At 72.4% G+C, this 204,864-nt stretch carries 172 protein-coding genes, 4 tRNA genes and 3 pseudogenes; 89 read left to right on the top strand and 90 right to left on the bottom strand.

The window, feature by feature from the left end; all coding sequences use genetic code 11:
* Positions 1 to 197: 197 nt before the first annotated feature.
* The 6 genes from ACFVS6_RS13750 to ACFVS6_RS13725 form a co-directional block, all read right to left on the bottom strand.
* Positions 198 to 545, bottom strand: a complete 348-nt coding sequence (locus ACFVS6_RS13750) for a hypothetical protein (RefSeq protein ID WP_389703508.1) — start codon at positions 543 to 545, stop codon at positions 198 to 200.
* Between the two features lie 77 nt (positions 546 to 622).
* Entirely contained in the window at positions 623 to 1,180 is a 558-nt protein-coding gene (locus tag ACFVS6_RS13745; protein ID WP_389703506.1) for an NADPH-dependent FMN reductase, read from the bottom strand.
* A 160-nt stretch (positions 1,181 to 1,340) separates the two neighbouring features.
* The gene (locus tag ACFVS6_RS13740) at positions 1,341 to 2,672 is read right to left on the bottom strand and encodes an AAA domain-containing protein (RefSeq protein ID WP_389703504.1); all 1,332 of its coding nucleotides are present in this window, start codon (positions 2,670 to 2,672) and stop codon (positions 1,341 to 1,343) included.
* A complete protein-coding gene (locus tag ACFVS6_RS13735) occupies positions 2,669 to 4,255 on the bottom strand; it encodes a hypothetical protein (protein WP_389703503.1) in 1,587 nt (528 codons plus the stop codon). The genes ACFVS6_RS13740 and ACFVS6_RS13735 overlap by 4 nt, the downstream gene beginning before the upstream one ends.
* The gene (locus ACFVS6_RS13730; RefSeq protein ID WP_389703501.1) at positions 4,243 to 5,424 is read right to left on the bottom strand and encodes a hypothetical protein; all 1,182 of its coding nucleotides are present in this window, start codon (positions 5,422 to 5,424) and stop codon (positions 4,243 to 4,245) included. Before ACFVS6_RS13730 ends, ACFVS6_RS13735 begins: the two co-directional genes overlap by 13 nt.
* Positions 5,351 to 6,265, bottom strand: a complete 915-nt coding sequence (locus ACFVS6_RS13725; protein ID WP_389703499.1) for a phosphatase PAP2 family protein — start codon at positions 6,263 to 6,265, stop codon at positions 5,351 to 5,353. Before ACFVS6_RS13725 ends, ACFVS6_RS13730 begins: the two co-directional genes overlap by 74 nt.
* 117 nt (positions 6,266 to 6,382) lie before the next feature.
* Here ACFVS6_RS13725 and ACFVS6_RS13720 point away from each other — a divergent pair, with 117 nt between their 5' ends.
* The gene (locus ACFVS6_RS13720) at positions 6,383 to 6,979 is read left to right on the top strand and encodes a histidine phosphatase family protein (protein WP_389703498.1); all 597 of its coding nucleotides are present in this window, start codon (positions 6,383 to 6,385) and stop codon (positions 6,977 to 6,979) included.
* Positions 6,980 to 6,996: 17 nt separating this feature from the next.
* On the opposite strand, the gene ACFVS6_RS13715 is transcribed toward ACFVS6_RS13720, so the two are convergent.
* On the bottom strand, positions 6,997 to 8,319 hold the full coding sequence (locus ACFVS6_RS13715; RefSeq protein ID WP_389703525.1) for a tetratricopeptide repeat protein: 1,323 nt from the start codon (positions 8,317 to 8,319) through the stop codon (positions 6,997 to 6,999).
* Between the two features lie 260 nt (positions 8,320 to 8,579).
* On the opposite strand from ACFVS6_RS13715, the gene ACFVS6_RS13710 reads away from it, so the two are divergent.
* Together ACFVS6_RS13710 and ACFVS6_RS13705 are read left to right on the top strand one after the other, a co-directional pair.
* Positions 8,580 to 9,008, top strand: coding sequence for a hypothetical protein (locus tag ACFVS6_RS13710; protein WP_389703497.1), 429 nt, complete (start codon positions 8,580 to 8,582; stop codon positions 9,006 to 9,008).
* 25 nt (positions 9,009 to 9,033) lie between these two features.
* Entirely contained in the window at positions 9,034 to 9,930 is an 897-nt protein-coding gene (locus tag ACFVS6_RS13705; protein WP_389703495.1) for a spermidine synthase, read from the top strand.
* 43 nt (positions 9,931 to 9,973) lie between these two features.
* Here the strand turns inward: ACFVS6_RS13705 and ACFVS6_RS13700 are convergent, their stop codons facing one another.
* Positions 9,974 to 10,519 carry a hypothetical protein gene (locus ACFVS6_RS13700; RefSeq protein ID WP_389703494.1) on the bottom strand — a complete coding sequence of 182 codons (546 nt, stop codon included), beginning with the start codon at positions 10,517 to 10,519 and terminating at the stop codon, positions 9,974 to 9,976.
* Positions 10,520 to 10,620: 101 nt separating this feature from the next.
* Between ACFVS6_RS13700 and ACFVS6_RS13695 the strand changes: the two genes are divergently transcribed.
* The 4 genes from ACFVS6_RS13695 (at position 10,621) to ACFVS6_RS13680 (ending at position 13,641) form a co-directional block, all read left to right on the top strand.
* Positions 10,621 to 11,307, top strand: a complete 687-nt coding sequence (locus tag ACFVS6_RS13695; RefSeq protein ID WP_389703492.1) for a response regulator transcription factor — start codon at positions 10,621 to 10,623, stop codon at positions 11,305 to 11,307.
* A complete protein-coding gene (locus tag ACFVS6_RS13690; protein ID WP_389703490.1) occupies positions 11,304 to 12,701 on the top strand; it encodes a sensor histidine kinase in 1,398 nt (465 codons plus the stop codon). Before ACFVS6_RS13695 ends, ACFVS6_RS13690 begins: the two co-directional genes overlap by 4 nt.
* Positions 12,702 to 12,816: 115 nt before the next feature.
* On the top strand, positions 12,817 to 12,981 hold the full coding sequence (locus tag ACFVS6_RS13685) for a DUF5993 family protein (RefSeq protein ID WP_389703488.1): 165 nt from the start codon (positions 12,817 to 12,819) through the stop codon (positions 12,979 to 12,981).
* Positions 12,982 to 12,993: 12 nt separating this feature from the next.
* A complete protein-coding gene (locus ACFVS6_RS13680) occupies positions 12,994 to 13,641 on the top strand; it encodes a disulfide bond formation protein B (RefSeq protein WP_389703523.1) in 648 nt (215 codons plus the stop codon).
* Between the two features lie 198 nt (positions 13,642 to 13,839).
* On the opposite strand, the gene ACFVS6_RS13675 is transcribed toward ACFVS6_RS13680, so the two are convergent.
* Entirely contained in the window at positions 13,840 to 14,337 is a 498-nt protein-coding gene (locus ACFVS6_RS13675; RefSeq protein ID WP_389703486.1) for a MarR family winged helix-turn-helix transcriptional regulator, read from the bottom strand.
* Between the two features lie 128 nt (positions 14,338 to 14,465).
* Between ACFVS6_RS13675 and ACFVS6_RS13670 the strand changes: the two genes are divergently transcribed.
* A complete protein-coding gene (locus tag ACFVS6_RS13670) occupies positions 14,466 to 15,290 on the top strand; it encodes an SDR family oxidoreductase (protein ID WP_389703484.1) in 825 nt (274 codons plus the stop codon).
* A 43-nt stretch (positions 15,291 to 15,333) separates the two neighbouring features.
* Here ACFVS6_RS13670 and ACFVS6_RS13665 read toward each other — a convergent pair whose 3' ends face one another.
* From ACFVS6_RS13665 to ACFVS6_RS13650, 4 genes are read right to left on the bottom strand one after another with little or no spacing between them, the layout of a single operon-like run.
* Complete coding sequence (locus tag ACFVS6_RS13665; RefSeq protein ID WP_389703482.1) at positions 15,334 to 16,671, bottom strand: GH1 family beta-glucosidase; 1,338 nt, start codon at positions 16,669 to 16,671, stop codon at positions 15,334 to 15,336.
* Entirely contained in the window at positions 16,668 to 17,492 is an 825-nt protein-coding gene (locus ACFVS6_RS13660; protein WP_389703480.1) for a carbohydrate ABC transporter permease, read from the bottom strand. Before ACFVS6_RS13660 ends, ACFVS6_RS13665 begins: the two co-directional genes overlap by 4 nt.
* Entirely contained in the window at positions 17,489 to 18,499 is a 1,011-nt protein-coding gene (locus tag ACFVS6_RS13655) for a carbohydrate ABC transporter permease (RefSeq protein WP_389703478.1), read from the bottom strand. The genes ACFVS6_RS13660 and ACFVS6_RS13655 overlap by 4 nt, the downstream gene beginning before the upstream one ends.
* 7 nt (positions 18,500 to 18,506) lie before the next feature.
* A complete protein-coding gene (locus ACFVS6_RS13650) occupies positions 18,507 to 19,832 on the bottom strand; it encodes an ABC transporter substrate-binding protein (RefSeq protein WP_389703476.1) in 1,326 nt (441 codons plus the stop codon).
* Positions 19,833 to 19,934: 102 nt separating this feature from the next.
* Here ACFVS6_RS13650 and ACFVS6_RS13645 point away from each other — a divergent pair, with 102 nt between their 5' ends.
* A complete protein-coding gene (locus ACFVS6_RS13645) occupies positions 19,935 to 20,981 on the top strand; it encodes a LacI family DNA-binding transcriptional regulator (protein ID WP_389703474.1) in 1,047 nt (348 codons plus the stop codon).
* A 72-nt stretch (positions 20,982 to 21,053) separates the two neighbouring features.
* Here ACFVS6_RS13645 and ACFVS6_RS13640 read toward each other — a convergent pair.
* The 4 genes from ACFVS6_RS13640 to ACFVS6_RS13625 form a co-directional block, all read right to left on the bottom strand.
* Positions 21,054 to 21,126: transfer RNA gene (locus tag ACFVS6_RS13640), tRNA-His, on the bottom strand.
* A 94-nt stretch (positions 21,127 to 21,220) separates the two neighbouring features.
* Positions 21,221 to 21,823, bottom strand: a complete 603-nt coding sequence (orn, locus tag ACFVS6_RS13635; protein ID WP_281206487.1) for an oligoribonuclease — start codon at positions 21,821 to 21,823, stop codon at positions 21,221 to 21,223.
* Positions 21,824 to 21,914: 91 nt separating this feature from the next.
* The gene (locus ACFVS6_RS13630) at positions 21,915 to 23,087 is read right to left on the bottom strand and encodes a helix-turn-helix domain-containing protein (RefSeq protein WP_281206488.1); all 1,173 of its coding nucleotides are present in this window, start codon (positions 23,085 to 23,087) and stop codon (positions 21,915 to 21,917) included.
* Positions 23,088 to 23,463: 376 nt separating this feature from the next.
* The gene (locus tag ACFVS6_RS13625) at positions 23,464 to 23,787 is read right to left on the bottom strand and encodes a hypothetical protein (protein WP_389703471.1); all 324 of its coding nucleotides are present in this window, start codon (positions 23,785 to 23,787) and stop codon (positions 23,464 to 23,466) included.
* A gap of 425 nt (positions 23,788 to 24,212) precedes the next feature.
* Between ACFVS6_RS13625 and ACFVS6_RS13620 the strand changes: the two genes are divergently transcribed.
* Complete coding sequence (locus tag ACFVS6_RS13620) at positions 24,213 to 24,743, top strand: universal stress protein (protein WP_281206489.1); 531 nt, start codon at positions 24,213 to 24,215, stop codon at positions 24,741 to 24,743.
* Between the two features lie 99 nt (positions 24,744 to 24,842).
* The gene (locus tag ACFVS6_RS13615) at positions 24,843 to 25,412 is read left to right on the top strand and encodes an acetate uptake transporter (RefSeq protein WP_389703468.1); all 570 of its coding nucleotides are present in this window, start codon (positions 24,843 to 24,845) and stop codon (positions 25,410 to 25,412) included.
* A 78-nt stretch (positions 25,413 to 25,490) separates the two neighbouring features.
* Here the strand turns inward: ACFVS6_RS13615 and glmS are convergent, their stop codons facing one another.
* The 3 genes from glmS to ACFVS6_RS13600 form a co-directional block, all read right to left on the bottom strand.
* Positions 25,491 to 27,308, bottom strand: a complete 1,818-nt coding sequence (gene glmS, locus ACFVS6_RS13610) for a glutamine--fructose-6-phosphate transaminase (isomerizing) (RefSeq protein ID WP_281206492.1) — start codon at positions 27,306 to 27,308, stop codon at positions 25,491 to 25,493.
* A 35-nt stretch (positions 27,309 to 27,343) separates the two neighbouring features.
* The gene (locus tag ACFVS6_RS13605) at positions 27,344 to 27,619 is read right to left on the bottom strand and encodes a hypothetical protein (protein ID WP_030008735.1); all 276 of its coding nucleotides are present in this window, start codon (positions 27,617 to 27,619) and stop codon (positions 27,344 to 27,346) included.
* A 107-nt stretch (positions 27,620 to 27,726) separates the two neighbouring features.
* On the bottom strand, positions 27,727 to 28,626 hold the full coding sequence (locus ACFVS6_RS13600) for a DUF4429 domain-containing protein (protein WP_389703465.1): 900 nt from the start codon (positions 28,624 to 28,626) through the stop codon (positions 27,727 to 27,729).
* A gap of 52 nt (positions 28,627 to 28,678) precedes the next feature.
* On the opposite strand from ACFVS6_RS13600, the gene ACFVS6_RS13595 reads away from it, so the two are divergent.
* A complete protein-coding gene (locus tag ACFVS6_RS13595) occupies positions 28,679 to 30,259 on the top strand; it encodes a beta-N-acetylhexosaminidase (RefSeq protein WP_389703463.1) in 1,581 nt (526 codons plus the stop codon).
* A 165-nt stretch (positions 30,260 to 30,424) separates the two neighbouring features.
* Here ACFVS6_RS13595 and ACFVS6_RS13590 read toward each other — a convergent pair whose 3' ends face one another.
* The 6 genes from ACFVS6_RS13590 to ACFVS6_RS13565 all read right to left on the bottom strand — a co-directional run bounded on the left by ACFVS6_RS13590 (position 30,425) and on the right by ACFVS6_RS13565 (position 38,378).
* Positions 30,425 to 31,348: a siderophore-interacting protein gene (locus ACFVS6_RS13590; RefSeq protein WP_389703461.1), complete on the bottom strand. Its 924-nt coding sequence runs from the start codon at positions 31,346 to 31,348 to the stop codon at positions 30,425 to 30,427.
* Between the two features lie 89 nt (positions 31,349 to 31,437).
* Positions 31,438 to 32,478, bottom strand: coding sequence for an ABC transporter substrate-binding protein (locus ACFVS6_RS13585; RefSeq protein WP_389703459.1), 1,041 nt, complete (start codon positions 32,476 to 32,478; stop codon positions 31,438 to 31,440).
* 160 nt (positions 32,479 to 32,638) lie between these two features.
* Complete coding sequence (locus tag ACFVS6_RS13580) at positions 32,639 to 33,799, bottom strand: acyl-CoA dehydrogenase family protein (RefSeq protein WP_389703457.1); 1,161 nt, start codon at positions 33,797 to 33,799, stop codon at positions 32,639 to 32,641.
* A 7-nt stretch (positions 33,800 to 33,806) separates the two neighbouring features.
* Positions 33,807 to 34,727, bottom strand: a complete 921-nt coding sequence (locus tag ACFVS6_RS13575; RefSeq protein WP_389703521.1) for a hydroxymethylglutaryl-CoA lyase — start codon at positions 34,725 to 34,727, stop codon at positions 33,807 to 33,809.
* Positions 34,728 to 34,738: 11 nt separating this feature from the next.
* On the bottom strand, positions 34,739 to 36,745 hold the full coding sequence (locus ACFVS6_RS13570; RefSeq protein WP_389703455.1) for a biotin carboxylase N-terminal domain-containing protein: 2,007 nt from the start codon (positions 36,743 to 36,745) through the stop codon (positions 34,739 to 34,741).
* 16 nt (positions 36,746 to 36,761) lie between these two features.
* Positions 36,762 to 38,378 (bottom strand): carboxyl transferase domain-containing protein, encoded by a 1,617-nt coding sequence (locus tag ACFVS6_RS13565; protein WP_389703454.1) that lies wholly within the window; start codon positions 38,376 to 38,378, stop codon positions 36,762 to 36,764.
* Positions 38,379 to 38,476: 98 nt separating this feature from the next.
* Here ACFVS6_RS13565 and ACFVS6_RS13560 point away from each other — a divergent pair, with 98 nt between their 5' ends.
* Both ACFVS6_RS13560 and ACFVS6_RS13555 read left to right on the top strand, forming a co-directional pair.
* Complete coding sequence (locus ACFVS6_RS13560; RefSeq protein ID WP_389703452.1) at positions 38,477 to 39,055, top strand: TetR/AcrR family transcriptional regulator; 579 nt, start codon at positions 38,477 to 38,479, stop codon at positions 39,053 to 39,055.
* 56 nt (positions 39,056 to 39,111) lie between these two features.
* Positions 39,112 to 39,918, top strand: coding sequence for a phosphatase (locus ACFVS6_RS13555; protein WP_389703451.1), 807 nt, complete (start codon positions 39,112 to 39,114; stop codon positions 39,916 to 39,918).
* Between the two features lie 75 nt (positions 39,919 to 39,993).
* Here the strand turns inward: ACFVS6_RS13555 and ACFVS6_RS13550 are convergent, their stop codons facing one another.
* Positions 39,994 to 40,647 carry an O-methyltransferase gene (locus tag ACFVS6_RS13550; RefSeq protein WP_389703449.1) on the bottom strand — a complete coding sequence of 218 codons (654 nt, stop codon included), beginning with the start codon at positions 40,645 to 40,647 and terminating at the stop codon, positions 39,994 to 39,996.
* 105 nt (positions 40,648 to 40,752) lie between these two features.
* On the opposite strand from ACFVS6_RS13550, the gene ACFVS6_RS13545 reads away from it, so the two are divergent.
* The gene (locus ACFVS6_RS13545; RefSeq protein WP_389703447.1) at positions 40,753 to 41,178 is read left to right on the top strand and encodes a MerR family transcriptional regulator; all 426 of its coding nucleotides are present in this window, start codon (positions 40,753 to 40,755) and stop codon (positions 41,176 to 41,178) included.
* Positions 41,179 to 41,245: 67 nt separating this feature from the next.
* Here ACFVS6_RS13545 and ACFVS6_RS13540 read toward each other — a convergent pair whose 3' ends face one another.
* The 6 genes from ACFVS6_RS13540 to ACFVS6_RS13515 form a co-directional block, all read right to left on the bottom strand.
* Entirely contained in the window at positions 41,246 to 42,166 is a 921-nt protein-coding gene (locus ACFVS6_RS13540) for a cation diffusion facilitator family transporter (RefSeq protein WP_389703445.1), read from the bottom strand.
* 67 nt (positions 42,167 to 42,233) lie between these two features.
* Positions 42,234 to 43,124 carry an acyl-CoA thioesterase gene (locus tag ACFVS6_RS13535; protein ID WP_389703443.1) on the bottom strand — a complete coding sequence of 297 codons (891 nt, stop codon included), beginning with the start codon at positions 43,122 to 43,124 and terminating at the stop codon, positions 42,234 to 42,236.
* A gap of 6 nt (positions 43,125 to 43,130) precedes the next feature.
* Positions 43,131 to 44,288, bottom strand: a complete 1,158-nt coding sequence (locus ACFVS6_RS13530) for an acyl-CoA dehydrogenase family protein (RefSeq protein ID WP_281206505.1) — start codon at positions 44,286 to 44,288, stop codon at positions 43,131 to 43,133.
* A 165-nt stretch (positions 44,289 to 44,453) separates the two neighbouring features.
* On the bottom strand, positions 44,454 to 45,965 hold the full coding sequence (locus tag ACFVS6_RS13525) for a cytochrome ubiquinol oxidase subunit I (protein ID WP_389703441.1): 1,512 nt from the start codon (positions 45,963 to 45,965) through the stop codon (positions 44,454 to 44,456).
* A 125-nt stretch (positions 45,966 to 46,090) separates the two neighbouring features.
* Entirely contained in the window at positions 46,091 to 47,140 is a 1,050-nt protein-coding gene (locus tag ACFVS6_RS13520) for an FUSC family protein (protein ID WP_389703440.1), read from the bottom strand.
* A gap of 74 nt (positions 47,141 to 47,214) precedes the next feature.
* Complete coding sequence (locus tag ACFVS6_RS13515; RefSeq protein WP_389703438.1) at positions 47,215 to 48,723, bottom strand: helix-turn-helix domain-containing protein; 1,509 nt, start codon at positions 48,721 to 48,723, stop codon at positions 47,215 to 47,217.
* Positions 48,724 to 48,838: 115 nt separating this feature from the next.
* On the opposite strand from ACFVS6_RS13515, the gene speB reads away from it, so the two are divergent.
* The 3 genes from speB (at position 48,839) to ACFVS6_RS13500 (ending at position 55,579) form a co-directional block, all read left to right on the top strand.
* Positions 48,839 to 49,804 (top strand): agmatinase, encoded by a 966-nt coding sequence (speB, locus tag ACFVS6_RS13510; protein WP_281210177.1) that lies wholly within the window; start codon positions 48,839 to 48,841, stop codon positions 49,802 to 49,804.
* 5 nt (positions 49,805 to 49,809) lie between these two features.
* Complete coding sequence (locus tag ACFVS6_RS13505; RefSeq protein ID WP_389703436.1) at positions 49,810 to 51,492, top strand: thiamine pyrophosphate-binding protein; 1,683 nt, start codon at positions 49,810 to 49,812, stop codon at positions 51,490 to 51,492.
* A gap of 163 nt (positions 51,493 to 51,655) precedes the next feature.
* Positions 51,656 to 55,579 (top strand): ABC transporter ATP-binding protein, encoded by a 3,924-nt coding sequence (locus tag ACFVS6_RS13500; RefSeq protein ID WP_389703435.1) that lies wholly within the window; start codon positions 51,656 to 51,658, stop codon positions 55,577 to 55,579.
* A gap of 43 nt (positions 55,580 to 55,622) precedes the next feature.
* Here ACFVS6_RS13500 and ACFVS6_RS13495 read toward each other — a convergent pair whose 3' ends face one another.
* Positions 55,623 to 56,177, bottom strand: a complete 555-nt coding sequence (locus ACFVS6_RS13495) for an EF-hand domain-containing protein (RefSeq protein ID WP_389703433.1) — start codon at positions 56,175 to 56,177, stop codon at positions 55,623 to 55,625.
* A gap of 296 nt (positions 56,178 to 56,473) precedes the next feature.
* Between ACFVS6_RS13495 and ACFVS6_RS13490 the strand changes: the two genes are divergently transcribed.
* A complete protein-coding gene (locus ACFVS6_RS13490) occupies positions 56,474 to 56,839 on the top strand; it encodes a hypothetical protein (RefSeq protein ID WP_389703432.1) in 366 nt (121 codons plus the stop codon).
* Between the two features lie 82 nt (positions 56,840 to 56,921).
* Positions 56,922 to 58,355: an aminopeptidase gene (locus tag ACFVS6_RS13485; protein ID WP_389703430.1), complete on the top strand. Its 1,434-nt coding sequence runs from the start codon at positions 56,922 to 56,924 to the stop codon at positions 58,353 to 58,355.
* Positions 58,356 to 58,360: 5 nt separating this feature from the next.
* Here ACFVS6_RS13485 and ACFVS6_RS13480 read toward each other — a convergent pair whose 3' ends face one another.
* Both ACFVS6_RS13480 and ACFVS6_RS13475 read right to left on the bottom strand, forming a co-directional pair.
* Positions 58,361 to 60,181, bottom strand: coding sequence for a glycoside hydrolase family 3 protein (locus tag ACFVS6_RS13480; RefSeq protein WP_389703428.1), 1,821 nt, complete (start codon positions 60,179 to 60,181; stop codon positions 58,361 to 58,363).
* 10 nt (positions 60,182 to 60,191) lie between these two features.
* Positions 60,192 to 61,154: a LysR substrate-binding domain-containing protein gene (locus ACFVS6_RS13475; RefSeq protein ID WP_389703426.1), complete on the bottom strand. Its 963-nt coding sequence runs from the start codon at positions 61,152 to 61,154 to the stop codon at positions 60,192 to 60,194.
* Between the two features lie 82 nt (positions 61,155 to 61,236).
* On the opposite strand from ACFVS6_RS13475, the gene ACFVS6_RS13470 reads away from it, so the two are divergent.
* Positions 61,237 to 62,178 carry an EamA family transporter gene (locus tag ACFVS6_RS13470; RefSeq protein ID WP_389703424.1) on the top strand — a complete coding sequence of 314 codons (942 nt, stop codon included), beginning with the start codon at positions 61,237 to 61,239 and terminating at the stop codon, positions 62,176 to 62,178.
* On the opposite strand, the pseudogene ACFVS6_RS13465 reads toward ACFVS6_RS13470, so the two are convergent.
* A pseudogene (locus tag ACFVS6_RS13465) lies at positions 62,123 to 62,620 on the bottom strand (GNAT family N-acetyltransferase); the annotation flags it as partial. The gene ACFVS6_RS13470 and the pseudogene ACFVS6_RS13465 sit on opposite strands and share 56 nt — an antisense overlap.
* Before the next feature lie 168 nt (positions 62,621 to 62,788).
* Complete coding sequence (locus ACFVS6_RS13460; protein ID WP_389703422.1) at positions 62,789 to 63,343, bottom strand: DUF937 domain-containing protein; 555 nt, start codon at positions 63,341 to 63,343, stop codon at positions 62,789 to 62,791.
* 334 nt (positions 63,344 to 63,677) lie between these two features.
* Between ACFVS6_RS13460 and ACFVS6_RS13455 the strand changes: the two genes are divergently transcribed.
* Both ACFVS6_RS13455 and ACFVS6_RS13450 read left to right on the top strand, forming a co-directional pair.
* Positions 63,678 to 65,921, top strand: coding sequence for an ATP-dependent RecD-like DNA helicase (locus ACFVS6_RS13455; protein ID WP_389703421.1), 2,244 nt, complete (start codon positions 63,678 to 63,680; stop codon positions 65,919 to 65,921).
* A gap of 182 nt (positions 65,922 to 66,103) precedes the next feature.
* The gene (locus ACFVS6_RS13450; protein ID WP_389703419.1) at positions 66,104 to 67,393 is read left to right on the top strand and encodes a citrate synthase; all 1,290 of its coding nucleotides are present in this window, start codon (positions 66,104 to 66,106) and stop codon (positions 67,391 to 67,393) included.
* A 393-nt stretch (positions 67,394 to 67,786) separates the two neighbouring features.
* Here ACFVS6_RS13450 and ACFVS6_RS13445 read toward each other — a convergent pair whose 3' ends face one another.
* Entirely contained in the window at positions 67,787 to 70,066 is a 2,280-nt protein-coding gene (locus ACFVS6_RS13445) for a heavy metal translocating P-type ATPase (protein ID WP_389703417.1), read from the bottom strand.
* Between the two features lie 94 nt (positions 70,067 to 70,160).
* Positions 70,161 to 70,460 (bottom strand): heavy-metal-associated domain-containing protein, encoded by a 300-nt coding sequence (locus ACFVS6_RS13440; protein WP_389703415.1) that lies wholly within the window; start codon positions 70,458 to 70,460, stop codon positions 70,161 to 70,163.
* Positions 70,461 to 70,597: 137 nt separating this feature from the next.
* On the opposite strand from ACFVS6_RS13440, the gene ACFVS6_RS13435 reads away from it, so the two are divergent.
* Positions 70,598 to 71,818, top strand: a complete 1,221-nt coding sequence (locus ACFVS6_RS13435) for a cation:proton antiporter (RefSeq protein WP_389703519.1) — start codon at positions 70,598 to 70,600, stop codon at positions 71,816 to 71,818.
* A gap of 51 nt (positions 71,819 to 71,869) precedes the next feature.
* Here ACFVS6_RS13435 and ACFVS6_RS13430 read toward each other — a convergent pair whose 3' ends face one another.
* From ACFVS6_RS13430 to ACFVS6_RS13420, 3 genes are all read right to left on the bottom strand, one after another.
* Entirely contained in the window at positions 71,870 to 72,070 is a 201-nt protein-coding gene (locus ACFVS6_RS13430; protein WP_389703413.1) for a helix-turn-helix transcriptional regulator, read from the bottom strand.
* A 293-nt stretch (positions 72,071 to 72,363) separates the two neighbouring features.
* Complete coding sequence (locus ACFVS6_RS13425; protein ID WP_389703412.1) at positions 72,364 to 73,377, bottom strand: Gfo/Idh/MocA family protein; 1,014 nt, start codon at positions 73,375 to 73,377, stop codon at positions 72,364 to 72,366.
* A gap of 30 nt (positions 73,378 to 73,407) precedes the next feature.
* Positions 73,408 to 74,322: a sugar phosphate isomerase/epimerase family protein gene (locus tag ACFVS6_RS13420; protein WP_389703410.1), complete on the bottom strand. Its 915-nt coding sequence runs from the start codon at positions 74,320 to 74,322 to the stop codon at positions 73,408 to 73,410.
* A gap of 114 nt (positions 74,323 to 74,436) precedes the next feature.
* On the opposite strand from ACFVS6_RS13420, the gene iolC reads away from it, so the two are divergent.
* The 5 genes from iolC (at position 74,437) to ACFVS6_RS13395 (ending at position 80,285) form a co-directional block, all read left to right on the top strand.
* Complete coding sequence (iolC, locus tag ACFVS6_RS13415) at positions 74,437 to 75,369, top strand: 5-dehydro-2-deoxygluconokinase (RefSeq protein ID WP_389703517.1); 933 nt, start codon at positions 74,437 to 74,439, stop codon at positions 75,367 to 75,369.
* A 7-nt stretch (positions 75,370 to 75,376) separates the two neighbouring features.
* Positions 75,377 to 76,267 (top strand): 5-deoxy-glucuronate isomerase, encoded by an 891-nt coding sequence (gene iolB, locus ACFVS6_RS13410; RefSeq protein ID WP_389703515.1) that lies wholly within the window; start codon positions 75,377 to 75,379, stop codon positions 76,265 to 76,267.
* Positions 76,264 to 78,138 (top strand): 3D-(3,5/4)-trihydroxycyclohexane-1,2-dione acylhydrolase (decyclizing), encoded by a 1,875-nt coding sequence (gene iolD / locus ACFVS6_RS13405; protein WP_389703408.1) that lies wholly within the window; start codon positions 76,264 to 76,266, stop codon positions 78,136 to 78,138. Before iolB ends, iolD begins: the two co-directional genes overlap by 4 nt.
* Positions 78,139 to 78,149: 11 nt before the next feature.
* Positions 78,150 to 79,649: a CoA-acylating methylmalonate-semialdehyde dehydrogenase gene (locus ACFVS6_RS13400; RefSeq protein WP_389703406.1), complete on the top strand. Its 1,500-nt coding sequence runs from the start codon at positions 78,150 to 78,152 to the stop codon at positions 79,647 to 79,649.
* Positions 79,650 to 79,757: 108 nt separating this feature from the next.
* Positions 79,758 to 80,285: a hypothetical protein gene (locus tag ACFVS6_RS13395; protein WP_389703404.1), complete on the top strand. Its 528-nt coding sequence runs from the start codon at positions 79,758 to 79,760 to the stop codon at positions 80,283 to 80,285.
* Positions 80,286 to 80,293: 8 nt separating this feature from the next.
* Here ACFVS6_RS13395 and ACFVS6_RS13390 read toward each other — a convergent pair whose 3' ends face one another.
* The 4 genes from ACFVS6_RS13390 to ACFVS6_RS13375 all read right to left on the bottom strand — a co-directional run bounded on the left by ACFVS6_RS13390 (position 80,294) and on the right by ACFVS6_RS13375 (position 85,187).
* Complete coding sequence (locus ACFVS6_RS13390; protein WP_389703402.1) at positions 80,294 to 81,331, bottom strand: WxL protein peptidoglycan domain-containing protein; 1,038 nt, start codon at positions 81,329 to 81,331, stop codon at positions 80,294 to 80,296.
* An 85-nt stretch (positions 81,332 to 81,416) separates the two neighbouring features.
* Positions 81,417 to 82,709 carry a hypothetical protein gene (locus tag ACFVS6_RS13385; RefSeq protein ID WP_389703401.1) on the bottom strand — a complete coding sequence of 431 codons (1,293 nt, stop codon included), beginning with the start codon at positions 82,707 to 82,709 and terminating at the stop codon, positions 81,417 to 81,419.
* Positions 82,710 to 82,942: 233 nt separating this feature from the next.
* A complete protein-coding gene (locus tag ACFVS6_RS13380) occupies positions 82,943 to 84,457 on the bottom strand; it encodes a S8 family serine peptidase (RefSeq protein ID WP_389703399.1) in 1,515 nt (504 codons plus the stop codon).
* A 310-nt stretch (positions 84,458 to 84,767) separates the two neighbouring features.
* Complete coding sequence (locus ACFVS6_RS13375) at positions 84,768 to 85,187, bottom strand: GNAT family N-acetyltransferase (RefSeq protein ID WP_389703398.1); 420 nt, start codon at positions 85,185 to 85,187, stop codon at positions 84,768 to 84,770.
* Positions 85,188 to 85,229: 42 nt separating this feature from the next.
* Between ACFVS6_RS13375 and ACFVS6_RS13370 the strand changes: the two genes are divergently transcribed.
* Positions 85,230 to 85,961: a nucleoside deaminase gene (locus ACFVS6_RS13370; RefSeq protein WP_389703396.1), complete on the top strand. Its 732-nt coding sequence runs from the start codon at positions 85,230 to 85,232 to the stop codon at positions 85,959 to 85,961.
* 265 nt (positions 85,962 to 86,226) lie between these two features.
* Here the strand turns inward: ACFVS6_RS13370 and ACFVS6_RS13365 are convergent, their stop codons facing one another.
* Complete coding sequence (locus ACFVS6_RS13365; protein WP_389703395.1) at positions 86,227 to 86,928, bottom strand: 4'-phosphopantetheinyl transferase family protein; 702 nt, start codon at positions 86,926 to 86,928, stop codon at positions 86,227 to 86,229.
* An 81-nt stretch (positions 86,929 to 87,009) separates the two neighbouring features.
* Here ACFVS6_RS13365 and ACFVS6_RS13360 point away from each other — a divergent pair, with 81 nt between their 5' ends.
* On the top strand, positions 87,010 to 87,795 hold the full coding sequence (locus tag ACFVS6_RS13360) for an alpha/beta fold hydrolase (RefSeq protein ID WP_389703394.1): 786 nt from the start codon (positions 87,010 to 87,012) through the stop codon (positions 87,793 to 87,795).
* A gap of 59 nt (positions 87,796 to 87,854) precedes the next feature.
* Here ACFVS6_RS13360 and ACFVS6_RS13355 read toward each other — a convergent pair whose 3' ends face one another.
* Positions 87,855 to 88,376, bottom strand: a complete 522-nt coding sequence (locus tag ACFVS6_RS13355; protein WP_389703392.1) for a hypothetical protein — start codon at positions 88,374 to 88,376, stop codon at positions 87,855 to 87,857.
* A gap of 196 nt (positions 88,377 to 88,572) precedes the next feature.
* On the opposite strand from ACFVS6_RS13355, the pseudogene ACFVS6_RS13350 reads away from it, so the two are divergent.
* Positions 88,573 to 88,686 (top strand): annotated as a pseudogene (locus tag ACFVS6_RS13350) (phospholipase A2); the annotation flags it as partial.
* 72 nt (positions 88,687 to 88,758) lie between these two features.
* On the opposite strand, the gene ACFVS6_RS13345 reads toward ACFVS6_RS13350, so the two are convergent.
* Together ACFVS6_RS13345 and ACFVS6_RS13340 are read right to left on the bottom strand one after the other, a co-directional pair.
* Complete coding sequence (locus tag ACFVS6_RS13345; RefSeq protein ID WP_389703514.1) at positions 88,759 to 89,415, bottom strand: response regulator; 657 nt, start codon at positions 89,413 to 89,415, stop codon at positions 88,759 to 88,761.
* Positions 89,416 to 89,597: 182 nt separating this feature from the next.
* Positions 89,598 to 90,905: a sensor histidine kinase gene (locus ACFVS6_RS13340; protein ID WP_389703391.1), complete on the bottom strand. Its 1,308-nt coding sequence runs from the start codon at positions 90,903 to 90,905 to the stop codon at positions 89,598 to 89,600.
* A gap of 523 nt (positions 90,906 to 91,428) precedes the next feature.
* On the opposite strand from ACFVS6_RS13340, the gene ACFVS6_RS13335 reads away from it, so the two are divergent.
* Positions 91,429 to 91,932: a YbaK/EbsC family protein gene (locus tag ACFVS6_RS13335; protein WP_389703390.1), complete on the top strand. Its 504-nt coding sequence runs from the start codon at positions 91,429 to 91,431 to the stop codon at positions 91,930 to 91,932.
* A gap of 306 nt (positions 91,933 to 92,238) precedes the next feature.
* Here ACFVS6_RS13335 and ACFVS6_RS13330 read toward each other — a convergent pair whose 3' ends face one another.
* Both ACFVS6_RS13330 and ACFVS6_RS13325 read right to left on the bottom strand, forming a co-directional pair.
* A complete protein-coding gene (locus tag ACFVS6_RS13330; RefSeq protein WP_389703388.1) occupies positions 92,239 to 92,931 on the bottom strand; it encodes a histone deacetylase in 693 nt (230 codons plus the stop codon).
* A gap of 158 nt (positions 92,932 to 93,089) precedes the next feature.
* Positions 93,090 to 93,162, bottom strand: a tRNA-Arg gene (locus ACFVS6_RS13325).
* A 332-nt stretch (positions 93,163 to 93,494) separates the two neighbouring features.
* Here ACFVS6_RS13325 and ACFVS6_RS13320 point away from each other — a divergent pair.
* The 5 genes from ACFVS6_RS13320 to ACFVS6_RS13300 all read left to right on the top strand — a co-directional run bounded on the left by ACFVS6_RS13320 (position 93,495) and on the right by ACFVS6_RS13300 (position 100,936).
* Entirely contained in the window at positions 93,495 to 95,108 is a 1,614-nt protein-coding gene (locus tag ACFVS6_RS13320) for a dynamin family protein (RefSeq protein ID WP_389703512.1), read from the top strand.
* Positions 95,109 to 95,112: 4 nt separating this feature from the next.
* Positions 95,113 to 97,038 carry a GTPase gene (locus ACFVS6_RS13315; protein ID WP_389703386.1) on the top strand — a complete coding sequence of 642 codons (1,926 nt, stop codon included), beginning with the start codon at positions 95,113 to 95,115 and terminating at the stop codon, positions 97,036 to 97,038.
* 123 nt (positions 97,039 to 97,161) lie between these two features.
* Positions 97,162 to 97,569, top strand: a complete 408-nt coding sequence (locus tag ACFVS6_RS13310; RefSeq protein ID WP_362876866.1) for a single-stranded DNA-binding protein — start codon at positions 97,162 to 97,164, stop codon at positions 97,567 to 97,569.
* Positions 97,570 to 97,892: 323 nt separating this feature from the next.
* Positions 97,893 to 99,137 carry a TQXA domain-containing protein gene (locus ACFVS6_RS13305; protein ID WP_389703384.1) on the top strand — a complete coding sequence of 415 codons (1,245 nt, stop codon included), beginning with the start codon at positions 97,893 to 97,895 and terminating at the stop codon, positions 99,135 to 99,137.
* Positions 99,138 to 99,298: 161 nt separating this feature from the next.
* Positions 99,299 to 100,936, top strand: a complete 1,638-nt coding sequence (locus tag ACFVS6_RS13300; protein ID WP_389703382.1) for a bifunctional phosphatase PAP2/diacylglycerol kinase family protein — start codon at positions 99,299 to 99,301, stop codon at positions 100,934 to 100,936.
* 666 nt (positions 100,937 to 101,602) lie between these two features.
* On the opposite strand, the gene ACFVS6_RS13295 is transcribed toward ACFVS6_RS13300, so the two are convergent.
* Positions 101,603 to 102,172 carry a hypothetical protein gene (locus ACFVS6_RS13295; RefSeq protein ID WP_389703381.1) on the bottom strand — a complete coding sequence of 190 codons (570 nt, stop codon included), beginning with the start codon at positions 102,170 to 102,172 and terminating at the stop codon, positions 101,603 to 101,605.
* 222 nt (positions 102,173 to 102,394) lie between these two features.
* On the opposite strand from ACFVS6_RS13295, the gene ettA reads away from it, so the two are divergent.
* The 3 genes from ettA to ACFVS6_RS13280 are packed head-to-tail and all read left to right on the top strand — an operon-like array spanning position 102,395 to position 105,252.
* Positions 102,395 to 104,059 (top strand): energy-dependent translational throttle protein EttA, encoded by a 1,665-nt coding sequence (gene ettA, locus ACFVS6_RS13290; RefSeq protein ID WP_389703379.1) that lies wholly within the window; start codon positions 102,395 to 102,397, stop codon positions 104,057 to 104,059.
* Between the two features lie 9 nt (positions 104,060 to 104,068).
* Positions 104,069 to 104,524, top strand: coding sequence for an acyl-CoA thioesterase (locus tag ACFVS6_RS13285; RefSeq protein WP_389703377.1), 456 nt, complete (start codon positions 104,069 to 104,071; stop codon positions 104,522 to 104,524).
* Complete coding sequence (locus ACFVS6_RS13280) at positions 104,521 to 105,252, top strand: hypothetical protein (protein ID WP_389703376.1); 732 nt, start codon at positions 104,521 to 104,523, stop codon at positions 105,250 to 105,252. The genes ACFVS6_RS13285 and ACFVS6_RS13280 overlap by 4 nt, the downstream gene beginning before the upstream one ends.
* A 21-nt stretch (positions 105,253 to 105,273) precedes the next feature.
* On the opposite strand, the gene ACFVS6_RS13275 is transcribed toward ACFVS6_RS13280, so the two are convergent.
* Positions 105,274 to 105,675 (bottom strand): globin, encoded by a 402-nt coding sequence (locus ACFVS6_RS13275; RefSeq protein WP_389703375.1) that lies wholly within the window; start codon positions 105,673 to 105,675, stop codon positions 105,274 to 105,276.
* Positions 105,676 to 105,861: 186 nt separating this feature from the next.
* Between ACFVS6_RS13275 and ACFVS6_RS13270 the strand changes: the two genes are divergently transcribed.
* A complete protein-coding gene (locus tag ACFVS6_RS13270; protein ID WP_389703373.1) occupies positions 105,862 to 106,902 on the top strand; it encodes a methyltransferase domain-containing protein in 1,041 nt (346 codons plus the stop codon).
* On the opposite strand, the gene ACFVS6_RS13265 is transcribed toward ACFVS6_RS13270, so the two are convergent.
* The 14 genes from ACFVS6_RS13265 to ACFVS6_RS13200 form a co-directional block, all read right to left on the bottom strand.
* The gene (locus ACFVS6_RS13265) at positions 106,899 to 107,966 is read right to left on the bottom strand and encodes an FHA domain-containing protein (protein ID WP_389703371.1); all 1,068 of its coding nucleotides are present in this window, start codon (positions 107,964 to 107,966) and stop codon (positions 106,899 to 106,901) included. The two genes, ACFVS6_RS13270 and ACFVS6_RS13265, sit on opposite strands and share 4 nt — an antisense overlap.
* A gap of 15 nt (positions 107,967 to 107,981) precedes the next feature.
* A complete protein-coding gene (locus tag ACFVS6_RS13260; RefSeq protein ID WP_389703370.1) occupies positions 107,982 to 109,307 on the bottom strand; it encodes a VWA domain-containing protein in 1,326 nt (441 codons plus the stop codon).
* A gap of 42 nt (positions 109,308 to 109,349) precedes the next feature.
* Positions 109,350 to 110,978 carry a protein phosphatase 2C domain-containing protein gene (locus ACFVS6_RS13255; RefSeq protein WP_389703368.1) on the bottom strand — a complete coding sequence of 543 codons (1,629 nt, stop codon included), beginning with the start codon at positions 110,976 to 110,978 and terminating at the stop codon, positions 109,350 to 109,352.
* A gap of 3 nt (positions 110,979 to 110,981) precedes the next feature.
* Complete coding sequence (locus ACFVS6_RS13250) at positions 110,982 to 113,777, bottom strand: tetratricopeptide repeat protein (RefSeq protein ID WP_389703367.1); 2,796 nt, start codon at positions 113,775 to 113,777, stop codon at positions 110,982 to 110,984.
* Positions 113,774 to 115,147, bottom strand: coding sequence for a hypothetical protein (locus tag ACFVS6_RS13245; protein ID WP_389703365.1), 1,374 nt, complete (start codon positions 115,145 to 115,147; stop codon positions 113,774 to 113,776). Before ACFVS6_RS13245 ends, ACFVS6_RS13250 begins: the two co-directional genes overlap by 4 nt.
* Before the next feature lie 56 nt (positions 115,148 to 115,203).
* The gene (locus tag ACFVS6_RS13240; RefSeq protein ID WP_389703364.1) at positions 115,204 to 116,241 is read right to left on the bottom strand and encodes a glutamate ABC transporter substrate-binding protein; all 1,038 of its coding nucleotides are present in this window, start codon (positions 116,239 to 116,241) and stop codon (positions 115,204 to 115,206) included.
* Between the two features lie 5 nt (positions 116,242 to 116,246).
* Entirely contained in the window at positions 116,247 to 117,644 is a 1,398-nt protein-coding gene (locus tag ACFVS6_RS13235) for a hypothetical protein (protein WP_389703363.1), read from the bottom strand.
* A 211-nt stretch (positions 117,645 to 117,855) separates the two neighbouring features.
* Positions 117,856 to 118,863 (bottom strand): N-acetylglucosamine kinase, encoded by a 1,008-nt coding sequence (locus ACFVS6_RS13230; protein ID WP_389703361.1) that lies wholly within the window; start codon positions 118,861 to 118,863, stop codon positions 117,856 to 117,858.
* A complete protein-coding gene (locus ACFVS6_RS13225; protein ID WP_389703359.1) occupies positions 118,854 to 120,143 on the bottom strand; it encodes a 6-phospho-beta-glucosidase in 1,290 nt (429 codons plus the stop codon). Before ACFVS6_RS13225 ends, ACFVS6_RS13230 begins: the two co-directional genes overlap by 10 nt.
* Positions 120,144 to 120,148: 5 nt before the next feature.
* A complete protein-coding gene (locus tag ACFVS6_RS13220; protein ID WP_389703357.1) occupies positions 120,149 to 121,012 on the bottom strand; it encodes a carbohydrate ABC transporter permease in 864 nt (287 codons plus the stop codon).
* Entirely contained in the window at positions 121,009 to 121,977 is a 969-nt protein-coding gene (locus tag ACFVS6_RS13215; protein ID WP_389703355.1) for a carbohydrate ABC transporter permease, read from the bottom strand. The genes ACFVS6_RS13220 and ACFVS6_RS13215 overlap by 4 nt, the downstream gene beginning before the upstream one ends.
* Positions 121,978 to 121,982: 5 nt before the next feature.
* Positions 121,983 to 123,317 carry an ABC transporter substrate-binding protein gene (locus ACFVS6_RS13210; protein WP_389703354.1) on the bottom strand — a complete coding sequence of 445 codons (1,335 nt, stop codon included), beginning with the start codon at positions 123,315 to 123,317 and terminating at the stop codon, positions 121,983 to 121,985.
* A gap of 96 nt (positions 123,318 to 123,413) precedes the next feature.
* On the bottom strand, positions 123,414 to 124,631 hold the full coding sequence (locus ACFVS6_RS13205) for an ROK family protein (RefSeq protein ID WP_389703352.1): 1,218 nt from the start codon (positions 124,629 to 124,631) through the stop codon (positions 123,414 to 123,416).
* Between the two features lie 152 nt (positions 124,632 to 124,783).
* A complete protein-coding gene (locus ACFVS6_RS13200) occupies positions 124,784 to 125,872 on the bottom strand; it encodes a mechanosensitive ion channel family protein (RefSeq protein WP_389703350.1) in 1,089 nt (362 codons plus the stop codon).
* Between the two features lie 261 nt (positions 125,873 to 126,133).
* On the opposite strand from ACFVS6_RS13200, the gene ACFVS6_RS13195 reads away from it, so the two are divergent.
* From ACFVS6_RS13195 to ACFVS6_RS13180, 4 genes are all read left to right on the top strand, one after another.
* On the top strand, positions 126,134 to 126,670 hold the full coding sequence (locus ACFVS6_RS13195) for an HNH endonuclease (RefSeq protein ID WP_389703349.1): 537 nt from the start codon (positions 126,134 to 126,136) through the stop codon (positions 126,668 to 126,670).
* 582 nt (positions 126,671 to 127,252) lie between these two features.
* Positions 127,253 to 127,591: a hypothetical protein gene (locus ACFVS6_RS13190; RefSeq protein ID WP_389703347.1), complete on the top strand. Its 339-nt coding sequence runs from the start codon at positions 127,253 to 127,255 to the stop codon at positions 127,589 to 127,591.
* 12 nt (positions 127,592 to 127,603) lie between these two features.
* A complete protein-coding gene (locus tag ACFVS6_RS13185) occupies positions 127,604 to 129,643 on the top strand; it encodes a 4-alpha-glucanotransferase (protein ID WP_389703345.1) in 2,040 nt (679 codons plus the stop codon).
* A gap of 20 nt (positions 129,644 to 129,663) precedes the next feature.
* Positions 129,664 to 129,897 carry a hypothetical protein gene (locus tag ACFVS6_RS13180; protein ID WP_281208351.1) on the top strand — a complete coding sequence of 78 codons (234 nt, stop codon included), beginning with the start codon at positions 129,664 to 129,666 and terminating at the stop codon, positions 129,895 to 129,897.
* Positions 129,898 to 129,995: 98 nt separating this feature from the next.
* On the opposite strand, the gene ACFVS6_RS13175 is transcribed toward ACFVS6_RS13180, so the two are convergent.
* On the bottom strand, positions 129,996 to 130,493 hold the full coding sequence (locus tag ACFVS6_RS13175) for a MarR family winged helix-turn-helix transcriptional regulator (RefSeq protein WP_385582845.1): 498 nt from the start codon (positions 130,491 to 130,493) through the stop codon (positions 129,996 to 129,998).
* Positions 130,494 to 130,600: 107 nt separating this feature from the next.
* Between ACFVS6_RS13175 and ACFVS6_RS13170 the strand changes: the two genes are divergently transcribed.
* The 4 genes from ACFVS6_RS13170 to ACFVS6_RS13155 all read left to right on the top strand — a co-directional run bounded on the left by ACFVS6_RS13170 (position 130,601) and on the right by ACFVS6_RS13155 (position 134,808).
* The gene (locus ACFVS6_RS13170; RefSeq protein ID WP_389703343.1) at positions 130,601 to 131,887 is read left to right on the top strand and encodes an MFS transporter; all 1,287 of its coding nucleotides are present in this window, start codon (positions 130,601 to 130,603) and stop codon (positions 131,885 to 131,887) included.
* Positions 131,888 to 131,941: 54 nt separating this feature from the next.
* A complete protein-coding gene (locus ACFVS6_RS13165) occupies positions 131,942 to 132,883 on the top strand; it encodes an EamA family transporter (protein ID WP_389703342.1) in 942 nt (313 codons plus the stop codon).
* A 160-nt stretch (positions 132,884 to 133,043) separates the two neighbouring features.
* Positions 133,044 to 133,895, top strand: a complete 852-nt coding sequence (locus tag ACFVS6_RS13160) for a DMT family transporter (RefSeq protein WP_389703510.1) — start codon at positions 133,044 to 133,046, stop codon at positions 133,893 to 133,895.
* A 10-nt stretch (positions 133,896 to 133,905) separates the two neighbouring features.
* On the top strand, positions 133,906 to 134,808 hold the full coding sequence (locus ACFVS6_RS13155; protein ID WP_389703340.1) for a LysR family transcriptional regulator: 903 nt from the start codon (positions 133,906 to 133,908) through the stop codon (positions 134,806 to 134,808).
* Positions 134,809 to 134,877: 69 nt separating this feature from the next.
* On the opposite strand, the gene pepN (ACFVS6_RS13150) is transcribed toward ACFVS6_RS13155, so the two are convergent.
* Positions 134,878 to 137,460 (bottom strand): aminopeptidase N, encoded by a 2,583-nt coding sequence (pepN, locus tag ACFVS6_RS13150; RefSeq protein WP_389703338.1) that lies wholly within the window; start codon positions 137,458 to 137,460, stop codon positions 134,878 to 134,880.
* Positions 137,461 to 137,599: 139 nt separating this feature from the next.
* Between pepN (ACFVS6_RS13150) and ACFVS6_RS13145 the strand changes: the two genes are divergently transcribed.
* Complete coding sequence (locus ACFVS6_RS13145) at positions 137,600 to 138,109, top strand: DUF1203 domain-containing protein (protein WP_389703336.1); 510 nt, start codon at positions 137,600 to 137,602, stop codon at positions 138,107 to 138,109.
* A 55-nt stretch (positions 138,110 to 138,164) separates the two neighbouring features.
* Here ACFVS6_RS13145 and ACFVS6_RS13140 read toward each other — a convergent pair whose 3' ends face one another.
* Complete coding sequence (locus tag ACFVS6_RS13140) at positions 138,165 to 139,196, bottom strand: aspartate-semialdehyde dehydrogenase (RefSeq protein ID WP_389703334.1); 1,032 nt, start codon at positions 139,194 to 139,196, stop codon at positions 138,165 to 138,167.
* Positions 139,197 to 139,425: 229 nt separating this feature from the next.
* Here ACFVS6_RS13140 and ACFVS6_RS13135 point away from each other — a divergent pair, with 229 nt between their 5' ends.
* Positions 139,426 to 140,949 carry a M28 family metallopeptidase gene (locus ACFVS6_RS13135; protein WP_389703332.1) on the top strand — a complete coding sequence of 508 codons (1,524 nt, stop codon included), beginning with the start codon at positions 139,426 to 139,428 and terminating at the stop codon, positions 140,947 to 140,949.
* A gap of 79 nt (positions 140,950 to 141,028) precedes the next feature.
* Here the strand turns inward: ACFVS6_RS13135 and ACFVS6_RS13130 are convergent, their stop codons facing one another.
* The gene (locus ACFVS6_RS13130) at positions 141,029 to 144,373 is read right to left on the bottom strand and encodes a S8 family serine peptidase (protein WP_389703331.1); all 3,345 of its coding nucleotides are present in this window, start codon (positions 144,371 to 144,373) and stop codon (positions 141,029 to 141,031) included.
* Positions 144,374 to 144,647: 274 nt separating this feature from the next.
* Positions 144,648 to 145,214 (bottom strand): CGNR zinc finger domain-containing protein, encoded by a 567-nt coding sequence (locus tag ACFVS6_RS13125; RefSeq protein ID WP_389703329.1) that lies wholly within the window; start codon positions 145,212 to 145,214, stop codon positions 144,648 to 144,650.
* 169 nt (positions 145,215 to 145,383) lie between these two features.
* Here ACFVS6_RS13125 and ACFVS6_RS13120 point away from each other — a divergent pair, with 169 nt between their 5' ends.
* Both ACFVS6_RS13120 and ACFVS6_RS13115 read left to right on the top strand, forming a co-directional pair.
* Entirely contained in the window at positions 145,384 to 145,854 is a 471-nt protein-coding gene (locus ACFVS6_RS13120; protein ID WP_389703328.1) for a VOC family protein, read from the top strand.
* 31 nt (positions 145,855 to 145,885) lie between these two features.
* Complete coding sequence (locus tag ACFVS6_RS13115; protein WP_389703327.1) at positions 145,886 to 146,794, top strand: pyridoxamine 5'-phosphate oxidase family protein; 909 nt, start codon at positions 145,886 to 145,888, stop codon at positions 146,792 to 146,794.
* On the opposite strand, the gene ACFVS6_RS13110 is transcribed toward ACFVS6_RS13115, so the two are convergent.
* A complete protein-coding gene (locus tag ACFVS6_RS13110) occupies positions 146,770 to 147,732 on the bottom strand; it encodes a hypothetical protein (protein WP_389703325.1) in 963 nt (320 codons plus the stop codon). The genes ACFVS6_RS13115 and ACFVS6_RS13110 overlap by 25 nt on opposite strands.
* A gap of 315 nt (positions 147,733 to 148,047) precedes the next feature.
* Positions 148,048 to 150,603 (bottom strand): aminopeptidase N, encoded by a 2,556-nt coding sequence (gene pepN / locus ACFVS6_RS13105; protein WP_389703323.1) that lies wholly within the window; start codon positions 150,601 to 150,603, stop codon positions 148,048 to 148,050.
* A gap of 127 nt (positions 150,604 to 150,730) precedes the next feature.
* On the opposite strand from pepN (ACFVS6_RS13105), the gene ACFVS6_RS13100 reads away from it, so the two are divergent.
* The gene (locus tag ACFVS6_RS13100) at positions 150,731 to 151,378 is read left to right on the top strand and encodes a DsbA family protein (protein WP_389703321.1); all 648 of its coding nucleotides are present in this window, start codon (positions 150,731 to 150,733) and stop codon (positions 151,376 to 151,378) included.
* Between the two features lie 122 nt (positions 151,379 to 151,500).
* On the opposite strand, the gene ACFVS6_RS13095 is transcribed toward ACFVS6_RS13100, so the two are convergent.
* The 3 genes from ACFVS6_RS13095 to ACFVS6_RS13085 all read right to left on the bottom strand — a co-directional run bounded on the left by ACFVS6_RS13095 (position 151,501) and on the right by ACFVS6_RS13085 (position 155,398).
* Positions 151,501 to 152,157 (bottom strand): superoxide dismutase, encoded by a 657-nt coding sequence (locus ACFVS6_RS13095; RefSeq protein WP_389703319.1) that lies wholly within the window; start codon positions 152,155 to 152,157, stop codon positions 151,501 to 151,503.
* 208 nt (positions 152,158 to 152,365) lie between these two features.
* Positions 152,366 to 153,775 (bottom strand): amino acid permease, encoded by a 1,410-nt coding sequence (locus ACFVS6_RS13090; protein ID WP_389703317.1) that lies wholly within the window; start codon positions 153,773 to 153,775, stop codon positions 152,366 to 152,368.
* A 222-nt stretch (positions 153,776 to 153,997) separates the two neighbouring features.
* Complete coding sequence (locus tag ACFVS6_RS13085) at positions 153,998 to 155,398, bottom strand: amino acid permease (protein WP_389703315.1); 1,401 nt, start codon at positions 155,396 to 155,398, stop codon at positions 153,998 to 154,000.
* A 285-nt stretch (positions 155,399 to 155,683) separates the two neighbouring features.
* Here ACFVS6_RS13085 and ACFVS6_RS13080 point away from each other — a divergent pair, with 285 nt between their 5' ends.
* Positions 155,684 to 156,268 (top strand): biotin transporter BioY, encoded by a 585-nt coding sequence (locus ACFVS6_RS13080; protein WP_389703314.1) that lies wholly within the window; start codon positions 155,684 to 155,686, stop codon positions 156,266 to 156,268.
* A gap of 81 nt (positions 156,269 to 156,349) precedes the next feature.
* On the opposite strand, the gene ACFVS6_RS13075 is transcribed toward ACFVS6_RS13080, so the two are convergent.
* Positions 156,350 to 157,780 (bottom strand): amino acid permease, encoded by a 1,431-nt coding sequence (locus ACFVS6_RS13075; protein ID WP_389703312.1) that lies wholly within the window; start codon positions 157,778 to 157,780, stop codon positions 156,350 to 156,352.
* A gap of 220 nt (positions 157,781 to 158,000) precedes the next feature.
* Between ACFVS6_RS13075 and ACFVS6_RS13070 the strand changes: the two genes are divergently transcribed.
* Positions 158,001 to 158,489: a ribose-5-phosphate isomerase gene (locus tag ACFVS6_RS13070; protein WP_281210771.1), complete on the top strand. Its 489-nt coding sequence runs from the start codon at positions 158,001 to 158,003 to the stop codon at positions 158,487 to 158,489.
* Between the two features lie 66 nt (positions 158,490 to 158,555).
* On the top strand, positions 158,556 to 159,362 hold the full coding sequence (locus tag ACFVS6_RS13065; protein ID WP_389703310.1) for an Fpg/Nei family DNA glycosylase: 807 nt from the start codon (positions 158,556 to 158,558) through the stop codon (positions 159,360 to 159,362).
* 59 nt (positions 159,363 to 159,421) lie between these two features.
* Here the strand turns inward: ACFVS6_RS13065 and ACFVS6_RS13060 are convergent, their stop codons facing one another.
* Positions 159,422 to 160,657, bottom strand: a complete 1,236-nt coding sequence (locus tag ACFVS6_RS13060) for a GNAT family N-acetyltransferase (protein ID WP_389703309.1) — start codon at positions 160,655 to 160,657, stop codon at positions 159,422 to 159,424.
* 116 nt (positions 160,658 to 160,773) lie between these two features.
* Here ACFVS6_RS13060 and ACFVS6_RS13055 point away from each other — a divergent pair, with 116 nt between their 5' ends.
* The 6 genes from ACFVS6_RS13055 to ACFVS6_RS13030 all read left to right on the top strand — a co-directional run bounded on the left by ACFVS6_RS13055 (position 160,774) and on the right by ACFVS6_RS13030 (position 167,902).
* Positions 160,774 to 161,916, top strand: a complete 1,143-nt coding sequence (locus ACFVS6_RS13055; RefSeq protein WP_389703308.1) for a PP2C family protein-serine/threonine phosphatase — start codon at positions 160,774 to 160,776, stop codon at positions 161,914 to 161,916.
* A gap of 311 nt (positions 161,917 to 162,227) precedes the next feature.
* Entirely contained in the window at positions 162,228 to 163,088 is an 861-nt protein-coding gene (locus tag ACFVS6_RS13050) for an ABC transporter ATP-binding protein (protein WP_389703306.1), read from the top strand.
* Entirely contained in the window at positions 163,088 to 165,541 is a 2,454-nt protein-coding gene (locus ACFVS6_RS13045; protein ID WP_389703305.1) for an FtsX-like permease family protein, read from the top strand. The genes ACFVS6_RS13050 and ACFVS6_RS13045 overlap by 1 nt, the downstream gene beginning before the upstream one ends.
* 171 nt (positions 165,542 to 165,712) lie before the next feature.
* The gene (locus tag ACFVS6_RS13040) at positions 165,713 to 167,101 is read left to right on the top strand and encodes a pyridoxal phosphate-dependent decarboxylase family protein (RefSeq protein WP_389703304.1); all 1,389 of its coding nucleotides are present in this window, start codon (positions 165,713 to 165,715) and stop codon (positions 167,099 to 167,101) included.
* On the top strand, positions 167,098 to 167,553 hold the full coding sequence (locus ACFVS6_RS13035; RefSeq protein ID WP_389703303.1) for an HD domain-containing protein: 456 nt from the start codon (positions 167,098 to 167,100) through the stop codon (positions 167,551 to 167,553). Before ACFVS6_RS13040 ends, ACFVS6_RS13035 begins: the two co-directional genes overlap by 4 nt.
* Before the next feature lie 154 nt (positions 167,554 to 167,707).
* A complete protein-coding gene (locus ACFVS6_RS13030) occupies positions 167,708 to 167,902 on the top strand; it encodes a hypothetical protein (protein ID WP_079426944.1) in 195 nt (64 codons plus the stop codon).
* A 12-nt stretch (positions 167,903 to 167,914) separates the two neighbouring features.
* Here ACFVS6_RS13030 and ACFVS6_RS13025 read toward each other — a convergent pair whose 3' ends face one another.
* On the bottom strand, positions 167,915 to 169,153 hold the full coding sequence (locus ACFVS6_RS13025; protein WP_389703301.1) for an FAD-dependent oxidoreductase: 1,239 nt from the start codon (positions 169,151 to 169,153) through the stop codon (positions 167,915 to 167,917).
* Positions 169,154 to 169,250: 97 nt separating this feature from the next.
* On the opposite strand from ACFVS6_RS13025, the gene ACFVS6_RS13020 reads away from it, so the two are divergent.
* Both ACFVS6_RS13020 and ACFVS6_RS13015 read left to right on the top strand, forming a co-directional pair.
* The gene (locus ACFVS6_RS13020; RefSeq protein ID WP_389703300.1) at positions 169,251 to 169,568 is read left to right on the top strand and encodes a helix-turn-helix transcriptional regulator; all 318 of its coding nucleotides are present in this window, start codon (positions 169,251 to 169,253) and stop codon (positions 169,566 to 169,568) included.
* The gene (locus ACFVS6_RS13015) at positions 169,502 to 170,269 is read left to right on the top strand and encodes a helix-turn-helix transcriptional regulator (RefSeq protein ID WP_389703299.1); all 768 of its coding nucleotides are present in this window, start codon (positions 169,502 to 169,504) and stop codon (positions 170,267 to 170,269) included. Before ACFVS6_RS13020 ends, ACFVS6_RS13015 begins: the two co-directional genes overlap by 67 nt.
* A 267-nt stretch (positions 170,270 to 170,536) precedes the next feature.
* Here the strand turns inward: ACFVS6_RS13015 and ACFVS6_RS13010 are convergent, their stop codons facing one another.
* From ACFVS6_RS13010 to ACFVS6_RS13000, 3 genes are all read right to left on the bottom strand, one after another.
* Positions 170,537 to 170,770, bottom strand: a complete 234-nt coding sequence (locus ACFVS6_RS13010) for a hypothetical protein (RefSeq protein ID WP_389703297.1) — start codon at positions 170,768 to 170,770, stop codon at positions 170,537 to 170,539.
* Positions 170,771 to 170,944: 174 nt separating this feature from the next.
* A complete protein-coding gene (locus ACFVS6_RS13005; RefSeq protein ID WP_389703295.1) occupies positions 170,945 to 171,214 on the bottom strand; it encodes a hypothetical protein in 270 nt (89 codons plus the stop codon).
* 54 nt (positions 171,215 to 171,268) lie between these two features.
* The gene (locus tag ACFVS6_RS13000) at positions 171,269 to 172,024 is read right to left on the bottom strand and encodes a GntR family transcriptional regulator (protein ID WP_389703294.1); all 756 of its coding nucleotides are present in this window, start codon (positions 172,022 to 172,024) and stop codon (positions 171,269 to 171,271) included.
* Between the two features lie 78 nt (positions 172,025 to 172,102).
* Between ACFVS6_RS13000 and ACFVS6_RS12995 the strand changes: the two genes are divergently transcribed.
* The 4 genes from ACFVS6_RS12995 (at position 172,103) to ACFVS6_RS12980 (ending at position 175,328) form a co-directional block, all read left to right on the top strand.
* On the top strand, positions 172,103 to 172,381 hold the full coding sequence (locus ACFVS6_RS12995; protein ID WP_389703292.1) for a hypothetical protein: 279 nt from the start codon (positions 172,103 to 172,105) through the stop codon (positions 172,379 to 172,381).
* A 251-nt stretch (positions 172,382 to 172,632) separates the two neighbouring features.
* Positions 172,633 to 172,857, top strand: a complete 225-nt coding sequence (locus tag ACFVS6_RS12990) for a hypothetical protein (RefSeq protein WP_389703290.1) — start codon at positions 172,633 to 172,635, stop codon at positions 172,855 to 172,857.
* Positions 172,854 to 173,579 (top strand): GntR family transcriptional regulator, encoded by a 726-nt coding sequence (locus ACFVS6_RS12985; protein WP_389703289.1) that lies wholly within the window; start codon positions 172,854 to 172,856, stop codon positions 173,577 to 173,579. The genes ACFVS6_RS12990 and ACFVS6_RS12985 overlap by 4 nt, the downstream gene beginning before the upstream one ends.
* A gap of 537 nt (positions 173,580 to 174,116) precedes the next feature.
* Entirely contained in the window at positions 174,117 to 175,328 is a 1,212-nt protein-coding gene (locus tag ACFVS6_RS12980; protein ID WP_389703287.1) for a hypothetical protein, read from the top strand.
* A 300-nt stretch (positions 175,329 to 175,628) separates the two neighbouring features.
* On the opposite strand, the gene ACFVS6_RS12975 is transcribed toward ACFVS6_RS12980, so the two are convergent.
* Positions 175,629 to 177,908 (bottom strand): NACHT domain-containing protein, encoded by a 2,280-nt coding sequence (locus ACFVS6_RS12975; protein WP_389703286.1) that lies wholly within the window; start codon positions 177,906 to 177,908, stop codon positions 175,629 to 175,631.
* A gap of 453 nt (positions 177,909 to 178,361) precedes the next feature.
* Between ACFVS6_RS12975 and ACFVS6_RS12970 the strand changes: the two genes are divergently transcribed.
* On the top strand, positions 178,362 to 179,204 hold the full coding sequence (locus tag ACFVS6_RS12970; protein ID WP_389703285.1) for a tyrosine-type recombinase/integrase: 843 nt from the start codon (positions 178,362 to 178,364) through the stop codon (positions 179,202 to 179,204).
* Between the two features lie 71 nt (positions 179,205 to 179,275).
* Here the strand turns inward: ACFVS6_RS12970 and ACFVS6_RS12965 are convergent.
* Positions 179,276 to 179,346: transfer RNA gene (locus tag ACFVS6_RS12965), tRNA-Gly, on the bottom strand.
* A 179-nt stretch (positions 179,347 to 179,525) separates the two neighbouring features.
* Here ACFVS6_RS12965 and ACFVS6_RS12960 point away from each other — a divergent pair.
* The 5 genes from ACFVS6_RS12960 to clpX all read left to right on the top strand — a co-directional run bounded on the left by ACFVS6_RS12960 (position 179,526) and on the right by clpX (position 184,264).
* Positions 179,526 to 179,602: transfer RNA gene (locus tag ACFVS6_RS12960), tRNA-Pro, on the top strand.
* Positions 179,603 to 179,777: 175 nt separating this feature from the next.
* On the top strand, positions 179,778 to 181,184 hold the full coding sequence (gene tig, locus ACFVS6_RS12955; protein ID WP_389703283.1) for a trigger factor: 1,407 nt from the start codon (positions 179,778 to 179,780) through the stop codon (positions 181,182 to 181,184).
* Positions 181,185 to 181,459: 275 nt separating this feature from the next.
* The gene (locus ACFVS6_RS12950; RefSeq protein ID WP_266577310.1) at positions 181,460 to 182,077 is read left to right on the top strand and encodes an ATP-dependent Clp protease proteolytic subunit; all 618 of its coding nucleotides are present in this window, start codon (positions 181,460 to 181,462) and stop codon (positions 182,075 to 182,077) included.
* A 74-nt stretch (positions 182,078 to 182,151) separates the two neighbouring features.
* Entirely contained in the window at positions 182,152 to 182,826 is a 675-nt protein-coding gene (locus ACFVS6_RS12945) for an ATP-dependent Clp protease proteolytic subunit (protein WP_281211022.1), read from the top strand.
* Between the two features lie 151 nt (positions 182,827 to 182,977).
* On the top strand, positions 182,978 to 184,264 hold the full coding sequence (gene clpX, locus ACFVS6_RS12940; protein WP_281211021.1) for an ATP-dependent Clp protease ATP-binding subunit ClpX: 1,287 nt from the start codon (positions 182,978 to 182,980) through the stop codon (positions 184,262 to 184,264).
* A gap of 73 nt (positions 184,265 to 184,337) precedes the next feature.
* Here clpX and ACFVS6_RS12935 read toward each other — a convergent pair whose 3' ends face one another.
* Positions 184,338 to 185,339 (bottom strand): hypothetical protein, encoded by a 1,002-nt coding sequence (locus ACFVS6_RS12935; RefSeq protein WP_389703280.1) that lies wholly within the window; start codon positions 185,337 to 185,339, stop codon positions 184,338 to 184,340.
* Between the two features lie 219 nt (positions 185,340 to 185,558).
* Between ACFVS6_RS12935 and ACFVS6_RS12930 the strand changes: the two genes are divergently transcribed.
* Entirely contained in the window at positions 185,559 to 188,180 is a 2,622-nt protein-coding gene (locus ACFVS6_RS12930; protein ID WP_389703279.1) for a valine--tRNA ligase, read from the top strand.
* Between the two features lie 79 nt (positions 188,181 to 188,259).
* Here ACFVS6_RS12930 and ACFVS6_RS12925 read toward each other — a convergent pair whose 3' ends face one another.
* Positions 188,260 to 188,856 (bottom strand): vitamin K epoxide reductase family protein, encoded by a 597-nt coding sequence (locus tag ACFVS6_RS12925; protein WP_389703277.1) that lies wholly within the window; start codon positions 188,854 to 188,856, stop codon positions 188,260 to 188,262.
* Positions 188,857 to 189,020: 164 nt separating this feature from the next.
* Between ACFVS6_RS12925 and ACFVS6_RS12920 the strand changes: the two genes are divergently transcribed.
* On the top strand, positions 189,021 to 190,172 hold the full coding sequence (locus ACFVS6_RS12920; RefSeq protein ID WP_389703275.1) for a sensor histidine kinase: 1,152 nt from the start codon (positions 189,021 to 189,023) through the stop codon (positions 190,170 to 190,172).
* Positions 190,173 to 190,219: 47 nt separating this feature from the next.
* Here ACFVS6_RS12920 and ACFVS6_RS12915 read toward each other — a convergent pair whose 3' ends face one another.
* The gene (locus ACFVS6_RS12915; RefSeq protein ID WP_389703274.1) at positions 190,220 to 191,269 is read right to left on the bottom strand and encodes a rod shape-determining protein; all 1,050 of its coding nucleotides are present in this window, start codon (positions 191,267 to 191,269) and stop codon (positions 190,220 to 190,222) included.
* 118 nt (positions 191,270 to 191,387) lie between these two features.
* On the opposite strand from ACFVS6_RS12915, the gene ACFVS6_RS12910 reads away from it, so the two are divergent.
* From ACFVS6_RS12910 to ACFVS6_RS12860, 11 genes and pseudogenes are all read left to right on the top strand, one after another.
* Positions 191,388 to 192,908, top strand: a complete 1,521-nt coding sequence (locus ACFVS6_RS12910) for a bifunctional folylpolyglutamate synthase/dihydrofolate synthase (RefSeq protein WP_389703272.1) — start codon at positions 191,388 to 191,390, stop codon at positions 192,906 to 192,908.
* Between the two features lie 7 nt (positions 192,909 to 192,915).
* Positions 192,916 to 193,272: a DUF4233 domain-containing protein gene (locus ACFVS6_RS12905; RefSeq protein WP_388894686.1), complete on the top strand. Its 357-nt coding sequence runs from the start codon at positions 192,916 to 192,918 to the stop codon at positions 193,270 to 193,272.
* Positions 193,273 to 193,337: 65 nt separating this feature from the next.
* Positions 193,338 to 193,748, top strand: a complete 411-nt coding sequence (gene ndk, locus ACFVS6_RS12900) for a nucleoside-diphosphate kinase (RefSeq protein ID WP_388894689.1) — start codon at positions 193,338 to 193,340, stop codon at positions 193,746 to 193,748.
* Positions 193,749 to 194,044: 296 nt separating this feature from the next.
* The gene (locus tag ACFVS6_RS12895; protein WP_008738981.1) at positions 194,045 to 195,064 is read left to right on the top strand and encodes a rod shape-determining protein; all 1,020 of its coding nucleotides are present in this window, start codon (positions 194,045 to 194,047) and stop codon (positions 195,062 to 195,064) included.
* Positions 195,065 to 195,231: 167 nt separating this feature from the next.
* Positions 195,232 to 196,173: a rod shape-determining protein MreC gene (gene mreC / locus ACFVS6_RS12890; RefSeq protein WP_281209716.1), complete on the top strand. Its 942-nt coding sequence runs from the start codon at positions 195,232 to 195,234 to the stop codon at positions 196,171 to 196,173.
* Between the two features lie 12 nt (positions 196,174 to 196,185).
* Positions 196,186 to 196,890, top strand: a complete 705-nt coding sequence (gene mreD / locus ACFVS6_RS12885; RefSeq protein WP_281209717.1) for a rod shape-determining protein MreD — start codon at positions 196,186 to 196,188, stop codon at positions 196,888 to 196,890.
* Between the two features lie 13 nt (positions 196,891 to 196,903).
* Positions 196,904 to 199,084, top strand: coding sequence for a penicillin-binding protein 2 (gene mrdA, locus ACFVS6_RS12880; protein ID WP_389703269.1), 2,181 nt, complete (start codon positions 196,904 to 196,906; stop codon positions 199,082 to 199,084).
* A 19-nt stretch (positions 199,085 to 199,103) separates the two neighbouring features.
* Entirely contained in the window at positions 199,104 to 200,303 is a 1,200-nt protein-coding gene (rodA, locus tag ACFVS6_RS12875) for a rod shape-determining protein RodA (protein ID WP_389703267.1), read from the top strand.
* A 170-nt stretch (positions 200,304 to 200,473) separates the two neighbouring features.
* The gene (locus ACFVS6_RS12870; RefSeq protein WP_389703266.1) at positions 200,474 to 202,135 is read left to right on the top strand and encodes a CHAD domain-containing protein; all 1,662 of its coding nucleotides are present in this window, start codon (positions 200,474 to 200,476) and stop codon (positions 202,133 to 202,135) included.
* Between the two features lie 72 nt (positions 202,136 to 202,207).
* Positions 202,208 to 204,133, top strand: coding sequence for a TIGR03960 family B12-binding radical SAM protein (locus tag ACFVS6_RS12865; RefSeq protein ID WP_389703264.1), 1,926 nt, complete (start codon positions 202,208 to 202,210; stop codon positions 204,131 to 204,133).
* Positions 204,134 to 204,281: 148 nt separating this feature from the next.
* A pseudogene (locus tag ACFVS6_RS12860) lies at positions 204,282 to 204,864 on the top strand (hypothetical protein); the annotation flags it as partial.

Genomic DNA, 204,864 nt, shown 5'->3' with positions numbered 1-204,864 from the left:
GGGGGGGGGGGGGGTTTTTGGGCCGCGTCTCTCTGGCTGGGGGGCTGGGGGGGGGGGGGGGGGCCCCCCCCCCCCCCCGACGGGCTGGGGACGGTCGTCAAAGTCCCGTCGTCGCCCGGAGGGCGGCCTCGCGGTGCCCGGTGCGGCGGGAGTGCGTGCCGGACACCGCGAGGCAGACGGGAATTCGACGACAGGCACTAGGGACGGTCGGGGGCGGTGCCGCGCTGGAGGTCCTCGCCGAACTCGATCATCTTGCGGGCGTAGTCCTCGGTCCACTCGGCGACCTCCGCGATCGCCTCCGGCGGGATCCGGTCGAAACGCCGGGGGTCGGCCAGCTGGGCCGCCGCCAGGGCCTGGAACTCCACGGCCCGGTCGTGCGCCGCCCGGAAGGCCAGCGTCAGCTCGGTGGCCCGGGCCAGCAGCTCACGCGGATCCTCGATGGATTCCAGGTCGAAGAAGTGCTCCGGGTCCGTGGCGGCGTCCGAGGGCTCGAAGAGCAACGGCGCGGGCCGCAGCCTCCGCTCGGTCCGCTCGGGCTCTGCCATGCGTGTCCTCCTGCTGCGCGTACGAAATCCTTCCGGGCCACCCTCCATTGTCCAACGTCGCGCAAGAGTGCCCCGCGTCACACGGCGGCGGGCTCCTTCGCCAGCGCCGCGACGTCGTCGAGCACCCCGTCCAGCTCGTCCGTCAGGCCGGCCGGAGCCTCGAAGCCCGCCTCCCCGACCAGGGCGTTGATGCCCGGGACGGCCACCGAACGGCCGGCCGGCAGCATGCCGAGCCGGGTCAGGACGGGCAGCAGCATCTCGGCGGCCGGCGCGCCGCCCGTCCCGCCCGCGCTGTAGCTGACCAGCCCGACCGGCTTGCCCTGCCACTCGCCGTAGAGGAAGTCCACGGCGTTCTTGAACGGCGCGGTGAACCCGCCGTTGTACATCGGAAGCACGAACAGGAACGCGTCGGCGGAGGAGACCAGGGCGCTCCAGTCGCGGGTGTGCTGGTGCGCGTAGACGCCGCTGGAGGCGTACTCGGGCTCGTCCAGGAAGGGCAGCGCGATCTCGGCCAGGTCCACCGGGGTGACCTCGAAACCGCCGTGGGCGCGGGCCCGGTCGGCGACCCAGGCGGCGAGCGGGCGGCCGCTGGAGGTGGGCCGGGTGGCGGCGGAGATGACGTGCAGGCGGGTCATGATGGGTGAACTCCCCGTGGGTGGTGCCGTGGTGCGGCCGAAGGCGGGCCGCACCGTGCTGATCGGCCGCCATTGTGGGCGCGGGCGCCCCACCTGGGGAAACGCGGGCCGTGGACTATGTCAAAGTCCGGCCCGCCGACGCCCCGGCGGGCCCGTCCCGTCAGGGCCGCCAGGAGACGCGGTGCTCCGCCAGGTGCGCCAGTACCGAGTGGTTCGCCTCCCAGCCGTCCGGGAACTTCACCGTCACCCCGAGCTGTACCGGCTCCGTCGACGGGTGGGCGTCCAGCAGGTCCGCTATGCCCGCCCGGGCCACCACCACGCAGGCGTGGCGGTGCCGGGAGGCCAGCACGCACAGCCGACCCGTCTCCAGGTGGAAGGCGGTGGCGTCGGGCCGGCCCGACAGCGGATGGAGCACCACCGTGAGGTCGTACTCGCGGCCCTGGAGCCGGTTCGCGGTGTCCACGATGACCCCGGACACGCCCAGCGCGGCCAGCGCGGCGCGGACCGCCGCCGCCTGGTCGCGGTGCGCGGTGCCGACGGCGATCCGGTCCGCCGTCAGCGGCGACGGGTCCGGGGACCGCTCGTCGACCGTGACCGCGCCCCGGTCCAGGGCCCGGCGGACCACCAGCGCCACCGCCCGGACCGCCTCAGGGTCGGTGCGCGGGGTGTGCCGCGCGGGCAGCTCCAGCAACCCCCAGCCCGACTCGGCGGCCTCGTCCAGGACCCGGTCGGGGCCCGAACCGTCGCCCGCGACACCGTACGAGAGCCGCCGGTCGCCGTGGTCGGTGCCGCTGCGGAACCGGTTGTACGGGTAGAAGGCGCGCGAGACCAGCGGCGCGGCCGTCGCCGGGAGCCGCCACGACACCGGCAGCCGGTGCTGCGGCAGCCCCGGATTGTGCGCCAGCAACGTGGAGACCGCCGACGCCGAGGGGTCGTACGACAGGCCCGCCCACTGCTCGGCGCCGACCACGCTGAACGGGTCCAGCTGACCGGGGTCCCCGACGAACAGCGCCCGGTCGAAGAGCCCCGCCACGGCCAGCAGCGCGTCCGAGCGCATCTGGTACGCCTCGTCCACGATGGCGTGCTCCCAGGGCTCGACGTCCTTCACGTACGCCCACTTCGCCGCCGTCGACAGGGTGACGGGCAGCTCCGCGAGGTCACCCGGCTTCGACGACAGGGTGACCGAGGGCAGCTCGCGCAGCGCCGGGTCGTAGGCGTCGCCGTCGCTGCTGTGCAGCCGGCCGACCCTCAGCTCCGGATCCTTGTCGTGCAGCCGCAGCACCAGGTCGTCGACCTGGGCGTTGGTCTGCGCGACCACCATCAGCCGGCGCCCGGCCGCGGCCAGTTCCCGCGCGGCGCGCACCACGAGCGTCGACTTGCCGGCCCCGGGCGGCGAATCCACCACCACGCCCCGCTCGGTGCCGTGCAGGGTGTCGCGCAGGATGTCGGCGGTCGCCCGGTCGGCGGCCGCACCGGGATCGAAGGCGGTCACAGGATGTCCTCGTCGGTCACGGCGTCGGGCAGGCCGGCGGGAGCGGACGCCGCGGATCCGGGCGGCCCTCCGTGCGTCCACGGGGTGTTCTCCGGGTCGGGCAGCTTCGGCCCGCCGCGCGCGTCGTGCTCGAACAGCGTCCAGCAGATCCGGTCGCCCTTCCCGGGGACCGAGCCCGGCTCCGGTTCCCGGGTGCGGCCCATCTTGTCCAGCAGCCGGAGCACGATGTGCCCGTCCTCCTCGCGGCGTACGAAGAGCGCCGACTGGGGTCGGCCGTCCAACGAGCGGTACACCTTCCCGCCGCCGTCCTCGGCGAGCTGCGGCCGGTCCTCCGTCGCCACCGTCACCAACGGCCGCGGACTGGGCCGCTTCGAGTCCGTCCACTCCATCACCACCTCGGTGACCTCACCGGCGAACGCCTCGCCCGCGAGCCGCCGGCCCGCCATGACCAGGGGGTCGTCGAGGGCCTCCTGGGCGTCGAGGCGCACCTGCTCGGTCTCCCGGGTGGCGAGCTTCTGCGCCGCGGTCACCGCGTCGTCACGGCGCGGCTGCGGCGGCTCGCCCGCCCGGACGCGGTCCCGGTGCCCGGTGTAGGACCAGCGGTCGCGGGTCCACCGCTCCTCGGTCCGCCCGCCCGACGGCAGGGCGCGCACCAGGTCGAGCGCCTGCCAGGTATGCCGCCAGGTGTTCTCCATCTGCGAGACGACCAGCGCGTGGACGGCGTCCTCGGCGATGCGCACCGGGCCGTCACCGGCGGTCCCTGCCGCGAGGGCCGAGCGGGCCGCGTCGAACCGGGCGATGGCGGGCGCCAGCAGCGTGTTGTCGAACGCCGGATCGGTCGCGGGGCCGGCGGGAGGGCAGGACAACTGGCCCTTCCCGTCACGGTCGAGTTCCGCCTCGTGCGCCGCGCGCGCACCCGAGGTGCCCTCCGGCGGGTCGATCCAGCCCAGCAGCGCGCCCAGGTGCTGGTCCTCCAGGTTGCTCTGCCCCGTGGCCCAGTGCCGGGACAGCAGATCGGTCGCCGACAGCAGCATCGAGGAGCCGGGCACCCGGGAACGCTCGGCGAGGTGCGAGAACCAGCGCCCCAGCATCGGCACCTGCGAGGGCGCCGGGTAGGGGTTCTCCGGGTCCTCCTCGGTGGTCCGGCGGAACCGCATCGACCGGCCCAGCAGCCGTACGTACTCGATGCCCGCGCGGCTGGGCACGATCAGCTGCGGCGCGTCCACGCACAGCTCGGCCTCGACCTTGACGCGCTTGCCGCTCTCCGGGTCGGTCTCGGTCCGCTCGGCCGGCTCCACGGTGTCCGCGTACGCGTCGATGTGCGCCAGCACGTGGACGGCCAGCTCCGCGAGGAACGCCCAGCGCAGGTCCCGGTCACGGGGCTGGGGTATCACGAACACCCGCGGCTCGTGCCGGTCGGTGCCCACCATCGCGCCGAGCGGGGCCCCGGCCTCGCCCGCGGTGGTCAGCGGTACGAAGACCATCGGACGCGCGCTCAGGTGGCGGTGCCGTACGGTCGCCAGCGGCTGGGCACGGCCCGCGCGGACCGCCTCCAGCCGGGCCAGGGTGCTCAGCAGGGGCATTCGGGGGTCTCCGGGGAGTGGTGCGGGGGACGGGCCGCGGCCTGTTCCAGCGCCTCGGCGCGCAGCCGGGCGGCGTGGTGCAGCGCGGCCGCCGTGGGATCTTCGGCGGGGCCCGCCCCGGAAGCCGCCGCCAAGGCCGCCTCCACGGTGGTCAGGGCGCCCAGTTCGCCCCGTACGGAACGGCCCAGCGCGGCCGGGTCGCCCGCGGCGCGGGACCGCTCGCGGCAGTGGAAGGCCAGCTCGCAGGCGGCCAGGCACTCGGGGGCGTAGGCGGCGGTGACGGCGGAGACGGCCCGGTCGAGTTCCTCGGCGGGGCGGGCCGGATCGAAGCAGAGCCCCTCGGGCAGGGCCGCGGCGAGGTCCTCGACCCGGGTCAGTCGCTCCAACTGGCGCCGGGTCACCGCGTGCTCGCGGCGCACGTCGACCAGGGCGGCGGTGGGCAGGTTGGAGAAGTCCTTCGGGCAGACGAGCACGATCCGGTGCCCCACCTCGGCCTCGGCCAGCTTCCCGGCGGTCCGCTCCAGCGCCAGGACGTACACGGCGGCCTGCCGTGCGGCGGCCCCCACCTTCGCGGCGTCGGCCGCCCCGTCGATCATCGGGAACGACTTGATCTCCACCACGGTCCAGCGGCCGTCGGGGTGCACCACGACGGCGTCCGGCTCCAGGTAGGCGGGCGTGCCCGCCACCTCCAGGGCCAGCATCGGATGGTCGAGCAGCGTCCATGCCCGGGCGGTGGTGGCCTCGCGCAGGGCCAGCGCCGTACGGGCGGCCCGGCCCTCGGGCCCGGCGGCGGTGAGGTCGGGGACGAGGGCGCCGGGGCCGGGCGGTTCGGTGCCGCCGCCGAGGCGGTCGTGGACCAGCCGCAGCAGTTCGGCGCCGCCGTCGCCCTTGACCTTGGCCTCGAAGGAGTTCCCGCGCACGATCGCGAACTGCGACTGGCCGAAGGAGGCGGGCGAACCGAGGGCCGCCGCGAGCGCCGTCTTGTCCACGCCCGCGCCGTCGAGCAGGGCCCTTCTGCCGCAACCGGGGTTGGCGGCAAGGGCCGCGAGCGCCCTGGCGTCGAGCGGGCGGGGCGGTACGGCGGGGCCGCGCAGGTCAGCGAGCCGCTGCCGCAGTGTCGTCGTCTGCGGTGTCGGCTGCGGGCGGCCGCTGGGCGGGAAGGAGCTCACGGGCGGAAGTGTCCCATCCGCCACCGACAATCGGGGACTTACCGTGGAAACCGGCAGCTCCTCCTCCGTGAACGGCCGTCGGGGCCGCCCCCGTGCCGTCCGGCGCGACGCCCTCCGCCGGGGTGCGGAACGCGAGCAGCCGGTGGGCGATCAGCGCGCCGGCGCCCATCACGGCCGCCCCGGCCACGGCGTCGAGGAAGTAGTGGTTGGCGGTCCCCATGACCACCACCGTCGTCAGGACGGGGTAGGCGATCCCCAGCGCCCGCACCAGCGGCGTGCGGGCGTGCCGCCACAGCAGGACCCCGCACCACAGCGCCCACCCGACGTGCAGGCTCGGCATCGCCGCGTACTGGTTGGTGAAGGACCCGAGCCCGCGCGGGGCGCTGGCCTCGCCGCCCCACCAGCCGTAGGCGCTGAACTGCGCCATCGTGTCGGTGAACCCGTAGGAGGCGTCGAGCAGCCGGGGCGGGCAGGTGGGCATCAGGGAGAAGCCGACGAGCCCGAGCAGGGTGGACACCACCAGCCAGGTCCGGGCGGCGCGGTAGTGCTGCGGACGGCGGCGGTGGAGCCAGAGGAGGACCGCGGGGGTGACGAGGTAGTGCAGGGACGCGTAGACGAAGTCGGCGGGTATGCCGAGGAGCCCGGACCCGGAGAAGAATCGATTCAGCGGCCTCTCGAAGTCCATCCACAGCGACTCCTCGACGCGCAGGATCGCGAGTCCGTGATCGACCGCGAGGTCCACGTCGCCCCGGGCCAGGAGCCTGCCGCCGGAATAGGCGCCGTACACGAGGGCCAGGAGCAGCAGTTCCGCCCACCACGTGGGTCGCCGTCGATTGGTCATACGGTGTACGACGCCTCAGGGGCGGGAGGAGTTGCCTGGTGTTCATGTGATGGATGATGGTCGGACGACGGATTCGCCCGTACCGGAGCGAACCCCCACGGACCAGGAGAAACTCACATGGCTCCCCGCATCCTGCTGGCCCGCCACGGCCAGACGGCTTGGTCGCGCCTCGGCAAGCACACCGGCCGCACGGACGTGCCGCTGCTGGAGGAGGGCAGGCAGGGTGCGAAGCTGCTGGGCGAACGCCTCGCCCGGAAACCCTGGTCGGACCTGCACGACCTCCAGGTGCGCACCAGCCCGCTGGTCCGGGCGAGCGAGAGCTGCGACCTGGCCGGCTTCGGGGTCCGGGCGGAGTCCTGGGACACCCTGATGGAGTGGGACTACGGCGACTACGAGGGCATGACCCCGGCCGAGATCCAGGCGGTCCGGCCGGGCTGGCTGATCTGGCGCGACGGGGTCCCCGGCGGCGAGTCCGTGGCCGACGTCGCGGCCCGCGCGGACGAGGTCGTGGCCTGGGCCCGTTCGGCGGAACGCGACGTCCTCGTCTTCGCCCACGGCCACATCCTGCGCACCCTCGCCGCCCGCTGGCTCGGCTTCGAGGCCTCCTTCGGCGCCCGCATCCGGCTGGACCCGACGTCCCTGTCCGTCCTCGGATGGGCGTACGGGGCCCCCGCGCTGGAACGCTGGAACGACACCGGCCACCTCGACGCCTGACGGCCGGCCGACGACCCTCAGATCGAGGCGTGCCGGGTCAGGAAGGCGCCCACGCGCGGGGAACGCTGGTGCGGGACCAGGGTCTTGGCCGTGCCCGCGACCATGGACCGGATCCGGGTCGACCGGACCTCGGTGAGCAGGTCCAGCACGCGGCCCCCCGCCCAGGCGGCCTCGTCGGGCGCCCCTGCCCGGGCCAGGTCGTCGGCGAGCTCGGCGGTGTAGAGGGCCACGTTCCGCGCGAAGTGCGGGTCCTGGAGGTCGGCGGCCCGCCGGGCGTGCCGGGCCGCGCGCGCGAACTCGCCGAGGGACGCCCAGCAGCGGGACTCCAGCGACTCCAGTTCGGCCTCGCCGAAGAAGGACATCCACTCCGGGTCCGCCGCCGAGGGGCCCCTGGAGAACTCGGTGTGCGCCCGGGTCAGGGCCTCCTCGCAGGCCCTGCGGTCGGCCAGCCCCGACCAGCCGCCCGCCTCCCGCAGCGCCAGGAGCGACAGCAGCCGGGGGGAGCCGACCGAGCGGGCCGCGAGCCGGCCCGCCTGGGCGGCCCGTACCGATTCGCGGGGGCGGCCGCAGTCCCGCGCCAGGAAGGCCATGTTGCTGAACGCGTGGGCCTCCAGCCCGCAGTCCCCCGACACCCGGGCGGTGGCCAACGCCTCCGCGTAGTGCGAGCGGGCGTCCTCGAAGCGGCCGGAGTCGTGCGCGAGCCAGCCCACCGAGACGGCGAGTTCCCCGGCGCCCGCGTGCAGCCGGTCCTCGGTGGACTGCCGGGTGGCCCCCGCGTCCAGGAGTGCGTAGGCGGTCCGCAGCGGTCCGGCAGCGCGCCGGTACAGGGCGTCAGCCCCGTGCCGGTCGTCCAGCAGCCGGATCTGACGTACGGCGTCCTCGACGGCGGCGGCCTCCGCCTCGCCGGCGCGGGTGGGCAGCCGGCGGGTGTCGCCGAGCAGGGTGAGGCTGAGCGTCGCGGCCGCCACGGTCGCGGAGCCGCCCGCCATGAACGCGCGACGCAGCACGTCGCTCTCCTTGGAACGGTGGATGAGGTGGACGGGGGCGGGCGGTTCGGGGACGGCGCGTTGCGCCGACCTCCCGCGTACCGCCTCGCGGGGGGAGAAGCCGAGGTCGGCCAGCGTGCGGCCGGGGAACATGTGCAGGAAGACGCGTTCGTAGGCGTAGTTGGGACAGCGGATCTCGCCCGACTCGACCCGGCCGATGTAACGGGCGTCGCAGGAAACCGTTTCGCCGATCTCCCGGGCGGCCCGGCGCACCATGGCCGCGAACTCGGCCGGGGAGTGCGCCGCGCGCAGTCGCCGGAAGGAGGAGTTGGGTGAGTGGGGGAACGCCGCCATGGACGTGGCCTCTCTGGACAAGCTCGGCAATCTCCGTGGATCCCGGTCGTGCTCGCCCCCTGAAGGGCCCCGGCGCGCATGAACGTACCGCCAGCGGAGGGCCGTTCACGCGATGTTTGCCTACAAAACGGATATCTCACCCGCGATCCGCCATGAACTGCCATCCTTTGCGGCGTCTTGCCGCCGCATCCGTTGACGCTCCCGCGCGTTGGACCCATGCGGATACGGATCGAGGAGGGGTTCCCTTGGTGGAGGCCGGCATGGACAGCACTGGAACGAACTTCGCGCCCGGGACCGGCGCGACCGCCATCGACACCCCCGACGCACCCGACGCCCCCGACCTGGTGACCGTCCCCACCCGGCAGGGCCTGGAGGCGGTCGACATCATCCGTCGCGGCGCCGGTCTCGCCGCCCCCGGCGTCGGCCCGGTCCTGCACGACGGCTCCGGCGGCACCCTCGGGTTCCTCGTCCCGCCCGGCACCGCCGACGCCTGGGACATGCCCGGCAGCGCCTGTACGCAGACCAACGGACGCGGCATGCGCTTCGGCGACGCCGCCTCGCCCACCGCCGGCGGCACCGGCTGGCTGCTCCCGCCGGAAGCCGTCGGGCCGGTCACCGACCCGGCGGTACTGCGCGCGGCGCTCGGCGAGGCCGCCCGGCTCATCGAAGCGGCCGACAACTGTCGCTGATGCGCTGACCAGCCATAATGGTGACGTGGCAGGCAAGAGCAAGGGCAACAGGGGCGGCAAGGGCGGCGGCGCCGGCGCTCCGCGCGGGAGCGCGGAGCCCGTCACCGCGCAGGTGGGCGGCGGCCTGGCGGAGCTGGCGCCCGACCGCGAGCGCGCCCGCGCCTGGACCCTGCTCATCGACGGAGCCCCCCAGTCCCACGTGGACCTGGACGACCCCGAGTACCTGGACTTCTCGTACCAGCGCAGGATCGGCCACCTGATCGACCTCGTCGCGCCCGCCCGCCGGCCGCTCAACGTGGTCCACCTCGGCGGCGGCGCCTTCACCCTGGCCCGCTACACCGCCGCCGTACGTCCGCGCTCGACCCAGCAGGTCGTCGAGATCGACGCCGCCCTCGTCGCCTTCGTGCGCGAACACCTGCCGCCGGACCCCCAGGCCCGGATCCGGGTCCGTTCCGTGGACGCCCGGGCGGGCCTGGCCAGGATCCCGGACGGCTGGGCCGACCTCGTCATCGCCGACGTCTTCAGCGGCGCCCGCACCCCGGCGCACCTGACCAGCACCGAGTTCCTGGACGACGTACGCCGGGCCCTGGCGCCCACCGGCTGGTACGTGGCGAACCTCGCGGACGGTCCGCCGCTGACCCACCTGCGGAGCCAGATCGCCACCGCCGCCTCCCGGTTCACCGAACTGGCGCTGGCCGCCGACCCGGTGGTGTGGCGGGGGAAGCGCTTCGGCAACGCCGTGCTCGTCGCCGCCGATCGGGAACTGCCCGTCGCGGAGTTCACCCGGCGGGTCGCGAGCGACCCGCACCCCGGCCGCGTGGAACACGGCCGGGCCCTCGCCGACTTCACCGGCGGGGCCGCCCCCGTCGAGGACGCCTCGGCCGTCGCCTCCCCGCAGCCGCCGCCGTCGGTGTTCCGGTAGGGCTCCCGGCGGGTGCGCGGCCGGGCGCGGTGGGCGGGTCCGCTCAGCGCTCGTCGAACTCCACGCGCGGGGCGCTGTCGTGCCAGGTGCAGAACACCGACGACTCCCGCCCGTCCCGGGTGAAGGTGACCCGGATCCACAGCTCCTGCTTCCACACCTGCATCCGCCACCCCGCCTCCGGCGTCGCCGACACCAACTCGGCCGAGTCGGTCCCCAGGTCGAGGACGACCCGGCCGCCCGTGACCGAGTACCCCTTGACCCGGCCCGTCGTGTCCGACCCCCGGGACGGCCCGGCGCCGACCGGCGGGGACTTCGGCCCGGCCGCCGGGGCGGAGTCCGCCGGCGGGTCGGACGGGGAGCCCGAGGGGGAGGCGGACGGGGAGGCGGACGGGGACGACGACGCGGGCGGTGACGACGACGGCGACGCCGAGGGCGAACCCGGTGCCACGGTGCCCTGCGTCGAGGAGGACAACGGCGGCGTCGTCAGGGGCACGGCGAGCGGAGGATCGTAGGCCGTCCCGGACATGACGGTACGCACGCCCCACCACGACAGGGTCACGGCCGCGGCGGTCGCCAGGATCCAAGCCATGGCATGTACGAGTCCTCGACGCATCGGGGACATACTGCACCACCCGCCCCAGAGGCGGCCCGGCGCCTCCCGGGCTCCCCCGAATGGACTACCGTGCGGCCATGGCTAGTGTGCTCGTGGTCGAGGACGACCAGTTCGTACGTTCCGCCCTGATCCGGCACCTGACCGAGGCCTCCCACACCGTGCGGAGCGTCGGCACCGCCCTGGAGGCGCTGCGCGAGGTCGCCCACCACCGCTTCGACGTGGTGATACTCGACCTCGGCCTGCCCGACCTCGACGGCGCCGAAGCGCTCAAGATGCTGCGCGGCATCACCGACGTCCCGGTCATCATCGCCACCGCGCGCGACGACGAGGCGGAGATCGTCCGGCTCCTCAACGACGGCGCCGACGACTACCTGACCAAGCCCTTCTCCGTCGAACACCTCTCCGCCCGGATGGCCGCCGTGCTGCGCCGCGCCCGCGCCACCGGGGCCGAACCCCCCTCGCGGGTACTGCGCGTCGGCGGACTCGCCATCGACCCGCTGCGCCGCCAGGCGGAACTCGACGGGGCCGTCCTCGACCTCACCCGGCGCGAGTTCGACCTGCTCGCCTTCCTCGCCGGCCGGCCCGGCGTGGTCGTCGCCCGCCGCGAACTGCTCGCCGAGGTGTGGCAACAGTCGTACGGCGACGACCAGACCATCGACGTGCACCTGTCCTGGCTGCGCCGCAAGCTCGGCGAGACCGCCGCCAGCCCCCGCTACCTCCACACGCTGCGCGGCGTCGGCGTCAAGCTGGAGCCGCCGGCGTGAGGTGGGCCCTGGTCAAGGTGTGCCTCGCGGTCACGGTGATGGTCGTCGTGGCCTTCGCCGTCCCGCTCGGCATGGTCGTCCAGGAGATGGCCAGCGACCGGGCCATCTCCAACGCGGAGCGGCAGGCCGCCACCATGGGCCCGACCCTGTCGATCACCACCGACCCGGTCCAACTGCGCAAGGCCGTCGAGTCGACCCAGATGGGCGCCGCCGGGCGGATGGCCGTCCACGTGCCCGCGATCGGCGGCTCCGGACCCGTCGACATCGGCGACGGCTGGGCCGGCGCCGGCGTCGTCGCCGAGGTCCGCAGCCTCGGCCGGGCGACGACCGCCCACGTCGCCGGCGGGGACTCCGTCGTCCTCCAGCCCACCGCGCTCGGCTCCGGGGACATCGCCGTCATCGAGATCCTGGTGCCCGAGAACGAGGTCAGCAACGGGGTCACCACCGCCTGGCTGGTCCTCGCCGGCGTCGGTCTCGCCCTGATCATCGGCTCCGTGGCGGTCGCCGACCGGCTCGGCGCCCGCCTGGTGCGCCCCGCCGAACGGCTCGCGGACGCGGCGCACCAGCTCGGCGAGGGCCGGCTCGGCGCCCGCGTGCCCGAGGAGGGCCCGAAGGAACTCCGTTCGGCGGCCGTCGCGTTCAACTCGATGGCCGACCAGGTCGTGGAACTCCTCGCCAACGAGAGGGAACTCGCCGCCGACCTCTCCCACCGGCTGCGCACGCCCCTGACCGTGCTGCGGCTCAACGCCGCCTCCCTCGGCGACGGCCCGGCCGCCGACCACACCCGGGCCGCCGTCGAGCAGTTGGAACGGGAGGTCGACACGATCATCCGTACCGCCCGTGAACAGCGGCCCGTCTCCCAGGGGTTCGCGGGCGCCGCCGGCGGAGCCGGAGCCGGCTGCGACGCCTCCGAGGTGATCCGCGACCGCATGGACTTCTGGTCGGCGCTCGCCGAGGACGAGGGCCGCGAGGTGCGGCTCGCCGGCGTGGACCGCGTCGTCCGCATCCCCGTCGCCCGGCCCGAGCTCGCCGCCGCACTGGACGCCATGCTCGGCAACGTCTTCCGGCACACCCCCGAGGCCACTCCCTTCGCCGTCGACGTGCACGACGCGGGCGACGCCGTCATCGTCCTCGTCTCCGACGCCGGACCCGGCATCGCCGACCCCGACGCCGCCCTGCGGCGCGGCAACGACGGCGGCCGCGACGGCTCGACCGGCCTCGGACTGGACATCGTGCGCCGGGTCGCGGAATCCACCGGCGGCGACGTCCGGCTGGGCCGCTCCGTCCTCGGCGGGACCGAGGTACGGGTCTGGATCGCCCTGGACGACCGCGCCCGCGGCGGCGACCGCGGCGCGGGCGGGCGCCGCACGCGCCGCAAGCGGCGGGGCGACTGACCGACGCGCACCGGTACGGGGCGCGGTCGTCCGGGGCCGGGGCGGCGGGGCAACCGACGTACCCCCGGGGCGCGCCTCGTGGGAGGCGAGTCCGCAGGTCGGTACGGTCCGCCCCATGGACACCCTCATCTTCGGCGGCCTCCTCGCCACCCTGATCGCCATGTACCGGGAGTCGTCCCGGAGCGTGGTGCTCGGCGCCTGGTGGGTCATGCTGGGCGCCGTGCTGCTGCTGATGGCGCACCACGTCGTCGGCGGTCCCGCCCTCCACCTGAGCCACTGACCCGTGGCCGCGATGAACACCCTCGTCCCGGAGACCGCCCTGGAGGGCGGCCTGCTCGGACGGGCCCAGTACTGGTTCGCGTGCTCCTTCGTCATCGGCTGGACGGCGTTCGTCGGCGCCGGCCTCTTCCACCAGCTCGGGCTCCGGGAAACGCCCTGCGGGCTCTGCGTCGTGCAGCGCATGTTCATGCTGCTGGCGGCGGTCGGGGCCGGGTACGTCATCCGCAGGGCGCTCAGCGAGGGCGCCGTGACCGGCCGGGACTACATGACGGGCTGGGGCATGGCCCTGGTCGCCGTCACCGGGGGCTCCGTCGCCGCCGGGCGGCAGACGCTGCTGCACGCGCTGCCCGGGGACGAGGGCCACGGCAGCGCGCTGTTCGGCCTGCACATGTACGTGTGGGCGTGGATCCTGTTCACGGTCTCTGCCGCGGCCATCGGCGTCGTCCTAGCCCTCGCCCACGCGACGGCCGACCGGGCCGTCCCGGCCGCCCGCCCCGGCCCGCACCGGGCCGCGGGGACGTTCGCACTGGGCTTCCTCGGGGTGGTCATCGCCGTCAGCGCGGCGGCCGTCTTCCTGGACGAGGGCTTCCACTGGTTCCTGCCGGAGGAACCGACCCGCCACCGGTCCTTCCTCGACATCGGCCTCCACCTCCCGGGCTGAGGCCCTTTCCCGCCCGAGGTCCTCGCCGCTTGGAGCTCTCCCCGTCCGAGGCCCTCGCCGCCCGGCGCTTTCGCGGCCCGGCGCCCTCCCCGCTTCCGGTTCGACGGGGAGGGCGAGGCAGTCCCGTCCGGTCCCGTCCGGTCCCGTCCGGTCCCGTCCGGTCCCGTCCCGGACGTCGAGGAAGCGGCCGCGGGGAGGTCAGGCGGGGTCGGCGGAGTTCAGCCGCTGTGCCTGCGACCGGCCGACCTCGGCGGCGCGGTGGAGGTAGTCGGCGATGAGCGCGAGTTCGGTGTCGGAGTAGCGGTCCAGCACGGCGCCGAAGGCCCGGCCGGGCGTGTCCCAGGCCTTGTTGATCCGTTCGCGTGCGGCGGGGGAGAGGACGACGAGGGAGCGGCGCCGGTCGTGCGGATCGGCCCGCCGCTCGACGATGCCCGCCTTGACCAGGCGGTCGACGAGGCGGGTGGCTGATCCCGAGGTCAGACCGGTGAGGCGGGCGACGTCGCCGGTGCTGACGGGACCCGGCTCCAGGTCGAGGAGGCCGACGCACTGGAGGTCGGTGGGGTGCAGGCCGACGTGGTCGGCCATGGCCTGGCTGAAGAGCGAGTAGTCGGCGTAGTGCCGCTGGCTCTCCGTGACGATGCGCGCGAGCAACTCGGCGCGGCTCCACTCACCCTTACGGGGGGAATCGGTTGACATCGACCTCTCCATGCCTGAAATTTAACTGTGTGACGCAGAGAATGTATCGCGCAGAATCTGTGCCACGTACTCAGCTTAGTTCACGCGCCTCACCCAGAGCAGAACACAGCACAGAGCAGGAGATCATCATGTCGATCCTCGTCACCGGCGGCCGCGGCGCCGTCGCCCGTTCCCTCGCCACCCTCCTCGCCGGCCGGGGCCTTCCTCACCGCCTCGCCTCACGTGAGCCGGACACTCCCGAGGTCGTGCGCTGCGACCTCGCGGACCCCACGACCTTCCCCGGGGCGCTGGCCGGGATCCGCGCCGTCTTCCTCTACGCCGAGGCCGCCGGGATCGAGGCGTTCGTCGAGGAAGCGGGCGCCGCCGGGGTGGAGCACGTGGTGCTCCTTTCCTCCTCCGCGGTGATCACGGAGGACGCCACCGTGAACCCCCTCGCCGCCGCCCACCTCGCCGTCGAGGAAGCACTGTCGGCCTCCGCGCTGCACACCACCCTGCTGCGCCCCGGAGCCTTCGCGGGCAACGCCCGCCCCTGGTTCTCGTCCCTCGCCTCCGGGCGGCCCGTCCGACTGCCCCACCCGGAGGCGCACTCCGCCCCGATCCACGAGGCCGACATCGCCGAGACCGCCCTCGCCCTCCTCGCCGACCCCGGCCTCGGCGGCGGTGCCCACACCCTGACCGGGCCGCAGTCCCTGACCTTCGTGACCCAGCTCGCGATACTCGGCTCCGTCCTCGGCCGGCCCCTGCCCTACGAGAGCGTCACCCCCGAGCAGTGGAAGGCCGATGTGGCGGAGTACCTGCCCGCTCCCTACGCCGATGCCCTCCTCGGCCACTGGGCGGCTGCCGAAGGCCTTCCGGCCGCCACCACCGACACCGTCGAATGGTTCACCGGCCACCCGGCGCGGTCCTTCGAAACCTGGGCCGAGGAGAACGCCGACGACTTCCACCTGCCGTAGGGCGGGGGGCAGGGCCGGGGGGAGCAGGGCCGGGCGCCGACGGTCAGAGGGTGCCCGTGCGGGCCAGGTGGGCGTACCAGCGGGCACTGGAGCGGGGCGTGCGGGTCTGGGTCTCGTAGTCGACGTGGACGATGCCGAAGCGCTTGCTGTAGCCGTAGGACCATTCGAAGTTGTCCATCAGCGACCACAGGAAGTACCCGCCGACGGGGGCGCCGTCGCCGATCGCCCGGTGGATCGCCGACAGGTGCTCGCGCAGATAGCCGATCCGCCGGGGGTCGTGCAGGTCCGGCGCGTACGCCGCGCCGTTCTCGGTGACCAGCAGGGGCAGGCCCGGCGCCTCGGCGCGGAACCGCATCAGCAGGTCGTACAGGCCCGTCGGGTCGATCGACCAGTCCATGTCGGTGCGTTCGCCCGGTGGTTGGTGGAAGGCGATGCCGTCCGCGCCGGGCCAGGGGGAGTGGCCGGTGGAACCGTGCCCGTCGGCGCGGGGGCCGTCGGGGGAGGCCGAGACCACCGCCGGGGTGTAGTAGTTCACGCCGAGGAAACCGAGCGGCTGGTGGATGAGGGCCTCGTCACCCGGCCGGACGAAGGACCAGTCGGTCAGCGCCGCCGTGTCCGAGAGGAGGTCATCGGGATAGGCGCCGTGCAGCAGGGGGCCGGTGAAGATCCGGTTCGCGAGGGCGTCGATGCGGCGTTGGGCGTCCAGGTCACCGGCCGAACCGGTCAGCGGCCGTACCGCGCTCGGGTTGAGCGCGATGCCCGTGCGGACACCCGAGGGCAGGGCCGAGGCCGCCAGCCCGTGGGCCAGGTTCAGGTGGTGGGCGGCGCGCAGGGCGTCGGCCGGGCTGGTGCGGCCGGGGGCGTGGACCCCGGAGGCGTAGCCGAGGAAGGCGCTGCACCAGGGCTCGTTGAGCGTGGTCCAGAGCCCGACCCGGTCGGCGAGGGCGTCGGCGACGGTCTGCGCGTACCCGGCGAAGTCGTAGGCCGTCCCCCGGGCCGGCCAGCCGCCCGCCTCCTCCAGGTGCTGAGGCAGGTCCCAGTGGTACAGGGTCACGCAGGGCTCGATGTCGTGGGCGAGGAGCTCGTCCACGAGCGCGTCGTAGAAGCCGATCCCACCGGACAGGACGCGCGGCCACGACACCGAGAACCGGTAGGCGCCCAGCCCGAGTTCCGCCATCAGCCGGACGTCCTCGCGCCACAGCCGGTGGTGGTCGACGGCCACGTCACCCGTGTGACCGCCGTGCACCTTGCCCGGCGTACGACAGAAGGTGTCCCAGATCGACGGCCCGCGCAGCCCGGCCGCGCCCTCGATCTGGAAGGCGGCCGTGGCCGCCCCCCAGAGAAACCCCTCCGGGAATCGCATGTCCCCCACGCCGTTCATCCCTTCACCGCTCCCTGCATGATGCCGCCCACGATCTGGCGGCCGAAGACGACGAACACCAGCAGCAGCGGGAGCGTGCCCAGCAGCGCACCCGCCATGATCACGGACTGGTCGGGGACGTAGCCCCGCCCCAGCCCCGTCAGGGCCACCTGCACCGTCGGGCTGCCGTTCTGGGTCAGCGCGACGATCGGCCAGAAGAAGTCGTTCCACGTCATGACGAAGGTCAGCATCCCGAGGACCGCCATCGCCGGCCGGGCCACCGGGAACACCACGTGCCACACCACCCGCAGCGAGTTCGCCCCGTCGGTGCGGGCCGCCTCCACCAGCTCCATGGGCAGCGCCTGCGCCAGGTACTGCCGCATGAAGAACACCCCGAAGGCGCACACCAGCGCCGGCAGGATCACCGCCTGGAGCCGGTCCGTCCAGGACAGTTCGGCGACCAGCATGTACAGCGGGACCACGCTCAACTGCGGCGGGATCAACATCGTCCCGACCACCAGCGACAGCAGGACCCGGTGCCCACGGAACCGCAGCCGGGCGAAGGCGAACCCGGCCAGGGTCGACAGCACGACGGTCACGGCCGCGACCGTGCCGGCGACGACGAGCGTGTTCAGCAGTGCGGAGCCCATGTTGGCGTCGGTCCAGGCGGTCCTCAGGTTCTTGCCCAGGTTCCCGCCGAACCAGAACGGCGGCGGGGTCTGCGCCAGCCGCGTACTGCTCCGCGAGGCCGCGATCGCCGTCCACACCAGCGGGAACAGCGACCCGACCGTGAACAGGGCGAGAGCGACGTACGTCAGCCTGCCCGCGCGCAGTGAACTCATCGCCCCGTCCCCCGTCCCCGCAGCAGCCGGGCGGCCCCCGCGACCAGCAGCAGCATCAGGAACATCGCCCAGGCGATCGCCGAGGCCCGCCCCAGGTGCAGGTTCACCCACCCCTGCTCGTACAGGTACAGCCCCAGCGTCTGGAACTGGTGGTCCGAGCCGCCCGTCGCGCCCGCCCCCGCGTTGAACAGCAGCGGTTCGCCGAACAGTTGCGTCGCCCCGATCGTGGAGACGACACAGGTGAAGAAGATCGTCGGCCGCAGCGAGGGCACCGTCACGTGGATGAACTGCTGCCACCGCGAGGCCCCGTCCAGGGCGGCCGACTCGTACAGCTCCCCGGGTACGGCCTGCATTGCGGCCAGGTAGATCAGCGCGTTGTAGCCCGTCCACCGCCACACCACGATCGCGGACACCGCCAGCTGCGAGGCCAACGGCCCGTTCTGCCAGTCCACCGACCCGAACCCGACCGCCGAAAGGGCCCAGTTGACCATCCCGTAGTCCCGGCCGAAGAGCAGCACGAACACCAGGGTGGCCGCCGCCACGGACGTCGCGTACGGAGTGAGGACCACGACCCGGAAGAAGGCCGAGCCGCGCATCCGGTAGTTGAGGAGGTGGGCCAGCCCCAGCGCGACGGCCAGCTGCGGCACCGTCGACAGCAGCCCGATGGTGACGGTGTTGCGCAGGGCGTTCCAGAAGAAGGCGTCGTCCCACAGCCGGGTGAAGTTCCGCAGCCCGACCCACGTCATGGAGTCCGGGTCGGTCAGCTCCACCTGGTGCAGCGCCGCCCAGCCCGTGTACAGCAGCGGGAACAGCCCGAAGGCGGCGAAGAAGAGGAAGAAGGGCGCCACGAAGGCGTACGGGCTCCAGCGCAGGTCCCACCGGTAGCGGCGCGAGCGCCACACCTGACCCCGGCCGGACCGCCCGCCCCCGGTCCCGCCCGCCCCGCCCCGCACGCGGCGGGCGGAGGAGGCCGGGGCCGGGGCCGGCGCAGCGGTCGTGTCCGTCACCGGTACCTCACCGGTCCAGGGCGTTGTCGATGGCCTTCACCGCCGCGTCCCAGCCCTCCTGCGCGCTGCGGCCCTTCTGATCGACCTGGAGCATCCCGATGTCCGCCAGGTTCTGGGCGATCACCAGGTCCTTCGGGCCGATCACCGTGACCGGCACCCCCTCGGCCGCCCGCGCGAAGATCTCCCCGATGGGCGCGCCCCCGAAGTAGGCGTGCTGTGCGCCCGCCACCGCCGGCAGCCCGTACGCGGCGCTCGCGCTCGGGAAACTGCCCCGCTTCTCGAACAGCTTGGCCTGCTGCGCGGGAGCCGTCAGCCAGGCGGCCAGCTTCGCCGCCTCCTCGGCGTGCTTGCCCGCCTTCGGCACCACCAGGAACGAGCCGCCCCAGTTGCTGGGCTTCGGGGCCGGGGCCACGTCCCACTTGTCCTTGCCCGCCGGCCCCGCCTTGTCCTGGATGTAACCGAGCATCCAGGCCGGGCAGGAGATCGTCGCGAAGGTGCCGTTGGCGAAGCCCTGGTCCCAGGTCGGGGTGAACTGCTGGAGCTTCGCGCTCAACCCCTCGGAGGCGAACGAGGCCGCGAGGTCGAAGGCCCCGCGCACCGCCGGGTTCGTCTTGTAGACGACCTCGCCCCGCTCGTCGTAGAACCGCTGGGCGCTGCTCGCGGTGACGGCCGCCATCACGCCCGACGCCGAGTCGACGAACGCCTTGCCCTCCCCGGCCTTCGCCTTGTAGGCGCGGCCCGTCTCCAGGTACTTGTTCCAGTCCCCGCCCCACAGCGCTCCGACCGCCGCCCGGTCGGTGGGCAGTCCGGCCGCCGCGAAGAGGTCCTTGCGGTAGCAGATGCCCTGCGGGCCTATGTCGGTGCCGAGACCGACGGTCGCCCCGCCCTTCGCGGCGGAAGCCGTGCCCTGCGCCCACTTCCACGGCAGGTACGCGGCCTTGTCCACCCCCGCCACCTTGCCGAGGTCGACCAGCTTGTCCGCCTGGGTCGCGGTGATCTCCGCGATGTTGTTGACCTCGACCGCCTGGATGTCGGCGAGACCGCTGCCGGTGCCCAGGTGGGTCAGGAGCTGCGGGTAGTAGTTCTCGTTCCGCTCGATGGAGGTCTGCTCGATCCGGATCCCCGGATTCTGCGCCATGTACTCGTCGTAGAGGCCCGCCTCCTTGAGCCCGAAGGCGCCGAAGACGCCGACCGTCAGGGTCGTCCGCCCCGAGCCGCCCGTCGGGGAACCCGCCTTCGGGTCCTCCTCCGGGTCCTGCGCGCAGCCGGCGAGCAGCAGGGCGGTCGCGGCGGCCACGCAGGCCGCCGTGACGAGGTTTCTTCGGGCTCGCATCTGGGTCCTCCCTGAAGGACGGAACGTGCCGGGTGTCGTGTGCCACAGTGTGGGAGCGCTCCCACAGTCGTCAAGGGGTAGATTCACAACCGGGAGGAAGCCATGAACGGGCACGGGCGCAGTGGGGGACGGCCGACCTTGGAGGAGGTCGCGGTCCGGGCCGGGGTCGGTCGGGGCACCGTCTCCCGGGTGATCAACGGATCATCCAAGGTCAGCGACCGTACGCGGGAGGCCGTCGAGGCCGCCGTCGTCGAGCTGGGGTACGTGCCGAACCGGGCGGCCCGCGCGCTCGCCGCCAACCGCACCGACGCCATCGCCCTGGTGATCCCCGAGCCGGAGGCCCGCTTCTTCTCGGAGCCCTACTTCTCCGACGTCGTGCGCGGCGTCGGCGCGACCCTCGCCGAGACCGACGTGCAGTTGGTGCTCACCCTCGCGGGCAGCGACCGCGAGCGCCGCCGACTGGCGCAGTACCTGTCGGGGCACCGGGTCGACGGGGTGCTGCTGGCCTCGGTGCATGCCGGGGACCCGCTGCCGGAGCTGCTGGCCGAGCTGGGCATCCCGGCGGTGATCAGCGGCCGCCGGTCGGCCGCCGAGACCCTCCCGAGCGTGGACTCCGACAACCTGGCGGGCGCCGCCGGGGCGGTGCGCCACCTCCTCGGGCGGGGCCGGCGCACGATCGCCACCATCACCGGTCCCCTCGACGTGTACGGGGCCCAGTGCCGCCTCGACGGCTACCGGCAGGCTCTCGCGGCCGCCGGGCACCCCGTCGACGAGCCGCTGATCGCCGTCGGGGACTTCACCGAGGACGGCGGGCGCCGGGCCATGCGCGAACTGCTGGAGCGGCGCCCCGCACTGGACGCCGTCTTCGCCGCCTCCGACGTGATGGCGGCCGGCGCCCTGCGCGAGCTCCGGGCGGCGGGCCGCCGGGTCCCGGAGGACGTGGCGCTGGTCGGCTTCGACGACTCGGTGGTGGCCCGCCACATGGACCCGCCGCTGACCAGCGTCCGCCAGCCGATCGAGGAGATGGGCCGGACCATGGCCAGGGTCCTGCTGGACCGCATAGCGGGCCTGCGGGACGGCGCGGACGGCGAGCCGGGGGAGCGGGCGCTGGTCCTGCCGACCGAACTCGTCGTCCGGGAGTCCTCGTGACGCCCCGGACCGGCCTTCCCCGGACACGCAGAAGGCCCCGGTCCGCTTCCGCGGACCGGGGCCTTCCTTCAGGGTGAGTGACGGGACTTGAACCCGCGGCCACCTGGACCACAACCAGGTGCTCTACCAACTGAGCTACACCCACCATGTCCGGTCGCAGAACGACCGGCCGAAGAAAAGGGTACAGGGTCCGGGAGGGTGCTCGCTCCCCCCTTTTCCCGCACCCGTCGCCCCGGGTCCTACTCGCCGGGCACGACGTGCTTGGCGGCGATGGTGCGGGCCGTGTCGGAGTCGGGTCCGGGCTGCGGCACGAAGACCGCCTCGCGGTAGTACCGCAGCTCGGCGATGGACTCCTTGATGTCCGCGAGCGCCCGGTGGTTGCCGTTCTTCGGCGGGCTGTTGAAGTAGGCCCGCGGGTACCAGCGGCGCGCCAGCTCCTTGACCGAGGACACGTCCACGATCCGGTAGTGCAGGTAGCTCTCCAGCGCGCCCATGTCGCGCAGCAGGAACCCGCGGTCGGTGCCGACGGAGTTGCCGCACAGGGGCGCCTTGCGGGGCTCCTTCACGTGCTCCCGCACGTACGCCAGGACCTGCGCCTCGGCGTCGGCGAGGGTGGTGCCGGCGGCCAGCTCGTCGAGCAGCCCGGAGGAGGTGTGCATCTCGCGCACCACGTCCGGCATGGTTTCCAGGGCCGCGTCCGGCGGGCGGATCACGATGTCCACGCCTTCGCCGAGCACGTTGAGCTCCGAGTCGGTGACCAGTGCGGCCACCTCGATAAGTGCGTCGTCCGTCAACGAGAGCCCGGTCATCTCGCAGTCGATCCACACCATGCGATCGTTCATGCGCCCCACCTTATGCCGAAGGTCCCCCACATCGGTGCTCGACCGGTGCGGGGGACCTTCGTCATGGGCCGGGGCACGGCTCCCGGGGACGCTACGCGTGCTCGCGCAGCACCCTGCCGGGCGCGTACAGCTCCGTCACGCTGGGACCGGAAGCGGCCAGTGCCGCCGCCGCCCGCTGGGGCTGGGCGGTGCGCTGGTGCGGAACCGGTACGTCGGAGAGCTGCGTCACCGGGGCCACGTCGACCTGCGGGCGGCGTGCCCGGTAGGCCGAGCGGTAGGCGGCCGGGGAGGACCCCAGCTGCCGCCGGAAGTGACCGCGCAGCGCGACGGGCGAACGGAACCCGCAGCGCCCGGCGACCTCGTCGACCGAGTAGTCGGAGGTCTCCAGCAGTCGCTGTGCCTGGAGCACCCGCTGGGTGATCAGCCACTGCAGCGGCGCGCTGCCGGTGAGCGAACGGAACCGCCGGTCGAAGGTGCGCCTGCTCATGTAGGCGCGGGCGGCCAGCGTCTCCACGTCGAACTGCTCGTGGAGGTGCTCCAGCGCCCAGGCGACGACCTCGGCGAGCGGATCCGCGCCGATCTCCTCGGGCAGCGACCGGTCGAGGTAGCGCTCCTGGCCACCCGTGCGCCGCGGCGGGACGACGAGCCTGCGGGCCAGGGCCCCGGCCGCCTCGCTGCCGTGGTCGGTGCGCACGATGTGCAGGCACAGGTCGATTCCGGCCGCGGTGCCCGCGGACGTGAGCACGTCACCGTCGTCGACGAACAGCTCGCGCGGATCGACGTGGACGGACGGATAGCGCTTGGCCAGCGTCGGCGCGTACATCCAGTGCGTCGTGGCGGGCCGGCCGTCCAGCAGTCCGGCGGCGGCGAGCACGAAGGCACCCGTGCACAGACCGACGATCCGGGCCCCCTCCTCGTGCGCCAGGCGCAGTGCGTCGAGCGCCTCGGGCGGTGGCGGTGAGGTGATGGAGCGCCAGGCGGGCACGACGACCGTGCCTGCCCGGGCGATCGCCTCCAACCCGTACGGCGCGGTCAGTTCGAGTCCGCCGGTGGTCCTCAGCGGACCGTCCTCCCCGGCGCACACGAGCAGTCGATAGCGTGGAACTCCCGCGTCCTGCCGGTCGATGCCGAACACGGAAAGTGGAATGGAACTCTCGAAGATCGGCCCGCCGCTGAACAGCAGCACCGCGACGATCTCCCTGCGGCGACGCCCCGCGAGTTTCCGACCCGCGTCCGCGACGACGGCGGTGGAATCCTGGCTCATGGCGCTAAGCCCCCCTTGGGTGTCGCGACTCCTTGGTCTGGTCGCACCTGCACGTTTCCCCTCGGCCTTGCACGTGGATCCCCCGCCGTAAATACATGATCGAATCTACTGCGTCCCGTGGTGTCGGCGTGACAAGTTCAGCACGCAGCGCTATGTCGACTTGGCAACTTGGCGAAAAGCATTCGATCAGGAAGCGTTCCACTCCGCTACCCGGGTGGGAAGCGTCCTGTCCGGCCATGGCCAGTACCCATGGGGTCGTGACGCCGTCGGGGCTCTGTAGTCGCTGGTGGTAGGGGGGTTGGGGGGACATTCCGGCAAGGGGGGCACTCGATCGGGAAGTTGGCTGAAAACAACCGGGTGTGTACGTGCGAACCGGTCAGTCGTGAGGGGACGCCGGTCCGGAACCGTGGCAACCGCGGTGCGAGCCGCCCCCGGTGCGCGAGTGCCGGCCGCGGTGTCCGGACGGAAGCGGATCCTCCGCGAGCACCCGCGCGGCGGCCCGCTCGGCCTTCTCGGAGTACCGCAGCAGCACCCGGCAGGCGGCGGTGACGGCGGCCAACCCCAGGGTCGCCACGGCGGCCCCGCCGTAGGAGGTGCCGTAGACGACGAGGACCACGGGGACGAGCAGACAGCTGAAGGCGGCCCAACGGACCACGTCACCCGCCGGGTCGTCATCATGGGACGCCCTGCCGGATGGCACGGACGGGTGAAGCAGTGGATGCGCCGAGGAGGGGGAAGGAGGGGCGGACGGGGCGGACTGCGTCGGCGGAGCGGGCTGGACGGGGTGAACCGGATGGCCGGGCACGGCGTACTCCCTGCGGGCTCTTCCTGAACGGTCGGACGCCTGTCCAACGCCCGCGACAGCGCTCGGTCACTGTGTGCGGGGGTGACGGAAGGGTCCTTCGTCACTGCCTGTAGGGGACAGCGGACATTGCCAAGGCGCCGGACCTCCGGCATGCTCCCTGGGACGCTCTCCAAGGGCGGCATGCCCTGTGCAGGACAGGAGTGTCGCCGTACCCTGGTGGGTAAGGGCTTGGGAAGATGCTTCCCGGACAGAGCCCCGTCACACTGCGTCGCCGAAATCGTCCCTGTCGCTTCCCCCGAGGATCCTTCGCCGAGACATCCATGGCCGGTCACGAATTCTCCGAACCCGCGGACCGCAAGCGCAAACCTCTCGCCGACTCCGTTTCGGCCGACCTGCGCGCGGTGGAACAGACACGCCACCCCTGCGACCCTGCCTTCCGGCACGGGGTGGTGGTGGGCTTCGACGGCTCCACTTCCAGTGAGCGAGCCCTCGCGTACGCCATCGGCATGGCCCGGCGCTCCGGGTCCGGTCTGATCATCGTGCACGTGGCCAATCGGCTGCCGACCACGGTGTGGGCCGGCTGTGAGCCGCCCGTCTTCGTGGACGTGCCCGACCACCGCACCGAGGTGCTGGGGCTGGAGCTGGCCTGCGCGGACTACCTGGCCGAGGTGCCGTGGATCCTGGTCGAGCGGGGCGGGGACATCTGCCACGAGTTGGAGGAGGTCGGCCGGGAGTACTCGGCCGACGCCATCGTGGTCGGCTCCACGCACGGGATCGTGGGCCGGATCTTCGGATCGGTCGCGGGGCGGCTGGCGAAGCGGGCGCAGCGACCCGTTGTTGTCATTCCGTAACCCGCTGTATGTCGCTCGTGCGGTTGTGAACCCCCATGTAAAGGGTAGATAAATGCTGCTGGGACGCAGCAAACAACTGCAGATCGAAGGGAGCCCGCCGTGGACAATGGTGTCTCTGCGGGAAGCACGGCCTCGACCTCGACCTTGGGGCACATCGCCCTGGGTCTCACCCTTCTCGCGTTCGGTATCGGCCACACCGGCATCATCGACGGTGTGTCCGCGGCCAACTCCGTGTCGCTCGCCACCTACGTCGGCGGTCTCGCCCTGTTCGTCCTCGGACTCCTGGAGTTCCGCGGCGGCAACGGCTTCAACGGCACGGCGTTCGCGGGCCTCGGCGCCTTCTGGTTCACCTGGGCGGCCGGAGCCGACGGAAAGGTTTCGGCGGATGCCGCCGGATCCTTCCTCGTCCTGTTCGCCCTGCTCGGCCTGACCCTCACCGTGGGCGCGGCGAGCGGGCTCTTCGGTCAGGGCGTGTACGGCCTCTTCACCCTCTCCCTGCTGCTGCTCGCGATAGGCGCCTTCGCCGACAGCAGCGTGCTCGCCAAGGCGGCGGGCTGGGTGGCGGCGGTCGCCGGACTGCTCGCCTGGTACGGGGCCACCGCGGTCCTGGCGCACTGGCCGGTGGCGTTCGGCAGGTCCTCCCGCCGCGGCGCGGTCGCCGCGGGCTGAGGCGCGGGGAGCGGACACGGAGCGGCCCCCGGGGGATCCCCGGGGGCCGCTCCCGTGCGTGCGGTCCTGTCGTCCGACCTACTCGACGGTGACGGACTTCGCCAGGTTGCGCGGCTTGTCGATGTCCCGGCCCAGGGCCAGGGCGGTGTGGTACGCCAGGAGCTGGAGCGGGATGCCCATCAGGATCGGGTCCAGCTCGTCCTCGTTCTTGGGGACGAGGATGGTGTGGTCGGCCTTCTCCTGCTCCCGGTGGGCGACGGCGAGGATGCGGCCGCTGCGGGCCTTGATCTCCTCCAGCGCGGCGCGGTTCTTCTCCAGCAGGTCGTCGTCCGGGACGATCGCGACCGTCGGCATCGCCGGCTCGATGAGGGCGAGCGGGCCGTGCTTGAGCTCGGAGGCGGGGTAGGCCTCGGCGTGGATGTAGGAGATCTCCTTCAACTTGAGGGAGGCCTCCAGCGCCACCGGGTAGCCGCGGACGCGACCGATGAACATCATCGACTTGGCCTCGGCGTACTCGGCCGCCAGCTTCTTGATGTCCTCCTCGCCGTCCAGGATCTCCTGGATCTGCGCGGGCAGCTTGCGCAGGCCCTCGATGATCCGCTTGCCGTCGGTGACGGAGAGGTCCCGGATCCGGCCGAGGTGGACGGCGAGCAGCGCGAACGCGACGACCGTGTTGGTGAAGCACTTCGTGGACACGACGCAGACCTCGGGGCCGGCGTGCACGTACACGCCGCCGTCGGCCTCGCGGGCGATGGCGGAACCGACCACGTTCACCACGCCGAGGACGCGGGCGCCCTTGCGCTTGAGCTCCTGGACCGCCGCGAGCACGTCGTACGTCTCACCGGACTGGGAGACGGCGATGTACAGGGTGTCGGGGTCCACGACCGGGTTGCGGTAGCGGAACTCGGACGCCGGCTCGGCGTCGGCGGGGATCCGGGCCATGCTCTCGATGAGGCCGGCGCCGATGAGGCCCGCGTGGTACGAGGTGCCGCAGCCCAGGATCTTGACCCGGCGGATGCCGCGCGCCTCGCGCGGGTCCAGGTTCAGGCCGCCCAGGTGCACGGTGTTGAAGCGGTCGTCGATCCGGCCGCGCAGCACGCGGTCGACCGCGTCGGGCTGCTCGGAGATCTCCTTGTGCATGTACGTGTCGTGGCCGCCCATGTCGTAGGAGGCGGCCTCCCACTCCACGGTCTCGGGCGTGGCGGTGGTCGTCGTACCGCTCGTGGTGTACGTCCGGAAGTCGTCGGCCTTCAGGGTGGCCATCTCGCCGTCGCCGAGGGTGACGACCTGGCGGGTGTGGGCGACCAGGGCGGCGACGTCGGAGGCGACGAACATCTCCTTCTCGCCGATGCCGAGGACGACCGGGGAGCCGTTGCGGGCGACGACGATGCGGTCGGCGAAGTCGGCGTGCATGACGGCGATGCCGTAGGTGCCGTCGACGACCTTGAGGGCCTCGCGGACCTTCTCCTCCAGCGTCTCGGCCTGCGAGCGGGCGATCAGGTGGACGAGGACCTCGGTGTCGGTCTCCGAGACGAAGACGACGCCCTCGGCCTCCAGCTTGGCGCGCAGCTCCGAGGCGTTGTCGACGATGCCGTTGTGGACGACCGCGACCTTGTTCTCGGCGTCGAGGTGCGGGTGCGAGTTGATGTCGCTCGGGGCGCCGTGGGTGGCCCAGCGGGTGTGCGCGATGCCCGTGGTGCCGGCGAAGCGCTTGGGGACGCGGGACTCCAGCTCACGGACGCGACCCTTGGCCTTGACGACCTTCAGGGCCGCCGACTTCGGGCTGTTGACGACGATGCCCGCCGAGTCGTAGCCGCGGTATTCCAGCCGCTGGAGTCCTTCCAGCAGCAGCGGTGCCACGTCGCGCTTGCCGATGTAACCCACGATTCCGCACATACGGTATTGCCCCTCCTGAAGTTCGGATGCCGTGCTCAGCCGTAGACGATGCGGCGCAGCTGCCGGAGGGAGAGCTCCGGGGGCGCCACGGCGCGGTGCGGCAGTTCTGCCGCGATCCGTTCGAAGATCTCGGCGTTGACCGCTCCGCCGGACTGCAGTTCGCGGTGGCGGCGCCGGACGAACTCCTCGGTCGTCTCGTCGAAGTAGGCGAGTACGTCGAGCACCACCCGGGCGGCCTCGCCGCGCTGTAGCGCGGTGCTGCGCACCAGGTGGTCGACGAGGTCGTCATGCGACGGGCGGCGGTCGAGCACTCGTAGATATTGACCGGCAAACGGGCGGAACGCAAAGATCCTGCCCGGAATCGGGCAGGATCTCGCTGGTCTGGACCAGAGGAATGGGTGATTCCGGCTCGGGTCGGTCAGAAGCGACTCAAAATCGCCGCTTTTGCCAGGGCGAACTCCTCGGCGGTCAGGATGCCCGTCGTGTGCAGTTCGCCCAGCTCGCGCAGGCGGCGCAACAGGGCGTCGTGGTCGTCGCCGGCAGGGGCCGGCGAGGGGAGGGCGGCCGGGGCGGGCGCCGCCGGGACGGCGGGGGCGGGGGCGGACGCGGCGGCGGCAGCAGCCGGGTGGGGCAGTCGGACCGCGACCGCGGCGGCGGCCAGCGCCATCAGCGGGTCCTTCTTGAGCCCGAAGATCTCCACCGTGTAGGGGTCGTACTTGGGCGGGCCGGCCGAGGGCACGCCCGCCAGGGCGAAGCGCAGCCAGCCGTTCTCCAGTCCCCGGGCGGGGACCCACTCGACCGACCTGAGGTCCGCCGTGCGGAAGGTGCGCGACCCGCCGGAGGTCTTGGCGTCCTCGGCGGTCCAGCTCCACTGCAGGGTGACGGCGTCCCCGTCGAAGGTCACCGTCCCGTCGCCCGCGCTCACCGAGATCGGCACCGCGGGGCCGGGCATCAGGTAGGCGTCCGACGGTCCGGATTCGACCTGGTCCAGCAGCAGGGCGTTGCGGACCTCGTCGACGAAGTACTCGGCGACGCCCGTGCGGTCCGGCTCGACCGTCAGCCGGTACGGGTCCGAGCCCTCCGGGAGCCGTCCCCCGGTGACCTGGAGGAGCGGGTCCGCGCCGTCACGCAGCCGCAGCCGCAACCGGCCCGCCTTGCGGCCCGGTTCGTGGCTGATCCCCGCTATCGCGCGCAGGGGCACGGTCACCTCGCCGAGGTGCTGGCGCAGCAGGGACACCCCCTTGTCGCGGCCCGGCACGATGCGCACCGCGTCCCCGTCGAAGGTCCACGTACCGTCCTTCTGGATGATTTCCGCCATCCGGCGATTCTCCCATCGTCACGGCCCGCCGTTTGGTCTATACCTGGGCTGCATGAGAGTCCTGCGACGCACGCTCGGCACCCTCCTCGTCCTCGGCGCGGCCGTCTCCTGCACCGCCGCCCACGGCGACGACGCCAAACCCGGCGGCCCGCGCGCCGCCGCCCTCGCCCCCTACGACCGGCTCCTGCCGGCCCCCGCCTCCGCCCGCGCCGAGGGCGCCGGGTACGCCTTCGGCGCCGGCACGGTCATCCGTACCGGGGCGGGCGCGTCCGAGGAGGTCCGTCAGGTCGGCGAGCTCCTCGCGGAGCAGTTGCGGGGGCCGAGCGGGCTGCCGCTGCCGGTGGTCGACGGGCAGGAGGGGGACGGGATCCGGCTGCTCCTGGACGAGGGCGCCCAGGACTTGGGGGCGGAGGGCTACCGGCTCCGGACGACCGCCTCGGGGGTGACGTTGACCGCCCGGACCCCGGCGGGGCTCTTCCGCGGCGGGCAGACGCTGCGACAGCTGGTGCCGGTGCGCGGGACGGGTGAGGTGCCGGGCGGCACGGTCACGGACGCGCCGAGGTTCGCCTACCGCGGGGCGATGGTCGACGTGGCGCGTCACTTCTTCCCGGTGGAACAGGTGAAGAGGTACGTCGACCAGCTCGCCCAATACAAGATCAACACGCTGCACGTGCACCTGACCGACGACCAGGGGTGGCGGATCGCGATCGACGCGTGGCCGCGGCTCGCGGAGCACGGCGGCGGCAGCGAGGTCGGTGGCGGCCCCGGCGGCCACTGGACCAAGGAGGAGTACCGGGACCTGGTGGAGTACGCGGCCCGCCGGTACGTGGACGTGGTCCCGGAGATCGACATGCCGGGCCACACGAACGCGGCGCAGGCGTCCTACGCCGAACTCAACTGCGACGGGAAGGCGCGGGAGCGCTACACCGGGGTCAAGGTCGGCTTCAGCTCCCTGTGCGTGGGCGACGAGCGGACCTACGAGTTCGTGGACCAGGTGCTGGGCGAGATCGCGGAGCTGACCCCGGGGAAGTACCTGCACATCGGGGGCGACGAGGCGCACGCGACGCCGGCCGCGGACTACGCGGCCTTCATGGACCGGGCCCAGGAGGTAGTCGCCCGGCACGGGAAGACCGTCGTGGCCTGGCACCAGCTCGCGCAGGCGCGTCCGACGGCGGGCGCGGTGATCCAGTACTGGGGACACGACCGCACGCCGGCCGCGGAGAAGGCGGCCGTGGTGGCGGCGGCGAAGGCCGGGAACCCGGTGATCCTGTCGCCGGCGGACCGGGCGTACCTGGACATGAAGTACGACACGACGACGAAGCCGGGGCTGGCGTGGGCCGGGTACGTGCCGGTGGAGCGGTCCTACTCGTGGGACCCGGGGACCTATCTGGCCGGGGCTCCGGAATCCGCCGTCCTCGGAGTGGAGGCGCCGCTGTGGACGGAGACGATCTCCGCGCGGGGCGACTGGGAGCTGATGGCCTTCCCCAGGGTGCTCGGGGTGGCGGAGCTGGGCTGGTCCCCGGCGGGGGCGCTGGGCTGGACCTCGTACCGCGAGCGGCTGGCGGCGCAGGGGCCCCGGCTGGACGCCCAGGAGATCAACTACCACCGGGCGCCGGACGTCCCCTGGTCCTGACGGGTCGGGACGCGAAGGGGGAAGAGCAGCGGGCGGGCGATCGAGGGACCGTATCGATCGCCCGCCCGGGCTTGCTCCACCGGCAGGGGCAGGTCCCGTGACGGTGTGTTGTGTTTAGGTTAGCCTAACCTAAATGGAAGGGCAAGGGTGTGGGCGCGGCTTCCGCTACAGCTCGGAAGCGGGTTCCTCGCTGGGGGCCCGGCCCGCGTACGCCTCCGCGAGGAGCTGCTCCTCGCTCGCGCCCAGCCGCCAGTAGCCGGTGAAGCGGATCGCCCGACGGTCCACGGAACGCTCCCGCACGAGGTGCCGGCGCACCTCGCGGACCGTGCCCGCCTCGCCCGCCACCCAGGCGTACGGGGCCTCGGCCGGGGGCAGGGGCGCGGCGCGCAGCGCGTCCAGCACCCGCTCGGTCCGCCCGCGGCCCGCGGCGTCCCCGCGGACGATCCAGGTGATGTCCGCGTCGGCGAGCGTCGTCAGGTCGAGGCGGTCGCCCGCGTGCGGAACCTCGAACCAGGCCCTGACCCGGGTGCCGGCGGCGAGCCGGTCCAGGATCGCGGCGGCGGCGGGCAGCGCCGTCTCGTCCGCGTACATCAGGATCGCGTCGGCCCCCGCCGGCGGCTGGAAGCGGACGGACTTGTTCTGTGCCACGGCCGGGCCGATCGCCATGATCCGGCGGCCGGTGACGGCACGTCCGGCCCAGTCGGACGCCGGGGTCCCCGCCCCGGGGGCCGCCGCGCCGGGGCCGTGCAGGACGAAGTCGATGTCCAGCTCGACCGCGCCCCCCGGCGCACGCCGCTGCCCGCGCACCGTGTACGAACGCATCACCGGGCGCTCCTCGTCCGGCATCCCGCGCCAGGCCGCGAACCAGGTGTCCTCGTCGGTCGAGGGCAGTTCGGTGTGCTCCCGGTGGGGCGGCGGCAGGAACAGCGACAGGCTCTGGTCGAAGCCGCCCGAACGGAACTCCGCGAGGGCGTCGCCGCCGAAGGTGACCCGCAGGAACGAGTGGCCGAGCCGCCGGGTGCGCAGGACTTCGAGGACGAAGAACCGGAAGTGCGCGGCGGCCGGGACGTCGGATGCTGCGGCGGTCATGCGGGTCCCCCCAGGGGTTCGGGTACGGGTTCGCCCCGGGAGCCGGCGGGTCGGGCCGGTCCCGGGGCGGTGGCCGGAGCCGGGTCGCGTCAGCCGACCTTCTTCGCGTTCTGGATGGCCTTGGCGAGGTCCTCCAGGATCTGGGCGCAGCGGTCGTACGAGTAGATCGGCTCGGTCACGCGCGGGGTGATCTGACCGGCCTTGACGGCGGGCAGCTCGGCCCAGGTCGGCTTCGCCTTCAGCTGCTCCGGCTGGAGGGTGCCGGTGCGGTTGTCGAGGAGGACAAGGTCGGCCTTGTACTTGCCGGCGTTCTCCCAGCTGAGGCTCTCGAAGAAGCCGCCCTCGACCTTGTCGGGGGTGACGAACTCGACGCCGAGCTGCTCGAAGTACTTGAGGTCGGCGGAGGTCTTCGGGGTGGAGACGTAGAACAGGTCGGCGGAGCCGGAGCCGACGAGCACCTTGATGCCCGGGTTGGCCTTGGTGGCCTCGCGGACCTTGGCCGAGGCGGCCTCGAAGCGGGCCTTGGCGTCGACGGTGGTCTTGGAGTTCATGTCGGCGCCGAGGGACTTGGCGAGGTCCGCGGTGCGCTCCAGGGCCTTGTCCAGGGTGGCGTTGCCGCCCACGGAGATCGCGGCGGCCGGGGCCAGCTTGAGGATCTTGTCCTTGGAGGCCTCGGGCACGTACCAGTACGAGCCGTCCCAGGTGTTGGTGACGAGCAGGTCGGGCTGGAGGGCGGCGTACTTCTCGACGTTGAACTCGTCGTAGACGTTGCCGAGGATCTCGACCTTGGATATGTCCAGCGAGCCGGCCTGGACGTCGGGCTTGCCGTCCGCGGTCTTCGTGGGGCCGAAGACGCCCTTGACCTTCACGCCGTAGTCGTTGAGCGCGGCGGCCGTGCCGGTGAACGCGACGATGTTCTTCGGGGTGGACTTGGCCGTGACGTCCTTGTCCAGGTCGTCCTTGAAGCTCCACGGGCCGGCGGGGGCGGAGGCGGCGGCCTTGTCCTTGCCCGTACCGTCCTTCGCCGCGTCGGTGCTCCCGCACGCGGAGAGGACCGCGACGAGGCCGAGGGCGCCGCCGGCGGCGATGAGGCCACGACGGGAGAGGGAGGAGGTCCGGGGCTTGGGCATGTCAAGGTCCGCTTTCGTGCGTGCGTGCGAGGCGACCACAGGGCCGTTCGCCAGGAAGGCTAGCCTAACCTTCCCCGAAAGCGCGAAGAGCGCACTGCCGTGCGGGCCCGGGCGGGCGGACCGACCGCCCGGACACCCCACTGCCGCGAAGGGGTCGTTCCTAGCCCCCGAAGCCCAACTCGCGGGCGATGAGCATGCGCTGCACCTCGCTGGTGCCCTCGCCGATCTCCAGGATCTTGGAGTCGCGCCACATGCGGGCCACCGGGTACTCGTTCATGAAGCCGTAGCCGCCGTGGATCTGCGTGGCGTCGCGGGCGTTGTCGACCGCCACCGTCGAGGAGTACAGCTTCGCGATGGCCGCCTCCTTCTTGAAGGGCTCGCCCGCCACCAGCCGCGAGGCCGCGTCCCGCCAGCCGATGCGCGCCATGTGGGCGCGCGTCTCCATGTCCGCCAGCTTGAACTGGATGGCCTGGTTGTCGCCGATGGCCTTGCCGAAGGCGTGCCGCTCCTTCGCGTACTTCACCGACTCGTCCACGCAGCCCTGCGCCAGACCGGTCGCGAGCGCCGAGATGGCGATGCGGCCCTCGTCGAGGATCCGCAGGAACTGCGCGTAGCCGCGGCCCTCCTGGCCGACCAGGTTGGCCAGCGGCACCCGCACGTCGCTGAAGGACAGTTCGCGGGTGTCCGAGGAGTTCCAGCCGACCTTGGAGTAAGGTGCCGCCACCGTGAAGCCCGGGGTGCCGGACGGGACGATGATCGAGGAGATCTCGGGTCGGCCGTCGGCCTTGCGGCCCGTCACGGCGGTGACGGTGACCAGACCGGTGATGTCCGTACCGGAGTTGGTGATGAAGCACTTCGAGCCGTTGATGACCCACTCGTCGCCGTCACGGACGGCGGTGGTGCGGGTGCCGCCCGCGTCGCTGCCGGCGCCCGGCTCGGTCAGGCCGAAGGCGCCGAGGACCTCGCCGGAGCACATCTTCGGCAGCCACTCGCGCTTCTGCTCCTCCGTACCGAACAGGTACAGGGGCATGGCGCCCAGGGAGACGCCGGCCTCCAGGGTGATCGCGACCGACGAGTCGACGCGGGCCAGCTCCTCCAGGGCGATGCCGAGGGCGAGGTAGTCGCCGCCCATGCCGCCGTACTCCTCGGGGAAGGGCAGGCCGAACAGGCCCATGCGGCCCATCTCGGCGACGATCTCGTACGGGAACTCGTGCCGCTCGTACAGGTCGCCGATCTTCGGGGCGACGACGTCGTGGGCGAACTGCTCCACCGTGCGGCGGAGTTCCTCGTGCTCGGGGGTGAGCCGGTGGTCGAGGGACATGGTGTGACTACTCCTTGTGGGAGAGGGCGCGGACGGTACGGGAGGGGCTGGGGCGTCCCAGCTGTTCGGCCATCCACACGCTCGTGGCGGTGAGGGCGGCCAGGTCGACGCCGGTCTCGATGCCGAGGCCGTCGAGCATCCACACCAGGTCCTCGGTGGCGAGGTTGCCGGTGGCGCTCTTGGCGTACGGGCAGCCGCCGAGGCCGCCCGCGGAGGCGTCGACCGTCGTCACGCCGTGCTGGAGCGCGGCGAGGGTGTTGGACAGGGCCTGGCCGTAGGTGTCGTGGAAGTGCACGCCGATCCGGTCGGTGGCCACGCCCCGCGCGTTCAGCTCGGAGAGCAGGACCTGGACGTGCCCGGGGGTGGCGACGCCGATGGTGTCGCCGAGGCTCAACTCGTCGCAGCCGAGGTCGAGGAGGGCCTTGGCGACCCCGGCGACCCGCTCGACCGGAACGGCGCCCTCCCACGGGTCGCCGAAGCACATCGACAGGTAGCCCCGGACGTGCGCCCCCTCCTGCTTGGCCCGGGCCACGACGGGCTCGAACATGGCCAGGGACTCGGCGACCGTGCGGTTCAGGTTCCGCGCGGCGAAGGTCTCCGTCGCCGAGCCGAACACCGCGATGCGGGTGGCCCCGAGGGCGAGCGCCCGGTCGAGGCCGCGCTCGTTGGGGACCAGGACGGGCAGCGCCGCCCCGACGTCGGCGAGCAACGGGAAGAGCTGCTCGGCGTCCGCGAGCTGCGGAACCCACTTCGGGTGGACGAAGCTGGTGGCCTCGATGGTGCTGAGGCCGGCGGCCGCCAGGCGGTGCACGAACTCCGCCTTCACCTCCGTGGGGACGGCGCTCTTCTCGTTCTGGAGCCCGTCGCGCGCGCCGACCTCGTGGATCCGCACCCGGGCGGGCAGCCCGGCGGGGGCCGGGACGGTCATCGGCAGCCCGTTCACTCGCCCGCCTCCTCGTCGGCGGTGACCACGGCCAGGACCTGGTCCATGGCCACGGTGGTGCCGGGCGAGACGTCGAGTTCGGTGACGGTGCCGGCGTGCGGGGCGGAGATGACGTGTTCCATCTTCATGGCCTCCACCACGAGCAGGCTCTGACCCGCGACGACCTTGTCCCCGACGGCGACCTTGACGACGGTCACGGTGCCGGGCATGGGAGCGGCGAGGGTGTCGGCCCCCGCGCTGGCCCGGCCCTGGGCGGCGACGGGGTCGTGCCGCTGGAGGTGCCAGGAGTCGCCCGAGCGGCCCAGCCAGGTGCCCTCGGGGGAGGGGGCGCAGCTGAACGTGTGGGTGACGCCGTCCAGTTCGACGGTCACCCGGTCCGAGGTGCGGGCCACGATCCGGCCGTGGGCCGGGGCCGCGGCGCCGTCGGAGGCGGGCGTCAGCAGTTCCGTGCCGGCGCCGGACGGGCGGGTGCGGACCTCCACCGGCTCCTGGCCCGGGAGCCGGAAGTGGTGGACGGTCCAGGCCGGGGTGCCGCCGAGGCGCCAACCGTCGGCCACGTCGAACGGGTCGACCCAGCCGGGCGTCCGCGCCAGCGGGGCGGCCGCGAGCAGCGCCGCCGCCGCGTACACCTCCGGGGGCACGCCGTCGGGCAGGAGCTCGGCGAGGTCCCGCTCGACCAGGCCGGTGTCCAGGTTGCCCGAGACCACGTCCGGGTGGGCCAGGAGCCTGCGCAGGAACCCGGTGTTCGTCTGGACGCCCAGGATCACCGTGTCCGCCAGCGCCCCGCGCAGTACCCGCAGGGCGGCGGCCCGGTCCGGGCCGTACGCGATCACCTTGGACAGCATCGGGTCGTACGTGGAGCCGGTGTCGACGCCCGCCGTCAGCCCCGAGTCGGTGCGCACCGCCCCGCCCGACGGCTCGGAGAGCGCGAGGACCGTACCGCCGGAGGGCAGGAACCCGCGGGCGGGGTCCTCGGCGCAGACGCGGGCCTCGATCGCGTGGCCGGTCAGCGTGACGTCGGCCTGTCCGAAGCCCAGCTCGGCGCCGGAGGCGACCCGCAGCTGCTGCTCGACCAGGTCCAGGCCGGTGATCAGCTCCGTCACCGGGTGCTCGACCTGGAGGCGGGTGTTCATCTCCATGAAGTAGTAGGACGACGGGTCCTCGCCGGGGACGATGAACTCCACCGTGCCCGCGCCGACGTACCCGCACGAGCGGGCGGCCTCCACGGCCGCCGCGCCCATCGCCGCCCGCGTCCCCTCGTCGAGGAGCACCGACGGGGCCTCCTCGATCACCTTCTGGTGGCGCCGCTGGAGGGAGCACTCGCGCTCGCCCAGGTGCACCACGTTCCCGTGGCCGTCGGCGAGCACCTGGATCTCGATGTGCCGGGGCCGGTCGATCCACCGCTCCACGAGCAGGGTGTCGTCACCGAACGAGGACTTCGCCTCGCGCCGGGCCGCCGCGATCTCCTCGGCCAGCACGGCCTCGTCGCGGACCAGCCGCATGCCCTTGCCGCCGCCGCCCGCCGAGGGCTTGAGCAGGACCGGCATGGCGATCTCGCGCGCCGCGGCGACGAGTTCGGCGTCGGTCAGGCCGCTGCCGGAGGAACCGGGCACCACCGGGACGCCGGCGGCCTTCACCGTCTCCTTGGCGCGGATCTTGTCGCCCATCAGGGAGATGGCGGAGGCGGGCGGACCGATGAAGGCGAGCCCCGCCTCCTCGCAGGCCCGGGCGAAGGCCGCGTTCTCGGCGAGGAAGCCGTAGCCGGGGTGGACGGCCTCGGCGCCGGTGCGGCGGGCCGCGTCGAGCAGCCGCTCCACGGACAGGTAGCTCTCGGCGGCCGCCGCCGAGCCGATCCGGACGGCCGTGTCGGCCTCCCGTACGTGCCGGGCGTCGGCGTCCGCGTCGCTGAAGACGGCCACGGAGCGGACGCCGAGTTCCCGCAGGGTGCGGATGACCCGGACCGCGATCTCGCCCCGGTTCGCGACCAGAACAGTGCTGAACATCAGTGAGGTCCTCACGTCACATACGGAAGATGCCGAAGCCCGACTCGCCCAGGGGGGCGTTCGCGCACGCGGTCAGGGCCAGTCCCAGCACCTGCCGGGTCTCCATCGGGTCGATGACCCCGTCGTCCCACAGCCGGGCCGTGGCGTAGTACGCGCTGCCCTGCTCCTCGTACTGCGCGCGGACCGGGGCCTTGAAGGCCTCCTCGTCCTCGGCGGGCCACTCCTGGCCGGCGCCCTCGATCTGGTCCCGCTTGACGGTGGCCAGGACGGAGGCGGCCTGCTCGCCGCCCATCACCGAGATCTTGGCGTTGGGCCACATCCACAGGAACCGGGGCGAGTAGGCCCGCCCGCACATCGAGTAGTTGCCCGCGCCGTACGAGCCGCCGACGACCACGGTCAGCTTCGGGACCCGGGTGCAGGCGACCGCCGTGACCATCTTGGCGCCGTGCTTGGCGATGCCGCCGGCCTCGTAGTCCCGGCCGACCATGAAGCCGGAGATGTTCTGGAGGAACAGGAGCGGGATGCCGCGCTGGTCGCACAGCTCGATGAAGTGCGCGCCCTTCTGGGCGGACTCGGAGAACAGGATGCCGTTGTTGGCGACGATCCCGACCGGGTGGCCGTGGATCCGCGCGAAGCCCGTGACCAGGGTCTGGCCGTATTCGGCCTTGAACTCCTGGAAGCGGGAGCCGTCGACGATCCGTCCGATGATCTCGCGGGCGTCGTACGGGGTGCGGGAGTCGACGGGGACCGCGCCGTACAGGCCGTGCGGGTCCACCTTGGGCTCCTCGGGAGCCTCGACCGACCAGGGCAGGGCCCCGCGCTCCGGCAGGGTCGCCACGATGTTCCGGACGATCCGCAGCGCGTGCGCGTCGTCCTCCGCGAGGTGGTCGGTGACGCCGGAGACCCTGGAGTGGACCTCGCCGCCGCCCAGTTCCTCGGCCGTGACGACCTCACCGGTCGCGGCCTTCACCAGCGGCGGGCCGCCGAGGAAGATCGTGCCCTGGCCGCGCACGATGACCGCCTCGTCGCTCATCGCCGGGACGTACGCGCCGCCCGCCGTGCAGGAGCCGAGGACGGCCGCGATCTGCGGGATCCCGGCCCCCGACATGCGGGCCTGGTTGTAGAAGATCCGGCCGAAGTGCTCCCGGTCGGGGAAGACCTCGTCCTGCATGGGCAGGAAGGCGCCGCCCGAGTCGACCAGGTAGAGGCAGGGGAGACGGTTCTCCAGGGCCACCTCCTGGGCGCGCAGGTGCTTCTTGACGGTCATCGGGTAGTAGGTGCCGCCCTTGACCGTGGCGTCGTTCGCGACGATGACGCACTCGCGGCCGCTGACCCGACCGATGCCGGCGATCACCCCGGCGGCCGGGGCCGCGCCCCCGTACATGCCCTCCGCGGCCAGCGGGGCCAGTTCCAGGAACGGGGATCCCGGGTCCAGGAGGGCGTCCACGCGGTCGCGGGGCAGGAGCTTGCCGCGCGCGGTGTGGCGGGCGCGGGCCCGCTCGCCGCCGCCGAGCCGGGCCGCGTCGAGCCGGGCGCGCAGGCCCTCGGTCAGCTCGCGGTGGGCGGCCTCATTGGTCCGCCAGGCCTCGGACGCCGGGTCCGCGGCGCTCGTCAGCACTGGTGCCTGCTGCATCGGTCGAGCTCCCTTGCTCGGTGCATGCTGTTAGTGAGCGTTAACACTCTCGCCATCAGGTTAACGAGCGCTAACGGCCCTGTCTAGAATGGATTCCCATGAGCACCAGAGCGGCCGCCCCGACCCGTCGCGAGCAGATCCTCAGTGAGGCCGCTCGTCTCTTCGCGGAGCGCGGCTTCCACGGCGTGGGCGTGGACGAGATAGGGGCCGCGGTCGGCATCAGCGGCCCCGGCCTGTACCGGCACTTCGCGGGCAAGGACGCCATGCTGGCCGAACTGCTCGTCGGCATCAGCGAGCGGCTGCTGACCGGCGGCCGGCGGCGCGTCGAGGAGGCCGCCGGGGACCCGGTGGAGCTCCTCGCGTCCCTCGTCGAGGGCCACATCGACTTCGCGCTCGACGACCGGGCGCTGATCACCCTCCACGACCGGGAGCTCGACCGCCTGCGGGACGCCGACCGCAAGCTCGTGCGCCAGCTCCAGCGCCAGTACGTGGAGCTGTGGGTCGCGGTCGTCCGGGAACTGCACCCCCGGGTGGGCGAAGCGGAGGTGCGCGTCTCCGTGCACGCGGTCTTCGGCCTGCTCAACTCCACCCCCCACCTCGCGGCCCTCGGCCGTGACGCCACGGAGTCCCTGCTGAGGCGGATGGCGAACGGGGCCTTCGAGGCGCTGTCGGACTGAGGTCGGGTGTCCGACGTCCGGGACGGAGCAGACGGCTCCGGTCGGACGGCGGCAGAATGGGCGGCATGCCGATAGAGACGCCCGTACCCACCCGTGCCGAACTCGTCGAACACCTGGTCCGTACGCGGATCGCGGGGGAGGTCGCGACCCCGCGCGAGAACAACCTGAGCCACTACCGCAAGCTCGCCAACGGGGACCGCCACTACTGGCTGGGCCTGGAGCTCGGGGACCGCTGGAGCGACGAGCAGGACGTGCTCGCGGTCATGGCGGAGCGCTGCGGGGTCGTGGACGACCCCTCGCACCGCTTCGGCCAGGACACCATCGACCCCGAGCTGACCGTGTCCGGCCTCGAACGGCTCGCCGCGCGCCTGCGCAAGGCGGCCCTCGACCGCCAGCGCGTCCTCTTCGCCACCGGCCACCCCGGCGGCCTCCTCGACGTCCACCGCGCCACCGCCGACGCCCTGCGGGCGGCGGGCTGCGAGATCGTCGTCATCCCGCGCGGCCTCACCGCCGACGAGGGCTCCGTGTGGCAGTTCGCGGGCGTCGCCGTGCAGGAACGCGGGGCCACCCTGTGGCACACCCACTCGCCGGCCCCGATGGCCGCGATCCTCGACGGGCTCGCCGCCGAGGACCGGCCGCTGCCGGACCTCGTCGTCGCCGACCACGGCTGGGCGGGCTGCGCGGCCCAGCGCGGCCTCGACGCCGTCGGGTACGCCGACTGCAACGACCCGGCGCTCTTCCTCGGCGAGGCCGAGGGCACCCTCCAGGTGGCGGTCCCGCTGGACGACCACGTACGCGACCCGCGGTTCTACGACCCCATGACGGCCTACCTGCTGGCCACGGCCGGCCTGCTCGACGACTGAGCCGGCCCCGGGCCGGGCGAGCGGGTCGGCGCCCGACGGGGGTCGGCGCCCGACGGGGCCGGCGCCTCACGGGGGTCAGCGCTTGACGCACAGCGCCGTTTCGCCGAGGGAGTGCGTGCGCCAGCGCGCCGGGTCGGCGAGGTGGTCGCGGACCTCGGCCGACGGACCGAGGACGAGGTTCCCGGCGATCAGCGTGCCGCCGGGGCGCAGCAGCCGGTGCAGGTCGGCGACGACCCGCGCGGTCGGGGTGAAGCCGTCGAAGAAGGCGAGGTCGTAGCCGCCCGCGTCGAGCCCGGGCAGGACGTCCTCGGCGGCGCCGCCCAGCACCGTCACCCGGTCGCCGAAGCCGCGGCGGGCGATCTGCTCCCGCGCGAGCCGGACGTGGGCGGCGTCGAACTCGACCGTCTCGACGTGTGCGAGCGGCGCCGCGTCCGCCATCGCCATCGCCGTGTACCCGAGCGCCGTGCCCACCTCGACGATCCGCAGGGCGCCCACCGCCGCCGCGATCGTGGCGGGCAGCGAGCCCTCCCCGTACGCGAACGCCCCGCACCGGTGCGCCCGGCGGTGCCGGCGCGTCGCCTCCTGCACGTCGGCGAACGCGTCCGGTACGTCGACCGGGTGCCGGACGGCCGCCAGCACGGCCACCGCGGCGGTCCGCATCCGGTTCCGACGGGTGGTCCTCGCAGCCGTCCCGACGCCCGCTCCGCTGTTCGTCCCGCTGCTCGTCATCGTGTGCTCCCAGGGGTCCGGGGCGGGCCCGCGCCGCGCCTCCCGACGGGTACCGTGGCACTTGAAGCGAACTTCAAGTCAAGGGCCGACGACGGGGGCGCACGCGTGGACCGCGAAACACCGCAGCGGGCGCGACCGGCGGACGCCGGGGGCCTCCTCGACATCGCCGAGGTGGCCGCCGCCACGGGCGTGGCCCCCTCGGCCCTGCGCTACTACGAGCGGCTCGGCCTGCTGGAGCCCGCGGGCCGGCACGGCCTGCGCCGCACCTACCGCCCCGGCGCGGTCGACCGGGTGGCGCTGATCCTGGCCGCCCGGGCCAGCGGGTTCTCGCTCGCCGAGGTGGCGGAACTGCTGGCGGGCGACCCCGAGGAGGTGCGCCCGTACCTGACCGGCCGGATCGAGGTCCTCGACCGGCGGATCGAGGAGATGCGACAGGCCCGCGCCCGCATCAGCCACGCCCTGACCTGCGAGCATCCGTCCCTGCTGGACTGTCCCACCTTCCGGGCAGGGCTGCGGGACCTGCTGCCGTGACCGCGGGACCCGCCGCTCCTGCCACCGCCCCGGCCGTCGTTGCCGCGGGACCGACCCCGGCGGTGCCTCAGGAGGGCGTCGGCGTCGGATCCAGGTAGACGCGGCGGATCGCCGGGAAGCGCTCGCGCAGCTGCTCCTCCGCCACCTCGCAGGCCGTCTCCACCTGCCGGGCCGACGCCAGGTCGTGGAAGTCGACCTTCGCCGCGATCAGCACCTCGTCCGGACCCTGGACCAGCGTCGTCAGCTCCAGCACCGCCTCGATGTGCAGCACCGAGAGCAGCTCCTCGCGGACCTCGTCCCGCATCGTCGCCGGCAGCGGCCGCCCGATCAGGTACTGCGCGTTCGAGCGACCCAACTCCCAGGCCACCCACACCAGCAGCAGCCCGATCAGCAGCGACGCCACCCCGTCGTACACGCCGGAACCGGTCAGCTGCGCCCCCAACAGCCCGCCCGCCGCCAGCGCGAGGCCGATCAGCGCGGCCGCGTTCTCCAGCAGCACCGCCTTCACGGCCGTGTCCGGGGTGTGCTTCACGTACAGGCCCAGCGGCGCCCGCATCCGCTCCGCCTCGCCGCGCACCTGGCGCCACGCCACCAGCAGCGACCAGCCCTCCAGGACTGCGGCGACCGCGAGGACGACGTACGAGAGCGTCGGGTTGCCGGGGTCCTCGCCGTGGACCAGGGTGTGGATCCCGTCGTACACCGCGAAGACCGCGCCACCGGCGAACGTGGCGATCGAGGCGAGCAGCGCCCAGATCCAGCGCTCGGGCCCGTAGCCGAGCGGGTGCGCCTCGTCGGCCGGTCTGGCGCTGCGCTTGAGGGCGGTCAGCAGCAGTACCTCGGTCACCGTGTCGGCGACCGAGTGCGCCGCCTCGGACAGCATGGCGCTGGACCCGCCGAGGACTCCGGCGACCGCCTTCGCGGCGGCGATCCCGAGGTTGGTGACGGTGGCAACGACCACCGTGGCGACGCTTTCGGGTTGTTCGGGCATGACGTGACGGTATGTCCGGCCCCGGGGTCGGACGGTCAACGACACCCGGCGCCGGGGCCGAGCGGCCTCAGGCGCGCGGCACGCGGACGACGCCCTCCTGGATGACGGTGACCGCGAGGCGGCCGTCCCGGGTCCAGATCCGGGCCTGGCCGAGGCCGCGACCGGCGGCCGAGGAGGGGGACTCCTGGTCGTAGAGGAGCCATTCGTCGGCGCGGAAGGGCCGGTGGAACCACATGGCGTGGTCCAGCGAGGCACCGACCACGTCGCCCACCGCCCAGCCGCCCCGGCCGTGCGCGAGCAGCACCGAGTCGAGCAGGGTCATGTCGGAGACGTACGTGGCCAGGCAGGTGTGCAGCAGCGGGTCGTCCGCGAGCTTGCCCCCGGTGCGGAACCACACCTGCGAGCGCGGCTCGACCGGCTTGCCGACGCTGCCCCACGGCGGGGTCGTCGCGTACCGCAGGTCCACCGCGGCGCGGGCCGCGACCAGCCGCTCGACGGTCCCCGGGTCCCGGAAGACGTCCCGGTACAGGGGGAGGGACTCGGCTGCCGTGGGCAGGGATTCCGGGTCCGGCGCCGCCGGCATCCCCGCCTGGTGGTCCAGCCCCTCCTCGTACGTCTGGAACGACGCGGAGAGGTGGAAGATCGGCTGCCCGTGCTGCACGGCGACGACGCGGCGCGTGGTGAAGGAACGCCCGTCGCGGATCCGGTCGACGGAGTACACGATGGGCGCGCCCGGGTCACCGGCCCGCAGGAAGTACGAGTGGAGCGAGTGCGCGGTCCGGTCCGCGGGCACGGTCCGGCCGGCCGCGACCAGTGCCTGCGCCGCGACCTGCCCGCCGAACACCCGCGGCACGAGGGACTGCCGGCTCGTGCCGCGGAAGATGTTCTCCTCGATCTGCTCCAGGTCGAGCAGGTCGAGGAGATCGGTGAGCGCCTCGTTCTCGTCGAGCTCGGTCAAGGGGACTTACAGACCCATCGACTTGGCGATGATCGACTTCATGACCTCGCTGGTGCCGCCGTAGATGCGGTTGACGCGGTTGTCCGCGTACAGGCGGGCGATCGGGTACTCGTTCATGTAGCCGTAGCCGCCGTGCAGCTGGAGGCACTTGTCGATGACGCGGTGGGCGACCTCGGTGCAGAACAGCTTCGCGGAGGCGGCCTCGGCGGCGGTCAGCTCGCCGGCGTCCAGGGCCTCCAGGGCGCGGTCGGCGACCGCCTCGGCGGCGTCCACCTCGGCCTGGCAGGAGGCCAGCTCGAACTTGGTGTTCTGGAAGTGCGCGACCGGCTTGCCGAAGACCGTACGGTCCGTCACGTACTGCTGGGCGAACCGGACGGCGGCCTTGGCCTGCGCGTACGCGCCGAAGGCGATGCCCCAGCGCTCGGACGGCAGGTTGGCGCCGAGGTAGTAGAAGCCCTTGTTCTCCTCGCCCATCAGGTCCTCGACCGGAACCTTCACGTCGACGAACGCCAGCTCGGCGGTGTCGGAGGTGCGCAGGCCGAGCTTGTCGAGCTTGCGGCCGATCGAGTAGCCCTCGGACTTGGTGTCCACGGCGAAGAGGGAGATGCCGAAGCGGCGGTCGTCCTCGCGGGGGGCGGAGGTGCGGGCGCAGACGATCACGCGGTCGGCGTGCACGCCGCCGGTGATGAAGGTCTTGGAGCCGTTGAGGACGTAGTGCGTGCCGTCCTCGGAGAGCTTGGCGGTGGTCTTCATGCCCGCGACGTCGGAACCGGTGCCCGGCTCGGTCATCGCCAGGGCCCACATCTCCTCACCGGAGACGAACTTCGGGAGGTAGCGCTTCTTCTGCTCGTCGTTGCCGAGCATCTTGATGTAGGGCAGGGCGAGCAGCACGTGCACGCCGGAGCCGCCGAAGTTCACGCCCGCGCGCGAGGTCTCCTCGTACAGCACGGCCTCGAACTTGTGGGTGTCCAGGCCCGCGCCGCCGAACTCCTCGGGCACGTTGATGCCGAAGACGCCCAGCTCGCCGAGCTTGTAGTAGAAGTCGCGGGGAGCCTGGCCCGCCTGGAACCACTCGTCGTAGACGGGGACGACCTCGGCCTCGATGAAGGCGCGGATGGTCTCGCGGAACGCCTCGTGGTCCTCGTTGAAAACGGTACGGCGCACTGGGCCGGCTCCCTTCGGTCGCGGCGGTCCGCCGCTCATGCCTAAGCGCTTGCTCAGATTAAGTTACCGGCGGGTTGTCCACCCTGTCCAGAGCCGGTGGCGGTCGGTCCCGGTGCCGTCCGTCACCTCGGGGGCGGCGCTGGTGCCGCCCCCGCGTCGCCTCCCTCAGTACGAGAAGGCCATCGGACGGTCGGGGTCCTCGTCGTCGTCCCCGCCGACCCGGCGGGGCGAGGTGAGCTCGGCGGGCGTGAGCTCGGGCGGGCCGGCCATCACGGCCTGTGCCAGCAGCTTGATCTCGATCACCGCGAGCACGGCGAACAGGAGGGTGAAGGCGGACATCGAGGTGATGACCTCGGCGTGGGAGACGTTCGGCGAGACCGCGTCGCGGGTGCGCAGCACCCCGTAGACGACCCAGGGCTGACGGCCGGTCTCGGTGAAGATCCAGCCCCAGGAATTGCCGATCAGGGGGAAGATCAGCGTCCAGACCGCCGCGCGCCAGTACCAGGTGGTCAGCAGGGAGCCCAGGGTCCTGCTCCGGGTCACGGCCAGGTGCGGCACCTCGTCCTCGCCGGTGCGCAGCCCCGGGTCGAGGAAGAACCTCTTGCGGGTCAGCCACAGGCCCACGACACCGATGCCGAGCGAGGCCATGCCGAAGCCCATCATGAAGCGGAAGCCCCAGAACGCGACCGGGATGTCGGGCTTGTAGTCCCCGGGCCCGTACTTGGCCTGCTCGGCCGTCTCCGTGTCGTTGATGCCCGCCACGTAGGCGGTGAAGTTGCCCTCCGCGAGGAAGGACAGCAGGCCGGGGATCGACCACTCCACCCGGTTGTGGCCCTCGGAGACGTCCCCGATGGCGAAGACGGAGAACGGCGCGGACGTCTGGCCGTCCCACAGGGCCTCGGCGGCGGCCATCTTCATCGGCTGCTGCTGGACCATCACCTTGCCGAGGGTGTCCCCGCTGAAGGCGACCAGCACGCCGGCCAGCAGCATGGTCACCATGCCCAGCCGCATCGAGGTGCGCATCACCGGCACGTGCCTGCCGCGCCGCAGGTGCAGGGCCGCGATGCCGAGCATGAAGGCGCCGCCGGTCAGGAAGGCGGCGGAGAGCGTGTGGTAGACGACGACGAGGGTCGTGTTCTGGGTGAGCACCAGCCAGAAGTCGGTGAGTTCGGCCCGGCCGCGTTCCTGGTTCATGCGGTAGCCGACGGGGTGCTGCATGAAGGAGTTGGCGGCGAGGATGAACCAGGCGGACAGGATGGTGCCGATCGACACCGCCCAGATGCAGGCCAGGTGGATCCTCTTGGGCAACCTGTCCCAGCCGAAGATCCACAGGCCGATGAAGGTGGACTCGAAGAAGAAGGCGATCAGGGCCTCGAAGGCCAGCGGCGCCCCGAAGACGTCGCCGACGAAGCGCGAGTAGTCGGACCAGTTCATGCCGAACTGGAACTCCTGGACGATGCCGGTGACGACGCCCATCGCGATGTTGATCAGGAAGAGCCTGCCCCAGAACTTCGTCGCGGCGAGGTACTTCTGGTTCCCCGTCCGCACCCATGCCGTCTGGAGCACGGCGACCAGTGTGGAGAGTGAGATCGTCAGCGGGACGAACAGGAAGTGGTAGACGGTGGTGATGCCGAACTGCCACCGGGCCAGTGTGTCGAAGGCCAGAGCCAGGTCCATTCGGGTCCTTCCTCACCACTGCGCGGACCCTCACTCTCGCGCCCGCCCGCACCCCCGGCCCGGCAACGACGGCCGGACGGCCCCGGGGTTACGCCGGACGGCCGACGCGCGAACGCCCGGGGGAGTCAGGTCGGGGGCGCGAGGTGGTCGGTCAGGGCCTCGTGGGTGAGGTCCAGGCCGGCTCGCAGCACGTCGTCGCGGCGGCCGGGACGGGCCGCCCGGTGCCCGGCGGCGAGGTCCCGGGCCGTGCGCAGGCTCGCCGCGCAGTCCTCCCCGCCCAGCGCCGCGTCCAGGGCCCGGGCGGTCGCCTCCACCACCGGGGCCAGGGCGAGCACCGCCGCGTCGGGCGGGGCCGGGGGAGCGTCGGCGGGGCTCCGCGGCGCCGACTCCCTGATCTCCAGCTCCCGCGCCAGCAGCAGCAGGGCCGGGGCCGTGCGCGCGGCCAGCCGCAGGCGGGGGCGCAGGGTGTCCGGAGCCGGGGGGCGCCGCGGCGGCAGCAGGACCGTACGGCCCGTCCTGCGCTCCAGGGTGACGAGCAGTTCGTGCGGCCGGTGCCACAGGGCGAACGGATCGGGCTGCGTCGGGACCGACCGTCCGGAGGCCGCCCCCGCGGCGATCCGCTCCAACCGGGCCCGCAGTCCGGCGCGGTACTCCTCCAGGCCGCCCGCCGCCTCGCGGTACGGGTTCGGGGGCCACAGCAGCGGACCGAGGAGCGTCACGACGGCGATGCCGACGGCGCTCTCCACCAGGCGGGCCATCGGGTAACCGGGCGTCGGCGTCGCGTAGATCATCACGGCGGTGATCAGTACCTGCTGGTTGGGGGCGCCCCGGTGGCGCAGGAGGTACATCCCGGCGCAGCCGCAGACCAGGACGACCAGGAACGAGGCCGGGGCCGAGGGCAGCCAGTGCAGGACGGTCACGCCCAACACCACCCCCGCGATCACGCCCAGCAGGCGCTGGAGGGCGAGCCGGGGCGCCGCGAACACGTCGTCGCGCAGGATCAGGACGGCCGGCAGGGCGGCGGCCACCGGCGCCGTGCTCGTACCGAACCACCACAGGCACAGGTACCAGGGGAGGGCGGCGCACACCACCAGCCGGGCCGCCGACGCCACCGGCCCGGCGGGCCCCGTCGGACCGACGGAACGCTTCCCCGCCGCTACGGACATCCCGGACATGCGGCACATCGTAGGCGGGCCGCCACCCCGAAGGACCGCGCCGCACCCCCGGCGGCGCGCCCGTCGCCGCGCGCTCAGTCGGCCGGCGGCGCCGGGGCGGGCCCCTCCCGGCGCAGGGCGAACCACAGCTCCATCCGGGTGTCCGGGTCGTCCAGGTCCCGGTCCAGCAGCTCCGCGCAGCGGGCCACGCGCTGACGCACCGTGTTGCGGTGCACGCCCAGGGCGGCGGCCGTACGGTCCCACCCGCCGTGGTGCGCCAGCCAGCCGCGCAGTGTGTCCCGCAGGGCGTCGGAGAGCGGCGCGAGCAGGGTCGCCGCGTGCGCGCGGGCCTCCGCCTCGTCGACCAGGCCCGCGAACCCGGGGTCCGCGTGCCGGGCGAACGGGGCCCGGGCCGCCTCGGCGCGCTCCAGGGCCCGCCGGGCCTGTGCGTCGGCGCTCCGCAACCCCCCGGGCGGCGCCGCCGCGCTCACCCCGAGCCGCCAGCCGGGCTGCGGGCCGGGCTCCCGGTCGGTGAGCAGGCGCACGCCGTCGGGGCGCGGGTCCAGCAGTACGGTGCCCAGCGCCGCGGCGAGGGCCTGCGGCCCGGTGCCGCCCCGGGCGTGGACGGCGTACCAGGGGCCGGGGGGCAGGGCCGCGGCCGGATCCCCGTCGAGGAGGAGCCGGGTCAGGGCCGCCGCCTCGTCGCCCGCCGGGCGGTCCGCCGTGAGCAGGGTCAGCAGGACGGCGGCGACGGAGGCGATCGTGTGGTCCCCCGGGGCCCGGGCCGGGGTGGCGAGGACCAGGGCCCGGCCGCCGCCCACCGCGTACGCCGCGAGGTGCGTTCCGCCCAGGGTGTCGGTGGCGGTCGCCGCGGACCCCGGGACCACCCGCGCCGCGAGCCCCTCCAGCGCCGCCCGCACGTCGTCCCCGACCGGCGACCCGGCGAAGGCGCCGGCGGTCCGCTGCCCGGTCGCCCCCGGGCCGCCCGCGGGCGCCGGGTCGGGGATCCGCCCGGTCGTTCCCGTGCCCGGGCCCGCCCCCGTCCCCGCGCCGCCCGCCGGGGGCAGGAGGGCCGTCCAGCCGCCCAGGCTCGCCGCCAGTCGCGACAGGACCGCCGGCACCGGATCCGGTCGGGCCGCCGCCGCGGCCAGTGACCGCTGCGCCTCCGTCACCCGGCGCAGCTCACCGGTGCGGGCCTGCTCCATCAGCCGCCAGACGGCCCGGCCGACCGCCGTGAACGGGGTCCCGGGCGGCACCTCCACCAGCGGCAACCCGTACCGCGCGCAGGCCTCCACCAGCTCCGGCGGCACCGTCCCGTGCACCGGCGTCACCCCGAACCCGACCGCCCCCACCCCGGCCCGGACGAGCCGGGCCGCGTACGTACCGGCGTCCACGAGCCCCGGGCCCCCGGATCCCCCCGCCAGTTCCGCCCCCGCCGTCAGGAGGAGTTCCCCGCCCAGCAGGTACGGCGACGGGTCCGCCATCTCGGAGGCGTGGACCCCGTGGACCTCCGCCTCCGCGGGGCCGGTCAGGAGCCGCAGGCCCAGCTCCGCGTCCGTGAGGAGGCGGGCGAGGGGCACCGGCGGGGTGGGGGGAGCCTCCATGGCCACTCCGTACATCGACAAGGCCAACAGTGGATGAAACGTACACTGCACGCGCCCGAACCGTCCCCGTACGCTCGAAGTACCGGACCGAAGCACCACCAGAAGGGCACCCCCCATGAGCACGCAGCCGCGCGGCCCCGTCGACTCCTCCCGCATCCCGCGCTACGCGGGCCCCGCGACCTTCGCCCGGCTGCCCCGCCTCGACGAGGTCGGCGGCAAGGCCGACGTGGCCGTCGTCGGTGTGCCCTTCGACTCCGGTGTCTCCTACCGCCCCGGCGCCCGCTTCGGCGGCAACGCCATCCGCGAGGCCTCCCGCCTGCTGCGCCCGTACAACCCGGCCCAGGACGCCTCCCCGTTCGCCCTCGCGCAGGTGGCGGACGCCGGCGACATCGCCTGCAACCCGTTCAACATCAACGAGGCCGTGGAGACGGTCGAGGCCGCCGCCGACGAGCTCATCGGCAACGGCTCCCGCCTGATGACCCTCGGCGGCGACCACACCATCGCCCTGCCGCTGCTGCGCTCCGTCGCGAAGAAGCACGGCCCGGTCGCGCTCCTCCACTTCGACGCGCACCTCGACACCTGGGACACCTACTTCGGCGCCGAGTACACCCACGGCACCCCGTTCCGCCGGGCCGTCGAGGAGGGCATCCTCGACACCGAGGCGCTTTCCCACGTCGGTACCCGCGGCCCGCTGTACGGCAAGCAGGACCTCGACGACGACGCCAAGATGGGCTTCGGCATCGTCACCTCCGCGGACGTCTACCGTCGCGGCGCCGACGAGGTCGCCGACCAGCTGCGCCAGCGCATCGGCGACCGCCCGCTGTACATCTCGATCGACATCGACGTGCTCGACCCGGCCCACGCGCCCGGCACCGGCACCCCCGAGGCGGGCGGCATGACCTCCCGCGAGCTGCTGGAGATCATCCGCGGCCTGTCGTCCTGCAACCTCGTTTCCGCCGACGTCGTCGAGGTCGCCCCGGCGTACGATCACGCCGAGATCACCTCCGTCGCGGCCTCGCACACCGCGTACGAGCTCACCACGATCATGAGCCGACAGATCGCGCAGGCGAAGGGCAAGTAAGCACAGTGACGCACGACCACGACCTGGTACTCCGACCCACCGAAGCCCAGACGGCGGCCGCCCTCGCGCCGCCGCCGGGCCGCACCGGCGGGGACCTGGTCGTGGAAACGCTGCACTCGCTCGGCGCCCACACCGTGTTCGGGCTGCCGGGCCAGCACGCACTGGCCCTCTTCGACGCCGTCGGCCGCTCCGGCATGCGCCTCGTCGGCCTGCGCACGGAGAACAACGCGGGCTTCGCCGCCGACGCCTACGGCCGGATCACCGGCGAGGCCGTCCCGCTGCTGCTCTCCACCGGCCCGGGCGCCCTGATGGCACTGCCCGCGCTGGCGGAGGCGGCGGCCGCCTCGGCGCCCGTCCTCGCGATCTCCTCCCAGGTCCCGACGCCCGGCCTCGGCGGCGGCCGGCGGGGCCACCTGCACGAGCTGCGCGATCAGGCCGCCTCCTTCCGGGAGGTCGTCAAGTCGGTGCACGCCGCCCGGACCCCCTCGCAGATCCCCTCCGTGATCGCCGAGGCCTGGGAGTCCGCCCTGACGGCTCCCTTCGGCCCCGTCTGGGTGGAGATCCCCGAGGACGTGCTGCGCGCCGAAACGGTGATCCCGCAGGTCACCGGGATGGACGCGACCCCGCACGAACTCGCCCCGCGCCCCGAGCTGACGGCGGTCGCCGCGCACTGGCTCGCGGAGGCCTCCCGGCCGGTGATCATCGCGGGCGGCGGAGTGGTCCGGGCCGACGCCGCCGGCAAGCTCAAGCAGCTCGCCGAGCGCCTGAACGCCCCCGTGGTCACCACCTTCGGCGGCAAGGGCGCCTTCCCCTGGACGCACCCGCTGTCCCTCCAGTCCTGGTTGGAGGACCGCCACACGACGGACTTCCTGGAGGACGCCGACGTCCTGCTGGTGGTGGGTTCCGGCCTCGGCGAACTCTCCTCGAACTACCACACGTTCTTCCCGACCGGCCGGGTCGTGCAGATCGAGGCCGACCTCGGCAAGCTGGAGTCCAACCACGCGGCCCTCGGCATCCACGCCGACGCCCGCCTCGCCCTCCAGGCCCTCCTGGAGACCGTCCCCGAGCGCGAGGACCCCGACGCCCCCGAGCGGGTCCGCCTGCTGCTCGCCGACATCGCGGCCCGCCTCGCCGGGCAGGACGTCACCCTGGAACAGGGCCTCCTGACCTCGATCCGCGCGGCCCTGCCGGCCCGCTCCCCGTCGTTCTGGGACATGACGATCCTGTCCTACTGGGCCTGGTCCGCCTTCGACGCGAAGCACCCGAACACCATGCACTCGGCCCAGGGCGCGGGCGGCCTCGGCTACGCCTTCCCGGCGGCCCTCGGCGCGGCCCTCGCGGAACCCGGCACCCCGGTCCTTGCCGTCTCGGGCGACGGCGGAGCCATGTACTCGATCGCGGAACTGGCCACCGCCCGCCAGCACGACCTCGACGTCACCTGGCTCATCGTGGACGACGGCGGCTACGGCATCCTGCGCGAGTACATGACCGACGCCTACGGCACGCCGACCGGCACCGAGCTCACGCGCCCCGACTTCGTCGCCCTCGCGGCCTCCTTCGGCGTCCCGGCCGCCACCACCACCCCCGACACCCTCCGCGAGGACCTCGCCAAGTCCCTCGCCACCCCGGGCCCCTCGGTCCTCGTCCTCCCGACCACGCTGAGGATGTTCGCCCCGACGCACGTGTGAGTCCGTCGCCGCGCCGGTCCGGCCGGCCCGTGCGCCGCCCCGTCACGGCACCGCTCGGTTCCGGCCCCGCGCCCGAGCCGACCCGGAGCACGTCCCACCCCCGCCCCGACCGGAGTACGCCCCGCTCGCGGCGTCCGGACACCGGTGCGATTGTTGCGGCGGGATGAAATCCGCCGGTCGGCGCGTTGGGGGAGGCGGCAGGACAGCAGCTACGGGGAGGCATCACGTGACGGCGGGACAGCAGGCGGCCGGCGGTAAACAGGGCTGGGGCAGGCGACTGACGGCCTACACCTGGCGGTACAGGACCAACGTCCTGCTCGCTCTCGGATCCTCACTGGCCGGCATGGCCGTCATGGCCCTCGTGCCGCTGGTCACCAAGGTCATCATCGACGACGTCGTCGGCGACAAGTCCCGCGAGATGGCCCCCTGGGCCGGGATGTTCATAGCCGCGGCCGTCCTCGTGTACGTACTCACCTACATACGCAGGTACTACGGCGGACGCCTCGCCCTGGACGTGCAGCACGACCTGCGCACCGACATGTACGAGACCATCTCCCGCCTCGACGGCCGCCGCCAGGACGAGCTGTCCACGGGCCAGGTGGTGGGCCGGGCCACCAGCGACCTCACGCTGATCCAGGGCCTTCTCTTCATGCTCCCGATGACCATCGGGAACTTTCTCCTCTTCGGGATATCCCTCGGGATCATGCTGTGGCTCTCGCCGCTGCTGACCCTCGTCGCGCTGCTCATGGCCCCTGCCCTCTGGTTCATCGCCAAGCGCAGCCGCAAGAAGCTCTTCCCCGCCACCTGGTACGCGCAGGCCCAGGCCGCCGCCGTCGCCTCCGTCGTCGACGGGGCCGTGACCGGCGTCCGCGTCGTCAAGGGATTCGGCCAGGAGGACCAGGAGACCGGCAAGCTGCGCGCCGCCGGTCGGCGCCTGTTCGGCGGCCGGATGCGGGCCATCCGCCTCAATTCGCGCTACACCCCCGCGCTCCAGGCCGTCCCCGCCCTCGCCCAGGTCGCCATGCTCGCCCTCGGCGGCTGGATGGCCACCGAGGGCCGCGTCACCCTCGGCACCTTCGTCGCGTTCTCGACGTACCTCGCCCAGCTCGTCGGCCCCGTCCGCATGCTCGCCATGGTGCTCACCGTCGCCCAGCAGGCCCGCGCCGGCGCCGAGCGCGTCTTCGAGCTCATCGACACCGAGCCCGTCATCCGCGAGGGCGAGCGCGAACTGCCCGCCGACGTGCCCGCCACCGTCGAGTTCGACGACGTCCGCTTCGGGTACGACCCCGACCGGCCCGTCCTCGACGGCTTCTCCCTCACCGTCGCGGAGGGCGAGACCGTCGCCGTCGTCGGCGCCTCCGGCAGCGGCAAGTCCACCGTCTCCCTCCTCCTCCCGCGGTTCTACGACCCCGACCGGGGCACCGTCCGGGTCGGCGGCCACGACGTGCGGGACCTGACGTACGACTCCCTGCGCTCCGCCATCGGGCTGGTCCCCGAGGACTCCTTCCTCTTCTCCGACACCATCCGCGCGAACATCGCCTACGGACGCCCCGACGCCTCCGACGAGGAGATCCGCGCAGCCGCCCGCGCCGCCCAGGCCGAAGGCTTCGTCGAGGCCCTGCCCGCCGGCTACGACACCACGGTCGGCGAACAGGGACTCACCCTCTCCGGCGGCCAGCGCCAGCGCATCGCCCTCGCCCGCGCCCTGCTCACCGACCCCCGGCTGCTGCTCCTCGACGACGCCACCTCCGCCGTCGACGCCCGCGTCGAGCACGAGATCCACGAGGCGCTGCGGTCCGTCATGGCAGGCCGCACCACCCTGCTCATCGCCCACCGCCGCTCCACCCTCGCCCTCGCCGACCGGATCGCCGTCCTGGACCGCGGTCGACTCGCCGACATCGGCACCCACGAGGAGCTGGAACGCCGCTCGGCCCTCTACCGCAGGCTGCTGACCGACCCCGACGCCCTCGGCGCCGGATCGCCCCGGACCCCCGAGGCGCCGCCCGCGGCCGAGTTCGAGCGGGGCGCCGACCGGGACCTGGAGCGGGACCTCGAACTGGAAGCGGAGATCGACTCCGAGCCGGTCAACGCCAAGCGGCGGGTCAGCGACGGAGTCACCCCCGAACTGTGGCGCCGCCAGGAGGAGGACGACCGGTCCACCACCGCCCCGGCCGCCGCGCCGGGCGCGCCCCGCGCCCCCGGCGCCGGGCACTCCCTGGCCGGAGCCGTCGCCGGGATGCCGGCGACCCCCGAACTGCTCGCCCAGGTGGCCGCGCTGCCGCCGGTCGACGACCGGCCCGCCGTGGACGAGGGCGCCGCCGCCTCCGCCGAGGAAAGCTACGGCCTGCGCCGTCTGCTCCGCGGCTTCTGGCCGCCGCTCGCCATCAGCCTCGGCCTCGTCGCCCTCGACGCCGGTTCCGGACTGCTGCTGCCCGTACTGATCCGGCACGGCATCGACCAGGGCGTCGAACAGGCCGCCCTCGGCGCGGTGTGGGTGGCCGCCGGGCTCGCCCTCGTCGTGGTCCTCGGACAGTGGGCGGCCCAGTTCGCCGAGACCCGGATGACCGGGCGCACCGGTGAGCGGGTGCTGTACTCACTGCGCGTCAAGATCTTCGCGCAGCTCCAGCGGCTGGGCCTCGACTACTACGAGCGCGAACTCACCGGCAAGATCATGACGCGGATGACCACCGACGTCGACGCCCTGTCGACGTTCCTGCAGACCGGCCTGGTCACCGCCGTCGTCTCGGTCCTGACCTTCTTCGGCATCCTCGTCGCCCTGCTCGTCCTCGACGTCGAGCTCGCCCTGCTCGTCTTCGCGACGCTGCCCCTCCTGGTCGTCGGCACCATCGTGTTCCGCCGGAAGTCCGTCGCCGCCTACGAGCTGGCCCGCGACCGGGTCGGCACGGTCAACGCCGACCTCCAGGAGTCCGTCGCCGGACTGCGCCTGGTCCAGGCGTTCCGCCGGGAGGGCACCGGTGCCACCCGGTTCGCCGAGCGCAGCAACGCGTACCGCGAGGCGCGGGTGCGCGGCCAGTGGTTGATCTCCGTGTACTTCCCCTTCGTGCAACTGCTGTCCTCGGGCGCCGCGGCCGCCGTGCTGATCGTCGGCGCGGGCCGGGTCGACGCGGCCACGCTGACCACGGGCGCGCTCGTGGCGTACCTGCTCTACATCGACCTGTTCTTCGCCCCCGTCCAGCAGCTGTCCCAGGTCTTCGACGGCTACCAGCAGGCCACCGTCTCCCTGCGGCGGATCCAGGACCTGCTGCGCGAGCCCACCAGCACCCCGCTGCCCGTCGCGCCCCGCGAGGTGCGGGAGCTGCGCGGCGAGATCGCCTTCGAGGACGTGCGCTTCCAGTACGGCACCGCCGAGGAGCGCGGCGAGAAGGGCGAGGCGCTGGCCGGGATCACCCTGCGGATACCCGCCGGGCAGACCGTCGCCTTCGTCGGCGAGACCGGCGCCGGAAAGTCGACCCTGGTCAAGATGGTGGCCCGGTTCTACGATCCGACCTCCGGCCGGGTCACCGCCGACGGCGCGGACCTGAAGGAGCTGGACCTGACGGAGTACCGCCACCGGCTCGGGGTCGTCCCCCAGGAGCCGTACCTCTTCCCGGGGACGGTCCGGGACGCGATCGCCTACGGGCGGCCCGAGGCCTCCGACGCCGAGGTCGAGGCGGCGGCCCGCGCGGTCGGCGCCCACGACATGATCGCCACGCTCGACGGCGGCTACCTGCACACCGTCACCGAACGCGGCCGCAACCTCTCGGCGGGCCAGCGCCAGCTGATCGCCCTGGCCCGGGCCGAACTCGTCGACCCGGACGTGCTGCTGCTCGACGAGGCCACCGCGGCCCTCGACCTGGCCACCGAGGCCCAGGTCAACCAGGCCACCGACCGGCTCGCGGGCAAGCGCACCACGCTGGTCGTCGCGCACCGGCTGACGACCGCCGCCCGCGCCGACCGGGTCGTGGTCATGGACCGGGGGCAGGTCGTCGAGGACGGCAGCCACGCCGAACTCCTGGCCCGCGGGGGCCGCTACGCGCGGCTGTGGCGGACCTTCGTCGGGGAGGACGAGCGGGCGGCGGCCGCCTGACCCCGCTCCGCCCCACCCGTACCGCCGCGGGACGTCCCGGGTATCAGAGCTCGCCGAAGAGCAGGTTGCCCGGGGCGTCCTCGTCGTCACCGGTGTAGTACTCGCGTACGGCGTCGAGGAGTTCGTCCACCGACAGGTAGCCGTCGTGGTTCTTGTCGATCCTCGCGAAGAGCGCCTCCGTGTCGGCGATCTCCAGCTTCGTGTCGAAGGCGAGCTGCGCCTTGTGGAACTCCTCGGGGCTGATGTGCCCGTCGCCGTTGGTGTCGACGACCGTGAGGATCGCCCGCGCCAGCGGCCGGAAGGACTTGTCGTAGGCGGGCCCGCCGTCCTTGTACAGCCGCGTCATCCCCTCCGCGTACTCCTGGGGGGTGAGCTTGCCGTCCCGGTCGATGTCGAGCTCGGCGAAGAGGTCCACCCAGAAGTCGGTCAGCCCGCGGAACACCTCGGCCGCCTTGGGGGAGTCGGACGGCTCCTCCATGGCGGCGATCAGGCGGGTCCCGAGCGCGATCACGTCCTCCGCGTCGATGACGCCGTTGCCGTTGTCGTCGAAGTGCGCGAAGGCTCGCTCCAGCTTGCGGTCCAGCAGGTCGTTCGTCATGTCGGATGCCTTTCGCGGCTACGGTGGGCGGTTGTCCGGTCGCCTAGCGTAATGTCCGCGTCGATCGTGAACTCCCCCTCCCCGGCTGGGAAGTTGTGGATGCACTCGTACGAGGTAGCGGCGGCGCCCCGGCCCCCGGCGGCGAACCGCCCGAGGTGGGGCGGCGCCGCCCGCACTCCGTTGTGTCGTGCAACCATCCGGCGGGCCCGGGCGTCGTACGTGCGTGCGTGTTACGTACGACGGATCGGGGGGCGAGTGTGTTGAAACGGTGGAGGGGGCGGGGTCGGCGGCGGTTCGTGTCGGCCGGGGTGTTCGGGGCGGCGCTCTGGCTCGGTGTCGGAGGGCTGTTCGCGGCGCCTCCCGCGCAGGCCGCGACCGGCGGCTGTCCGGGTCGGCTCGTCAAGACGCTGCCGTTCCCCGCGGGCGAGGTGCGCGTGTACAAGAGCCGGACCCAGGCCTGCGCCGTGACCGTTGCCGCGCGACCCGGCGAGCGCCGGCGGATGACGGTGGTCGTCCAGCCGAGGGGGAGCGTTCCCGTGCGCGACGCGGGGCAGTTCACCCGGTACGCGGGCCCCGTCGTGGTCGGCGCGGTGAACCGCTGCGTCCACGTGACGGGGAGCGTGGCGGCCGAATCCGTCGCATCCGGCTGGATCCTGTGCTGACGTAGGGCCCAACCACTACTGTTCACGGGCGTGTTGACCCGGCTAGGTTCACGGCGACCAATGTGAACCAAGGGGAGGGTGAATGCGCAAGACGCTCGGATGGCTGCTGTCGCTCGTGGTGCTCATCGGCACCATGGGTGCGGCCGGCGCCACGGCTCAGGCGGCCACAGCCGCGGGGCCGGCCGCCGCCACGGACATCAAGGACCGGATCCTCGGCATCCCGGGGATGAGCCTGATAGAGGAGAAGCCGTACCCCGGGTACCGCTTCTTCGTACTGAACTACGAGCAGCCGGTCGACCACCGGCAGCCGTGGAAGGGCACCTTCAAGCAGCGCATGACCCTGCTGCACAAGGACGTCTCCCGCCCCACGGTGTTCTTCACCTCGGGCTACAACGTCAACACCAACCCGCGCCGCAGTGAGCCGACGACGATCATCGACGGCAACCAGATCTCCATGGAGTATCGATTCTTCACGCCCTCCCGGCCCGACCCGGCCAACTGGGCGAAGCTGGACATCTGGCAGGCCGCCAGCGACCAGCACCGCATCTTCACCGCGCTGAAGAAGATCTACAACAAGAACTGGCTGTCCACCGGCGGCAGCAAGGGCGGCATGACCGCGACGTACTACGAGCGCTTCTACCCGCGTGACATGGACGGTGTCGTCGCGTACGTCGCGCCCAACGACGTCGTCAACAACGAGGACTCGGCCTACGACCGGTTCTTCGCCAAGGTCGGCACCAAGGAGTGCCGCGACCGGCTGAACGCCGTCCAGCGCGAGGCGCTCGTGCGCCGCGCACCGCTGGAGGCCAAGTACGCCACCGCCGCCGCCGAGAACGGCTGGACCTTCACCACCGTCGGCAACCTCGACAAGGCGTACGAGGCCGTCGTCCTCGACTACGTGTGGGCGTTCTGGCAGTACAGCCTGCTCGCCGACTGCTCCTCCATCCCCACGGCCGCCACCGCGAGCGACCAGGAGATCTGGGACACCATCGACTCGATCTCCGGCTTCTCGGCCTACGCCGACCAGGGACTGCAGACGTACACGCCGTACTACTACCAGGCGGGCACGCAGCTCGGCTCGCCCGACATCAAGCAGCCCCACCTCAAGGGACTGAGCCGCTACGGCTACCAGCCGCCGCGCGAGTTCGTGCCCCGTGACATCCCGATGACCTTCCAGTCGGGCGCCATGGCGGACATCGACGGCTGGGTGCGCGACAACGCCCACCAGATGCTCTTCGTCTACGGGCAGAACGACCCGTGGGGCGCCGAGCCGTTCCGCCTCGGGTACAAGGCGCGCGACAGCCACGTGATGATCGCGCCGGGCGCCAACCACGGGGCCAACGTGGCCCAGCTGCAGGAGGGCGAGAAGGCCCTCGCCACGGCGAAGATCCTCCAGTGGGCCGGGGTGGCACCCGCCGCCGCGCTCGCCGACTCCGCCAAGGCGGCGCCGCTGGCGGCCGCCGACGCGCAGCTCGACCAGCGGGACCTGGAGCGCGAGCCGCAGCTGCGGCCGTAAGCCGGTCAGGGGGCCACGGGCGGGTAGGACAGCCCGTGGCCCAGCGGGTAGCGGCCCGGCACCGGGACCGGAAGGCGGCCGATCGGCCGCCGGACCCCGGTGATCACCCGGGCCGCCGCCCGCAGTTCCACGTCCGTCCAGGAGTACGTCGCCACCTCCGCCGCGCACGCCGGCAGCCGCGCCGGGTCGTACGGGTTGCGGACGGCCACCAGCACCACCGGCACCCCGGTGGCGACCAGCTCCGCCACCAGCGTCCGCTGCGGGCTCTCCCCCTCGGGGACGTTGTACGTGCACACGAGCACCGCGGCGTGCCCGGCGGCGGCCGCCGCGGCCCGATCCGCCGGCACCGCCGCCGCCCGGCAGCCCAGCGCCTCCAACTCCCGCGCCAGCACCGTCGTGGGGGGTCCCGTGGTGCCGGTGGGGGACACCGGCTCCGCCCCGGTCACCAACAGTCGCGGACGGGCGGTCGCGTCCAGCGGCAGCAGCCCCCGGGGATTGGCCAGCAGGGTCGTCGTGGCGGCCGCGATCTCGTCGGCGGCGGCCAGGTTCGCGGCCGTGCCGACCTCCGGGTCCGCCGCCCCGACCGCACCCACCGACTCCTCGAACAGGCCCCTTCGCGCCTTGAGTTCCAGGATCCGCAGCACCGACTCCGTGATCCGCTCCCGCGACAGCTCGCCCGACTCCACCGCCGCCAGCACGCTGCGCTGCGCGAGTCCGAGGTCCGGCGCGTTCAGCAGCTGGTCGCAGCCCGCCTTGAGCGCCAGCACCGGGACCCGGTCGTCCCCGTACTTCTGACGGACACCGGCCATGTCGAGGGCGTCGGTCACCACCACCCCCCGGAAACCCAGGCGTTCGCGCAGGATGCCCGTGACGATGGGGCGCGAGAGGGTCGCCGGGTCCCCCGAGGGATCCAACGCGGGGAAGACGATGTGCGCCGTCATCACGCAGTCCACGCCCGCCTCCACCACCGCCCGGAACGGCGGCTCGTCCAACTCCTCCCACCGGGCGCGCGAGTGCCGCATCACCGGCAGCCCGACGTGGCTGTCGGTCTCGGTGTCGCCATGTCCCGGGAAGTGCTTCGCCGTCGCGGCCACCCCGGCGCTCTGGTAGCCGCGCACCTGGGCGGCGGCCAGCGCCGCCACCGCACGCGGGTCCGAGCCGAAGGACCGTACGCCGATCACCGGGTTGGCCGGGTTCACGTTCACGTCGGCCACCGGTGCGTAGTCCTGCCGGATTCCCAGCGCGGCCAGCTCGCCGCCCGCGATCCGCGCCGCCCGGCGGGCATCGGCCGTGGAGCCGCCCGCGCCCAACGCCATCGCCCCCGGGAACAGGGTCACCGGCCTGCCGATCCGGGCCACCGCCCCGTGCTCCTGGTCGACGGACAGCATCAGCGGGATCCCGGACCCGGAGCCGCGCGCCGCCCGCTGGAGGCCGTCGGACAGTTCGGCGATCTGCCGGGGGGAACGCGTGTTGTGGGCCCAGGCGAAGTAGACGACCCCGCCCAGGTGGTGGCGCGCGACCAGCTCGGCGGCGGTGCGCACCCCGAACTGCGCCAGGTTCTGCTCGGCGTCCGCCGGCTCGGGATCGGTGGCCGAGTGCCCGTACACCCGGGACACGAAGAGCTGCCCGACCTGCTCGGCCAAGCTCATCCCGGCCACCAGGGCCCGCAGCCGTGCCCGGTCGGGACGGCGGCCGAGCGGCTCCTCGGGGGAGCGGGAGTCATCGGGGACGGAGTGGGACCCCACGGCCGCGGAGGAGACCCCGGCGGCGGCGACGGTGGCCAGGGCGGCGGCGAGCAGGGTCCGGCGGGACGCGTGGTTCGGCACCCGCCGGACCCTACTGCCGGGCCGGCTCCGGGGCCCCGGGGACACTCGGGAGGTCCCCCGGAAGTGGGGCCGCCGCCACCGCCGGCCAGTGCTCCCGCAGGGTCCGCACCGCCTCGGTGATCGCGGGCCGACGGGCGGCCCCCGTCCGCCACAGGGCGTACAGCCTGCGCACGGGGCCCGGCTCCAGGGGTACCGCCACCGCACCCGGGGGCAGGACGCCGGTTCCCAGCCGGGGCACCACGGCGACCCCGAGCCCGGCCGCGACCAGGGCGACGATGGTGTGGTTCTCCTCCGCCACATGGGCGATCTCCGGCTCGAACCCGGCCGTCCGCAGGGTCCGCACCAGCCAGTCGTGGCACACCCGGCCGGGCGGCTGGCACACCCACCGCAGCCCGCCGAGGTCGGCGCGCCGCACCACCCGCCGCGCGGTGAAGGGGTGCCCGGCCGGGACCACCAGATCGCAGTGGTCGTAACCGATGACCACGTGCTCCACGCCCTCCGGGGCGGGCAGCGGGGAGATGTCCCAGTCGTGGGCCACCGCCAGGTCGGTGACGCCCCGGGCCACCAGGTCCACCGACAGGTGGGGGTCGACCTCCGTCATCCGGACGTCCAGCGCCGGATGCCGGCGCGCCAGGTCGGCCAGCACCCCGGGCAGCAGACCGCGCGCGGCCGAGGCGAAGGCCGCCACCGTCAGCAGCCCGCTCGGCCGGCCGCGACGCTCCTCCATCGTGGTCTCGGCCCGCTCCACGATCGTCAGCAGCTCCTGCGCCGTGTCGGCCAGGTGCCGGGCCTCCTCGGTGAGCGCGACCCCGCGCCCGCGCCGCTCCAGCAGCGTCGTGCGGGTCTCCCGCTCCAGTTTGGCGATCTGCTGCGAGACCGCGGACGGGGTGTAGCCCAGTGCGGCCGCCGCGCCCGCGACCGAACCGTGGACGGAGACGGCGTGCAGGGCGCGCAGCCGGGACAGGTCGAGCATGCCCCGATCGTAAGCGTTGCTTCATCCAACCCGGAAGGGATCCGCGCTGGTGCTTCATGGTCGGGGCGCCGATGCTCGGTACATGCGTCCCGTACACACCGCACTGGCCGTGGTCGTCGCCGCCGTCTGGGGCTTCAACTTCGTCGTCATCGAGATCGGCCTCGGCCACTTCCCGCCGCTGCTCCTGTCCGCGCTGCGCTTCCTGGTCGCGGCCCTGCCCGCCGTGTTCCTCGTCGGCCGGCCCAAGGTCGCCTGGAAGTGGATCCTCGGCGTCGGGGCCGCCCTCGGCGTCGCCAAGTTCGGCCTGCTGTTCACGGGCATGGCCGCGGGGATGCCGGCCGGGCTGTCCTCCCTCGTGCTCCAGGTGCAGGCCGTGTTCACCGCGGCCCTCGCCGGTCTCGTCCTGCGCGAACGGCCCGGCCCGGTGCGGCTGCTGGGCATGGCTGTGGCCCTGGCCGGGATCGCCGTGGCCGCCGTGGACCGGGGCCTGTCCGGAACCGGACTCGGCTTCGCCCTCGTCGTCGCGGCCGCCGCCTGCTGGGGCGTCTCCAACGTCCTGACGCGCAGGGCCGCCCCGGCCGACGCCATGAACTTCATGATCTGGGTCTGCACCGTCCCGGTCCTGCCCCTGATCGCCCTGTCCCTGCTGATCGAGGGCCCCGAACGGGACCTCGCCGCGCTGCGCGCCCTCGACTGGTCGGGCGTCGGCGTCATCGTCTACGTCGCCTGGGTGTCCACGGTGTTCGGCTTCGGCGCCTGGAGCTACCTGCTGCGCCGCTACCCGGCTTCCTCCGTGGCCCCGTTCTCGCTGCTGGTCCCGGTGTTCGGGATGTCCTCGGCGGCCCTCGTGCTCGGCGAGGGGATCTCCGGGACCCGTTGGCTGGCCGCCGTGCTCCTCGTCGGCGGCGTCGGCCTCACCTCGCTGGCCCCCGCGCGGCGCCCGAACCGTACAGGGGTCGGTTCGGGCGTCAGCGCGGGGAGCCCTCCTGCAACGGCAGCCGCCAGTCCTGCCCGGTCAGGGTGACCCCGTACGAGCGGTGCGGGCGCTCGGCGACCAGCGTGAAACCGGCCCGTTCGTAGAGCGAACGGGCCTCGCGCAGCACGTCGTTGGTCCACAGCACCAGCTCGCGGTAGCCGACGGACCGGGCGAAGGCGACGACGGTGTCCACGAGCAGGCCGCCGATGCCGAGGCCGCGTCCGGCGGGCTCCACCAGGAGCAGCCGCAGCCGGGCGGTGCCCGGCGAGCCCTCGTCGCGCACGCACATCACCGAGCCCACCGGACGGCCGTCGTGCTCGGCGATCCAGACCCGCTCCACGTAGGGGTCGTGGTCCTCGGCGAAGTCCGCGACGATCCGGGCCACCAGCCCCTCGAACTCCTGGTTCCAGCCGTACTCGGCCGCGTAGAGCGCGCCGTGCCGCTGCACGATCCAGCCCAGTTCCCCGGGCTCCGGATCCCTGAGCCGTACCTGTGCGCCGGAGGTCTCCATGGCGCCCGAGGATAGCGCGCGGGCCGTCGCCGGGGGGCGCCGCGGGACGGGCCCGGGACGCCGCGGTGCCCGGCCGCGCACGGCCGGGCACCTTTACTCCGTACGGGTCACGCCCCGCCCGCGTCGCGGCCGGCTCCCGCGTACGGGCTACTTCTTGCCGCCGCCCAGGATCTGCCCCAACAGGTCGCCGAGGCCGCCGCCCGCCTGGCCGGGGGCCGCTCCCGGAGCCGGGGCGCCGCCCGCCGGGGCGCCCCCGGCCGTCGGCGCGCCGGCGCCCTTGCCGGCGGACGCGCGCTTGGCGAGGACGGCCAGCAGCACCGGGATCAGCATCTCGATGACCCGACTGATGGTGGGGGCGGGGATGCCGGTCTTCTTCGACACGGCGTTGGCCACGGGCTTGCTCACCTTGGCGAGCACCCCGGCCATCATCCCGCCGCTCAGCAGGCCGCCCATGCCGCCGCCGAGCGTGGCCACGCCCTGGAGCGGCGGCTCCGCCACCTCCGCGAAGGCCTGGCGGACCTCCACGCCGTCGTCGTCATCGGCTCCGGCCTTCTGTCGGAGGTCGCCCGTCATGGCGCCGACGGTCTCGGCGACGGTCTCGCGGGCGCCGCCGACGTCCGTGCCGAGCAGCCCGGCGATCTCCTGAAGCCTGTCGTCGCCGAGTTCGCCCAGCACGTCGTCCTGGAAGGAAGATTCGCTCATGTCTGAAACGCTACTTGTGCGGTGATTCGGTGGCACCTCGGACCGCCTCCGGAGGTCCCTCAGGTAATGGAAAGGTAAAGTTCCGCTTTCCGGTGCAACCCTGCGCGCGGATCGCGGGTCGTATGGTGCGTCGGGACTTTCGGGAGGGGATCCGGGGGGATCGGGAAGTCCGACGAGGGAGGGGTAACCGTGAGGGGGTCCGGCCGCGAGGCCGGCCCCCCTTTCGTTTGTCCTCCCTCCCTCCCTCCCTTCGCCGCCCCGCCCAGGACCCCGTCCGCCGCCCTTCGTCCACACCCCTCGGCGCGGTGTCGGCGCCGGACGGTAGCGTCGTGCCATGACATCCAACGGGGCGGTGCAGCCGGCGGTGGTCGAGGGGGTGTTGGAGCGCATCACCTACGCCAACGAGGAGAGCGGGTACACGGTCGCCCGGGTCGACACCGGCCGGGGCTCCGGGGACCTGCTGACCGTCGTCGGCTCCCTCCTCGGTGCGCAGCCCGGCGAGTCCCTTCGGATGGAGGGCCGTTGGGGCTCGCACCCCCAGTACGGCAAGCAGTTCAGCGTCGACAACTACTCGACGATCCTCCCGGCGACCATCCAGGGCATCCGCCGCTACCTCGGTTCCGGCCTCATCAAGGGCATCGGCCCCAGGATCGCCGACCGGATCGTGGAGCACTTCGGCACCGACACCCTCGACGTCATCGAGGCGGAACCCAAGCGCCTGATCGAGGTGCCCGGTCTCGGCCCGAAGCGGACGAAGCTGATCGGCGCCGCATGGGAGGAGCAGAAGGCCATCAAGGAGGTCATGGTCTTCCTCCAGGGGGTCGGCGTCTCCACCTCCATCGCGGTGCGCATCTACAAGAAGTACGGCGACGCCTCCATCTCGGTCGTGAAGAACCAGCCCTACCGGCTCGCCGCCGACGTGTGGGGCATCGGCTTCCTCACCGCCGACCGGATCGCCCAGGCCGTGGGCATCCCGCACGACAGCCCCGAGCGGGTCAAGGCCGGGCTCCAGTACGCCCTGTCCCAGTCGACCGACCAGGGCCACTGCTTCCTGCCCGAGGAACGGCTCATCGCCGACGGCGTCAAACTCCTCCAGGTCGATACCGGGCTGGTCATCGACTGCCTCGCCGAGCTCGCCGCCGATCCGGAGGGAGTCGTGCGCGAGGCCGTACCCGACCCCCAGGGCGGCCCGCCGATCACCGCGGTCTTCCTCGTCCCCTTCCACCGCGCCGAACTCTCGCTGGTCGGCCAGGTCCGCCGGCTGTTGAACGCCGAGGAGGACCGGATGCCCGCCTTCCGGGACGTGGACTGGGAGAAGGCCCTCGGCTGGCTGGCCGGTCGCACGGGGGCCGCCCTGGCCCCCGAACAGCGGGACGCCGTTCGCCTCGCGCTGACCCGCCGGGTCGCCGTCCTCACCGGCGGACCCGGCTGCGGCAAGTCGTTCACCGTGCGCTCCATCGTCGAACTGGCCCGGGCCAAGAAGGCCAAGGTGGTGCTCGCCGCCCCCACCGGCCGGGCCGCGAAGCGTCTGTCCGAGCTCACCGGCGCCGAGGCGTCCACCGTGCACCGGCTGTTGGAGCTGAAGCCGGGCGGCGACGCGGCCTACGACCGGGACCGCCCCTTGGACGCCGATCTCGTCGTGGTGGACGAAGCCTCGATGCTGGACCTGCTGCTCGCCAACAAGCTGATCAAGGCGGTGGCCCCGGGCGCGCACCTGCTGCTGGTCGGCGACGTGGACCAGCTGCCGTCGGTCGGCGCCGGCGAGGTGTTGCGCGACCTGCTGGCCGAGGGCGGACCGGTCCCGGCCGTCCGGCTGACCAGGATCTTCCGCCAGGCCCAGCAGTCGGGGGTGGTCACCAACGCGCACCGCATCAACACGGGGCTGCCGCCCCTCACCGACAACATGCCCGACTTCTTCCTCTTCCCCGAGGAGGACACGGAGGCGGCCGGAATCCTCACCGTCGACGTGGCCGCACGTCGAATTCCGGCCAGATTCGGGCTCGACCCCCGGCGGGACATCCAGGTCCTCGCCCCCATGCACCGCGGCCCCGCCGGGGCGGGGAACCTCAACGGCCTGCTCCAGCAGGCGATCACGCCGGCCAGGCCGAACCTCCCCGAGAAGCGGTTCGGCGGCCGGGTCTTCCGGGTGGGGGACAAGGTGACCCAGATCCGGAACAACTACGAGAAGGGCGCCAACGGCGTCTTCAACGGCACGGTCGGCGTGGTCACCGCCCTCGACCTGGACGAACAGCGCCTGACGGTCCGTACGGAGGAGGACGAGGAGGTCGTATACGAGTTCGCCGAACTCGACGAGCTCGCCCACGCGTACGCGGTCACCATCCACCGCTCCCAGGGGAGTGAATATCCGGCCGTGGTGATCCCGGTCACCACCGGCGCATGGATGATGCTCCAGCGGAACCTGCTCTACACGGCCGTGACCAGGGCGAAGAAACTGGTCGTCCTGGTCGGGTCACGCAAGGCCCTCGGCCAGGCGGTGCGTACCGTTTCGGCAGGCAGGAGGTACACGGCGGTGGCTTCAAGACTGTCCGGCCGGATACCGGTGGGAAACATCACCTAAATGATCGATCATCTGGGGTTCCCCGGCCGGTGCGGAGGGGGCAGGATGTTCAGGTTGGCGGCACTCAGTGCCGTCAAAAGGACCAAAGGCCGACCCCGAGTGCACTCTCCTGCGCCAAATGGGGGAAGGTAGAGGCAGTCAGGGCACCTCGAAGAAGAGGCACTACGTCGGTGAGGGATGACGTGAGCGACAACTCTGTAGTACTCCGGTACGCGGACGGTGAATACACCTACCCGGTGGTCGAGAGCACCGTCGGTGACCAGGGCTTCGACATCGCGAAGCTGCGGGCCCAGACCGGGCTCGTCACTCTGGACAGTGGCTACGGCAACACCGCCGCCTACAAGTCCGCGATTACCTATCTCGACGGCGAGCAGGGGATCCTGCGCTACCGCGGATACCCGATCGAGCAGCTGGCCGAGCGTTCGACCTTCATCGAGGTCGCCTACCTGCTGATCAACGGGGAGCTGCCGACCGTCGACCAGCTCGCGTCGTTCCGCAACGAGATCACCCAGCACACGCTGCTGCACGAGGACGTGAAGCGCTTCTACGACGGCTTCCCGCGTGACGCGCACCCGATGGCGATGCTGTCCTCCGTGGTCAGCGCGCTGTCCACGTTCTACCAGGACAGCCACAACCCCTTCGACGACCAGCAGCGCCACCTCTCGACGATCCGGCTGCTCGCCAAGCTGCCGACGATCGCGGCGTACGCGTACAAGAAGTCGGTCGGCCACCCGGTGGTCTACCCGCGCAACGACCTCGGCTACGTCGAGAACTTCCTGCGCATGACCTTCTCCGTGCCGGCCCAGGAGTACGACCTGGACCCGGTCGTGGTCTCGGCGCTCGACAAGCTGCTGATCCTGCACGCGGACCACGAGCAGAACTGCTCGACCTCCACCGTGCGTCTGGTCGGCTCCTCGCAGGCGAACATGTTCGCCTCGATCTCCGCCGGCATCTCGGCCCTGTGGGGCCCGCTGCACGGTGGCGCCAACCAGTCCGTCCTGGAGATGCTGGAAGGCATCAAGAACGACGGCGGCGACGTCGACGCCTTCATCCGCAAGGTGAAGAACAAGGAGGACGGCGTCCGGCTCATGGGCTTCGGACACCGCGTCTACAAGAGCTTCGACCCCCGGGCGAAGATCATCAAGGCTGCGGCGCACGACGTCCTCTCGGCGCTCGGCAAGAGCGACGAGCTGCTGGACATCGCGCTCAAGCTGGAAGAGCACGCGCTGGCCGACGAGTACTTCGTCGAGCGCAACCTCTACCCGAACGTGGACTTCTACACCGGCCTGATCTACCGGGCCATGGGCTTCCCGACCGAGATGTTCACCGTGCTCTTCGCGCTCGGCCGGCTCCCCGGCTGGATCGCCCAGTGGCACGAGATGATCAAGGAGCCCGGCTCCCGCATCGGCCGCCCGCGCCAGATCTACACCGGCGAGGTCCTGCGCGACTTCGTCCCGGTCGAGGCCCGCTAGCAGTCGGACCTCGCGGCGGTCACGCCGTCGCGGTCACCCCGCGGCGGTCGCTCTGCGAAAAGCGCCCCGCCGTCGATCCCCCCACGGGTCGACGGTCGGGGCGCTTCCCATTCCCCGGATGCGGACTCCCCCCACGGGACCCGCGCCGGGGCGTCTGTGTGCCGGGACCCGTTCGGTTCGGGAAGGCCGCTCAAGGCTCCCGCGGGCACGTGCCCCGGCCGGCTGATGCCCGGACGTCCCCCAAGACCTCCGTCAAACGTCCCCCAAGACGTTTTCGGCATCGCCCCATTAGACCCGTGGCGACCCCGGATGGTTACGTTGTCATCACTGTGATCTGCGTCTCCCGTGAAGGAGATGTGGAGGACCGGGGGAGGCGGGCCCGCGGGTGATCGCTCAGCGGAAGGACCGCAGCCGCAGGCTGTTGGTGACGACGAAGACCGAGGAGAAGGCCATCGCCGCCCCCGCGATCATGGGGTTGAGCAGGCCGGCGGCGGCCAGTGGCAGCGCCGCCACGTTGTAGCCGAAGGCCCAGAACAGGTTGCCCTTGATGGTGGCGAGCGTCCGGCGGGAGAGTCGGATCGCGTCCGCGGCCACCCGCAGGTCGCCCCGTACGAGGGTCAGGTCCGCGGCCTCGATGGCCGCGTCGGTGCCCGTGCCCATGGCCAGGCCCAGGTCCGCGCGGGCCAGTGCGGCCGCGTCGTTGACCCCGTCGCCCACCATGGCGACCGTCCGGCCCTCGGCCTGGAGGCGGCGCACGACCTCCACCTTGTCCTGCGGGAGCACCTCGGCGATCACCTCCTCGATGCCCACCTCCCGCGCCACCGTCTCGGCGACGGCCCGGTTGTCACCGGTCAGCAGCACCGGCGTGAGTCCGAGCGCCCGGAGCCGGGACACCGCCTCGGCGCTGGTCTCCTTGACGGCGTCGGCCACCACCAGCACCCCGCGCGCCTCGCCGTCCCAGGCCACCAGGACGGCCGTGCCGCCCTCGGCCTCCGCGGCGGCCTTGGCCCGGGCGAGCCCGGCGGGCAGGACGATCGACCGCTCGGCGAGCAGCCGCTCCCGACCGACGAGCACGGCGCGACCGTCGACCACCCCGCTGACGCCGAGGCCGGCCAGGTTCTCGAAGGCCCCGGGGGCGGGTCGCGGGCTCTCCCCGTCGCCCGTCCGCTCGGCGGCCCCCGCCGTGATCGCGCGGGCGACGGGGTGCTCGGAGGCGTGCTCCAGCGCGCCGGCGAGCCGCAGCAGTTCCTTCTCGTCGACGCCGTCGGCGACGTACACCGCGGACAGGGCCATCCGGCCGGTGGTGACGGTTCCCGTCTTGTCCAGGACGACGGTGTCGACCCGACGGGTGGACTCCAGCACCTCCGGCCCCTTGATCAGGATGCCGAGCTGCGCGCCCCGGCCGGTGCCGACCATCAGCGCGGTCGGCGTGGCCAGCCCCAGGGCGCACGGGCAGGCGATGATCAGGACGGCCACGGCGGCCGTGAACGCGGCCGTCGCGTCGTCGGTGATCAGCAGCCAGGTCACCCAGGTGCCCAGTGCGAGCAGCAGGACCACCGGGACGAACACGGCGGAGATCCGGTCGGCGAGGCGCTGCACCTCGGCCTTGCCGTTCTGGGCGTCCTCGACCATCTTGGCCATCCGGGCGAGCTGGGTGTCGGCGCCGACGCGGGACGCCTCCACCACGATGCGGCCCGAGGTGTTGACGGTGGCTCCGGTGACGGGGTCGCCGACGGAGACCTCGACGGGCACCGACTCGCCGGTCAGCATGGACGCGTCCACGGCCGAGCCGCCCTCGACGACCGTCCCGTCGGTGGCGATCTTCTCGCCGGGCCGCACCACGAACCGGTCGCCCACCACGAGCGTGCCCACCGGGACCATCACCTCCCGGCCCCCGCGCAGCACCGCAACCTCCTTCGCGCCCAGTTCCAACAGCGCCCTCAGGGCCGCGCCCGCCTTCCGCTTGGAGCGGGCCTCCAGATGGCGGCCGAGCAGGATGAACGTGATGACGCCGGCCGCGACCTCCAGGTACAGGGCGGAGGAGGCGTCCGCGCGCGTGGCGGTGAGGTCGAAGCCGTGCCGCATGCCGGGCATGCCCGCGTGCCCGAAGAACAGGGCCCACAGCGACCATGCGTAGGCGGCGAGCGTGCCGACCGAGACCAGGGTGTCCATGGTGGCGGCGCCGTGCCGGGCGTTGGTCCAGGCGGCCCGGTGGAAGGGGAGGCCGCCCCAGACGACCACGGGGGAGGCGAGGGTGAGCGAGAGCCACTGCCAGTTGTCGAACTGGAGGGCGGGGATCATGGACAGCAGGACGACGGGCAGTGCCAGGGTCGCGGACACCAGCAGCCGCTGCCGCAGTGCGGCCGACTCGGGGTCGGCCACCGGAGCGGTGGCCTCGGTCTCGACCTCGGGAGCCGGCGGCGGGGGTTCCTCGGCGGTGTAGCCGGTCTTCACGACGGTCGCGATCAGGTCGGCGACCCGCACGTCACCCGCGTACGAGACCCGGGCCTTCTCGGTGGCGTAGTTCACCGTGGCGGTGACCCCGTCCATCCGGTTCAGCTTCTTCTCGATGCGGGCCGCGCAGGAGGCGCAGGTCATCCCGCCGATCATCAGCTCGACCTCGGCCGCGCCGGTCACCGCTATGGGCCCGTCGTGCATTGTGCTGCTGCTCATGTCCGGCTCCAGGGGGAGGGCCGGGTCGTACGGAACCGGTATGAGCCGGCCGGCACGACCCGGCGGAGTGCCGCGGAAGTGCGGGGTCGCGGGCTCAGGCCCGACCGGCGAGCTCGTAACCGGCCTCGTCCACGGCGGCGCGCACGTCCTCGTCCTGGAGCGGTGCGGCGGAGATCACGGTCACCTCGCCGGTGGCGGCGACGGCCTTGACCGAGGTCACGCCCGGCAGGGCGGTCAGCTCGGCGGTCACGGCGCCCTCGCAGTGCCCGCAGGTCATGCCGGTGACCTTGTACACGGCGGTGACGGTGCCGACCTCGACGGCGCCGTCGTGGCAGGAGCCGGTGCTGGAGCAGCAGGATCCGCTCGACTGCGCGGTGTCCGTCTCGGCGGTCATCTCGTTCTCCTCTTTCGGGGGGTCTTTCTCACAGATTATACCCCTAGGGGGTATTCGGCGACCATTTGGCGGGTCGCGTGGCGTCGGCGCGGCCCGCGTCGTGGACAAACCATTCGGAACATAAGTAAATGGCCCTCATGGATCATCCGGGGACGTTCGTTCTGATCATGGTCGTCGCCGTCCTCGCTCCGATCCTCGCCTACGGCGTCTCGCGCTGGCTGTCCGTTCCGCTGGTGATCTTCGAGATCGTGTTGGGCATCCTCATCGGGCCCGACGTGCTCGGCTGGGCCCACTCGGGCGACGTGATCGACGTCCTCAGCGAACTCGGCCTCGCCATGCTCATCTTCCTCGCCGGGTACGAGATCCGGTTCGACCAGGTCAAGGGCGACACCCTCAACCGGTCCGTGGCGGCCTGGCTCGTCACCCTCGTGCTGGGCCTGACGGCCGGCGTTCTGCTCGCCCACGGGGGCGGGTTCGAGAAGGGCGTCTACATCGGAACCGCCCTCACCAGCACCGCCCTCGGCACGATCCTGCCGGTGCTACGGGACTCCGGGGACCTCGGGAGCCGCTTCGGGACGGTGATGATGGCCATGGGCGCGGTCGGCGAGTTCGGACCGATCATCGCCATGGCCCTGCTCCTCAGCGGGCGGGCCCCGGCCGGCTCGGCGGCCGTGCTGATCGCCTTCGGGGTGCTGACGGCCGCCGCGGTGTTCTGGGCCCTGCGGCCCAAGCCGCCCTGGTTCTCCAAGGTCATCGCCACCACCCTGCACAGCAGCGCGCAGTTCGCCGTCCGGCTGGTGTTCCTGCTGCTGGTCGCCATGCTCGCGCTGGCCGAGGTGCTGGGGCTCGACGTCCTCCTCGGCGCCTTCGCCGCCGGACTCATCACCCGGCTGGTGCTGCAGGGAGCGGCGCCGGAGAGCAGCGAGGCCGTGCTGTCGAAGGTGGAGGCCATCGGGTTCGGCTTCCTCGTGCCGCTCTTCTTCGTGGTCACCGGCATCGAGTTCGACCTGGACGCCCTGCTGGCGGGCGGCGGGACGCTCTTGCTGCTGCCCGTCTTCCTCGCGCTGTTCCTGGTGGTGCGCGGGCTGCCGATGTGGCTGCTGGCCCCCCGCGACCTGGGGCGCCGGGACCGCTCGGCGCTCGTCCTGTTCGGGTCGACCGCCCTGCCGCTGGTGGTCGCGATCACCACGCTCGGCGTCGAGGCCGGGAAGGTGGAGCCGGGCGAGGCGGCGGCGCTGGTCGGGGCCGGAATGCTGTCCGTGCTGGCCTTCCCGCTGCTGGGGATGCGGCTGCGGGCCCGGCAGGGGGATCGGCGGCCGCGGGGCACCCGGGCGGCGGACGAGGCGGAATCCTGGTGAAGCGGCCGGTCCCGGGCGGGGGAGTCCCGCCCGGGACCGGCGGCGCCCCGGTCAGTCCTCGCGGCGGCCCCGGTTGCCGGGGCGGCGCGCCACCCATGCCCGGACGGTGTCGGCGTACCAGTAGGGCTTGCCGCCCTCCACGTGGTCGGGCTTGGGAAGCAGCCCGTGCTTGCGGTAGGAGCGCACCGTGTCCGGCTGCACCCGGATGTGGGCGGCGATCTCCTTGTACGACCACAGCTGACGGTCGCTCATCGACGACACCTCCTTGTCCACGCCGCGGGGCCGGCCGGGAGGCCGTCGGGGGAGCCGGCGCGTGGACACAGACGATCACTCAGGTTGTGCCCGGAGAACGACGCTGGGTGAGGGCAGGGGAGCGGCTGTCGAGCGCCTGTGACGGAAAACCCGCGTAATGCGGATATGTGTGACACAAGGGCGACTCCTGTGACGGATGCGGCACAGGAGTCGCCCGGTGGAAGCGGTGTGCGGAGACTGTTCGTACGACCGGCGGGCGGCGCCGGGCGGGCGACGGCGGCCGGGTGCGCCCGTCAACGGCCGTACAGCTCCGGCCGTTCGGCCAGCCGGACCTCGGTCCGCACGCCGGTGCGCGCCGCCGCCAGTCCCGCCTCGGAGACCGCGGCGGCCGCGTACCCGTCCCAGGCGTCGGGCCCCTCGACGCGACCCCGCGCGGCCGCCGCGACCCACCGCCGGACCTGGCGGTCGTAGGCGTCGGCGAACCGGGTGGTGAAGTCCTGGGTGATCTCCCCGCCCCAGCGGCCGGCCGACTCGACGACCATCGCCCGACCGTCGCCGATCCTGGCGCTGCCGGACTCCCCGACCGCCTCGCAGCGGACCTGGTAGCCGAAACCGCAGTTGACGAAGATCTCGACGTCCACGATCACCCCGCCCGAGGTCTCCAGCAGCACCAGCCGGGGATCGCGCAGCCCCTCGGGAGCGGCCGAGGACGGCGTCGGGGAGAGCACCGTCACGGCGGTGACCTCCTGGCCCAGCAGCCAGCGCGCCGCGTCCACCTCGTGCACCACCGAATCGGAGATGAGCATGTCGCTGGTGAAGAAGGAGGGCGAGGACGCGTTGCGGTGGCGGCAGTGCAGGAAGAGGGGCCGTCCGATGCCGCCCGCGTCGAGGAGCTCCTTGAGGCGCTCGTACTCGGCGTCGTACCGCCGCATGAACCCCACCTGCACCAACCGGCGGCCGAGTCGGCGCTCGGCCTCCATCACCCGCAGGGCGCCCTCCGGGTCGGGTGTCAGCGGCTTCTCGCAGAGCACCGGCAACTCCCGTTCCAGGGCATGCAGAATCGCTTCCTCATGGGCGGGGCCGGGCGAGGCGATCAGGACCGCGTCCACACCGGGGTGGGCCATCGCGGCCGCCGGATCCGTGTACGCGCCCGCCCCGTCCAGGCCCGCCGCCACCTCCTTGACCCGGTCCCCGTCGGGATCGGCCAGCGCCACCACCCGCGCCCCGCCGACGGTGGAGCCGATCCGGCGCACGTGATCGGCGCCCATCCTTCCCGTACCGATGACGGCGATGCCGAGCGTGCTCATGTAACGGTGTCCCTTCGGGAGTCGGGCCGGTCAGCGGGCGCCGCAGGAGCGCAGGTAGGCGCGGGTGCGCCGGGCGATGGGCAGCGGCCGGTCCGGCGGACACGGGTACATGTCCTGCTCCACGATCGCGAACAGGTCCACGCCGAGCCGCTGCGCCGCCGCCAGCACCGGCTCCAGCGCGGGCACCCCCGACGGCGGCTCGCACATCACCCCGCGCGCCACGGCGGGCCCGAACGGCACCTGCTCCGCCACCACTTCGGCGAGGATCCGCGGATCCACCTGCTTGAGGTGGAGGTAGCCGATCCGCTCCCCGAAGGTCTCGACCGCCTCGACGCTGTCCCCGCCGCAGTACGCGTAGTGCCCGGTGTCCAGGCACAGGGACACCAGCGCGGGATCGGTGGCGTCCAGGAACCGGGCCACGTTCTCCGGGGTGTCGATGTGGGTGTCGGCGTGCGGGTGGACGACGATCCGCAGCCCGTACCGGTCCCGGACCTCCCGTCCCAGGCGCTCGGTCTGCGCGGCCAGTTCACGCCATTGATCCGGGGTCAGCACCCGGTCCTCCAGCACCTTCCCGGTCTTGTCGTCGCGCCAGAAGGAGGGGATGACGACCAACCGGTCCGCACCCGTCGACGCCGTGAGCTCCGCGATCCGCGACACGTGCGCCCAGGTCTCGTCCCACACGGCGGGTCCGTGATGGAGTCCGGTGAAGACCGTGCCGGCGGACACGCGCAGGCCCCGCCGGGCGGTCTCGTCGGCCAGGCGGGACGGATCGGTGGGCAGGTAGCCGTACGGGCCCAACTCGATCCACTCGTAACCGGCTTCCGCGACCTCGTCGAGGAAACGGTCCCAGGGCGTCTGGAGGGGATCTTCGGGGAACCAGACACCCCAGGAGTCCGGAGCCGAGCCGATGCGGATACGGGTCAACGCGGGCGGGGAGGAGGTCATGTCGGCCACCTTAGGGTGCGAGGCTCGAAGGGACGAGGAAGACGAGTGGGAGGAGGGCCTGCTGTGACCACGGCGCGAGGCCACGCGGACGGCGGGGCGTACGACCTCATCACGATGGGGCGGATCGGGGTGGATCTCTACCCGCTGAAGACCGGTGTACCGCTCGCCGAGGCGGACACCTTCGGCAAGTTCCTCGGCGGTTCACCGACGAACGTCGCCGTCGCCGCCTCCCGGTTGGGACGCCGCACCGCGGTGATCACGCGTACCGGCGCGGACCCCTTCGGGGAGTACCTGCGCTCCGAGCTGCGCGGCTTCGGCGTCGACGACCGGTGGGCGGGAGAGGTGGACCGCTACCCGACGCCCGTCACCTTCTGCGAGATCTTCCCGCCCGACCACTTCCCGCTGTACTTCTACCGGCTGCCCAAGGCCCCCGACCTGGAGATCCGGCCCGAGGAGGTGGACCGTGACGCGGTGCGCGCCGCCCGGGTCTTCTGGATGACGGGTACGGGCCTCAGCGCGGAGCCGAGCCGCAGCGCCACTCTCGCCGCGCTGGAGGCCCGCTCGGGATCCGGGCCGACCGGCATCACGGTCTTCGACCTGGACTGGCGGCCCATGCTGTGGGAGGGGTCGCCGCAGCCCTGGTACGGGCGGGCGCTCGCCCTGGCGACCGTCGCCGTCGGCAACGCCGAGGAGTGCGAGGTCGCCACCGGGGAGAGCGACCCGTACGAGGCCGCCCGGGCCCTGCTCGCGGCCGGCGTGGAGCTCGCCGTCGTCAAGCGGGGCCCGTTGGGCGTGCTGGCCGCCGACCGGGGCGGGAGGCTGGTGGAGGTGCCGCCCGTCCCCGTGACGGTGGTGAACGGGCTGGGCGCCGGCGACGCCTTCGGGGGCGCACTGGTCCACGGGCTGCTCGCCGGCTGGGACCTCGAACGGGTACTGCGCTACGCGAACGCCGCGGGGGCCATCGTCGCCTCCCGGCTCGCCTGCGGGGCGGCGATGCCGTTCCCCGCCGAGGTGGAGGAGGTGCTGGGTCGTGCCGGTGCTGTCTGAGACGGAGATGGCCTTCACCCGGCTGCGGGTCCTCGACCTCGCGCCCGGGGAGACGTACGCCTTCGCGTGCGGGGAGGCGGAGTGGATCGTGCTGCCGCTCTCGGGCGGCTGCGAGGTCCGCTGCACGGAGGCGGAGGCGGAGGCGGAGGCGGCGGCTGACGGGGCCGCGGGCCCGGGTGCCGGCACGGCGGGTGAGGGTGTCGGCGAGTCGCCCCGCGAGGTGGTGTTCCGGCTCCGGGGCCGCAGCGGGGTGTTCGACGCGGTCAGCGACTTCGCCTACCTGCCGCGGGACGCGCGCGCGGAGGTCGCCTCGGCGGCGGGCGGGCGCTTCGCCCTCGCCGGGGCGCGGTGCGAGCGGCGGCTGCCCGCCCGCCACGCCCCGGCCGCCGGGGTACCCGTCGAACTGCGCGGCGCCGGGACGTGCTCCCGGCAGGTCAACAACTTCGCCGCCGCCGACGTCTTCCCCTGCGACCGGCTCATCGCGGTCGAGGTGCTCACCCCCGGCGGGAACTGGTCCTCCTACCCGCCCCACAAGCACGACGAGCACCATCCCGGCGAGGAGTCCCGGTTGGAGGAGATCTACTGGTACGAGATCGCCCCCCACGAGGGCGTCCCCGGGCTCGGCTACCAGCGTGTCAGCCCCTCGCCGGCGGGGAGCACCGACATCCTCACGGAGGTGCGGACCGGCGACACCGTCCTCATCTCGGACGGCTGGCACGGCCCCTCCATCGCCGCCCCCGGGCACGACATGTACTACCTGAACGTCATGGCCGGCCCGGCCGGCGGCACCCGGGAATGGCTGATCCGCGACCACCCCGACCACGGCTGGATCCGGGACACCTGGGCCGGGCGGGAGATCGACCCCCGGCTGCCCTTCCACCGAGCGGAGGAAACGTGAGGCTCACCGTCGCCCAGGCGCTCGTACGCTTCCTGGCCCGCCAGTACACCGAACGCGACGGCCAACGGCACCGGCTGATCGCCGCGACCTGGGGGATCTTCGGGCACGGCAACGTCGCCGGGATCGGCCAGGCCCTGCTGGAGAGCGGGCCGCACGCCATGCCGTTCCTTCAGGGACGCAACGAACAGGCCATGGTGCACGCCGCCGTCGGCTACGCCCGGCAGAGCGGACGGCTGTCCGCGCACGCCGTCACCACCTCCATCGGGCCCGGCGCGACCAACCTCGTCACCGGGGCCGCCCTCGCCACGATCAACCACCTCCCCGTGCTGCTGCTCCCCGGCGACACCTTCGCGACCCGGCCCGCCGATCCGGTGCTCCAGCAGCTCGAAGTGCCCTACGCGGGCGACGTCTCCGTCAACGACACCCTGCGGCCCGTGTCCCGGTACTTCGACCGGATCACCCGGCCCGAGGCCCTGGTCCCCGCCGCCCTGCGGGCGATGCGGGTGCTCACCGACCCCGCCGCGACCGGCGCCGTCACCCTCGCACTGCCGCAGGACGTACAGGTGGAGGCGTACGACTGGCCCGAGGAGTTCTTCGCCGAACGGGTCTGGCGGATCGGCTCGCCGCAACCGGACCCCGAGGAACTCGACGCGGCCCGCGCCGCCGTCCGCGCGGCCCGCAGGCCGCTGATCATCGCCGGCGGCGGGGTGCGCCACAGCGGCGCGGCGGACGCCCTGCGCACGCTCGCCGCGGCCACCGGCATCCCCGTCGCGTCCACCCAGGCGGGCAAGGGCTCCCTGCCCTTCGACCACCCGGCGGACGTCGGCGGCATCGGCCACACCGGCACGGCCACCGCCAACGACCTCGCCCGCACCGCCGACCTGGTACTGGGCGTCGGCACCCGCTACACCGACTTCACCACCGCCTCCTCGACCCTGTTCCAGAACCCCGACGTCCGGTTCGTCAACCTGAACGTCGCCGCGGTCGACGCGCACAAGATGGCCGGCGCCCCGCTGCTCGCCGACGCCCGGGCCGGACTGGGGGCGCTCGCCGACGGCCTGGTCGGTCACCGGGTGGACCCCGCGTACGAGACCGCGTACACGGCCGCGAAGGCCGACTGGGAGGCCCGCGTCGACGCCGCCTACGCCGTACCCGCACCCGACGAGGACCGGCCGCCCACCCAGGCCCAGGTCCTCGGCCTGCTCGACGCCCTCGTCGACGACACCGACATCCTCGTCAACGCCGCCGGCTCGCTCCCCGGCGACCTCCACAAGCTGTGGCGGACCCGCTCCGGCGACCAGTACCACGTCGAGTACGGCTACTCCTGCATGGGCTACGAGATCCCCGCCGCGATCGGCGTGGCCCTCGCCGCGCCCGGCCGCCCGGTGTGGGCGCTGGTCGGCGACGGGACGTACCTGATGAACCCCACCGAGATCGTCACCGCCGTCCAGGAGGGCCTGCCGCTGCGCCTGGTGATCCTCGACAACCACGGCTACGCCTCCATCGGCGGCCTGTCGGGGACCGTGGGCGCGGAGGGGTTCGGCACCGCGTACCGCTTCCGGGGGGCGGACGGCGCGTACGACGGCGCCCCCCTTCCGGTGGACCTCGCGGCGAACGCGGCCTCCCTCGGGATGGCCGTCATCCGCACCCGCACCATCGGTGACCTGCGGAAAGCCCTGGCCCAGGCGCGGGAGGCGGACCGTCCCACATGTGTCTACGCACAGACCCGAACACCCGACACTGTGTCGGGCCCACCCCCGGCACAGGCGTGGTGGGATGTTCCTGTGGCCGAGACCGCGACCCGTGGGTCGGCGGCCCGGGCCCGTGAAGAGTACGACCGGCAAGCCGCGCAGCGACGTCGCCATCTGTGAAGGAGCAAGGCATGAAGACCGTCAACCACTGGATCGGTGGCAAGACCGTCGAGGGCGCGTCGGGCAACTACGGCCCGGTCACCGACCCGGCGACGGGCGAGGTCACCACGCAGGTGGCCCTCGCCTCGACCGAAGAGGTCGACGCCGCCGTACAGGTCGCCAAGGAGGCCTTCCTCAGCTGGGGCCAGTCCTCGCTGGCCGCCCGCACCAAGGTGCTGTTCGCCTACCGCGCCCTGCTCGACGCCAACCGCGACGCCATCGCCGAGCTGATCACCGCCGAGCACGGCAAGGTCCACTCGGACGCGCTGGGCGAGGTCGCCCGCGGCCTGGAGATCGTCGAGCTGGCCTGCGGCATCACCACGCAGCTCAAGGGCGAGCTGTCCACCTCCGTGTCCAACCGGGTGGACGTCTCCTCGATCCGCCAGCCGATCGGCGTCGTCGCCGGCATCACCCCGTTCAACTTCCCGGCGATGGTCCCGATGTGGATGTTCCCGCTGGCCGTGGCCTGCGGAAACACCTTCATCCTCAAGCCGAGCGAGAAGGACCCCTCGGCCTCCAACAAGCTGGCCGAGCTGATGACCGAGGCCGGTCTGCCGGCGGGCGTCCTCAACGTCGTCCACGGCGACAAGGTCGCGGTCGACGCGCTGCTCGCGCACCCCGACGTCGCTGCCGTCTCCTTCGTGGGCTCGACCCCGATCGCCCGCCACATCCACACCACCGCCTCCGCCAACGGCAAGCGCGTCCAGGCCTTGGGCGGCGCCAAGAACCACATGCTGGTGCTGCCCGACGCCGACCTGGACGCTGCCGCCGACGCGGCCGTCTCCGCCGCCTACGGCTCGGCCGGCGAGCGCTGCATGGCGATCTCCGCCGTCGTCGCCGTCGGGGCCATCGCCGACGAGCTCGTCGAGAAGATCCGCGAGCGCGCCGAGAAGATCAAGGTCGGGCCCGGCAACGACCCGACCTCCGAAATGGGCCCGCTGATCACCGCCGCCCACCGCGACAAGGTCGCCTCGTACGTCAAGGGCGCCGCCGCCCAGGGCGCGGACGTCGTCCTGGACGGCACCGGCTATACGGTCGAGGGCAACGAGAACGGCCACTGGATCGGCCTGTCCCTCCTCGACAACGTCAAGACCGACTCCGACGCCTACCGCGACGAGATCTTCGGCCCGGTGCTGTGCGTCCTGCGCACCGAGACCTACGAGGAGGGCGTCGCCCTCATCAACGCCTCGCCGTTCGGCAACGGCACCGCGATCTTCACCCGCGACGGCGGCGCCGCACGCCGCTTCCAGCTGGAGATCCAGGCGGGCATGGTCGGCGTGAACGTCCCGATCCCCGTGCCGGTGGGCTACCACTCGTTCGGCGGCTGGAAGGACTCCCTCTTCGGGGACCACCACATCTACGGCAACGACGGCATCCACTTCTACACCCGCGGCAAGGTCGTCACGACCCGCTGGCCCGACCCGGCCGACGCCCCCTCCGGCGTGGACCTGGGCTTCCCCCGCAACCACTGACGGCCCCGCCGCCCCGAACACGGGAACCCCCGACCACCCTCACCGGCCGGGGGTTCCCGCCGTCGGGGGCACGGCCCACCCTGGGCGTCGCGCCGGTAGGGTCGGGGCGTGGACGTGAGCGGGCGGGTCTGGGGTGCCACGAGCGCGGAGCGCGAGGCGGTGTACCCGTGCGACCGGCTCCTGGCCGCCGGGTCCGAGGGCTGGACGCGGGCCGTCGACGTCGCGGCCCCGCCCGCCGTCCTCTTCCGGTGGCTCCGGCAACTGACCATCGCCCCGTACAGCTACGACCGGCTCGACTTCGGGGGCCGCAGGAGCCCGCGCCATCTCGTACCGCTGCCCGAACTGGCGGTCGGCCAGACCCTCCTCGTCTTCACCGTCACCGACTTCCGGACCGGCGAGCACATCACCGGCCTGCTCCCCGAAGCGCCCGCCGCCCGCCACGGTCGGATGGCCGTGAGCTACACGGTGCGCCCGCGCGGGGAGGGCTCGCGGCTCGTCGTCAAGGTCGTCGCCGAGGCCGGCGGGACCCTGCGGCGCAGGCTGCGTCGGCGCCTCCTCGCATGGGGCGACCTCGTCATGATGCGCAAGCAACTGCTCACCCTCAAGGAACTGGCCGAGGGGACCCGTCGGGGCTGACCGGGCCGTCAGCGCCCGCCCACCAGGTCCGGTACGGGCTCCGGGCGCTGCGGGACGGCGCGGCGGCGGCGCCGCAGGATCAGGAGGGCGGCGCCGACGGCCGCCAGGACCAGGACGGCGCCCGCGGCAAACCAGGGGACGGCGAGGAAGTCCGCGCCGGACTCCGACAGCACGTCCGGGTGGGCGGTCGCGTCCGCCGAGACCTTCACGTCCACCCAGTCCAACTGCGGCGCGTCCGGCCACGACTCGGTCAGTTCCACGCGCCGGCCCGGCAGCAGGACCACCCCGGTCGACCGGGCCGGCCGGTCCAGCACCTCACGCCCGAACAGCCCCCGCGCGGAGATCGTCACGCGCGGCTCCACCACCACGTTGCCCCGGTTGACCAGCGTGTAGGTGATGGTGGCGCGGGCGTCCTTCAACCAGGGCACGACGGGGGCGCCGCGGGTGACCCGTACGTCCTCCACGCTCAGGCCCGCGGTCACCGGACCGGGGACCCGGAAGTACAGGCGCGCGCCCACCGACCGCTTCACCCCGACCTGCACCTTGCCGTCCCGCTGCACGCCCTCGACGGCCGTGTTCAACGCGACGATCCCGCCGACGTGGTCGCCCGGGGTCGCGTCCGCGGGCACCTTCACCGTGAACGGGACGTCCTTGCGGCCCTTCGGCGGGACGGTCACGGTCGTCGCGTTCCCGGGGGCGAGCGCGATCCACGCGCCGACGTCCGTGGGCTTCGTCTCGACGGGCAGCAGGGCGAACGCACCGCCCGACGGGGTGTTCATCGCGTCGGTCGCGAAGACCTGGAAGGTCAGCTCCTTGTCGGAGGAGTTCAGGATCGTCGCGCTGTCGGAGAGGGTCGTCCCGGCCGCGCCCTGGTGGAAGAAGTAGGCGCGGTCGGTCATCGCCGCCCCGGCCGGGGGCGTCGGGAAGACGCCCCAGGTGCCGTTGTCCGCGGCCGTCGCGGTGGTCGTGGCGGCGGCGGGGAGCAGCAGGGCGCACAGGGCGCCGAGGACGACGACGATGCTGCGGGGGCGGCGGCGGATGCGCATGGGCGGGGTCTCTCCAGTCGCGGCGCGGAGCGGGAAAAGGGGTGGTGCGGCGCCGGAGCACCGCACCACCCCGGGTCGGGACCGGTCAGGCGATCGAGAACGTCACGACCGACTGGTAGGTGTCGGCGAACATGAACGGCGGCAGCTGGAGCATCGCCGCGCCGCCCACGGCGAACTCGCCGCCGGTCAGCTCGTCACCGCCGGCCGCCTGCGAGGCGACCTTCATCGGGGTGTCGGTGATCGCGCCCGGAGTGCCCGCGGTGCACGCGCTCGGGCTGTCCGGGTTGGTGACGGTGCAGGACGGCTGGATGCCGAGCTGCGCCTTCGCCATCGAGTGGCCGGTCGTCTGGTTCAGGAACGGCGTACGGGTCGCCGTCACGTCCCAGCCGAGGCTGCCACCGCGGAAGTCCTGGACGGTCGCGGCGTTGAACGCGCCGAACACCGACTGGGACTTTCCGTTGATGGTCACCGAGCCGAAGCTGACGGCCGGCTGGCCGTCCTTCGGGCCGAGGGCCAGCGGCCCGGGCAGCACCTCGATGTCCACCGGGTTCTTCACGCCCGCCTGCTCCTCGACGAACACGAAGGGCTTGGGCGCGAGCGCCGAACCGTCGATCCGGATGGCGTCGGCCTTCTTGGTGACCGTGATGTTGCAGGTGGCGGCGCCGGAGGCGTCCGCCGTGCCGGTGCCCGTGTCACCGGTCGCCGCGCCGCCCAGCAGCGCGGAGCAGGCGACCGCGCCGGCCGGGAAGTTGGCCCCGGTGACGACCACGGCGGTACCCGCCGGGCCGCTGTTGGGCGTCAGCTTCGTCGTGACCGGATCCTTGGGCAGGGCCTCGGAGGCGATTGAGCCGACCGAGGCACTGGGCCGCGGATCCGGCGTACACGTCGTGGTGTAGACCGTGCCGCCCAGATCGGCGTCCGTGATCACCTGGTCGATGGTGATCTGGACCGTCGTTCCCTCGGTGCCCTCAGGGAGGGTGATGTTCCCGCTGAACGCGGGCGGGTCCGCCTTCTTCCCGGCTTCCTGATGGCTGGGGACGGCCGGGCTGGTCACCGTCTGGGCGACCCCGCCGACGAGCAGCTTCATCTTGATCGTGTTGACCGTGTCGATGGTGAACATCGGGACGACGGGGGTCTCGCCCGGATCGATGGTGATCGGCACGGACTGACCCGCCTTGGCGGTGTCGGGGACCGTGACGGTGAAGTTCTGGGTGCCGTTGGCGCCCGGCTGGGGCGCGGGGGCGACGCACTTCACGGGTACCGGAGTGGTCTTGGTCGCGGCCTGCGCCGTCCCCGTCAGGGCCACGACACCGCCCGTCAGGGCGAGGGAAAGGGCGCCCGCCCCGGCCAGCATTCTTCGTCGGAACGTAGTACTCACTGGGTCGCGACTCCTTCGTCGGACGAACCCCTCCCCCCACCCGCTGTGTGGGGGAGGTAGAGCCGGTGCGGAGGTCGTCATTGACGCGTCGCGGTGATGAGAAGTCAATGGATGGGTTTCGCCCGAAGCACACACACATTGATGTCCCATCAGAACCGGTCTGATGGGACATCGGATACCGACTGGTCGGTGCCGGCGGGGGCGGGCGCGCCCAGCCCTGGTGAGCCGCCGCCTCAGGGGGCTGTCGGGACGTGCAGGAGCAGGTTCGCGGTCCCGGCGGGCAGGCCCGTGATCCGGTCCGGGACGGCGTCGCGCAGCAACGCCCGACCCACCTGCTCCGGAGTGCGGGCGGTGCCGCCCGCCAGGAGCAGCGCGGCCGCGCCCGCCACGTGCGGGGCCGCCATGGAGGTGCCGGAGGATCGGCCCAGGGCCGTCGTCGAGCCCTTCCACGCCGAGGTGACGGCCACGCCCGGCGCCGAGAGGTCCACGCAGCGGCCGTGGTTGGAGAACGCCGGACGTCGGTCGGCGGCATCCGTGGCCCCGACCGTCAGGGCCTGCGCGACGCCCGCCGGGGAGCCGACGCAGGCGTCCCGGCCGTCGTTGCCCGCCGCCACCGTGAAGGTGATCCCGGATGCCACGGCACGGACCACGGCCGCGTCCATGGCCCGGCTGCGGGTGCCGCCCATGCTCATGTTGGCGACGACCGGACCCCGGGAGGCGTTCCGGGCCGCGTCCTTCACCAGCCAGTCGAGCCCGCGCAGGATCGCCGACAGCTTGCCGTCACCCCGGCAGTCGGCGACCTTCACGCCCACGAGGGAGACCCCCTTGGCCACCCCGTACGTCGCCCCGCCGACGGTCGCGGCGACGTGCGTGCCGTGACCGTTGCAGTCGGCCGCGCCCTCCATGAACACCGCGTTGTACCCGGACCGGGCACGGCCCCCGAACTCCTGGTGCGCGGTGTTGATCCCGGTGTCGACGACGTACACCGTGACGCCCTGCGCCTTGCCGGCGTACGTGTACGAGTCGTCGAGCGGGAGCTCGCGCTGGTCGATCCGGTCGAGCGGCCAGGGTGCGGAGGCCTGGGAGGTGAGGGGGACCCCGACGGGAGCGGGCGCGGGTGCGGGGGCAGATGTGGGCGTGGGGGTGGGCGTGGGGGTGGGGGTTGGGCTGGGCGTGGGAGCGGGGGTGGTGACGGGGGCGGGGGCGGCGGGGAGCGCGGGTGTGGTGGGGGTCGCGGCAGGGGCTGCGGGGGGCGGGGCGGGTTGCGTGCCGGGCGCGGTGCCCGGTGCGGGGGCGGCGGTGTCGGGGACCGGGGCGGGAGCGGGCGCCGGGGCGTCGGGTACCGGGGTGTTGGGCGAAGAGGTCGGGGTCGGCGTGGGGGTCGTGGTGTCGGGCGCGAGGGCGCCGGGCGCTGGAGTGCCGGGTGCGGGGGTGTCGGAGATCCGGAAGGTCGTGTCCGGTTCGACGGAGGCCACCCGGGGGTCGGCGGCGAGGGCGGCCGCCCGGGTCGCGGTGGTACGGACCGCGAAGCCGTTGAGGACGGTGTCGTAGACCGGCCCCACCCGGTCCCCGGCCTCCTCGGCCTCGGAGGCCAGGGCGCGGGTCGGTGCGCGCGGGGTGGCGTCCTTGAGGACCACCACGTAGGAGGCGGTGGGCGCTTCGGACCCGGCTGCGGCAGCGGGCGGCGGAAGGGCGGCGGCCGCCGCGAGCAGGGCGGCGGCGGGCAGGAGCGCGGTCAGTGCTGTCATGCTCCCGACGCTCCCGCCGCCGGGCCGGGGGCGCGCGGAGGGTGCGCCGACTGGCGGCACGACACGCCGCCGAAGGGGTCCCCGACCCGGCTCCTGCCGGGCCGAGTGGCTGCGCGGGCCGCGCTGCGTGTGCGGTTCCGGGGCCGTGGGCGCCGTACTCGGACCTCGGTGGGGGCGGCCCTCCTCCACCTGCCCGGGCGGGCTTCCGCGGGCTGTGCTCCGCGCGCCGCACCCGGACCCCGGCGAGGTCGGCGGCGGGGCCGGGGGACGGAGGGATCCGGCGGTCCCCGCCTCCGCGCCGGGGCGTGGGTCAGGAGGTGGGGCGCAGGGGCCAGCCGCGCATCGTGAAGACGCCCTCGTCCTCGGCTCCGGACGCGGTGTACGTGGCCAGGGCGGCCTCGTTGTCCGTGTCGACGCCCACCCACATGCCGTAGCAACCCCGCCTGCGCGCCTCCGCGGCGAGGGCCTCGGTCAGGGCGCGGCCGATGCCGCGCCGCCGGTAGCCCTCGTCCACGGAGAGTTCGTACAGGCACATCTCGGTGCCCTTGTCCGGGTGACTCATCTCGACGCCGGACACCATGCCGGCGGGCACCCCGTCGACGTAGGCGATCAGCATCAGGTGTCCGGGGGACCGCAGGAAGCGCTCGGACCACTCCTCGCGGGCGGGGCCGTCGAACAACCCCTCGGCGGCTCGCAGTTCGGCGGTGGTGGTGGCGGGGCGGATGTCCATGCCCGTCACGATAGGGGCCTGCCCCCGTGTGACCATGCGGACATGACGAATACGGGCGGGGAGTTCGAGACGGCGTGGCACGCGGCACCCGAGGCGGTACGCCGCGTCCTGTCCAGGGCGTACGAGGCGCTGACGGCCGGCGGCCTGGCGGTCGGGGCAGTGTTGACGGACCCGGCCGGGACCGTACTGGCCGAGGGGCGCAACGAGGCCTACGAGGAGCCCGGTACCGGCGGCCCGGGCACCGGCCCGCTGCGGGGCACGCCCCTCGCCCACGCGGAGATGAACGCGCTCGGGGCCGCCCGGACGGGCTGGAACCTCGACGCCACGACGCTGTGGAGCACCCAGGAGCCCTGCGCGATGTGCGCGGCGGCGGCCCGGTTCTGCGGGGTCGGCGCCGTGCGCCACCTCGCACCGGACCCGTGGGCACTCGCGACGGTCCCGGCCGGTTCCTCGCCGGGCTCGCCGGACTCGCCGGTTTCTTCGGGCTCCGGGGACTTCGTGGATTTCGGGGCCGCACCCGCCGCCGGGACGCTGTGGCTGCTCGCGGCGAACGTGATGTTCCTGCGCAGCGTGGTGGCGGCCGCGACCGGTCCGGGCGAACCGGAGATCCTGCGCCACCACCGGGGCGCCGAACCGGAGACGGCCGCGCTCCACGACACCGTCCCGCCGGGGCTCCCGCGGAACGACCCGGTGGAGGAGTGGCTGACCCGGTTGTGGCCCGCGCTGACGGAGGCCGCGCGCAACCGGGAGGGCCGCCTCGGCCGGCCCCGCTGACGGCGCCGACCGGCACGGCCGCGCGCCTCATCGCCGTCGGCGTCGCCGCCCTGAGAGCGCCGTCGCGGTCGGGCGCCGGTTCGGGATCGGGGGCGAGTCCTTGGGGTGATGGCCACCGGCAGCGACCACTACGTCCAGCTCCACGACCCCGACCTCACGGTCGCGGCGGTCCGCCTGGTCGCCGACCGGGCCGAGACCCTGCCCGAACCGGGGCCGCCCCGGTCGATGGCGTCGATGCCGGCGTCGATGTCGAGCGGCGGGGTCGTCAGGTCGTGCGGACCGCCAGGGCGGCCGCGTAGGCGGGCGGCGCCGGGAGGTCCCGCAGGGACCAGCCCGGGACGGGGGCGGGCGTGGCGGCGGAGCCGACGTACGGCTCGACCAGCCCGAGGGCGAGTCCCGTGCCGGTGGCCTTGAGGTAGGCCTCCTTGCGGGACCACAGCCGGGCCAGGGCCGCCTGCCGGTCCGTCACCGGCAGCGCGGTCAGCTCGGCGGTCTCCGCCGGGTGCAGGGTGCCCATCACGTCGCCCACGGCCCCCGCGTTCGGGAGGCCCTCCACGTCGACGCCGACCGGGGCGCCCGCGAAGGCGAAGTAGGCCATGTCCGCGCTGTGCGACAGCGAGAAGTGCACCGCGCCCCCCGCCACGGCGGGCCGGCCGTGCGGGCCGCCGCAGCACGGGCAGTCCTCACGGACCAACGTCACCTTCTCGGGCGCCAGGCCCAAGTAGGAGCCGAGCAGCACCCGCAGTCCGATGTGGGAGGCGAGGTAGCTGCGCCGGTCGTGCGGGCGCAACAGGCGGGCCAGCCGGTCCCGCTCGGCCGCGTCGAGCAGCGCCGCGGCCTCGTCGACCCGATGGCCGCCGATCACCGCGAGCGTGGTGTCCAGGGACCACACGACGGCGTCCGACCCCACGGGCAGCGTGCCCGTCCGCGGTATGTCACCGCCGAGCTGATTCACGTACTCGGTCATCCGAGCAGCGTAGACGAGTAGATCGACGGCCCGGTTACCCTCGTCCGGGTTTCGTAGCGATCACCAGCAGGGGGACAGACCGTGCGCAGTGCCGTCGTGACGCCGGAAGGCGACCGGATCCGTTGGGTCGAACTGCCCGGGGAGGACCCGGCCCGTGTCTACGTCCACGGACTGGGTGCCACCTCGCCCGCCTACTTCGCGGCCGGCGCGGTGCACCCGCTGCTCGCGGGCAGGCGGTCGCTGCTGGTCGACCTGATGGGCCACGGGCACAGCGACCGCCCCGACACCTTCTCCTACACCCTGGAGGCACACGCCGACGCCCTCGCGCGCGCCCTCACCGAGGCCCGGGTGGAGACGGCCGAGGTGATCGCGCACAGCATGGGCGGTGCCGTCGCCATCGTGCTGGCAGCCCGCCACCCCCACCTGGTGTCGCGGCTCGTCCTCGTCGACGCGAACCTCGACCCGCTGCCCCGCGTACCCGCCGGCCCCGGCAGCAGTGGGATCGCCTCCTACACGGAGGAGGAGTTCCTGGCCGGGGGCTGGGCCGAGGTGCGCGACCGGGCCGGCGCCCACTGGTGGTCGACCATGCGCCTGGCCGGCCGGACCGCCCTGCACCGCAGCGCCGTACACCTCGTGACCGGGACGACCCCCACCATGCGGGAGCTGCTGCTGGACCTGCGGATCCCGCGCGGCTTCCTGTACCCCGAGGCGGACGGATCCCCTGCCGGGACCGAAGCCCTGGAGGCGGCGGGAGTACGCGTCCTGTCCGTACCGGACTGCGGGCACAACATCATGCTGGACAACCCGGACGCCTTCGCCCGGACCGTGTCCGCCCTCCTGCGCGACGGCATCCCCGAGGCCGGGTAGGGCCTCCGCCCGCAGTGCCGCGACGCCCCGCAAGGCCCCACCGGTTGTGGTGACGCTCGTCAGGGCCGGCCGGCGGTCCTGACCGTTCCCGCGGTGCGCTGCGTCGGAGCACCCGGGGACGGGGTTCCGTCGGTCCAGGCATAGACCCGCTTGCCGCGCACCGCGACCTGGTACTGATGCCGGTCGCGGCACTCGGGGCGCTCCTCCGCCCTCGTGTCACGCGGCCACCAGCGGGCGGCCAGCCGGGGCCCGTCCTTCACCTTCCGGGTGCCGGCGGTGCACTGCGGTCCGTCGAGCGCGGTCCGGCCCAGGGTGAAGCGGATCAGCCTGGCCTCGCCGTTCGTCCGGACCCGTATCCGTATGTCCGTGGCGTCCGCCGGTATCCAACTGGGCAGGGCGAACGCCCGGTCGCCCCGCGCCGGCGCGTCGGCCGCGGTGGCGAAGCGCTTGCCCTTCTCGTGCAGGACGCGGTCGTCGAGCGCGTTGGTGATCGGGTTCGGCGGCAGGTTCGGCAGGGCGAAGGCGGCCGTGGCCATTACTCCCACGGCAGCGGCGGCGATCACGAGCGGGCGGCGGTTCATACGGCCAAGTGTTCCGGGCGGACGTACGGCGCCGCGTCCCTCTGCGGTACCCAGTTCGCCTCTGCCGCAAGTCGCATACGGCCTCATACCTGAGAGGGGCTTGACCGCCACTCGGGAGCGCCCCGCGCGTTGCAGGACCGCGAGCGGACGGGAGCCCCGGGGGACCGGAGCCCGCGCGCACCGACGCGGGCCGACGCGGGCCGCCTGGACCGCGTACGCGTTCGACCGGGCGACCGACCACTGCACGACCTCCCCCGACAACCCCTTCGGCTTCCCCTTCCGCACGGCGTGCGCCCGCCACGACTTCGGCCGGTCCGCCACGTCCCCGCGGACCGCTCGATCCGTCGATCCCTCGACGCCCCCGCACGGCCGGCGGCCCCGGTCACGCGGTCAGGCCGCTTTCCCACGCCCAGGAAGCGATGCCGACCCGATTGCGCACATCGAGTTTGCGCTGGATGTTGGCGATGTGGGTCTTGGCCGTGCCCGCAGAGATGAACAACTCCGTTCCGATCTCCGCATTGGTCAGCCCCTTGGCCACGAGAACGGCTATCTCGGACTCGCGCTCCGTGAGGGATTCGATCGCCCGCGGAAGCGGGTTCCTCGCGGGACTCGGATTCCGGAGGTGCTTCAGCAGGCGAACGGTGATCGAGGGGCTGATCAGCGTGTCTCCCGCCATGGCGGCTCGAACCGCCTCCACCAGGAGCGCCGGACCGGAGCGTTTCAGCAGGAAGCCGCAGGCCCCGTGACGCAGCGCGGTGTGTACGTACTCGTCCAGATCGAAGGTGGTCACCACGACCACGCGCAGCGGTTCGGTGGCTTCCGGGCCCGCCAGCCTGCGGGTGACCTCCAAACCGTCGAGACGTGGCATCCGGATGTCGGCCAGGACGACGTCCGGCCTCAACTCCCGCGCCAGGTCGATGGCTTGCAGGCCGTCCACCGCCTCACCGACGACCTCCATGTCCGGTTGGGAATCCAGGATCAGGCGGAAGCCGATGCGAACGGATTCCTGGTCGTCGGCGAGGAGTATGCGGATGGTCACGTCCAGCACCGTATCCGTCCATGGCCGGGTGATCCACGTGATCCTGCCCGAGGACCCGCAACGGCGCGGGCCGAGGACCGCTCGTCCAGCCGGGAAGCAGGTCGAGCACGGCGAGCAAGCCGAGCACGCCGAGCACGCCGAGCACGCCGAGCACGCGGAACAGTGGTGCGGGCCCGGCGTGATCAGCCCGAGGTGTAGGGGAAGGAGGCGAGGAGTTGCCAGCCGTCCTCCCCGTGCGGCCCCGCGGTGAGCGTGCCCCCGAGCGCGCCCACCCGTTCCCCCAGGCCGGCGAGCCCGGTCCCCCCGCCCCGCCGGGCCCTGCCGAAGCCGCCGCCGACGGACCCGGTGCCGTCGGCCGCGGCCGCGGCGGCGTCGGTCCCGGCGCGGTCCGCCCCGACGTGGTCCGCCCCGGCGCGGTTCGCGCCTGTGTGGTCGGTGACGCCGACGACCAAAGTACGGTCCGGTGGGTTCCCCTCCACGCGCAGCGTGATCCGCACCGATGAGGCGGAACCCGCGTGCCTGCGTACGTTGGTGAGCCCCTCGGCCACCGTCCTGTGCGCGGTGGCGGCCACCTCGCGCGGCACCTCCGTGAGGTGTTCCTCGGTGAGCAGGGATTCGAGCACGACTTCGGAGCGGCCGGACGTGCGGAACCTGTCGACCATGTCCGTGACATCGCCCAACCCGTAAGGACCGCTCCGTACTTCGCCCGCTTCGGCTCCCGACGCCACCGGGCCGCCCGGCACCTCGCCCAGCATCAGGACCGTGCGGTCCAGGGAGGCCAGCGCCTGAAGTCCGGCGGCCTCTATCCGTCGGAGGAGCGGCAGCACCTGTTCCTGACCGGCCCCACCCACGACCTGCGCGGCCTGGGCGAGGACGACGATCCCGGAGACGTCGTGGGCCACGAAGTCGTGCAGGTCCGCGGCCAACTGGAGGCGCTGAGCCTTCCGCGCCTCGTGCACCGAACGGAGCCTGCGCGAATCGAGGGACCGCAGGTACCCGCCGACCGCCGCGGCCATGGCGGCCGCCAGGACGAACAGCGATAGCTGGCCCAGGACTTCGAAGGGATCCGAGGGCGGCTCCAGACGCAGCATGATGGCGGATTCGCTCAGTGCCAGGCAGCCGGCGGCGACCACCGCCCACCGGGGCTCGGCGAACCGCACCACGAGGAAGACCAGCAGGAGCAGCACGCCGTACTCGACGAGTGCCATGAGCCCCGCGTGCAGGAGGGACCGGGGGTGGAGCCCGGCCGCGGTGCCGACCGCGGACGTCGCGGCCACCAGTACGGCGGCCGGGGCGAGGCGGGTGCGGGACGCGGGCCACCGCCCCAGGACCGCGCAGGTGACGGTGACCGCGACGACCATCGGCAGGACGGTCCGCCATCCGGCGGCGGGTAACGCGAGGGCACCCGTGAGGACCGCGCCCGCGGCCACGGCCGCGCAGAGCGTCGTGACGGTCCATGCCCGCAGACGCCGGTGTTGTTCCATGACCATCCCGTGAGCGTGAGCGGCCGTTTCGGTTTTGTCGATACGTGCTCGTGGAGAACGGGCCAAGGGGATCGAAGCACGACGGCAGCGGGTGGCGGCCGGCCTTCGACGCGCCCGGTGCCCGCCGGTCCGCCGGGAGTTGCGCGTGCGGGACGGGCGCAGGGCGATCGGCGTCGGCGGACGCGTCCTTTCCCGACCGGAAAGGACCGCCATGTGGACACCCCGACGACCCCGTCCGGAGCCGATCAGCGCTTCGGCAAGCCCCGGACCTGGGGCGCAGCGGTACCGGTCGCTGGGGTCGAACCGCCCCAGCTGGTCACTAGCGTCGGCTGAAAACGTACCCGGCACTGCCCCGTGAGGAGAGGAATCGCGCCATGGAAGAGCCGGTCGCAAGGCCGTACGCAGAGGCAGCCGCACCCCCGGTTCCGCCGCCGGTCGTGCCGATGCGGGAGGAACTCCCCCACGCCTCCACGGTCAGGAGCGGTATTACCCGCAACCGGGCGATGGGACGGGCGAGATGACGGGCGAGATGACGACCCACGACTGGCTCATGGGTCAACTGGACTCGGGTGAGGCCCGGTTCCGGGTCATCGACCACGCCCCCGAGGGCCGCACCGAACCCGCCAGCCTGCTGCGCGGGCACCCCTTGGAGCAGGCGGCCAAGTGCCTGGTGGTGCGCGTCGCACTGACCCGCCGTACGCGGCGCTACGTCCTGGCCGTCGTACCGGGGGACCGCAGGGTCGACCTGGACGGTCTGCGGGACATGTACTCCGGGACGGAGGCCTCGTTCGCGACCCGCGAGGTGGCGGAGCGGCTGGCGGGCAGCGTCAGTGGTTCCGTCGTGCCGTTCGCCCGCGATCCCGAACTCGACCTGGTGGCCGACCCGGGCCTGCTCGTGCACGACGAGATCTTCTTCAACGCGGCGCGGCTCGACCGGTCGGTGGCCCTGGCCACGGCCGACTACCTCGCCCTTGCCCGGCCCAGGGTGGTGGCCATCGCCCAACGGGCCCCGGTGCGGAGGACGACAGGATGACCGCTGCCCCGTCCGCTTCCACATGACCGCCTGGTCCGAAGTCGCCCCGGCCGGATTCGACCTCCAGACGCTGCCCGGCGGCCACTTCTACCTCCTGGAGCACTGTTAGGCCCTGATCGGGGCCGTCTCCCGGCACCTGACGGCCACCGCCTGAGCCGCCCGCACGCCCGCACGCCCGCTCCGGGGGCCCGACCGGCCCCCGGCCCCGGACCCGCCGCCGCCGTCCCGGCGCCGGGACGGGGAGCAGCTCGGCCGGACGGTGATGCCGGCGACCGATGCCATCGCCCGAACGTCACCGCCCGACTGTCACCGACCGGTGTCATCGGGGAGCAACTCGCGTACCTGGCGGGACGTCCAGGCGCCCGCTGCCCCCGGACAGCCGGCGAGGTACCGCGCGATGCCCCGCTCCGCCCGCGGCCGGGACTCCAGGAGACCGCCGGCAAGGTGGCGCAGATAGGCGGCCGACGGGGTGACGGCTTCGACGTCCGGGTGGGCCCAGGGGGCCGTGAAGGTCAGCACGGGGACGCCGTCGATCGTGCCCGGGCAGATCAGCGTCTCGTACCGCCCCGGGCCGATCTCATCGCGACCGTCCCGAAGGACCGTCGACAGATCCAGGTCCGCCGCGGGATCCCGGTACATCTCCTGGGTGGCGATGTCCGAGATCTGGCCGACCGTCACCAGGTGCGCACGTCCCCACAGCCGTCCGGTGGCCCCGGGGTCGTAGAACGCACGGCCGCCGGTCCACACGGGGGATTCCGTGGCGAAGTACAGGCAGCCTTCCAGCTCGACCGCGATCGACCGTTCGGGCGCCCGTCCGTCCCGGCAGCCCGGGTAGGTGCGCGTCGCCCCGGGCGGCGTCCCGCCCGCGATGTATGCGGCGAGCCGGTCCATGTGCATGTTCGACCCGTAGGAGGCGTACCAGACCCGCTCGGGCACCGGGATCGCCCGGGTGAGGGGAACTGCGGTGTGCACGACCGTGCTCGGTTCCTCGGAAGTCATGCGGTCCACCCTTCCCGGGCGGCCGGGGGGAGATGCCCGCGGGCTCCGTCATCGGCCGGACGGACCCTCGTCGCGGCACTGCCGCAGGAGCGGCGACACGCCGCCGACCTGCACGAAAACCCTCCCCGGAGGGAGGGCTGTGTGTGGGACGTGAAGTGTGCCCCCGGCAGGACTCGAACCTGCGGCCAAGTGCTTAGAAGGCACCTGCTCTATCCGCTGAGCTACGGGGGCCGGAAGGTGGCCGTGGTGGCCTGGAGCCCCTGGGTGGGGGTGGGGCGTCCGTCCGTGCCGGGTCAAGGATAGGGCTCCGGTTGCCTTGTCCCGGTTGCTTCACCCGCGTGCCACGATGTGGAGGTTCGGTGAAGCGGTCCCGATACTCGCAGGCAGGTGCGATTCTCGCATCGCTTTTGCGCCGCGTCGCCCTGGGTGTTGTGCACTCGTTATGCCTGAGTCCCACTCGTCCGCCGTGTCCTTGATGTTCCGCTGGAGTCGCCGTCGGCGCGCAGAGGGCGTATAAGCTTCAAAAATGGTCCTAAATTGGGCATTCTTCGCATGTGGTGACCTTGGATGTACGGCCTCAGCTGCTCGATGCCCTGTCCGCCCTGCGCGACCGGGTCGCGTCCGTGCGTCTGCCGCTGCCCCTGCCCGGCGCCCCGCGCGCCCGCCAGACCAGAGCCGAGCTGCTCGCGCAGCTCGACGACTACCTCGTACCCCGGCTCAAGGCGCCCGAGGCGCCCCTGCTCGCCGTCATCGGCGGGTCGACCGGGGCCGGCAAGTCCACCCTCGTCAACTCCCTCGTCGGCCGGCAGGTCAGCGAAGCGGGCGTCCTGCGCCCCACGACACGCACACCGGTGCTCGTCTGCCATCCGGATGACCACCACTGGTTCGCCGGGATGCGGATCCTCCCCGACCTGATGCGCGTCTGGGCGCCCCAGGAGGACGAGGAACCCGCCACCCCGGCCAAGAGGAACCCCCTCCGCACCCAGAACCGCCGCGGCTCCGCCCGCGAACTGCGGATCGAGACCGTCTCCACCCTCCCGCGCGGGCTCGCCATCCTCGACGCCCCCGACATCGACTCCCTCGTCGTCGAGCACCGCACGCTCGCCGCCGAACTCATCTGCGCCGCCGACGTCTGGGTCATGGTCACCACCGCCTCGCGGTACGCCGACGCCGTGCCCTGGCACCTGCTGCGCACCGCCAAGCAGTACAAGGCCACCCTCGTCACCGTCCTCGACCGGGTCCCGCACCAGGTGCTCACCGAGGTCTCGCGGCAGTACGGGGCCCTGCTCACCCGGGCCGGGCTGGGCGACGTACCGCGGTTCACGGTGCCCGAACTGCCCGAATCGGCGGGCGGGGGCGGACTGCTGCCGGCCAGCGCGGTCGCGCCGCTGCTCGCCTGGCTCAGCCACCACGCCCAGGACCCCGCCGCCCGGCAGTACGCCGTCGGGCGCACCGCACTGGGCGCGCTCGACTCGCTCGGGCGGCGGATGCCGGAGCTCGCCTCGGCCGTCGCCGCCCAGCACGCCGCCGCCGTACGGCTGACATCGGCCGTCGAGGACGCGTACAAGCGGGAGGGCAAGCGGGTCCGCACCCGCCTCGACCAGGGCGCCGTCCTCGCCGGGGACGCCCTGACCCGGTGGCGCGGCTACCCCCTCGACACCAGCGCCGACGAACTGCTGGACTCCCTCGCCGAATCCCTCGCCGCACTGCTCCAGTGCGCCGTCGCGGCAGCCGACGAGCGGATCGCCGAAGCGTGGCGACGCGAACCGGCCGCCGCGGCGGTGTCCCTGCCCGCGCCCGACCGGGAGGCGGCGGAACGTATCGGCATGGCCGTACGCCGCTGGCGGCGCGTCCTGGAGGAACTCGCGGAGGAGGAGGTCGCCCGCCTCGACAAGCAGCCGCTGCCCGATCCCGACGGCGTCGCGGCCCTCCTCGTGGCGGCCCTCCTCGGCGGCAAGCGCGCCCGCCCGGCGGGCGAGAAGCTCGCCGAGCGGATCGGCGTCCAGGCCGCCGTCCGCCTGCGCGACCGGGGCGGGGAACTCGTCGGCGACCACCTCGACGAGGTGCTGCGCGCCGAACGCGACCGCCGTCTCGCCCCGCTGGAAGCGCTCGAAGTGACCCCGGAACCACAGGCCGAGCTGATCGCCGCGCTGTCCGTACTGCAGAAGGAGAGGTGACGCGGTGACCGCCCTGACCGACCGTGACCGCACCGATGACCGCTGGGACGACGGGTTCATCGCGCGCTCCCGCCCCCGGCCCAAGAACCGCAGGGGCCTGGGCGCCGTCCCCGGCTCCGGCAGCGAACTGTGCGGCGAGGGCCTCTGCGACGAGGGCCTGTGCGACGGGGACCACGACGACGCCGAGGCGCTGGGCGAGGGCGACGAGGAACTCGTCCGCGCCGTGTCCGGGGCGGGCAGCGACGGCGGCAAGGTCTCCGCGCCACCCCTCAGCCCCGAGGCCCAGGCCCTGCGGACGCGCCTCGACGCCCTGCGCCAGCTCGTCGGACTGTCCCGCACCCGCCTCGACGGCAAGACCCTCGCCGAGGCCGGCCGGGTCCTCGACGAGGCCGCGGCACGCCGCGGACTGTCCCCGCAGCACACCGTGGTCGCCATCGCCGGAGCCACCGGAAGCGGCAAGTCCACGCTGTTCAATTCACTCGCCGGAGTGCAGATCTCCGAAACCGGACTGCGCCGCCCGACCACCGCCGCACCGATCGCGTGCAGTTGGTCGGACGGGGCCGCCGGTCTCCTGGACCGGCTGGAGATCCCCGGCCGGCTGCGGCGCCGGCCCCGCGAGACCTCCGAGGCGGAGGCGCTGCGCGGCATGGTCCTCGTCGACCTGCCCGACCTGGACTCCGCGCTCGGCGTGCACCGGGACCACGTGGACCGGGTGCTGGCGCTGGTCGACGCGGTGGTGTGGGTCGTCGACCCCGAGAAGTACGCGGACGCCGTCCTCCACGAGCGCTACCTGCGGCCCCTCGCCGGCCACGCGGAGATCACCTTCGTCGTGCTGAACCAGGTGGACCGGCTGCCCGGCGACTCCGCCGACCTCGTCCTCGACGACCTGCGCAGACTCCTCGACGACGACGGCATCGCGCTCGGCGAGCACGGCGAACCCGGAGCCACCGTCCTCGGACTGTCCGCCCTTACGGGTGAAGGCGTCGGGGAACTTCGCGAACTCCTCGGACAGTTCACCCAGGAGAAGGGCGCCGCGACCCGCCGGATCTCCGCCGATGTCGACCGGGCCGCGCTGCGCCTGCGCCCGCTGTACGTGGCCGACGGGCACGCGGGGCCGGAGATCGGCGAGGCGGCGCGCGCCGAGTTCGAGGACCGGCTCGCGGAAGCCGTGGGCGCGTACGCGGCGGGCCTCGCCGCCGAACGGGCCTGGCGGCGCAACGCCGGAAAGGCGTGCGGGACGCCCTGGCTGCGGCTGTGGCGGTGGTACGAGGGCCGCCGGGCCCCGCGCTCCCTGGCCGGACTGGCCGCCCTCGCCGCGATCGGCCGCTCCACCACGCCCTCCGCGCAGGCCCCCGTCGAGGAGGAGGTGACCGCCCGGCAGCGCGTGGAACAGGCCGTACGGACCGTCGCCGACGAGGCGGTCATCGGGCTGCCCGACCCCTGGGCGCAAGCCGTGCGGGAGACCGCCGTGCGCGGCGGCGAACAGCTGCCCGAGGCGTTGGACGAGCTCGCCGTGACCCTGGGCCCCGAGGTCGCCGTACCCGGCGCCAAGCCGCCCCGGCCGACGTGGTGGCCCGCCGCGGTGCTCGCCCAGGCGGCCATGACGCTCGTTCAGATCTTCGGCGGGCTGTGGCTCGTCGGGCAGATCGTGGGCGTCCTCGAACCGAAGCTCATGCCTCCGGTGCTGTTCATGGTGGCGGGCATCATCGGCGGGCCGCTGGTGGAGTGGGCCTGCTCCCTCGCGGCACGCGGCCCCGCCCGCCGCTACGGGCAGGACGCCGAACGCAGGCTGCGCCAGGCCGCCGCCGGTTGCGGACGGGCCCGGGTGCTGGAGCCGGTCGCCGCCGAGCTGCTGCGCTACCGGGAGGTGCGCGAGCAGTACGCCACGGTGGCCGCAGGGGGAAGCAAGTTGTCCACAACCCGCCAGTAGTCCACAGGCCGGAGCGGGACCGGGGGGCCGGGTCCAGCATGGTCGTACCTCGCGCGGCCGGTCCGCGGGGGTACCCGTGCGGAGGGCCCGCGGGGGTGGGCATACGTGGGGAGGGCGGTCGGGATGAACGACACCCTGGTGACGCTGGTCGGGTACGTGGCGACGCAGATCGACTTCAAGGAGACGACCACCGGCCCGTCGGCGAGGTTCCGCTTCGCCGTGACGCCGAGGTACTTCGACCGACGGACGGACACCTGGACGGACGCGGCCACCAGCTTCTACACGGTGTGGGCACGCCGTGTACTCGCGGTGAACCTCGCCGGTTCCGTGTCGGTCGGCGAACCGCTCGTGGTGCACGGCCGCCTGCGGGTCCGGGAGGACCCGCCCGACGGCGACGGCGTCCGGTGGTTCTCCGCCGACATCGACGCCATCGCGATCGGACACGACCTCAACCGCGGCACGGCGGCCTTCCGCAGGGTGGTCAGGACGGACACCCCGCTGATGGGCACTCAGAACGCGGCGGTGGTCTGAGTGTTCGAGGGGGCTAGGATTCCCCGGTACTCACGGGCACCTGGGTCTTTGGCCCGAAGGGGAAGACTGTGTCGATTGCTGTTCCCGCGTCCTCCGCATCCTCCGCATCCTCCGTATTCGTCGGATCCTCCGCGGTCTCCGATTCCGCGGCCGCCGCCGCGAGCGGATCGACGTCCGCTCCGGTGGCGCCCTCCGGCGCCCGACCGACGTCCAGAACCGCCGAGCCCGCGGTTCCGCTTCCTGGCCGGGCGGTCCATCCCGGCGCCCCTGCCGTTCCTGCCGTCCGCACTTCCCCCACCCCCGGCGGCGGGGGCAGACCCTCCGTGCGACGGCCGCTCGCGGTGGCGCTGCTGGCGGCTGCGGCCTTCACCGCGGCACCCGGAGCCCGGGCCGAGGCGGACGCCGGTCCGCCCGCGGGTCGGACGTCGGAGGGGGCCGGCGCCGTCCTCGACGGACTCAAGACGTACGGACAGGCCGTCCTGCGCGCCGGCGACGGCTCGGTCCGGCAGATCCCGGCCGGCCTGCACGAGATGCGGGTCGACGGCGGAGGCACCCTCCAGACGTACGGCGTGGGCGTCGCGGGCTACGCGCAGCCCCAGGCCCGCTTCACCGAGACCGGTTGGGGCGGCAGCCCCCTCGCCGGGAACGCCGAGGCGGGCCGCATCCGCTGGGTCCTGGAGCACTCCTACCCCCAGTTCAACGATCTGGCGGGGCTCGCCAAGGCCTCCGGCGCCGGTTCGCTGACCGCCGAGAGCGCGGCGGCCGGTACCCAGGTGGCGATCTGGAGGCTGGCCGACGGGGCCCCGGTGGAGGCCGCCGACCCGGCCGCCGAACGCCTCGCCGACTACCTCCAGCGCGAGGCGGGCCGACTGCCCGAACCACCCGCCTCGCTGGGGCTCGACCCCGGCGCGGCGGCGGGACCCGTCACCGGACCGACCGGCAGCCGCATCGGCCCGGTCACGGTGCGGACCCGGGCCCAGAGCGTGACCGTCACCCCGGACGCGGCGGCGGCCGCGATGGGGGTCCGGGTCGTCGACGCCGACGGCAAGCCCCTGACCTCCGCCGCCGACGGAAGCCGCCTGTACTTCGAGGTGCCCGCGGGCACCCCGGACGGCAGGGCCTCCGTCACCGTCCAGGGCTCCACCAAGGTCCCGGTCGGGCGGGTCTTCACCAGCGGCGTTCCCGCCGAGGCGCAGATCGTGGCCGGTTCCAGCGAATCCGCGGCCTCGGCCGGGGCCGTCGCGGCGTGGCGCGCACCGGGGCAGGCTCCGGCGGGCACGGTCGGCAACCTGTCCGGAGCGACCGCGGTCCCCGCAGCCGAGGCCACCGCCGGGGCGACCCTCCAATCCCCGGAGTCCCCTTCGTCCCAGGTGTCCCAAGGCTCCCCGGCGTTCCCGGCGTCCCCGGCATCCCCGGACGAGGAGCGGCTGGCCTCCAGCGGCAGTTCCGCAGCGACCCCGGTCATCGCCTCCCTGGCCGTCGGCCTCGTGGTCCTGGGCGGAATGGTCGTCCTCCTGCTGCGCAAACGCCCCCTCGAAGGAGACCACCCGGAGGAGGACGGCGCGTAGGCGGCCTCCGTCGCCCGTCCCGCGGCCCGGGCTCCGTCGCCCCGCCGACGGCGTGCCCGCGCTCCCGGCTCCGGCGCGCCGCCACCCGCGCGCCGGAGCCCGGGCCGCGGCATTCGGGGCGCGTCTGATTTCGGACCCGTTCCCCGGGGTAGGCGCTGGGGATGTCTGATCAAGAACTGACCTGGCGGGGTGCGGTCGCGCGCTGGGACCGGCAGCTGTTCGAAGCCGTGGCGCGCCGGCACTGGCCCGGGGCCGACCGGGTGCTGCCGCGCCTCGGTAGGGCCGCCAACCACGGGGTCCTGTGGGGCGGGACCGCGGTGGCGATCGGCGTGCTCGGCTCCCCCCGGGCCCGCAAGGCCGCCGTGCGCGGGGCCGCCTCGCTGGCGCTGGCCTCGGCGACCATCAACACCGTCGGCAAGTGGTCGGTCCGTAGGCCCCGCCCGCTGCTGGACGGGGTGCCCGCCGTGCGGCAGCTGCACACGCAGCCGCAGACCACCTCCTTCCCGTCCGGGCACGCGGCGTCGGCCTTCGCGTTCACCGCCGGGCTGGCGCTGGAGTCCCCGGGGTGGGGGGCCGTGGTGGCGCCCGTCGCCGCGTCGGTGGCGTTCTCCCGCGTGTACACGGGGGTCCACTACCCGTCCGACGTGGTGACGGGCGCGGCGCTCGGGGTGGCGGCGGGGTTCGTCGTACGGCGGCTCGCGCGGGACGCCCAGGAGGCCCGGGTGGTGCCGGGGGACGAACGGCCCGCGCCCGGCGTGCCCGCGCTCCCGGACGGGGACGGACTGACGGTGGTCGTGAACACCGCGTCGGGGACGGCCGCGGAGGCCGGGCTCGACGTCCTGCGCGAGCGGTTGCCGAAGGCGGAACTGGTGGAGGTCGACAGCGGCGACCTGGTGGCCGAACTCGCTGCGGCGGCGTCCCGGGCCACCGTCCTCGGAGTGTGCGGCGGGGACGGCACGATCAACGCCGCGGCCACCGCCGCGCTGCGGGCCGGGGTGCCGCTCGCGGTGTTCCCGGGCGGCACCCTCAACCACTTCGCGCTGGACCTCGGCCTCGCCGGCCCGGCGGACACCTGCCGGGCCGTCGCGGCGGGCGAAGCGGTCCGCGTCGGCGTCGGCCGCTTCACCCCCGGGCCCCGCCACCCCGCCGCCCCGGACGCCCCCGACGACGCCCCCGGGAACCCGGCCGCCGGCCACCACCCGGAGCCCGCCACCGGTTCCGGTTCCGCATCGGCATCGGCATCGGCATCCGGTTCCGGTTCCGGGTCGGTCCCGGTACCCGGAGCCGGCCCCCGGCCGGGCGACGACTCCGGGTACTTCCTGAACAACTTCAGCGTCGGCGCGTACCCGGAACTGCTGCGCCACCGGCTGCACTGGGGGCCGCGCATCGGCGGCGGGCCGGCCGCGCTGCTCGCCGCCTGGCAGGTGCTGCGCGCCGAGCGGCCCGTCCGGCTCCGGCTGGCCGGTCGGCCCCGGAGCGTGTGGCTGCTCTTCGCGGGCAACGGCACCTACCAGGGGACCGGCCCGACGCCGCGCCGCCGCGCCACCCTCGGCGAGGGCCTGCTCGACCTGCGGCTCGTCCTCGGCGGTGGCCGCCCCGGACCCCGGCTCCTGGCCGCCGCCTTCACCGGCCCGCTGACCCGCTCCCCGGTGCACGTGGCGAGCAAGCTGCGCAGCCTGCGCGTCTCGGACGTCCCGCCCGGTACCCCGCTCGCCTACGACGGGGAGTACGCCGAGGCGCCCCCCGCCTTCGTCCTCGACGCCCTCCCGGACGCCCTCACCGTCTACCGCCCCCACTGACGCCCCTTCGCCCCGGCCCCACGGTCGGGGCGAAGCCGCCCGCCCGGGCGCCGCGCCCGCCCCCGGAAGGCCACGCGGTCGCCGCTCCCGCCTCGAACCGCAACCCGGGCACCCCGATCCTCCTCGGGCAGCAACCCGCGCGCCGTTTCCACCTCGGGCCGCTACCCGGGCAACCTGACCGCCCTCGGGCCGCCACCTGGGCGTGGCTTCCGCCTCGGCCCGCTGCCCGGGCACCCTGACCGCCCTCGGGCCTTCACCTGGGCGTGGCTTCCGCCTCGGGCCGCTGCCCGGGCACCCCGGGCGCCCTCGGGCCGCCGCCCGGGCATGGCTTTCCCCTGGGGCCGCTACCGGGGCGCCCCGACCGTCCCGGGTCCTCCACCTGGGCACCCTGACCGCCCGCGGGCCGCCACCCTGGGCGTGGCTTTCCCCTGGGGCCGCTGCCCGGTCGCCCCGACCGTCCCGGGGCCTTCACCTGGGCGTGGCTTCCGCCTCGGGCCGCTGCCCGGTCGCCCCGACCGTCCCGGGGCCTTCACCTGGGCGTGGCTTCCGCCTCGGGCAGCAACCCGGGCGCCCCGCGACCGACCGCCCCGCGACCGACCGCCCCGCGACCGACGGCCCCAGGGACGCCGCCCGGGGCGGCCGTTCCCGGGACCCGGCCGGCGCGCCCTAGTAGGGCTCCACCGCCGGGCCCGGGTCCACGCCCAGGTCGGCGCGCATCGCGCCGCGCATGACCACCCACTGCTCGTTCGCGCGCAGCAGCCCGGACTGGATCTCCTCGAACGAACCGTTCGGCGCCGGGTTGCCCTCCTCCAGCCGCATGACCCGGTCGTACAGGGCCGCGAAGGTCTGCGACATCGCGTCCAGTTCCGCCAGGACCGCGTCGGAGGCGGCCATCTGGGCCTCGGCGAAGGACGCGTGCATCGCGTGCCGCGCCTCCTCCAGGGCCGTTCGCCGCTCCGGGGCGACGGCGTCCTTGTGCACCAGCCAGAGGTAGTTCATGAGCTCGACGCGGAAGCGGCGGTAGCCGGAGTTCGCCGCCACGTAGCAGTCGCGCCGCTGGTCCAGCGCCGCGACCTGCTGCTCGCGCCGCCACTGGGCCTCGGCGACCCGCTCCTGCCGGTCACCCTGCTCCGCCTGGACGCGGGCGACGAGGCGCTGCGTCAGCAGCGGGGCGAACAGGGTGCCGCCGACCCCGATGAGCGCGATGGCGAGCGGGACGAGGGAACTGGCGTTCAAGGGACCTCCGGGGCTACCGGCACCGGGTGGCGCAGCAGCATCCTGCCCTCCCGGGGGGAGATACGACCAGGTCCCGTCCCGCCGCCGCCCCGCCACCCGCCACCCGCGGGCCACCGTCCCACCCCAGCTCAGGGGCCTCTGACCTACCCATTCGCCCGCAGGTATGGACGACTGGCAAGATGGGGTGTATCTGCCCACCATCGATCTGCCGGACGGTTTCTCTTGGCTGAGTTCATCTACACCATGCGCAAGACGCGCAAGGCGCACGGCGACAAGGTGATCCTTGACGACGTCTTCCTGAACTTCCTGCCCGGCGCGAAGATCGGTGTGGTGGGCCCGAACGGCGCCGGCAAGTCCACCGTTCTGAAGATCATGGCGGGCATCGAGCAGCCGTCGAACGGTGAGGCGTACCTGTCTCCCGGCTACACGGTCGGCATCCTCATGCAGGAGCCCAAGCTCGACGAGTCGAAGACCGTCCTTGAAAACGTCGAGGACGGCGTCGCCGAGATCAAGGGCAAGCTCAACCGGTTCAACGCGATCGCCGAGGAAATGGCGACGAACTACACCGACGAGCTGATGGAGGAGATGGGCAAGCTCCAGGACGACCTGGACCACGCCAACGCGTGGGACCTCGACGCCCAGCTGGAGCAGGCCATGGATGCCCTGGGCTGCCCGCCCGGCGACTGGCCCGTCACCACCCTCTCCGGCGGTGAGAAGCGTCGCGTGGCGCTCTGCAAGCTGCTGCTGGAAGCCCCTGACCTGCTGCTCCTCGACGAGCCCACCAACCACCTCGACGCCGAGTCGGTGAACTGGCTGGAGCAGCACCTGTCGCAGTACAAGGGTTGTGTCATCGCGGTCACCCACGACCGGTACTTCCTGAACAACGTCGCCGAGTGGATCCTCGAACTCGACCGCGGCCGCGCCATCGCCTACGAGGGCAACTACTCCACGTACCTGGAGAAGAAGGCCACCCGCCTCAAGGTCGAGGGCCGCAAGGACGAGAAGCGCCAGAAGCGCCTCAAGGAAGAGCTGGAGTGGGTGCGGTCGAACGCCAAGGGGCGTCAGACCAAGTCCAAGGCCCGTCTCGCCCGCTACGAGGAGATGGCGGCCGAGGCCGACAAGATGCGGAAGCTGGACTTCGAGGAGATCCAGATCCCGCCGGGTCCGCGTCTGGGCTCGATCGTGGTCGAGGTCAACAACCTCACCAAGGCGTTCGGCGACAAGGTCCTCATCGACGACCTGTCGTTCACGCTGCCGCGCAACGGCATCGTCGGCGTCATCGGCCCGAACGGCGCCGGCAAGACCACGCTCTTCAAGATGATCCAGGGCCTGGAGACGCCGGACTCCGGCGCCATCAAGGTCGGCGAGACCGTCAAGATCAGCTACGTCGACCAGAGCCGCGCCAACATCGACCCCAAGAAGACCCTCTGGGCGGTCGTGTCGGACGAGCTGGACTACATCAACGTGGGCCAGGTCGAGATGCCGTCCCGCGCGTACGTCAGCGCCTTCGGCTTCAAGGGTCCGGACCAGCAGAAGCCGGCCGGTGTCCTGTCCGGTGGTGAGCGCAACCGCCTGAACCTGGCGCTGACGCTCAAGGAGGGCGGCAACCTGCTGCTCCTCGACGAGCCCACCAACGACCTCGACGTCGAGACCCTGTCGTCGCTGGAGAACGCGCTCCTCGAGTTCCCCGGTGCGGCCGTGGTCATCTCCCACGACCGTTGGTTCCTGGACCGGGTCGCCACGCACATCCTCGCGTACGAGGGTGAGTCCAAGTGGTACTGGTTCGAGGGCAACTTCGAGTCCTACGAGAAGAACAAGGTCGAGCGGCTCGGCCCGGACGCCACCCGTCCGCACCGTGCCACCTACAAGAAGCTCACCCGGGGCTAGGTCGAGACCATGGCGAGACACCACTACCGGTGCCCCCTCCGTTGGGCGGACATGGATGCCTTCGGGCACGTCAACAACGTCGTCTTCCTCCGTTACCTGGAGGAGGCGCGGATCGACTTCATGTTCCGCCTGGCGCCGGGGGAGGGCAGCGACTCCTTCACGGGCGGCTCCGTCGTGGCCCGCCACGAGATCGACTACAAGTTGCCCCTGGTGCACCGGCACGAGCCCGTCCTCATCGAGTCCTGGGTGACCCGCATCGGCGCCGCTTCGCTGACCATCCGCTACGAGGTCAAGGACGAGGCGACGCAGGACGCGCCGGAGACGGTGTACGTACGGGCCGAGACCGTGGTCGTGCCCTACAACCTCGCCGAGGGACGTCCCCGCCGCATCACTGCGGAGGAGCGCCTCTTCCTGGAGGAGTACCTCGACCGGCCCGAGGCCGCCGAAGGGCGCCTCGCGGCATGACCGAGCAGCTGCGCTTCGTCGATCCCGGGGAGGCGGCGGACCTCGCCGCCTTCCTGGGTCGGCTGGTGCACTACGACCGTGCCGCCGCGGTCCGCCTGCAGGCGCGGGCGGGCGGTGGCGCGCTCGCCGTCTTCGGACGCCCGCCGTCCTTCGACGTGCTCGCCATCCGTACGGCCCGTCTCGCCGAGCCCCTCGCGACACCGCTCGACGTGACCGTGTCGGCGGGCGAGCTGCTGGAGGCGATCGACGAGACCACCGCCGGTGCCGTCGTGCCCGCGCCGGTGACCGGGCCCCCGTGGGCCGGTGTGCTGCCGCCGCGCGGCGGCTGGCAGCCGGTGGCGGGTCTGCCCGCCCCCGAGGCGGTCCGGGCCTCCGTGGCCGCGGCCGTCACCGAGTTCCGGGCCCGCGACGAGGCCCTGCCCCCGCAGCACCGGACCCGCTCGGAGCGGGACCGCATCGGCCGCGAGATCTGGTCGCGCACCTTGGGCGACACCGAACTTCCGCTGCGCGCCGTGCACGCCGCGCAGTCCCTGGGCTTCCTGCGGCCGGTACGGACCCCCGTCCCCGCCGCGACGACCCCCGCGGCGACCCCGGTCGCGGCACCCGCCCCCGTGGCGCTGTTCGCCTCCGGTGGCTGGCTGCGCCTCAGCACCCCGTACGGGTCCGTCGCCACCCGCCGCCCCGGGCGGACCGGCGGCCTGGGCGCCCTCCAGGTACGACCCGTCTGACCGCCTGGTCGGCCCGCCGGATCAGGCGCTGTTGATCATCGAGGCGGCCGCGTAGGTCAGGTAGCGCCACAGCTGCGCCTCGTGCTCCGGCGCCAGTCCCATCCCGTCCAGCGCGACCCGCATGTGCTTCAGCCACGCGTCGTGTGCGGCGGCGTCGACCTGGAACGGCGCGTGCCGCATCCGCAGGCGGGGGTGGCCCCGGTTGTCGCTGTAGGTGGTCGGGCCGCCCCAGTACTGCATCAGGAACAGCGCGAAGCGTTCCTCGGCGGGCCCGAGGTCCTCCTCCGGGTACATCGGGCGCAGCAGCGGGTCCCCCGCGACCCCCTGGTAGAAGCGGTGGACCAGCCGGCGGAAGAAGTCCTCGCCGCCCACCAGCTCGTAGAAGGTCTGCTCCTGGACCGTGCTCTGCGACTCGTCATTCACCCGACCATCGTCTCAGACGCCCGGACGGAGGACCCCGGTCCTAGGACCTGTCGTCGAACTCCCGTCCGCCTCGCGGCCGCCCTCCGGGCGACGACGGGACTTCTACGACAGGCCCCAGGACCCCGGCCCGGCCCGTCACCGTCCGCCGGGGTCGCACGGGCGGCCCGACCGCAGCACAGTGGAGTCATGGGTACGGGTGGCACGGGGGCACACACCCCACGCAGGTCCCGCGGCGCGCCGGACGAAGCGGTCCGGGACCTGCGGGCGGCGGCGCACGCCGGCCAGGTGCGGGAGCTGACGGCGGCCGGGGCGCTGGAGGACCCGGCCTGGCGGGCCGCCTTCGCGGCCGTGCCCCGGCACGTGTTCGTCCCGTACTTCTGGACCGGTCGCGGCGCCGGCCACGAACGGCTGTGGGGCGAGGACCCGGATCCCGAGCAGCGGGCCCGCTGGCTGCGCGGCGTGTACACCGACGCCCCGTTGGCGACCCGACTGCGCGACGGCGAGCTGGTCTCCTCCAGCAGCCAGCCCTCGCTGATGGCGAAGATGCTGGAGGCGCTGGGCGTGCGCGACGGCGACAACGTGCTGGAGATCGGCGCGGGCACCGGCTACAACGCCGCCCTGCTCTGTCACCGGCTCGGCGAGGACCTGGTCACGACGGTCGACCTGGACGAGGAGATCACCGAGTCGGCGCGGGCCCACCTGGCGCTGCTCGGTCTCCACCCGACGGTGGTGACGGGGGACGGTGCGCGCGGCTGCCCCTCCCGGGCCCCCTTCGACCGGATCCTGGTGACCTGCACCCTGCCGCTGATCCCGGACGCCTGGCCTGCCCAGTGCCGGGCGGGGGCGCGGATCCTGGCGCCGCTGTCGACGGGGCTGATCGCGCTCACCGTCCGGGACGCCGGTTTCGCCGAGGGCCACTTCCTGCACACCTCGGCCTACTTCGTCCCCCTGCGCGGGGCCACGGCCTCGCCCACCCCCGCCGGGACGACGGGTCCGCTGCACGGGGTTCCGTACGAGCTGGTGGAGAACGAGCGCTTCCAGTTCCTGTTGATCCTGACCGCGGGCGTGCTGCACCCCCGTGAGGCCCTGGACCTGTGGCGCAGGGAGGGCCGGCCGCCGCGCGAGCGGTTCGGGGTCACGGTGACGGCCGAGGGCCAGTGGTCCTGGCTCGACGACCCCCAGGGACCGTACGTGTGGCCGCTGGGGGAACCAGTCCGGCCCGGTTAGCCGCGGCGGATGGTGATGGTGGTCCAGGCCCCCACGTGGACGCGGTCGCCGTCGGAGAGGGGGACCGGGACGTAGGGCTGGATCGGCTCCTCGCCGCCGTTGATGGTGGTGCCGTTGGTGGAGTTCTGGTCGACGACCGCCCAGCTGAGGTCGGGCTGCTGGACGAGCACCGCGTGCTGGTGGGAGACGCCCGGGTCCTCCGGCGGCACCGCCAGGTCGATGTCCGGGGCCTCGCCCGTGGAGGCGCGCCGCCGGCCGATGGTGATCTGGCCGCCGGAGAGCGGAAGGTGCTGCTCGGGGGAGTACGCGGGCAGGTTGAGCGCGGCCGCCTCCGGTCCGCTGCGCTGCATCATCGCCAGGAAGTACGAGCGGTCGGGCGCGACCGTCGCCGACCAGGACACCGGCGCCGGACTGTTCTGCGGCGGGAACGTCTGGTGCTGCTGGTACTCGTGGTGGTGCTGCTGCACCTGCTGCTGGTGGTGGTACTCCTGCGGCGGCGGCGCCTGCTGCTGGTAGTACTCCTGCTGGTACTCCTGCTGCACGGGCTGAACGGGCTGCTGACCGGAGCGGCCCGGCTGGTCGTGCGAGGGCGGCGGCAACAGCCAGTCGTCCTCGCGCTGGAGCGGCTCGGCGGGCCGGTTGACCCGTGACGGCCGGGATCCCTGGTACTCGAAGTGGTCCTGGGAGAAGACGGGCGGGGCCTGGGCCGGCGGCGGGGGCGGCGGGCCGGGCTGCGCGCCCGCCCCGGTGCCGGGTCCCGCGCCCGTGGCGTCCGGGGACAACGGCGCGTACGAAGTCGGCGTACGGGTCAGGAAGTTGTACCGGCACTCCTCGCAGAACGGGGCCATGGCCTCGCGCGGGGTCCGGCACTGCGGGCACAGCTCCGCCTGGGCGGTCGGTTCACCGGCCGTGGGAGGGTAGCCGTATCCGTAGGAGGGCGCCGCGGGGGTGCCCGTAGGGGCAGCCATGCGGTGGCCGCAGACCTCGCACCAGTCGTCGGAGGCGGACTGGTGCCCGTTCGGGCAGGTCGGCATCGCGGCGCTTCCCCCTTCTCCCTGCGTCATGGCGGCAGGTTCTTCTCAGGACTTCTTCACTCGGACGGTCTGTGTCGAACGCGTTTCAAGGGTCATCTCGTCGGCATCGGCGACCTTCGCTTTCAGCCGCACAGTACCCGCCACCGCATCGACGACATCCACCACCTTCGCCAGCAGTTTGGCAGTGTCGGCGTTCCCGGAGACGCTGGCAAGCTGCACGGCACGCCCCAGTTTGGCCGTGGCCCCGTCCACATCACCCATTTTGCGGGCCTCCAGGCCCTGTTGGATAGCCTGCGCGAGTTCTGCCTGTCCCGTGTAGTGCGCCACTTGCGGGCTGATCGCCGTCGAAGCCGCCAGGTCGTCCGTCCACACGGCCCTGACCAGGCCCTGCGCGAGCGGCGGCTGCGGCTCGCCCGCCGGCCCGGGCAGGACCAGCGACGCGCGGGCCGCCAACATCTCCTGACCGACGGACGCACCGGGCACCCGGACGCACACGTGGTACTCGCGGGACTCGTCGCCCCACGACCCGGTCGGATAGTCCCCGGCGCGCGGTCCGACCTCGGTGCGGCGGGCGGTGAGGTCCTGGACGGCGGGCGCGACCTGCTTGACGTACTGGACCTCCACCCCCACCGGGGTCCACAGGCGCAGCGCCACGTCCGCGACCTCCTTGCCCATGACGTTCTCCATCATGCGCGTGAAGTCCTCGGCGAGGTGGGCCGGATCGGCGACGATGTCCGCCGAGCCCAGCAGCGCCCCCGCGATCCCGGTGACCTCCTTGACCTCCCAGTCGGTGCCCACGCCGCGGGCGTCGCACGTGAAGCGGCCGGCGCAGGCGTCGAGGGTGGCGCGCAGCACCGCCGGTTCCTCGTGCTCGTTGCGGCCGTCGGTGAGCAGGATCCCGTGCCGGATCGTGGCCGGGGACCGGCGGAGCAGGCCGTCGGCCAGGCGCAGCCAGGTCCCGATGGCGGTGCCGCCGCCCGAGGACAGGCCGCGCAGCGACTCCTTGGCCTGCGCGCGGGTCGCCGGGTCGGCGGTGGCCAGCCGGCCCTGGCCCGGGTACACCTCGCGGGCCACGTGGGTGCCCGCGATCACCGCGAAGGCGGTGCCGTCGCGCAGGGTGTCGATCGCGGCGGCCGTCGCCTCGCGGGCCCCGCGCATCTTGTCCGGCGGGTACTCCATCGAGCCCGAGCAGTCGACCATGATCACCACGGCCGCGTCCTGCCCCAGGACGCGGGCGGCGGTCGCGGTGGCGCCCCCGCTGGAGGTGACCGTCACGATGGCGTGCACGTCCCGGCCGCCCTCGGGCAGGAACTCGTTCTGGTACACCTCCACGCTGAAGCGCGGGGCGCTCGGCTTGGCGAAGTTCGCCATCGACTGGACTCCTCGGGGGGCTCGCTGACGGGGACGGGCGGGTCAGGCCCGGTGGCGCGGTTCCGCTTCGGCTTCCGCTTCCGGGGCGGCGCCGGGGGTTCCCGGTTCCGGTAGGGCGGCGAAGGGCACCACGGCGACGGTGACGTTGTCGTGACCGCCCCCGTCGAGGGCGTGGCCCACCAGGACCTGCGCGCTGTGCAGGGGACGGACGGCCGCGTCGGGGGGCAGGACCTGTGCCATGTCCCGGGCGGACTCCGCGTAGTTCCACAGGCCGTCGGTGCAGACGACGACCACACCGGGGTGATCCGGCTTGTAGCTGGCGGTGTGCGGTTCGAGCTCGTACGCGTCGGCCCCGAGCCAGCCGGTGATGGCGTGGGCCCGGACGTCGGCGTAGGCCTCGGCCTCGCCCATCAGGCCCGCCGCGACCATCTGGGCGGCCCACGAGTCGTCCTCGGTGAGGCGCCGCGGCATGGCGGCGCGGTCGTCGGGCACCCAGTAGGCGCGGCTGTCGCCGACCCAGCCGATGGTCAGGACCCCTCCGCTGACGACGGCGCCGACCAGCGTGCAGGCCGGCGCGTTCTGCGCCCCGGGCGTCTCCGGGGCGAGGGCGTTCACGGCGGTGGCCGCGGCCAGGATCGCCTCGTGCATGGCCTCCTGGGGGTGGGCGCCGCGGGGGAGGGCTTCGAGCAGCGCCTCGTTGGCGGCGCGGGCCGCTGCGGCAGAGGCCTCGTCGGGCCGGCTCGCGGAGGAGACGCCGTCGCAGACGATGGCCACGGTGGCGGCCGACCCGTCGGGCAGGGCGGTCGCCGACACGGCGAAGGAGTCCTCGTTGCGGTGGTGGCGCAGGCCGCGGTCGCTGACGGCGGCCACGCTGCCGAGCTCCTCCTCCAGGTGGTCCCGCTCGCGGGGCTGGGCGTGGCCGCAGTGCTCGCAGTACCCGTCGGGATCGACGTGCCCGGAGCGGCAGGCGACGCAGGTCTTCCCGCCGTCCGCCGCCGGGGCGGCGCCGTACGGATCCTCGTGCGCGGGCCCGCCCTGCGGGGCGTACGGCTCCTCGTGCGCGGGCGGCCCCCACGCCCCGTCCCCGGACGGCGTGCCGGGATCCCCGGCGCCGCCGGGGAGGTCGTGGCGCACGGGTTCCTGCCCGTACGGGGCCCCGTGGGGGTCCGGTTCCTGCCCGTGCGGGGCTTCGTTCCGGTGGTTCGGCTGCTGCGCGTGCGGGCTGTCGTCGCGGGCCGGTTCCTGCCCGTGCGGGGCCCCGTGCCCGGTGTCGGAGGCGCCCCAGGGCGCGCTCGGGCCCGGCATGCCGGAGCCGTCGCCGACCAGGGTCGGCGCGGCCTCGGCCACGCTGCCCCATCCGGGCGCGGGCACTCCGGGGGTGTAGCCGGCGGAGCCGCGCAGGCCCGCGCCGAACGGCTCGCCCGCCTCACCCGAGGGACCGGACACCGCGCCGGGGGCCTCGCCCGCCGGTGCGTGCGTCCGGGCGTGCGCCGGGGCGGCGTGCCGTGCGGCCGCGGCCGGCGCCGGCAGGGATCCGACCGGCAGGGTCGGATCGGGGTCCGGGGGCGGGGGTGGGGAGGACAGGGCGTAACCGCACACGCCGCAGAAACAGTCACCCTCCTCCAAGGGCTCCGCGCAGCTGGGGCAGCCCGACGGCCGATGCATCGACATCACTCACACCCACGTCCGGGGACGGAAACGGTTTGCCCGTTCCACCAGTTCGATCCTCTCCTCGCCCCGCTGCGCCAGCCGGGCGAGGACGCGGTACGAGCGTTCCAGGCCGAAGCGCAGCCCCCGCTCGTCCAGTTGACTCCCGAGCAGCGAGGTCCGGCCGGGGTCGGCGCCCCGGCTACCCGACAGTACCCAGTCCAGGGCCACGCCCAGAACCTCCGTCGCCAGTCGCTCCTGCCGCTCCGGGTCCAGCCCGAACCGCCGCAGCGCCTCGACCTGGCCGGACGCCGCCACGAGATCGGCCAGCAGGGGCTCCTGCGGGGACCGGTCGCGCAGGCGTGCCCGTACGGCCGCCACCCGTGCGGCGGTGTAGTGGATGGAGGCCTCAGGTACGGATTCCAGGGTGCGCACCGCACCGTCCCGGTCGCCGGACGCCAGCTGGACCCGGGCCAGCCCGAAGGCCGCGCTCACGAAACCCGGGTCGGTGGTCCAGACGAGGCGGTAGTACTCGGCGGCGTTGTCCAGCTGTCCGAGGATCTCGGCGCACAGACCGAGGGCCAGCTTCGGCGCGGGCTCGCCCGGGAAGGCGTCGTAGATCGCGTCGAAGGACAGTGCCGCTATCTCGTCGTCCCCGGTGGCCAGCGAGGCGATCCCGCGGGCCCACACCACGCGCCAGTCGTCCGGGTGTCGGTCCTCCAGCGCGGTCAGGGCCTCGCCGGCCACCGCGAGTTCGCCCAGTTCGAGCCGGGCCCGCAGTTCGCGCAGCCGCAGTTCGGCCGAGTCGGCCGGGGCCGAGCCGAGGGCGCCCAGCAGGTCGGCGGGTGCGGAGGCGAGCAGTCCGGTCAGGAAGCCGGCGTTGGGGTCGGCGGCGTCGACCAGGGGCACGGGCAGGGCCAGTGCCGTGTCGCGCGCGTCGAGGCGGGCCAACCCGGTCCGCACCGCGACCGCCCCTGCGCCCGGCGCGGTCACCGGAGCGACGGCCACCGGTGAACCGGCCTGCGCCGACCGGGCCTCCTGCGCCGGCCCGGCCCGTCGGGCCCCGGGCACCGGAGCGCCCGCCAGGTGCGTGGCGGTGGTTCCCAGCGCGGCGACGCCGCCCACGGGAGGGGCCTGCGCGGGAACGGGCGACGGGCCGCCGACGGGCGCAACGACCGGGACGGACCCCGTGCCACCGCCCGCCGCCGGAACCGGAACGGAAACGGCCACCGGAGCCGGGGTGCCGGCCGGTGCCCGCCGTGCGCCCCGACCCCGGCCCCACGTCCGTCCCGTGATCTCGCGCGAACCCAGTCGGGAGACCTCGGCGCCCGGCCCGTCCGCGTACAGCCGGGTGTCCGGGACCCGCAGCTCGGGACCGAACAGCGTCGACAGCTGCGGACGCGGCCGGCCCGTCTGCAACGCGACGACCTCCCGCAACACGCCGGTGAGCTGGTCGGCCATCTCCTGGGCGGACGCGAACCGCCGACCCGGATCGGGATCGGTGGCCCGGACCAGCAGCCGGTAGAACGACTCGTACCGGCCGAACACCTCGATGTGCTCCGGGTCGGGCAGCGAGTCCACGAACACGTTCGTGTAGCCCTGGAAGTCGAAGGTGAGCACGGCGAGGGTGCGCGCCACCGTGTAAAGGTCCGAGGCCACGGACGGACCGACCTCGGCCACCTCGGGGGCCTGGTAGCCGACGGTCCCGTATATCGCCGACTCGTCGTCGTCCATCCGCCGGACCGCGCCCATGTCGATCAGCTTGAGCTGGTCCTGCTGCTGGATGGCGTTGTCGACCTTGAAGTCGCAGTACAGGAGGTTGCGGCTGTGCAGGTGCCCGAGGGCCTCCAGCGCCTCGATCCCGTACGCGCAGGCCTGCTCCACGGGCAGCGGGTCGCGTCTGCCGTCCGGCCGGCGCCGCTCGTTCGCGATCTCCTTCAGGGACTTGCCGCCCACGTACTCCATGACGATGTACCCGTCGAGCGAACCCGTCCGCTGGTCCAGGTGCTCCACGAAGTTGTAGATCCGCACGATGTTGGAGTGCTCGATCTCCGCGAGGAAGCGCCGCTCGGAGATCGCCGCCTCCATCGCGTCCTGGTCCCCGGTGTCGAGGAGGCCCTTGAGGACCACCCACCGGTCGGAGACGGCCCGGTCCACGGCCAGGTAGACCCAGCCCAGACCACCGTGCGCCAGACAGCCCGCCACCTCGTACTGGCCGTGGACCACGTCGCCCGCGCGCAGCTTGGGCACGAACGAGTAGGGGTGGCCGCACTTGGTGCAGAACCCCTCCGTACGGCCCGGCCGCTCGCCCCGCGACCGCCCGACCGGGGCCCCGCAGTCCGAGCGCGAGCAGAACCGCTTGCGCTCCGGGACCTCCGGGTTCTCCAGCACCGCCGCCGACGGATCGGGACGCGGCACCTCCGGCACGCTGACCAGCCCGGCTCCCAACCGGCCGCGCCCCGAGCCCGAGGCGGCCGAGCCGGAACTGCGCACCGACACCGAACGGGTGGACGCGGAACCCGGGAGGGACCGCGACAGCCGCCCGGACACCGAGCGGCGGGACGAGGAGGACCGGGAGGAGCGGGAGGAGCGCGCCGAGGCCGAGGACCGGCCCGATCCGCGGGAGCCCGCCGAGCCCCGGGAGTCGCCGTGCCGGGCGGCGCTGGTCATGCCCGTCGGCGGGGAGACCAGCTCCTCGGCGCCCGCCGCGACCGCGCCCGTCGGGGCGAGCCCGCAGGTGTCGCAGTACAGCTCGCCGCCGCCCATGTCCTCGTACGCGCCGGGGCAGCCGGGGCGCATGCAGGGCGTTCCGGTCAGGCTCATGCGTCCTCCTTCCCCGGCCCACCGGGCCGGTGCTGCTCGGGTGGATGCTGCTCGGGCAGGTGCTGCTCCGGCAGGTGGAGCTCCCGCGCGTCGTGTCGGTCCGGTGCGCCGGAGTTGTCGTCGGCCGGGTCCCGCGCGCCGTGGTCCTGCGGTGGGGCCAGCGCCTCGGCGGTGGCCCGCTGGTAGCGCAGGACCGCCAGTTCGGCGGCCCGGAGGTCGCAGGGAGCGCTCCACAGCATCCGCCGGGCGGTGTCGTACCGCTCGACCAGCAGCGGGTCCTCCGCCAGTCCGTGCCGGGCGACCTTCGCCTTGTAGGCGTCCAACCTGCCGCGCAGTTCGGCCCGCACGGCCAGCGGGGCCGTCACCGCGGTCAACGATTCACGGGCCCGCCGGAGTTCCTCCTCGGCCCGTTCCTCCAGGGCGTCCAGCAGGGGTGACAACCGGTGCCACTGCGCGTGCCTGCGGTACTCCGCGGCCGCCGCGAGCTGCTCCTGCAGGGCCGTCGGCGGTCCGCTGACGGCCGGTACCTCGGACGCCGCGATCTTCGCCAGTACCTCGATGCGGGCGTTGCGCGCCTCCGCGAGCGTCCGATCGGCCCGCGAGAGCACGTCCCGCAGGGAGATCAGCCGCTGCTCGGCGTCCTGCCGGACGGTCAGCACCGCCTCGACCTCCCGCCGTACGTCGTCCAGCGCGCGGGCCGCCCGGTCGTAGCGGGCGGTGTCCGGTCGCCCCCCGCCCGGGGCGGAACTGCCCGGCGCCGGAGTCCAGAAGGCGAGCGGGTCCGCGATCACCCGCTCGCGCAGCCGCGCCAGCTCGGCGGTGATCGACTCCAGGTCGTCCCCCGACGGGTGCTCGCCCGGCCGGACCCCCACCGAGTGCGCCAGCGACCGGGTGCGGTGCAGCTCGGCGGCCAGCAGGTCGATGCGAGCGGGCAGCGCCGACCACACCGCGTCCGCCGCGACCACCAGGTCCAGGGAGCTCGCGTAGAGCTCGTTCATCCGGGCCACGAGCTCGGCCAGCGAGAACCGCTCCGCGAGCGCGGCGCCCTCCAGCCCGGCGCCGGCGATGGTCACCCCGGGCCCGCGCAGCCGCTCGGTCAGCTCCGCCAGGTCCTCCCGGTTGGGCCAACGCCGCCGCTCGCGGATCGCGCGGGCGGCGGCCAGGGCCCCGCTGTAGGCGTCGAAGTACGTCCACAGCCGGGTGATGGCCGTGTCGGCGGCGGCCCACCGCTCCTGGGTGATCCCGCTCAGCGCGGCCCCCTCCAGGAGCCTGCGGCCGGCGTGGTCCTGGAGCGCGAGCAGCGAGGTCTCCACGGCCTCGTGCTCCGCGCCCAGCCGTGTCAGCGCACGGTCGACGTCGTCCCTGTCCATCAATGCGGGCCCCGTTCCCGGAAGGCTCACGTACGGCCTCGAATCCGCCACCGGCCTCAGCCGTCCCGGTACTTGGGCGCGGGCGGCGAGGCCACCTTCGGCAGCACGTTCTGGAAGTGGTCCCGGTACGAGGTCGCCCAGGGGCTGCCGTCGCCGCCGGCACGGTAGTCCTCCAGCACCTTGTTCACCCGGCGCACCAGGTCGGAGGCGTCCTTGTTCATCGCCACCCCGTAGAACTCGCGGGTGAAGGGGGCGCCGACGAGCTGCACCGACGGGTCCTGCGCGGCCTGGCCGGCGGCGAGCGCGTTGTCCGTGATGATCCCGTCGACCTCGCCCAGTTGCAGCCGCACCAGGCAGTCCAGCTGGTTCGGGACGGAGACCGACACCGAGCCGTAGGCCTGTGACTTGAGGGCCGCCTCCGCCGTGGACCCGGCGGCCGTGCAGATCCGACGGCCGTTCAACGATCCGTCGTACCCGGTGATCGGCGAACCCTTGGGGGCCAGGACCTGCTGTCCGGCCTCGAAGTAGGCGGTGGAGAAGGCGACGTCCTCCAAGCGCTTGCAGTTGATGGTCATCGTCCGGACGACGACGTCGACGCGGCCCTCCTGGAGGGCGGGGATCCGCTGGCTGGTGGGGATCGCCCGGTAGATGACCAGGTCCTCGTTGCCGAGGATGTCCTTGGCGATGGCCTTCACCAGATCGATGTCGAAGCCGACGAGGTGGCCGTCCGGGTTGCGGTAGCCCCACTTGAAGCTGTTCTGGTCCACGCCCGCGACGAGCTTGCCGGCCTTGCGGATCCGCTCGATCGTCGGCCCGTCCATGGTGGACGGGCGCAGGCTCGCCTCCGGGTCCGGGCAGGTGTCGGCGGGGGCGGCGGGCGCCGCGACCACCGCGGACGGCGGGCGGACCGGACCGGACCGCCCGCCGTCCGGTGCGCCGTGGGCGAGCGGCAGCAGTACGGCCGCCGCCGTCACCGTGCAGGCGGCGGCCATCGCGCTCACCCCGCCCCAGCCGCGCAGCCGGCCCGTCGCGCGCCGCGTCCCGGGCGTCCCGGCCGCCTCGTCCTGCCCCGCCCGCATCCGCCGTATCCGCATCGATCTCACCTGTACTCCGAAAGCCTGCGACCGATGCCGAGGAGGGCGGCCACCGCGCCGAGGACGGCCAGCGCCGCCGAGCCCGTCACCAGCCCGTCCAGCGCGCCGAGCCCGCTCCGGGCCGCCCGGGTGAATTCCTGCTGCTCGTGGACCACGGCCTCCTCCAAGGAGGCGTCCACGACGTCGAACGACGCGCCACTGCTCTTCTTGTCCCCGATGACCTGGGGCAGGGCCAACTCGTAGTCGCCCTTCATGTCCGACTCGCGGGCCGCCGCGTGCCGCTGCTTCCACTCGGTCACGCCGGCCGCGGCCTTCTTGAGGGGGTCCCGGCCACTGGCGTCGTCGGCCAGCCGCAGGGCCTTCGCCAGCCCCTCGTCGAGCTGCCGCATGTTCGTCGCGTAGTCGACGTCGTACTTGTCGGACTTCTTGTCCTCGGCCAGTACGGCGCCCCGCGCGATCAGTGTCAGGTTCTCGCCGGCCCGGGCCTGGAGCGAGGCGATCCGCGCGTCGTTCAGCACCTTCAACGACTCCTGCCCGTCGGCCCGGGCCTCGGTCAGCCCCGAACGGGCGACGGTCTGCCCGACCGTCAGCCACAGCAGCACCACCACCGAGGCGGCGGTCGCGGCCAGCAGCCCCTGGTTGAAGACCCGGTGCGTGCGCAGGTAGTTGCGCCGCTGCGCCCACACCAGCGCGCCGACGGCCAGCACCCCGGCCCCCGTCGCGGCCAGCGGCCAGGACCGGGCCTCGTCGTGGTCCGTGTAGAGCCGGCCGGTCTCCGCCTCGTACAGCCGCTGCGCGGCGGGCAGCAGGACCGTGCTCATCTGCTCGTTGGCATGCCGCAGGTAGGCCCCGCCCAGGGGCAGGCCCTGCCGGTTGTTGGCGCGGGCCTGCTCGATCAGGCCGGTGTAGCGGGGCAACTGCTCGCCGAGCAGCGCTATCTCCTTGCGGGACTCCCCGCCGGCGCCGGTGTTCGCCGCCGCGCTGATCAGGAGCCGGGAGGCACTGGCGATGTCCTTCTCGTACCGCTGGCGGACCTCCCGGGGCTCCTGGGCCCCGGCGAGGAACCCGCTGGAGGAGGCCGTGTCGGCGTCGGCGAGGGAACGGTAGATGTTCGCCGCGTCCGCGCTGAGCGGCTGGCTGCGGCCCACCACGGCCTCGGCCGCGGCCACCCGGTCGGACACCTCCCAGACGGCGACCGCGCCGAACAGCACGATCAGCGCGGCGAGTACGGCCCCGATGATCCGCAGCCGACCCGGTTCGGTGGTCGCGGCGGCGCGCAGCCGCTCGACGCCCTCCGCCCAGGCGGTGCCCCGCCCCGGCGGGGCGGGCGGGCCCGCGGCAGGCCGGGGCGGCGCACCGGAAGTGCCGCTCCCGGGCGCGGGCGCGCGTGTCGTGATGGCCACCGTGACCTCCCCCTTGGTCCCTCTGCTCCGGAGCAGTATGGCCTTAGCGACGGCCGACCACAGCACCCGGTGCTCGATCTTGGGTGATCCGTACCCGCGACCGGCCCGGAGGACGCCCCCGGTGCCGCCCCCGCCGCCCCCGCCACCCCTTCACCGTCAATACGTCGGGAGGGCCCCCACGGTTCCAGACCCGCCGCGTCCCCGGGCGGGTTCACCCGAAATGGGCACGGAGCTTCCCGTGCGCCCCGGGCGGCGCCCCCAGCGCGTCCAGTCCCAGCAGACCGGCGCCCAGCACCGGCGGCGCGGCCACCACCGAGACCCGCGCGAGCGGGGCCCGCCGCGCCAGCAGCGCCCCGATCCTGTCGTTGAGCTGCGGATGTCCGGCCGCGAGCACGCTGCCGCCCAGCAGCACCGGCACCTCCGCCGCCAACAGGCCGAGCCGCTCCAGTGCCACCGACGCCATCGCCACCACCTCGTCGGCCTGCCGTTCCACCAGGGAGGAGGCCACCGGATCGCCCGCCGCGGCCACCGCGAACAACACCGGCACCAGCTCGTGCACCCGCCGCCGGCCGAGGGACCCCAGGTGCAGCGCCTCGATCAACTCGTACATGGAGCCGAGCCCGAAGTGCCCGGGCAGCGCGACCGCCAGCTCCGTCGGACCGCCGCGCCCGTCCTCGGCGCGCGCCGCCCACCACAGGGCCTCCTCCGCGAGCCCGCCACCACCGCCCCAGTCACCGGAGATCATCCCGACGGCCGGGAAACGGGCGGTGCGCCCGTCGGGCAGCATGCCGACGCAGTTGATGCCCGCCCCGCAGACCACCGCGACCCCGCGCGGAGCTTCCCCGGCGGGCAGCCCCGCCCGCAGGATCGCGAAGGTGTCGTTGCGCACCTCGGTCGCCGCGCCCCAGCCGCGCGCGCTGACGGCGTCGGCCAGCTGCCGTTCCTCCACGGGGAGGTCCGCGTTGGCCAGGCACGCGGAGACCTGTGCGGCGTACGGGGCCCCGGGCCGCAGCCGGGGCAGCCCGGCGGCCTCCGCGGCCTCCGCCACGGCCTGCCCGAGGACGTCCACGGCCGTCTCGACACCGACCCGGGGCGGTTGGAAGCCCCCGGACCGACCGGTGCCGAGGACGCTGCCGTCGGCGCCGATCAGCGCGACGTCGGTCTTGCTGTTGCCGGCGTCGATCGCGAGCACGGCCGCGCCGGTGGGCGTCACGCCCATGGCAGGTGCTCCTTGTTGTGGGCCAGAAGCCGGTCGGTCAGTCCTTCCGCGAGGTCGAACTGTCCGACGAGGGGGTGCGCGAGGAGCGCCTTGAACACCCGCTCGCGCCCGCCGCGCAGGGCCGCGTCCAGCGCGAGGTCCTCGTACGCCGTGACGTGGGAGACCAGACCGGCGTACAGCGGGTCCAGCCGGGGGACGGCCAGCGTCGTCGGGCCGGAGCGGTCCACCCGGGCCGGTACCTCGATGACCGCGTCGTCCGGGAGGAACGGCAGGGTCCCGTCGTTGCGGGTGTTCACCACTTGGACTGAGCCGGAGCCGGAGCCGGAGCCGGAGCCGTCGCCGTCGCCCAGCAGGGCGGCGGCCAGGTCCACGGCGGCCTCCGAGTAGAAGGCGCCGCCGCGCTTGGCGAGCAGTGCGGGCTTCTCGTCGAGCGCGGGGTCCGCGTACAGGCCGAGCAGTTCCCTCTCCATCGCGGCGACCTCCGCGGCCCGCGAGGGCTTCTCGGCCAGCTCCCGGACCACCTCGTCGTGCGCGTAGAAGTAGCGCAGGTAGTACGAGGGGACGACGCCGAGCCGGTCCAGCACCGTGCGCGGCAGGTGCAGGTCGGCGGCGATGGCGTCGCCGTGCGCGGCGAGCAGCCGCGGCAGCAGGTCCTCGCCCTGCGGGCCGCCCCTGCGGACCCCCAGCTCCCAGGTGAGGTGATTGAGGCCGACGTGGTCGAGGTGGATCTCGGCGGGGGAGAGGTCGAGCAGCCTTGCGAACTTGCGCTGGAAGCCGATGGCGACGTTGCACAGCCCCACCGCCTTGTGCCCGGCCCGGAGCAGGGCGCGGGTGACGATCCCGACGGGGTTGGTGAAGTCGATGATCCAGGCGTCGGGTGCGGCCCGCCGGACGCGCTCGGCGATGTCCAGTACGACCGGGACGGTCCGCAGGGCCTTGGCGAGGCCGCCCGCACCGGTGGTCTCCTGGCCGACGCAGCCGCACTCCAGCGGCCAGGTCTCGTCCTGGAGCCGGGCGGCCTGCCCCCCGATCCGCAGTTGGATCAGCACCGCGTCGGCGCCGGCGACGCCCGCGTCCAGGTCGGAGGTGGTGGTCACGGTGGCCGGGTGTCCCTGGCGGGCGAAGATCCTGCGGGCCAGACCGCCGATCAGCTCCAGCCGCTCGGTGGCGGGGTCGATCAGCACCAGTTCCTCGACGGGCAGGCCGGCGCGGAGCCGGGCGAACCCGTCGATCAGCTCTGGGGTGTAGGTGGAACCGCCGCCCACCACTGCGAGTTTCATGGTCGTCAGCCTTTCACTCCGGTCAGGGTGACGCCTTCGACGAACGCCTTCTGGGCGAAGAAGAAGAGGACGATCACCGGTGCCATGACGAGCACGGTCGCCGCCATGGTGAGGTTCCAATTGGTGTGGTGCGCGCCCTTGAAGGACTCCAGGCCGTAGCTGAGGGTCCAGGCGGCCGGGTTGTCGGAGGCGTAGATCTGCGGGCCGAAGTAGTCGTTCCAGGCGCAGAAGAACTGGAACAGCGCGACGGCGGCGATGCCCGGCTTGGCCATGGGCAGCACGACGCGCAGCAGGGTGCGCAGTTCGCCGCAGCCGTCGACGCGGGCCGCGTCGAGGTACTCGTCGGGGATGGTGAGCAGGAACTGGCGCAGCAGGAAGATGGAGAAGGCGTCGCCGAAGGCCATCGGGACGATCAGTGGCCACAAGGTGCCCGACAGGTCCAACTGCTTGGCCCAGAAGAGGTACATGGGGATGACGACCACCTGCGGCGGCAGCATCATCATGGCGATCACCAGCAGCAGGGACAGCCGCCGCCCGCGGAAGCGGAACTTGGCGAGGGCGTACGCGACGGGCACCGAGGACACCACGGTCAACAGGGTGCCGAGGCCCGCGTACAGCAGGGTGTTGCGCCACCAGGTGAGGAAGCCGGGGGTGTGCCAGACGGTGGCGTAGTTGTCCCATTCCCAGGTCCGCGGCCACAGGTCGCGGGTCAGCGCCTGCTGGTCGCTCATCAGGGAGGTGAGGAGCAGGAAGACGAAGGGGAGGACGAAGAACAGGGCGGCGGCCACGCCCAGGCTGTGCACGGCGATCCAGTGCAGGACGGCCCTGCGCCGCGCCCGGCGGCCGGGCGCGAGGTCCGGCGTACTCATTCTCCTGCTCCGATCAGTCCGCCACGGCGCCGCATGAGGAGCGCGGTGAAGGCCATGGAGAGGGCGAACAGCACCAGGGCGACGACGCAGGCGGTGCCGTAGTCGAAGCGTTGGAAGCCGACGTTGTAGACCACTTGGGGAAGGGTCAGCGTGGACCTGTCGGGGTAGCCCGGCTCGAACTGCTGCCCCGAGCCGCCGATGACCCCGGCGGCCGCCTTCCCGGCGACCAGGGGCTGCGTGTAGTACTGCATGGCCTGGATGACGCCGGTGACCACCGCGAACAGGATGATCGGCGAGATGTTCGGCAGGGTGATGTGCCGGAACCGGGCCCGGGCGCCGGCGCCGTCGAGCTCGGCGGCCTCGTACTGCTCCTTCGGTACGTCGAGCAGCGCGGCCATGAAGATGACCATCAGGTCGCCGACCCCCCACAGTGCGAGGGCCGTGAGGGCGGGCTTGGACCAGTCGGCGTCGGTGAACCAGCCGGGCGCGGGCAGCCCCACCGATTCCAGCAGGGTGTTGACCGGGCCGGTGCCGGGATTGAGGAGGAAGACGAAGGCGAGCGTCGCGGCCACCGGCGGGGCCAGGTAGGGCAGGTAGAACAGGGTCCGGAAGAGTCCGGCCCCGGTCTTGATCCTCGTGATGAGCAGGCCGACGCCGAGGCCGAAGACGACCCGGCAGCTCACCATCACCAGAACCAGCCAGAGCGTGTTGCGCATGGCCGGCCAGAACAGCGGATAGTCCGTGAAGACGTAGCTCCAGTTGGCCAGTCCGTTGAAGACGGGCGGTCGGAAGCCGTCGTAGGAGGTGAAGGAGAAGTAGACGGTGGACAGCAGCGGGTAGGCGAAGAAGACCGAGAAGCCGATCAGCCAGGGGGACATGAAGGCGAGGGTCCGCAGCCGGGACCGGCGGTGCCTGGCCTTCAGGGCGCGCGCGTGCGGGCCCGCGGGGGCGTGGGTGTCGGGCATCGGGCCTACTGGGCCTTCGCGATGTCCGTGTCGATCTGCCGGTCGGTGGCGGCCAGCCCGGCGGGGATGTCGGGGACGGCTCCCTTCTCGACCGCGTACGCGAAGTCCTGGAACGTCAGCTGGTAGGTGCCGCCGTCGGCCTGGGCCGGGGTGGTGTTCGACTTCGGGTGGCGGGCGATGTCGATGAACGTCTTGAACTCGGGGGTCACCCGGAGGTCCGGGGAGTCGAGGGCGGCGAGCGTGGACGGCACGTTGTGGATGGCGTTGGAGAAGGCGACGACCGCCGCGGTGTCGGTGGTCATGTACCGCACGAGTTCCCAGGCGGCGTTCTGCTTGCGGCTCGCCGCCGAGATGCCCATGATCGTGCCGGAGACGTAGCCCTTGCCGTAGTCGGCGAGCTGGTCGTCGGGCACGGGCAGCGGGGCGGTGCCGATCTCGAACGGGACCCCGGCCTCCTTCGCCATGGCGGCCCGCCACTCGCCGTCGATCTGCATGGCGACCTGCCCCCGGTGGAAGGGGTGTTCGGCGCTCCACTCGTCACCGAAGCCGGCGCGGAACTTCTCCAGCTTCTCGTAGCCGCCGAGGTCGGCCACCAGGCCCTTCTGCGCGGTCAGCATCTTCGCGAAGGCGGGGTCGCCGGCGAGGTTCGACTTTCCGTCCGGGCCGAAGTAGGTGGGGCTCCACTGGGCGGCCAGTCGCATGGGGGTGGTCTCGTAGCCGTGGAAGGTGGGCATCAGGCCGACCTGTTCGTACGAGTCGCCGCTCGGCTTGGTCAGTTTCCGCGCGACCTCGGTGAACTCGCTCCAGGTGCGCGGTGCTTCGGTGATGCCGGCCGCCGCGAAGGCGGTCTTGTTGTAGACGAGGCCGTAGGCGTCGTTGAGCAGGGGCAGCGTGCACTGGTTGCCCTTGAACTGCGTGTACCCCAGCAGGGTCTTGGGGAACACCTTCGCCTTGTCGACCCCGGACTTCGTGAGGAAGGGGTTCAGGTCGACGAAGGCGCCGGAGTTGCAGAACTTTCCGACGCTGTCGGTGGTGAAGGAGGAGACCACGTCCGGAGCCTTGTCCCCGCCCGCCCGCAGGGCCTGGTTGACCTTGTCGTCGGTCATGTTGCCGGTGGCCTTGACCTTGATGTTCGGATGGGCCTTCTCGAACCGGGCGATGTTCTCCTCGATCGCCTTGACCTCGGCGGGCGCGGACCAGCCGTGCCAGAAGGTGAGGGTGACGTCCGCCTTCGGGTCGTCGGCGGCAGCGGTGCCGCTCTGCCCGGTGCAGGCGGTGGCGAGTACGGATATGGCGGCCAGGGCGGCCGCGGCCGTGGTGAGGCGTCCGGTTCTGGGCATGGCGGGGCTCGCTCTCTGCGGGAGGAACTTCCGGTGAGGGGTGCCAGGGAGGGGGTCTGGGGTGGGGGGGATCGGGAGTGAGCGCGGAGGGGCGCCCTAGCGGGAGGTGTCGAACACTTCCTCGCGGGCGGCGGCCAGGGCGCTCTCCAGGGCGCCCCGCAGGACGGGCCGCTCGCGGACCTCGCCGGTGACGAGCCGGGGCCGGGACGGAGCCAGCTCCGCCAGTTCGGCCTCCAGCAGCGTGCGCAGCGGGTCGCCGCCCGCGCCGATCACGGCCCCGGAGAGCACCACGATCTCCGGGTCCAGTACGGCTACCAGCGAGGCCAGACCCGTCGCGAGGACGGTGGCGTACGACCGCAGGAATTCGAGGTTCGCCCCGTCGGGGGCGGCGGCGGCCCGCTCCAGCAGGGCGACGCCGACGGCGACCTGCGGCCCGTGCGGGGCGTCCGGCGCGGGCGGCGGCGGGCTGTCGACGCCGAACTCGGCGGCGAGCCGGGGCAGTACCTGTACGCCGGCCAGCTCCTGGTAGCCGCCGGTGTTGGCCCGGGCGACCTGGCGGACGAGGGGGTGCCCGGACACGGGCAGGAAGCCGACCTCGCCCGCGCCGCCCGTCCAGCCGCGGTGCAGCCTGCCGCCCAGGACCAGGGCGGCGCCGAGGCCCTCCTCGTTCCACAGCAGGACGAAGTCCTGGTGGCCGCGGGCCGCTCCGAGGCGCTGTTCGGCGACGGCGGCGAGGTTGACGTCGTTCTCGTACTCGACGGGCACCGGCAGCGCCGCCGCCAGCTCGTCGAGCAGGGTGGGGGAGTGCCAGCCGGGCAGGTGGCTGGCGTACCGCAGCTGACCGCTCTGCGGGTCGAAGGCGCCCGGGGTGGCGATGACCAGCCGGTGCAGGTCGCCGAGTCCGACCCCGGCGGCGCGGACCGCCCCGTCGAGGGCCCGGGTGACCTGCTCCACTGCGCCGGCGCCCTCGGTGTAGGGGAGTTCGAAGCTGCCCGTCACCGTGCCCGTCAGGTCCGCGACCGCGGCGAGCACCCGTTCCGGGGTGACGTCGAGTCCGCCGACGTGGGCGGCCCGGGGGTTGAGGGCGTAGAGCTGGGCGCTGGGGCCGGGGCGGCCGCCGTCGGTGCCGGTGGCCACGACCAGTCCGGCGCTCTCCAGTCGGGCCAGCAGCTGCGAGGCGGTCGGCTTGGACAGTCCGGTCAGCTGCCCGATCCGGGTCCGGGACAGGGGGCCGTGCGTCAGCAGCAGCTCCAGGGCGGCGCGGTCGTTCATGGCGCGCAGCAGGCTGGGCGTTCCGGGCGTGGCGGCGGGCATGGCGCGGTCTCTCCTCAGCGAGGTGAACTGTTAGGTAAGTTTCCTATTGGGTTCCGAGTCGTGTCAATGCCGCTGCCCCGCCGGAAACGGACCGGCGGGGCAGCGGAGGGGCGCGGCGGGTGCGCGCGCCAGGACGTGGGTGACGGAGGGGGCTACTTGGTGATCCTCGGCGAGCCGGAACCGGAGCCCGAGCCGGAGCCCGGGTGCGGCGGGATCGGGGCGGTCGCCAGGGACTGCGGCGAGGTCGGGTTCGACAGGGCGGAGGGCGCCGCGACGGAAGCCGACGCGTCCGCGGCCTCCTCGGGCTCGTCGGCGACCGGCAGACCGCCGATGATCTTGATGCCCGCCGCGTCGAAGGCCTCCTTGATGCGCCACCGCAGCTCGCGCTCCACGGAGAACTGCTGACCCGGCATGGTCTTCGCCGAGACCGCGACCGTCATGGACGCCAGCAGCACCTCGTCCAGGCCCAGCACCTCCACCGGACCCCACAGGCGCTCGTCCCACGGGGACTCCTTCGCCAGCGAGTCGGCGACCTCCTGGACCACCTCACGGATGTGCGCGAGGTTCTCCGTCGGCTTGACCTGCACGTCCACGGCCGCCGTCGCCCAGCCCTGGCTGAGGTTGCCGATCCGCTTGATCTCGCCGTTGCGGACGTACCAGATCTCCCCGTTGTCGCCGCGCAGCTTCGTCACGCGCAGTCCGACCTCGATCACCTCGCCGGAGGCGACCCCGGCGTCGATCTTGTCGCCGACGCCGTACTGGTCCTCCATGATCATGAACACACCGGAGAGGAAGTCCGTCACCAGGTTGCGGGCACCGAAACCGATGGCCACACCGGCCACACCGGCACTCGCCAGCAGCGGCGCCAGGTCGATCTTCAGCGCGGCCAGCACCATCAGCGCCGCCGTGCCCAGGATCAGGAACGAGGCCACCGACCGCAGGACCGAACCGATGGCCTCCGAGCGCTGCCGGCGCCGCTCCGCGTTGACGAGGAGCCCGCCGAGCGCCGTACCCTCCACGGCCTCGGCGCTGCTGTTCATCCGGCTTATGAGCTTGGTCAGCGCCTTGCGGACCACCGACCGCAGCGCCGCGGCTATCACCACGATCAGCAGGATGCGCAGGCCGATGCTCAGCCAGGTGGCCCAGTTCTCCTCGATGAAGCTCGCGGCATTGGTCACGCTCTCGGCGGCGTCGTCGGTGGTGGTCGCTGCCGACGGGAGCAGAGTGGCGGGCGAGGGCACGGCAGGAACCTCCAGGCATAGCGGCCTGCCCGCCGAACGGGGTGTGCGGGCAGACCAACCACACTAACGGGGCACGGGGCCGACCTTGTTGCCGTGTTCGAGGGAGAGACCGGACTCACCCGGGGATGAAGGCGGTGTGGTTGAAAACACCTCGGACCCGTTACGGGCGCGTGGTGGCGCTTCGACCAGCCGTAAGGGGAGACTGGAGAGCAGATCGTCCCGGCGCGAGCCACGCGCCGCCGGCGTACAAGGAGGCAGTCCGTGCCGCACGTCCTGGTCCTCAACGCGTCGTACGAGCCGCTCGGCGTCGTACCGCTCCGACGCGCGCTCGTCCTCGTCCTGGAGAACAAAGCGGTCTCCCTGGAAGAATCGGGCGCCTTCCTGCACAGCGCCACGAGAGCCGTCCCCGCGCCCAGCGTGGTCCGGCTCAAGCGCTTCGTGCGGGTCCCCTACCGGGGGCCCGTTCCGCTCACCCGGCGCGCGCTCTTCGCCCGGGACGGCGGCCGATGCATGTACTGCGGGGCCGTCGCCACCAGCGTCGACCACGTCATCCCGCGCAGTCGGGGCGGCCTGCACGCGTGGGACAACGTCGTCGCCGCCTGCCGCCGCTGCAACCACGTCAAGGCCGACCGTCACCTCCTGGAGCTGGGCTGGCGGCTGCGCCACCAGCCCGCCCCGCCGTCCGGTCTGGCCTGGCGGATCATCGGAACGGGCCACCGGGACCCCCGGTGGATGCCCTACCTCCAGCCGTACGGTGCCGACGACGCGCTGGAACGCATCGGAGCCGCGGCGTCGTAGGGCCGGCCGCCCGCCTCCGCCGGCCGCCCCACCGCCCGCACCCCGTCAGCCCGCATTCGGCGCCCTCCGCCCCGCCGAACCTGTCGCCGCCGCCTCCGGAACGCCCGGGTCGGCGGCGACGCGGGTACCCGACGGCCCTCACCCCCGACCGGCGCCGACCCCGGGAGTGTGCGGCGGCCCGGCGCCGCCCCCTCGACGCGGTCTCGGGAGGTGCCGGAGAGCCGTTCGAAACCGCCGTCCACGGCCCCCGCGACAGGGCCGTTCGGGGTGGGCGAACCCGTCGGCGCGAGGGCCCCGCGACGGGCGGACGCCACCGCGCCGACCACCGGCGTTCCCGCCCCCCGTCCGCCGCGGCCGGGCCCCGCCTCCCGCCCCTGAGCTGCGCGGAGCCCCCGATCCCCGGCCGCCCCCGCGCGTGGGGACGGGTCCCGGTCGGCGACCCCGGCGGCGCGGGAGCTGCGATCATGGGGTGATCTGACCTGGATCCGCCAGGAATGCGGGGCCGCCGACTGGGTATGGCTGCGTTGTTCGCCGGGGTGTTGCATGGGCGGGTCCGACGATCTCGCGCAAAGGAGTGCTCCTGTGAAGGCCCGTACCGCGACCACCGTTTCCCCCGCCCGTTCTCCGCGCCCCGACCACGCCCGCCGGCCCGCGGCCGGCACCGCCGCAGCCGCCCCGACCGTCCCCGCACCCGCGGGCCCGGCCGCTTCCGAACCCCTCGATCCGACCACCCCGAAACCCAAGGCACCGCTCGCCCACCTGCCCGCCCCCGGCCGGCCGGAGGAGGACGCGCCCCTCACCAGTGAGCCCCCGTTGGCCGGATCCGCGTTCGCGCCGCTGACCGGCGAATCCCCGCTCATGGAAGAGGTCCCGCTGACCAGCGAGCCGAACCTCCCCGCCGCAACCGTCGCGGGCCAATAGACAGGGACACCGATGGACGACCTCGACCGGCTCGCGGCCCTGCACGGCGTCGCCTCCACCTACCAGCCGGCCGAGGACGTCACCGTCCCCGTGCCCCGGGACACCGTCAGGGCCGTCCTCGGCCGGATCGGGGTACCCGTGGACACCCCGCAGGACATCCGGGCGATGGCCGACGAGGACGAACGGGAGCGGGCCGGGCGGGCGCTGCCCCCCACGGTGGTGCTCTGGCAGGGCGAGCCCGCCCCGGCGCCGCTGACCGCGCTCCCCGCCGGTACCCGGATCCGGGTGGACCCGGAGGAGGGGCCCGAACCCCTCGTGTGGGAGGCGGGCGACGGGCGCTCGCCCCGCGGGCTCGTCTCCGGGCAGCCCGCGCAGCCGCCCCTCGGGGTGCACCGCCTGACCGTCGAACTGCCCGACGGGCACACGGCCGGCGCCACCCTGATCGTCGCCCCGGAGCGGGCACCGGCCGCGCCCGCCCGGGCCCACGGACTGCTCGTCCAGCTGTACTCCCTGCTCTCGGAGCGCTCCTGGGGCATGGGCGACCTCGGCGACCTGACGGAACTCGCCCGCTGGGCCGCCCGCACCCACGGCGTCGACTTCATCCAGGTCAACCCGCTGCACGCGGCCGTCCCGGGGGCCCCGACCGACCCGTCCCCATACCGGCCCTCCTCGCGGCGCTTCCCCGATCCGGTGCACCTGCGGATCGAGGACGTCCCCGAGTACGCCGACTGCCCGGACCGCGCCGCCCTCGCCGAACTCGCCGCCCGCGGCGCGGAGCTGCGCCGGGAGGTGCTGGAGAAGGGGGCCCTGATCGACCGGGACGCCGTGTGGGCCCTCAAGCGCGAGGCCCTGGAACTGCTGTACGCCGTCCCGCGCGCCCCCGCCCGGGAGGCGGGCTACGGCGAGTTCCGCGCGGAGCAGGGCGCCCACCTCGACGCGCACGCCGCCTGGTGCGCCGCCGCGGCCGGGGAGGACCCGCAGGAGCGGACCGACTTCCACCGCTGGCTGGTCTGGCTGACGGACACCCAGCTGACCGCCGCCCAGCGGTCCGCGCGGGAGGCCGGGATGACGGTCGGCATCGTGCACGACCTGGCCGTCGGCGTGCACCCCGAGGGTTCGGACGCCGGTGCGGGCCCCTTCCACGCCCGCCACATCAGCGTCGGCGCCCCGCCGGACGCCTTCAACGCGCGCGGCCAGGACTGGGGCTTGCCGCCCTGGCGGCCCGACGCCCTGGAGGGCACCGCCTACGCCCCCTTCCGGGCCCTGCTGCGCGGGCTGTTCCGGTACGCGGGGGCCGTCCGCATCGACCACGTGATGGGTCTGTTCCGGCTCTGGTGGATCCCGCAGGGGGCGCCGCCGGCCGAAGGCACGTACGTCTCCTACGACGGCGAGGCGATGCTGGCCGTCCTGGTGCTGGAGGCCCACCGGGCGGGGGCCCTGGTGGTCGGCGAGGACCTCGGGACGGTGGAGCCGCGCGTGCGCCGCGCGCTGGCCCGGCGCGGGATCCTCGGCACCTCGGTGCTGTGGTTCGAACGGGACTGGGAGGGCGACGGGGAGCCGTTGGAGCCCGAGGAGTGGCGGGCCGACTGCCTGGCCGGCGTCACCACCCACGACCTGCCGCCCACCGCCGCCAAGCTGGCCGGGGAGCACGTCGAACTGCGGGACCGGCTCGGCCTGCTGACCCGTCCGTTGGAGGTGGAGAAGGCCGAGGACGCCGCCGACACCGCCCGGTGGCTGGAGGTGCTGGAGCGGCTCGGCCTGGAGACCGGGACCGAGGAGGCGGACGTCCGGTCCCTGTACGCCTTCCTGCTGCGCACGCCCGCCCGGCTGGTCGGCGTGTGGTTGCCGGACGCGGTGGGGGACCGGCGGCCGCAGAACCTGCCGGGCACCTGGGACCAGTACCCCAACTGGAGGCTGCCGATCGCCGACGCCTCGGGCCGACCGCTCACCCTGGAGGAACTGACGGCCTCGCCCCGGGCGAACGCCCTGCTGAGCGCGGTGCGGGAGGGGACGGGGACCCGTACGGCACCCCCGGGCGCGCGGCCGCTCTAGGTGTTCGCTACGTTTGCACCGTGGACAAGAAGAACGCTCTGCGCGCCGGCGCCATCACGGCCGGAACGACGCTGATGATGCTGCTGATGACGTCTCCCGCCCTCGCGCTGACCCCCGACGACGGTGACGACCCGGGCCCCAAGCTGAGCATCGCCGAGACGCTCGGCCTGTTCGTGGCCGCGCCGATCGTGCTGTTCCTGGTCATCGCGGGTCTGGTGATGGTCGGCGACAAGTCGCGCAAGACCCAGGCCTGACCGACCGGGCAGGTCCCAACTTCATGCTTCCGGGGCGCCGGAGGTCCGCGCGACCGTCGTAGGACGGTCGCGGTGCGACCTCCGGCGCCCCGTCGTGTCTACGGCACGTCGGCCATGAGCTTGCGCAGCAGGACGGTCAGCTGTTCGACCTCTTCGCCGTCGAGGCCGGCCAGGGCCGCTCGCTGGACCTCCAGACCCGCGGTGACCGCCTCGTCGATCAGGGCGAGCCCGCGGTCGCTGATCGTCACCTGGAGCCCGCGCCGGTCGTGCGGATCGGGGCTGCGGCCCAGCAGCCCGGCCTTCTCCAGCTTGTCCAGGCGTCCGGTCATCCCGCCCGTCGTGAGCATCAGCGTGGCCGACAGCTGGCGCGGCGAGAGCGTGTACGGGGCGCCGGAGCGGCGCAGCGTGGCGACGACGTCGAACTCCCCGCGGGAGATCCCGTAGCGGTTGTAGGTCCGTTCCATCGCGTCGCCCATGGCCTTGGTGATCCGGTACATCCGCCCGAAGACGGCCATGGGGGCCGTGTCCAGATCGGGGCGTACGGCGTACCACTGCGCGGCGATGGCGTCGACGGCGTCCTTGTTGGCCTCGGTCATGAACGCAGTATCCGGGTTCCGCTTCCTCGTTCGCAAGAAAGTTGCTTGACGGAAAGTGGCTTAGTGCTAAGCTACTTTCAAGTGACCTACTTGGGGGAGGAGGCGTGATGAAGGTGTTCCGGGGGACCGCGGAAACCAGGGTGGAGGGGGAACGCTCCCTCCTCGCCGGTGTCGGGATCAGCGCGGTCGGCATCGGGATGTACATCCCGTTCTCCCTCGTGTTCTTCCACCACGTCACCGGCCTCTCCTTCACCCTCGTCGGACTGGTGCTCACCGTCACCGGCCTGGCCGGGCTGGCCTTCGTGCCGCCGGCGGGATCCGCCGTGGACCGGTTCGGCGCCCGCAGGGTCAGCCTCGCGCTCCACGCGGTCCGGGCGCTCGGCTTCGCCCTCTACCCCTTCGCGGGATCGCCGACCGCCTTCGCGGCCGTCGCCCTGGTGACCGCGCTCGCCGACCGCTCCTTCCCCGTCGTCCAGCAGTCCCTCATCGGGGAGGTGGCCCGCGGCGGCGCCCGCGACCGCCTCCAGGCCTCCGTACGGGCCCTGCAGAACGCGGGCATGGGCGCAGGCGCCCTGCTCGTCTCCGGGGCGCTCGCACTCTGGGGGACCGGCGGGTTCCAGTACACCGCCTGGGGCAACGCCCTGGCCTTCGCCCTCGCCGGAGCGCTCGTCTCCCGGGTCCGGCCCGTGCGCGACGCCGATGTGCCGGACTCCGCCGGCCGCCCGGCCGTCGGGTACCGGACGGTGCTGCGGGACCGGCCCTTCCTCGGACTGACCGCCGCCAACTTCCTGACCGCGCTCGGCTACGCGGCCCTGTCGGTCCTCTTCCCCCTCTACATCTCCACCTGGCTGCGCGGACCCGACTCCCTCACCGGAGCCGCCTTCACCGTCAACACCGCGCTGTGCGCCGGGATCGGCGTCCTGGTCGCCGGCCGGGTGCGACGCTCCGGAGCCCGCCGCACCCGCTCCGCCGCCCTCGGGGCGCTGCTCTTCGCCGCCGCCTTCGCCGCGCTGATCGTGCTCGGCACCCTGCGCCCCGGAGGGACCGTCACCGCGGTCGCCCTGCTGGCCATCGTCGTCGTCTACACCCTCGGCGAACTGGTGCACAGCCCCTCGGGCGGCGCCCTGTCCGTCTCGGCCGCCCCCGAAGCGGTCCGCGGCCGCTACCTGGCCACCTACCAGCTGTCGTACGCGCTGGCCACGGCACTGGCCCCGTCCCTGTTCACCCTCCTGCTCGCGGTCGACGGCCGGCTGCCCTGGGCCGTCCTCGCCGTCGCCGCCCTCGGCGCCGCGACGGCCCTGCTCCTGCTGGAGCGCCACCTGCCGGCCGAGGCCGTCCACACCACCCCGCCGGCCCCCGTCGGTGGGCCCGTCGGCGCCGGCGCCGTCGCCTGAGCCCACCGCCGCCCGGTCCGATCCCACGTTTCCTCATCCGCCCGAGGAGTCCCCGTGAACCGCCTGACCACCACCCTGCTGACCGCCCTGGCCCCGATCTCCTGGGGTTCGACGTACTTCGTCGCCAGCGAGCTCCTGCCCCCGGATCGACCCCTGTTCACCGGAGCCATGCGGGCCCTGCCCGCCGGACTCCTCCTCATAGCCCTCTCCCGGACCCTGCCCAAGGGCGAGTGGTGGTGGAAGTCCGCCGTCCTCGGCACGCTCAACATCGGTGCGTTCTTCCCCCTGCTCTTCCTCTCCGCCTACCGGCTGCCCGGCGGCGTCGCCGCCGTACTGGGCTCCGCGGGCCCGCTGTTCGTCGTCGGACTCGCCGCCCTGTTGCTGGGCGAGCGGGCCCGGCTGCGCACCGTCCTCGCCGCCGTCGCCGCCGCGTTCGGCGTGAGCATGGTGGTGCTGACCGCCGAGGCCGAGCTCGACCTCATCGGCGTCATCGCCGGTGTGGTCTCCTCCGCCTCCATGGGCGCCGGCACCGTGATGACCAAGCGCTGGGGGCGTCCCGAGGGCGTGGGGCCGCTGGCCGTGACCGGTTGGCAGCTGACCGCGGGCGGGCTGGTCATCATCCCGCTCGCCGTCCTGATCGAGGGGGCGCCGCCCGCCCTCGACGGCAATGCCTTCCTCGGCTACGGCTACATGATGCTGATCAACACCGGCATCGCGTACTGGCTGTGGTTCCGCGGCATCGGCCGGCTCAGCGCCACCTCCGTCACCCTGCTCGGCCCGCTGTCCCCGCTCACCGCGGCCGTCATCGGGTGGGCCGCGCTCGGTCAGGCCCTGTCCCCGGTGCAGCTGGTCGGCATGGCCATCGCCTTCGGCGCCACCGTCATCGGGCAGCTCCCCGGTCGGACACCTCGGGTCCCGCAGAAAACGTTCAGTTCTGCTGAAGGTATTGATCGAAATGTTTCGATGGACCTGAGCAATGCGGAGGTGCGACGGTAGGTCCCACGACATACCGATCCAGATCCCGAGGGGGAGACACCACGTGACCGTCACGGACCAGGTCCGCACCCGCCGGCAGGCCCGGCGGGGCCAGCAGGGGAACGAAGGCCGGCCGGCCCCGCAGCAGCCCGGCACCCCGGGCGCCAAGGGCGCCGCCGGCATCGGCCTCCTCCTCGCCCTGGTCGCCACGGTCGTCTGGTCCGGCAGCTTCGTCGCCACCCGGGGCATGGCCGACACCGTCCCGCCCGTCCAGGCCGTCTTCTGGCGGTGGATCATCGCCGCCGTCGCGGTCGCCCCGTTCGCCGCCCGGCAGGCCTGGCTGCAACGGGCCCTGCTGCGCAAGCACCTCGGCTACGTCAGCCTCGCCACCCTCTTCGGCGTCACCCTCTACAACACCCTCGTCCACCAGGCCGGACTGACCACCTCCGCCTCCAACATGGGCATGATCATGGCGGCCTCGCCCGTCATCATGGCCGTCTACTCCCGGCTCGGCGGCGAACGGCTCGGCGCCCGGCGCACCTTCGGGCTGCTGCTCGCCGCGTTCGGCGTCCTGCTCCTCGTCGGCGACGGCTCGATCGGCTTCGACTTCGGCGCCGGCGACCTGTGGATGTTCGGGGCCGCCCTGTCCTTCGCCACCTACAGCGCCCTGCTGAAGCGCAAGCCCGTCGAGATCGGCCAACTCGCCTTCCTGTTCGCCACCTTCGTCCTCGGCGCGCTGATGCTCGCCCCCGCCTACGCCGTCTCGCTCGCCGTCCAGGGCGGCTTCGAGGTCACCCCCGGCTCGGCCGGACAGCTGCTGTACGTCGGCGTCTTCTCCTCCGCCGTCGCCTTCTTCGCCTGGAACAAGGCCGTCTCGGTGATCGGCGCGGCCCGGGCGGGCGTCGTCTACTACCTCCAGCCCGTGTGCGTCGCCGGACTCGGCTTCCTGCTCCTCGGCGAACACACCGGCCCCGCTCAACTGCTGTGCATGGCGCTGATCCTGGGCGGCGTGGGACTCGGTGCCCGCCGGTAGGTTCGGTCCCATGACCGAGTGGGACATCAAGAAGCTGCGGATCCTGCGGACCCTCGCCGACCGGGGGACCGTCACCGCCACGGCCGAGGCGCTGCACATGACGCCCTCGGCCGTCTCGCAGCAGCTGACCAACCTCGCCCGGCAGCTGGGGGTGCCGCTGCTGGAGGCCCAGGGCCGACGGGTAAGGCTCACCGACGCCGCCCACCTGGTCCTGCGGCACACCGAGGCCGTCTTCGCGCAGCTGGAGCGGGCCGACGCCGAACTCGCCGGGTACCTGTCCGGGGAGGCCGGCGAGGTACGGATCGGTGCCTTCTCCACCGCCGTGCCCGTCCTGGTCGTCCCCGCCGTCGCCGCCCTGCGGCGCACCCACCCGGGGGTGGAGGTACGGATCCGCGAGACCGAGGCTGCCGAGTCCTACGAGCTGCTGACCGCCGGGGCCGTGGACCTCGCGCTGTCCCTGGCCGCACACGCGCCCGGCGCCCGCGACCCCCGGTTCAGCCGGATCACGCTGCTGGAGGACCCCCTGGACGTGGCCCTGCCGCCCGGCCACCCGCTGACCGCCGCGCCCGCGCTCCGGCTGGCCGACCTGTCCGGGGAACGGTGGATCTACGGGGGCAGCGGCCCCTGGTCGGAGATCACCCGCAGCGCCTGCGAGGCCGCCGGGTTCGTCCCGGAGCAGGCCCACTCGGCCTCCGGGTGGACCGCGATCCTGGCCATGGTGGAGGCCGGGATGGGAGTGGCGCTCGTCCCGCGCATGGTCACCGGCCGGGCGGCGGGGGTCACCGTACGGGTCCTCGCCCACGACCGGCCCGCCCGGCACGTCATCGCCGCGCTGCGCCGGGGCTCCGAATCGGCGCCCGCCGTGTCCCGCGTCCTGGCTGCCCTGCGCGAGACCGCCGGCGCGCTGCGCTGAACCGGGGCCGGACGCACCCGGCCCCCGCCCGGTGAACGGGGCGGGGGCCGGGGTCGGTCCGGGGCCGGGTCAGATGGCGGCGGCGCCCGCCGCCGCGTCGGCCTCCTGGGCCTTCAGGGCGCGCTCGACGCCCGACCGGGACTCCGACACCAGACGGCGCAGGCCCGCGTTCGGCTCGGCCGAGGCCAGCCAGGAGTCCGTCGCGTCCAGGGTCTCCTGCGAGACCTGGAGCGACGGGTAGAGGCCCACCGCGATCTGCTGGGCGATCTCGTGGCTGCGGGTGTCCCAGACCTCCTTGACCGCGGCGAAGTACTTCGCGGTGTACGGGGCGAGCAGCTCGCGCTGGTCGGTCTGGACGAAGCCGCCGATCACGGCCTCCTGCACCGCGTTCGGCAGGTCGCCGGACTCCACCACCGAGGCCCACGCGGCGGCCTTCGCCTCCGCGGTCGGGCGCGCGGCCCGCGCGGTCGCCGCGTGGCGCTCGCCCGCGGCCGTCGCGTCCCGCTCCAGCTCGGCGGCGATCGCCGCCTCCCCGACGAGGCCCGTCGCGACGAGGCGCTCCAGGAACGCCCACCGCAGCTCGGTGTCCACGACCAGGCCCTCGATCTCGGCCGTACCGTCCAGCAGCGCCGCCAGGTAGGTCAGCTGCCCCTCGGTGCGGGCCGTCGCCGCGAAGGCGCGGGCCCACGCCAGCTGGTGGTCGCTGCCCGGCTCGGCGCCGCGCAGGTGCTCCAGCGTGGCCTCCGTCCAGGTGGCCAGGCCCTGCTCGCGCCACGCCGGGTCGGCGTACAGGTCGACGGCCAGCTTGACCTGGCGGTGCAGGGACTGCACGACGCCGATGTCCGACTCCTTGCCGATGCCCGACAGCACCAGCGCGAGGTAGTCGCGGGTCGCGAGCTCGCCGTCGCGGGTCATGTCCCAGGCGGAGGCCCAGCACAGGGCGCGCGGCAGCGACTCCGCGAAGTCGCCCAGGTGGGCGGTCACGTTGGCGAGGGACACCTCGTCCAGGCGGACCTTCGCGTAGGACAGGTCGTCGTCGTTGAGCAGGACGACCGCCGGACGGGCCCGGCCCACCAGCTCCGGCACCGCCGTGAGGCCGCCGTCGATGTCCAGCTCGATCCGCTCGGTGCGCACGAGAGCGCCGTCGCTCAGGTCGTACAGGCCGACCGCGATGCGGTGCGGACGCAGCACCGGCTCGCCCTTCGCGCCCGCGGGGAGCGCCGGAGCCTCCTGGCGGATCGCGAAGGCGGTGATCACGCCCTGCACGTCCGTCTCCACCTCCGGCCGCAGGACGTTGATGCCGGCCGTCTCCAGCCACGCCTTCGACCAGGCCGTCAGGTCGCGGCCCGAGGTCTCCTCCAGGGCGCCCAGCAGGTCCGACAGGCGCGTGTTGCCGAACGCGTGCGCCTTGAAGTAGGCCTGCACGCCCTTGAAGAAGGCGTCCTTGCCGACGTACGCGACGAGCTGCTTGAGCACCGAGGCGCCCTTGGCGTACGTGATGCCGTCGAAGTTGACCAGGACGTCGTCCAGGTCACGGATGTCCGCCATGATCGGGTGCGTGGACGGCAGCTGGTCCTGCCGGTACGCCCACGTCTTCATGGAGTTGGCGAAGGTGGTCCACGCGTGCGGCCACTTCGAGCCCTCGGCGTCGGCCTGGCAGGCGATCGAGGTGTAGGTGGCGAACGACTCGTTCAGCCACAGGTCGTTCCACCACTCCATCGTGACGAGGTCGCCGAACCACATGTGGGCGAGCTCGTGGAGGATGGTCTCGGCGCGCACCTCGTACGCCGCGTCCGTCACCTTCGAGCGGAAGACGTACTGGTCGCGGATGGTCACCGCGCCCGCGTTCTCCATGGCGCCCGCGTTGAACTCGGGCACGAAGAGCTGGTCGTACTTCGCGAACGGGTAGTCGTACGCGAACTTCTCCTGGAACCAGTCGAAGCCCTGCCGGGTCACGTCGAAGATCTCGTCCGCGTCGAGGAACTCGGCGAGCGAGGGGCGGCAGTAGATGCCGAGCGGCACCGACTGGCCGTCCTTGCCCTCGTAGGAGCTGTGCACCGCGTGGTACGGGCCCACGATCAGCGCGGTGATGTACGAGGAGATGCGCGGGGTCGGCTCGAAGGCCCAGACCCGGTCCTTCGGCTCCGGCGTCGGGGAGTTCGAGATGACCGTCCAGCCCTCGGGGGCCGTCACGGTGAACCGGAACGTCGCCTTCAGGTCGGGCTGCTCGAAGCTGGCGAACACGCGCCGCGCGTCCGGCACCTCGAACTGGGTGTAGAGGTAGGCCTGCTGGTCGACCGGGTCGACGAAGCGGTGCAGCCCCTCCCCGGTGTTGGTGTAGGCGCAGTCGGCGACGACGCGCAGCTCGTTGTCCCCGGCGGCGAGGTGGTGCAGCGCGATCCGGGAATCCCGGAAGACGGCGGCCACGTCCAGCGACTTGCCGTTCAGGACGATCTCGTGCACGGCCGGCGCGACGAGGTCGATGAAGGTCTCGGCGCCGGCCTCGGCCGACCGGAAGCGCACGGTGGTCACGGACGGGTAGGTACCGCCCTCCTGCGCACCGCTGAGGTCGAGTTCGACCTCGTACGAGTCGACGGTGAGCAGCGCCGCGCGCTGCTGAGCCTCTTCACGGGTGAGATTCGTGCCAGGCACGCGGTCATCTCCTTTGATGGTGACGTAGCCCCGCCATCCTTCCACGAGGTCCGGGCCACCGCGCCGGAGTATCCCGCGGGCGAACGCGAGGTCCGATTTCGGCCGGCGCCGGGGGAGCCGGCCCAGCACGATCGCACCCATGACCTCCTCCACCGTGCGACCCCGCGCCCTGCCCCTCGACCCCGCCGCCCTCGCCGAGCTGCGCCTGCGCGACGACGCGGGCCGGCCCTGCCTCCCGTACGAGGACCCGGAGGGCGGCGCCCCGCTGCGCTGCTGCCTGCGCCGCAGCCGGGCCGGCGAGCGCATCGCCCTGGTGTCCTACGCGCCGCTGCGCCGCTGGGCGGCCGGCTCCGGCGCGGACCCGGGGGCGTACGACGAACAGGGCCCCGTGTTCGTGCACGCCGACCCCTGCGCCGGCCCGCCGGAGGGCGCCGGCCTGCCCTTCGGGACACCGGGGGCGCTGCGCGTCGCCCGGCGCTACGACGCGGCCGGTCGGATCCTCGGCGGCCGCGCGCTGGAACTGGGCGAGGAACCCGACGCGGTCGTCGGGCAGGCGCTCGCCGAGGCCTTCGCCGACCCGGAGGTCGCCCTCGTGCACGTCCGGGCGGTGGAGTACGGCTGCTTCCTCTACGAGGTGCGCCGGCCGTGAAACGGGGGAGGGGCGGGCGCCGTACGGCACCCGCCCCTCACGCACCGGCGACCGGTCAGGCCTGGCGGAGTTCCTCGGCCACGAGCTCCGCGATCTGCACCGCGTTCAGCGCGGCGCCCTTGCGCAGGTTGTCGTTGGACAGGAACAGCGCGAGGCCGTTGTCGACGGTCTCGTCCACCCGGATGCGGCCCACGTACGAGGCGTCCTTGCCGGCCGCCTGGAGGGGCGTCGGAATCTCGGACAGCTCGACGCCGGGGGCGTCCTTCAGCAGCTCGTAGGCGCGCTCGACGCCGATCGGGCGCTCGAAGCGGACGTTGACCTGGAGCGAGTGGCCCGAGAAGACGGGGACGCGCACGCAGGTGCCGGAGACCTTGAGCCCGGGGATCTCCAGGATCTTGCGGGACTCGTTGCGGAGCTTCTGTTCCTCGTCGGTCTCGAAGGAGCCGTCGTCGACGAGGTTGCCCGCGAGCGGGACCACGTTGTACGCGATCGGGCGCTTGTAGACGGCCGGCTCGGGGAAGTCCACGGCGCCGCCGTCGAAGGTCAGCTGGTCGGCGGCCTCGGTGACCGCGCAGGCCTGGCCCTTGAGCTCGGCGACGCCCGCCAGGCCCGAGCCGGAGACGGCCTGGTAGGTGGTGGCGATCAGGGCGAGCAGGCCGGCCTCGTCGTGCAGCGGGCGCAGCACCGGCATCGCGGCCATGGTGGTGCAGTTCGGGTTCGCGATGATGCCCTTGGGGCGGTTCTTGATCGCGTGGGGGTTGACCTCGGAGACGACGAGGGGGACCTCCGGGTCACCGCGCCAGGCCGAGGAGTTGTCGATCACGACGGCGCCCTGGGAGGCGACCTTCTCGGCGAGGGCCCTGGAGGTCGCGCCGCCCGCGGAGAAGAGCACGATGTCCAGGCCGGAGTAGTCGGCCGTGGAGGCGTCCTCGATGGTGATCTCCTGGCCCTCCCACTCCAGGGTCGAGCCCGCGGAACGGGCCGAGGCGAACAGCCGCAGCTCGTCCAGCGGGAACTTCCGCTCGGCCAGGATGCCGCGCATGACTCCGCCGACCTGTCCGGTGGCTCCGACGATTCCGACCCTCACGGTGACTCCTCTACGTATGTACGACGCGGGCGCGCGTGGAGCCATCATGCGTTCGACCCCACGAGCCTTGTCCAATCCATTGTCCGAGGGACGGACGGTGTCCCGGACGTGAACCCCCGTGACGAGTGCGTGACGGGCGTGTTGCAGGGCCCCCGAACGTCCGTTTTGCCTGGTCGGTGGCGGTTAGCGTCCGGACTGTCGTGCCCGGTATCCGGACGCGACAGTCCGGATGTCGAACCGTCTACTCGGGGAGAACCACGTGCGGGACCACCGCCACCGCCGCTCCATACCTGCCCTCGCCGCCCTCGCGGCCGCCGCCGTAGCCGCTCCCGTGCTGTTCGCGGCCGGGCCGGCCGCGGCCCACGACCGCGACCACCGCGAGGGCCGGCTCGCCAAGGAACTCGTCGAGGAGGTCACCGCGCGCGGCGCCCACCGGCACCTGGCGAAGTTCCAGCAGATCGCCGACGCCAACGGCGGCAACCGCGCCGCGGGCACCCCGGGCCACGCCGCGTCGGCGGCCTACGTCCACGACACCCTGAAGAAGGCCGGCTACCAGGTCTCCTACCAGGACTTCGACATCCACGAGGCCCGCACGAGGACCGAGCGGACCACCGTCCTCGGCGCCGGTCCCCGGGAGCTCGCCACCGCCGCCTTCACCTTCACCCCCTCCACCCCGGCGGGCGGGCTGACCGCCCCGCTCGCCCTCGCGCGGGTCGACGAGAGCCCCGGCTGCACCGCCGACGACTATCCGGCCGGTGCCTTCGCCGGGCGGATCGCCCTGGTCAAGCGGGGTACGTGCACCTTCGTCGAGAAGCAGAAGGCGGCCGCCGAGGCGGGTGCGCTCGGCGTCATCGTCTACAACCACAGCGGCACCACCCCGGTCCGCGGTGGGTTCTCCTCGCCCGCCGAGGGGCTGATCCCGAGTGCGGGCATCACCCTGGCCGACGGCGAGGCGTTGGCCGCGGCGGTCGCCGCCGGCGAGGTGAAGGTACGCCTGGACCTGGACCAGGAGCACGTGAAGAAGACCACCCGCAACGTGATCGCCGAGACCCGGGGCGGCCGCGCCGACCGGGTCGTGGCCGTCGGCGCCCACCTGGATTCCGTCCCCGAGGGCCCGGGCATCAACGACAACGGCTCGGGTTCGGCCGGTCTGCTGGAGGTGGCGCTGAAGCTCGCCGACGAGGGCGCGAACAAGAAGGGCAAGGGCAAGCAGCCCGCGAACAAGGTTCGCTTCGCCTGGTGGTCGGCGGAGGAGCTGGGCCTGCTGGGCTCCGAGCACTACGTGGCGCGGCTGTCGGAGAAGCAGAAGAAGGACATCGCCCTCTACCTGAACTTCGACATGATCGCCTCGCCCAACCCGGCGCAGTTCGTCTACGACGGCGACGACTCGGACAAGGTCGGCGCGGGCGCGGGCCCGGCCGGCTCGGCGCAGATCGAGGCGCTGATCAACGGCTTCCTGGACAAGAAGGGCAAGCCGCACGAGGGCAGTGACTTCGACGGCCGCTCCGACTACGGCCCGTTCATCGCGAACGGCATCCCGGCGGGCGGCACCTTCACCGGCGCCGAGGGGATCAAGACCGCCGAGCAGGCCAAGCGCTACGGCGGCACGGCCGGAGCCCCGTACGACCCGAACTACCACGGGGCCGGGGACACCCTGAAGAACCTGGACCTGAAGGCCTTCGACACGAACCTGGACGTCATCGCGCACGCGGTGGGCACCTTCGCCGAGTCGCTGCGCCCGCTCGGCAAGTAGCGGATCCGAGGGGGGAAAGGCCGGAGGGGCGGTGCTCGTGACGAGCGCCGCCCCTCCGGTTCGTTCGGGTCCTACCGGGTTACGGGAGGACCTTGTCGATCTGGACGCTGCCGGTGCCGGCGGCGGTGCCGCGGGCGTTGAGCAGCTGGACCTGGCCGAAGAACTGACGGCCCTCGGGGGCCGCGCTGTTGACCAGGACGTTCGCCGAGACCTGCGCCGAGGCGCCGGAGGCGAGGTTCACCGTGGCGGCCTCGTCGACCTGGACGGAGCCCAGACCGGCCGAGAAGAACACGTCGCGGTAGTCGTACGTGGTGGTGCCGGCCGGGATCGCGTAGCCGATGACCTTGATGCTGTAGGTGCCGGCGGCCGGCTTGAGCAGGCTCACGGCCTCCTCGGAGTCGCCGTCGGCGGCGGTGCCGACCTTGACGCCGTCCTTGTAGACCTCGAGGTCGAGGTCGGCGCCCGTGTCGGACGTCTTGCCGATGGCGACGTCGAGGCGGGAGACGCCCTCGCCGATGGTGACCTCGGTGGTCTGGGTCTCCCCGGCGGCGATGGTCGGCTTGGCGACCTTCGCGGAGCCGAGCGGACCGCCCTGGAGCTTGCCGCCGGCGATGACCGCGGCGTCGTTCTTGACGGTCCACTGGACCGGCGCCGGGGTGCCCTGCTTGACCTCGGGAAGGACCTTGACCGCGGGGTCGAAGGAAGCACCGAGGACGGACACGTCCAGCTTGTACGGGTTGTCGAGCAGCGGCGACGTACGACGCGACTCGACCTCGATCTCCCAGACGCCCGGGGTCGGCTCGGCGTACGAGCGCAGGTCCGGGCGGCAGGTGTTCGCCGGGTTGTCGTAGTTCGGGTAGCACTGGGTCGTGGCGCTGTCCTCGACGCCCAGACCGTACGGGTGGATCGAGATGAAGCGGGTCTGGCTGTCGGGCTTCAGACCGCCCAGGGCGACCTCAAGGGTCTTGGTGCCCGGGGGGACCGTCACGAAGTACGACTTGTGGCTGTTGCGCTGCACGGACGAGGTGTCCGAGAGGGTGTAGGACGGCTTCGCCAGCGGGGCGGCCGCGACGACCGTCGCCAGGACCTGCTTGTCGATGCCCTCGGTGTTCGGGTCGTCGAGCTGCAGGATGCCGCTGTGGACGCCGGCCGACTTGACGTTGGCCTCGACCTTGATGGTGACGGGCTTGTTCAGCGGCAGGGTGACGTAGTCGTAGCCGCCGATGACCTTGAAGCTGCCGTCGTTGTGGCGCCAGCTCAGGTCGTGCCGGGTGCCGTACTTCACGCCGGTGGTGCGCGTGACGACGACGTTGTAGACCTTCTTCTGGCCGACCTTCAGACCGCCCTCGCGGTCGTAGATGCCGGTGCCGAAGCCGGGGGTCTTCAGGAACTGGTCGATCGCGGTGTCGACCGGGGCCTTGACCGTGAACTCCTCGGCCTTCGCGTCGCGCTGGATGGACTCCCACGCGGCGTTCACGTCGAGCAGGCCCGCGCCCTGGGCGTGCGCCGGGACGTCGTCGATCTTCTTGGCGGTGCTGGTCAGCGCGACCCGCAGGTTGGCCGGCTTCAGAGCGATGTTGCTCTGCTTGGCGGCCGAGATCAGCAGGGCGCCGGCGCCCGCCGCCTGCGGCGAGGACATCGACGTGCCCTGGAGCATGCCGTAACCGGCCGGGAGGTTGTAACCGGCCTCCTTCACGGGCGCGCCGGGCAGCCAGGTCTGGATGGTGTTGATGGCCGAGCCGGGAGCGGTGATGGTCGGCGTGAAGCCGCCGTCCTCACGCGGACCGCGCGAGGAGAACGGGAACATGTTGTACTTCTTGCTCACGCCGGAGCCGTAGTTGGCGGCCCAGGTCTCCTTGGAGACCGCGGCACCCACGGAGATGACCTTGTCCGCGAGACCGGGGTCACCGATGGTGTTGACGCCGGGGCCCTCGTTGCCCGCCGAGATGACGAGCTGGACACCGTAGGTGTCGATGAGGTTCTTGTAGAGCTCGGAGCGCGCGTTGTTGCCGTCGTTGAGCGCCGGCAGGCCGCCGATCGACATGTTGACGATGTCGACGCCGCGGTTCACGACGAGGTCGATCATGCCCTCGGTCAGCGCGACGTTGGTGCAACCGCCGGACCAGGAGCAGGCGCGCGAGGAGACGAGCTTGGCACCGGGGGCCTGGCCGTTCATCTGGCCGCCGAAGAGGCCGTTGGCGGCGGTGATGCCCGCGACGTGCGTGCCGTGCTCCGACTCGATGATGCCGACGTTGACGAAGTCGGCCTTCTTGCCGACCCAGTCACCGCCCAGCGGGTCCATCGGGACGTCCTTGCGGATCTCGATCACGAACGGGATGCGCTCGGCGACATCGGTCGCCGCGTTGTCCGTGCCGAACCAGCCGATCTGGTTGCCGTCCTTGTACGGCTTCATCGGCTCGTTGTTGGTGAAGTCGCCGTCCTGGTCGGTGTCGACGCGGACGGTGCCGGCGGCGACGTCGTAGAGCAGGCCGAACCGGTCGGTGGTGTCCCCGTCCCGGTTGACGTCGCCCTTCATGTCACCGTTGGCGGTGATCGACTCGCTGAAACGGCTCCACTGGAAGTTGCCCTCCGGGGCCTTCCAGCTCTGACCGCCGGCGCTGAAGGTGCCGCCCGCGGCGGTGACCGGGGTGATCTGGGCGCGCCAGGTCCCGTCGTTGTCCGTGATCGGGTCGGTCGCCGTCACCCAGTCGACGATCTTGCGCTCGCCGGTGGTGGTCTTCTGCAGGGCCGGGTGACCGACGTCGACGCCCGAGTCCATGATGCCGATGGTCACGCCGCGGCCGTCGGCCTGCGGGTTGTTCTTGACGAAGTCCACCGAGCCCGTCTCGAAGGACGGGTTGTACGGGTTCTTCGCCGGGGTGTTCTTGTCCGGCGCCGCGTACGTCTCGGCCGCGGTCTTCTTGACCGTGCCGGTCTCCCGGTCGGCGTCCGGACGGGGGTCCGGACGCTGGATCTCGTGCCGCAGGTCGATGCCGTGGACGGAGTCCAGCTTGCCGGCGGCCTTCAGCGCGGCCTCGGCCTTGCCGGTCGGCAGGGTGGCGCGGACGTAACCGAGCTTGTCGTACGTCCGGCCCACCGAGGCGCCCTGGACGGCGCCCAGCTGGTCGGCGACCTGCTTGGTCTTCCCGGGAGCGGTCGCGACCATGACGGTGACGGTCGCGTCACCCTTGGCCTTGGCCTCCTGGAGCAGTTCGGCGTCCGCCGAACCGAGCTTCTGGTCGGCGGACTTGACCGGCGCGGAGGCCGGTCCCGTCCCCGGACCGCCGGCGGTGCCCACCGCGAAGGCGGGCATGGCGCCGGTGGCGCAGAGGGCGGCCACCAGGCCCGCGGCCGCGGCTACGCGGGCCACGCGCCGGGTGCCCGGTATGGCCCCGTTGGTGGAGCTGGGGGAGTCGAGGGTCATCAGCATCCCTGGCTAAGTGAAAGATACGGTCCGGATTTCGGTGCCGGATGACCGGTCAGCTTTGCCGAAGTGACTGCTGTTTGGGGAGTGTTGTCATTGACCGAGACCTGACATGGCGGACACCCGCCGGCGCGCAGTGTCCGCCAGAGGGAACGAGGTCGGGCAGGCCGGGGCAATTCGCAGGTGTCTGCGAGTGGATTTATAAACTTTCCCGGCTCGCGGCGGGGCCGGAGCGGGCTTCCGTCTCGCAGCGGGTGTGACAGATTCCGATCGTTCAGCGCACGCGCGTGCGCGCGTAGTGGCGCGAGGCCTTGGCGCGGTTGCCGCAGGCGGCCATCGAGCACCAACGCCGGGTGCCGTTGCGCGAGATGTCGTGGAAGTGCAGCACGCAGGAATCGGCGGCGCACTTGCGGATCCGGTCCGGCCCGGCGACCAGCAGGTCCAGGTAGTCCCGGGCGGCGATCCAGGCGGGACCCCAGGCGGGATCGGCGAACTCGGCGCGCTCGCCCGGGCCTTCGGCCGTCAGGGTGGCCCGGATCCGGCCGTGTTCCAGGACGGCGTCGACCAGCGCGCGCGCTCCCTCGTCGGAGGGGTCCGCGACGGCGCGGGCCAGCGACTCGCGAGCGGTCAACAGGTGGACCAGGGTCGCGGCGTCGGCCCTGAAGCGGTCGGCCAGGCCGACGCTCCCCAGCCAGAGCGCGAGCCCTTCGACGCGGGTCAGCCCGAAGGCCCCCGCGAAGAGGTCGAACGGCTCGCCGTCGACGACCCAGCGCGTGTTCAGCAGGTCGAGGGCGACCGGTTCCCCGACCAGCGGACGCCGGTCCGCCACCTGCGCCGTCATGCCGCCTCCTCGCGTCGCTAACCCCTCAAGGGTACGTGACCGGTTGACCACCGCATGTCTAACCTTTAATCTCAAACTAGAAGGTTAGAGTGCATCGGGAGTGCGAGGGCTCGAACGCTCGAAGACTCGAACGCCCGGAAGTCCGGAAGCCTCGGGAAGGAAACCCACCATGACCGCCACCACCGCCGACGCCGTCGGCACGCTCCGCACCGGCCACATCGGCCTGAACGTCACCGATCTCGACCGCTCGCTCGCCTTCTACCGCGACGCGCTGGACTTCGACCTGCTCGGAGCGGGCGAGGAGGAGGGCCGCCGGTTCGCCTTCCTCGGCCGTGACGGCGAGCTCGCCCTCACGCTCTGGCAGCAGGCCGAGGGGGGCTACCTGCCGGCCGCGGCCGGACTGCACCACCTGGCGTTCACCGCCGGGGGCATCGAGGAGGTCGGGGCGTACGAGGAGCGGTTGCGCGGGCTGGGCGTCGCCTTCGCCCACGAGGGCGTCGTCGCCCACGCCGAGGGGGCCACGTCCGGCGGGATCTTCTTCCACGACCCCGACGGCACCCGCCTGGAGATCTCCGTCCCCACGGGCGCGGAAGGGGCACCCGCCCCGACGGGATCCGCCCCCACCTGCGGGTTCTTCTAGGTTCCGGCGACGCGGGAAAGGGAGCACCGTCATGACGTACCACTGGGGTTCGCTGGCCGTGCAGGAACGGGTCGGCGTGCGCGACCTCGCCGATCACGTCGGCCGCTCGATCGGCACGGACATCAGGGACGTGGCCGCGGCCTTCCTCGCCGCACAGCCCCACCTCGTCGTCGGAGCCGCCGACGCCACCGGTCGGATGTGGGCCTTGCTGCTCACCGGCGCACCAGGTTTCGTACGGGCCACCGGGCGCAACCGGATCGTGGTGACCGGCGGGCTGCCGCAGGGTGACCCGCTGGAAGGGGCGCCGGCCGCGGCGGGCACCCGGGTCGGGACCATCGCCCTCGATCCGCGGACCAGGCGTCGGATGCGGCTGGGCGGGACCGTCGCGCCGGTGCCCGGTGGTTTCGCGGTCGAGGCGGACCGGGTGTTCGCGAACTGCCCGAAGTACCTGCAGAAACGCCGGCCGCTGGAGGTGGTGGCCGAGGGGGCCGGGATCGTACGGCGCGGGGAGGCGCTCACCCCCGCCCAGCAGGGGACGGTCCGCGCCGCCGACACCTTCTTCGTGGCCACCGCGTCGCCCGACGGGGTCGACGCCAGCCACCGGGGAGGGTTCCCGGGCTTCGTGGAGGTGATCTCGGCCACCGAGCTGGCCTGGCCGGACTACCCCGGCAACGCCATGTTCCTGACCCTGGGGAACCTCGTGGCCGACGGGCGGGCCGGGCTGCTCCTGCCCGACTGGGAGGGCGGCGGCGTGCTCCAGCTGAGCGGGCGGGCCCGGACCGGATTCGGGGCGGACGGGGCGCGGACGGTGCGGTTCACCGTGGAGTCGGTGCTGGAGGGGCTGCACCCGGGGCGGCTGCGCTGGAGCGCGCCGGAGTATTCCCCGGCCAATCCGCCGCTCGCGCGGCCGGTGCCTCACCGGGGGAGCACCACCAGGTAGGCGGCGGGCTCGCGGTCGTCGGCGGCCGTCAGGGCGGTCCGGACGACCGCGGCCTGCTGCTCGGGCCAGTCCCGCAGCTTGCGGGGGGTCAGGTGCAGCACGGTCACCCCGAGCCGCTCCAGCGTCTCGCGCTTGCGGACGGCCTCCGACCAGTCCTCGTCGTCGTGCTGGCGCGGGGCGCGGGTGTCGATCTCGATGGCCACGGCGTGCTCCGGCCAGTACGCGTCGACCCCGCCGAGGTGCGGGCCCCCCGGGAGCCGCAGGTCCACGTTCCAGACGGGCTCCGGCAGCTCGTAGCCCCGTACGAGCTGGTACAGCCGGTCCTCCGCGATGGCCCGACCCTCCGCCAGCAGCGCCTCGACGGCGTCCACGACGTGCGGCCGGTTCAGCAGCCGGGCCACCGTCAACTCCCTTACGACGGCCGCCGGCTCGCAGTGTCCGGCGCGGACGGCCTCGCTGAGCAGGCGGCGCACGGTCGTGGCGTCGGACAGCTGCGACACCGCGTCGGCCACGGCCCGGGCCACCGGGGCCACGGGCAGCCCGGTCACCTCCACGGAACGCGGCGGGGTGTGCGTGCGGATGATCCGGACGTCGCCGGTGGACCGCAGCCGCCGGGTGTTCGCCACGAGGACGTCGATGTGGGAGAGCCCCAGCAGGGCGGGGGTGGAGGTGAAGCGGTACAGCGCGAGGGCCGCCAGCCCGGTGATCATGACCTCGGCGCCGCCCCGGCGGCCGGCGTACAACAGGGCCGCGTGCAGCCGCTCCTCGCTGGTCGCCGGACCCGAGTGGAGCAGGAACACCCCGGGCAGCAGCTGCTGCCAGGGCCGCCCGGCGGCGTCGGAGGCGCTGACGCCGTGCTCGCGGAGCTGGGCGAGGGTCAGCACGCGGGGGCGGCTGGCGGTGAGGTGGGCGAGGGGGAGGGGTGCGTTCTGGTTCATGACGCGGTGATTCCCTCAGGCCATGGCCTTGCTAACCCCTGTTACACGCTCGTCGACAAATCCGGACAAGACAGGGCTAAAGTACGGGCGTTCGACTGCCGAAAGGGACCCCGCCGCCCTACATCCGTCGTATGACCATATCGGTGCTTCCGGCGACGGGGAAGCAGGCGGGAAGCGGGTCGGGAAGCCGACGGGGAAGCGGACGCGGAAGCGGGCGGGGGCGGGGACGGATGTTCGTCCGTCCCCGCCCCCGCCCGCTCGCCCGGTGGCTCGCGCCGGCCCCCGTCCGGGGCCGGCCGCCGCGCCCGCCCGGCGTCAGCCGGCCGCCGCGTCGCAGGCCTGGGCGCGCAGGGCCCGGGCCAGGTCGTCACGGGACTCCAGCACCAGCCGCCGCAGGGCCGGCGCGGCGTCCGGACGGGCGGTGAGCCAGGCGTCGGTCGCCGCGACCGTGGCCGGCGAGTCCTGGAGCGAGGGGTACAGGCCCCGCACCACGTGGATCGCGATCTGGATCGAACGGTCCGCCCACACCCGCTCGATCACCTCGAAGTAGCGGTCCGCGTAGGGCGCCAGCAGGTCCCGCCGGGAGGACTGCTGCATCCCCGAGATCGTCGCCTCGACCAGTGCGTTCGACAGGGCGTCCGATTCGACGGTCGCCGCCCACGCCTGGTCCTTGACCGCCGCCGACGGCCGCGCGGCCAGGCAGCGCACCTGGTGCTGCTTGCCCGACGCCGTGTCGTCGCGGACCAGTTCGGCGGCCAGGACGGCCTCGTCCACCGAGCCGTGCGCCGTCAGCGGCAGCAGGAAGTCCCAACGCAGCTCCTGGTCCACCTCCAGGCCGTCGATCCGCGCGCTCCCGTCCAGCAGGCCGAGCAGCAGCTGGTGGTCGCCCTCGGTGGCGGCGCTCGCCGCGAAGAACCGCGCCCAGGTCAGCTGGTGCTCCGAACCCGGTTCGGCCTGCCTCAGCTCGCGCAGCGCGCCGGCCGCCAGCTCCCGGCCGCGCTGCTCGCGCAGCTCCGGCGTCGTGTAGCGGTTGATCGCGGTCAGTGCCTGGACGTGCAGCATCTGGAGCACGCCCACGTCGGTCTCCCGGCCCGCGTGCGCGAGCAGCAGCGCGAGGAAGTCCCGGGCCGGCATCAGCCCGTCACGGGTCAGGTTCCACAGCGCCGACCAGCACAGGGCCCGGGCGAGCGGGTCCGTCAGGCCGCCCAGGTGGGACCGGAGCGTCGCCAGGGAGACCTCGTCGAAGCGGATCTTGCAGTAGGTGAGGTCCTCGTCGTTCACCAGGACCAGGTCGGGCCGCTCGGACCCGGCCAGCTCGGCGACCACCGTACGGGTGCCCGCGACGTCCGCCTCGGCCCGCGCGAAGCGCACCAGGGTGCCGTCGGTCTCCAGCCGGTACAGGCCCACCGCGACCCGGTGCGGTCGGAGCTCGTCGCCCTCCTGGAGCACCGCCAGCTCCGTGACGCGGCCGCCCGCGTCGCAGGTCACCACCGGGGTCAGCGCGTTCACACCGGCCGTCTGGAGCCAGGCCCGCGACCACTCGGCCATGTCCCGGCCGGAGACCTCGCCGAGCACCGACAGCAGGTCGTCCAGCGTGGTGTTCCCGTAGGCGTGCGCCTTGAAGTAGCGCCGCGCGCCCTCCAGGAACGCCTCCCGGCCCACGTACGCGACGAGCTGCTTGAGCACGGCCGCGCCCTTGGCGTAGGTGATCCCGTCGAAGTTCAGCTTGGCGTCCTCCAGGTCACGGATGTCGGCCGTGATCGGGTGCGTGGACGGCAGCTGGTCGGCCCGGTAGGCCCAGGCCTTGCGGCTGTTGGCGAAGGTGACCCACGCCTGGTCGAAGCGGGTGGCCTCGACGAGCCCGAAGGAGCCCATGAAGTCCGCGAAGGACTCCTTCAGCCACAGGTCGTCCCACCACTTCATGGTGACCAGGTCGCCGAACCACATGTGCGCCATCTCGTGCAGGATGACGTTCGCGCGCCGCTCGTAGGAGGCCTGCGTGACCTTCCCGCGGAAGATGTACTCCTCGCGGAAGGTCACCATCCCCGGGTTCTCCATCGCGCCCAGGTTGTACTCCGGCACGAACGCCTGGTCGTACTTCCCGAACGGGTAGGGGTAGTCGAAGATCTCGTGGAAGAGGTCGAAGCCCTGCTTCGTGACGAGGAAGACGTCGTCCGCGTCGAAGTGCTCGGCCAGCGCCTTGCGGCACATCGCGCCCAGCGGGATCGTCAGGTCGCCGCGCGTGTAGGTGTCCGTGACGTAGTGGTACGGGCCGGCGACCACGCAGGTGATGTACGTGGAGATCGGCGCGGTCTCGGCGAAGCGCCGGGTCGGTCCCTCGCGGGACTCCTCGACGCCGTTGCTCCACACCTGCCAGCCCTCGGGCGCGGTCACCTCGAAGCGGTACGGGGCCTTCAGGTCGGGCTGCTCGAAGTTCGCGTAGACCCGGCGGGCGTCCGCCGGCTCGTACTGGGTGTAGAGGTAGACCTCGCCGTCCTGCGGATCCACGAACCGGTGCATGCCCTCGCCCGTGCGGCTGTAGGCGCAGTTCGCGTCGACGACGAGGACGTTCTCGGCGGCCAGCCCGTCCAGGGCGATCCGGGCCCCGTCGAAGACGGAGGCAGGGTCCAGCCGCTGCCCGTTGAGGGTGACCGAGTTCACCGAGGGGGCGATCAGGTCCGCGAACGAGGAGGCCCCGGGGGTCGCGGCCCGGAAGCGGACGGTCGTCACCGAACGGAACGTCCGGGGGCCGTCGGCCGGTTCGGCCTCGTCCACCGCGGACCTCAGGTCGAGGACCACCTCGTACCCGTCGACGGACAACAGCTCGGCCCGCTCGTGGGCCTCGTCGCGGGACAGATTCTCTCCGGGCACGTGCACTCCTTCGTGCGTGATCGCGTTCTTCGGTTCGAATCCTCCCACGGGGAATGCGGCCGGCCCCGGTCTGGTTGGCGCAGGGGACGGTACTGGGCAATGGCTTGTTTTTGACACGAGGAGAGACATGGCCGACACGCAGGTGAGCGAGAAGACCCCGGTCGACTTCTGGTTCGACCCGCTCTGCCCCTGGGCCTGGATGACGTCCCGCTGGATGCTGGAGGTCGAGAAGGTCCGCGACGTGGAGGTCCGCTGGCACGTGATGAGCCTGGGCGTCCTGAACGAGGACAAGCTCGACGAGCTGCCCGAGAACTACCGCAAGCTGCTCGGTCCCGAGGCCTGGATACCGGTCCGGGTGGTGACGGCCGCGCAGCAGAAGCACGGCAAGGAGATCACCGGCAAGCTCTACACCGCGCTCGGCACCCGCATCCACAACGAGGGACGCGGCAACACCGCCGAGGTCGTCGCCGAGGCGCTGGCCGAGGTCGGCCTGCCGGCGGACCTCGCGGACTACGGGACCTCCGACGAGTACGACGCCGAGCTGCGGGCGTCCCACAACGACGGGATCAACCGGGTCGGCCAGGAGGTCGGCACCCCGGTGATCTCGGTGCCCGGCGCCGACGGCGCGGACGTGGCCTTCTTCGGCCCGGTCGTCACCCCGACCCCGCGCGGCGACGACGCGGCCCGCCTGTGGGACGGCACCCTGCTCGTCGCCTCCACCCCGGGCTTCTTCGAGATCAAGCGGACCCGCGACAAGGGTCCGAGCTTCGAGTAGTCCGCCCGGAACAGTGCGCAGAAGGCCCCCGCGAGTCACGTCCTCGCGGGGGCCTTCTGTTGGAAACGTCCGCCGTGAAGGTTGAGAAGACGATCACGAGGCGGACGGCTGGGGCGTGCCGATCAGCCCTTGGCGGGGATCAGCAGCGGGGTGTTCGCCTTGGCGTCGGTGTAGCGCTTGGCCACGTCCTGCCAGTTGACGACGTTCCACATGGCCTCGATGAAGTCGACCTTCTGGTTCTTGTACTGCAGGTAGAAGGCGTGCTCCCAGGCGTCGAACACGAGGACCGGGGTGCTGGCGATGCCCACGTTGCCCTGGTGGTCGTAGACCTGCTCGACGACCAGACGGCCGCTGACGGGCTCGTACGCGAGCACGCCCCAGCCGGAACCCTGGGTCGCGGAGGCCGCGAACGTCAGCTGCTTCTTGAACTTCGCGAAGGAGCCGAAGGACTCGGTGATCGCGTCGGTCAGGTCGCCGAGACCGTCGGCCGCCGTCGGCTCGCCGCCGCCCTCGCCGGTCTTCGGGCTGGCCATGTTGTGCCAGTAGATGCTGTGGAGGATGTGGCCGGAGAGGTGGAACGCGAGGTTCTTCTCCAGACCGTTGAGGGCGCCCCAATTCTCCTTGTCGCGCGCCTCTGCGAGCTGCTCCAGGGTGTTGTTGGCACCCGTCACGTAGGCAGCGTGGTGCTTGTCGTGGTGCAGCTCGATGATCTGCGGGTTGATTACGGGCTCGAGCGCCGCGTAGTCGTAAGGAAGCTCAGGAAGCGTGTAGATGGCCATGCGTGTATCCGGTCCCCTCAGCGTGCCAATCGCTAATTGCAATTAATGCGCAACTGCACGCTAGCAGTATCTATTCCACCCCACGAGTAAGGGTCACCTCTCTTGTCGGCACCTCCGGAACGCCGGAGGCCGGGCCCATGCGATCGCATGAACCCGGCCTCCGACGTGCGGTTCCCCAGGGGGTGTTACCGCTTTTCGCGCACCCCGGTCAGACTCCGGCGCGGGCCGCGGCCCGACGCTGCATCACCCAGCCGGTGACGGCGAGGGCCACCGTCAGTCCGCCCGTGAAGAGCACCTGGACCCGGGTGTCCTCGTCCCACGCCATCAGGACCAGCACCCCGGCGACGCCGGCCAGCGCCACCCAGGTCAGGTACGGGAAGCCCCACATCCGAACGACCAGCTTCTCGGGGGCCTCGCGCTCGGTACGGCGGCGCAGCACGAACTGCGAGACGGCGATGAAGCCCCAGACGACGAGGATGACCCCGCCGACCATGTTCAGCAGCCAGGCGAAGAGGGTGTCCGGGTACCAGTACGAGAGCAGCACGGTGACGAAGCCGAACCCGGAGGAGGCCAGCACCGCACGCCGCGGGACCCGGCCGGTGACCTTGCCCAGGGCCCGGGGGCCCTGGCCGCGGGAGACCAGGGAGTAGGCCATGCGGGAGGAGCCGTAGATGTTGGCGTTCATCGCGGACAGCAGGGCGATCAGGATGACCACGTTCATGATCTGGCCGGCGGCCGGGATGCTCAGGTGGTCCAGGGTCGCCGCGTACGGGCCGGTCTCGGTGACGGCCGGGTCGTTCCACGGCAGCAGGGTCACGATCACCAGCATCGAGCCGACGTAGACGATCGCGATCCGCCACATGGTGGTCCGCACCGCCTTGGCGACGCCCTTGACCGGATCGTCGGACTCGGCGGCGGCGATGGTCACCGTCTCCAGACCGCCGTAGGCGACGACCGAGGCGAGCAGGCCGACCAGCAGCCCGTCGACGCCGTTGGGGAGGAAGCCGCCGTCGTGCAGGAGGTTGGCCGAGCCCGGGGAGGCGGTGCCGGGCAGCAGGCCGAGGACGGCCAGGACGCCCAGGCCGAGGAACAGCGCGATGGCGCCGATCTTGAGGGCGGCGAACCAGAACTCGAACTCGCCGAAGTTGGAGACCGCGGCCAGATTGCTGCCGCAGAACAGCGCCATGAACACCAGCACCCACATCCACGAGGGCGTCCCGGGGAACCAGCCCGTCATGATGTGCGCCGCGCCGATCGCCTCGATGGCCACGCCCACGCACAGCAGGGTCCAGAACATCCAGCCCGCGGTGAAACCGGCCCAGGGCCCGATGGCCCGGTCGGCGTGCACCGAGAAGGAGCCGGAGGCGGGGTTGGCGGCGGACATCTCGCCGAGCATCCGCATCACGAACATCACGAGCAGCCCGGACGCGGCGTACGCGAGGACGATCGAGGGTCCCGCGGCCGCGATGCCCGCGCCGGAGCCGACGAAGAGGCCGGCGCCGATGACGCCGCCGAGGGCGATCATCGAGAGGTGCCGCTGCTTCAGGCCGTTGCCGAGGGGGGACCCGGTGTCGTCCTGCTGGGGTTCGGGGGGTGCGAGGGTGCCGCTGTGGCTCATGGAGGTGCGCCTGTCCGGTGTGCGGGAGGTCGAACGATGCCCTCAGTGTGCCGAGCGTCCGTTCAGCGGACGTTCTCTGTCCGGTATTCGGACAGCCGGTTCACGGATCGTGATCGGCGCCGCACGCCCGCCCCGGACGGGCGCGGCCCGCCACCGCGCTCCCGAACGCGCGAGGACCCCCGCGCCGACGGGGCGCGGGGGTCCTCGCGGGGCGCGGGGCGATCAGACGCCGGCCCGCCGCGCCCGGACCTCCCGGAGCCACGCCACCAGCAGCACCGCCGCCGCCGCGCCCGAGGACCACAGCAGCTGCGGCCGCGCCGAGTCGTCGAACAGCATCAGGACCAGCACCGCCGCCATCCCGACCAGCGCCGCCCAGGTCAGGTACGGGAACAGCCACATCCGCAGCGTCAGCCGCTCCGGCATCTCCCGTTCCAGCATGCCGCGCAGCTTCAGCTGCGAGACCGCGATCAGCGCCCACACGAACAGCAGCACCGCGCCGACCGCGTTGAGCATGTAGAGGAACACCGTGTCCGGCCACAGCAGGTTCAGCACCACGGACACGAAGCCGAATGCCACCGACGCGAACACGGCCCGGCGGGGCACGCCGCCGCCGGACACCTTCAGCAGCGACCGGGGGGCCTCGCCGCGCTCGGCGAGCGAGAACACCATGCGCGAGGAGCCGTACAGGTTCGCGTTGAGCGCCGACAGCAGCGCCACGAACACCACGATGTTCATGATCTGACCGGCCGCGGGAATGCCGATCGAGTCGAGCACGGCCACGTACGGGCTCTGCCCGGGCTCCAGCGAATCCCAGGGCAGCAGGGTCACGATGACCAGCATCGAGCCGACGTAGAAGAAGAGGATGCGCCACACGGCGCTGCGCACGGCGCGGGCCACCGACCGGGCCGGGTCGTCGGACTCGGCCGCCGCGATGGTGACGACCTCCAGACCGCCGAAGGCGAAGACCACCGCGAGCATGCCGGCGACGACCCCGCCCATCCCGGCGGGGAAGAAGCCGCCGTGGCCGGTCAGGTTGGCCATGCCCACCGGATCGGTGTCCGGCAGCACCCCGAAGATCGCGAGCGTGCCGAGGATCAGGAACAGCACGATCGCGCCGACCTTGAGGGCGGCGAACCAGAACTCGAACTCACCGAAGTTCCGCACGGCCGCCAGGTTGGAGACGGTGAAGACCACCATGAAGACCAGCACCCACACCCACTGGTCGACCGCCGGCAGCCAGCCGTTCGCGATCTTCGCGGCGCCGGTCGCCTCCACGGCGAGCACCACGACCAGCAGGAACCAGTACAGCCAGCCCGCCGAGAAGCCGGCCCAGCGTCCGAGGGCCTTCTGCGCGTAGACGGAGAAGGAGCCGGAGGCGGGCATCGCGGCGGACATCTCGCCGAGCATCCGCATCACCAGCATCGCGAGCACGCCCGCGAGGAGGTACGACAGGATGATCGCCGGGCCGGCGATGCCGATGCCGGCGCCGGAGCCGACGAAGAGCCCGGCGCCGATGACGCCGCCGAGGCCCAGCATGGTCAGGTGGCGCTGCTTGAGGCTGTGGCTCAGTGGTTCCCGGAGCCCGTCCTCGGTGAGGGGCGGGTCGGGCAGGCGGTCGCGCATGAGGATGCTCGCACTCTCGGTCGGCCAAGCGGCGCTGGGGGCTGCACAGGGAAGATTGGCGGGAACCTACAGTCTGGCTGGAGGACACCCGTCGGAGCAAAAAGGGCGTGGCGTCGAATGTCGGCCGTGATGCGTATCACTTCAACTCGGGTGTGGGTCGTGACCTTTGTCCACTCTCCACGAAACCGGGCAGTACGGCTTTGTGTCGGACGACGGTGGGGCGGCGGCGGGCCGCGGACTAACGTCACGGTGTCCCCACCGATCACCACCTCGCGGAGCCCCACGATGAGCACTGCTTCCGTTTCCTTCCGGCCCGGCGCCGTCCTCGCCGACCTGCTGCCCGCGAGCCGCGTCCGCGACATCGCGTTGGTCGTCGGCGGAGCCGCGCTCACCGGCGTCGCCGCCCAGATCGCCGTCAAGGTCGACGGGCTGGCCGCGCCGATCACCGGCCAGACCTTCGCCGCCCTGCTGGTGGGCACCGCCCTCGGCGCGGGCCGCGGCTTCCTGTCCCTCGCGCTGTACACGCTGGTCGGCATGGCCGGGGTCCCGTGGTTCGCGAACGGCGCCTCCGGCGCGGGCGGCGCCACCTTCGGCTACGTGCTCGGCATGCTGCTGGCCGCCACCCTCGTCGGCGCGCTCGCGCGGCGCGGCGCCGACCGCTCGGTGCTCCGTACGGCCGGGGCGATGGTCCTCGGCTCGGCGGTGGTCTACGCGGTGGGCGTGCCGTACCTGATGGGCGTCACCGGGATGTCCCCGGGCACGGCCCTGGCGACGGGCATGGTCCCGTTCCTGATCGGCGACGCCCTCAAGGCCGCGCTGGCCATGGGCGTCCTGCCGACCGCCTGGAAGCTGCTGGGCCGCCGCGGCTGAGCGCCGCGCCGCACACGACAGCCCCGGACCGCGCTCGCGGTCCGGGGCTGTTTCGTGCGTGCGGTCCGTGTCCGGTCCGTACTACGCGACGGCCTTGCGCCGGGCGGCATCGCGGATCGCGCCGATCGCGACGACCACGGCCGCCACCACCAGCGACAGCACCACGACCTGGCGGTTGTCGTCGTCGAAGAGCATGTAGACCAGCACGAAGCTGATCATCGCGGCGGTCGCCCACGTCAGGTAGGGGAAGAGCCACATCTTGACGGTGACCTTCTCCGGCGCCTCGCGCATCAGGATCCCGCGCATCCGCAGCTGGGTGAAGCAGATCACCAGCCACACGAAGAGCGCGATGGCGCCCGAGGAGTTCAGCAGGAAGTTGAAGACGGTGTCCTTGAAGGCGTAGTTGAAGTAGACGGCGGCGAAGCCGAAGACCACGGAGCCCAGGATGGCGGCCACGGGCACGCCCCGCTTGTTGACCTTGGCGAACGCCTTGGGCGCGTCGCCGCGCTCACCGAGCGAGAACGCCATGCGCGAAGCGGTGTAGAGGCCCGAGTTCAGGCAGGACAGCACGGCCGTCAGGACGATCACGTTCATGATCTGACCGGCGTGCGCGATGCCGATCGAGTCCAGGGCGGCGACGTACGAGCCCTTCTCGGTGATCGACTTGTCGTTCCACGGCAGCAGGGTGAGGACGACGAAGATCGAACCCAGGTAGAAGATGCCGATGCGCCAGATCACCGAGTTGGTGGCCTTGGTGACCGCGCGGCGCGGGTCCTCGGACTCGCCCGCGGCCAGGGTGACGATCTCGCTGCCCATGAAGGAGAAGACGACCATCAGCACACCGGTGAGGATGGCGCCCAGGCCGTTCGGCGCGAACCCGCCGGTGTCGGTCAGGTGTGCGAAGCCCGCGCCGGGGTTGTCCGAACCGGGCAGGACGCCGAAGACGGCGAGCATGCCGATGACCACGAACGCGCCGATGGCGACGACCTTGATCCCGGCGAACCAGAACTCGAACTCGCCGTACGAGGCGACCGAGCCGAGGTTCGTGATCGTCAGCACGACCATCACGATCAGTGCCCAGGCCCACTGCGGGACGGCCGGGACCCAGCCTTCGAGGATGACGGCGCCGGCGGTGGCCTCGACGGCCAGCACGACGACCCAGAAGAACCAGTACAGCCAGCCGATGGAGAAGCCGGCCCAGCGGCCGAGCGCGCGGTCGGCGTACGCGGAGAAGGAGCCCGAGTTCGGGCTGGCCGCGGCCATCTCGCCGAGCATCCGCATCACGAAGACGACCATCGCGCCGACGAGGAAGTACGACACGAGGATGGCGGGGCCGGCCTTGGCGATGCCGCCGCCGGAGCCTACGAACAGGCCGGCGCCGATGACGCCGCCGATGGCGATCATGGAAAGGTGGCGGTTCTTGAGACCGGCCTTCAGTCCGTCGGAGGGCTGGCCGCCACCGGGGTTGCCGGAGGGGTCGCCTGCCTTCTGAAGGGTCGTCGTGGAGCTCATGGACGGATCCTTAGGTTCTCGGGTTTCGAGCCCCGGCATTCAAACCCGACACGCCGTCGGGACGGAAGACCCTATTCCGTATCGTTGCCTTGGGCACGAAGTCCCGGACCTTCGTCCTGCCGTGTCCCATCTGCGGTGTTGTGGATTATTTGAGCTTCCGGAGTGACCTACGCGACACCCCTCCACCGGCCTTCGACCGTCCGCATGCCACACTCGACCCATGCGCGTGTACCTCGGATCCGACCATGCCGGTTTTGAGCTCAAGAACACCCTGGTGGACTGGCTCAAGAACAACGGCCACGAGCCCGTCGACTGCGGGCCCCACATCTACGACGAAGTCGACGACTACCCGCCGTTCTGCCTGCGCGCCGCGGAGAAGACCGCCGCGGACGCCGACAGCCTCGGCATCGTCATCGGCGGTTCCGGCAACGGCGAGCAGATCGCCGCGAACAAGGTGAAGGGCATCCGCGCCATCCTGGCCTGGAGCGTCCAGACCGCCGAGCTGGGCCGCGAGCACAACAACGCCAACGTCATCTCCGTCGGCGGCCGCATGCACACCCAGGACGAGGTGATCAGCTTCATCGACGCCTTCCTGAAGACGCCGTACTCCGAGGCCGAGCGCCACACCCGCCGCATCGACATGCTCACGGCCTACGAGCAGACCGGCGAGCTCCCCCCGATCCCGGCCCACCACCCGCAGGACCAGTAGGACCCCGCCCGTGCCGCCGGACCGGAGTCCGGCGGCACGGTCATGTTCACGTCGAGGAGAACAGCCGTGCCCGAAGGGCATACGATCCACCGCCTCGCCCGGGACCACACCGAGCGGTTCGCCGCCCGCCCCGTCCGGGTCAGCAGCCCCCAGGGCCGCTTCGCCGAAAGCGCCGCCCTGCTGACCGGCCGCACCCTGGAGAGCGCCGAGGCGCACGGCAAGCACCTCTTCCTCGAACTCGGCGACGCCTGGATCCACATCCACCTCGGCCTCTTCGGCAAACTCGGCTTCGGTCCCGCCCCCGCCCCGCCGGCCGCCGACACCGTCCGGCTGCGCCTGCTGAACGACGAACACCACGCCGACCTGCGCGGCCCCACCGCCTGCGCGCTGATCGGCGAGGGCGGTAAGAAGGCGATACACGACCGGCTCGGCCCCGACCCGCTGCGCCCGGCCGACGACCCCGACCGCGCCTGGTCCCGGATCTCCCGCTCCCGCACCACGATCGCCGCCCTCCTCATGGACCAGAAGGTCATCTCCGGGGTCGGCAACGTCTACCGCGCCGAGGTCCTCTTCCGGCACGGCATCGACCCCTACCGCCTCGGCAAGGACGTCACCCGCGCCGAATGGGACGCGATGTGGACGGACCTCGCCGCCCTGATGCGCGAGGGCGTGCGCCACAACCGCATCGACACCGTCCGCGACGAGCACCTCCCCGAGGCCATGGGCCGCCCGCCGAGGGTGGACGACCACGGCGGCGAGGTGTACGTCTACCGCCGGGCGAACATGCCCTGCCACCTCTGCGGGGGCGAGATCCGCACCGCCGGTCTCGCCGCCCGCAACCTCTTCTGGTGCCCGACCTGCCAGGCCCGCTGAACGCACGACGGATGCCCCGACCCCGGAACCGGGCCCCGGACCCTCCGGGGCACCGGACCCTAGAACTGGTGGGGCAGCCAGGGCGCCACGTCCCCGGCGAAGGCCCGCGAGGCCTCCCGCAGCGCGCCCGGCCGCAGCTCGCGCACCCGGCCCGCCGCCGCCAGCGAGTTCAGCGTCACCCCGCCCAGGTACGCCGAGCCCAGCTCCCGCACCGACAGCTCCAGATCCGCCGCGTCACCGGTCCGGGTGCACCTCGCGGCGTCCCCCGCCCCGGCCGTCAGCCGCCACCGGCCCGCGTTCCACGGGCAGAACGCGTCCTCGACCTCCAGGACCACGTCCAACGGAGCCCCGTACGTCCGCGCCTCCAGCGCCGCGCCCAGCTCCACCAACCGCAGGTGGAGCGCGTCCCGCTGCCGCGCCCGGGTCCGGCGGACGTCACTGACCAGGTGCAGCAGCGGATCGTCCATCGGCCGCCCGAACGCCAGCACGTGCCAGGTCAGGTCGATCTCGAAGAGGTAGCGCCACAGCGCCGCGTACGCCGACGGGTCCAGCGCGTTCACCTCGCCGACGTGGACCTTGCCGTCCGAACCCGTCGGCTCCCAGTCCGGCGCGACCCGGTAGCGCGCGTACCCGACGACCTCGCCGTCCGCGTCCTCGGCCACCACGCACTTCAACGGCGACGAGCTCGCCCGCCGCCCCGGCGGATCCAGCAGCCCCTGCCGCTCCCAGCCCGGCCGCCGCACCGTCATCCCGGGCCGTGACGGGACCAGGGCCGCGTAGACCCGCTCGCAGTCGGCCAGCGCCTTCTCCGGGTCCACCAGCCGCAACCGCACCGCGTCCGCACCCGGCGGCGCGATCAACCGCGCGCGGGTCGTGTCGATGTCCACGGACAGGGCGTACGCGGCCGTCCCGTACCCGAACCGCCCGTAGATCTCAGGCTCCGAGGCGGTCAACACCGCGATCGGGTCACCGCCCGCACGGACGTCGTCCAACTGGCGGCGCATCAACGAGGACAACACCCCGCGCCGGCGGTGCGTCGGAGCCACCCCGACCATCGTGACCCCCGCCGCCGGAACCTGCGCACCGCCCGGCACCGACAGCCGGAAACTGAACGCACCGGCCGAGCCCACGCACGTCCCGCCGTCCCAGACCCCCAGCGAACGCTCCGGCTCCGTCAGCGACCGGTACAGCTCCCGCTCCTCCGGCGGCTCGGCCACACCTCCGAACGCCAGTTCCAGGTGGTCGTACCAGACATCCCACTCATCGGACTGCAATACGCGCGTAACAAGTGCCATGAGGCCATGCCTACCAGGGCCTTCCGGCCCGTACGAAGCGATTTTCTCCCGGAACGGACCGGTCGTCCGGGGGTACCCCTGCGCACACACAGCCAGGATGGATAAGGTCCCGAACAATGGCCGGAGCACGCGTGGAGACGCTCACGGCCCGGGCGCGCATGCTGTCGCACCGGGCCCGCACCGCCCTGCGCAAATCCGCCGTCGACTACTTCCGCGGCGACGCCTCCGACTGGCTCGCCTTCGGCGGCCTGCTCCTGACCATTCCCGCCATCGCCTGCGGCACGCTCATGATGCCGGTCTGGTTCTCGCCCTCCGCCCTCGTCCTGCCCATCGTGGCCGGCGGCCTGCTGCTGCGCCCCGCGAGCCTGCTCGCCCTGTACGCCGCCTCCGCCGCCGCGCTCATCGTCGAGGCCCTCGTCCTCGGCCCGTACACCCAGGGCCCGGCCAGGGTCACGCCCGGGACCGTCCTGGTCGTGGCGGCCTGCGGGTTCTTCGGGCTGGTCATCGCCCAGTTCCGCAGCCGCGTCGGCGTGCCCTGGAGACGCGGCGGCACCATGCTCTTCGACCTGCGCGAACGCATCCGCGTGCAGAGCAAGCTGCCCGCCCTGCCACGCGGCTGGCACCGCGAGATGGCGCTGCGCCCGGCCGGCGGCCAGTCCTTCTCCGGCGACTTCGTCGTCGCCGCCCGGACCAACGGCGGCCGCACCCTGGAGATCGTCCTCACCGACGTCTCCGGCAAGGGCATGGAGGCCGGCTCCCGCGCCCTGCTCCTGTCCGGCGCCTTCGGCGGCCTGCTCGGCGCGCTGCCCCCGCACGGCTTCCTGCCCGCCGCGAACGGCTACCTCCTGCGACAGGACTGGGACGAGGGCTTCGCCACCTCCATCCACCTCGTCCTCGACCTGGAGACCGGCGACTACGAACTCCTCTCCGCCGGGCACCTCCCCGCCCTCCAGCTCTCCGCCGGCACCGGCCGCTGGCAGGAGGTCTCCGGCGAGGGACCGCTCCTCGGCGTCTACGACGGGGCCGAGTTCGAGCCCGCCCGCGGCAACCTGCGGCGCGGCGACGTCCTCATGCTCTTCACCGACGGCCTCGTCGAGACCGCCGAGCGCGAGATCAGCGAGGGCATGGACCGCCTCACCGGCGAAGCCGACCGCTACGTCGCCGCCGGCTGGGACGGCGCCGCCTGGCACCTGATCGAGAAGGTCGCCAAGGACGTCAACGACGACCGCGCCCTGCTCCTCATCCGCCGGTCGGCCTGACCCCACTGCCGGCTCCCACCGCCGGTTCCCGCCGCCTGATTCCCCTGCCGGTTCCCGCCGCCTGTTCCCTGCCGGGTCCCGCCGCCCGATCCCACCGCCGGGTCCCACCGTCCGATCCACCGCCGGGTCCCGCCCGGCGCGACCGCCGTCCCGCCCACCCGCACGCCGCCCGGGGGGTTTACCCCACCCCCGACCGGCCGGCCTCCGCCATGTCCCCGCTCCCCGCCGCTCCGTAGCGTCGAGGACACCACCGCGGCACGGCACGACGCGGCGGAACACACAGCGGACGACGGCACGGAAGGCGGCACACCATGGGGCTCCGGCGGAGCAGGCGGCGGCACGAGGAGACCGCTCAGGGGCGGACGCGGGAGACGGCCCCGGGGCAGGCGCACGGAGCCCCCGACCCCACCGCCGCCGTCGAACTGCGCGGCGTCCGACGCGACTACGGTCGCGGCGCCGCGATCGTCCACGCCCTGCGCGGCATCGACCTCAGCCTGCCCCGCGGCAGCTTCACCGCCGTCATGGGCCCCTCCGGCTCCGGCAAGTCCACCTTCCTCCAGTGCGCCGCCGGGCTCGACCTGCCCACCGAGGGATCCGTCCGCCTCGGCGGCACCGAGATCACCGGCATGAACGAGAACGAGCTCACCGAACTGCGCCGAGGCCGCCTCGGCTTCGTCTTCCAGGCCTTCAACCTGCTGCCCTCCCTCACCGTCGAGCAGAACGTGCTGCTCCCGATGCGCCTCGCGGGAGGCCGGGCCGCCTCCCGGGGCACGGAACGCGCCGCCGACCTGCTCGCCCGGGTCGGCCTGGAGGGCAAGGGCCGCCGCCGCCCCGCCGAACTCTCCGGCGGCCAACAGCAGCGCGTCGCCATCGCCCGGGCCCTGGTCACCCGCCCCGACGTGATCTTCGCCGACGAACCCACCGGCGCCCTCGACACCACCACCGCCGCCGAGGTCCTCGCCCTGCTGCGCGACGCCGTGGACTCCCTCGGCGCCACCGTCGTCATGGTCACCCACGACCCCGTCGCCGCCTCGCACGCCGACCAGGTGCTCTTCCTCGCCGACGGCCTCATCGTGGACCGGCTGCCGCGCGGCTCCGCCGCCGACGTCGCCGCCCGGATGGCCGCCCTCACCGCCCGCCCCGCCCCGGCGTACGCGGGAGCGGCCGCCTGATGCCGATCCGCCCCAACGGGCTCGCCCGCGCGGCGGTCCGGTTCCGCCCGGCCGCCTTCGCGGGCACGTTCGTCGCCCTGCTCATGACCGTCGCCATCGTCTCCGCCTGCGGCATCCTGCTGGAGAGCGGCCTGCGGGCCACCCTCCCGCCGACCCGCTACGCCACCGCCCCCGTCGTGGTCGCCGCCGACCAGGAGATCCGCATGCGGGTCGGCCGCGGCGAGGGCTCCTACGAGGTCACCGCGGCCGTTCCCGAACACGCCCGGGTCGACGCCGCCCTGCTCGACGCCCTGGCTCCCCTCGGTCGGGCCGTGCCCGACGTGGTGTTCCCCGTCCGCGACGCGGCCGGCGCCACCCACGAGGCCTCCGGCTGGGGCGCCACCGCCTTCACCGGTACGAAGCTCGGCGCGGGCCGCGCGCCCGGCACGGGCGAGGTCGTCCTCGGCGGCGCCCCGACCGGCCAGGACCGGGTGACCCTGGAAACCCCCGCCGGGAAGCGAGAGTTCCGCGTGGTGGGCCGCACCGACGACCCCGGCGTCCGATTCTCCGACGCCGACGCGCGCACCCTCTCCGGCCACCCCGACACCCTCGACGCCATCGCCCTCCTCCCCACCGCCCCGACCGGACCCGGCGCGACCGGACCCGCCGCGACCGCGTCCGACGAGCGACTCGCGGCCTCCGCCAGGGCCGCCGTCGCCGGACGGGCCGAGGTGCTCACCGGCGCCGACCGGGCCGTCGACCCCCAGCTGGCCGGGGCCAGGGAACTCCTGACCGCCCTCGGCGGCTCCTTCGGCGGCACCGCCACCCTCGTCGCCGTCTTCACCGCCGCCGGCACCGTCGCCCTGTCCGTCGGCCAGCGCTCCCGCGAGTACGCCCTGCTGCGCGCCGTCGGAGCCACCCCCCGCCAGATCCGCCGCACGGTGGCCACCGAAGCCCTCCTCGTGGCCCCCGCCGCCGGAGTGCTCGGCTGCCTCCCCGGCTTCGCCCTCGCCTCCTGGTGGTTCGGCGCGCTCCAGGACAAGGGAGCCGTCCCCGAAGCCGTCGAACTCTCCGTCTCCTGGATCCCCCTCGTCGGCGCCGCCGGCATCGGCCTGCTCACCGCCCTGGTCTCCGGCTGGGCCGCCGCCCGCAAACCGGCCCGGATCCGCCCCGGCCAGGCCCTCGCGGCCGCCGCCGTGGAACGCGTCCGCCCCGGCTGGATCCGTACGCCCCTCGGCGTCCTCGCCCTCGCCGGCGGCGCCGCCTGCGGGGGACTCGCCGCCACCGGCAGCGGACCCGACGCCGCCAACGCCGCGCTCGGCGTCGTCATGCTCTTCATGCTGGCCGTCGCCCTGCTCGGCCCCCTCATCGCCCGCGCCTGCGCCGCCGTCCTCGGCCTTCCGCTGCGCCTCGGCGACGCCTCCGCCGCCCTGGCCGCCGCCAACTCCCGGGCCCACGCCCGCCGCCTCGCCTCCGCGATCACCCCGATCGTGCTCGCCATGGCCTTCTCCTCGACCCTGGTGTTCCTCCACACCAGTGAGGAACGGGCCACCCGCGAGCAGCAGACCAGCGGCCTGCTCGCCGACCACGTGGTCACCGCCCCGCCCGCCGACATCGGCTCCCGCGCCCTGCCCGCCGGCGTCACCGCCGCCGTACCCGTCACCCGTACGTCCGTCCTCGCCGAACTCGGCTCCGGCCCCGACCGCTGGCTCCAGGGAGCCTCCGCCCAGGCCGTCACCGGACCCGGCGCGGCCCTCGCCCGGGTCCAGGACCTCGACGTCAGGGAAGGCGGCCTCGACGCCCTGCGCCCCGGCACCGTCGCCGTCGACCGCAACCTCGCCGACTCCGCGCACGCGGGCCTCGGCGACCGGCTGCCGCTGCGGCTGCCCGACGGCACCGCGACCAACCCCGAGATCGTCGCCCTCTACACCCGCGGGCTCGGCTTCGCCGAGGTCACCCTGTCCGCCGCCGACCTCACCGGGCACATGACCTCGTCGGCCCCGACCGAACTCCTCGTCCGCGGCGACTCGCCCGCCCTCGCCGAACTCGGCCCCGTCACCGACCGGAGGGGCTGGACCGCCGCACAGGGCACCGACCGACAGGTCAACGCCTGGGCCAACACGGTCATGGCGTCCGTCCTCGGCGGCTTCGCGGCCGTCGCCGCCGTCAACACCCTGGTCATGACGGTCCTGGACCGCCGCCGGGAGCTGCGGATGCTGCGCCTCGTCGGCTCCACCCGCCGTCAGGTGCTCCGCATGATCCGCTGGGAGGCCCTGCTCATCACCGGCGCCGGCGTCACCCTCGGCTCCGCCATCGCCTTCGCCACCCTGTTCCCCATGACCCGGGCCCTCACCGGCGCCCCGCCCCACATCCCGCCGCTCCTCTACGGCTCCTTCGTGGCCGCGGCCCTCCTCCTGGGCCTGGCCGCCACCACCCTCCCGGCCCGCAACGCCCTCCGCAGCCCCGGCCCCTGAACCGCGGCCCCCGCGGCGGCCCACGTCACCCCGCAAGGCCGGGCCGGGCCGGGGTGGGCCGGTCCGGCTCCACCTTCGACCCGGCCCACCCCGCCGGCCCGGCCCCGACACCGGCCAATTGCCACGAATTGGCACGCCCCCGCCGGCCGTACCCGCGTCTACGGTGCCGCCATGGACCGCAGCCTCGCCGACGACCTCGCCCGCCTCCCCGACCTCCTCGACGCCACCCGCCGCGCCGCGACCGAGGCCCTCACGACCCTGGACGCCCGGCCCGTCGTACCCGCCCCCGGGGCCCCTCCCCTTCCCGAACCGCTCCCCGAGCACGGCGACGGCACGGAACGCGCCCTCGCCGACTTCACGACCCGCTGGGCCCCGCGCCTCTCGGCCTCCGCAGGCCCCCGCTACCTCGGATTCGTCACCGGTGGAGCCACCCCCGCCGCCCTCGCGGGGGACTGGCTGACCGCCGCCCACGACCAGAACTCCAACTCCTCCTTCGACGGAGCCGGGCAGCTCCTCGAACGGGAGACCGTCGGCTGGCTCCGCGAGCTCTTCGGCCTCTCCGACGCCCACAGCGGCACCTTCGTCAGCGGCGCCACCATGTCCAACACCACCGGCCTCGCCATCGCCCGCGAGTGGCTCGGCGAACGCCTCGGGGTCTCCCCGGCCGAGGACGGCGCCGCCGCCCTCGGCCCCGTCCGGGTGCTCTCCGGAGCCCCGCACTCCTCCATCGCCAAGGCCCTGTCGTTCCTCGGCCTCGGCCGCTCCTCCCTGGTCCGCGTCCCCACCCTGCCCGACCGTGAGGCCGTCGACCCGGCCGCCCTGGCGCGGGCCCTCGCCGACACCCCCGGCCCGGCGGTGGTCGTCGCCAACGCCGGCACCGTCAACACCGTCGACTTCGACGACCTCCGGGCGGTCGCCGCCCTCAAGGACCACCACGACTTCTGGCTGCACACCGACGCCGCCTTCGGCGCCTTCGCCGCCCTCTCCCCGGAACACGCCCACCTCGCCGACGGCCTCGACGCCTCCGACTCCGTCTGCGTCGACCTCCACAAGTGGCTCAACGTCCCCTACGACAGCGCCGTCCAGTTCACCCGCCGCCGCGACCTCCAGGCCCGCGTCTTCCAGAACGCCGCCGCGTACCTCGGCCCGCTCGGCGAGCACCCCGACCTGGTCCACCTCACCCCGGAGAACTCGCACCGGCTGCGCGCCCTCGCCGCCTGGTTCACCCTGCGCGCCTACGGCCGCCGGGGCCACCGGGAGATCGTCGAACGGGACATCGCCTGCGCCCGCTCCCTCGGCGAGCGCCTCGACGCCGACCCGGCCTTCCGGCTCCTCGCCCCCGTCCGCCTCAACGTCGTCTGCTTCACCCTCGCCCAGGACCCCACCCCCGAGCGGCTCACCGCCCTGCGGGAGGCCGTCTCGGCCGAGGTGTTCGTCACCCCGACCGTCCTCGGGGGAACCCCCGCGCTGCGCGCCGCGTTCTCCAACTGGCGCACCACGCAAGCAGATGTGCGCCGGGCAGCCGAAGCCCTCCGTACGGCAGCGAAGGAGATCGCATGACGGGACAGCCACTGACCCTGCTGGAGGTCGAAGCCCTCGCCCGCGCGGCGCACGACGGGCAGACCGACAAGTCCGGTCGGCCCTACGCCGAGCACCTCGCGGCCGTCGCCGAGGGCGTCCGCCTGCGCGGCGGCAGCCCCGAACAGCAGGCCGCCGCCTGGCTCCACGACTCCGTCGAGGACGACGCCCTCAGCGCCGAGTGGCTCGCCTCGGCGGCCCTCCCGGACGCGGTCAAGGCCATGGTCCTGGCCCTGACCAAACGTCCCGGGGAGCCGCTGGAGGAGTACGCCGCCCGCATCCTGGCCACCCCCGGGGCCGTCCTCGTGAAGGAGGCGGACCTCGCGCACAACGCCGACCCCGTCAGGCTCTCCGTCCTCGACGGCCCCACCCGCGATCGTTTGTCCGCGAAGTACGCCTATGTCCGCTCTCTCCTCGGCATCACCGTGCCGTGAATTCCGCAACACGCCCACCCGGAGGGAAACATGCGGGGGCGATTCGTCACGAGACGGATAGCCGGGGCCGGTTGGTGGGAGGATGGAACGTGTGGGGGTGCGCACGGCTGTACACCCCGGGCCGACCAGGGGACGACCGAAGGTGTGATCAGTAGTGGCCATTTCGCTGTCAGTGGTGGTTCTGTTGGCGATCATCCTGGTGATCCTGATCCGCGGCAAGCACATGAAGGCCGGCCCCGCCATCGTCGCCGTCCTCTTCGGCTTCTTCCTGGCGTCCAGCTCCATCGCCCCGGACGTCAACCGCTTCCTGAACTCCCTCGCCGACACCATCGCCGGCATCAAGCTCTAGGGTCGACGCCCTTCACCGCCGGCGCAGCCGGGCGGCGGCGGCCAGGACCGGAGCGGTCAGGGCGGTCGCGGCGGCGCCGAGCGCGGTGTCCGTGGCCAGGATCAGACGGACCGTCCGCATGGCGAGGGTGAGCGCCTCGCTGCCGCGCAGACGCATGCCCGCCTCGAATCGCCCCACGGCCTCCGTCGGCGTCCCGCCGTCCTCGACCCCGCCCAGGTGGTGGAGCAGGTCCGCGGCGTCGCGGATCGCCGCGCCCGCCCCCATCCCCGCGGTGGGCGGAGTCGCGTGGACGGCGTCCCCGAGCGCGGTGATGCGGCCCGCGGGCCAGGGCGCCAGCTCGGCGGCGCGGGTCGGGGCGGCGTTGAACCGGTACGCGGCCACGCTCCGCGGGTCGGCGCGGGCGATCACGTCCAGGGTGTGCTCGGCCCACCCCTGCTCACGGAACCGCCCCACCAGCGCGGCCCGCAGGGCGCCGTCGCGCAACGCGCGCAGGGAGTCGGTCGCGGGGGACTCGGGGAACATGGCGCCCCAGATGTAGGTGGGCCCGGTGGTGACGGACATCCGCAGTTCGGGGGCGTCGAGCGCGGCGTTGCCGACCGGGTCCAGGAAGCCGACGTACAGCGCCGCCCCCCACGGACCGACCGCCATCCCCGATCGGGTCCCGAGCCGATCCCCGTCACCCGGAGTCAGGTCCGCGCGGAGGGTACGGCCGGAGAACCCGAAGATGCCCGCCGGACGGTTGGTCCGACCGCCCGCCAGGTACCGGGCGACCAGGGAGTGGGTGCCGTCCGCGCCCACCACCAGGTCCGCCGCGGTGGCCGAGCCGTCGGCGAACAGCACGCGGGGCGCGCCGTCGTCACCCGTACCGACGCCGGTCACCGTCCGTCCCGCGTACAGGTCGCCGCCCACCTCCTCGGCCAGCAGCAGGCGCAGGGTGACGCGATCGACGTCGATGCCGGGGTGGTCGCGAAGGTCCGGTCCACGGCCGATCAGTCGGCCGCGACGGTCCCACAACGCGTCGCGGTCGCGCAGCCGCAGCGCCGAGGACGAGGCCAACAGCCGCCGCATCGTCCGCGGGGAGACCAGTTCCCCCAGCGCCGACCGGGCCCGCCCGTCCAGGGTGATGTGGTAACCGCCCGTCGCCGCAAGGTCGTTGTCGCGGTCGAACACCGCCACCTCGAACCCCCTGCGGCGCAATCCCGCTCCCAGCGCGAGTCCACCGATCCCGCCACCGACCACGACAACACGCATACCGGTCCGTCCTGTTCATCGCCGTTCGCCCGCACGAGCGGTTCACGGTGACACCGGTGGTGGACACCGAGTGGCCACCACCGGTCATGATGGAACGATGGCGAGCACCTCACGACGGGCACTGCGGCTGCTGTCCCTGCTCGGATCGCGCCGCCTGTGGCCACTACGCGAGTTGGCCGACGCGCTCGGGTGCGGCGAGCGCACCGTCCGCCGCGACATCGAGACCCTGCGCGGGCTCGACTACCCGATCACCACCGTCCACGGGCCCGATGGCGGATACCGGCTCGGCGCGGGGCACACGCTCCCCCCCCGCTGCTGTTCGACCACGAGCAGGCCCTCGCGGTCGCGGTGGCCCTGCAGACCGCGCCCGGCTCGGTGTTCGGCCTGGGGGACGACGCGGCGCGGGCGCTGGTGACCCTGGAACAGGCCATGCCCGCCGCCCTGCGCGAACACATGGGATCCCTGCGCCTGACCAGGCTGCGGAACTACTGGGAGTTCCCTGCGCCTCCCATCGACCCGGCCGCGCTCACCGCCGTGGGGACCGCGGTGCGCCGCCGTCACGTACTCGTCGTCGAACCGCCGCGCGCCGACGACCCGGACGACGAAACCGCCGCCGAAGCGGTCGTCGTCGATGCCCACCGGCCACCCTCCCGCCGCGTCGAGCCCCACCACCTGGTCGTATGGGCCGGCCGCTGGTACCTGGTCGCCTACGACCTCGCGGACGACCGGTGGCGGGTGGACCGCGTCGACCGGCTCCGCGTCCGCCCCACGACACAGCCCTTCGGCTCCCGCCTGCCTCCCCACGACGACCTCGCGCACTTCGTCATGACCAGCCACGACCGCGGCGACACCCCCGCCGCCTGGGAGTGCACCGGCTCGGCCCGACTCAACCTGCCGGCGGGAGTCGTCGCCCGCTGGGCACCGAGCGGCTCGGTCGTCGAACACCTCGACACCGAGCACTGCCGGCTGACCCTCGGCGCCTGGTCCTGGGCCGGCGTCGCCGGAATCCTCGCCACCTTCGACACCGAACTCACCGAGCTCCGCCCACCCGAACTCGCCCACGCCTGCCACCGACTCGCCCGCATCCTGACCACCGCCGCGGGCACGGAGGGCTGATCGCAGCCCCCGGGAACAGCGAAGGGCCAGGTCGAGGAAATATCCTCTGACCTGGCCCTTTTCGCTTCAGAGCGGGTGACGGGAATCGAACCCGCGTAGCTGGTTTGGAAGATCGCGTACCCGCCCCTGGCCCGACCAGCCAAGACGCTGACCAGCACCTTCCCAGTCCCCACACCGTCGTTCCCCGCGACTCCCCGCGCATCACTCCGCCATCAGACACGCAGAAGACACGGCTCCGAAGCCCGTCCCGGCGCGAGGGCCGCTCCGCTACAGATAACCCTCGGTCCGCTGCGGCGGTAGCTGCGTTGCCGGCCGTGCCTGGCTTCTGTTTGCCTGCCACTTCACCGACTCGCGCTCGTAGCGAACCGCCCACATGAGGATTCCGGCGGCCAGGAAGCCGCGCATGACCGGGTCTTCATCTGTGATCACGAAGATCAGCAACGGTGCCAGGAACACCAGGATCCAACGCGGGTGGTTCCGCCAGTCGTTCTTGCCTGCCATTTGACCTCCCACCGGGACCTTAAGGCGCGAGTAGCCCGGAGAGTTAAGGTTTGCCACTCTCCGCCGGGCCGCCAAGACACAGTTCCTCACGGAAGCCAGCAGCATGGCTGGCGACCTGAACGCGCGCCTGGCGGCCCGGCGGACACCTACCCCAGGGGAACGTCGACCGGCGGGCTAGACGTCGCCCTGAGACCGCTCAAGGCCTTCCATGAACGCGTTGTGGAAGGCGAGCTCTGCGGCCCGGCAGGGCGAGGTGATGAACATCCGCTGAGCCTCGGCGAGGCTGCACCCGACCACCTGCTTGGTCACCATGACCGCGTCCACGCCGTGACAGCCGATCTCCTTCAGGAAAACCTGTAGAGCCCCACCGTCGCGGCTCGCGTCCCAGACGGGCTGCGCCGTCTCGGCCAGGTCGGCTATCCGGGCCTTTCGTTCCGCGTCCACAGCGGGTTGCCCTCTCTCGTGCTCGCCAGGTGTTCGGGATGGTGCCGGGGTGGGTTAGCGACCGACAGGGATCTCGTAGACGATCTCGCACAGCGCGGCAGGGATGACGATGTCCGCGGTCTCCACGGCCTGCCCTTGGTCGCTGTAGTACGTCCGCCGGATGTGCGTAACCAGAGCGGCCTTCTGGATCCCGAGAAGCGACGCCTCCTCGGCGGTCGCCTGCCTCGGCTCCGGCTGCTCCACGGCGTGGCCGACCGTGATCCCAATGACGGCCATCCGGTTCACGACACCGACTCCGGCGTGCGGTCCACCCTCGGGCAGGACCACGAGCGTGCCGGCGGTGAGCTCGTACGGCTCCCAACTCGTCGACAGCTGCACAGGCCTGCCATCGGCAAGGAACTCGTACACCGTGCGCACGCACAGCTCCCCAACCGGGATCCCGAGACGCGCGGCGATCTCGACCGGCGCGGGAACCTTCGCCTCGGTCCGGCTCTCCCAGTTCCCCTGCCTGCCCAAGGCCTGCATGTCCGCACGGAAAGGAGAACCCCCGGGCTGCTCACGAGCGGACGACCGGACAACCCGCACGCGCTGCCGGGGCTCCGCGACGTACGTACCCGAGCCCGCGCGGCCCTCCAGCACGCCCTGGGAGATCAAGAGCTCCTGCGCCCGACGAACGACGTTCTCGCCAACGCCACACTCCTCGGCGATCTGCGTCCGCGAGGGGAGCCGGTCGCCGATGTTCCAGTCATGCTCCGCGATCCGCTGCCGGAGTACGTCGGCGATACGGAGATAAGGCGGCTGCTCAGGCATGTAGAAAATCTAGTCCACTAGCTCTAATCTAGTTAACTAGCTTCACTCAACGTGTTCACCCGGCAACGGAGGCCCTCGGTGCCCGCTTCGGAATCAAGGGCCGAGAGTATCGCCGCCCGACTGTCCGCCCTGGGCCTGACCACGCGACTGGAGGAGCACGCCCGCTACACGTCGATCGAAGCGGAGGTGCCAGAAGCGCTGCCCGCCTCCACCTGGCGGGAGGTCCTGGAAGTGGTAGCGGAGGCCGACCGCTTCGGACTCCTAGCCAGCAGCTTGACCGGCCGCACCCTCTGGGCCGCCGTACGCAAAGCGGTCCCCGCGACGGGCGACGTCCGGGGACCTGGCCGACAGCAGTAGGAGCTGATCAGCATGTCGAACCGTATGGTCCCCACCACCGCCCGCACCAGTGGGCGCCCCCTCCGGCCGGCCTTAGCGCCCGGCTCAGAACCCACCCCCTACCGGTCGAGCTCGTGTGCGATCGGCACCCACCACGAGTGCGCGCAGTCGTCCCCCGCCACGGCTCCGGTAGGCGTCCCCGTGATCTACGAGGCCTGCGACTGCCCCTGCCACACCCCAAGCGACCGGCCCGAACCGCGGCAGGTGGCCCAGTGAGCGGATGGACCCCAAGCGGCGCCCTCGCCACCAACGTCGAGATCACCTCGACCACCGTCCAACGCGGCGACGTAATCCAGATCGGCGGCCAACCGTGCCGCGTCGTCGATCTGATCCAGCTCCCCGCCAGCGCGAAGCGACTCTGTTTCGAGTCGGGCGAACTGCTGACCATGCACGCCCGAACCCGCCTCGTCGCCCTCCGAATGCGGAGGAACTGGTGACCCAACCCCCACCGTCCCGCCGCCATGCCATCGCCGACGACCTCCGGAACCAGATCTCGAAGGGCCACTTGAAGGCCGGCGAACGCCTCCCCTCCGAAGCCCGCCTGGCCGCCCACTACGCAGTCAGCACACCCACGCTCCGGAACGCCCTCGCGCTCCTCCAGGGCGAAGGCCTCGTGGAGAAGATCCACGGCAGTGGCAACTTCGTCCGCCGCCAGCTCCGCAGGACCAGGTACATCGGCGGCGGACACACGCCGAGCGCACTGGCCCCGGCCGAGGAGGCGCTCCACACCACGGTCCGAGCCACCAACCTCCGAGCGCACGGCTATCTGACCGCCCTCCTCAAGGTCGCGCCCCGCAGCCCGTTGACGGAGTTCCTCTGCCTCAGCCACGAGGGGAAGACGCCGCACAGCCTGGCCCGCATCTATGTTCCCCGAGACCTGGCGCTGGCCGACGTCCCGGAAGGGCTGTTAACCGCACGACTGCCAGACCAGCGCCCACCACTGGCCGTGGTCCAGGAAACGGTCAGCACCCGCCTCCCCACTCCCGACGAAGCGACGACCCTTCGCATCAGCTCGACCCTCGCCATCCTCGCGATCACACGCGTGGCGACCGACACCACCGGCCGCGTGGTCGAGGCGGCCCTCTTGGCCCTCCCCGGTGACCGCGCCGACGCAGTCTTCACCACGCACCACACGGCCGAAGTCAGGAGGGCGGAATGACGACGCCCCACAACGAGCTGCGCCTCTTGCCCTGGTCGGGCCCTGATGGCAAGCCCTGCTTCCTGAGTGCCGACGACAACCGCGGCTACCTGTCCCGTCTCGCCGACAACACTGAGGTGGTGCAACTTGCTTTGGGCTCGGAGCTCCTGGACCACGCCCTAGAGGTCCTCGCGGATGCGGAGGTAGATCCTGACGAACTTCGCTTCCTGGCAATGGACTTGACTGGTGCCCTGAAGGACGCGGTCCGAGTGGCAACCAGCCGCGGTCACCGCCTAGCGATACCAACCCCCTCCACGCGCGAGGAACGCACCGGAAGCCCTCGCCAGCCGACGGCTTCTGACTAGTGGCACTGCACCTCAATGACCGCGGCCCCCGGCCCATCGCTGGGGGCTTCGGAGTCCTGCGCGACAGGGCGTCAGGGGGGATGGATCCTCCAGTTTCTCCAAGGGCTGCCTCAGGGGTCCGAGCCTTCGGCATCATCGCCGTATGTAAGCGACCACTACAAGGGACGGGGGCAGGTTGCACACCCAGCGCTTCATGGAGATGGCTGGCGAGATGATGCGTTCGGCCTTGAAGTCGTGGCGGGGTGGGAACCGCTTGTTTGCGGCTCTGCATGCGGGTATGGGGGCCGAGCACTCCCTCAAGGCGATTCTCTGCCACCATGATCCGCTGCTCATCTCCGCACACGGAGACCGCGCGTTGAGGTTCCACGCCTTAGGATTCAGTGGCGAGAAGGGCGTCAAGCCGCTGGAACAGGCCCGCACGATCGGCATGGCGGAGGCGTTCAAGGATGCTGAGGTTGTCATGCGTGGCCAGATGCCAGTGACACTTGAAGCCTTCGCGCCCGTGATGGACGCCCGGAACGGAATTGCTCATCTTGCCCACCATGACCCGACCACTGCGGAGCATGTGGTGTCCACCGCCCTCAAGGTGGCGGAGGCAGTGCGCAAGGAACTGAAGACGCCAGCAGGTGACTTCTGGGGCGAATACGTTCACATCTTCGGCGACCTTACGCAGGTCGCGGCTATGCCCGACCTTCCGAAGATCGACCTTCAGCGGGCTACGGAGGGCCTTGCTCAAGCGGAGGCGGCCGAGGCTGAGTATGCGGCGCGGGAAGTTGTCCGGGCCGTGACCGCCGCGGCTCGTGAGGCGATCAATCAGACCCCCCTCTGGGGCGATCCGCTGGGCACCAGTGAGGCTGCCAAGAGCGCACTGAACATCACCTGCCGAGCCATCGTTTCGGCTGCCTTGTACACGGCTACCACTAGGGCTCAACGCGCGACAGCGGTGCTCTTGGGGTCCTACGGGTATCTATCGCGCAAGGAGCCGACCGCCCCTGTATCGGCGCGTGATGCAGTGGCTGTGAAGAGCCTCGTGGCGCGTGAAGTCCAGGGAGCGTTCGCGGCCGCACTTCCGACGGAGTTGCAGCACTTCCTCACAGCCCCCTCTAGCGACGTAGCCTGGCGCCCGCGCCTGCATGAGGCGTCGGGATACGGCGTGAACCTCTCCCGCTGGGAGACGTGTCCAGCGTGCCCGGCCTGGGGAGACCTTTACGGCTACCTGGAACCTGGTGCATGCAGCGATCTCGAATGCCATACGGGTGGGTCCTACTGCGGGCAGCATGACGAGGGACCTCCCACGACGGCGCGCGCGCAAGCCTTCGCCTGCCCGATGTGCTGCCTGGTTCTTGATACTGACCAAGAACTGGAAGCGGCGTACATGGAGCTAGTCGCTCTCTACGACGGCTAGCGCGATCATGAACCCTGGCTCAGGACTCGTGCCTGAGCCAGGGCACTAGCCTTACGCCCTCTTCGTCCCGAAGCAATCTTGGTACATGGCTGGCAGGGCATTTGTTCACCGCCGAGCTGCGCGGACAGTATCTGAGCAGTGGTCGTGAGTCGTGGACCGCTCCCGTTGTCACGCAGTTAGACACGCACCTGCTCTGAGGCGTAACCGGCCGGCTTCCAGCCGACCGGTTGTTGTTTTGGTGGTGGGGGGCTGTAATGCCCGAGTGTTACAGCCCCTCGCAGAAGAGACTCTTCCTTCCGCTTAGTCGAGGACGCTGTCGGTGCTCGACTGGGGGGCCTGGAGGATTCGACGGACCCGACTCGCCATACCGCGAACTGGGAGGTAAATTCGAGTACCGCTGGACCGTGCGGTGGTGATGAGCCCTGCCGTGGTGAGCCTTTGAACCGCCTCAGGGACGAGTTCTCTGTGCTTAGCATCCAGGCCACGGGGGAGTGCGGATTCTTTTCGACCTGTGCCGCGCTGAGCGTAGATCTTCTTCAATATCGTGAGCAGCACTTTGTTCATTGGTGTTGTCTTCAGGGCGAGGATGCCCTTGGCCGTCGACATCTGAGCGTCGAACTGGGCCACTTCGCAGTCGACGAAGCGATCTTCCTGGAGTGCTGACCACCCGGCTACTCCCGTCATCTGTCCGATGAGGCACTTCTGAAAGTGCGGGAGCGCGCATCCGTTATGGTCGGTGAGATCCAACTCCTGGATCACGCAATCCTGGAAGCTCAGCCAGGCGTAGCTGTTGGCATCGGCGGTCAGTGAGAAGCTGCGAAGCTCGATCTCGTGCAGGGAGATCGACGTGCGCGGCTCGTCCTCGGGCCACAGCCGCGCGGCAACCCGGATGATGTCCGCGATGACGGAGTCCGAGACTCCCCTGCGTTGGAAGGACGTGGCGGACGAGTAAGAGCCCCCTGAGCTCGCCGCGCCTCCCCCCTCAAGCCGCACGGCGGCAACGTCGATGCCGACCTCGTCCAGGCAGGCAACGCTGCCTGTTAGCTCCAACAGCGGGCTTTCCGTGTTTGGGTCGAGGACGCAGGCCACGACATCGCCTGCTCGGGCGGCGTCGGCGAGAGAGACGTCGACGAAGCGCCGTGAACCGTCGACGCTGTCCATAGCACCTAGGCCGGGAAGCCGTTGCAAGAGTTGGTAGGAGCCCTCGTCTGGGGCGTAACCACACACCGACTGGAAGACGGATGTTAGCTCGTCTTGTGAGATGGGCCCCAGACCGTCGCTGGTGCGTCGCGCCTGGGTAGCGAGCCGTTCCAGGACCTTTCGGACGGTGAACCCATCAACCCCCACCTCCATGCTGGCCTCCCGCTCGGCGATGCGGTCCAGCATCATGTGCCAGCCTTCGCCCGCCGAGCGGCCAAATGTCCCCTCGATGGACCCGTGGAGCGCGCTCGACGAGCCCAGGTAGCTCAGGAGGAGGGGGCGCGAGGGCAGCCAGTCCGGGAGCGCGTCGTGCCATCCGTAGGCGTTGAGGATCTTCTTCGCTTGTTCCTCCGTCGGTTCGCCTGCCATAAGGAACAGGGAGCTGTTGCGGGCGCCGAGCGCGGTGCGCATTTCGCGCTCGCTATCGAAGAAGTGGGCTCGCCCCGCTAGGACGACGGAGGTTGAGGAGCGTGACTCGTCGCAGAAGCGGCGCACGAGCTCCACGGACCGGCGGCGGATGTCGCGCATCGCCGACGTTTTGCCGATCCATCCGGGTGTCGCGATCTCGTCGAACCCATCCAGGATGAGAGTCACGTCGCCCGAGCGCCATGCACGGACCAACTGGGAGGGCGAAGGGAATCCAATGGCACGCGCGTGGCGCTCCAGGGCCTCAACGGGCAGGACCTGGCCCTGGTGATCGCGCAGGTTGAGGAGGATGGGGAAGGGGCGGAAGGCATTCTTTCGGTGGATCTTGGCCAACCGCTGATATAGCTCGCGGAGGAACATACTTTTGCCGGCGCCGTAGTCGCCATACAAAAGGACAGACCTGCCGGCCGCCACCTGCTGGGCCACGCGATCGATCGAGAACGGTTCGCTGGTTCCGCTTTCCACGGGGTCGACCGCTACGTAAGGCTTGAGGTCGATGTAGTCGCCGCTGCTTGGCTCGCGGGCGCTACCGAAGGGGTACGGCGCACGCAGCTCCAGGTACCGCAAGGAGTCGACGAGCTGGCCTCGAAGCTGGGCAAAGCTGCACGCGATGAGGGGCGGGCCAAACCCCTTGATGACCATGCGTTGGTCGGCGGTGGGTTCGTCTAGGGTGACGAAGAAGCCTTTGATTGACTTGAACGGGTGCTGGCGAGCCATAGCCAGACACGCCTCTTGGAGCTTCTTGCCGTCCTTCTCCGCCTTGTCTTTTCGGCGGGAGACCGTGCACTCGACGATGGTGACCGAGTCCGGCCCTACGAAGACCCCGTCACGTTCGGCTGTGCCGATGTAGGTGGAACCCTGAAACTCGTTCTCCGGAGCGAAGAGCGCCCGTGATATACGCAGGACCTCTGCCTCGAACTCTGACTCTTCCTGCTGCTTCTCGTCTGCTGGCACGAGGACCCCCTCCAGGTCGTGTGTCTTGCGTCACACCATAGGGCAGCTTAAGGGCCTAATCACTGGTTCTCGGCATGACGCCGACCGTGCCGGAGGCCCTGGGCCGCGTGACAGCGACGTGGAGTTCCGGGGTGCTGGGTGCCATGGGAAGGCGTCTGGCTTAGAGCGCAGGCAGACGACGCTCACGCGGGACGAACACCGTTGCTTCGGGAAGCATCCGAGAAGCCCGCCATCATGGCGATCCCGGGGTCTGTCCGTTTGTACTCCAGACACCTGAGTCGATGGTTGTCGGGGGCATCCATGTGCCGACCCCGCGCGCCTCAAGTCTGCCCAGGCTGTCATCCCGTCTGCCGTCGTCCCACACGTAGTGGTAGCGGGGCAGTCGTCAGGGGCCCAGGTGGAGCGCCCCGCTGGACGAACGACCTGGGCCGCTGACGGCTGGTCTGCTACGGCTTGTCCTGGGGCGACGGCAGGCGGGATGACAGCCCCCACCCCGAACCACAATGGAGCCGCAGGCGCACGGCTGGCCCCCGCATCCCAGAGTCAGAGCGCCCCCGCCGGAGGCATCGTCTTGAGGGGCGGGTCTCCGATCAGGTCGGGCTCGTCCAGCCCATCAAGTCCTTAGCCACTGGCGCGCGGCCGGCGTCCCGGGCTGGAGCGGGGCGCAGACAGGAGCGCAGGCCCGGGGCGACGGGCGCGCGACGCCGCCTTGGCGGCGGAAGCGCCCTTGGTCTTCGCTGGGGCGAGCTGATCGGGCTCCACCGACGGGACGTGGACCTGGAGCACCGCACCGTGCGTGTCCGGCGGGCTGTCGCCGAGCTGAGCAACGGGCAGCGGGAGATCAAGGCGCCGAAGAGTGCCGCGGGCAAGGGGACGGTCTCCATCCCCGGTGTGATCCTTGCGGATCTCCACGAGCACCTGAAGCGGTACGCCGAGGCCGGCCCCGACGGGCGTGTCTTCGTCGGGGCCAAGGGGGCGACTCCGCGCCGGAATCACTTCAACCGGCTCTGGCACAAGGCGTGTCGGGAAGCGGGAGTGAAGGGGCTGCACTTCCACGATCTTCGGCACACGGGCAACACGCTGGCCGCGTCAACGGGTGCCAGCACGCGGGAGCTGATGACGCGCATGGGTCACAGCACCGCCCGTGCCGCGCTGATCTACCAGCACGCCAGCGCCGACCGGGACCGGCTGATCGCCGACGCGCTGAGCGGGCTCGTCAAGAAGGGTCGGAAGGCGGCCAAGGGCGCGAAGAAAGATCCACAGCGGAAGGGGCACGCAGGGGGCACGCCAGCCTGATCGGGGCCTGCGGGAACGACTAAGGGCCAGGCGGAGGAAACGTCCTCTGACCTGGCCCTTAAGTACTTCTGAGCGGGTGACGGGAATCGAACCCGCGTAGCTAGTTTGGAAGACTAGTGCTCTACCATTGAGCTACACCCGCAACACGTGCGCCGCAGGTCCGGGGACCGCGGCACGAACAGCATCCTAGCGGGTCCCACCGGGGGATTGCACACCACTTCGCGCGCCGCCGCGGGAGCCCCGCGGCGCGCGCGCGGCCGCCCGCAGGGGAAACGCGCGTGTCGGAGGGTCTCCGGGCATGTACCCTACGTGTCGCACCGACGGGGTGTGGCGCAGCTTGGTAGCGCGTCCGCTTTGGGAGCGGAAGGTCGTCGGTTCGAATCCGGCCACCCCGACCACGAGTACTGCCCTCCAGCAAGATCACGCCGATGATCGCGTTGTGGGCTGATTGCCGCTTGCGGTTACTATGCAAGCTGCGTGCCCGTGTGTCTGATGCCGGGCCGAATCCGCTGAACCGCTGAATCACAGCGCGACGGCAGAACCCCCAGCAGTCAGCCACAAGGAGACCGAACCGTGAAGAGCGCCGTGGAGACCCTGAACCCGACTCGGGTTCGGCTCACTGTTGAGGTGCCCTTCGAGGAGCTCAAGGACAGCCTCGACGCGGCCTACAAGAAGATCAACCAGCAGGTCACGGTGAAGGGCTTCCGCAAGGGCAAGATCCCGGCCCGCGTCATCGACCAGCGCTTCGGCCGCGGTGCGGTGCTTGAGGAGGCCGTCAACGACGCCCTCCCGAAGTTCTACACCGAGGCGGTCAACGAGGCCGACCTGAACCCGCTGGGCCAGCCCGAGGTCGACATCAAGGAGCTGAAGGACGGCGAGCTGCTGTCCTTCACCGCCGAGGTGGACGTCCGCCCCGAGATCGAGATCCCGGACTACTCCGGCATCGAGGTCGAGGTCGACGCCGTCGAGGTGTCCGACGAGGACGTCGAGAAGGCGGTCGAGCAGCTGCGCGGCCGTTTCGCGTCCACCAAGGACGTCGAGCGCGCCGCCCAGGACGGCGACGTCGTCACGATCGACCTGGAGGCCAAGGTCGACGGTGAGGTGCTGGAGGACGGCGTCGCGAGCGACGTCTCCTACACCATCGGCTCGGGCGAGCTTCTCGACGGCATCGACGAGGCCGTCAAGGGCCTGGAGGCCGGTGGCGAGGCCACCTTCACCTCCCAGCTGAAGGGCGGCTCCGCCGAGGGCAAGGACGCCGAGGTCACCGTCAAGGTCACCAAGGTCTCCGCCCGCGAGCTGCCGGAGCTGGACGACGAGTTCGCCCAGATGGCGAGCGAGTTCGACACCCTCGAAGAGCTCAAGGCGGACAGCCGCAAGCGCCTTGAGGACACCAAGCAGTACGACCAGGCCACCCAGGCCCAGGAGCGCGTGCTGGAGAAGTTCCTGGAGCTCGCGGAGATCCCGGTCCCCGAGAAGCTGCTCGCGGACGAGGTCCAGACCCGCAAGCACAACCTGGAGCACCACCAGCTCGGCCAGATGGGCCTGACCATCGAGAAGTACCTGGAGTTCCAGGGCAAGACGGTCGAGGAGTTCGACGCCGAGACCACCGAGCAGGCCGTCAAGGGCATCAAGACCCAGTTCCTGCTGGACGCCCTGGTCAACAAGGAGAAGCTGGGCGTCAACCAGGAGGAGCTCACCGAGCACCTCATGCGCCGCGCGCAGTCCTCCGGCATGTCCCCCGACCAGTTCGCCCAGGCGGTCGTCGAGGGTGGCCAGGTCCCGATGCTGGTCGGCGAGGTCGCTCGCGGCAAGGCCCTCGCGGTCGTCGTCGAGAAGGCCAAGGTCACCGACACCAACGGTGAGGTCATCGACCTCTCCGACGACGAGGACGAGACCGAGGCCGTCGAGGCCGCGGCCGACGCCGACGTCGAGGCCGAGGGCAACGCCGACGCCGCGCCGGCTGCCGACGAGGCCAAGTAACACCTCGGGCGAAGCCCATTGAGCAGTGCCGTGAAGGGCCCGGACGCAGTCGCGTCCGGGCCCTTCCGCACACCCGTCGTGAGGGGTGCGGACCTTGCGCTCCGAGCGAACAGTTCGGGAAGCGGGATGGCGTTGTCCTACCTGCGCGTTAGGGTCCATGAATACGAGGGCACGGGAGTACCCGAAGCCGGAGGGCATCGCCCCACCGGTAGGTCCGCGCCCCAGAACGAGACGCTGAGACGGCACATGGCCGTCGGAGACGAGCAGGTGGATACGTGACGAATCTGAAGCCTTACGCCGCGGGTGAGCCGTCCATCGGTGGCGGCCTCGGCGACCATGTCTACAACCGGCTGCTCGGCGAGCGCATCATCTTCCTCGGGCAGCAGGTCGACGACGACATCGCGAACAAGATCACGGCGCAGCTCCTCCTCCTGGCCGCCGAGCCGGAGAAGGACATCTACCTGTACATCAACAGCCCCGGTGGCTCCGTGACGGCCGGCATGGCCGTCTACGACACCATGCAGTACATCCCGAACGACGTCGTCACCATCGGTATGGGTATGGCGGCCTCCATGGGCCAGTTCCTGCTCACCGGCGGCACCGCAGGCAAGCGCTTCTCGCTGCCGAACACCGACATCCTGATGCACCAGGGCTCCGCCGGTATCGGCGGCACGGCCTCGGACATCAAGATCCAGGCCCAGTACCTGCTGCGCACCAAGCAGCGCATGGCTGAGATCACCGCGCTCCACTCGGGCCAGACCGTGGAAGCGATCATCCGTGACGGTGACCGCGACCGCTGGTTCACGGCCGAGGAGGCCAAGGCGTACGGCCTGATCGACGAGATCATCTCCGCGGCGTCCCTGGTCCCGGGCGGCGGCGGCACCGGGGCCTGATCCCGGCCCCGGCGAACGCACCTCCGTACGCCCGCCCGTTCCAGGCAGTCCTCAGCCCGCAGAACGCCACCAGGATGGTGAACACCCAGATGTACATGAACAACCTCTCTCCCGCGAGCGGCCTCCACAACGGCCCGCAGGTGGACAACCGCTACGTCATCCCGCGCTTCGTCGAGCGCACCTCGCAGGGCGTGCGCGAGTACGACCCGTACGCGAAGCTCTTCGAGGAGCGCGTGATCTTCCTCGGCGTGCAGATCGACGACGCGTCCGCGAACGACGTCATGGCGCAGCTGCTGTGCCTGGAGTCGATGGACCCGGACCGCGACATCTCCATCTACATCAACAGCCCCGGTGGCTCCTTCACCGCGCTGACGGCGATCTACGACACGATGCAGTTCGTGAAGCCGGACATCCAGACGGTGTGCATGGGCCAGGCGGCCTCCGCCGCCGCGGTCCTGCTCGCCGCCGGCACCCCCGGCAAGCGCATGGCGCTGCCGAACGCCCGCGTGCTGATCCACCAGCCCTCGGGCGGCACCGGCCGCGAGCAGCTCTCCGACCTGGAGATCGCGGCCAACGAGATCCTGCGCATGCGTGACCAGCTGGAGTCCATGCTGGCCAAGCACTCGACCACCCCGCTGGAGAAGATCCGCGAGGACATCGAGCGCGACAAGATCCTGACGGCCGAGGACGCTCTCGCGTACGGCCTGATCGACCAGATCGTCTCCACCCGTAAGAGCAGCGCGGTCTGATCCTTGCCGCCAGTTGGCGTGGGCGCTTCGCCGTTCGGCGATGTGAACCACGTCAAGGGGGCCCCGCACGGGGCCCCCGGCAAGGTACCGTCGGATATGAGGCACCAGGAGCGCTGAACCAGGCGTCTCCCAGGCGAAGGGGAAGCACCTCGTGGCACGCATCGGTGACGGCGGCGACCTGCTCAAGTGCTCGTTCTGCGGAAAGAGCCAGAAGCAGGTGAAGAAGCTCATCGCAGGACCCGGTGTGTACATCTGCGACGAGTGCATCGACCTCTGCAACGAGATCATCGAAGAGGAACTCGCGGAGACCTCCGAGGTCCGGTGGGAGGAACTCCCCAAGCCCCGTGAGATCTACGAGTTCCTGGAGAGCTACGTCGTCGGCCAGGAGCCGGCGAAGAAGGCGCTCTCCGTAGCGGTCTACAACCACTACAAGCGGGTCCAGGCCGGCGAGAACGGCGGCGCGCAGGGCCGCGACGACGCGATCGAACTCGCGAAGTCCAACATCCTGCTGCTGGGCCCCACGGGTTCCGGCAAGACCCTCCTCGCGCAGACGCTCGCCCGCATGCTGAACGTCCCGTTCGCCATCGCCGACGCGACGGCGCTGACGGAGGCCGGGTACGTCGGCGAGGACGTCGAGAACATCCTGCTGAAGCTGATCCAGGCGGCCGACTACGACGTCAAGAAGGCCGAGACCGGGATCATCTACATCGACGAGATCGACAAGGTCGCCCGTAAGAGCGAAAACCCGTCGATCACGCGCGATGTCAGCGGCGAGGGCGTGCAGCAGGCCCTGCTGAAGATCCTGGAGGGCACGACCGCCTCGGTCCCGCCGCAGGGCGGACGCAAGCACCCGCACCAGGAGTTCATCCAGATCGACACGACGAACGTGCTCTTCATCGTGGGCGGCGCCTTCGCCGGCCTGGAGAAGATCATCGAGTCGCGCGCGGGAGCCAAGGGCATCGGCTTCGGGGCGACGATCCGCTCGAAGCGCGAGATCGAGGCGAGCGACCAGTTCCACGAGGTCATGCCTGAGGACCTGGTGAAGTTCGGGATGATCCCCGAGTTCATCGGCCGTCTGCCCGTACTGACCTCCGTGCACAACCTGGACCGCGAGGCCCTGCTGCAGATCCTCGTCGAGCCGCGCAACGCACTGGTCAAGCAGTACCAGCGGCTGTTCGAACTCGACGGTGTCGAGCTGGACTTCGAGCGCGAGGCCCTCGAAGCCATCGCCGACCAGGCGATCCTCCGCCAGACCGGCGCGCGCGGCCTGCGCGCCATCATGGAAGAGGTCCTCATGTCGGTGATGTACGAGGTCCCGTCCCGCAAGGACGTGGCCCGCGTGGTCATCACCTCGGACGTGGTCCGCTCCAACGTCAACCCGACGCTGGTGCCGCGCATCGTCCCGAAGGACCAGGGCCCGCACGAGAAGTCGGCGTAGCGGTACCGGAGATACGTACGAGAAGGGGCGCCCCCGAGGGGGCGCCCCTTCTCGCGTGTGCGGTCGGCCGGTGTCAGTTCTTGACGCGGGCGGTGTTGTAGAGCTTCGCCGTGAACTCGGCGTTCTGCTCCAGGGTGTAGCCCGGCTTGCCCGCGAGGAGGGCCATCGCGTCGGAGGCGGAGACGAGGCTCAGCGTGCTGTAGTCACCCCAGACGCAGAGCGGGAAGGTCATGACCTTGGGACCCTTGAACTTCGGGTCCGTGTTGGTGGCCTTCATCTCCTGGCACTTCATGACGGCTCCGTCGAAACCGGCGGGGCTCATCGCCTTGGGGCTGCCGATCAGTTCGACCTGCCCCTTGCCCTCCTTGGTGGCCTTCAGCTGGAACGCCGTGAAGTAGGAGTCGACGGACTTCTCCGGGTCGGCGATCTCGCCGTAGAGGCCGTTGAAGGTCAGGCCCTTGACCGCGAGGGGATTGTTGGGATCGGTGATCTGGTAATCCATGGCCACCGCGGCCGGGTTCTTGACGCCGGCGGCCTCGGCCTCCTTGCGGTCCTCGTCGGTGAACGGCTTCTGCTGGTACTTCGGGCTCTTCTTGAAGTCGTCCACCGACTCGGGCGCGACCAGCTTGTAGCCCTTGGTGGCGTCGGAGATCGAACCCCCGCTGCCGCCGCCCAGGAAGTACCAGCCGCCGCCCGCGATCACGGCCACCGCCACGACGACGCCGATGATGAGGCCCGTCTTGGACTTCTTCGGGGTCTCCTGCGGGGGCATCCCGCCGTACGGAGGCTGCTGGGGCTGCTGGTAGCCGTACCCGGGCTGCTGCTGCGGCTGCTGCGGGAAGCCGGGTGCCGCCGGGGGCTGCTGGGGGTAGCCCGGCGGGGCCGAGGCCGGGGGCTGCTGTCCGTAGCCCGGGGAGGGGGCGCCGGGCGGCGGCGGGGCCTGCTGCGGGTATCCGTAGCCGGGCTGCTGCGGGGCCGGCCCACCGTACGGGTTCGGCTGCTGCGGGGGCTGCTGCCCGTACGGTCCGGGCTGCTGCGGCTGCTGGCCGTACGGTCCCGGCTGGTTGAAACTCATCCCGCGTCCCCCTGTGAGGTGTCTGCTTATCCGTTCCTCACATCCTGACGGAAGGCGGCCCCGGTCGGGGCGTCGGGGTGCCAGGCGTTACCGAACCACGACGCCGCCGGAACGTCCCTGCGGGCCACGGGGCGGGCCCGGCCACGGGCCGCGTCAACGGAAGGCCCCGTCGTGCAATGGATTCGTACCGTGGGCGGCACCCCCCGTATCCTGTGCCCCGTGACCGAGAACACGCAGACACCCAGTGCCCCCAACTCCGAACTGCCGACCCAGTACGCGCCGGCCGAGGTAGAGGGGAAGCTCTACGAGCGCTGGGTAGAGCGCGGTTACTTCGAGGCGGACGCCAAGAGCGAGAAGCCCCCGTTCACCGTCGTCATCCCGCCGCCGAACGTCACGGGCAGCCTGCACCTGGGTCACGCCTTCGAGCACACGCTGATCGACGCCCTCACCCGCCGCAAGCGCATGCAGGGCTTCGAGACCCTGTGGCAGCCCGGCATGGACCACGCCGGCATCGCGACGCAGAACGTCGTCGAGCGCGAGCTGGCCAAGGAGGGCAAGTCCCGTCACGACCTCGGGCGGGAGGCGTTCGTCGAGCGCGTCTGGCAGTGGAAGGGCGAGTCCGGCGGCCAGATCTCCGGCCAGATGCGTCGCCTCGGCGACGGCGTCGACTGGTCCCGCGAGCGCTTCACCATGGACGACGGCCTGTCCGAGGCCGTCCAGACGATCTTCAAGAAGCTCCATGACGACGAGCTGATCTACCGCGCCGAGCGCATCATCAACTGGTGCCCGCGTTGCCTCACCGCGATCTCCGACATCGAGGTCGAGTACCAGGACGACGACGGCGAGCTCGTCTCCATCCGCTACGGCGAGGGCGACGACGCCATCGTCGTCGCGACGACCCGTGCCGAGACGATGCTCGGTGACACGGCCGTCGCCGTCCACCCCGAGGACGAGCGCTACCGGCACCTCGTCGGCACCGAGATCGAGCTGCCGCTGACCGGCCGCCGCATCCCGATCGTCGCGGACGAGCACGTCGACCCCGAGTTCGGTACCGGCGCCGTCAAGGTGACGCCGGCGCACGACCCCAACGACTTCGAGATCGGCCAGCGCCACGGCCTGCCGAACATCGCCGTCATGGACGAGCACGCCGTCATCACCGTCCACGGCCCGTTCCTGGGACTGGACCGCCTCGAAGCACGCTCCGCCATCGTCGCCGCGCTGCGCGCCGAGGGCCGGATCGTCGCCGAGAAGCGTCCGTACAGCCACTCCGTGGGCCACTGCTCGCGCTGCAAGACCACCATCGAGCCGCGCCTGTCGATGCAGTGGTGGGTCAAGGTCGCACCGCTGGCGAAGGCGGCGGGCGACGCCGTTCGCGACGGCCGGGTCAAGATCCACCCGCAGGAGATGGAGAAGCGCTACTTCGACTGGGTCGACAACCTCCACGACTGGTGCATCTCGCGCCAGCTGTGGTGGGGTCACCGCATCCCGGTCTGGTACGGCCCGAACGGCGAGATCGTCTGCGTCGGCCCGGACGAGCAGCCGCCGACGGGTGAGGGCTGGCACCAGGACACCGACGTCCTGGACACCTGGTTCTCCTCCGGTCTGTGGCCCTTCTCCACGCTCGGCTGGCCGCAGCAGACCGAGAGCCTCGCGAAGTTCTATCCGAACTCCGTCCTGGTCACCGGCTACGACATCCTCTTCTTCTGGGTCGCCCGGATGATGATGTTCGGTCTGTACGCGATGGACGGCACCCCGCCGTTCCACACCATCGCCCTGCACGGCATGGTCCGCGACCAGTTCGGCAAGAAGATGTCGAAGTCCTTCGGCAACGCCGTCAACCCGCTGGACTGGATGGACGAGTACGGCTCCGACGCCGTCCGCTTCACCCTGGCCCGCGGCGCCAACCCGGGCGTCGACGTCCCGATTGGCGAGGACTGGGTCCAGGCCTCCCGCAACTTCGCCAACAAGATCTGGAACGCCACCCGCTTCGCGCTGATGAACGGCGCCACCGTCGAGGGCGAGCTGCCGGCCCCCGAGGAGATGTCGGCGACCGACCGCTGGATCCTGTCGCGGCTCAACAAGACCGTGGCCGAGGTCGACGCGTTCTACGACGACTACCAGTTCTCGAAGCTGTCGGACTCGCTCTACCACTTCGCGTGGGACGAGGTCTTCAGCTGGTACGTCGAACTGTCGAAGACGACCTTCTTCGCGGGCGGCGAGCAGGCCAAGGTTTCGGGCCGCGTCCTGGGCGAGGTCCTCGACGTCATGCTGCGCCTGCTGCACCCGGTGGTCCCCTTCGTCACCGAGACGCTGTGGACGACACTCACCGGCGGCGAGTCCCTCGTCATCGCCGACTGGCCGAAGGACAGCGGTTTCCGTGACGAGGCCGCCGAGGCCGAGATCGCGACCGTCCAGGCCGTCGTCACCGAGGTCCGCCGGTTCCGCAAGGAGCAGGGCCTGCAGGACGGCCAGAAGGTTCCGGCCCGCCTGGACCTGTCGGGTACGGCGCTCGCCGCGCACGAGGCCGCCATCCGTCAGCTGCTGCGCCTCCAGCCGGAGGGTGATGCCTTCAGCGCCACCGCGACGCTCCCGGTCGCCGGTGCCACCGTCGCGCTCGACCTGTCGGGGACCATCGACGTGGCCGCCGAGCGCAAGCGCCTCTCCAAGGACCTCGGCCTCGCCGAGAAGGAGAAGCAGCAGGCCGAGGCGAAGCTCGGGAACGAGGCGTTCATCGCCAAGGCCCCCGACAACGTCGTGGACAAGATCAAGGGCCGGCTGGCCAAGGCCGAGGCGGACATCGCCCGGATCCAGAGCCAGCTGGACGCGCTGCCCGCCGCGTAACGACGGGTGAGGGGCCCCGTACGGCTGTCGGCCGTACGGGGCCCCTCGCGTTTGCCGGACCTCCTCGCGCATCCGCCCCTCACAGCAGCCGGGTGCCGAACCGTTCGAGGACGAGTAAGGCGACGACCGCGTACAGGGTCAGCGGGACCAGCCAGTGGGGGAGGGCCCGCAGCGGGGAGCCGGGCCGGGACAGGTACCGGGTGACGTACCAGAACAGCGGGATCACCACGGCCCAGACGAGGACGCACCACGGGCAGAGCGCACCGATGACGTAGAGGCACTGGCCGATCAGCCACACCGTGAACGCGAAGCCCGCCGCGGTTCCCGCCCACACGGCGCGCCAGAGGGGGCGGGGGAGTGCGGCTCCGGCGGTGAGGGCCGCGCCGAGGGCGGCGAGCGCGGCGAAGCCCGCGAGGCCGAGGAGCATGTTGGGGAAGCCCAGCAGGTTGCCCTGCCAGGTGTTCATCACGTCACCGCAGCTCAGGACGGCGTTGACGTTGCACCCCGGGGTGAAGAGGGGGTCCTCCAGGGTGCGGATGCGGTCGTGGGTGAGGACCCCGGAGGCGAGGACGCCGAGCAGGCCGCCGATGAAGAGGAGCAGTCCGGTGCGCCGGCTCCCGTCGATCGTGGGGGAGGCCTTCCCGGTGGTCCGCGTGGTGATCTTCGGGGCGGTCATTCCTCCGACGCTACGAGGGGCAGGGGGTGCCCGCCCAGGGCGGAAGGTCGCGGGTGCGCAGGGCCGTCCGGCCCTGCCCGGGGGTAACCGGAGTGCCGCATATCACTTCATATGTCCCCGGATCGGATCCGATCCGGGTGTGCCGACCACGGATGATGGGGGGCATGCGCGTCAAGCCCGTCGTCCTCGCGGCGTACCACCGGGTCGCCGCCTCGGGCCGCCGGCGGGCCGAGTGCTGGGCGGCCTCGCCCCGCGCGCTGGACGTCATCACGGCCCTGAGCTGCCTCGCCCTGGTGGCGCTGGACCTGCCCGGTCTCGCCGCCGCCGACAACTCCCTCAACGGTTGGCTGGCCGCCCTCGTGCTGGCCGTGGGCTGTTCGAGCCTGCTGGTGCGGCGCCGGGCGCCCTGGGTCGCGTACGTGACGGCCCTGCTGTTCGTCGGCTGGCTGCACGAGCTCACCCTGATCCAGTTCGCGCTGTACTCGGTCGGCCGCTACCGGGGCCGCCGGGCCGGGATCCTCGCGACCGTCGGCTACGTCGCCTTCGCGTTCGCCGTGTTCAGCATTCCGGGCTGGCCCGAGCCCCGGATCCAGACCCTGAGCTCCTTCCTCAGTCTCGTCGTGCCGATCGGCGTCCTGGCCTCGGCCGTGGGCATCGCGGCCTACCGGCACGACCTGGTGCGGGAGCTGGAGGCCCGGCGGGCGGAGTCGGCCGTGTCGAACGCCGTCCAGGAGGAGCGGACCTCGGTCGCCCGGGACGTCCACGACTTCGTCGGGCGCGAGCTGACCCTGCTGACGGTGCGCTCCGAGGTGCTCTCGGTGCGGGCACGGCGGACGACGTACGCGAAGGACTTCGAGGAGCTCGCCGACACCGCGCGGCGGGCGCACCTCGTGCTGAACGAGATCATCGTGCAGCGCGGGGAACGGGACGCGACGCCCGGCGTGGAGGGGCTCGCCGCGCTGGCGCGGGAGAGCGAACGGGCGGGCTCGCCCGTACGGCTCACGCTGGACCCGGAGGTGCACGGGCTGTCGCCGCTGCGGCAGGCGGCGGTGTACCGGGTGGTGCAGGAGTGCCTGACGAACGCGGCCAAGCACGCCCACGGGGAGACCATCGAGGTCTCCATCGCCACGGACGGCCCGCTGCTGCGGATCGCCGTGAGCAACGGCCTCCCGGACCGGACGCCGGGCCGGGCCCCCGTCTCGGCGGGATCCGGCACGGCGAGCATGTCCGAGCGCGTGAGCAGCCTGGGCGGAACCCTGACCGCCACCCGTACGGAAGGGGGCTACCTGGTGGTGGCCACCCTGCCGCGCTCCTGACGTCGCGGACCCGTGGGCGGTGCCGCGCGGCCTCCGAGCCGGTCCGGTCAGGCCTTGGCCGGGGCCAGCAGGCCGTTCAGGGTGTCCAGGTCCTCGACGCAGCGGCCCGAGCCGAGGGCCACGCAGTCCAGCGGGGCGTCCGCGACGTGGACGGGGATGCCGGTCGCGGCGGCGATGCGCAGGTCCAGGCCGGGTAGGAGCGCGCCGCCCCCGGTGAGGACGATGCCGTGTTCCATGACGTCCCCGGAGAGTTCCGGGGGGCACTCCTCCAGGGTGGTGCGGACGGCCGCGATGATGGCCTCGACCGGTTCGTCGAGCGCGGTCCGGACGTCGGCGGCCGTGAGGTCGAGGGTCTTGGGCATGCCGCCGACCCGCTCGCGGCCGCGCACCGTGAAGGTGAGGGTCTCCAGCTCCGGCCGGTCCGGGACGGGCCCGGCGGAGCCGATGGCGACCTTGACGTCCTCGGCGGTGCGCTCGCCGATCAGCAGCGAGTGCTCCTTGCGCACGTGGTCCATGATCGCCGCGTCGAGCCGGTCGCCGCCGATCCGCAGGGACTGGGCGGTGACGATGCCGCCCAGCGAGATGACGGCCACCTCGGAGGTGCCGCCGCCGATGTCGACGACCATCGAGCCGCGGGCCTCGGCCACCGGGAGTCCCGCGCCGATGGCCGCGGCCATGGGCTCCTCGATGAGGTGGACGGACTTCGCGCCGGCCCGGGTGGAGGCGTTCACGATGGCCCGTCGCTCGACCGGGGTCACCCCCGAGGGCACGCAGATCACCATGCGGGTGCGCGGTCGCCGGCCGGGGACGGCCTTGCGGACGAAGTGCCGGATCATCTCCTCGGCCGCCTCGTAGTCGCAGATCACCCCGCCCCGCAGGGGACGGATCGCGGTGATGGATCCCGGGGTGCGGCCGATGGTCTCCTTGGCCTCCGTACCGACGGCGAGCGCCGTGGTCGTGCCCGCCTTGACCGCCACCACGGACGGCTCATTGAGGACGATCCCGTGGCCCCGGGCGTAGACGAGGGTGTTGGCGGTCCCCAGGTCGATTCCTATGTCGCGGCTGGAAGCGGTCTTTTTGGTGCTGGCCTGCGGCATTTGTTCCCCAATCTCCTGTCCGCAAGGCTTGCATAACGATCCGGTCGCGTTCCCCGCCGAAGGTCCCGAAACGGCCGGGCCGAAAGTCCTCGGGGTCCCCGTCCGTAGACTGGGGTCCGTGAGTGACCAGCAGCCCGAGAGCCCCGACCGAGACAACACCGTCGACGAGTTCGACCAGATGGTCGCGGAGGAGTCCGACCGCGACCCCGACCTGGCGGTGATCGAGGCCGGCAGCCGCACCCTGCGCGCGCAGGCCGGAGCGCCGCTGGGCGACCCCGTGCCGTCCCGCCCCGAGGACCCCGAGGTCGCGAAGGCGTTGCTGGAGGTGGAGCAGGAGCTGGCCACCCGCTGGGGCGAGACCAAGCTGGAGCCGTCCGTCAGCCGGATCTCCGCGCTGATGGACGTCCTGGGCGAGCCGCAGCGGGCGTACCCGTCGATCCACATCACCGGCACCAACGGCAAGACCAGCACCGCCCGCATGATCGAGGCCCTGCTGAACGCCTTCGAGCTGCGCACGGGCCGCTACACCAGCCCGCACGTGCAGTCGGTCACCGAGCGGATCAGCCTGGACGGCGCTCCGATCAGCGCCGAGCGCTTCATCGAGACGTACCACGACGTGAAGCCGTACGTGGAGATGGTGGACGCCGCCGAGGAGTACCGGCTGTCGTTCTTCGAGGTCCTCACGGGCATGGCGTACGCGGCCTTCGCGGACGCGCCCGTCGACGTGGCCGTCGTAGAGGTCGGCATGGGCGGCAGCTGGGACGCGACGAACGTCATCGACGGCACGGTCGCGGTGATCACCCCGATCAGCCTCGACCACACCGACCGGCTCGGCACGACGCCCGGTGAGATCGCCCAGGAGAAGGGCGGCATCATCAAGCAGGACGCGACCGTCATCCTGGCGCAGCAGCCGGTCGACGCCGCGCAGGTGCTGCTGAAGAAGGCCGTCGAGGTCGACGCGACGGTAGCCCGCGAGGGCATGGAGTTCGGCGTCGTCTCCCGCGAGGTGGCGGTCGGCGGTCAGATGCTGACCCTGCGCGGGGTGGGCGGCGAGTACGACGGCATCTTCCTGCCGCTGTACGGCGCCCACATGGCGCACAACGCGGCCGTCGCCCTGGCGGCCGTCGAGGCGTTCTTCGGGATCGGCGGGGAGCACGCCCGCGAACTCGACGGCGACACCGTGCGGAAGGCCTTCGCCTCGGTGACCTCGCCGGGCCGCATGGAGGTCGTGCGCCGCAGTCCGACCGTGGTGCTGGACGCCGCGCACAACCCGGCGGGGGCGCGGGTCACCGCCGAGGCGGTCACCGAGGCGTTCGGCTTCAGCCGGCTCATCGGGGTCGTCGCGGCGAGCGAGGGCAAGGACGTCAAGGGCGTGCTGGAGGCCTTCGAGCCGATCTTCGCGGAGGTCGTCGTCACGGAGAACACCAGCCACCGGGCGATGGGCGCCGACGAGCTGGCGGCCGTCGCCGTCGAGGTCTTCGGCCCCGACCGGGTGCAGGTCGAGCCGCGGCTCGACGACGCCCTGGAGGCCGCCGTCACCTTGGCGGAGGAAGAGGCCGAGTACGGAGGGGCCGGGGTCCTGGTGACCGGTTCCGTGATCACGGTGGGCGAGGCCCGCCTGCTGTTCAAGAGAGGCTGAGGGATCGATGCGCACGCTCTGCGCGAGCACGCTGATCGGTGAGTTCTTCATCGTCGGCTTCGCGGGCCTGGTGGCCATGAAGAACCCGGACCTGACCCAGGCCCAGGTGTGGACGGTCTGCGGCGTGACCATGCTGCTGTCCGTGCTGCTGTGCGGGATGCTCTCGCGCCCGGGCGCGGTCCAGCTCGGCTGGGCGCTCCAGATCGGCCTGATCGCCAGCGGTTTCGTGGTGCCGACGATGTTCTTCCTGGGCGCGGTCTTCGCCGGCCTGTGGTGGTGCTCGGTGCACTACGGGCGGCGGATCGACGCCATCAAGGCCCGCTGGGCCGAACAGGCGGAAGCGGCCGCTCCTGACGCTGCGTGACGGTTCACCGTGACGGCCCTGTAGATTCGTCCTACCGCACCCGTATGCCGCAAGGAGTTGCCACCATGACCCAGCGCACGCTCGTCCTGCTCAAGCCCGACGCCGTCCGCCGCGGCCTGATCGGCGAGATCGTCGGCCGCATCGAGCGCAAGGCCGGCTGGACCATCCCCGCGCTGGAGCTGCGCACGCTGGACGCGCAGACGCTGGAGACCCACTACGGCGAGCACAAGGGCAAGCCCTTCTACGAGCCGCTCATGGGCTTCATGTCGAGCGGTCCGGTCGTCGCCCTGGTGGTCGAAGGGGAACGGGTGATCGAGGGCGTCCGGCAGCTGGCCGGACCCACCGATCCGATCGCCGCCGCGCCCGGCTCCATCCGGGGGGACTTCGGGAGCATCACCCGGGAGAACCTGATCCACGCCTCGGATTCCGAGGAGTCCGCGGAGCGGGAACTGAAGCTGTTCTTCCCCGCGCTCTGAATACTCTTTCCTGACGAGACATCAGCCGAATAGCGCTCATGACCTGGGGCGACCGAAGTAATTTCGGTCGCCCTTCGGTATTTCCGAGCCCTTCGGGGAACGCATGGGCAGGACGCGACGTCACCACTAAGGGGGCGGGTATCCGTTCCGGCGGGATTGCCGGAGTCCCGTCGCGCGGTGTCCGTACTTGCGGCACTACGATGGGGCCTCCACCCACACACCCACCTCGCCGACCTGACAGCAGCCGCTATCAACTGGAAGGCCAGACGCTCCTCATGGGGAACAAGGGGAACACTATGTCGTTCATCGGCCGTGACATGGCGATCGACCTCGGGACCGCCAACACGCTGGTGTACGTGAGGGGCCGGGGAATCGTCCTGAACGAGCCGTCCGTGGTCGCCATCAACACGAACACCGGTGGCATCCTGGCGGTCGGCTCCGAGGCGAAGAAGATGATCGGCCGGACGCCCGGCAACATCGTCGCCGTACGGCCCCTCAAGGACGGCGTGATCGCCGACTTCGAGATCACCGAGCGGATGCTCCGGTACTTCATCCTCAAGATCCACAAGCGCCGCTACCTGGCCCGTCCGCGCGTGGTGGTCTGCGTGCCCTCCGGCATCACGGGAGTGGAGCGACGCGCCGTCATCGAGGCGTCCACGCAGGCCGGCGCCCGCCAGGTGCACATCATCGAAGAGCCCATGGCCGCCGCCATCGGCTCGGGCCTGCCCGTCCACGAGGCCACCGGCAACATGGTCGTGGACATCGGCGGCGGCACCACCGAGGTCGCCGTCATCTCCCTCGGCGGAATCGTCACGGCACAGTCCATCCGGGTCGCCGGTGACGAGCTGGACAACGCGATCATCCAGCACATCAAGAAGGAGTACTCGCTCCTCCTCGGTGAGCGCACCGCCGAACAGATCAAGATCACCATCGGGTCGGCGTACGACCTCGACAAGGACGAGCACACCGAGATCCGCGGCCGCGACCTCGTCTCGGGCCTGCCCAAGACCGTGGTCATCTCCGCGGCCGAGGTGCGCAAGGCCATCGAGGAGCCGGTCAACGCCATCGTCGACGCGGTCAAGACGACCCTCGACAAGTGCCCGCCGGAACTCTCCGGCGACATCATGGACCGCGGCATCGTGCTGACCGGAGGCGGCGCCCTGCTGCGCGGCCTCGACGAGCGGCTGCGCCGCGAGACGGGCATGCCGATCCACATCGCGGAGGATCCGCTCGACTCCGTCGCGCTCGGCTCCGGCAAGTGCGTGGAGGAGTTCGAAGCCCTCCAGCAGGTTCTGGACGCCCAGCCCCGACGATGACCGGATCCCCGTCGAAGGGGCAAGCGGAACACAAGGATCCGCCGTACGGGTGCTAGCGCGCCGGTGCGGCGGATCGTTGATATACAGGCACAGTCCGGTCGGAGTCCCGGCTCCACCGGAGCGGCTTCGCCGCACGGGTATCTACGAGGAAGGCACGGCCGCCGCACGTGAGGGACACACGAGAGAGCCGGCTGCTCCTGGTGCTTCTGATCGCCATCGCGTTCGCATTGATCACGGTGGACATCAGAGCGGGCGAGGAGTCTCCGGTCGACGGTGCCCGGCAGGCCGCCGCGGCGGTCTTCGGCCCGGTCGAGAAGGGCGTCGCGACCGCGGTGGACCCGGTCGCCAACGCCATAGGGGCGGTGCGCGACTCCGGTGAACGCCACAACCGGATCGCCACGCTCGAACGCGAGAACAGCATGATGAAGGCGAAGCTCGGCAGCGAGGACCAGAACCGCAGCCGGATCCGCGAACTCGACGAGATGCTCAAGCGCGCCGGCGCCGGCCAGTACGGCATCAAGGGCGCCGAGGTCATCGCCATAGGAGCGGCCCAGGGCTTCTCCTGGACCGTCACCATCGACGCCGGCAGCAAGGACGGCATCGAGCGCGACATGACCGTCCTCAACGGGGACGGGCTCGTCGGCCGGGTCGCCACCGTCGGCCCCGACACCGCCACCGTCGTCCTCGCCAACGACCCCGACTTCACCGTCGGCACCCGGCTGGAGAAGACCAACGAACTCGGCTTCGCCACCGGCCAGGGCGACCGGGCGCTCTCCGTCCAGATGCTCAACGGCAAGGCCAAGGTGAGCCCGGGCGACCGGCTCGTCACCTTCGGCTCGCGCGGGAACAAGCCCTTCGTGCCCGGCGTCCCGATCGGCGAGGTCGTCAAGGTCGACCCCTCGCGCGGCGACCTGACCCGGACCGTGTGGATCCGCCCGTACGTGGGCTTCTCCCGCCTGGACATCGTCGGCGTCGTCGTCATGCCCCCGCGCGAGGACCCCCGCGACACGGTCCTGCCGCCCAAGCCCGAGGCCCCCAAGCCGACCCCGACCGTCACGGTCACGGTCACCCCCTCCGCCGGCGTGTCCGGCAAGCCGGCCGACGAGTAGGAGCTGACCGTCATGCGCTTCAACCGGATCCTGCTCTCGGCCACCCTCATCGTGGTCGCCCTCGTCGTACAGGTCTGCGTCCTCGGCCGGCTCCAGCTGCCCGGCGCCGTACCCGACCTCGTCCTCCTGACCGTCGTCGCCCTCGCCCTCGTGTACGGGCACCTCAGCGGCGCCCTCATCGGCTTCGGCGCCGGACTGCTCACCGACCTGGCCCCGCCCGCCGACCACGCCGCCGGGCGGTACGCGCTCGTGCTGTGCCTGATCGGCTACCTCGTCGGCCTGGTCCGGCCCGACAACGGACGGTTCCGCTCGGCCTGGGGTCCGATGCTCACCGTCGTCGCCGCAGCGATCGGCTCGACCCTGCTCTACGCCGGAGTCGGCGCCCTCGTCGGCGACACCGCCGCCCGACACGTGGGCCTGACCGGGCTGGTGTTCACCGCCACCCTCTACGACCTGCTCCTCGCGCCCTTCACCGTGCCGTTCATCATGGCCCTGGCCCGGCGCGCCGAGAACGACCCGATGGCCGTCGAGGCGGGCGGCGGACCGCCCCAGGGCAACGACGTGTCCAGCGGCTGGCTGGCCGGCGGCACCGGACTGCGCATCGGCAGCCAGCGCGGCGGCCTGCGCCTGAAGACCGCACGGGGGCGGGCCAACCGGGCCGGCCGCATAAAGGGCGTCAAGGCAGTGAAGAGCGTGAAGAGCGTCAAGAAACTGTGAGACGGGAGCGGACGTGAGCAACATCCCCGAGACCGGCCGCACCTCCCGGGTGCGGATCCGCCTGGTCATCATCCAAGTCCTCGTCCTCTCAATGTTCGTCACCCTCGGCGGACGCCTGTGGTACCTCCAGATCCGCAACGGCGAGGAGTACTACCACGAGGCGAAGAGCAACCACGTCCAGCGGGTCGTCCAGCCCGCCGTACGCGGCTCCATCCTCGACGCCCGCGGCATCGCGCTCGCCGACAACGAGACCCGCCTGGTCGTCTCCGCCAGCCGCACCCAGCTGATGAAGATGAAGGACCGGGGCAAGGCCGTCATGACCCGCCTCGCCGGCGTCCTGGACATGGCTCCCAAGGAAGTCATGGACAAGGTCCGGCTCTGCGACTCCGAAACCCCCAAGCCCTGCTGGAACGGCTCCCCGTACCAGCCGATCCCGGTCACCCTCGAAGCCACCACGCAGCAGGCACTGCAACTGCGCGAACGCCCCGAGGATTTCCCCGGCATCACCGCGGAGCCCACCGCCGTCCGCCGCTACCCCGCCCCCGGCGGGACCCGTACCGCGCAGGTCCTCGGCTACCTCTCGCCCGTCACCGACGCTGAGATCCAGAAGGCCAAGGACACCGACTCGCCCCACCTGCGCTCCGACCAGGTCGGCCGCTCCGGCATCGAGCGCACCTACGACACGCAGCTGCGGGGCAAGGCGGAGGTCACCTCCTACGAGGTCGACAACCTCGGCCGGGTCATGGGCCAGACCAAGTCCGACCCGGGCATCCCCGGCGCCACGCTCGTCACCAGCATCGACGCACGGGTCCAGTCCGTCGCCGAGTTCGAACTCCAGCAGGCCATGAAGACCGTCCGCAACGAGACCGACAAGATCACCGGCCGCAAGTACGAGGCCGACTCGGGCGCCGTCGTCGTCATGGAGACCAAGACCGGCCGCATCGTCGCCATGGCCTCCCAGCCCGACTACGACCCCAACGCCTGGGTCGGCGGCATCTCCGGCACCGACTACGCCAGGCTGACCAGCAAGAGCTCCAACTACCCGCTGCTCAACCGCGCCATCCAGGGCCAGGCCCCCGCCGGCTCCATCTTCAAGGTGGTCTCGGCGAGCGCGGCCGTGCGGGCCGGCTACGACTTCAACAGCAAGTACAACTGCAGCAGCTCCTACAGCCTGGGCGGCCGGAGCTTCGCCAACTTCGAGTCCCAGGGCCACGGCCCCATCACCCTCGGGGACGCCCTCAAGTTCTCCTGCAACACCGTCTTCTACGCCCTCGGCCACAAGGAATGGCAGCGCGACGGCGGCCTCAAACCCAAGAAGGACGCCCACGACTGGTTCTACCGGACCGCCCGCGAGTTCGGACTCGGCTCGGAGACCGGGGTCGACCTGCCGAACGAGGTCACCGGCCGGATCCCCGACCGCCGGTGGAAGAAGAGCTTCTGGGCGGCCAACAAGGACTCCTGGTGCAAGCAGGGCAAGAAGGGCGGCACGTACGTCGAGCAGATCGCCTACGAAAGCTGCCTGGAGGGCAACCAGCTCAAGGCGTTCGACAGCATCAACTTCGCCATCGGCCAGGGTGACGTCCTCGTCACCCCCATCCAGATGGCCACGGCCTACGCCGCCATCAGCAACGGCGGCACCCTCTACAACCCCACCGTCGGCAAGGCCGTGATCAGCCCCGACGGCAAGCGCGTCGACATGATCAAGCCCGCCTCCCACGGCCGGCTGCCCGTCGACGCCAAGACGATCCGCGACCTGGACAAGGGCCTGCGCTCGGTCGTCGCGCCCGGCGGCACCGCCGCCTGGCGGTTCGGCGGCTGGCCGCTCGACAAGATCCCGATGCGGGCCAAGACCGGCACCGCCCAGGTCTACGGCAAGCAGACCACCTCCTGGCTGGCGACCTACACCGACGACTTCACGATCGTCATGACGATCTCCCAGGGCGGCACCGGCTCCGGGGCCTCCGGGCCCGCCGTCCGCAACATCTACAACGCCATGTACGGGCTCGACATGGCCGGCAACCAGGACCCGAAGCGGGCCCTGCTGCCGAAGCCGCAGGCACAACTGCCCAGGGTCAACGCCGACGGTTCCATCGAGGCCCCCGAGATCAAGCCCTACGTGCCGCCGTCCCCGGAGGAGCTGAACCCGCCCGTGCTCGCCGGACCCCCCGCCGCACCCCCCAAGCACCAGGACTGAGGACCGAGGACCGCACGACATGCAGACCGCCAACAAGTTCTCCGTCTCCCGGTACGCGCCCGAGCGCGGGACGGTGGCCAAGCTCACCGCCCGCGACTCCGTCGTGCGCCGGCTCGACTGGCCGATACTCCTGTCCGCGCTCGCCCTGTCCTTCATCGGCGCCCTGCTGGTGTGGTCGGCCACCCGCAACCGGACCCAGCTGAACCAGGGCGACCCGTACTACTTCCTGTTCCGGCACGCCATGAACACCGGCATCGGCCTCGTGCTGATGATCGGCACCATCTGGCTCGGGCACCGCACCCTGCGCGGCGCCGTACCGGTCCTGTACGGGCTCTCACTGGTCCTGATCATCGCGGTGCTCACCCCGCTGGGCGCCACCATCAACGGCGCCCACGCGTGGATCGTCATCGGCGGCGGATTCTCGCTCCAGCCCTCCGAGTTCGTGAAGATCACGATCATCCTGGGCATGGCGATGCTGCTCGCGTCGAGGGTGGACGCGGGCGACCTCGCCCACCCCGACCACCGCACCGTCGTCAAGGCGCTGTGCCTGGCCGCCGCCCCGATGGGCATCGTCATGCTGATGCCCGACCTCGGCTCCGTCATGGTCATGGTCGTCATCGTGCTCGGCGTCCTGCTGGGCTCCGGCGCGTCCAACCGGTGGGTACTGGGCCTGATCGGCTCCGGCGCGGGCGGGGCGATCCTGATCTGGCAGCTCGGCGTCCTCGACGAGTACCAGATCAACCGCTTCGCCGCCTTCGCCAACCCCGAACTCGACCCGGCGGGCGTCGGCTACAACACCAACCAGGCCCGCATCGCGATCGGCTCGGGCGGACTGACCGGATCCGGCCTCTTCAAGGGCTCCCAGACCACCGGCCAGTTCGTGCCCGAGCAGCAGACCGACTTCGTCTTCACGGTCGCGGGGGAGGAGCTGGGCTTCCTCGGGGCCGGGCTGATCCTCGTACTGCTCGGCATCGTGCTGTGGCGCGCCTGCATGATCGCCCGCGAGACCACGGAGCTGTACGGGACGATCGTCTGCGCCGGGATCATCGCCTGGTTCGCCTTCCAGGCCTTCGAGAACATCGGCATGACGCTCGGCATCATGCCGGTGGCCGGACTGCCGCTGCCCTTCGTGTCCTACGGAGGATCCTCGATGTTCGCCGTGTGGATCGCGGTGGGTCTGCTCCAATCCATCCGGGTGCAACGGCCCCTGTCGGCCTGACCGGCGACCGGGGGACGAACGCGGGGTCGAAGGCGGGGCCCGAGGGCGACGCGGAGGCGGGCCGGGACGTTCCCGGCCCGCCTCCGGCGCGTTCCCGATGCCTCCTCCGCGCGTTCCCGGCGCGTCGTGGCGCACTCCCGCGGCGGCCCGAACCGGTCTAGATTCGGTTCATGGCGGACAGCAAGCGTGAGATCGAGCGGAAATTCGAGTTCGCGCCCGGGAGGGCCCGGAAGCCCGGAAAAGTCGGCAAGCCCGGAAAAGTCGGCAAGACCGGGAAGGGCGACGAGGCCGGGAAGGGCCACGAGCCCGGCACGCGCGCGAGCTCCGGGCAGGACCCGGCCCGCGTCCCGGACCTGACCGGCACCGCCGGGATCGCGGAGACCCGGGACCGGGGAACCGTCCTCCTCGACGCCGTCTACTACGACACCCCCGACCAACGCCTCGCCGCCGCCGGCGTGACCCTGCGCCGCCGAACGGGCGGCGAGGACGCCGGCTGGCACCTCAAACTGCCCGTCTCGCCGGGAGTCCGCGACGAGGTCCACGCCCCGCTCCGCGACTCCGATTCCGACTCCGATCCGGCCGGGGACGCCGACTCCGTGCCCGGCGCCCTGGCCGCCCTCGTACGCTCCCGGACCAGGCAACAGCCCCTGGAACCGCAGGTCCGACTGGTCTCCTCCCGCGACGTCGTCCACCTGCTCGACGCCGACGGGCGACTGCTCGCCGAACTGTCCACCGACGCCGTCCTCGCCGAGCGGGGCACCACCACCGCCGAGTGGACCGAGGTCGAGGTCGAGCTGGCCGACGGAACGGACCCCGCACTGCTGGACGCCGTCGAGAAGACCTTCGACGAAGGCGGACTCAAGGTCTCCGACGCCCCCTCGAAACTGGCCCGCGCCCTCGCCGACACCGGCGCCGCACCACCCGCACGGCCCGGCCCGGAACCCGCCGACGGATCGGCCGGCGCGCACGTCCTCGCGTACCTGCGCGCCCAGCGCGACATCCTCGTTGCGCAGGACCCCGCCGTCCGCCGCGACCTCCCGGACTCCGTGCACCAGATGCGCGTCGCGACCCGCCGACTGCGCAGCGCCTTCAAGAGCTACCGCAAGGTCCTGGACGGCACGGTCACCGACCCGCTCGGCGAACAACTGCGCCGACTGGCCGCCGAACTCGGCGTCGACCGCGACCAGGAAGTACTGGCCCGGCGGCTGCGCTCCCGCCTCGACGAGGTTCCCGCCGAACTACGGCTCGGGCCGGTCACCGACCGGCTGCGGACCTGGGACACCGCCCGCCGCCGAGCCTCCCGCGGCCAGGCCCTGGCCGCGCTCGACAGCGCCTGGTACCTGGGCCTGCTCGACGCCCTCGACGCCGTGCTGGCGGACCCGCCGCTGCGCAAGGCCGCCGCCAGGCCCGCCGAGAGCGTCCTGCCCGAGGGGATCCTGCACGACGACGAGCGGCTCGCGGGCCGCGTCGAACACGCCCTGGCGATGGAACCGGGCAAGGACCGCGACGTGGCACTGCACGGCGCCCGCAAGGCCGCCAAGCGGACCCGGTACGCGGCCGACGCCGCCCGGGCGGCGCTCGGCAAGCCGGCGAAGCGGATGTCGAAGGCCGCCAAGTCCGTACAGACCCTGCTCGGCGAACACCAGGACAGCGTCGTGTCCCGGGAGGCGCTGCGCGGCATCGCCGCTCAGGCGGCCGGCGCGAGTGAGGCGTCCTTCACCTGGGGGCTGCTGTACGCCCGTGAGGAGGCGTACGCCGAGCGGCTCGAACGGGAACTCCCGGACGTCTGGGCCGAGGCGCGCGACCCGGAGCTCAGGTCCGCACTCAAGTGATCATGTGGGCAGGGCGTAGTGGCCCTCGGGGTACGCTTGAGAGTCGCCCCCTGCCCGCTTCACGAAAGTCGCGTGATGTCCGAGTCGGTCTTCCCACAGCTCGAAGCTCTGCTCCCGCATGTGCAGAAGCCCATCCAGTACGTCGGTGGTGAGCTCAACTCCACGGTGAAGCCGTGGGAGAGCGCGGACGTCCGCTGGGCGCTCATGTACCCGGACGCCTACGAGGTCGGGCTGCCCAACCAGGGCGTCATGATCCTCTACGAGGTGCTCAACGAGCGGGAGGGCGTCCTCGCGGAGCGCACCTACTCCGTGTGGCCGGACCTCGAAGAGCTGATGCGCGAGCACAAGGTGCCGCAGTTCACCGTGGACAGCCACCGCCCGGTCGGCTCCTTCGACGTCTTCGGACTGTCGTTCTCCACCGAGCTCGGCTACACCAACATGCTGACGGCCCTGGACCTCGCGGGCATCCCGCTGGAGGCCAGGAACCGCACGATCGACCACCCGATCGTCCTCGCGGGCGGCCACGCGGCCTTCAACCCCGAGCCGATCGCGGAGTTCATCGACTGCGCCGTCATCGGCGACGGCGAGCAGGCCGTCCTCGACATGACCGAGATCATCCGCGCGTGGAAGGCCGAGGGCCGCCCGGGCGGCCGCGAGGAGGTGCTGCTCCGCCTCGCCAAGACCGGCGGCGTGTACGTCCCCGGCTTCTACGACGTCGAGTACCTGCCGGACGGCCGCATCGGCCGCGTCGTGCCGAACCGCTCCGGCGTGCCGTGGCGCGTGTCCAAGCACACCGTCATGGACCTCGACGAATGGCCCTACCCCAAGCAGCCCCTGGTCCCGCTCGCCGAGACCGTCCACGAGCGGATGTCCGTGGAGATCTTCCGCGGTTGCACCCGCGGCTGCCGTTTCTGCCAGGCCGGCATGATCACGCGCCCCGTGCGGGAGCGAAGCATCACCGGCATCGGCGAAATGGTCGAGAAGGGCCTGAAGGCGACCGGCTTCGAGGAGGTCGGCCTGCTGTCGCTGTCCTCGGCCGACCACACCGAGATCGCCGACATCGCCAAGGGCCTCGCGGACCGCTACTCGGACGACAAGGTGGGCCTGTCCCTCCCGTCGACCCGCGTGGACGCCTTCAACGTGGACCTGGCCAACGAGCTGACCCGCAACGGCCGCCGCTCGGGCCTCACCTTCGCCCCCGAGGGCGGCTCCGAGCGCATGCGCAAGGTCATCAACAAGATGGTCTCGGAAGAGGACCTCATCCGGACCGTCGCCACCGCGTACGGCAACGGCTGGCGCCAGGTGAAGCTGTACTTCATGGTCGGCCTGCCGACCGAGACCGACGAGGACGTCCTCCAGATCGGTGACATGGCGGTCAACGTCATCGCCAAGGGCCGCGAGGTCTCCGGGCAGAACGACATCCGCTGCACGGTGTCCATCGGCGGGTTCGTGCCCAAGCCGCACACCCCGTTCCAGTGGGCGCCGCAGCTGTCGGCCGAGGACACGGACGCCCGCCTCGGCAAGCTCCGCGACAAGCTCCGCGGCGACAAGAAGTACGGCCGCTCCATCGGCTTCCGCTACCACGACGGCAAGCCGGGCATCGTCGAGGGCCTGCTCTCGCGCGGCGACCGCCGCATCGGCGACGTCATCCGCGCCGTGTACGAGTCCGGCGGCCGCTTCGACGGCTGGCGCGAGCACTTCTCGTACGACCGCTGGATGGAGGCCGCCGAGAAGGCGCTGCCCGCGTACGGCGTGGACGTGGCCTGGTACACGACCCGCGAACGCACCTACGAGGAGGTCCTGCCCTGGGACCACCTGGACTCGGGCCTCGACAAGGACTGGCTCTGGGAGGACTGGCAGGACGCCCTCGACGAGACCGAGGTCGAGGACTGCCGCTGGACCCCGTGCTTCGACTGCGGCGTGTGCCCGCAGATGGACACCCAGATCCAGATCGGCCCGACCGGCCAGAAGCTCCTGCCGCTGTCGGTCGTGAAGTGACCTCCGGCCGACCCGGCCGCTGAAGCACCGGACGTGCCCCCACCGGAAACGGTGGGGGCACGTTCCATTTCCGGACCTTTCCCGCATGGCCCGCTCCTTAGTGCCCCGATGCCGCAACGGCTCGGCCCCGTGGTGTGTCCTTCAGGGCATGGAAACCGAGAAGCCACAGCACGTGCCCGGCGGCGAAGGGTGTTTGGTGGGGGTCCTGCGGGTTCCCGTGAAGATCGTCGCCGTGCTGGTCGTCCTGCCGGTACGGCTGATCTGGGACCTGCTCGTCCTCGCCGCGCGCACCACCCACCGGCGGGCCCTGCGCCCGGTCGGCGCGGCCGCGGCCCGGCTGTGCTCCGGCCTGTACCAGTACGTGCTGACCCCGCTGGGGCACGGGATCGCGTGGTCGGGCCGGGGTGTCGTCCTGGTGGTGCGGTGGCTGGCGTTGGGTCTTCTGTACTGGCCGTGGGTGGGCCTGTGGCGGTACGTGCTGGTTCCGGTGGCGACCGCCGCCCACCGGTACCTGCTGGCCCCGGTGTGGCGGTACGTGTTGGCCCCGCTCGGGCACGGGCTGCGTTGGTTCCTGCCGAGGGCGTTCGCCGCGGTCTTCGTGTGGCCGTGGGTCGGGCTGTGGCGGTACGTGTTGATCCCGCTGGGGCACGGGATCGCGTGGTCGGGCCGGGGTGTCGTCCTGGTGGTGCGGTGGCTGGCGTCGGGTCTTCTGTACTGGCCGTGGGTGGGTC

It is taken from the genome of Streptomyces sp. NPDC057939 (assembly GCF_042887545.1).
Classification (GTDB): Bacteria; Actinomycetota; Actinomycetes; order Streptomycetales; family Streptomycetaceae; genus Streptomyces.
The sequence above is the reverse complement of the archived record's forward strand: the minus strand, read 5'-3'. Positions and strand labels throughout refer to the sequence as shown.

Bases quoted from the DNA above. Each gene is read 5' to 3' on its own strand.
- ACFVS6_RS13600 (WP_389703465.1), bottom strand. From the start codon at position 28,626: ATGGCGGAAATCATCCAGAAGGACGGTACGTGGACCTTCGACGGGGAC.
- ACFVS6_RS13075 (WP_389703312.1), bottom strand. From the start codon at position 157,780: ATGAGCTCCACGACGACCCTTCAGAAGGCAGGCGACCCCTCCGGCAAC.
- ACFVS6_RS13100 (WP_389703321.1), top strand. From the start codon at position 150,731: ATGGCCGACACGCAGGTGAGCGAGAAGACCCCGGTCGACTTCTGGTTC.
- ACFVS6_RS13440 (WP_389703415.1), bottom strand. From the start codon at position 70,460: ATGACCGCCGAGACGGACACCGCGCAGTCGAGCGGATCCTGCTGCTCC.
- ACFVS6_RS13735 (WP_389703503.1), bottom strand. From the start codon at position 4,255: ATGCCCCTGCTGAGCACCCTGGCCCGGCTGGAGGCGGTCCGCGCGGGC.
- ACFVS6_RS13280 (WP_389703376.1), top strand. From the start codon at position 104,521: ATGACCGAGCAGCTGCGCTTCGTCGATCCCGGGGAGGCGGCGGACCTC.
- ACFVS6_RS13330 (WP_389703388.1), bottom strand. From the start codon at position 92,931: ATGACTTCCGAGGAACCGAGCACGGTCGTGCACACCGCAGTTCCCCTC.
- ACFVS6_RS13170 (WP_389703343.1), top strand. From the start codon at position 130,601: ATGAAGGTGTTCCGGGGGACCGCGGAAACCAGGGTGGAGGGGGAACGC.
- ACFVS6_RS12915 (WP_389703274.1), bottom strand. From the start codon at position 191,269: ATGCCGCAGGCCAGCACCAAAAAGACCGCTTCCAGCCGCGACATAGGA.
- ACFVS6_RS13470 (WP_389703424.1), top strand. From the start codon at position 61,237: ATGCGTCCCGTACACACCGCACTGGCCGTGGTCGTCGCCGCCGTCTGG.
- ACFVS6_RS13670 (WP_389703484.1), top strand. From the start codon at position 14,466: ATGTCGATCCTCGTCACCGGCGGCCGCGGCGCCGTCGCCCGTTCCCTC.
- ACFVS6_RS12980 (WP_389703287.1), top strand. From the start codon at position 174,117: ATGGAGATGGCTGGCGAGATGATGCGTTCGGCCTTGAAGTCGTGGCGG.
- iolC (WP_389703517.1), top strand. From the start codon at position 74,437: ATGGGGCGGATCGGGGTGGATCTCTACCCGCTGAAGACCGGTGTACCG.
- ACFVS6_RS13110 (WP_389703325.1), bottom strand. From the start codon at position 147,732: ATGAACCAGAACGCACCCCTCCCCCTCGCCCACCTCACCGCCAGCCGC.
- ACFVS6_RS13685 (WP_389703488.1), top strand. From the start codon at position 12,817: ATGGACACCCTCATCTTCGGCGGCCTCCTCGCCACCCTGATCGCCATG.
- speB (WP_281210177.1), top strand. From the start codon at position 48,839: ATGAGCACGCAGCCGCGCGGCCCCGTCGACTCCTCCCGCATCCCGCGC.
- ACFVS6_RS13020 (WP_389703300.1), top strand. From the start codon at position 169,251: ATGGCGAGCACCTCACGACGGGCACTGCGGCTGCTGTCCCTGCTCGGA.
- mreD (WP_281209717.1), top strand. From the start codon at position 196,186: ATGCGCTTCAACCGGATCCTGCTCTCGGCCACCCTCATCGTGGTCGCC.
- ACFVS6_RS13335 (WP_389703390.1), top strand. From the start codon at position 91,429: ATGACGACCCACGACTGGCTCATGGGTCAACTGGACTCGGGTGAGGCC.
- ACFVS6_RS13255 (WP_389703368.1), bottom strand. From the start codon at position 110,978: ATGTCGATGCATCGGCCGTCGGGCTGCCCCAGCTGCGCGGAGCCCTTG.
- ACFVS6_RS13135 (WP_389703332.1), top strand. From the start codon at position 139,426: ATGTCGAACCGTCTACTCGGGGAGAACCACGTGCGGGACCACCGCCAC.
- ACFVS6_RS13425 (WP_389703412.1), bottom strand. From the start codon at position 73,377: ATGAGCACGCTCGGCATCGCCGTCATCGGTACGGGAAGGATGGGCGCC.
- ACFVS6_RS13750 (WP_389703508.1), bottom strand. From the start codon at position 545: ATGGCAGAGCCCGAGCGGACCGAGCGGAGGCTGCGGCCCGCGCCGTTG.
- ACFVS6_RS13435 (WP_389703519.1), top strand. From the start codon at position 70,598: ATGGATCATCCGGGGACGTTCGTTCTGATCATGGTCGTCGCCGTCCTC.
- ACFVS6_RS13300 (WP_389703382.1), top strand. From the start codon at position 99,299: ATGTCTGATCAAGAACTGACCTGGCGGGGTGCGGTCGCGCGCTGGGAC.
- ACFVS6_RS13120 (WP_389703328.1), top strand. From the start codon at position 145,384: ATGACCGCCACCACCGCCGACGCCGTCGGCACGCTCCGCACCGGCCAC.
- ACFVS6_RS13210 (WP_389703354.1), bottom strand. From the start codon at position 123,317: ATGCCCAGAACCGGACGCCTCACCACGGCCGCGGCCGCCCTGGCCGCC.
- ACFVS6_RS13205 (WP_389703352.1), bottom strand. From the start codon at position 124,631: ATGCCCGCCGCCACGCCCGGAACGCCCAGCCTGCTGCGCGCCATGAAC.
- rodA (WP_389703267.1), top strand. From the start codon at position 199,104: ATGCAGACCGCCAACAAGTTCTCCGTCTCCCGGTACGCGCCCGAGCGC.
- ACFVS6_RS13430 (WP_389703413.1), bottom strand. From the start codon at position 72,070: ATGAGCGACCGTCAGCTGTGGTCGTACAAGGAGATCGCCGCCCACATC.
- ACFVS6_RS12895 (WP_008738981.1), top strand. From the start codon at position 194,045: ATGTCGTTCATCGGCCGTGACATGGCGATCGACCTCGGGACCGCCAAC.
- ACFVS6_RS13070 (WP_281210771.1), top strand. From the start codon at position 158,001: ATGCGCGTGTACCTCGGATCCGACCATGCCGGTTTTGAGCTCAAGAAC.
- ACFVS6_RS13540 (WP_389703445.1), bottom strand. From the start codon at position 42,166: ATGCCCGAACAACCCGAAAGCGTCGCCACGGTGGTCGTTGCCACCGTC.
- ACFVS6_RS13660 (WP_389703480.1), bottom strand. From the start codon at position 17,492: ATGAGTTCACTGCGCGCGGGCAGGCTGACGTACGTCGCTCTCGCCCTG.
- ACFVS6_RS13475 (WP_389703426.1), bottom strand. From the start codon at position 61,154: ATGCTCGACCTGTCCCGGCTGCGCGCCCTGCACGCCGTCTCCGTCCAC.
- ACFVS6_RS13595 (WP_389703463.1), top strand. From the start codon at position 28,679: ATGAGAGTCCTGCGACGCACGCTCGGCACCCTCCTCGTCCTCGGCGCG.
- ACFVS6_RS13270 (WP_389703373.1), top strand. From the start codon at position 105,862: ATGGGTACGGGTGGCACGGGGGCACACACCCCACGCAGGTCCCGCGGC.
- ACFVS6_RS13095 (WP_389703319.1), bottom strand. From the start codon at position 152,157: ATGGCCATCTACACGCTTCCTGAGCTTCCTTACGACTACGCGGCGCTC.
- ACFVS6_RS13575 (WP_389703521.1), bottom strand. From the start codon at position 34,727: ATGACCGTCCCGGCCCCCGCCGGGCTGCCCGCCCGGGTGCGGATCCAC.
- ACFVS6_RS13630 (WP_281206488.1), bottom strand. From the start codon at position 23,087: ATGAGCCAGGATTCCACCGCCGTCGTCGCGGACGCGGGTCGGAAACTC.
- orn (WP_281206487.1), bottom strand. From the start codon at position 21,823: ATGAACGATCGCATGGTGTGGATCGACTGCGAGATGACCGGGCTCTCG.
- ACFVS6_RS13055 (WP_389703308.1), top strand. From the start codon at position 160,774: ATGGCCGGAGCACGCGTGGAGACGCTCACGGCCCGGGCGCGCATGCTG.
- ACFVS6_RS13080 (WP_389703314.1), top strand. From the start codon at position 155,684: ATGAGCACTGCTTCCGTTTCCTTCCGGCCCGGCGCCGTCCTCGCCGAC.
- ACFVS6_RS13455 (WP_389703421.1), top strand. From the start codon at position 63,678: ATGACATCCAACGGGGCGGTGCAGCCGGCGGTGGTCGAGGGGGTGTTG.
- ACFVS6_RS13220 (WP_389703357.1), bottom strand. From the start codon at position 121,012: ATGAGTACGCCGGACCTCGCGCCCGGCCGCCGGGCGCGGCGCAGGGCC.
- ndk (WP_388894689.1), top strand. From the start codon at position 193,338: ATGACCCAGCGCACGCTCGTCCTGCTCAAGCCCGACGCCGTCCGCCGC.
- ACFVS6_RS13590 (WP_389703461.1), bottom strand. From the start codon at position 31,348: ATGACCGCCGCAGCATCCGACGTCCCGGCCGCCGCGCACTTCCGGTTC.
- ACFVS6_RS13650 (WP_389703476.1), bottom strand. From the start codon at position 19,832: ATGCGAGCCCGAAGAAACCTCGTCACGGCGGCCTGCGTGGCCGCCGCG.
- ACFVS6_RS13665 (WP_389703482.1), bottom strand. From the start codon at position 16,671: ATGAACGGCGTGGGGGACATGCGATTCCCGGAGGGGTTTCTCTGGGGG.
- ACFVS6_RS13700 (WP_389703494.1), bottom strand. From the start codon at position 10,519: ATGGCTTGGATCCTGGCGACCGCCGCGGCCGTGACCCTGTCGTGGTGG.
- ACFVS6_RS13050 (WP_389703306.1), top strand. From the start codon at position 162,228: ATGGGGCTCCGGCGGAGCAGGCGGCGGCACGAGGAGACCGCTCAGGGG.
- ACFVS6_RS13520 (WP_389703440.1), bottom strand. From the start codon at position 47,140: ATGTCCGGGATGTCCGTAGCGGCGGGGAAGCGTTCCGTCGGTCCGACG.
- ACFVS6_RS13675 (WP_389703486.1), bottom strand. From the start codon at position 14,337: ATGTCAACCGATTCCCCCCGTAAGGGTGAGTGGAGCCGCGCCGAGTTG.
- ACFVS6_RS13085 (WP_389703315.1), bottom strand. From the start codon at position 155,398: ATGCGCGACCGCCTGCCCGACCCGCCCCTCACCGAGGACGGGCTCCGG.
- ACFVS6_RS13175 (WP_385582845.1), bottom strand. From the start codon at position 130,493: ATGACCGAGGCCAACAAGGACGCCGTCGACGCCATCGCCGCGCAGTGG.
- ACFVS6_RS13060 (WP_389703309.1), bottom strand. From the start codon at position 160,657: ATGGCACTTGTTACGCGCGTATTGCAGTCCGATGAGTGGGATGTCTGG.
- ACFVS6_RS13380 (WP_389703399.1), bottom strand. From the start codon at position 84,457: ATGACAGCACTGACCGCGCTCCTGCCCGCCGCCGCCCTGCTCGCGGCG.
- ACFVS6_RS13550 (WP_389703449.1), bottom strand. From the start codon at position 40,647: ATGACGAGCAGCGGGACGAACAGCGGAGCGGGCGTCGGGACGGCTGCG.
- ACFVS6_RS13710 (WP_389703497.1), top strand. From the start codon at position 8,580: ATGGACAGCACTGGAACGAACTTCGCGCCCGGGACCGGCGCGACCGCC.
- ACFVS6_RS13355 (WP_389703392.1), bottom strand. From the start codon at position 88,376: ATGAACCGCCGCCCGCTCGTGATCGCCGCCGCTGCCGTGGGAGTAATG.
- ACFVS6_RS13340 (WP_389703391.1), bottom strand. From the start codon at position 90,905: ATGGTCATGGAACAACACCGGCGTCTGCGGGCATGGACCGTCACGACG.
- ACFVS6_RS13090 (WP_389703317.1), bottom strand. From the start codon at position 153,775: ATGAGCCACAGCGGCACCCTCGCACCCCCCGAACCCCAGCAGGACGAC.
- ACFVS6_RS13460 (WP_389703422.1), bottom strand. From the start codon at position 63,343: ATGAGCGAATCTTCCTTCCAGGACGACGTGCTGGGCGAACTCGGCGAC.
- ACFVS6_RS12925 (WP_389703277.1), bottom strand. From the start codon at position 188,856: ATGACCGCCCCGAAGATCACCACGCGGACCACCGGGAAGGCCTCCCCC.
- ACFVS6_RS13265 (WP_389703371.1), bottom strand. From the start codon at position 107,966: ATGACGCAGGGAGAAGGGGGAAGCGCCGCGATGCCGACCTGCCCGAAC.
- ACFVS6_RS13565 (WP_389703454.1), bottom strand. From the start codon at position 38,378: ATGCAGCAGGCACCAGTGCTGACGAGCGCCGCGGACCCGGCGTCCGAG.
- ACFVS6_RS12935 (WP_389703280.1), bottom strand. From the start codon at position 185,339: ATGAGTTTCAACCAGCCGGGACCGTACGGCCAGCAGCCGCAGCAGCCC.
- glmS (WP_281206492.1), bottom strand. From the start codon at position 27,308: ATGTGCGGAATCGTGGGTTACATCGGCAAGCGCGACGTGGCACCGCTG.
- ACFVS6_RS12870 (WP_389703266.1), top strand. From the start codon at position 200,474: ATGGCGGACAGCAAGCGTGAGATCGAGCGGAAATTCGAGTTCGCGCCC.
- ACFVS6_RS13555 (WP_389703451.1), top strand. From the start codon at position 39,112: ATGGGCGGCATGCCGATAGAGACGCCCGTACCCACCCGTGCCGAACTC.
- ACFVS6_RS13215 (WP_389703355.1), bottom strand. From the start codon at position 121,977: ATGCCCGACACCCACGCCCCCGCGGGCCCGCACGCGCGCGCCCTGAAG.
- ACFVS6_RS13125 (WP_389703329.1), bottom strand. From the start codon at position 145,214: ATGACGGCGCAGGTGGCGGACCGGCGTCCGCTGGTCGGGGAACCGGTC.
- ACFVS6_RS13570 (WP_389703455.1), bottom strand. From the start codon at position 36,745: ATGTTCAGCACTGTTCTGGTCGCGAACCGGGGCGAGATCGCGGTCCGG.
- ACFVS6_RS13025 (WP_389703301.1), bottom strand. From the start codon at position 169,153: ATGCGTGTTGTCGTGGTCGGTGGCGGGATCGGTGGACTCGCGCTGGGA.
- ACFVS6_RS13620 (WP_281206489.1), top strand. From the start codon at position 24,213: ATGGCCGGTCACGAATTCTCCGAACCCGCGGACCGCAAGCGCAAACCT.
- ACFVS6_RS13585 (WP_389703459.1), bottom strand. From the start codon at position 32,478: ATGCCCAAGCCCCGGACCTCCTCCCTCTCCCGTCGTGGCCTCATCGCC.
- ACFVS6_RS13375 (WP_389703398.1), bottom strand. From the start codon at position 85,187: ATGGACATCCGCCCCGCCACCACCACCGCCGAACTGCGAGCCGCCGAG.
- ACFVS6_RS13745 (WP_389703506.1), bottom strand. From the start codon at position 1,180: ATGACCCGCCTGCACGTCATCTCCGCCGCCACCCGGCCCACCTCCAGC.
- ACFVS6_RS12920 (WP_389703275.1), top strand. From the start codon at position 189,021: ATGCGCGTCAAGCCCGTCGTCCTCGCGGCGTACCACCGGGTCGCCGCC.
- ACFVS6_RS13145 (WP_389703336.1), top strand. From the start codon at position 137,600: ATGACCTCCTCCACCGTGCGACCCCGCGCCCTGCCCCTCGACCCCGCC.
- ACFVS6_RS13245 (WP_389703365.1), bottom strand. From the start codon at position 115,147: ATGGACAGGGACGACGTCGACCGTGCGCTGACACGGCTGGGCGCGGAG.
- ACFVS6_RS13420 (WP_389703410.1), bottom strand. From the start codon at position 74,322: ATGACCTCCTCCCCGCCCGCGTTGACCCGTATCCGCATCGGCTCGGCT.
- ACFVS6_RS13500 (WP_389703435.1), top strand. From the start codon at position 51,656: ATGAAATCCGCCGGTCGGCGCGTTGGGGGAGGCGGCAGGACAGCAGCT.
- ACFVS6_RS13645 (WP_389703474.1), top strand. From the start codon at position 19,935: ATGAACGGGCACGGGCGCAGTGGGGGACGGCCGACCTTGGAGGAGGTC.
- iolB (WP_389703515.1), top strand. From the start codon at position 75,377: ATGGCCTTCACCCGGCTGCGGGTCCTCGACCTCGCGCCCGGGGAGACG.
- ACFVS6_RS13485 (WP_389703430.1), top strand. From the start codon at position 56,922: ATGCGCAAGACGCTCGGATGGCTGCTGTCGCTCGTGGTGCTCATCGGC.
- ACFVS6_RS12905 (WP_388894686.1), top strand. From the start codon at position 192,916: ATGCGCACGCTCTGCGCGAGCACGCTGATCGGTGAGTTCTTCATCGTC.
- ACFVS6_RS13525 (WP_389703441.1), bottom strand. From the start codon at position 45,965: ATGGACCTGGCTCTGGCCTTCGACACACTGGCCCGGTGGCAGTTCGGC.
- ACFVS6_RS13580 (WP_389703457.1), bottom strand. From the start codon at position 33,799: ATGTCCCTCGACCACCGGCTCACCCCCGAGCACGAGGAACTCCGCCGC.
- ACFVS6_RS13010 (WP_389703297.1), bottom strand. From the start codon at position 170,770: ATGGCAGGCAAGAACGACTGGCGGAACCACCCGCGTTGGATCCTGGTG.
- ACFVS6_RS13285 (WP_389703377.1), top strand. From the start codon at position 104,069: ATGGCGAGACACCACTACCGGTGCCCCCTCCGTTGGGCGGACATGGAT.
- ACFVS6_RS12945 (WP_281211022.1), top strand. From the start codon at position 182,152: ATGGTGAACACCCAGATGTACATGAACAACCTCTCTCCCGCGAGCGGC.
- ACFVS6_RS13000 (WP_389703294.1), bottom strand. From the start codon at position 172,024: ATGCCTGAGCAGCCGCCTTATCTCCGTATCGCCGACGTACTCCGGCAG.
- ACFVS6_RS13035 (WP_389703303.1), top strand. From the start codon at position 167,098: ATGACGGGACAGCCACTGACCCTGCTGGAGGTCGAAGCCCTCGCCCGC.
- ACFVS6_RS13680 (WP_389703523.1), top strand. From the start codon at position 12,994: ATGAACACCCTCGTCCCGGAGACCGCCCTGGAGGGCGGCCTGCTCGGA.
- ACFVS6_RS13365 (WP_389703395.1), bottom strand. From the start codon at position 86,928: ATGACCGAGTACGTGAATCAGCTCGGCGGTGACATACCGCGGACGGGC.
- ACFVS6_RS13390 (WP_389703402.1), bottom strand. From the start codon at position 81,331: ATGCGCATCCGCCGCCGCCCCCGCAGCATCGTCGTCGTCCTCGGCGCC.
- ACFVS6_RS13495 (WP_389703433.1), bottom strand. From the start codon at position 56,177: ATGACGAACGACCTGCTGGACCGCAAGCTGGAGCGAGCCTTCGCGCAC.
- ACFVS6_RS13370 (WP_389703396.1), top strand. From the start codon at position 85,230: ATGACGAATACGGGCGGGGAGTTCGAGACGGCGTGGCACGCGGCACCC.
- ACFVS6_RS13225 (WP_389703359.1), bottom strand. From the start codon at position 120,143: ATGAAACTCGCAGTGGTGGGCGGCGGTTCCACCTACACCCCAGAGCTG.
- ACFVS6_RS13400 (WP_389703406.1), top strand. From the start codon at position 78,150: ATGAAGACCGTCAACCACTGGATCGGTGGCAAGACCGTCGAGGGCGCG.
- ACFVS6_RS13560 (WP_389703452.1), top strand. From the start codon at position 38,477: ATGAGCACCAGAGCGGCCGCCCCGACCCGTCGCGAGCAGATCCTCAGT.
- ACFVS6_RS13240 (WP_389703364.1), bottom strand. From the start codon at position 116,241: ATGCGGATACGGCGGATGCGGGCGGGGCAGGACGAGGCGGCCGGGACG.
- ACFVS6_RS13230 (WP_389703361.1), bottom strand. From the start codon at position 118,863: ATGGGCGTGACGCCCACCGGCGCGGCCGTGCTCGCGATCGACGCCGGC.
- ACFVS6_RS13260 (WP_389703370.1), bottom strand. From the start codon at position 109,307: ATGGCGAACTTCGCCAAGCCGAGCGCCCCGCGCTTCAGCGTGGAGGTG.
- ACFVS6_RS13250 (WP_389703367.1), bottom strand. From the start codon at position 113,777: ATGAGCCTGACCGGAACGCCCTGCATGCGCCCCGGCTGCCCCGGCGCG.
- ACFVS6_RS13695 (WP_389703492.1), top strand. From the start codon at position 10,621: ATGGCTAGTGTGCTCGTGGTCGAGGACGACCAGTTCGTACGTTCCGCC.
- ACFVS6_RS13515 (WP_389703438.1), bottom strand. From the start codon at position 48,723: ATGGAGGCTCCCCCCACCCCGCCGGTGCCCCTCGCCCGCCTCCTCACG.
- ACFVS6_RS13720 (WP_389703498.1), top strand. From the start codon at position 6,383: ATGGCTCCCCGCATCCTGCTGGCCCGCCACGGCCAGACGGCTTGGTCG.
- ACFVS6_RS13045 (WP_389703305.1), top strand. From the start codon at position 163,088: ATGCCGATCCGCCCCAACGGGCTCGCCCGCGCGGCGGTCCGGTTCCGC.
- ACFVS6_RS13725 (WP_389703499.1), bottom strand. From the start codon at position 6,265: ATGACCAATCGACGGCGACCCACGTGGTGGGCGGAACTGCTGCTCCTG.
- ACFVS6_RS13715 (WP_389703525.1), bottom strand. From the start codon at position 8,319: ATGGCGGCGTTCCCCCACTCACCCAACTCCTCCTTCCGGCGACTGCGC.
- ACFVS6_RS13310 (WP_362876866.1), top strand. From the start codon at position 97,162: ATGAACGACACCCTGGTGACGCTGGTCGGGTACGTGGCGACGCAGATC.
- ACFVS6_RS13040 (WP_389703304.1), top strand. From the start codon at position 165,713: ATGGACCGCAGCCTCGCCGACGACCTCGCCCGCCTCCCCGACCTCCTC.
- ACFVS6_RS13115 (WP_389703327.1), top strand. From the start codon at position 145,886: ATGACGTACCACTGGGGTTCGCTGGCCGTGCAGGAACGGGTCGGCGTG.
- ACFVS6_RS13130 (WP_389703331.1), bottom strand. From the start codon at position 144,373: ATGACCCTCGACTCCCCCAGCTCCACCAACGGGGCCATACCGGGCACC.
- ACFVS6_RS13445 (WP_389703417.1), bottom strand. From the start codon at position 70,066: ATGAGCAGCAGCACAATGCACGACGGGCCCATAGCGGTGACCGGCGCG.
- ACFVS6_RS13185 (WP_389703345.1), top strand. From the start codon at position 127,604: ATGGACGACCTCGACCGGCTCGCGGCCCTGCACGGCGTCGCCTCCACC.
- ACFVS6_RS13155 (WP_389703340.1), top strand. From the start codon at position 133,906: ATGACCGAGTGGGACATCAAGAAGCTGCGGATCCTGCGGACCCTCGCC.